Below are 230,686 nucleotides of genomic sequence, written 5' to 3'. Positions count from 1 at the left end.
TAAGGTGTAATTGATCCGGCCCAGTGGCGGTGTATGTTGCTGCCGCCGGCTGACACTAAGCTGGCTGCAGCTGGCGTTTGTAATAGCCGCTGGCAGCGTCAGTGAAATATCCGGTTGGGCAGTGCTGTTTAGCTGCAGCTGTTTTAAATACTGTTGCAGTTCTGCTGCGATATGTTGCTGCAAGGCTGAGCTGAGCTCTGTCGCCGCGACATTACCGGCGAACAGCAGCATGGCAAGGGTAAGCAGGAAACCCAGGCGCTTCCGCTGCGGAAGTATAGCTTCCGCTTTTAGCGGCAAATTTGGCATGGGTTTAATATAATGCATTGTTTTAACTTTGCTTTTCATTGTGGCACAGAGCTTGTAATAACCGGTGACAGCTACAGAGCTTTGATAAGAGTAACCTGACTATGTTTGATAAAGCGCTTGGTGTCCACCCGTTTTCGTTACAACTGCGTACCGACAGGGCTGAGATTATTGCAGGCAATCTGGCCAATGTCGACACGCCCGGTTTTAAGGCCCGCGACATCAACTACAAACAGATCATGCAGGATTTGGCTTACAACATCCAGCAGGGCCAGAGCCAGCCTTTTGCCGCTGCAGAAACCGGCCATCAGCTGTTGTACCGCACGCCTTATCAGGTATCGGCCGATGGTAATACCAGCGAGCTGAACATTGAACAGGCCAATTTTGCTGCCAACAGCATGGATTTTCAAACCAGCCTGACCTTTCTGAATATGAAAATCAGCGGCCTGCGCGCAGCAATCAAAGGAGACTAAAGCATGTCGTTTAACAGCATTTACGAAACCAGCGGCAGTGCCATGCGCGCTCAGGTTATGCGGCTGGACACTATCGCCTCTAACCTGGCCAATGCCGACACCGCCGCATCAACCGAAGCTGGTGCTTACAAGGCATTAAAGCCGGTGTTTGCTGCCTTATACAAACAAACCGCCGACAGCCAGAGCCTGTCGGCTGAAGTGCAGATGCTGGGCATTACCAGCTCGGATAAACCGGTTGATATGCGCTATGAGCCAAATAACCCTTTGGCAAATCAGGACGGCTATGTGTACTACTCCAACGTCAACGTGCTGGAAGAAATGGCCGACATGATGTCGGCATCGCGCAGTTATCAAACCTCGGTGGAAGTAATGGGCCGGGTATCCAGTATGCAGCAAAGTGTACTGCGGCTTGGCCAGTAAAGGGGCGAAATAATGAGTGCAATCAGCGGCCTGGGCGCCGTTAATCAAAACAATAATACACCAGCCATCAGTAGCAACGGTGCAACAAACGCTGAGGGTTTGTCCTCTATGTTTCTCGAGTTGCTGGTGGCGCAAATCAGCCATCAGAACCCGTTAGACCCGATGGATGGCACCCAGTATGTCAGTCAGCTGGCCGAGTTTGCCAATGTTGAAAGCCTGCAAAGCCTGAAAATAGATTCCGGTAAAAATCTGGCGCTGCAAGCCAGTCAGCAGGCGCTGCAGGCCACTGCGCTGATTGGCACTGAAGTCGATGTGGCCGCCGACAGCATTATGCTGGAGCAAAGCGGCCAGATTAAAGGTGCGGTAAACCTGGGTGTTGAGGCCGACAGCGTGCAATTGCGGCTGTACAACGCCCTTGGCCAGTTAATGCAGCAACAGAACCTGCCTTACAGCGGTGTCGGCACTGTGCGGTTTGCCTTTGCTGAGCAGGATGCCGGCGGTTACTACGTACAGGCCGATGCCTATATCAACGGTCAGCCTCAACCACTAACGACCTTGCTTAGCGGTGAAGTAGAGCGGGTGTCGGTGGGTAACAATAAAGACGACATTATTCTGCAGGTCAATGGGCTGGGTAACCATGCCCTGACAGATACAAATCAGCTCGCGTTTAGCGGCAATAGTTAAGGAACTCTGGTATGTCTATGTTTAACATTGGCCTGAGCGGGCTGAAAACCACACAAAAAGCACTGGAAGTCACCAGTAATAATATCGCCAACTCGGCTACAGCCGGTTTTAAAAGCGGCAGCGCTGAATTTGCTGCAGTGTACAACGGCGGCCAGCGCGGCGGTGTCGGCGTTAGCGATATTAAAGAAAACTTCGCCCGCGAAGGTAATGTCGTTAACACCGGTTCAGCACTGGATTTAGCCATTACCGGTAAGGGCTTTTTTGTGGTATCAGAAAACGGCCGTATGGCTTACACCCAGGCCGGCCAGTTTGGTCTGGATAAAGAGCAGCATATTGTCAACGCCAGTGGAAACCGCCTGCAGGGGTATGGCATCGACGCGAACGGCAACCTGATCCCCGGTGTACTTACCGACCTGAAAGTGGAAGCGGCTAATATTCCGGCTGAAGCCACCACGGAAATCGGCTTTGCCCTTAATTTAAGTTCGGCCAGCGATGTGATAGCAGTGCCTTTTGATCCGCTCGATGGCAGCAGCTACAACTATTCGCAATCGACCGAGATGTTTGACTCTTTGGGCAATAGCCACACCTTGACGCAGTATTTTGTTCATAACGGCGGCGGTAACTGGGATGCGCATTACTATGTTAACGGTACCGCGCTGCCGGCGCCTTTTGACACAGCGGCCTTGAGTTTTGACGTCAACGGCCAGCTTACCGTACCAGCGGCACCGGCCAATATTGCGCTGGAATTTGCCCCGGCCGGCGCGGCATTGATGAGCTTCAATGTGAATATGACCGCCAGCACCCAGTTTGGCAGTGGTTTTAATATCTATAGCAATGATGCCAACGGCTATACCGCCGGTGAGTTTGCCGGTGTGTCGATCGCCGAAACCGGTCAGGTGTTTGCCACCTTTACCAATGGCGAAACCAAATTGCAGGGCCAGGTGGTGTTGGCTAATTTTGCCAATGTTAACGGCCTGGAAACCGGCAATAAAACGGTGTGGTATGCCACCAATGAGTCGGGTGCGCCACTGTATGGCACGCCGGATTCGGGCAACCTTGGCGCCCTGCTGTCAGGTGCCTATATCGGCTCTAACGTTGATATCAGCGAGCAACTGGTCGATTTAATGGCGTTTCAGCAAAACTATCAGGCCAATGCAAAAACCATCAGCAACGCTGATGAAATGATGCAGATCCTGTTTAGCGCAACCTAAGGTAACTGGCGATGGAAAAGCTGATTTATACCGCGGTTTCCGGTGCTGAGCTAAACCAGACGGCACTGCGCGTCAGTGCAAATAACCTGGCTAATGTTAATACGCCGGGCTTTAAAGCCGACATTGAACAGGCGCAGTCGATGATGCTGGCCGGCGATGGCTACCGCACCCGCTATCATGCCCAGTTGTTGCCGGTGTACACCAACCTGGCTAATGGCCCGGTACAGCAAACCGGTCGCGATCTGGATATTGTGCTCAGCGATGGCGGCTTTTTAGCCGTGGCCGATGCCAACGGCAATGAAGCCTACACCCGCGCCGGTAATTTACAGGTCGCCGCTGATGGCCGGTTGCTGCTGAATGGCTATGCCGTGCAGGGCGAGCAGGGCGACATTGTTTTACCCGAATTTGGCGATATTGATATCGGCGCTGATGGCAGTATCAACCTGTTGCCGGTCGGTGGCGGGGTGATAGCCCAGGAAGGCCGCTTAAAGCTGGTAACAGCAGGCGGTGAGCCTCTGCTAAAAGGGCTGGATGGTTTACTGCGGCCGCAGGGCCAGGACGCGCTGGCCGAGGATCTGACCGTGACACTGCGTACTGGTGCGCTGGAAGGCGCCAACGTTAACGCGGTAGAAGAAATGGTTAATACCATGAATATCAGCCGCAAGTTTGAAATGAATATCCGCATGATGAAAACCGCAGATGAGCTGGCCGTGGCCGGTAACAAGCTGATAAGCGGCAACAGTTAACAGGAGCACCGCAATGAATTCTGCTTTATGGGTCAGTAAAACCGGTTTAGCCGCGCAGGACATGCGCATGACCACCATTTCAAATAACCTGGCCAACGTCAGTACCGCCGGTTTCAAGAAAGACCGGGTGGTGTTTGAAGACTTGTTTTATCAGGTGCAGCGCCAGCCCGGTGCCCAGGCCGATGAGCTGAATCAGGTGCCGTCTGGCATTCAGGTCGGTACCGGTGTGCGTGTTAACGGTACGCAGAAAATTTTTACCGAAGGCAGTTTTGAAACCAGCAACAACCCGCTGGATCTGGCGATAGCCGGTCAGGGCTTTTTTCAGATTGAAAACCCGGATGGCGAAATTTTGTATAGCCGCAACGGCCAGTTTCAGCTGAATGCTGAATCGCTGATCGTTAACAGCAATGGCTTGCCTTTACTGCAAAATATCGCCGTGCCGGACAATGCCACCAGTGTCACGGTGGGCCGCGACGGTACCGTCACCGCGGTGATCGCCGGCCAGATTGAGCCGGTCGAGCTGGGGCAAATTCTGACGGTAAATTTTGTTAACCCGGCCGGCTTAGAAGCCCTGGGCGGTAATGTATTTCGTGCCACCGCCGCCTCCGGCGAAGCGGTAGAAGGCGTGCCGGGCGACGAGGCGCTGGGTGCATTGCAGCAGTTCACCATTGAAGGCTCAAACGTCAGCGTAGTGGATGAAATGGTCAGCATGATAGCGGTGCAACGTGCGTACGAGATGAACGCCAAAGTCGTCTCGGCGGCGGATGAAATGCTGCGCTTTATTAACCAGAGCCTGTAACCGATGAAAGCCTTAATTTTGTTGCCACTGCTGGTGCTGCTAACCGCCTGCGCCAGCCCGTCAGAGCCGGTAACCGACAAAGACTGGCAGCAGGTGGTGGCCGGGCGCAGCCACGACAACACGGCTGCTGAGCAGCAGCACGGCAGCCTGTATAGCGACCGCTATATGTTTACGCTGTACGAGGATAAACGCGCTTACCGCGTGGGCGATATTCTGACCGTGGAATTAAATGAGCGTACCCAGTCGGGTAAAAGCGCCGATGCCAGCGTAGATAAAGCCACCGGCATCAATGTTGGCGTGCCGCTGCTGGGCAACCTGAATACGGCTGAAGCGGCGATGGAGCTGAACTCGCGCTCGCGTTTTGACGGCGAAAGCAGTGCCAGTCAGCAAAACTTTTTGCGCGGCTCTATTACGGTACGGGTAACTGAAGTACTGGCCAACGGTGCTTTGGCAATACGCGGTGAAAAATGGATCAAGCTGAATCAGGGCGATGAATACATCCGCCTGCAGGGCCTGGTAAGGCCGGAAGATATAGATGTAACCAACCGGGTGTCATCGCAGCGCATTGCCGATGCCCGTATCAGCTATTCCGGCAAAGGTGAAATGGCCCGCGCCAGTCAGGCTGGCTGGTTTACCCGGTTATTTAATTTAATTAACCCGTTTTAACTAAGCGAAGGTGCACGCATGAAGCGAATGTTCACTCTGTTGCTGTTACTGTGCAGCGGCACCGCCAATAGCCGGCCCTTGCTGGATTTGGTTGATATTCAGGGGGTGCGCGATAACCAGTTAGTCGGCTATGGCCTGGTGGTGGGCTTGCCCGGCTCCGGCGATAAGGCACAGATTAAATTTGCCGCCCAGTCGCTGAACAACATGCTAAAGCAGTTTGGCGTGCAGCTGGATGAAAACAGCCTGCCAAAATCTAAAAACGTCGCTGCAGTAGCCGTAACGGCCACCTTACCGGCCAATATCAGCCCGGGGCAAACGCTGGATGTGACGATAATGTCGCTGGGCGATGCCAAAAGCCTGCATGGTGGCAGTCTGATGTTAACGCCGCTACGCGGTGTAGATGGCAAGGTGTATGCGCTGGCGCAGGGTAATCTGGTGGTCGGCGGCATAAATGCCAGCGGCCAGAATGGCTCATCGGTGACGGTAAATGTACCGACTGCAGGCATTATTCCCGGTGGCGCTATTGTCGAGCGCAGTGTTCAGCAGTTGTATCAACACAACGCCCAGGTGGTGCTAAACCTGAAGCAGCCAAACTACCAAACCGCACGCAATATTGTAAATGCTGTCAACGACGTGTTTGGCCCGGACGTGGCACAGGCGGAACATCAGGGCAGGCTGGTGCTCAGTGCGCCGCAAGATGCCAATAGCCGCATTACCTTTATGTCGATGTTGCAGGATATTGACGTGCGCGAAGGCAAAATAAGGCCACGGGTGGTGTTTAACAGCCGTACCGGCACGGTAGTGATGAACGATCTGGTGCGGGTAAAACGGGCGGCTGTCAGCCACGGCAGCCTGACCATTACCATCAGCGAGCAGCAGGGGGTCAGCCAGCCGCTGCCGTTTAGCAATGGCACTACCACACCGGTGCAAAACAGCCAGGTCAGTGTTGATGAGCGCACCGCCAATATGATGCTGTGGCCAGAGGGCAGCTCACTGGATGACATAGTACAGGCGATTAATGCGTTGGGTGCAACCCCGGCCGAGCTGATGTCTATTTTAATTGCACTGGATAATGCCGGTGCCCTTGAAGCTGATTTACTGGTGATTTAATGACAATGTCCGCGATAACAGGCCTGCAAAGTCTGGCCATAGATCCACGCAGTTTTTCGGCTGCTTCTGTAGCGCAAAACCCTGCGGCGCGGCTGGAACAGGCTGCCGCCCAGTTCGAAGCGATTTTTTTGCAGCTGGTGCTGCAGAATATGCATGCCGGTACCGACGCTATCGCCGGTGAGGATGGGTTCTTTTCCGGCAAAGAAGCCGCCACGTTCCGTGATATGCACGATGCCCAGCTGGCGCAGCAACTGGCCGGGGCAAAACAGCTTGGCCTGGCCGATGCAATAGTGCGGCAACTTGGCGAAGGGCTGGCGCAGTCAGAAAATAAATTTAAGCAATTGTCCGATGCGGTCGCTTTACCTGAAGAGGGGGCGCTGACGCTGGTCGCGCCGGCATATAGCAACCAGGCGTTCAGTCAGCCGTTATGGCGCACTGAGGACAGCGGAAACAATAACTTATGAGTATGCTTTTAAATGGCGTGTCGGGCCTTAATGCTGCCAACAGTGCGTTGTCTGTGGTGGGGCAGAATGTCGCCAATGCAGCGGTAAACGGCTACAGTCGCCAGACGGTGCAGCTGGAAACGGCCGCCGGCGGTTTAAACGGCGTCAAGGTGGTTAAGGTTGATCGCATTGTAAACAGCTTTTTGAATGACGATATCTGGCGCACCAGCTCAGATAGCAGCTACTACCAGGGCTTTCAAAGCTATCTGGGGTACCTTGAACAGTTGCTGGGCACGGAATCATTAAATCTTAACGACAGTGTGGCCGATATCAGCGCCGCCTTTAATGCGGCGATGTCGGCACCAGACTCCAGTGCTTACCGCCAGCAGGCGTTGTCATCAGCGCAGGCACTGGTACAGGATATTGCCCAGATTAACGGTGCCCTGGCCGATCAGCAAAGCAAACTCGGGCTGGAGCTAACTAACTTGGCCGCCAACAGCAGTTCGTTGTTACAACAGGTGGCAGAGCTGAACAGTCAAATCAGCAAAGCACAGGCGCTGGGTCAGCCCACTGCAGAGCTGTCTGATAACCGGGAAAATCTGATCACCGAGCTGTCAGGCTTTATCGGTATTGATATTACCGATCCGGGTGATGGCAATCTGAATATCAGCAGCAAAAATGGCGCACCTTTAGTTGTCGGTGCCAAAGCGGCCGTTGTCAGCGTCACCGGCACCAGTGTCGATGTCAGTTTTAATACGCAGAATTTTCCTTTAAATCAGCACGTCGGTGGCCGCATCGGTGGCTTACTCAATGTCGATGCCACGGTATTGCAGCCAGCCAAAACTGAGCTGGAAACGATAGTGCAAAACATTGCCGACTCTGTAAATACGGCGCTGTCAGAGGGTTTTGACTTAAACGGTCTGCCTGGTCAGCCGTTGTTTAACTATAACCCGGCAGATGTGCTGGGCACTTTTGCTGTTAACACGGCGCTGGGCACCGATGATCTGGCGTTTACCGGCCGGGTGCCCGATGGTTTTGGTGGCTGGCTGCCGTCTGGCGGTCGGGGTGACAATGGTAATCTTGCCAATCTGGTGACGTCGCTCAATGGTGCCACCGCCGGTTATGACACCTTAATTGGTGATCTGGCGATCCAGAGTAAGCAGGTACAAAGCAGTATTAAAACCGCTGGCGTACTCAACAACAATGCGGTGGCGGCACGCGATAGTTTAAGCGGCGTTAATCTGGATGAAGAAGCCGCTAACCTAATGTATTACCAGCAGTTGTATGATGCCAATGCCAGAGTGATCAGCACAGCTGATCAGTTATTTAAAACGCTGATCAACATCTTCTGAGGTGGCTATGCGCGTAAGCAGTAATCAGTATCATCTAACCACTATCCGCAATATTCAGCAGACAACGGCAGAATACAGCAAGTTATCTACCCAACTGGCGACTAATCAGCGTATTCAGAAGCCGTCAGACGATCCGCTGGGTTCAGTAATGTTGCTGACACTTAATGGCGAGCTGACCAAACTGGAGCAATACCAGGCCAATATGGAAGCGGTGCACTTTAATCTCGGCCAGCAGGAAAGCCAGTTAAACAGCATCGTAAATACGCTGTTTTCGGTGCAGGAAATTGTTACCACAGCGGCAGACGGCGCTATGGGGCAGGCTGAACTGCAAGCTTTTGCGCAGGAGTTGTCAGTGCTGTTTCCGGCGATTGTCGATTTACTTAATGCCAAAGACGGCAACGGCAATTATTACTTTTCCGGCAGCTTAACCGGTGTTAAACCCTTTGAGCCGGATGCCGGTGGTGTGTATCAGTATCTGGGGGATGACAGTGTGCGCCAGGTGGCGGTATCGGATAACTCCAGCGTGCCGTCGAATATTCTCGGCAGTGATCTGGTGCCCGGCGTCACCTTTTTAAACGAAATGCAGACCTATCTGGATTTAATCAGCACGGCACCGGTAGCCGGTGTCGGTACTGAATCGCGCGACTTGCTCGGCCATATCAATGATTTTATGGCCAGCGTCAGCGGAGAAGTTACCCGTATTGGTGGTACTCTGGCTTCGCTGGATGAGATGGCGCTGGGTAATGCCGATATCGCACTGTTTACCGAGCAGCTGCGTGATGACATTAAAGAAGTTGATTACCCCGAAGCTTACGTCAATATGAACCAGGCGCTGGCGTCGTATGAGTCGTCACTGAAGGTGTACTCCAGCGTGTCTAAGCTAACGTTATTCTCTTATGTGTAAGGGTTAAATACTGATGCAGGCAATTTCACAGGCGGAACAACTTAGCCAGAGTGCGCTGGCCAAACTGACCCCGACCGACCGGGCGGCGGTGGTTAAAGCCGTTGTCAGCGATGCGCCTGCATCAGCAGTACCGGTGTCGCGGCAGACGCGGCAAATTCAGGTACTAAGCAAATGGGCGCAGGCGGCCGATGTCAGTAAACAACTTGCCCAGACCGAACATACCGAGCGCAATATCCGCCAGGCTTATCAGGCGCTGGAAAACCTGCGCCGCCAGGTCAATTCATCTTCTCACCGTCAGATGTCGGCAGAGCAACAGCAGCAGGCGCAGCAAAAACTGGCGCAACTGGAAAAACAGCTGGCCACAGGCCAGGCTGGCATTAGCGCTGATTTAACGCTAACCGGCACTACAACGGCACCATTTCGGGCCACGCTCAGCCACAATATCGATTTATTGTCCGAGCGACGCCAGCCTGAACAGGTCAATATCCTGCTGGGCCGCAGTGGTAATGCGCTGCAAATAGATTTACCGGCCGGCCAGAGCGCCGAACAAAACCTGCACAGTGTGCAGCAGGCATTTGCCCGCCAGCAAATTGATGTTTCGGTAGATAACCAGCAACTGTTGTATTTTTCGGCGCAGGCGCGTGACGCACGTAAATTACAGGAACCCTGGCTGGTAAGCGGGCAAGGCGTGCGGGTGGCGGCAGGTAATCCGTTAAATGTAACACTAAAGCCGGTAGACACCGCCTTAGGCCAATTGGCCAAAACTGCTGCTGGCGATAATGTTCAGGCCTACAGCCAGCAAATTCAGCAGGCTCAGCAAAAATTAAAAGACGCGCTGGTAAAAGTGCAGGCACAGCGTGTGGCGTTACAGGCGCAGCTTACCGCCATTCAACAACAGCAAGCCGACAACACTGAGCTAACAGGCCTGGCCGGGCAATTGCGCTTACAAATGCACAGCGGCAATAAAAGCAGTGTGGCGGTGGTGATGTCACAGGCCAATATTACCCGCAGCCTGGTTGAATTTGGCCTGGGGTAGCGGTGTCAGCTGTCTGGCAGCACTGTTGAGCCCAAATCCCGCTATAGCGGGATTTTTTATCGCTAAAAAATTATAAAAAAAATTTTAGTTCCGTCTCAGGCTGGTCGCTTTAACTTTGTGAGCATCATTCACAGGAGATTCCAAGATGGCTTTATCAATTCAATCAAATATGGCGTCAAAATCTATCCAGAACCAGCTGAGTCGTACTAACAACGATTTATCAGTGGCGCTGGAGCGTTTAGGTTCAGGTTTTCGCATCAACTCAGCAAAAGATGATGCTGCCGGTTTGCAAATTGCTAACCGTTTAAATGCCCAGGTACGTGGTCAGGAAGCGGCGATTTATAACGCCAACAATGCCCAGTCTATGCTGCAAACGGCCGAAGGCGCCTTTGAAGAGATGACCAACATTGCCTACCGTATGAAAGAGCTGGCTACTCAGGCGGCTAACGGTACTAACAACGCCTCTGAATACACTGCATTAGATGCAGAATATCAGGAGCTGGCATTAGAGCTGGACAGCATCATGACTAACACCTCTTACGGTTCAGGTACAACCTTGCTGGATGGTGGTAAGTTTGCTGCTGCGGTGACATTCCAGGTAGGTGCGACTGCAGCTGAAACGCTGGCGGTAGATATTTCTGCAGAAATTACGGCTCTGGCTGCAACGGTAGGCGCGCCAGGCGCTCTGGCTAACCAGGCTGGCGGTACTGCAGCAATGGCTACAGTTAACACCCTGATCGACAACATCGGTGCTGCCCGTTCTGCACTGGGTGCCAGCATGAACCGTCTGGATCACACCATCAATAACGTGACCAATATGGCGGAAAACACTCAGGCGGCCGCTGGCCAGCTGATGGATGCTGACTTCGCTAAAGAAACATCAAGCATGACTAAACAGCAGTTGCTGATGAACTCAGGTATTTCGGTACTGAGCGCGTCTAACAGCACCACTCAGATGATTGGTTCTCTGCTGCGTTAATAGTACGCACTACACAGCGGGGCGGTGTTTAGCTGCTCCGCTGCTTATTTCTGCTAATACAGGGTTTGCATTATGTCGTCATTTTTAAGCATAGATCCGCAGTATCTGGCCAGTCAGTACACTCAGATTGAGCGCGCCGGTACCGATAAACTGCTGTCGGCTAAATCCAACCAATTTAGCGCCCAGCTAAATGCGATTAAAAAACTGCAAACCGCTTTAAAAGACTTTTCGACCCAACTTAAAGATTTTCGCAGCAGCGCTGATTCCAGCTTGTTGGCTAATACCGCCAGCAGTAGCAGTGAGTCGACGCTAAGTGTTAAAGCCGGTTCAACCGCGGTGGCCGGCAGTTATGATGTGTTTGTTGAACAATTGGCACAAAATCATCAGCTGGCGCTGTCATTTGACCCGGCTGCCACTCTGGCAACAGACGGTGAATTCAGTATCGACTTAGCTGGCAACAGCTTTAGTGTTGATCTGGCCGGCTTGCCAGCCAATGCCACTGTGACTGAGTTGGCGGCGGCGATTAATAATCACGTCGATAACCCAGGCGTCAGCGCTACGCTAATGCGCAGCGGCACTGAAACTTTTTTGGTTATATCCAGCGATGACAGCGGCGCGGCCAATCAGCTTAGTCTGAACTTTACTGCCGGTACCGACCCTGCCGGTGCCGATATCAGCACAGCACTGGCTGGCCAGCAAGAGCTGAAAAAAGCCCAGGATGCCATAGTGCGCTTAGGCAGCGACAGCGCCATCAGTGTTACCAGTGCCAGCAATAGCCTAAGTGGTGTAATTGAAGGTGTGACGATAGATTTGTTGAAAGTACAAACCACAGGCGACAGTCCGGTTAGCATTAAAGTTGGCCAGGACGATGAAGCGATAAGCAGCAAGCTGCAACAGTTTGTTGATGGGGTCAATGGCATCATCGGCAGCATCAATAAAGACAGCAACCTAAACAGCGACAGCATGGCACGCAGCATTCAAAATCAGTTGCGCAGTGCTTTTCAGGGCACCTTTGAAGGCAGCACCTTATACAGTGTTGGCCTGGAGTTTGATCGCAACGGCAAGCTGAACATTAACAGTAAAAGGTTTGAACAGGCATTGGCGGCTGATCCGGCAAAACTGGATGCGATGTTAAGCAGCGACACCGGCGTGCTGGCAAAACTGGAAACCAGCTTAGAGCCATACAGTAAAAACTTTGGTTTGCTGAACGATAAAACTAAAACGCTGCAGGCCAGCCTGGATTTAGTCACAGAGAAACAAAAACGGCACGATTATTCCATGGAGCTGACCTACAAACGTTATCTGGGCCAGTTTACCCAGATGCAGGTCACTATAGCGCAGCTGGAAAGTTCGCTCGGGCAGTTTTAAGAGGGTGGAGTAACACTATGTTAGATTTTGCAAATGGGTTTCAGGCTTATAAAAATACCGCAGTCGAAGGCAAGGCTGCCGGTGCCGACATCCATAAACTGGTGCTGATGCTGTTTGATGGTTTTCTTGATGAACTGTCCCGTACCGAAGGCCACATTCAGGCTAAACGCTTTGATAAAAAAGCCGAAGGTATCGAGCGGATGCTAAAAATTTTAGGCGGCCTGGATGCCTCGCTCGATCAGCAAAATGGCGGCGAAGTGGCGGCCAATATGCAAAAACTGTATCAGCATTGCGGTCAGGCGCTACTTAACGCCAGTCTGAAAAATGATTTAACCGAGCTGGATACCGTGCGGGTGATAATGACTAACCTGCAGGAAGGCTGGCAAGGGCTGGCGCAGCGCGCCGCCTGATACAATTTCGTGTTCCCGGTGTAACACAACATAGGTGTCTGTTGTGTTTTTAGTTGTACCGCTGCTTTGGCAGCGGTTTTTTTCCGTTTCAGACGGGGCAAAGCCCCAGACAGACAACTTCCGTCCGGCGGAAGCGTTACTTCCGCTTTTAACCTTCCTTGTTACTTAAAGCCTTGTAAATACTGCAGTTTAAATGTGGCCTGAGAGTTGCTATCGATAAGCAATGTTTAATTTTACCGGTAACTACAGTGCCAGTTAATGCCATGTCATATTCAGCTACTGCCAAAGCGCTGGCACAGCTGCAGCAACAATTTAGCCAGGCAGCCAGCTCGCAAGACTGGCAGCTACTGCGCCAGCTTGACCGCCAGCTCTTAAAGCTGGTGCAGCAACTTAGCTGTCAGGGTTTAAAACCGCAGTTTGCGGCTGAGTTAGCCGGCCTGAAGCAGCAGTACCAGTCTGTGCTCGCTATGGCGAAAGCCGAGTTAGGCCGCAGCGAGGCCAAAATGCAGCAGTTTAACCAGAACAAGGCGGCTGTAGTGGCTTACCGGCAAACGCTGGATGGGGTGTCCTAATGCAGCAGTGGCAGTTAAATAAAGCCGCGGCAAACCCTGCCACGCCGCTGCAATCTGGTCGTGTGGTGCAAGGCCAGGCCGAGGCTGACGGGCAACCGGCAGATAGTTACAGCGCCTTGTTAGCCCGCATGCCACAGCTTAGTGATGCCCCGGCACAGCAAGCGCCGTTAGTTACGCCGTTGCAAACTGAGCTGGCCGAATTAGCCGACACTGAGTTGGCAGCGGCAGCGGAGACCGCAGCCGTTATGACGCCAAACCTGCCAGCCGCTGAGCTAAACGCGGTGTCGGTACTGCAACGGCTTACACGGCAGACTGACTCAACAGCAAGCACTGCGCAATCGACCCCTGCCGATGTGGCAGCGACAGCTGGCCTGTTGCCGGACGCTTTGGCGGCAGTCAGCGTCGACAATACAGATACAGATGCAGATGCAGGCGCAGCTATGGCCATGCCGCTGGCAACGGCAGGGTCAATTGCCGTTGCTACTGTGCCAACTGCAGTGCCGGATGCGCCGCCAGTGTCCGGCCCGGCAGGCAGTTTGGCTGCCATGCCACGCCAGCAATGGACAGCGCCGGCACAAGCTCAGCTTATACCCGTTCCGTTAACGGCCAGCGACGACTTCGCCGCAGCGGCGCCGGTACCGCTGCCGGCCGCTACACAGCCGTCAGCGACTATAGCCGCCCTGCCGCTGGCAGACAGTATGTTACACCAGTTTGGCACTGGCGACGTGGCAGTACGGCTGATGCCAGTGCTGGCCGACTCTGGCCCTTCGCCGCTAACGGCAGCAGCTAATACCGCCGGCGCGACGGCTACTGCAGCGCCGGAAACGCTATTTCAGTGGAAAGCTGAGCAGCTTGGCACACAGAGTAGCCAATGGGGGCAGAAACTGATGCACCTGTTGTCAGACAAAATCAATTTACAGCTTGGCCAGCAAATTCAGCGTGCGCAAATCCGGCTTGACCCACCGCAGCTGGGGTTGATTGAGCTGACCGTCAGCCTGGATGCCGAGCGCACCAGTGTGCAACTCTATGCCAGTAACAGCCAGATGCGTGATGCCATGCAGCAGAACCTGGATCAATTACGTCAGCAATTGTCACAGCGGCTGGGGCAGGAACAACTGCTGCAACTTGATGTGCGGGACCAACCGGCACAGCAACAACAGCCACAACGCCAGCCCGGCGCTATTGCCGCCCAGCATGCTGACGATGCCATTAATCAGACTGCAGCCCCTGCGGCGGTGAACACTTTAACGACAGACCGGCTAAACCGGCTGGTATAGGAGAGACGTGTAAATGCGAATTTTAATGTTAGTGATAGCGGCGGCAATACTGCTGGCAGCCGGAGGTGGCGGCGCTTACTACCTGTTGTCAAAGCAGCAGGCCACCGTGGCCGAGCTGCAGAAAACCCAGTTTTTTCCGTTAGAGCGCTTTGTGATCAGTGTTGATAGCGCCCAGCATTCGCGTTACCTAGTGTTAGAACTGACGCTACTGAGCCACGACAGTCAGGTTATGGCGCAGTTACCCGATGCCACGCCGCTGCTGCGCAATGCGCTGGTTGAGCATTTTAGCAATGTCAGCCACAGCGAGGTAAAAAGCGGCTTTAAAGATATTCCAGCCATGCAGCAGGCGTTGCTGGACAAATTTAACCACACGTTGCGCCAGCACAGCCTCAGCTACCAGCTAGAGCAAGTGCTGGTGACTAATGTGTTTATTCAGTAAGGCGGCACTATGCTGGCACTCACGCCCTGGCCTGAACCGGATAACAGCAGCTTTACGCTAAGTCCGGCGCAGGAATCCCGTTTACTGCAACGCTACAGCTATCTGGTGAAGCGCGCGGCAGCGCATTTGCGCAGCCTGGTTGGCAGTATGGTGGACAAAGACGATTTACAGCAGATTGGCTTGATGGGATTGCTCAGTGCGCTGCGTCGCTATGGCCGCGAAGTGGACGAGCAGTTTGAGTCTTATGCCTTTAAACGTATCCGCGGTGCCATGCTGGATGAGTTTCGCCGCACCGACTGGCGGCCACGGCAACTGCGGCAACAGGCCCATCAATTGCGTGATAAAAGCCGTGAGTTAACACGCGAGCTGGGCCGGGTGCCTACCGACGACGAGCTGTGCGCGGCGCTGGATATTGATCAGCAAACCTTTCTGGAGCTGCAGTATGTTGGCCAGGCCGAAGCGATGGAAAGCCTGGACCTGCTGCTGGAGCAACAAAGCGAAAGCCAGCTTGGCAGCACCAGTTTGAACCAGCTGGAACTGAAACTATCGCTGAAAAAGGCCATGGCGTCATTGCCAGAGCGCAACAAGCTACTGCTGCAGCTGTATTACAGCCATGAACTGAATATGAAAGAAATTGCACTGGTACTGCAATTGACAGAATCACGCGTTTGTCAGTTGCACAAACAGTCGGTAGAGCTGCTCAGCAAAAAGCTGGCGCAGTGGTAAGGGTACAGGAAGCAGACGTATGCAAAAAATAGTGGGTTTTATTATCGTATTGGCTACCGTGATCGGCGGTTATATGTTTGCCGGTGGTAATGTGGCAACCTTATGGCAACCAGCTGAATTTCTTATTATTTTTGGTGCTGGATTTGGCGCTTTGGTAGTGGGGAACTCGTCCTATGTGCTAAAAGAAATGTGGGCGCAGCTGACGGCACAGTTTAAACCGCAAAAAAACAGCGCTGCGATGTACCGCGAATTACTGCTGACCATGTACAGCCTGCTGGATCTGGCCAAAAGCAAAGGTTTAAGAGCGCTGGACGAGCATGTGGAGAACCCGCAAACCAGCTCCATCTTTCTGGCTTACCCCTTGGTGCTGGAACATGAAGCCCTGGTAACCTTTGTTTGCGACAACCTGCGCCTGATGAGCATGGGCAAACTGAACGCCCATGATTTTGACAGCCTGCTGGAGCAGGAAATTTACACTATCGAGCAGCAAAAACTGAAACCCTCGTCAGCAATGGCCACTATTGCCGAAGCGATGCCGGGCTTTGGTATTCTGGCTGCGGTGGGCGGCATAATTATTACCATGCAGCATCTGGACGGGCCGCTGAGCAATATCGGTTACCACGTAGCCGCTGCGTTAGTGGGGACCTTTATTGGTATTTTCGGCTGTTACTGCCTGATGGCACCGCTGGGCTCAGCGATGGAGCAGTACGTTAAAAAACAGGTAGCACTGCTGGAATGTGTGCGGGCAATACTGGTGGCGCATGCCAAAGGCCATGTGGCGTTAATTGCTACCGATTCCGGCCGGCGCATTATCAATGAAGAGCTGAAACCATCGTTTACTACGATGGAGCAGTGGATCAATGATAAGGCCGCCTGATGAACAGTTCGCCGGTTATTATCAAACGCAATTTACGCAGCCACGCCAAAGCCAAAGCGGGCGGAGCCTGGAAAGTCGCCTTCGCTGACTTTACGCTGGCGATGATGGCATTTTTTATGGTGCTGTGGATTTTAGAAGTGTCCAACATCAAAGAGCGCGCCGAAATTGCCAACTATATGCGTACCCACTCCATCTTCGATGGCAGCCCGGACCCCTTTAAACCGGGCAACAGCCCGTTTCCGGTTGATTTAGGCGGCACGCCGTCGATAGTGGATAAACACTCAGCCAATGCGCTGCCACCGGATAACCCTTTACCTGGCATGTCGGAATATCTGCAGGTGCCCTCGGGTGATGACCGGCCGCTGGCCGGCAAAGGCGACAAGCTTAATTCACTGGTAGACGGCCAGTTTGACAGCCCGGCGCAGCTCAGTTTGCTGTTGCAGGCGTTTGAGCAACTGGCGGCCGAACAGCTGGCACAGGCGCATATTCAGCTGGATATAGTGCCATCCGGTCTGCGGGTGATTATCCGCGACAGCAAAGAGCGGCAAATGTTTGTCCGTGGCCAGATGCATATGACACCGTTTTTTGAAGACTTGCTGCTAAGCCTGGGCACGGTGTTTCAGAAAGTGCAAAACAAGCTGATTATCTCCGGCCATACCGATAACACCGCCTTTAGCGGCAGTCAGTACAGCAACTGGGAGCTGTCAGGTGATCGTGCCTTGCAGGCCCGGCAGGTGCTGGCAGCCGGTGGTATGCCAGCGCAGCGCGTTGCGCAGGTGGCGGCGTTTTCTGCTACCCGCCCGTTGAACGAGCAGCAACCGCAAAGCAGCGCCAACCGCCGTATTGAACTGCTTATTCTGACCAGCAGCGCCGAAGCCGAACTGAACAAACTGTTTGCACCGCAACAGAGCGGCAGTGCGTTGCAGCAGGCAGAGCGGGCGGCTGAGCGTAATCAGCCGGTTGGCCGCAGTGGGCTGGAGGTGTTAACCGATGCAAATTAACAGCGATGCAAGCCGCCGTTATCTGCGCTGGTATTTTTGCACCGCCAGCCTGCCGCATGAACAACAGGCACAGGGCATACCGGTGAAGTTTTATCAAAGCGGTCTGTTTGGCAAACAAATTTGTCTGGCGGTGTTAAAAGACATCAGCCTTGGCGGTGCCGGCGTGCTGGTGCCGTTAAGCCGCCCCGTACCAGAGCTGATAACAGTGCAGTATGACAAAGACACCCGTATCGAGGCGGCAGTGGTGTACCGCCGCCAGGTGAGTGACAAGCTGGTGTTTTTAGGCTTGAGTTGGCGCGATAACAAGCGGCAACAACGGCTGAAGCTGCTGCGCAAGCTAAGTAAAAAGGCGCTGCGTGAGCAGCGGCTAAGCGACGCTGCGGCCAGCTTTATCTTTGAAGCACAGACAACAGAGTAACCGAATGAAAAAGTCTTCTTTACTGATCCCGGCACAGCACGCTGCTGACTTGGTTAGCGTCGCCTTAACGGCTGAGCAGCGCCGCTTTAATGCGGCCAGCCAGAATGCCAGACCTTTGTTAGCCGACCTGGCCCGGCAAATGGAAGCCGAGCTGGGCCGGCTGCTGACCGACATCGATTTTAGTATTGAACTGAATGTGTGTCAGGGCTCGGCGCTGGACAGTTATCTGGCTGAACCGGGGCGGATTTTATTGCAATGCCCGGTGCTGGTGCCGGCAGATAACCATTGTTATCTGGCGCTGGACTATACCAGCATTCATCACCTGGCTGATTTAGCTTTGGGCGGGCAGCTTAGCAAAGTAGTGGATACGCAAAGTAAAGCAGAGCTTAGTCAGTCCGAGATGCGCATCTGTAACCGGGTAGCGCAGCGGCAGATCCAGGCGATTCAGCAGTTACTGTTTTGTGAGCATTCTGTTTTGCCGGTCAGCATAGTGCAGCAGCCGCCTGCTGCCTTGCAGTGTATTGCCCTGAAAGTACGGCTACTGCTTGAACAGGATGCTATCAGCTGGTTTCTCTGGTTGCCGCTGGCGTTTTTTAGCGCCCCGGCGGTTAACCGCAGCAGCGGCGCGGCAGTAGATTTGTCGCAGTGGCCACAGATCCCGGTGCAGTGCCGGGTAGAAATGGCGCGCAAAAAAGTCAGCCTGCGGCAGTTACGCGATTGTATGGCCGGGCAGATCCTGCCAATTGAATTAAACGGCGCCATGAGCTGGCAGCTGAATCACACCACTTTATTTCTGGGCAACGTTGCTGAAGATGACAACGGCCTGGTATTTCAGATCACCGATACGGTTAAGCGGGAGAAACAAGCATGAGTGAACAACTCAATGGTGGCAATGGCTTAGATGCAGCCCTGGCCGGTTTGGATATGTTAGATATGGATGATGTATTTACGCAGGACGCAGCGGCCGCCGCACCGGTTGACGGTTTGACGATGTTTCGTGATGTGCCGCTGACGGTAACGCTGGAAGTAGCCAGTGCGGAGATCACCTTGGGTGAGCTTAGCCGGGCCAGTGTTGGTGATGTATTACCGCTGAATAAAGCGGTCGGCGAAGCGCTGGATGTCAAAGTCAATGGCGTGCTGTTTGCCAAAGCCGAAGTGGTGATGGTAGATGGCAAGTATGGCCTGAAATTTCTGCAGACCGGTACTGCGGCGGAGCAGGCCTAACATGTGGCGCTTTGGCAGCTATCTGCTGTTGCTAACCCTGCTGTTGCTACCGCAACTGGCTGCAGCCAACGAGCTGACACTGTTGTCGGTGCGCGATGCCGACGGTGGCCAGGACTACAGTGTGAAGCTGCAAATTTTGCTGCTGATGACGGCGCTGAGCCTGATCCCCGGCATGTTAATGGTGCTGACCTCCTTTACCCGCATTGTCATCGTACTGGCTATTTTGCGCCAGGCGCTGGGTTTGCAGCAAAGCCCGCCCAACCGGGTGTTAATTGGTATTGCCATGATGCTGACGTTATTGATCATGCGCCCGGTGTGGCAGGACATTTACCACAATGCCTTTAAGCCGTTTCAGGCAGAGCAAATGACGCTGGAGCAGGCATTAGGGCGCGCCGAACAACCGCTCAGGCAGTTTATGCTGGCGCAAACCCGGGAAAACGAGTTGCATCAGGTATTGTTAATTGCCAAAGAGCCGACGACGATGGCCGCTGCAGATGTGCCCATTGAAGTGTTGATCCCGGCCTTTGTGCTCAGTGAGCTGACTACCGCGTTTCAGATCGGTTTTATGTTGTTTATTCCGTTTTTAATCATAGATTTAGTTGTGGCCAGTGTGCTGATGTCAATGGGTATGATGATGTTGTCGCCGCTGATAATCAGCCTGCCGTTTAAACTGATGATCTTTGTACTGGCCGATGGCTGGTCGATGGTGGCCGGTACCCTGGCCGGAACATTCGGAGCCATGCCATGAGTCCGGAACAGGCAACAGAGCTTATCGCACAGGCGGTATACACTATTATTCAGATGTTGCTGGTGCTGATCGTGCCCGGTTTGTTGCTCGGCATAGTGGTGGCGGTGTTTCAGGCTGCGACGTCAATTCAGGAGCAAACCCTGACATTTTTGCCGCGGATGCTGCTGACGCTGCTGATGGTGGTATTTACCGGTCACTGGCTAATTCAGACCTTACTAGCCTGGTTTAGTAATCTGGCGCAGATCATTCCCGGAGTCTTTGGGTGAACTCGCTGATTTCGCTCAGCAGTGCCGAGCTGATGAGCTGGATTGGCACGGTCTGGTGGCCTTTTGTCCGCCTGTCGGCTTTGCTATGGGCGATGCCGGTGTTTGATAACCCGGCGGTGATCCCACGGGCGCGCATTTTGCTGGCGGTATTCTTAAGTTTCTTAGTGGGCCCGGCATTGCCGGCTATGCCGGCGGTCGATCCGTTTTCGCTCGATGCGCTGGTGATAACCTTTGAGCAGCTGGCGTTTGGCCTGATGATGGGGCTGGCAGTGCGGATGTTATTTGAAGTGCTGGCGCTGACCGGCCTGCTGTTATCGATGCAGATGGGCCTGTCGATGGCGATGATGATGGACCCGGGTAGTGGCGATTCAACCTCTTTGCTCGGGCACCTGTTTTGGCTGATGACGGCGCTGCTGTTTTTTTCGCTGAACGGCCATTTGCTGACGCTGGCGGTACTGGTAGACAGCTTTACGTTGTGGCCGGTTGGTGCCGGTTTGTACCAGCTGAATATCGGCGTACTGCTGCAATTGTTTGGCTGGATGTTTGCCGCCGCCTTACTGGTCGCGTTGCCGGCGATTATTGCCATGTTGCTGGTTAATATGACGTTTGGTGTGGCCACCCGGGCTGCGCCGTCGCTGAATTTGTTTGTGCTGGGTTTTCCGATGACGCTGTTATTGGGCTTTGTTTGCGTGTTTTTAACCTTAGGCCAGACCGGTACTCAGTTTGCTGAGTTAACCAGCCATGTGCTGCATAGCATGCGTCAGGTAATGGAGTAAGCGGTGGCCGAGCAAAATACCAGCCAGGAAAGAACCGAACAGCCTACCGAGAAACGGCTACGCAAAGCCCGTAAAGACGGCCAGGTGGCGCGTTCGAAAGAGCTGAACACCGCAGTGCTGTTAATGTTAGGTGTGGCGGGCCTGCTATGGTTTGCCCAATTGCTGTTTAGCCTGTTTATGCAACTGATGCAAAGCAGCCTGCAGTTAAACCGTGACATGCTGGCGAATAATAAACTGATGCCGCTGGCTATAGGCCAGGCGCTGCTGGATATGCTCAGCGCCATGCTGCCCTTTTTGTTGCTGCTGTTTATCGGTATGTGGATTATTGGTGCCATGCCGGGTGGTTTTATATTCTCGGGCAGCTTGCTGGGGCCTAAATTCAGCCAGCTAAACCCGCTGGCGGGGTTAAAGCGCATGTTCAGTGCCAATGCACTGGTAGAGCTGCTGAAGTCGGTACTGAAAGTGCTGCTGCTTGGTGGCTGTCTGTATGGTTTTCTCAGCCAGCTCTGGACCCGGTTGTTGTTTTTACAACGTTTAGATTTGCAGCAGGCGATGCAGGAAGGCATAGCCCTGCTGGCACTGAGCCTGATGATTACCGTCACGCTGTTGTTACTGGTGGCGGCGGTGGATGTGCCGTACCAGCAGTATAAGGTGTCGTCGAAAGTGAAGATGACACGGCAGGAAGTGAAAGAAGAGCGTAAATCCTCTGACGGCAGCCCGGAGATTAAGGGCCGTATCCGCCAGATCCAGTTTCAGCTGGCCAACCGCCGTATTGAGGACAGGGTGCCTAAGGCCGATGTCATAGTGATGAACCCGACGCACTATGCGGTAGCGATACGTTACAGCGAAAAAGATGCCAAAGCGCCTTATGTTGTAGCCAAAGGCATTGACGAAATGGCGCTGCGGATTAAAGCCGTGGCGCAGCGGCACGAGGTTGAAGTACTGGAAGTACCGGTGCTGGCCCGGGCCATTTATTACTCCACCCGGGTTGATCAGGAAGTACCAAAAGGCCTGTACACCGCAGTGGCATATGTGCTGACTTATGTGATGCAGCTAAAAGCCTGGAAAAACGGCCGCGGTCGTCAGCCGGCGGCATTGCCGGCGCTGGAAATTCCGAAAAATCTGTTAGATAAAGCAAATGTCCGAGGTAGCTAAACCGTGAACTGGCGTATTCTCACTCAACCCTATACTGCTATACCTGTATTGTTGCTGGCGATCCTGGCGATGGTGGTATTGCCGCTGCCGGCCTGGTTACTGGACGTGCTATTTACCTTCAATATCGTCTTGTCGGTGATCGTGCTGCTGGTGGCGGTGTCGAGCAAAAAGCCACTGGATTTCTCGGTGTTTCCTACCGTATTGCTGGTGGCAACGCTAATGCGGCTGACACTGAATATTGCCTCAACCCGGGTGGTGTTGCTGCATGGCCATGAGGGCTCGGATGTGGCCGGCCGGGTAATTCAGGCCTTCGGTGAAGTGGTGATCGGCGGCAACTATGTGGTTGGTATGGTGGTGTTTGTCATACTGATGGTGATTAACTTTGTGGTGATCACCAAAGGCGGCGAGCGCATCTCTGAAGTGGCCGCCCGCTTTACGCTGGATGCGTTGCCCGGCAAGCAGATGGCCATAGATGCCGATTTAAACGCCGGCCTGATTGGCCCGGAGCAAGCCAAAGCGCGCCGCAGTGAGGTGTCGCGCGAAGCCGATTTTTACGGCTCGATGGATGGCGCATCCAAGTTTGTCCGCGGTGATGCCATCGCCGGTCTGATCATTCTGGTGATCAACTTATTAGGCGGTATCAGTATTGGCGTGTTTCAGCATGAGCTGAGCATGGCTGAAGCCTTCCAGCGTTTTGCGTTGCTTACCATAGGTGATGGCTTAGTAGCGCAGGTGCCATCATTACTGCTGGCGGTAGCGGCGGCCATTATCGTAACGCGGATGAACGATGAAGGCGAAATGTCGGATGAAGTGGGCCGGCAGTTGCTGGCATCGCCGCGCGTACTCTTTACTGCCGGCGGTGTGATGTTGCTGCTGGGGCTGGTGCCGGGCATGCCGGGCGTGGCCTTTATCGGCTTTGCGCTGCCCTTATTGTATGTCGCCTGGCGTTTACAGCGTGGCAGCAGCGCGGCACTGGATGCGGCCGAGCAACTGACCGAAACCATAATTCAAACACCGGCCAGCCTGAGCTGGGACGACATTCCTTATATCGATCGCATCTCGGTTGAGCTGGGGTTTCGTCTGGTGTATCTGGCCGACAAAGATAAAGGCGAAGAGCTGATCCAGACGCTGCGCGGTATTCGCAAAACGGTGTCAGAGCAGGCCGGCTTTTTGCTACCCGAAGTGCGGGTGCGTGACAATTTGCAGTTAAATCCGCAGGAATACCGCATTAAACTGGCCGGTGTGCCACTGGCCAGCGGCCGGCTAAACCCTCAGCAGTTGCTGGCACTGAATACCGGTGAAATCTATGGCCAGCTTGATGGTGAGATCACCCGGGATCCGGCCTATGGCCTGGAAGCGGTGTGGGTAGACAATGACAGCCGGGCTAAAGCACTTAATCTGGGTTATTCAGTGGTGGATTTAGCGACCGTCATCGCTACTCACGCCGGTAAAGTCATTAAAGAAAACCTGGCAGAGCTGTTTATCTATGAAGATGTCAAACAGCTGAACAAGCGCCTGGCCAGCGTTGCACCTGTGCTGGCTGAAGCGCTGGACAAAGCGTTAAGCGTGACAGTGCAGTTGAAAGTCTACCGTTTGCTGCTGCGCGAGCAGGTCAGCTTGGGCGATATTATTACCATAGCGACGACCTTGCTCGATAGCAGTGACGTTACTAAAGATCCTTTACTGTTAACTTCAGATGTCCGTTGTGCGCTGCAACGTGCGCTGGTACGGCAAATCAGCGGTGACAAAGATGAGCTGGCGGCGTTTACGCTGGATGACAAACTGGAGCAAACGCTGCTGGGAGCCCTTAATCAGGCGATGCAGGCCGGTAAAGTGGCACTGGATAGTTTTCCGGTGGCGCCAAATTTACTCAGCCAGTTTCAGCGCAATATGCCGTTAATTTGTAGTCAGATGCAGCAGCAAGGCTATCAGCCGGCACTGGTGGTGGTACCTCAGTTGCGGCCGTTGCTGGCGCGATATGCCCGCAGTTTTACCCAAAATAGCTTAGCGGTACTGTCGTATAACGAGGTGCCGGAGCAGGTAAGGGTTAATGTGCTGGGCGCGCTGGGATAAGCGCTGCTGCTGTCATCAGGCGGTAATAACCAGGCGCTATACTAGCTGTTTTGTTACTTTGCTTTTTGACTGAATATGTAAATAAAATGAATGGGCATTCAGCTATAAGATGGCATCTGGTCTGATCAGTTTGTTAGTCGAAAATGGCGAATGTTTAAAAAGTGTACAAAATAATCTGATGATCCTCAATGTGTTAGCGGATCTGTTGACAAAAGTAGCTTGCCTTACGAGGCTAATTTCGTTATCTTTTGCAGCATTCAGTTAAGGTTCATAAATCTTTCTCCTGGTTTGTGAACTGGTTAAGACAATTAAAAGGCAAACTGCACCGAAAGGGCAGGACGCAAAGCCTCCGGTCTACTACGTTGATTACAACGTTATGATAGCGGGGTTGCATTAGCTTAGCGCCATCCTTCGGATGCGCCTCTGGCTGCGCGGCTGCTCGTCGCACAATCAGACGCTTTTCTATGCAGTTTACCTTTTATTGCGCTTTTCCATTTGGGGCGGTTTTGGTGTCTATCACTGCCGTGGACAATTGTTGGCAATAAAAGGCTATCGATGTGACGTGGTTATATCTCGGTGTGTGGTCTGCGCTTTCTGTTGCTAATACAGCCTTAGCGGCTGTGCAGCAGCCGGCAGAGCAGGCGCAATGGCAACTAAGTGGAGACGCTTTTCAGTGCCAGCTGCAACAGCAAATCAGCGGGTTGGGACAGGTGCGTTTTATCCTGAACCCGGGCCAACCACTGCAATTACAACTTTCACTGGCGCAGCCGCATGACGCGCTGGAACAGGTCAGTGTCGCGGCCCGTGGCGCCGACTGGCAAGCCGCCAGTGCGCAGTGGTTAACCGAGCGCTATGTCGCAGAATTGTATCACCACAGTCAGGCCAGTTTTATCAAGGCCGCCTTACCCTTATTGCAACAAATTCAGGCTGGAGCCTGGCTGCATTTTTCAGTTGGCAACGCCAGCGTCGAACGTACTCTGCTGCTTAGCAGCACACATCCGGCACGCGCCGTGGCAGACTTTCAGGGCTGCGTGGCAAAGATGGCGCCGTTATCCTGGCAGCAGGCCAGACAACACGAACTGTATTTTAACACTGGCCGCTATCAGCTTGATGCCGAACAGTTGCAATGGCTGGGCAAACTGGCGCGCTATATCGCACTTGATCGCAAGGTGACGAAAATTTTGCTTGATGGTCACACCGATGATGTCGGAACGACGTTGGCTAACCGCTTATTGTCACAGCAACGTGCTGATGAAGTGGCGGCGCAATTGCTGGAACTTGGCGTACCGGCGACGATGCTGGAAGTGCGGGCGCACGGTAACCGCTACCCGCTGCAGCAAAGCCGTGGCACAGCTGAAGCAAACAACCGTCGCGTGTCACTGCGGCTGATCCGAACAACTGAGCTGGCAGGAGCAAACAAACCATGAGTCAGGCTTATGCATTATGGATAGATCAGCAGCAGGCTGATGCGGACGCAAAACGGGCTCTGGCAGCTGAAGGTTACCAGTTAGTCTGTTGTGCAGACGTCACTGAGGTGGTGACCCTGTGCCGCGATTATCAGCCAGCGTTAGTTTTTGTTGGCAGCACTATGGCGCAAATGCCTTTACCGGAACTGGTGGCGCTGCTGTCGCGTAAACTGCCATCGGCGCAAATTATCAGTATGGTAACCAGTGATCAAAGTGCGTTGGCATCAGATTCGCTGCAAAACGGCGCTATAGATTATCTGGTCAAACCCTTTTTTGCGGCGCAGCTGCAAACGTCGGTGCGCAATGCCACCGCAATGCGCCAGGGCTTAAAAGATTTAGTGGCGGTATCCCACGCCAGCCGGCAGATGCTGCAACTGGCGCACCGGGCGGCGCAAACTCAGGCGACTGTGCTGATTTTAGGTGAGTCAGGCACCGGCAAAGAGCGGCTGGCGCAGTTTATTCACCAGGCATCAGAGCGTGCCGACAAGCCTTTTATCGCGGTGAACTGTGCCGCAATCCCTGAGCATATGCTGGAGGCCATGCTGTTCGGCCACAACAAAGGTGCCTTTACCGGCGCGGTTAATCAGCAAATCGGTAAATTTGAGGCCGCCAACGGCGGCAGCATTTTGCTGGATGAAATTTCCGAGCTGCCACTGGCTCTGCAGGCCAAGTTGTTGCGGGTGTTGCAAGAGCGTGAAGTGGAGCGTTTAGGCAGCAACAGTCGCATTAAGCTGGATATCCGTGTCATAGCGGCCAGCAATAAAAACCTGCGCAGCCAGGTAGAGCAGGGCCTGTTTCGGGAAGACTTATTTTACCGGCTGGATGTATTGCCATTAAGCTGGCCGGCCCTGCGTGAGCGGCGCGACGACATCCTGCCGCTGGCAGAGTTTTTTCTGCAAAAGTATGGCAATGGAAAATACCGCTTAAGCCAGACGGCAGCTGATGTGATGCAGCAATACAACTGGCCGGGCAATGTGCGTGAACTTGAGAACGTGATGCAGCGCGCGCTGGTGATGGCACGGGGTATTGAGCTGCAGGTTGCCGATCTGAATTTACCGCATTGCCATCCACAGGCTGCGGCGTTTTGCGCCAGCTTATTAAAACAAAGCAAGAAAAATGCAGAGTTTGATTACATCCTCGATGTGCTGAATAAATTTAATGGCCATCGCACCCGCACTGCTGAGGCGCTGGGTGTCAGCACCCGGGCCTTACGTTACAAATTGGCTGCTATGCGTGAGCATGGTGTAGATATTGATGCATTAGCGTCTTAAGGATCCTTATTATGATTTCACCGCTAGATCGCCAGAGCCAGATGCTCGATGTTATGACCCGGTTGACGCAAGTAGCCGGCAATGAGGCTGTGACGCCAGCCAGTAATGAATCCGGTATCAGTACCGATTTCACCCAGGTTATCCGCTCGATTAACCAGCAACAGAATATTGCCGCTGATCTGATGACGGCGGTAGACACCGGCCAGAGTGACGATGTGGTGGGGGCTATGGTGGCCAGCCAGAAAGCCAGTCTGAGCTTTTCTATGCTGATGGAAGTACGCAACAAGGTACTCAGTGGTATTGACGATGTGATGCGGATGTCGCTGTAAGGGGCCGGAATGAAAGCTGAAGTGATTACAACAAACCCGCCGGTGCAAATCGAGGGTAATTTCCGCGAGAAGGTGATTAATTTATCCAACCGCTTTAGTTGGCTGCCCGGTGGTGACCGTAGCCTGGCATCGATTGCGTTGCTGGCGACGCTGGTTGCCGCCACCATAGTGCTGATCCTGTGGACTTCGGCGAAAAACTATGTGCCGTTGTATGGCAATCAGGAACACTACGATAAAGCCAGTATTCTGGAAATTCTCGACAAAGAAAAAGTGGCGTTTCGTATCGACACCGACACCGGCAATATTATGGTGCCGCAAGACCGGCTGGCCGATGCCCGTATTACGCTGGCCGCGCGTGGCATTAAAGCCGCTATGCCGGAAGGGCTGTCGACGATAGCGGATAAGGTGACCATGGGCACCAGCCAGTTTATGGAGTCTATGCACTATCAGCATGCGCTGGAAGGCGAGTTGGCCCGCACCATTATTACCATGGATGGCGTGCGTAACAGCCGGGTGCATCTGGCCGTGCCAAAACGAAATTTATTTGTTGGCCGGCAGGAAGAAAAGTCGGCTGCGTCAGTGATGGTTGATCTGGCACCGGGCTATGAGCTGAAAGCTGCCCAGGTAGAAGCCATTGTCAGCCTGATCAGCGGCAGTGTGCCGGGACTGGACCCGCGCAAGGTGTCGGTGGTTGATCAGCGCGGTAAATTGCTGACCGGTGAATTATATGACGATGCGCCTATCGGCAAAGAAACCGATAAAAAACTGGCGTTTATTCAAAAGCTTGAGCGCAATATTGAACAGCGGGCCGCCATCATGCTGCTGCCGATCCTCGGCGATGAAAATTTCCGTATTCAGGTATCGTCGGATGTTGATTTCAGTGTGGTAGAAGAAACCCGCGAAGCGATAGATCCTAACTCAGTGGTGCGCTCTGAAGCCATTAAAACGGACACCTTACAGGACCAGCTGGCGATGGGCATTCCGGGTGCTTTAGCCAATCAGCCGCCATTACCGGCCGACCAGCAAGCGGAAGACAACAATCAGCGCACTTCTGAGCGTAATGAAAGCAGCCGTCAGTTTGATAATGGCCGGGCGGTAACCCATACCCGCTTTGAAGTAGGGCGCCTGAAGTCAATGAGCGTATCGGTATTGGTTAATCAGGCTGCGGCAGCAGATACCGGCTGGAGCGATGAGCAGTTGCAGCAGCTGGGCGAGATGGTAAAAACCGCCACCGGCTTTCAGGCTGAGCGCGGCGACCAGTTTAATATCACCAGTTTTGCTTTTGTTGCGCCGCTAAGCAGTGAAACATTGCAGCAGGGCCTGCCGTGGTGGCAGCTGCCTGAAGTAAAAGAATATGCCCGTTATATCTTTGGCACGTTAATCGCGTTGGCGCTGATCCTGTTTGGTGTACGGCCACTGGTAAACCACCTGGTGCAGGGCAAAAAAGGCCGGGTTAGCGACGACAGTGTCACCGACTTTAGCCGTGTCGAAAACACTGAGGTGCCGGCGCTAAATGCCAAACTGAGCGCCCAGAGCAGTGCACAGCAAGCGGCCAACAACGCCGACAGTAGCACCAGTAACGCGCTGAGTGGCATACCGTTGCCGCAATTAGGCTCAGAATTTGCTGAACAAATTTCCCATATGCAAATGCTGGCCAGCAAAGAATCTGAGCGTGTTACGGCAGTGATCAAATATTGGGTAGAGCGAGGAGTCAGCGTTGAATCAACTAAGGTCTGAACATAGCCACAACATTACCGATCTGGATCGTGCTGCCATTTTGCTGCTCAGTATGGGCGAGGAAAATGCCGCTGGTATTATCAAGAAGCTGAGCCGGCACGAAGTCAAAGCCTTGTCAGAACGGATGGCAAAAATCAGCAACGTCACCCAGGATGATGTGGCAGTGATTTTAAACGACTTTTTTGACTGCTACCGCAATGAAAGCGGTGTTAGCGGTGCGTCCAGGCTGTATCTGGAGCGGGCGCTGGACAAGGCGGTTGGCCGTAAGTTAGCGCGTGGCATGCTGGACGATATTTATGGTGGCGCGCTGGCGGATGATATCCGCCGGTTAGAATGGGTGCCGCCGGAGCTGTTAGCACGTTTTCTCGAGCAGGAACATTTGCAGATGCAGGCATTGTTGCTGGCGTTTTTGCCGTCCGAGCAGGCCAGTGCCGTGATAGCGCTGTTTCCGAAGCAAAAACATGACGACATCCTGTACCGCATCGCCAGCTTGCGCGAAGTCAGTGAGCATGTGATGGACGACTTGCGCCATACACTGGAGGCCTGTATCGAGTTTGTCGGCGAACAGGTCGGTGCCCGGGTAAATGGCGTGGAAAAGGTCGCCGAAATTATCAATCGTTATAACGGTAACAAAGCCGAAATCATGGACCTGCTAAAGCTGCATGATGAGCAAATGGCAGAAGCGGTGCAGGATAAAATGTACGACTTTATCTCGCTGGCGCGGCAAAGCGAAGATGTGCTGGCCTATCTGCTGAATGAAATTCCCGACGAGCTGTGGGTGGTGGCGCTAAAAGGCTGTGACCCAACCATGCTGGATAACATTATGGCGGCGTTGCCCAAACGCCTGGCACAGGTGTATCGCCAGCAGATCGACAGCACCAAAGCACAGACGGTTAGCAAAGTGGAAGCGGCGCGCGGCGAAATTATGCAGATGATCCGTCAGATGATGGCCAAAGGCGAAGTGGATTATCGCCTGTATGAAGAAGCGACGGTAGGCTGAGTATGTCACAAAGCTATCGCTTTCCCGGCGTCAGCCGCGAGCTAAGCCAGCCGGACCTGCAGCAGCAGTTGCGCCAGGCTTACGAGCGTGGCGTAGAGGAAGGTAAGCAGCAGGGCCTTATCCAGGGCCGGCAACAGGCAGAACAGCAGGCGCTGGAGCAGGCGCAGCAACAGCTGCAACAACAACAGCAGCAGCACCTGATGCAGTTAAAACAGCAGTTTTCCGCGCAGTTGCAGCAACTTAGCCAGCAACTCAGCACAACACAGCAGGTGCAGCAACAGCACCTGACACAGCAGCTGTCAGAGCTTATCGCCACGCTGGCCCGCAGCACTCTGGATGCTGAGCTGACGCTGTGTAGCAGCCATTTAAAACGCGCCATCGAACACTGTTTAACGCTGCTGCAGCTGGAAGAGCAGATAACCGCGATCCATCTGGCGCCGGCCGATTTGGCGCTGTGGCAGCAGCTGGAAATTGATTTACTGGGAGAAGTGAAATTGCAGGCTGATCCGCAACTGCAACCTGGTTGTGCCGAGTTTGTTGGCATATCGCAGCTGCACTTATTGGATTTTCGCCAGCGGTTGGATGCCATGTTACCGCAGCTGGAGCAGCTGTTATTGAGCAATACCGATGCAGCTGTCTGAGCGCCTGAGTCAGTTAGCCGGCCAGCTTAAACCGGCGCCGCTGTTACAAAGCTTTGGCCGTCTGGTGCGGGTCAACGGTATGCTGCTTACGGTCGCCGGCGGCCGCTATACGCTGGGCCAGCGTTATCAGGTACAAACACCAAATGCTGGCTGGGCAGAAGCCGAAGTCGTCGGCTTTGACGGCCAACAGGCATTTTTAATGCCGCTTACCGATGTCAGTAGCCTCAGTACCGGCGCCAGAGTCAGACCGGCAGCGGCCGGTCAGGCGTTGCTGGTGAGTAAAGGCTTACTGGGTAGGGTGGTGGATGGCCTGCTGCAGCCATTAGATGGCAAAACGCCGCTGCTACAAGGCGAGCCGATCAGCAGTCAGCTGGCGGCCGTCAATCCGATGCAAAAAAAAGGTGTAACCACGCCGCTTGATGTCGGTGTGAAGGCGATTAATGGCTTATTTACGGTAGGGCAGGGCCAGCGGCTGGGGTTATTTGCCGGCTCTGGCGTCGGCAAAAGCAAGCTGCTGGGTATGATGACGCGTTTTACCACCGCTGATGTTGTGATCGTCGGGCTGGTTGGCGAGCGCGGCTGGGAAGTTAAAGACTTTATCGAACACAGTTTAGGGCCAGAGGGCATGAAAAAAGCGGTAGTGGTCGCCGCGCCGGCCGATCAATCGCCGCTGCTGCGCATGCGTACCGCCGAACTGGCGCACCGGCTGGCCGCCTGGTATCGCGATCAGGGCCTGCATGTACTGTTGCTGGTCGACTCGTTAACCCGTTATGCCCAGGCGCAACGTGAAATAGCGCTTTCTGTCGGCGAGCCACCGGCTACCCGCGGTTATCCGCCATCGGTGTTTAGTAAACTGACACAACTGGTTGAACGCGCCGGCAACAGCAGTAGCAGCAATGGCAGTATGACCGCTATTTATACCGTACTGGCCGAAGGGGACGACCAACAGGACCCGATTGCTGATGCGGCCCGCGCCATTCTGGACGGCCACATCGTATTAAGCCGCGAGCTGGCAGAGCGTGGCCATTATCCGGCGATTGATATCGGCGCCTCTATCAGCCGGGTAATGCCAAATATCGTCAGTGAGCTGCAACTTAAAAGCTGCTACAGCTTAAAACGCTTGTACAGTCGCTATCAGCAGGTACAAGAGCTGATCCCGTTAGGTGCCTATCAAAGTGGCAAAGACAGCGAGTTAGATCGGGCGGTAAACCTGTACCCGAAAATTGAGCAGTTTCTGACTCAGGGGTTGAATGAGCAGGTTGATTTTGCCGAAACCGAACTGCTGCTGGCCGGCCTGGTGAACTAAGATGCTGAAAAAATACTTGCAAACGCAACAGGATAATTTCGATTTGATGCGCAGCCGTTTTAGCCAGTTGCAACAGCTGGCCGAGCAGGAGCAGCAGCGCAGCCGCTTACTCAGCCAGCATATCAACGGCATGGAAAGCAGTGAGCAGATGGCCTGCAGCCTGAGTCTGCAAAACTTATCCGGCTTAAAAGGCCTGATGCACGATATGGCAGCGCAACAGCAATTGCGCAGCGAGGCAGCCTTGCAGGAAGCCAACCGCCAGCAACAGGCCTGCAATAAACAAGCGGCTTACAATCTGGCGATTGCTCAGTTGTTAGAGCAGCGGCAACAGCGGCAACAGCTAAAGCAGCAGCGGCAGGAGCAAAAACTGCAGGATGAAATTGCCATGCAGATGCTGCAGCGTCTGCCGCTTTAAGTGGTTATTTCACGACAAAGTCAAAATACTGCTCAGTATACTTTGGTGGTTGATGGGTAAAATGCCACCATTCCATACTGTATACTTTAAAGCCACCTTGCAGCATCAGGCTTTCCAGTAACTGGCGGTTAGCCGTTTGCTGGTTGCTGATGCCGGCTGCGCCAACATTGGATACCGGGTCAAACATATCAAAAGGCGATCCCATATCAATTGGTTGCCAGTTGCCCTGCTCATCTTTGACTGCCAGGGTTAAATCTATTGTGCTACCACGGCTGTGGCCGGATTTTTCCGCTATATACTCGCCCACCAGCTTGTCTTTAGCCAGGTTGGGATAATACTGCGCCTTGGTGCGGGTATCGGCTAAATCGGCGGCCCAGCGCATAAAATGATTTACTGCCCGCTGCGGCCGGTAGCAGTCAAACACCCACAGCGTGTAACCCCGCTTTTGTGCTGCCTGCTGGACTTTTGCCAGTGCTTCGGCGGCATCCTTTTGCAGATAACACTTATTCGCCTGATAGCCTTCAACCGGTTGACCAACAAAGTTGTTATTGCCAAGGTAGGCCATGTGAACCTGAACGTCTGAACTTAACCTACTAATATCTATAAAATCAGGAGGTATATCAGTGTCCGCAGGTTCAATACCCGTACCAGCTGTCAGTAGCAAAGCCAGAAGTGCTATCGCATTCATATCATCACAACCCCTGCAAGTAAAAAGGCCAATAATGCCAACACACCACAGAATAATGCATAAGGCAGCTGGGTTTTAACGTGTTCAAGCAGATCGCAGCCAGAGGCTACTGAGCTAACTGCAGTACTGTCAGAAATGGGTGAGCAGTGATCGCCAAACACCCCGCCACTGAGGATCGCCGCCAGCACCAGAGATGGCGGCAGGCCGAGTAGTTCAACCATCGGCATGCCTATCGGGATCAAAATAGCAAAGGTGCCCCAGCTGGTGCCGGTAGTTACTGAAATTAGCGCGCCGGCTAAAAACAGCAAGGCCGGGATCAGCACCAGCGGCAGGCTGTCGCTGACGATAGACGCAATAAAAGTACCGGTGCCGAGCAGTTTTAAGCTGCTGCCCAGCGCCAGTGACAGTAATACGATAGTAACCAGTGGTAACAGCTCACTCATACCTTTAAAGCCGATATCAACCAGTTGCTGGTGTTTAAAGCGCTTGCTCAGCAGCATCATGCAATAAGCCACCAGGCAGGCCAGGGTGGTGGCGTACAGCACAGATTGTGAACCGGAGCCTGATACCAGCCTGCCGTTACCGGTAAGCAACATAAAGCCAAGCATAGAGGCGACCAGTGTCAGCAGCGGTAGCAGCATATAAGACGGGTGGCTGGGTTTAACATCAATTTCGCTGTGCTCGGCTAAGGTATGCAGTTGCTGCTCAGATTTACGCATCGGGCCATAAACTTTGCCGGTAATAATGGTATACAACACCAGCGCCAGGGTAAATAAAGCATAAAAATTCAATGGTATAGTGCCAATTAGCACCGACACGGCCGAGTCGCCAAGCGAATAGGTACTTAACAGCCCGAGGATGTAAGCGCCCCAGCCATTGAGCAAAATAATAATGCAGATAGGCGCGCTGGTACTGTCGATAATATACGCCAGCCGGGCCCGGCTCATTTTAAACTTGTCGAACAGACCGCGTGAGCTGATACCTGCAGTCAGCGAGCTTAGATTCGACTCAATAAAGGTTACCGAACTGATAAAAAACGTCATTAAACCGGCCTGGCGTGGTGTTTTGGCAATGCCTTTGTCGACCAGCATTTTTACTGTAGCCGATACCCCGCCCGAGTCACGCATATACGCCAGCAAGCCGCCTACTAAAAGAGAAAACATCAGAATACGGGCGTTGTCGGCGTCGCCGGTTACCGCCACGATCCGCTCCAGCGTGGCGATGCTGCCATCGAGCAATATTGCCGGTCCGGCCCCCTGCGCCTGCACAAAGATCAGCAATTCTGCACAGCAGAGTGACAGCAATAATGCCAGGATCACTTCTTTGCGCCACAGCACGATAACAATAGCTACCAAAGCCGGCAGCAAGGTCAACCAATCAGCCAAAATGGCCTCCTGTCTCTTTTAAGTTGATTATTATTGTAGTTAACATACGCTATGAATAATTTATACAGCTTGTGCTGGTGGCGGGCAAGCCTGAGGCAGCATTTTGCGATAAAAGCCGGCAGTATGGAGGAGAGCAGATGTTTTGGCTATGGCGTAGTTTAGTAATAGCGGCAATGGGACTGACAACAATGGTACAGGCAATAACACTGAGCGACAGCGATTATCAACGCTACCGGCAAGCCGCTTTGGATAAACCTCAGCTGAGTTATGCGGATATTGAACCGGTATTGCAGCAGCACCGGCTCAACCCGTTGTTTCGCTTTAGCCAGCTGGGAGAATCTGCGCTTGGTGTGCCGGTGTGGCAAATTGACATTGGCAATGGCCCGGTGAAAGTAATGGCCTGGTCGCAGATGCACGGTGATGAACCTACCGCCACTGCGGCCTTGATGGATTTGCTGAACGTGCTGGCTGCAGATGCCCACAGCCAGTGGCGCAGTAGCTGGCAGGATAAAATAACCCTGCGGCTGATCCCATTATTAAACCCGGATGGCGCAGCGGCCAATGTGCGCGTTAACAGCATGGGTATCGACATTAACCGCGATGCCAAAGCGTTGCAAACACCGGAAGGCCGCTTACTGATGCAGGCCGCCAGGCAGTTTAAGCCGGATTTTGGCCTGAATTTGCACGATCAGAATCGTTTTTATGCGGTAGGCGACACTGATAAAGCTGCAACGATATCGCTGCTGGCGCCGGCCTTTAATGAGGCCAAAGACATCGATGCCGCCCGCACTAAAGCCATGCAGCTGATTGGCGATATGCGCGATTTAATGCAGCAGTTATTGCCTGGCCACCTGGCAAAATACAATGACACTTTTTCCTGGCGCTCGTTTGGCGATACGTTTGCCGGTATGGGCATCAGCACTGTGTTGATAGAGTCGGGCGCCCACCCCGGCGATGATAACCGTCAGGTTGCCAGAAAGCTGAACACCCAGTTATTGGTGATGGCCGTCAACAGTATTGCCGACAAGCGCTATACCAGACAGTCGCTGGATGCGTATCAGGCGGTGCCGTTTAACCGCGATGGTGGTATTAAAGATATGCTGATCAGCGGTTTAGGCATTGTTGTTAATGGCCACAGCGCCCGGGTCGATCTGGCGCTGGACTTTGACCTCGATGGCAATAAGCTGGCGCGCATCCGCGATATTGGCGATATGTCGGTGTACGGTAGCTTCCACCATTTTGATGCCAGTGGTTTGCAATATCAGGCTGGCCGTGAATATCCGCTTAGCACCAATCTGACGCTGGATAAAGCCGGCTATCTGGCTTTACTGGCACAGGGATACAGCCATTTTCGTGGTGAGGCCAGCCTGCTGCAAAATAACAGCGACCTGCCGGTGGTGTTAAACCCGGTTAAATTAAGTGAGGGCGCACCGCAGCGCCAGCGGCCGGCGACCTTTTTACTGGCCGACAAAGACGGCGTTAAACTGGCGCTGCTAAATGGCCAGCTGCTGCATCTGGCCAGCGCCACTGTGCTTAACCCGTTAGGCAGTTAAGACACGGCTGTCTGATGACCTGGCCGGGCTTTGCTATACTGTGCAGGCTTTAACCACTTTGGAGAACAGAATGAAAGCACTGACCTTAGCGCTGCTGGTGGGCACTTTTAGCGCCGCGGCGGCGGATAATCAAATTACCCATTGTCAGCTTGGCGATGCGGTGCGGATTATTGAAGTAGCTTACCCGCAAGGCACTGAGTTACCATGTGAAGTACATTACACTAAAGACGGCCAGGATACGGTATTGTGGCGTGCCAGTAACGAAGCCGGTTATTGCGAACAGAAAGCGGCGGACTTTGCCGAAAAACAGCGCAGCTGGGGCTGGCAATGTGTGGTCACTGCCAGCAGTGCTAAAGCTGAAGCTGAAACGCCCTGAATTATTTTGCCAATTGCTGCTGCCATAGTTGCAAGGCGTGCAGTTGCTTAACAATCAGGCCTTGTATTTTCTCGTCGGTTAAATCACCGTCGCTGTTAAAACCGCCGCTAAAGGCGTTGGCAAATACTTCGGGTTGATTTAACGGGTGCAGATTTAAATACACACAGACCTGACGCAAATGGTACTGGGCGCGGCTGGTACCCATGCCGCCACCGGCACCCATAATGGCCACGGGTTTGCCGCTTAGCAATTGGTTGCCGGGTTCACGCGAAGCCCAGTCCAGCGCATTTTTCAGCGCCGGCGCCAGTGAATAGTTATATTCCGGGCAGGCTAACAGCAAGGCATCGGCGTCGGCTATCTGCTTTAGCAATTGCTGCACAGCGGCCGGTTTTTCTGCCAGGTCGGCGTTATAAAATGGTACCTCTAACAGCTCTGCCAGGTGAATTTTCATACCCTGGGGCGCATGGCCCTGGGCATAACGCAACAAACCGCGGTTGGTAGATTTAGCCCGTAAGCTGCCGCAAATGGCCAGCACATTAATACTCATCAATTACTCCGTTGTTGGCTTGCAAGACTGTTCAGTGTAGCTGAGCTGGTGGCATTTATCATAAGTTCAAATTATTTGAATATTTAGCGCAAATTATTCCGCTTTTTACGGCAGATGCACAGGGTTAAGCTGGCTGGGTAGTGTGAACTTAATTGAGGAAAGGCTAAATGTTTACTATCAGATACGCCGCCGACCGCGGTAAAGCCGATTTTGGCTGGTTACAAAGCCGCCATACATTTTCATTTGCCAGTTACTATGACCCGGCGCAGATGGGCTTTTCAGCGCTGCGGGTAATTAACGATGACAGCGTTGCTCCTGGCGCCGGTTTTGATACCCATGGCCATAAAGATATGGAGATTTTAAGTCTGGTGCTCAGTGGCAGCATTGCGCACAAAGACTCAGCCGGTAATACCGAAGTATTGCCAGCCGGTGAATTTCAGTTGATGAGTGCCGGCCGTGGTATTTACCACAGCGAGTTTAATGCCAGCGCGCAGCAAGAGCTCAGGTTTTTGCAGATCTGGATCCAGCCCAATCAGCAGGGAGGCGAGCCGGCTTATCAGCAAAAAGACTTCGGTCAGCGCGAGGGCCTGACGCTTATCTTGTCGCCGGATGGCCGCGACGGCAGTTTAACGCTGCGCCAGGATGCCTTGCTGTATCAGCTCATTCTGCCTGCGGCACAGCAACTGACGTACAGTAGCCTGGTCGGTCGCAAGCAGTACATTCACCTGATCAGCGGCGAGCTGAACCTGGCCGGTAATCTATTACAGCCAGGCGATGGTATTAAAATCAGTGGGGAAACAGCACTGACACTGACGGCGAATGCCGGGGTAAAGGCACTGTTGTTCGATTTGCCCTAACCTTGCTCTGGCTGGCGTTTTTGCGGCCTTATGCTAGGGTTTCTAAGTTGTATCAGGAGTTTTAGCATGGCAAAGTTTTGGTTTAAGCTGAGCAGCGTGTTGCTATGCATTATGGCATTTGCCGTTATGCCTGCTACTGAGCCGACACCGGCAGATACGGCCAGCCAGAAAACCTTGCGGTTTGTGGTGTATTACCCTGATTTCCCACCCTATATTTTTACCACTATTAACGGAGATGTCAGTGGCATAGTGCCGGATTTACTGGCACCATTTTTTCACCAGCAGCAGCTTGAGGTCGATTATCTGCTGGATAACCGGGCCGGGGCCGAGCAGCGGCTGTATCGGGGCGAAGTCGATGCCATGATGTTAAGTCCGGAGTGGGCAATAAAACCCGAGCAACTGGTGTTCTCCAACCAAATTATTGCCTATGACGATTACTTTTTTGCCCGCACGGCTGAGGAGGCCGTGACTGAAGTGGAACAGTTGAAGGGGAAAAAAATCTGCACCCGCGAATATTATGTTTATCCGACCCTGGAAGCGCTATTTAGCAGTGGCACACTGCTAAGAGTCGATTCCTCCAGCCAGGAAGCACAGCTGCGCATGGTGCTGAGCAAACGTTGTGATTTAGCCTATATGAATGATTTGATTGCGCATTGGCTACTGCAGCAACATTATGATACGACGACCTTGTATCCGACGCCATTGCTGATTGGTAAGTCGGGGCTGACTATTGCGCTTAATCCGACCTGGCAGCCGTTGCTGCAGGCACTAAACCAGTATTTGCAGCAACAACAAGCCAGCGGTGAAGTAGAGCGGGTTGTTGCCCGCTATCTGCATTAAGCTTGTTACGGGTACAACAGGTAAGGCTGGCGCTGTTGTTTAAAGCGCTGCAGGTCGTTGTGCCAGCTGGCACGGATGGCCTGCTCTGACAGACCTTGTTCTATTTGCAACCTGAGTTTATCTGTACCCGCCAGTTTATCCATAAAGGCTGGTGCGGTAAAAAACACCTCATTATGCTGTTTAAATAAGGCATGCCAGCGCTGTAAGTACTGTAAATCCAAGCCATTAGCAGGTACCTGGCGTAAGTCTTCGCCATACAAGGTTTTATCCATTAGCGGTGGCGTTAGTGCTGCGCCCGGCGTCGATACCGGGGTAAAGCTGAAACCGGCCGGGCCAAATTTATCATAACCTATAACTTTAAACGCAAAGGCTGTGCCGCGGCCGACACTAAGCGGCGTGGCTTCAAAAAAGCCTAACGACGGATACAGTGCTACCGCCTGGGCATCGGGCAGGTTAGGGCTGGGCTTTACCGGCAGCGCATAAGGCATATCGCGGCGGTAGCCGGTCATCGGTATTACGCTAAGTTGCAGTTTATCCGCGTTGCTGATCCACCCTTCGCCTTTAATCATCCGCGCCAGCTCGCCGACGGTCATGCCGTGCAGCAGCGGAATAGGATGCATGCCAACAAAAGACTGGAAGGCTAAATCCAGCAGCGGGCCATCGACATAGGCGCCGTTCGGATTGGGTCTGTCCAGTATCAGCATGCCAACACCATGCTCAGCTGCAGCCTGCATCATATAGTGCATCGAACTGATGTAGGTGTAATAGCGCACGCCTACATCCTGAATATCAAAAATGACCAGATCCAGTTGTTGCATCTGTTGGGCTGACGGTTGCTTGTTGGCACCATACATTGACCACAACGGCAGGCCGGTTTTGCTATCGGTGCCACTGTTTACTGCAGCGCCGGCATCATGATCACCGCGAAAACCATGTTCGGGGGCAAAAATGCCGACAACATTCACCTTATTGGCCAGCAGCACATCGACCAGATGCTGCTCAGCAACCAGCGAAGTTTGGTTGACCAGTAAGCCAACCCGTTTTCCGGCTAGCAACGGCAAATAACGCTGCACTTGTCCGGCACCAGTTTCAAACTGCGGTTGCGCAGCGCTAAGCTTTACCACAAAACAGAGCAACAACAGGCTAATAAAACGCATATTAACTCTCCAGCACGCGACGGATAAAACCGTTTTGCTGTGCCAACTGTTCGCGGCATTGGCTGATGCTCTGGCCGCTTAACAGATGCAAAATGGCCAGTTTGGCACTCATACCGGCAGCATCCAGCGCCTGACGGGCGTCATCTGCGCTGCAGTCGGTTGCCTGCATCACGATACGTACCGCGCGGGCCACCAGCTTTTCATTGCTGGCGTGTAAATCTACCATCAGATTCTGGTATACCTTGCCGCTTCTGATCATCGCAGCGGTGCTGAGCATATTCAGTAGCATTTTTTGCGCACTGCCGGCTTTCATCCGGGTAGAGCCGGTTAGCACCTCCGGCCCGGTTACCGCGCAAATGCCGGTATCGGCGGCACTGAGTACCGGCGCATTGGCATTACAGCTAATGGCGGCGGTATAACAGCCCAGGCTACGGGCGTAGGCCAGGCCGCCCAGTACATAGGGCGTGCGGCCGCTGGCGGCAATGCCAACCAGAATATCTTTGGCGTCTAATTTAATTCGCTGTAAATCAGCCACGGCCAGCTGTGGGTCGTCTTCGGCGCCTTCCACAGCTTTGTACACAGCGCCGTCGCCACCGGCTATCAATGCCACAACCATGCTGGAGGGCACGCTAAAGGTTGGCGGGCATTCTACCGCATCTAAAATACCCAGCCGGCCACTGGTACCTGCACCGAGATAAACCAGCCGGCCGCCACGGGCAAAGGCCTCGACAATGCGGTCTGCCACTATAGCGACCTGCGGCAGACACTGACTGACACTGAGTGCCACACTCTGATCTTGCTGATTTATCCGCTGCACTATTTCCAGGCTGCTGAGTAAATCGATATCGATACTGTCGGGGTTACGTGCTTCTGAACTCATGCTATTAAGCTGATTTAGCAGGGTATCCTGATTATTGATGTTCATGCGCAGGCTCCGAAACATTAGAAATAAGTTGTTGTGCCAGTAGCAGACCGCCGTCAAGCGCACTGCCTTTTGCCTGCTGTACTAGCGGTTGGCAGGCTGCACTTAGCAGCGGTAAGGTATCTTTCGCCAGGCCACCGAGTAACACCACCGGCAGCGCAAATTGTTCAAGTGCCTGCCATAACAGTTGCTCTACCGCATCGATATGGCGCTGGCGCAGCATTAACGCCAGCGGACACTGGCTGGCAAACTGAAACACCAGCGGCGCGAATTCAGCGAAATCGGTCGGGCTGGCGTTTTTTAGCCAGGGCAATAAGCGCTCTGCGCTGTCGCCAATATGCTGGGCTACCGCTTTAAGCAACGGACTTTGTACGCCGCTCAGGCTGTCTACCTGCCACAGCAGCTCGCGCACGACTTGTTTACCCAGCCAGGCACCGCCGCCTTCATCGCCGATATTAAAACCCCAGCCACCAATTTGCTGCTCGTTGCCATTGGCCAGTAAGCGCATGGCAACCGAGCCGGTACCCAGAGCTACGACTAACACCGGTTGCCCCAGATTGGCGCCATATAACGACGTCCGCGCATCTGTGGTGATCAGTAGTTGTTGGTAATCGTCCTGCAGCAACTGCATGGCCTGCTGGTGTTGTTGCGGATTGCCGGCACCCGCCAGGCCCATAACGGCAACAAGCTGCTGGCTGGTCACGGCGGCTTGCTGACACAAAGCCTGGCTTAGCTGGCGAATGTTACTAAGCGCCAGGTCAAAATCATTGGTCAGCGACGCCGGGCCGGCTTGCTGTTGCCAGTGCTGGCCGGTTGCGCTGTTTGTCAGACGGGCCAGGGTTTTACTTCCGCCGCCGTCCAGCGTCAGGATCCACATAAATTACTCCTTGCTTGCAGCATAAGGCTGCGCAGTTCCAGCCAGGCACACCAGGCTGGATACTAATGTGCCCAGGCACAGCTGCCAGGTAAAACCCAAATCCAGCGCGGCCAGTGCCGGGCTCCAAAATTGTACAACATAGGGCTGTAATGCCAGGGTAACGGCAAAGCCACTTAGCAGGGCGGCCGTTACACTGCGCCGGTTGCCACGCTGGCTAAACAGGGCGGTAAAAAACACCCCCAGCAGGCCGCTGTACGAAAACACCATCACACTTAGGGCAAAAGCCAGCAACGGCATGGCCGAATATTGCTGCCAGTAAAAACACAGGATCGCCATCAGGGCCAGCGCTGTAGCGGTAAGCAACATTGCCAACTGGCCGGCGCGGACGAAATGGCCGGGCGCGGTATCTGGCTGACGCTGTAAACGCCATGGCTGATAAATATCAGCCACCAACACCGAGGCCATGGAATTAAGGCCGGACGTTATGGTTGATAACGCTGCGGCAATGACGCCAACCACCACTAAGCCGCGTAAACCGGATGGCATTTCATTCAGCACATAATACATAAACACGGTAACTTTTTCGCCGGCAAAGCTATCGGCAAAGCCCTGTACCGGCTGATATAAATCAGGTCTTTGATAAAAGATATACAGCAAAAAGCCGATAAGGATAAACACCAGCATGGTCGGAATGACCAACAGCACCGAGCTTAACAACGCGCGGGCACCTGCCTTGCTGTCTTTACAGGTGAGTACCCGTTGCGTCATGTCCTGGTCCATGCCAAAGGCGGCGATATTGAGCAGCACAAAACCGGTAAGTGCCGAATACATATTAAACACCCCGGCCGAGCTGAAATCGAGCGACCAGTCAAATAGCAGCCATTTTGACGCGCCGCCCTCTGCCGGTGTATCTAAGGCAGCATAAATAGTATGCCAGTCCAGTCCCAGGCTGTAATACAGGTAGCCAAGTACCAGCATTGCCGCACTGACATAAACCGCGCATTGCAACGCATCGGTATAGATTACCGAACGTATGCCACCCATTACTGTGCACAGCAAGCCAATAACCGCCAGCAGCACAACCGCAATTAACACGCTGGAGGCGGCAATGTTATTAAACAGCAGCATGGCCACTGCTATCGCCGCCATATATAAGCGGGCGCCGCTGGCAAACAAACGGCCAAACAGGTACATCTTGCCGGCATGATCTTTAGCGCTGGCACCGAAACGGCGTTCCAGCAGCTCGTACACTGTGGTGACTTTAAGCTGATAATAACGTGGCAGCAGCAGCTTCATTACCAGTACTGCCGCTATCACGGCACCGATATTAGATGCCAGATAACTCAGGTTACCGCGAAACCCCATATCAGGCCCGCCAAGAAAAGTGGCAGCCGATTGTGATGTTGCCAGTACTGAAACAGCCACAACCCATACCGGCATGGTGTTGGCGGCAAGGAAATAATCCTGGCTATTACCGGCACGGCGGCGGTTAACAGCCCAACCGACAGCGGCCAGTATGGCGAAGTAGCCAAAAAAAACTATCCAGTCCAAAAGGGTCAGTTGCATAGGGTGTTCCAGCTGATAGCACTGCAATTAACATATCACAGAAATTATTGCATGGGTAATTTATACATTTCAAATTATCTTGAATGTATAAATTATTTTTGTTGTACTACAGCAGGCTTTGTTCACAATACCGGAGTGGCGCTGTGCTTACGTTAATTGTCAGGAAAATCATGTCATGTTGTCGTCGCGGCTATTCAGTTTTTTGGGGGGGCTTACTACTCAGTGTGAGCCTGATTGCTATGCCGGTTAATGCCGCCGCCTGGTTGAAAAAGCCTGCCAGTGTTAAACAAATGCTGGGGCAAAAGCTGATGCTGGATTTGCGCTACTATTGCCCGCAGACGCCGGAACAAGGGCAATGCCGTACCGCCATGACCCAGTTGCCGCCTGAGCTGGCCGCACTGATCCGTGGCTACGATATCGGTGGCGTGATCCTGTTTGCCGAGAATTTGCACAATATTGCGCAAATAGTGCAGCTAAACCGTGATTTACAACAAGCCGCAGCAGAGTCGGCGTTAAAACTGCCGCTGTTTATCAGTATTGATCAGGAAGGCGGCCGTGTTGCGCGCTTACCGCGAAGCCTGGCGACATCTTTTGCCGGCAATATGGCAATAGGTGCCACCTTTGCGCAGCACGGTACTAAGTATGCCGCTGAAGTGGGTAAGGTACTGGCCGATGAGCTGCTGCCACTGGGCATTAATGTTAACTTTGCACCAACGATAGATGTCAACGTTAATCCGCAAAATCCGGTTATCAATGTGCGTGCCTTTGGTGAAAACCCGCAGCAGGTGGCTGAGCTGGGCGGCGCGATGACAGCGGCAATGCAGCAACGCGGTATGATAGCGGCGTTAAAACATTTTCCCGGCCATGGTGATACCGAAGTGGACAGCCATTTAGGCCTGCCGCGGGTAGAGCACAGTGCCGAGCAAATCCGCCAGATAGATTTAAAGCCCTTTGCTGACATTATCAGCCAGCACGCGCCTGGCATGATCATGACGGCGCACATCCAGTATCCGGCGTTGGATAACAGTACTTTTACTTCAAAAGACGGCGAGCAGATGCTAAAGCCGGCGACTTTATCGCGCAAAATTCTGCACGGTGTGCTGCGTGAAGAGCTGGGCTATAACGGCGTAATAGTGACCGACGCGCTGGATATGGCCGGCATCAGTAAGTTTTTTACCCATACCGAAGCGGTGGTACAAACTTTTGCTGCCGGTGCTGACATTGCGTTGATGCCGGTGAAGCTGCAACATCCCGGCGAGCTAACTGCTCTGGCTGAGCTGCTGGATGCCCTGGCAACGGCGGTAGATAACGGCGATATCAGCCCGACTGAGCTGGCAGAGTCTTATCAGCGCATAGTGACGTTAAAACAGCAATATCCGCTGTTGCCGGCACAGGCCAGCGTAGCGCAACAAGTGCAGCAGGCGCAGCAGACTCTGGGCAGTGCAGCACATCGCCACAGTGAACTGGCGCTGGCTAAAGCCGCGATAACACAAGTTAAACCCGCTACTGCTGACTGGCCGTTTAAGCTAAGCGAAGCAAAAAAGCTGCTGCTAATTATGCCGGACCACAGCAAAGCGCAGGCACTGGCAGCCGCATTGCAGCATTACGGCCGGCAACAGTTTGCGATTGACGTTATCAGCCTGCAACAAACCGATGTCTCTGGTGCTGCTGCGCAAATAGCGGCGGCCGATCTGGTGATTAGCGGTTTTATTGCGCCGATGCAAAGCCTGGCTGATATTGGCGGCATGGACGACTTAAACGGGATCCGCAATACTGCTGCTGCCTACGAGCGCCAGACGCAGCAATACGAAGCCTTATTGCCACTTATTAGTGCTCAGCACAAGCCGCATGTATTTTTAAGCCTGCGCGCACCCTACGATATTAGCCGCTATGGCAAGCATGCCGCTGTGGTGTTGGCCAGTTATGCCTATAACACGGCAGAAAATGTTACGGCTATCGGTGCAGGTAACGCGACCTACGAAGCGCTGGCACAGGCGCTGCTGCGCCAATACGGGCTAACCGGCACCTTGCCGGTAACCGTTGCCGGCTACAACGACTAATGCTGGCGTTATACCGGCGCTATGCCGACGCCATACTGGCGACATTACCGGCGAAACGCTTGCTGGCGCTGGACGCATTGCGGGGTTTAACCATTACCGCGATGATATTGGTCAATAACCCCGGTAGCTGGAGCTATGTTTATGGCCCGCTGCGCCATGCTGATTGGCATGGCTGGACCGTCACCGATCTTATCTTCCCGTTTTTTATTGTCATTGTGGGCATGTCGTTGCAGCTAAGCCTGCAGCGGCAAAGCACCGTCAGTAAGGCCGTTATCATTAAGCAGGGCGCACTGCGAAGTCTTAAGCTGATAGGTCTGGGCTTGTTTTTAGTGTTGTTTTATTACAATTTTCGCGATGCCAGTTATAACTATATTGAACAAAAGTTGCTGGCCCTGCGCTGGTTTGGTGTACTGCAGCGTATAGGTGTGGTGTATTTTTTCAGCCTGCTTATCGTGCTGTACTGCGGCGTCAGAGGGCGCATACTCTGGTTAGTTGGTCTCTGTGCAGTTTATCTGGCGGCGATGTTGTTTGTGCCTTATCAGGATGCTTACGGCAACCGTTTTACCGGCTTGCTGCAATTTGGTAACAGCTTCGCCGCCTGGCTTGATCATACCGTATTGGGAGCAAACCATGTGTATTACCGCAGTGCCACGCCTTTTGCCTTTGACCCGGAAGGGCTCTGGTCTACCTTGCCGGCCATTGCCAGTTGCTTAAGTGGCGTGCTGATTGCGCAGTGGTTACAGGCTGACCGTAGCCTGGTACAGAAAATCCGCGGCTTACTGCTATGTGGTGTAGTGGCGGTCTGGCTGGCAGAGCTGTGGCATTTTAGTCTGCCAATCAACAAAAGCCTGTGGACGCCAAGTTTTGTACTGCTAAGTAGCGGGTATTGCGCTATAGCGCTGGCAGCCTGCATCTGGCTGTGTGATGTGAAACGCTGGCGGCGCTGGAGCGCGCCTTTTGTGGTGTTTGGCGCCAATGCCATTTTGTTTTTTATGTTTGCCGGTATTGCTGCGCGGCTGCTGGGTATGATCAGTGTCGGACCAGGCTCACTGCAAAGCTGGTTGTTTAACCACCTGTATCAGCCAGTATTGGGTAGCTACAACGGCTCACTGGCATTTGCGTTGAGCTTTTTACTGCTGTCCTATCTGTTAATGCACTGGTGCTACAAGCGCGGCTATATTTTTAAAGTCTGATCGGGCATTAGGTTGGTAAATTTGTCGCTATAACATAAGCTTCAGGAACCGAAGCCAACCGGAGTGACGGAACACTCATGATCAGAACTATAGTTCTACTGTTGCTGTTAGTAAGTGCTGCTAAGGCGCTTGGCCGTGAAGTGGTGGTGGGGGTTTATCAAAATCCACCCAAATTGGTAGCGGCGGCTGACGGGGCGGCGTCGGGTATTCTTGGTGACTTGCTTACTGAGATCGCCGGGCGCGAAAACTGGCAGTTAAAGACGGTACAATGTGACTGGGCTTATTGCCTGCAGTTGTTGCAAGCCGGCGAAATAGATTTGTTGCCAGATGTGGCCTTTAGCGAAGAGCGGGCACTGCTGCTGGATTTTCATCGTACACCAGCCCTGTTTAGCTGGTCACAGTTATACCTTGCGCCAGGCGTGCCACTGGACTCGTTAGCCGATTTAACCGGTAAAAAAGTGCTGGTACTGCGCGATTCAATACAGCAGCGTTATTTGCAACAACAGCTTAATAGCGCCGGGATCGAAGCACAATTAATAGAAACACGTTCGATGGCTGAAGCGTTCGCTATGGTTGCCGCCGGACAAGCTGACGCTGTGGCGGCCAACCATTATTTTGGCCGCGCTCATATGGACGAGTACCAGTTGATGCAAGGCGATATTGTTTTTCAGCCGGTGCAGCTATTTTACGCCAGCCGTAAGGGGCGCAATCAGGATTTACTGGCAGTTATTGAAACTGATTTGGCGCAGTGGCAAGCCAATGCCAGCTCACCCTATTACCATATTTTGCAACGCTGGGGCGCAAACACACCGCCTCTGCAAATGCCGGAACGCGTTTGGTGGTTGCTGTCGATGTTGTCCGCATTGCTGTTATTGGCACTGCTGGGCGCCTGGTGGCTGAAAAAGCAGGTCGCCGAAAAAACCCGCCATTTGCAGGCCAGTGAAGAGCGGCTGAGCACCATATTAAACAGCGTTGATGCGCATATTTATATCAAGGACACTAAAGGCCGGTATCAGTATCTTAACCGCAAAGTCGCCGAGCTATTCGGTTGCACAGCAGAGCAAGCACTGGGCCGGCGTGATGATGCTTTTTTTGATGCCGCCACCAGTGCTAATTTGCAACAAAATGACCAGCGCGTGTTGCAACAGGGCCAGCGCATCGTGGAAGAAGAGCGAAACTGCTCGCTGGATGGCCAGCAGTGTCATACCTATTTGTCGGTTAAAATGCCACTGCGCGATGCAAAAGGGAAAATCTATGCGCTCTGTGGTATTTCTACCGATATTACCGAACATAAACAACAGCAACAGGAAATTCATCAACTGGCGTTTTATGACGCTTTAACCGGTTTGCCAAACCGGCGGCTGTTGTTAGAACGCTTGCAGCATGCAGTAGCGCTAAACCAACGTCAGCCACAACAAGGCGCCTTACTGTTTATTGATCTGGACCATTTTAAAGATTTAAATGACAGCCTGGGCCATGCTATGGGCGACAAGTTGCTGCAGTTAGCAGCACAGCGGCTGCAACAACACCTGCGTAAAATTGATACGCTGGCGCGGCTGGGCGGCGATGAATTTGTGGTGCTGTTAACTGATATGCATCCGGATGCGGAACTGGCTATTCAGAAAGCCGGCTTAATCGCCGATAAAATCGTCCAGCTAATGGCAGAAGCCTTTATGCTGCAGGAGCGGCCTTATAGCTTATCAGCCAGTGTCGGTGTCGTCATGTTCTCAGATGGCTGCAATGCTGATGAGCTGCTGCAGCGCGCCGATTTAGCTATGTATGACGCCAAAGAGCGCGGCCGCAACGGCGTACGGTTTTTTAATCAGCAAATGCAGGCTGAAGTCAGCGCCCGCACTGAATTGGCTACAGGTTTACGTCAGGCGATGGCGCAACAGCAATTTGTGCTGCATTTTCAACCGCAAATACAAGGCGACACCACTGTCGGCGCTGAAGTATTACTGCGTTGGCAGCATCCGGACAAAGGTTTGGTCGCACCTGGGCTGTTTATTCCGGTGGCGGAGTCCAGTGGTCAAATTTTGCAGATTGGCCGCTGGGTGTTGCAACAAGCCTGTATGCAACTGGCAGAATGGGCACGGCATAGCGACACGGCAAGCTGGTATCTGGCGGTGAACGTCAGTGCCCGCCAGCTACATGACGTACATTTTGTCGATGAAGTTAAAAAAGCCCTGCGTGACAATGGTGCCATTGCAGAAAACTTAGTGCTGGAGCTTACTGAAAGCCAGCTGCTGCAGGATATCGATACAGTGATCCACAAAATGCAGCAGTTAACTGCCTTGGGCGTGCGGTTTTCGCTGGATGACTTTGGTACCGGCTATTCGTCGCTCAGTTATTTGAAACGCTTGCCGCTAAGCCAGCTGAAAATAGACCGCTCCTTTGTACGCGATATTCTTACTGACGCCAATGATAAAGCCATAATCAAAACCATACTGGCGCTGGGCCAGAGCCTGGAGCTGGCGGTCATTGCCGAAGGTGTGGAAACAGAGCCGCAATATCAAAAGTTACTGCAACTGGGTTGCCAGCAATTTCAGGGTTATTTATTTGGCAAGCCGGTCGCACTGGCAGAATTTGCTAAGGCACAGCTAGGTAGCTTCACTCAGCGCTAGCCGGCACTGCTGAATCAAAAGCTGCAACGCCGCGGTAAACTCAGCGTCACTGTGGTTGGCAATGCCCAGTACCAGGCCGTAGCGGGCTGTGTCGTTAAATACATAGCGACTAAGCGGTTGTGCTTTAATGTTATGTTTGGCCAACGCCGTTAGTAATGCGGCTTCAGCAACAGGTTGGGGCAACTCCAGCACCAGATGCAAACCGGCATCCTGAGCATGTAAACGGCATTGCGGTAGTTGTTGCGACAACAGCTGGACTGCCAACAGCTTGCGCTGCTGATAATAGCGACGCATTTTGCGCAAATGGCGGCCAAAATGGCCTTCGCTGATAAAATCGGCCAGTGCCGCCTGAGGCAGCAAAGGCACATCGCCATGCAGCGCCTGTAATATGGCCGCTGCTTGTGCTATTACCCGCCGTGGCGCCACCAGATAACCTAGACGCAGCGCCGGGAACAGCGTTTTACTAAAAGAACCAACAAACAGCACGCCTTCACCGTCGGCCAGCCCCTGCAAGCTGGCAATAGGCCGGTTGCGGTACTGAAATTCGCTGTCGTAATCATCTTCTACCAGCCAGACACCTTGCTGGCGTGCCCAATCCAGCAGCGCCATACGTTGTGGCAGCGGCATAATACCGCCCAGCGGATACTGATGGCCGGGTGTTAAAAACAGTGCCTTGGCGGCAGTGTCGGTGGGCAGGGTGTCGATATTAAGACCATCTGTGCCGGCAGCATCCAGATGCTGCACCTGCAGTTCACACAGTTGCAGCGCCTGCTTTAAGCGCGGGTAACCGGGGGTTTCCATTAAAACCTGTTGGCCGGCGCGCGCCACCAGTTTAGCCGCAATAACCAGTGCTTGCTGGGCACCGGCAGTGATCAGAATGCATTGCTCATCACACACCACCTGCCGAGCCTGACGCAGATACTGCACCAATGCCTGGCGCAGCGCAGCATAACCGAGTGGGTCGGCAAAACCGCTTAGCGCAGTCCGCTGACAATGTCGTTGTAACATGCGCTGCCAGATTGCAGAAGGAAACAGCTGCAGTGCCGAGACGCCGGGTTGCAGCACGCCATTTACTGCTGCGGTTTTTTGCGGTAAGCCATACTGCTGCGTTGCCAGCTCAGGCAAAGCGTTACTGCTGGCGGTTTCCGGCTGGAAATACTGCTCTGGCAGGGCGGTTACCCGGTAACCTCGTCCTGGTAAGCCGTCGATGTAGCCTTCGGCGACTAACTGTTGCAGCACCTGGTTAACGGTATTGCGGCTAAGGCCTAAATCGGCAGCCAGCACCCGGCTGGACGGTAACAAGGCGCCAGCTGGCCAGATACCGCTTAATAATTGCTGTTGCAGTAGCAAATACAGCTGCTGGCGCAAGCTACCCGCCCCGCTAAGTTGCAAACCCTCGGTGACTAAACGCAACTGGATCCTCTTTTCTGTTAAAACTGGTACTTTTTATAGTACCAGTCTAGCCGCTATGCTAACGGCTACACAACAGGAGAGCAGACAATGACGATAGTGTATCAACAAGAAAGCAGTTTTAAACTGGACGACATGCTTACGCTGTACCGCGCGTCGGGCATTAACCGGCCGACAGAAGACTGCGCTCGGATGGCCATTATGCTGGCAAGTAGCAATTTATTGGTGACGGCAAGATTGGATGGCAATTTAGTCGGGTTGGCGCGCTGCTTAACCGACAAAGCCTATGTGGTGTATATCTGTGATCTGCTGGTAGATAAAGCTTACCAGCAGCAAGGTATTGGCAAAGCGCTGCTGGCTGCGGTGCAACAGGCTACCGGGCCACAGGTGCAGCAATTATTGCGCAGTGCGCCCTCGGCCATGCAGTATTATCCGTTAGTTGGCTTTACGCCGATAGATAACGGCTTTCATATTCAGCGTCAGTGCTGATAAGGAAGCTTAAGTGTATCCACCGCCGTATTATCACACTAGCAACCGGGCGCAATTGCAGGCTTTCTTGCAGCAACATTATTTTGGTTTGTTGTTAACTGGTCACGGTGGCTTAAGTTACACACCGCTGCCTTTTTTATTTGACTGGCAAATGGGTGCAGACAAGGCTTATTGCCATTTAGCGCGTAATAACCCGCAGCTCAGCCAGCTCGATGGCCTCGAAGTTAGGGTTGTTATTCAGGGGCCGCATGCCTTTGTGCCGGCCAGTTGTTATCAGCAGCAACCCGCCGTGTCTACCTGGAACTACGCCCTGGTTGAGCTAACAGGCACAGCACGCTTGTTAGATGCCGATCAGACGCTGGCATTGGTAAGAAGACAAGAAGCACACAGCGCACCGGCAATGTTGCAGGCAGCCGACTACCAGCAAAGGTTAGTTAAAGCGATAGTAGGCGTAGAGATTAACCTAAGCAGCGTAACAGGCCGGTTTAAGTTATCGCAAAACAAAGCCCCGGCGGAGCAGCAGGCGGTAATCGATTATTTGCAACAAAGCGAACAGCCAGCCACAGTATGGCGGTTGATGCGTAACCTTTACCAGGGCCAGTAAGCCCAAACAGCGCTGGCAGCCAAACCCCACACAGTAATACCGCCGGTGATGATCACCAGCCAATGCATCATCATCATGCCATAAAGAATATCGCTGACGTCTTTGCCACAAAAATAACACTCGCTTATGCCACCGCCTTCTTGCTCGCAACCCAGTAGGCCAGCAAGTAAGGCTCCCAACAAAGCTATTAGCAACGGTGATATGCCAATAGCAATGCTGATAACGGCAAGACGGGTTGGGGTCATAATAATGTCATTACAAATTCAACGTTAAATGAATTGTTTTAGTGCTGCGACTATTCCAGATTGTCAAATGCCTGCCGAGCTGAACGATATAGTGCACCCAAAGTGACGTCAAACACCCAACGAATAAAGCGTGCTGTCAGATCTGCAACTGTCTTTGTCACATAACCGGCAAACACTAACATATGACCTAGCAATCCTTTAACATCTTCGAAAAATTCTGGAGTGAGTTTAGCAATATGCTCCATGCTACGAGCCAGCAAATCATAAAATGTTAGCGCAGTTCCAACCCCAGCTGCCGCCAGAATAACAGGCAATTGTCCCGCTTTTTTTAGGATGGTGATCAAGGCATCAGTAATTCGTAGTGACCAATAGGTGCTAAATGATGCTTGATGGCGGTTCGCATATCTCAGTACGACAGACTGAGCGTTTGTTCTGGTTTTTTGTGCTATCTCTTTCCAACTGTGACCGCTGGCAGTGTTAAGGTAGCCCGGACTTTTTGCCATAGAATGAGCAAAAGGATTGATAGACATGCCGGGTGATAACACAAACTCCTGCTTGTTATAAGGTGCATGAATAAACGGCCATACCGGTATCATTGGGATAGGGTCAGATGCATGTACGCAGCGAAAGTGTTTATCTATGGTTGAGGTTGTTTTCTTAGCGAATTCTGTAAGCCCAACCCTCGGGGCGCCAAAAGTGTATAAACAGACCCGGTTACCATAATAACGTTTTACCCAGTCTGCAGCCAGATGAGCCAGTGCGCCCCCCAGGCTGTGGCCAACACAATGTAAAGTGCCGCTCGAATTTCCACGTAACAGCGGGTCTAAACTTTCTGTTAGGGCGGGCTTTATACTTTGAAACACTTTATTAAAGCCTGCATGTATACGGGTTTGGTTATCGCCAGTGGCAAGACCAAAATGTAAGTCGGTTACAACATCACGTAACTCAAGACTCTTGAGGCTAATTTTCATAAAAGTACCGCGAATAGCCAAAACCGTATCGCCTTGATACTGATTTTTACCATGGCCTATCACCGCAAAACCGGTTTGACGGTTAAATACTCGGGAGAGCATGCCGCCAGAGACGCCCATTATTGGCCCGTTACTTAAATCAAAACTGAAATTGTTGGTGATTTGTGAAGGCAGTTTGCCGAGACTATAGCCAGTTCGTTCAGCCGTTCGTATTTGATATGCTGCATTCGCTAGCTGAGAGGCCATTTGAGGTGTAAGAGTTTTCATTTCATAATTTCCTTATTCTTTATAACACTTTCGTCAGCGAAACTGCATTTACTAATCGCTCCCAAGTAAATCCCTGGATTTAAAGGGTCAGGTTCTAAATCCAAACCAAAATCTGGATTGCTGAGTTCACATGTCATCTCTTTTAGCAGGGCGTTAAAGCTATTGAAATCGAGAGTGTTTAAATTCGAGATGCTAAAAATATTAATAATTTCATCTTGCTTTACGTAAATATTGTGCTTGACTGCGGTATCAAACATTGACTCTCTAACCTTTATTATTTTTGCTGGAAAGGCGAAGTGGCCACTGCTATCTGTAACCCGTTGTTCGCTGTATGAGTCGTCACCGTGTTTCAGATCTCTAAGCACTGTCATCCCAGAGGCCGGCTGACCATTCAACAAAATTTTTCCTTGAATTGCCGGTGAAAGTTGTAGTTCTTTCTTTTTAAACCAACTAAACATATCTGCCTTAACCTGTTGTGAAAAAACAAAAAATCCCAAAAAAGCCAACGCTGCAGTCATAAGCAGCCAGGGTTTGTGCCTTGCACTAACACTTTGCATGAAAAGCTCTGCTGAAATGAAGTTGATAAAAGATAACCAAAAGACAATATTTTGTAAATTAATTATTTGTTAGTAAGGTGCAGGAATGGATGTAGCGCTGCAGTTGCAGCGCCGGGAAGAGCAAAACTTAATAATCGAATTTATGCGCACTAAATAGCTGTTGCACGGCCAGCCAGACATCGCCGACGTCACCAGTACCGACAGCTTTATCGTTAACCTGCAGCACCGGAGCAATTTCTTTGCTGGAACTGGTAAGCCAGATTTCATCAGCGGCCAATACTTCTGCTTCGCTGATATCGCGCTGTTCTACCTTGATATTGCTGTGCTTGGCTAAGATAGCCAGCAATATCTGCCGGGTAATGCCGGGCAGTAATTTATGGCTTAGCGGTGGCGTGGTAATAACGCCGTCTTTTACCACAAACACATTTACCGCCGCGCCTTCGGTTAAGTTACCGTCTTTATCAAACAGTAGAATTTCCTGTGCGCCCTGGCTATAGCCTTGCTGATAATGCAGCACGTTGCCTAACAGTGAGGTGGATTTAATATGGCAACGCTGCCAGCGTAAGTCTTGTCCGGTTACTACGTTGTAAGTGGTGGCTTTACTTTTATCTGCTACCGGCTCAGGCGGAATAGCAAAGGCAAAACCGAATACGGTCGGTGTAATATTGGCCGGGAAGGCATGGCCGCGCTTGCTGTCGGTGCCACGGCTCACCTGAAAATACACACCGATATTGTCACCCAGTTCAGCGCGGTTATCGGCCAGTAATTTGTCGGCAATGCTCTGCCAGTTGGCCAGGCTAAGCTTTGGGTCTATCGACAGCTGGGCTAAACCGCTGTGCATGCGCTCAATATGCGGGCCAAAACCAACAAAGCGCCCAGCGTAGCTTGGGATCACTTCATAAATGCCGTCGCCAAATAGAAAGCCGCGGTCCATCGGCGATATTTTCGCTTCACTGGCCGGTACAAAGGCGCCGTTTAAATATACTGTTGTCATTGCGGTTCTCTCGTCAAAGATACTCAAATGTTTGTTGAGCGGAATCGTTATGCTCTAAGCCAACCGTTGCAGGCCAGGATGGCCGAATCGAGCCTACAGGGACGTATTTACGGCGTGTTGGTGTGAGCATACCGGTTCTGCGATTAATCAGCACCTTGAAGTACAGTGCACAAATCTTTAATCAGCTGTTCGCCTTCGGTATGCGCCAGGCCATCTTCGGTTAGTGTATTTAACCGGGTAACGCCATCCACACTGCCTTTGGCCGATAAATACTGCAAAATGGCCAGCGGATTGGCATCGCTTAGCAGATTCTCATCGCGCAATACCGACACCATCGCTGCTAACGCCCAGGCAGCCCAGTTAGATACATCGGCAACAATCAGTTCGTCGCACTGCGTAACACAGGGCGTGATGTTCAACGCGCTAACCTGCTGATACAAATTCCCCATACCAATTTCATTACCGCCATCGCCAATGCCGATGGTTGGGCAGCTAGCCTGGGTTACGAAATAATCAAAGCTGGCGCAGCGCGCAGAAATGTCTTCGCCACGCATATTGGCGTAGCGCTTGTTGGTATTAAAACCGGGCCGTTCAATCGATATCACCAGCTGGGGGTTAAGCTCAGCCAAAGCGGCTTCGGCAATAGCCGGCAATGCATTGTACTGATTTACTGTAATTTGATAGCACTGATAATCAGCTTTTAACGCGCTGTACAGTGGGTCGCCACAGACAATAACCGGCTTAGCGCCGAGTTTTTGCAGTAGCTGATAAAGACCAATAGCCCCGACCGGGCCGTCGGTTTCAAAGGTGTCCAGCACCGGAAAGCCCGTGCCAATCAGCACAGTGCCATGGCATTGGTTTATCAGCTTCGCCGCACGCAATATATAACCCGGCCGTAAATGTGGCTGTAGTGTCGCCATGCCACGCAAATTTTGCCGTACTAATAATTGTTCTATCTGCTGGCTGATGGCCAGATAATCGACAGCTGTATTACTCATTTACAGGCTCACCAGTTGGCTGCAAATTGCAGCAGTGCGTACTTTGGCCAGACACAGTGCATTGTGTGCCTGCTCGGGACTGATTGGCGTAAAATACAGTTCGGTGCCAGCGCCGGCCTGCGCCAGCAGGGCACAATCAAGCGATAACACAGTGCCGATTTTCGGGTAGCCGCCTAAAGTTTGCCTATCGTTTAACAGTACAATCGGCTGGCCATCCGGTGGAATTTGCACCGCGCCATAACAGATGCCCTCGGACAGCAGCTGAGTTTGCAGGCACTGAATAGCCGCACCTTTTAGTTTATAGCCCATGCGGTCAGCCTGCGCCGTTACCTGGTAGCTATTAAGATAAAAGCGCTGGCGTTCGGTAGCGCTAAAACTGCCGGCCTGATAGCCCTCAATCAATCTGAGCGTCAGTGTCTTGTTAAACTGTGGCCGGTAACGCGCAGGTAAGCGCTGGCGTTGCAGCTTGTTGACTGTCTGCGCACTTAGTTTATCGCCGGCTTGCAGTTTATTGCCGTTTAAGCCGCCGATACCTTCGCGCAGCACGGTAGCCGTGCTACCAAACTGCGGTGCTACGCTAAAACCGCCTGCCACGGCAATATAAGCACGCAGGCCTTTGCTTACCATGCCAAGCTCAATCACATCTCCGGCCTGTACCTGATGTACTGCCCATTGCTCGACGGCTTTACTGTTTATGCTCAATGGTAATATCGCACCGGTAACGGCAATAAAACTGTGGGTTTCGGCGCGCAGCTGCAGGCCGCCAACACTGCACTCAATCAAGGTGGCATTGGTGTCATTACCCAGCAAACGGTTAGCCCAGGCGGCAGCAGGGGCATCCATAGGTCCGCCGGTGGTTAAGCCCAGTGCACCCTGGCCAACGCGGCCTCTGTCTTGCAGCAAACTGAGCACGCCGGGCGCTAATACGGTAAAACCGCTCATGGCTTAGCTCCTGCCTGCATAGCGTCTGGCAGTTCGCCACCTAAGCGGATAAATTCGGCTTTATCAATAGCAACAAAACGCACTTCATCACCCACCGCTACCGGCATCGCGGGTTCGGCTTGCGGGTTAAACATCCGCGTTGGGCACAGGCCTATCAGGTTCCAGCCGCCGGGAGAAGGCGCCGGATATATCGCTGTTTGCCTGTCGGCAATCGCGACAGCGCCGCGCGGCACTTTGGCCCGCGGTGTGGCTAATCGCGGCATTTGCAGCAATGGGTCAACCTCGCCTAAATAGGCAAAACCGGGCGCGAAGCCAATGGCGTACACGCGGTAACTGATAGCCTGATGGCGCTCAATCACTTCATCGATACTGATGTTTTTTGTTTGGGCAATCAACGCTAAATCCGGGCCGGATTCTTCACTGTAATACACCGGTAGTTCAACCAGTTTGCCACTACGACTATCACCGGTTTGCAGTTGGGCCAGACAATGCTGCAGCTGCGCCTGCACCCGGTATAAATCGCTGCTAAAGGGGTTAAATATCACCAACACCGAGGCATAGGACGGTAGGATATCGACCACATCATCGGCCAGCCCGGCTTTTATTAGCGCACACGCCTGCTGCACCAGTGCAGAAATAGCCGGATCGATGCGCTGGTCAAAATACAGCATCAGCGCATTTTCACCGGCAATTGTCAGATGATACTGTGCTTTACTGCCCGCTAAAGCGTTGCCTATACCAACAGCGCTCATGCCAGCAGTGCCCGTATTTGCTGCACCTGGGCTATCGCCGTCTGGTTATCACCATGCACGCAAAGCGTGTCTGCCTGCAGTGCCAGCTGTTTGCCGGAAGCGGTGGTGACACTGCCGTGCTTAACCAGTTGCCTAACCTGTGCCAGCATATCATCGCCATGCAATACTGCACCGGCCTGGCTGCGCGGGGTAAGGGTGCCTTCGTCGGTATAACGCCGGTCAGCGAAGGCTTCAAACAATAATTCAACGCCCTGTACTTTTGCCATAGCGGCAAATTCCTGTTGGCGGGCGGTGGCTAAAATCATCAGCTTTAACGGTTTATAAAAGCCGGCTACGGCATCTAACACGGCGGCAAATACGACCGGTTTGGCCATCATATCGTTGTATAAGGCGCCATGTGGCTTAATATAACTCAGCGTTACGCCTGCGCTTAACGCCATGCCATCCAGCGCGGCGATTTGATAGCGCATGCAGTTAACAATTTCACTGTGCGACAACACCATACTGCGCCGGCCAAAGCCTTGTAAGTCGGGGTAAGACGGGTGAGCACCAATAGTCACGCCATGCTGTTTTGCCAGCGCCAGGGTACGCGCCATCACATCGGCATCGCCGGCATGAAAGCCACAGGCGATATTGGCCATATCTATATGCGGCATGACATCGGCATCCAGCCCCATTTGCCAGCTGCCATAACTTTCGCCCAGATCACAATTTAATTTCATTGCCGCACCACCACTGCAGAAATAATTTATTCATGTTGCTTACTAATTTTGTAATAGTCTAGTCGGATGCGACCAAATACTGTACTGAAAAGATATCGATAGCAGAATTATCTAACGCGGGGCTGGTAATAAGCTGATGGGGCAGGCGCGATCAGTATAGAGCTGTTACCTCTGGCCTAATGGCAGAGGTAACAGGCGCAGAGTCTGGATATTTTTTAACGATAAAAGGCTGCGACCTTGCCTTTTAATGTCATTAGCAGTGGCTGGCCACGGCGGTCCAGCGCTTTAGCGGCCGCTACTTTAACCCAGCCTTCACTGATGCAGTATTCTTCTACATCAAAGCGGTCTTTACCGTTTAAAGTAATGCCAACATCGTACTGAAATATCTCTTTTACATAATGTGGGCTGCGTGGGTTAACCGATAACCGATCCGGTAACGCCGGGCGGGCTTGTTCGTCGGTAACAGTATTTTGCGTGGTATCGTTCATGGCTCGGGCCTTAATTAACAAAATGTGCGTCATTGTAGGCAAAGCTGGACGATGGCTCAAGTGGGCTGAGGTTGTTGCCAGGTTTGCATACACAGAACTTGTACCTTGACGCCAAGCTGCGTAAGGTAAAGCGTTGCAACTAAGTAAAAAGCACAAATTAACAACGGAGGTAATTTATGCACGAGTTAGCATTTGTTCTGTCATGGGGCTCGCCGGTTGGTCTGGCGTTGTTTTTCTTTTTTTCCGGTATCGGCGCCGGGGTGTTCTTTTGGGGTGTTGCACAGGTAAATCGCTACAAACAAGAGCAGAAATAACCCCTAAGGTGCTCCAACATCAGGCCAGCAAGATACCGGTAACTGCACCCGCCAGCACCAGCAGCCAGGGCGGCAAGCGTAAAAACTGTAAGGCGATAAAGGCCAGCACGGCGAAGGCGGCATCCAGTGGCGTTAAAATACTGCTACTGGCAAGCGGCGAATATAAGGTTGCCAGTAGCAGACCGGTAACTGCCGCGCCAACCCCGGCGAAGGCCGAACGCAGTGCTGATTGTTGTGAAATTTGCTGCCAGTAAGGCAACACGGCGCACAATATTAGCAGCGACGGCAAAAAAATGGCCAGTAAGGCCAGCACGGCAGCGGTTACCGGGCTAATACCAGTTTGTGCTACTGCGCCAACAAAAGCGGCAAAACTAAAAAGCGGCCCGGGCATGGCCTGGGCTGCTGCATAACCGGCCATAAACTGGTCGGCGTTAACCAGCGCGGCTGGCACCAGTTCGGCTTGCAGCAGCGGCAGTACCACATGGCCGCCGCCAAACACCAAGGCACCACTGCGGTAAAAGATATCCAGCAAGGTCAGCATCGGCTGGGCAAAATACTGCGCAGTAAGCGGTAAACCAAGTAACAGCAGCAGAAAAACTGCGGCGAAGCCGAGCCCTTGTCGGCGTTGCAGCGGCTGAACCAGCGCCACTCTGCTGTCAGAGGCCGTTTCATGACGCAGCAGTAAAAAGCCTGCCAGCGCTGCGCCGGCAAGCAGTAGCAGCTGCACCGTTGCGGCCTGCTGCCACAGTATCAGTGCCGCACTTAGCAGCATGATAACGGCCTTGCGTACGCTGTTGCACAGGCTTTGCGCCATCGCCCATATCGCCTGCGCCACTACCGCCACCGCCACCAGCTTCAGACCATGCAGCACACCACTTAACAGCCCGGGCTGCCACCATGTCAGGCTAAGTGCAAAGGCCAGCATCAGTAGCGCCGAGGGCAGGGTAAAGCCGAGCCAGGCGGCTAAAGCACCGCGAAATTTATGTTGTAGCAGGCCAATCGCCATACCCAGTTGGCTGCTGGCCGGGCCGGGTAAAAACTGACACAAGGCCAATAAAGAGGCAAATTCAGCGTCACTAAGCCAGCGTCTTTTACTGACAAACTGCTGACGAAAATAGCCAATATGCGCCGCCGGGCCGCCAAAGCTGGTTAACCCCAACAGCAGAAAGATACTGAAAATGGCCCAGAAGCCCGGTTTTTTAGTTGCAGCTGTCATGGTTGCTGTCTGTTGTCAGGCGGGTTAAGCGCCAGCTGCACAATACCGCCGCCAGCAACAGTATCGATGACACTATTAAGCAGGCGGCCAGCCCCGAATGCTGATAGATACAGCCGGATAACAGCGTACCAAGTAAACGGCCGGCAGCGTTGGCCATATAGTAAAAGCCTACATCCAGCGATACGCCATCGGCTCGTGCCAGCTGCACTATATAGTAGCTATGCAGCGCCGAATTGACGGCAAACACCGCGCCAAATAACAGCAAGCCGGCTAAAAGCCACACCAAAGCATATTGGCTGTAGCTGATGCCCAGCGCGATGAGCAGTGGTAAAGCACACAGCAGCAGTACCCAGTTTAACAAGGCGTTCGCACCCGCTGGCTGCTGCTTGCTATTGCCGGTAATATGCGGTGCTAAGGCCTGCACTACACCATAACCAATAACCCAGCAGGCAAGAAAACTGCCAATAGCGCTGTGCGGCCAGTTAAACTGGCTGGCCAGATATAACGGCAGCGCAATAACAAACCATACATCGCGGGCGGCGAATAAAAACAGTCTGGCGGCTGACAACGTATTCAGCGCCGGGCTTTTCGATAGTAGCTCTCTGAATTTCGGTTTAAAACGGCTTTTACCCAAATCACGCTTTAACAGCAGCAGGCTGAGTAACCACACCAGCAGCAGCGCCGCGGCCATAACGCCAATTGCACCGGCAAAGCCAAGCCAGGATAACAGCAAACCACCGCCGAAAAAGCCGACACCTTTTAGCGCATTTTTCGAGCCGGTAAGCAGTGCGACCCACTTGTACAAAGCACTTTGCGCATTGGCCGGTAACAGCAGTTTAATGGCGCTTTTGGCGCTCATTTTATTTAGATCTTTGGCAATGCCGGACACCGCCTGCGCCGCCATGACCCACAGCACCGTTAAGGCATCGGCCGGTACCAGCAGCATCGACAGCGCTATGATTTGCAACAATAAACCGATGTTCATGGTGGTGTTCAGGCCAAGCTTTGCGCCCAACCAGCCGCCGACCAGGTTAGTGACGATGCCAAAAAACTCATAAAACAAAAACAGTGAGGCAATAGCCAGCGGCGTATAACCCAGCTGGTAAAAGTGCAGCACAATAAGCATGCGCAGCGCGCCGTCGGTTAGCGTAAAGGCCCAGTAATTGCCGGTAACAACCAGATACTGGCGGACATCAGCGCGCATAGGGTTTGCCTCTGTTAGCCTGCTTGCCCAACCAGCCGTGCCAGCTCGACTGTGCGGTTAGCGTAGCCCCACTCGTTATCGTACCAGGCATAAATTTTCAGCTGGGTGCCGTTTATCACCATGGTCGAAAGCGCATCAATAACGGAAGAGCGCGGGTCAGTTTTGTAATCGACCGATACCAGTGGCCGCTCTTCATAACCTAAAATACCGGCCAGCTCGTGCTCGGCTGCGGCTTTTAACAGCGCATTGACTTCAGCAGCGCTGGTCGCGCGTTCTAGTTCAAACACGCAGTCGGTTAATGAGGCGTTGGCCAGCGGCACCCGCACGGCATGGCCGTTTAAGCGGCCTTTTAACTCAGGAAAGATCTCGGTAATGGCGCTGGCCGAACCGGTGGTGGTAGGGATTAAACTGCTGCCACAGGCGCGGGCGCGGCGTAAATCTTTATGGGGGGTATCTAAAATTGACTGGGTGTTGGTTAAATCATGAATAGTAGTAATGCTGCCATGCTTAATGCCCAGCTTTTCGTGGATCACCTTTACCACCGGTGCCAGGCAGTTAGTGGTGCAACTGGCGGCGGTAACAATGCGGTGCTTGCTGGCATCGAACAGCTGCTGGTTTACCCCCATTACCACATTTAGCACCCCGGCTTCTTTTACCGGCGCACTCACCACTACCCGTTTTACGCCCTGATCCAGATAGCTTTGTAGCAGGGCAGTAGTTTTCATTTTGCCCGAGGCTTCAATCACTACGTCACAGCCCGACCAGTCAGTGTCATTGATGGCTTTATTGCCGGTAACGCTAATAGTGCTGCCATTGATGATAATGGCGTTGTCATTATGGCTGGCATTGTGCTGCCAGCGGCCATGCACCGAGTCGAAGTTCAGCAGATGGGCAAAAGTAGCGGCATCGGCAGCCGGATCGTTAATCTGCACAAATTCCAGCTCTGGCCAGTCAAAAGCAGCCCGCAGGGCTAAGCGGCCAATGCGGCCAAAGCCGTTTATTCCTACTTTAATGCTCATCTTTGACTCCTTAATAAGTTGGTTTTTCAGGCGCAGCAGCTGGCCGCGCGCTCGGGTCGCTCACCCATGGCGCACAGGTTTTGCTGCAGTGGCGACAGCAAAGCCGGGTTGTGCTGCCAGCTGTGGTTAATGACACTGAGTGCCCACTCTGGCAGCGCCGGGTTAAGGCGGTAATACACCCATTGCCCCTGACGACGGTCTAACAGCAACTGCGCTTTACGTAACATAGCCAGATGGCGGGAAATTTTGGGCTGAATTTGCTGCAGCGCGCAGGTCAGCTCACACACGCATAGCTCGCCTTGCTCGGCAATTAACAGCACGCATTGCAGCCGGGTTTCGTCGGCCAGTAATTTAAACAGCTGTAGTGGTGTCATTGGCTTGGGTTCAGCTATTAATATATGCATCAGAGTATATATGGATATTCGCATATGTAAATGACATTTTGATGACAGCCGGTCAGCGTGCGCTGTGCTATGGTTAGCTAGCAAAAAATAACAGGAGCATAACAATGTCTGTACAACGTCATGGTCAATGTGTCTGCGGAAAGGTAAAAATTAGTGCCAGTGCGGCAGACAGTAAAATAGGTGCCTGCCACTGCAACATTTGCCGGCGCTGGGGCGGTGGTCCGCTGCTGGCAATCGACTGCGGCAGCGATGTCAGCTTTGCTGGCGAGCAGTATGTCCGTGCCTTTCGCTCATCGGATTGGGCCTCACGTGGCTTTTGCAGTGAATGTGGCACCCACTTGTTTTACCGTTTAAATCAAAATGGTCAATACATTATGCCGGCTGGGCTATTCGAGAACGCTGACGATCTGGTGCTGGACCATCAGGTGTGCATCGACAGCAAGCCCGGTTACTATAATTTCGCCGAAACTACACACAATATGACCTGTGATGAAATGTTTGCCGCCTTTGCACCGCCGCAATAGCCGGCATCACGCCGCTGCGCCGACGGCGTTTTTATGCCATAGCCCGGCTGCGCTTATAAACGCGGGCTTTGCACTGGCCCCAGGTCACTCGGCTGTAAGCCGCCGGTATCCAGCAGCAGTTTTTGCAGTACTACTGCCGGGTCAAGCAGATAAATACGCAGCCGATGTGCGCCTGACTGTACTACCTGCAGTGGGGTTTTAATAGTGCGCACGCCATCCAGCACTGCCTGTTGCCAGGCTTGCTCACTGTGATCTGGTAAGGTGTCGACAAGCTGCGGCGGGCCATCATTTAATGTTACGGCAAAACGTAACTGGCGCCCCGGTATTAACTGCAGTGTCGGAGCCACTATGCTGTGCAATATCACCTGACCAGTGTGGTGAAAATACAGCGGATACTCCAGATAAGGCGCCTGGCTTAGATCACTTAGTTGATAATCCGCTTGTGTCATCGCCACCATAGCCGGACCGGTGCGGCCGAGGCCGTCGACTTTTTGCCACCAGGCCTGGCTGCTGTTGCCGCCCACTGTTGCACTGGCTGCGTCCAGCGCTATATAGCCATCGGCTTCGACAAAGCCGGTTGGCGCTGTGCTGGCCGGTTTAAACGCCGACACCTGCACTTTAGCGCCGCCCCAGCCGGTACCCTGAATATGCACTTCGGCATTATTTAAGCCGTTATTGGCTTTTTGCCAATCAATGCTGACGGCAATATTTTGCTGGCTGCTGATCTCGCCGCTGCGATGGCTTAGTGTTATCCAGTCGGCTGACGCCTTAGCACTAAACGCAAACGGCACTGTGCCTTTATTAAATACTTCGATGGTCCGCTTTGGCTGGCCATGCGGGTAAAAGGTATCCAGTGCTAGCTGCTTGTTACGATACTCACTGATCGGCCAGGACAGCGCCGAGCCTTCTGCCGCCACGCCCATATCGGCCACCGCCATCGGTGTTGCCAGCGATACTACCGGCATTAAATTGGCCGGCGGATTACGCCAGTAAGTAAAACCGATATGCGGCTGTGACATCATATGATTCCAGCGGCCATTGCCGAGGCTGTGGTACAGCCTGGTCAGGCGGGCATCTTCGTCAAACCAGAATTTTACCCGCTCTGCCCAGTAGTTGGTGCTGGCGCGGCCCTGGTCGCCATGCAACCGGTTCATTGCCACAGCCCGGTTTAGCTCAAACACGGCGCGGCTGGCTTTTAACGGATGGGCCACTAACTGGATATAAGCATCCTGCAGCCCGGGCGCTAATTGCTGTTGTACAAAATCTGATGTATTGGCCAGCTCGGTTAACTCAGCGCTGATCCGCTCAGCCTCGGCGTAATGCAAAATACTGTAGGTATCCGGCTCTACCGCTTCTGGTTTGCGCCTGCCGTTATGCCGCGTATAGCCTTGCAGCAGCCCGGCTATGGTGTCTGCATGCTGCGGGCCAAACTGCTGGCTGGCCCAGTCGCTGACAAATTGCTGCAGGTTATCGGCGTTAAAGGCTGCGGGGTTCCACGCCATGCGTAAGAAAAAATCTATCGGCAGCTCCATCGGTTTTAAGTCGCCAACATTAACTATCCAGATGCGGTCAGCCTGATACTGCCATGCCAAATCCATTTGCTGCCAGATTTTTGCCAGCGGTATTGTGTTGATCCAGCGGTAAGAGCGCGGCGCACCGACATAGTCAAAGTGGTAATACACACCGGCTCCGCCGCTGCGGTTACGTTCTGCTTTGGCAGGCAGGCGGCGGATATTGCCAAAGTTATCGTCGGCCCACAGTAAGGTAACATCGTCCGGCACCCGCATGCCGCGCTCGTAAAAGCCCTGCACTTCTTTATACAGCGCCCATACCTGCGGCACCTGCTCAATGGGCCTGTCGTGGAAGGTTTGCTGCAAAATCTGCCGCTGATCGGCAACGATTTGCTGCAGCAGCGCAATATTGTCGCCCTCGCTCATTGGCTCGTCTTCCTGGCCACGCATACCCAGGGTAAAAATGCTTTCCAGATTTTTATGCCGCTTTGCGCCTTGTTGCCAGAACTTATAGATATTGTCGCGGTTGGTAGAATACTCCCACGGGCCTTCGCCGTAACGGTTCCATTCTTTGTCGGCGCGCAGCATAGGTTCGTGGTGGCTATTGCTCATTACTATGCCCATTTCATCGGCCAGCAGCGCATTTTGCCAGTCGTCGTCAGCGAAGGCGTTGTTCCACATGGCCGGCCAGAGAAAATTGGCTTTTAGCCGTTGCAGCAGTTCAAACACCTGCAGGTAAAACTGGCTGTTATAGCCGCCATACTGCTCTGTTACCCAATTGGTCAGTGCCGGGTGCTCGTCATTAAGAAAAATACCGCGATACTTCACCTTAGGTGCATCGTTAAAATTGGTGCCAGCTTTAATATACAGCTGTGGCTGCTTTGGCGGCGGTACATCGGCCCACCAGTACCAGGGCGATACGCCAATGGTTTCGGCCAGATCATAGATACCATAAATAGTGCCGCGCTTGTCACTGCCGGCGATCACCAGCGCCTGTTCGACACCGGGTAATGGCTGCGATACTAACTGAATTTGAAACGCATCCCACTTGCCGGCAATGGCGCTGACATCCAGTTTGCCGCTGCTAACCAGTTGCTCCAGCAGCGCACTTTTACCCAGGCTGCCGATGATCAGCAGCTGCTGTGCCTGGCCCTGCTGTGCAATAGCAAGCTGGCGGCCACTAACACTCCGGATATCGCGCTGCAGGCTGTCTACCGCCCGCAGCACGCCTTTATGTTCTTGCTTATCAACCAGGATCAGCGCCTGGCTGTTTGGGCCGACTAAGGCAAAATCCGCTTTGTCCGGTGTTGTCGCCAGATAATGGCCGGGCAGGGCGGCGGCGCTGTAGCTAAGTACTAGCGCCGCCAACAGGACAAACAGCCTCATTGGCGCGGTTCCAGCCGGCTATGCAGCCCCAGCATAGTACCGACAAAACCACCGGCGACCTGGGTGCTGAGCAGCATGGCATCCTGATCGCTGGCCAGTGGCTGCCAGTTGTTATCTGCCACGGCGTAATAAAAGCTGATGTTGCCGGCACTGCCACTGATTTTTAACTGCACCTTGTCAGCCGCTGACGGCAGCGCCAGACTGGCGATCTGCTGTGGTGCGCTGCCACTGGCCTGTTCTAAAAACACTTCAGCACCGCTTTCGTTGTTACGCACGCCCAGATAGTAATGATGCTGCTCGTTTTGAAACGCCACCAGTCCGGCTGAGACTGTAGCAGGTGGTGGCGTCAGACTGGTACTGGCGTCAAAATGCGTATGTTGCTGGCGCCGGGCAATAAAGGCGGGTTGTGCCAGCGAATCCAGGCTGACGGCTTTTGCCTGCAGGTTCAGCTTTTGGCCATCCAGGCTTAGCCAGCTCTGGTCAAAGCTGCGCAGGCTGTTCCAGTGCAGGCTCAGTGTTGTGCTGTCAAATTCATCACGCCAGCTAAAGTTGCCGCTTAACGGCTCTGGTTGCGGGTTCGCTGTCAGGGCCGGCGCCGGTAAACGGTAAGGAATAACCTCACCCGTCGGTAAAATATGCGGCCAGCCATCTTGCCAGCTTACCGGCAGCAAAAAGGTTTCGCGGCCGGTATTAAAATAGCGTTGCTGATAGGCGCGGCTGGCCAGGAACACCGCCCACCAGCTGTTATCCGGCAACTGAACAAAGTCGGCATGGCCAGCGGTGGTGATCGGATCTGGCCGCTCTGGTGCCAGGTCACGCTGGGTTAAAATCGGGTTGTTGCGGGAAGGCAGAAAAGGCTCACTCAGGCTGCGGCTGCGAAATATTACCGCTGAATGCTGATCGGCGGTGCCACCCTCGGCACAGAGCAGATAATACCAGCCGTTATGCTTATACAGATGTGGTGCTTCAATCCAGATGGGTTTAGTGCTTAAGTCCACGCCGCCATTAACTAACAGCTGCTGTGATCCCGGTACAATTTTCTGCTGCGCCGGGTCGTACTGCCACAGCCAGATGGCTTTATGGCCCTGGTACAGCGATTCGACCGGATCACCATTGTGAGCGATATACACCTTGCCATCGTCATCAAAAAAGATGTCGGGATCTATACCCTCTACTTCCGGCAACCAGATAGGATCTGACCAGGGCCCGGCCGGATCGGTGGCGGTAAGTATAAAGTTGCCACCTCTGTCGACCACTGTGGTGATCAGATAATAAGTACCCGCATGGTAGCGCAGCGTTGGTGCAAAAATGCCGCGTGATACCTGCAAGTCATGCATCTGCAGTTGTGACTCACGCGTTAGCGCATAACCCACTATTTGCCAGTTCACCAGATCGCGGCTGTGCAGTATCGGCAAGCCGGGCGTATAGGTAAAAGACGACACCGTCATATAGTAATCATCGCCGTTACGGGTAATGCTGGGGTCGGGGAAAAAGCCGGCCAGCACCGGGTTCTGATACTGGCCCTGCGGCACAGGCGCAGCAAATACCGGGTCCAGCCCCTGATAGGCAAACCAGTCAAATTGGGCGCTTAATGGTTGTGCCGCTGCAGTGGTTTGCTGCGCGGTTTCCGGTGCGGGCTGGCAAGCGCTGAGACCACATATTAAGCCAAGCAGCAACAGCATGCTGTAGAAAGGATTTTGCATCAGATATCACTCCCGTTGTCGGGGCCGACGTGCTGCCAGCCTGCTAAAGGTTAGTGACATTAAAGGGAAAAAGGCCATTGTCATCAATGGCCTTGCTGTTACGAAAATACGTCAGTGCTGTGCGTTTTTTAAAACCGGGGCGCTTGCCGTGTTAGTCGTTTACCGCCACATCGCTGGCTACGCCGGTATGGCCGCAGCGGTAGTCTTTTGGTGTCTGGCCAAAGTGGCGCTGAAACACCGCATACATATACTGCAGCGACGGATAACCACATAACTTGGCAATTTCTGCCGGATTAACCTCGGTTTCTTTGAGCATCTTGCAGGCTTTGTTCAGCTTCTGGTTATGTAGCTCGGTATGAATTGAATGGCCGCGTTCAGCCCGGAAACGCTGTTCCAGGTTTGAGCGCGAAATACCAACAAAGTCCGTCACCTGCTCAACCTTGGCACCGCGGGTGGCATGGCGGCGGATATAATGCATCGCCTGAATCACATAAGGGTCGCGCAGCGCTTTAAAGTCGGTTGACTGGCGTGATGCCACACCGGCCGGTGCCACCAGGATGCGCTTGTTGCCAACGTCAATATTATTCAGCTGCATATGCAGCAGCTTGGCGGCTTTGTAACCCATTTCAAAACAGCCCTGGGTCACCGAGCTTAAACTGATGCGGCTTAAATAACGGGCGATATCGTCGTCATCAATGCCGATTATCGCGATATTGTCCGGCACGATAATGCCAACATGCTCGCAGGCCTGCAGCAGGTGGCGGGCGCGTGAGTCGGTCACGGCAATAATGCCAATGGGCTTGGGCAGGCCCTGGATCCAGTCGGTCAGGCGGTTCATTGCATATTGCCAGGTTTCCGGCCGGGTGCAGTGGCCCTGATACACATGGCAGTCGTAACCATCCTGCGCCGTCAGTTTGCGGATAGCGTTTTCACGCTCGCGCGCCCAGCGGTGTTGTTCATCTGTCGGCACGCTGTAAAAAGCAAAGCGGTCCAGGCCTTTACGTTTTAAATGCTCATAGGCGCTTTGCACCAGGGCATAGTTGTCGGTGGCGACATAGGGTACATGCGGATAATCAGCCGGATCATTGTACGAGCCGCCAACGCCAACTACAGGTTTATCCGAGCCGGACAGGGCACGCTGAATATTCATATCATCAAAATCGGCAATAATGCCGTCGCCGCCCCATTCATGAATGTGCTCGAGGCGGCAGGAGAAGTCTTCTTCCAGGTACAGATCCCAGTCTACTTTGGAAGATTGCAAATAATGGCCTATGCCCTCTATTACCTGTCTGTCGTATACTTTATTTGCATTAAACAACAACGTAATGCTGTGTTTTGCCTTAAACATATCCCCGTCCTGTCAGTCTGTGCTGCTATTTGTTTTTATTTATTTTTGTTGTGCTCTGCCGTTGTCAAAACGGTGCAGGCCTGCTCAATATTAGACCAGTTGTTAATCGCGTCCAACGAAAAGTGATAATTCTGCGCGCCGTTACGAATTTTCGTAATTGCTGCCTGCGGCATGCTCAACAAAGATTGCCAGAGCGCAGTTAACGGCAGAGCAGGGTAAGCAGATGTATATAGGTATTGATTTAGGCACGTCCGGCATTAAGGTTATTTTACTGGACAGCAATGGTGCTGTTGTCGACAGTGTAAATGCCGAACTTAGCGTAAGCCGGCCTTATCCGCTGTGGTCTGAGCAAGAGCCGGCGCACTGGTGGCAGGCGTTGCAGCAGTGCATGCAGCAACTGAGTCAGCGGCAAAGCCTGGCTGCAGTACAAGCCATTGGCCTGGCCGGCCAGATGCATGGTGCCACCTTACTCGACGCTGATAATCAGCTTATCCGCCCGGCAATACTGTGGAATGATGGCCGTGCTTTTGCCCAGTGCCAGCAACTGGAGCAACAGGTACCGCAGTTGCAGCAACTAACCGGTAACCTGGCGATGCCGGGCTTTACCGCACCAAAATTGCTCTGGTTGCGCCAGCATGAAGCAGAGCAGTTTCGCCGGGTGGCCAAAGTGCTGCTGCCCAAAGACTATTTACGTTTTTGCTTAAGTGGTGACTTTGCCTCTGATATGTCTGACTCGGCCGGTACCTTGTGGCTGGATATGGCCAAACGCGATTGGAGCGACGTGCTGCTTAGTGCCTGTGGCCTAAACCGCAGCCAGATGCCGACGTTATATGAAGGTAATCAAATTACCGGTACTTTGCTGCCCCATTTGGCGCAGCGTTGGGGTATGGCGCAGGTGCCGCTGGTGGCCGGTGGCGGCGACAACGCCGCCGGTGCTGTGGGTGCCGGTATTGTCAGCCCGGGCCAGGCGATGTTATCGCTGGGTACCTCCGGTGTGTATTTTGCCGTCAGTGACGGCTTTAAAGCGAATCCGCAATCGGCGGTGCACAGTTTTTGTCATGCCTTGCCGGGCAGCTGGCACCTGATGGCAGTAACGCTGAGCGCGGCCAGTTGCCTGCAATGGTATGCCGATAATGTGGCCCAGGCGCCGGTGGCAACCTTGCTGGCAGAATTAGAACAAACCGCTGTAGATATCAGCCAGGCCCCGCTGTTTTTGCCGTATTTATCCGGCGAACGTACGCCGCACAATAACCCCAATGCCAAAGGCGTCTGGTTTGGCCTAAGCCACAGCAGTAACCGGCCCTTGTTAACCTATTCAGTACTTGAGGGCGTCAGCTTTGCCTTAGCGCAGGGGGCAGCTGCACTGCATGCCAGCGGTTTGCAACCTGACGACATTAACCTGATTGGCGGCGGAGCCCGCAGCCCTTACTGGCGCCAGCTACTGGCCGATGTATTGCAGCAACCGCTAAGCTTTCGCGAAGGTGGCGAAGTCGGGCCGGCGTTGGGCGCAGCCCGGCTGGCGCAACTGACCGTGGATCCGTCAGCTACGCTGCTTAACGTGTGCCCGCAACCGCCCTTGCTTAGCCGGCATCAGCCCGATCCGCAACGTGCGGCACTGTTAGCGCCGCGCTATCAGCGTTTTATCGTGCTGTACCAGCGTTTGGCCGACCTGTTCTAAGCATTGCCTAAGGCAATATGTTGAAAAGCACAAGATGGCTCTTAAAAAACATAATTGTGCGAAGCCATCGCTATGCCCAACATTAGCTTTGTAGCATTTAGTGCAAAACCAAGGAGAGCAGCGTGGCTCAGTATTTCGATCAGCTAGACAAAATCGCCTATGAAGGTGCCGACAGCACCAACCCACTGGCGTTCAAACATTATAATGCCAGTGAAAAAATCCTCGGTAAAACCATGGCCGAGCACTTACGTATGGCGGCCTGTTACTGGCATAACTTCTGCTGGAATGGCCAGGACGTTTTCGGCCAGCCTACCTTTAACCGGCCCTGGCTGGCTGGCGGTGACGCCATGCAGCAGGCCAAACATAAAGCCGATGTTGCCTTTGAGTTCTTCAGCAAATTAACCATTCCGTATTATTGCTTTCATGATACCGACGTCGCGCCGGAAGGCAGCGGCATTAAAGACTACATTAACAATTTCGCTGCTATGGTGGATGTGCTGGAGCAAAAGCAGGCCGAAACCGGCGTTAAACTGTTGTGGGGCACCGCTAACCTGTTCAGCAACCCGCGCTATGCCGCCGGTGCCGCTTCTAACCCGGACCCGCAGGTGTTTAGCTACGGTGCCACCCAGGTGTTTCATGCGATGAACGCCACCAAACGCCTCGGCGGCGAAAACTACGTGCTGTGGGGCGGCCGCGAAGGCTACGAAACCCTGTTAAACACCGACCTGCGCCAGGAACGCGCCCAGCTGGGCCGCTTTATGCAAATGGTGGTAGAGCACAAACATAAAATCGGTTTTAAAGGCAGCTTATTAATAGAGCCGAAACCGCAGGAGCCAACCAAGCACCAGTATGATTACGACTCGGCCACCGTATACGGCTTTTTAAAGCAGTACGGCCTGGAAAAAGAATTCCGCGTAAACATCGAAGCCAACCACGCTACACTGGCCGGCCATTCGTTTCATCATGAAATTGCTACCGCTATTTCGCTCGGTATTTTCGGCAGTATCGACGCCAACCGTGGCGATGCGCAAAACGGCTGGGATACCGACCAGTTCCCGAACAATGTTGAGGAGCTAAGCCTGGTGATGTACGAAATTCTTAAATCCGGCGGCTTCTCAACCGGTGGTTTTAATTTCGATACCAAGCTGCGCCGCCAGAGTATGGACCGTTACGATATGTTTCACGGTCATATCGGCGGCATGGACCATCTGGCGATGGCACTAAAACGCGCTGCCGCACTGATAGAAAAAGACTTTCTCAGCGCCGCTGTGGCCAAACGCTACGCCGGCTGGAGCGACAGCCTGGGCAAAGCCATTCAGAGCGGAGAGCACACACTGCAATCACTGGCAGAGCTGACAGTACGCGACCAGTTAGACCCGCAACCAGTCAGCGGCCGGCAAGAGCTGCTGGAAAACCAGCTGAACCTGGTGCTGTACCGCTAAACGTTTTTAACTCCCGTAGTCCTGTGTGTTGCCCGGCTCGCCGGGCTTTTTTATGCATGGCAGCAGAGTGTGAGCTTTTGCTGCTTGGTGTGCTTTGATTCGGTGCTTGTCTGACCTAAAGGGTTGTCAGGGTTATTTATCTGGTTGCGGATTTAATAGGTGGGGGTTATAGTAACTCTATGTTGGCCGGCAAGTGGAGGACTGTTGAAGAGCAGCGATCTTATTAAAGAGCTGGAAAAGGCAGGCTGGGTACTGGTAAGGATAAAGGGAAGTCATCATCAGTTTAAACACCCGGAGCATAAGTTGCCTTTAACGGTGCCTCATCCAAAGAAAGACTTACCAATCGGTTTGGTTAAAAAAATAAGAAAAGATGCAGGGCTTTAAGCTCGCACAGTGCAACTTTAAATCGGAGAATGTCAGCTATGTTATACCCAGTAGCCATAGAGAAAGGCTCTGACGCAACAGCATTTGGTGTGGTTATTCCGGATGCACCAGGCTGCTACAGTGCCGGAGATACATTCGAAGCAGCACTTATCAATGCTAAAGAGGCGTTAGAAGCGCACTTTGAGTTGTTAGCAGAGCAGGAAGAACTGCCGCCGTTGGCGAGCAATATTGAAAACCACTATACCAATCCAGCATTCGCCGGCTGGGTATGGGCGCTGGTAGATATCGATATCGAGCCGTTTATGGGTAAGGCCAGTAAGATTAATGTCACTTTACCAAACTTACTGACGCGGAAAATCGACGAATTAGTGAAGACGCATCAAACCTATAAAAGCAGGTCACATTTTTTGCAGGTAGCGGCAAGTCACGAGTTAGATAAAGCGATATCTTAGATAAATCCGCTTCGGCAGGGTTAGGTTGCTTAGCACACGAAGCTACTGGTGTTAAAATCCGCAGTTTAATACAAAGCTTCTAAATTTAAGGGCAGTTTTGCTGCCTGGTCTGGAGAGCTCTTATTTCCCACCTGCGACATCAATAGTCGCCCCTGTTATATAAGATGCTTCATCAGATAACAGCCAGGCGATGGTATTCGCGACTTCCTCTGGTGTACCACCGCGTTGCATTGGGATTTGTGGCGATAAACGCTTGATTCTATCTGGTTCACCACCATCAGCATGCATGTCGGTATGAATAAACCCGGGGCGTACTGCATTAACACGAATGCCCATTGTTGCAACTTCCAGCGCCAGACCTTTCGTTAAGCTATCCATTGCACCTTTTGATGCAGCGTAGTCAATATATTCAAACGGAGAGCCGGTTTTTGCCGCTACGGATGATACGTTAACAATACTGCCATAGCTGGGATTACGCTTTAGGAATTCTTTTGAGCAGAGAAAGCAGCTGGTTAGATTAGACGCCAACACCTGATTGAAGCGTTCAAGACTAATGCCGGTAAAAGACGACTGCTGAAACAACAGCCCTGCATTATTGACCAAATGCGTAATCTGCCCAAATTGGCGCTCTGTTTCATCAAAAAGCGCAATGACTTGGCTTTCATTTGATACGTCAGCCTGGTACGGAAACGCTCGCCCGCCTAACGCATTAATTTCATTCACCACGGCACTAGCGCTGTTGGAATCGGTGCGATAATTTACACAAACTAAATAGCCTTTAGACGCCAGTAATTTAGTTGTCGCCGCGCCAATACCCCGGCTACCGCCGGTAACAATAACAACCTTGTTCATATCAGCCTATTTATAACACTTGTGCATTTCGTTTTTATCACAGATATACGCATTGAAATAAATAAAAAAATAATTGCCAGAAAATATCGCATGGCCGACCTTGATGTATAACGCTCAAATTTAGCTCGGAAAACCGCGTAGCGGGCTGACGTTGCAGCCAGCGCTTTTTGCTGGCGATAAAATTTGATTGTTATATTTTCTGGGCCGTTACTTCGACCTTATAAATATTTTTACCCTCAGTACCAATCTCGATTACTGCTTGCTTATCAAGAGCTACACGCAACACAGGTTCTGCAATCTGGCTAAATGAGCCATCTTCATATTTATGCAAGGATGACGTTAAGGTGACGACATCGTCATTGAGGGTCGGTGTAACATTAAACATAAGAACTTCTTTAGCTGTAATTGACTGTAGTTGTCCACTTTTAGCCTGCATTACGTCTGCAGCAACTAGCTCATTATTCAGGTAAACACTGACATTTAACTTTAAAGGTTCATTCGCAAAAGTTGAAAAAGCAGCAACCAAAGATAAAACCGAAAGTACTTTTTTCATTAAATTATTTCCTTATAAAACAATTTGGTGGAGTTATGAAAAAACATAACAACTTAATAGAAGGCTCTGCGCCTGTAAGTTGCGTGCTTAATATTTTTTACACGCTGCAAAATAACCATAAAAGCCCGCTCTATCAATAACTTTTTGGTTACTAATGTTAAGCTGCTGTGCGGGTGAACATGCATTGTGCCCGCAAGTCATAGATTTTTTATTTATGAGGACTGCTGTATAAAATGCATAGGTCCGGTGTACTAACAGGCTTTATCGGTAGTAGAGCAAGTTTTTCTGTCTGCGGCCGGATTAAAACAGCTGTGCGGTTATTACTGTTTTGTAGGGTTAAGCATACCGTGCATCCTTAACCAGCTGACGAATGCATTAAACCAACCGGTACTGGTCGTCTGCTTCGGGTACATACCAAAACCGTGACCGCCTTGCTCATAAAAGTGAAACTCCACCGGTTTGTTCGCCGCCTGCCAGCTCTCTATCAGACCAAACTGACTGCTGGCAAAGAAGGGATCGTCGGCCGCCAGCGCGACAAATAAAGGCGGAGCATTGGCTGGCACTGTTACTGAGGTGATAGGGCCATAGATATTGCCAATAAAGGCCGGTTTAGCTTGCTCGCCGACCAGCGCAGTGGCCATCGTTAACATGGCACCGGCCGAGAAACCCAGCATACCAATACGCTCGGGGTCGATATTCCACTCAGTGGCCCGGCGCCGCAGTAAGGCGAACGCTGCTTGGGAATCTTCAAGCTGCACGGCAAGCTGCATTTTCATCTGCTCCGGCTCAAGTACCGGGGCTTTGCGCCCGGTGTTGGAGAACATCTCTGCCATGGCGCGTTGAAATGCCGCCAGCTCTGAGGGTGTCTGGTTTAAACGATATTTCAGCACAAATGCCGCTATGCCCTGGCTGGCAAGCGCCCGGGCGACATGCCAGCCTTCGTTTTCCATTGATAGGGTGCGAAAGCCGCCGCCGGGTGCCACTATTACTGCCGCGCCACTGGCGTTTGCCGGAACAGGCAAAAAAGGCGTAAGTGTCGCCACGGTAACATTACGCACAAAGCGGCTGCCATATTGCGAATGCCAGGCTTCCTGCTCTGTAGCGCCGGGCAGTGGTCCGCTGCCAAGTTCGATAGCATCAAGCTGATCAGGCGTCGCAATTACCGTCATGCTGTCGTCCGGTTGCGCCAGCGCCTGGGCTGCAACGAAACATACTGCTATCAGTAAAATTAAGTTGAACAACTCAAGCCTTACACCTAAGCGTTTACAGCAAGGCTCGCTGAGCCGGTTTTTAGTTATGTTCATAGCAAGGGTATCCTTTAGCTGGCTATTTTCTGTCTGACTGACGTCTATTGTTTCGCCGTGCGAACAATGGGTTTAATGCTGCCGTCGGCGTTAAAATACACTCTGTCTATCGCGACTGATCTGCGGTAGTTGCCGCCGCCGGGCAGGTCGGCGTTGTGGTAGGCGAGATAAGTGTGGCCGTTAAAATCAAACAGCGCCGGGTGGATGGTAGTGGTGCCGGGCAAAGGTGGCATTATGATGCCGCGGTGCTGCCAGGGGCCGGTAGCCGAGCTGCTGGTAGCGTAGGCGATACTCTCCGGAAAGCCGGCGGCGTACAGCAAATAATAGATGCCATTATGTTTTGACAGATAAGGCGCTTCTTCGAAATTTGGCAAGCTGTCTACAGTATGGATTTGTACCTTACTGACATCGCGGTTTTGCAGCTTGCCGCTGGCATCCAGCGTAAAGCTTTCGCCTTTAAGGTGTATCAGGTCGGCTTCAAGCTCTACCCACCAGAGCTGCTTGTTGCCCCAGTACAGATAGGCGCGGCCGTCATCATCAATAAATACCGCCGGGTCGATATTGCGCCAGCTGTGGTCTTTAAACTGTGCGGTATCTTCGAGCAATATCATCGGCATACCGCGTGGGTCATTAAAAGGCCCGGCCGGGTTGTCTGATACCGCGACACCGATGGCAAAACCAAATTCGCCATTGGTTTGGCCGCCTTCCACTGCGGCATAAAAATAGTACTGTGCTTTACCTGCTGCGTCTTTGCGCTGTATCACATGATGGGCGTAGGCGTTGCCGGTTTTGTCATTACCGCGCGCCCAGGCAAAATCAGAGTAGCGCAGCACTGCCCCTCTATTTTGCCAGTTGAGCATATCGTTGCTGGTCCACAGGCGATATTCGTACATGCGGTAATCGTTCACCTGTGCTGCTTGTTCATCGCGGGTGCTATACAGGTAGACGGTGTCACCGATAACCATCACCGCAGGATCGGCGGTATAAATAATGTCACCGGGTTGCCGGGTCGGGTCGGTGGTGTCGTATTTAATTATCGGGTTATCAAAGCGGGTTGGCGCGGCAGTTGAGCTGGCCGTTGCGGCCATGTCGGCTCGGTCTGAGCTGCAGCTAAATAATGCCGGTAGAAACAGCAGCAAAAATAGTAACGGATAGATTTTAGACATTAGCATGGCTTCCTGTTTACTTAGCTTTTCTCTACCTGATAACGAATATGCGCCACAAATGGCTGCTCTGGCCCGGTTAAGCGCAGCGGAAACTGGCTGTGGTTTGGGGCGTCGGGGTAAAACTGTGGTTCCAGGCAAATACCCTGGCGTGGGCTAAAGGGCGCGGCCAGATAATCGCCGCTGTAAACCTGCAGGCCGGGGTAGTCTGAACTTATCAGCAACCTGAGCTGCTGGTCCGGGCTGGTTAGTATCGCTGCCGTTTGCTGCATAGTGCCGCTAACCACCAGATTGTGATCAAGCGCTATCGCGCCGATGCTTTTGCAGTGGCGAAAATCCAGGGCGCTGTCCTCTACCGGCAGGAGCTGTCCGGTCGGAATTTTAGCGCTGTCGGTTGGCGTGTAGTGCTCAGCATTAAGCCACAGCAGGTGCTGGTTTATTGGCCCGGCTTTGCCAGATAAATTAAAATACGGGTGCAGGGTTGGCCCGGCCAGTGTTAGCTGCGCTGCTGTGGCCTCAAGCGTGACATCCAAAGTGCTGTCAGCATGTAACTGATATAGCACGCTAAACTCTGTCGGGCCGGGGTAGCCACTGTGGCCATCGGCTAAGGTGCAGCGTAGTTTCACGCTGGATGATGTTTGCTGCTGCACTTGCCAGTGCTGGCGGTGCAGGCCGTTGGCACCGCCGTGTAAATGATGCTTACCTTCATTTAACTGCAGCTGATAGCGCTGCTGTGCCAGCTGCAGCCTGCCGTGACCGATACGGTTAGCATAGGGGCCGACCACGGCCCCCAGATAGCTGGTATCCTGCAAATACTGCTGCGGGTTGGCATAACCCAGCAGCAGCTCGCGCTGGCTGTTAGCCACACGTACTGTCCAGCTTTGCATACTGGCACCGTGCTCGAGTATCGTCAGGCTATCGCCTGCCGGGTTGGTTAACATAAATTGCTGCATAGGCCTGGCTGCTCTGGCAAATAACCCAGCCTAACCTTGTCAGCGCAGCGGCAGTATTGCGTTTGCTGCCGCTGCTATTACGGAATTTGCCATCACATTTGTTATTCAGGCCACGGCGCCTTAGCCTGGCATATCTTCCAGCTCGGTGCCCTTGGTTTCATGCACCATTTTGGCGACAAAGAATATTGAGCAGAATGCGCCCAGGGTATATAAACCGTACGCGCCGGCTAAACCTATGCCGCTTAGCAATAGCGGAAAGGTCATGGTGATGAGGAAGTTACTGCTCCACTGCGCCAGACCGCTTACCGCCAGGCCGGAGCCGCGAATTTGATTCGGGAACATCTCGCCCAGCATTACCCACATTACCGGGCCCCAGGACATATTAAAAAAGAACACATAGGCATTGGCACTGATAAGCGCCACTATGCCCCAGTCGCCCAGCAGCAGGCGGCCGCTGGCATCCTGTTCGGCATTGGCAAAGGCCAGTACCATCAGGCCGAGCGTAACGGCCATGCCAACCGAGCCCCATTTTAGCAGCGGTTTGCGGCCAATCTTATCGATTACCATAAGCGTAATAACACAGGCGGCAATGCTCAGTGCGCCGCTTATCACGTTAATCAGCAAGGCGTCCGATTCGGAAAAGCCCACCGCCTGCCACAATACGGCACCGTAATAAAACACCACATTAATACCCACCAGTTGCTGGAAGGTCGCCAGGCCGATACCCACCCAGACAATACGGCGCAATTTGCCGCTTGGCTGGTCGATTAAATCGCCAAGCTTAGGTTGGTGCTTACCCTCCAGCGATTGCTGGATCTCGCTTAACTTACGTGTCGCGGCAACGTCGCCATATAGCCGGCTTAATACCGTTTTCGCTAACGCTGTTTTGCCTTTTAGTACTAAAAAACGCGGGCTTTCCGGAATAAACAGCAGCATCAGCAAAAACAGCAGTGCCGGTAACAGCTCCATCCAGAACATCCAGCGCCAGGCAGCAAATTCCAGCCACAGTACGGCAGTAGAAGCGCCGGCGAATTTAGCCAGCAGGTAGTTGCTGATAAAGGCCATAAACAGGCCAAAGATGATGGCAATTTGCTGCACTGTGGTTAGCATGCCGCGATAGCGCGCCGGTGCCACTTCGGAGATATAAGCCGGCGCCATCACCGACGCCGCCCCCACGGCTAAACCGCCAAGAATACGGTAAAACACAAACTCCAATGAGCTGTCGGCAATGCCCGAGCCCCAGGCGCTGATAACAAAAAACACTGCCGCTACCTGCAGTAAGGTGCGCCGGCCTCTGATGTCGGCCAGCCGGCCGGCAAAAAAGGCACCGACAGCACAGCCGAGTAACATGCTGGCGACATTAAAACCGGTGCCGGCACTTTGTGAATTAAACGCCTGCTGCAGGCCATCAACGGTGCCGTTAATTACGCCGCTGTCGTAGCCAAACAAAAAACCACCCAGGGTGGCAACTATGGTAATAAATAAAATAAAGCCGCGGTTATCGGCTTGCGCCGCAGTAAGCGCTGCGGTATCTGAGTTAGGCTGCAAAATAGTGACTCCTGTTATTGTAGTTATCTGTAAGCAGCATAAAGTTTAATCAGCTGCTGTACAGTCTGCTTGCTAAAAAACATAAATCTTTCAGTACATTTCGTTAGTTCGCCAGGCGTACTGTCGTTGTATGGTAAGGTCAGATTAACAGCTGCAATTGAAGACTATAAATGAGTGTAAGCCGCAGATTAATGACGTTTTTACCTGCTTTGATACTGCTGCTGGGAGCTAGCCTGGCTGGTGGCTGCCTTGCTGGTGATAGTACGGCAGCGCCTGATAACAGCCTGGCTAAACCTGCCGCTATCACAGGGCAGTACCCTAATTTGTTTGCTGCGCAGGGCATTAGCGAACAGGCGGTGCAGGACAAAATTGCCCGGGCCTTTAACCAGCTGTTTTACGGCGACCCGGCCAGCGAAGCGGTGTACTTTGCTGCCGGTGCAAATGCTGCTGGCGCTAAAGCTTATATTCTTGATGTAAACAATAACGATGTGCGCTCTGAGGGCATGTCATACGGCATGATGATCGCCGTGCAGCTAAATAAACAGGCCGAATTTAATGCGCTGTGGAACTGGGCGAAAAGCCATATGTACCATAGCGACCCGGCGCACCCGGCCTATGGTTATTTTGCCTGGTCGGTAGCTACCGACGGCGTAGCACTGGATGAAATGCCGGCGCCGGATGGCGAAATTTACTTTGCTACCGCGCTGTACTTTGCTGCAGCACGCTGGGGCGAAGGCGAGGGTATTTACCAGTACAAGGCACAGGCTGACCAGCTGTTAACTCATATGCGCCACCGTGAAGTGATCAGTGGTACCACTAAGCGCGGCAGCCAAAGCGGCACTAATTTGTTTCATCCAGACTACGCCATGGTGCGCTTTACGCCGGATTTATCCAACGCTGAGCATACCGATGCGTCTTATCACTTACCGGCGTTTTACGAGGTCTGGGCCAGAGTCGGACCACAGGCTGACCGCAGTTTCTGGCAAAAAGCAGCACAGGTTAGCCGCGACTATTTTAGCAAAGCGGCGCACGCTAAAACCGGCCTGACGCCGGATTATGGCAATTTTGATGGCAGCCCCTGGGCCGCGTCCTGGCGGCCAGAGTCGGCTGATTTTCGTTTTGATGCCTGGCGCACGGCGATGAACTGGTCATTTGACTGGAGCTGGTGGCGCGTCGATGCCAGGGCGGTTGAGCTTAGCGACCGGCTGCAGACGTTTTTTGCCAGCGAAGGATTTAACCACTATGGCGGCCAATATAGCCTGGCGGGTAAAAAACTGGACCCGCAACAGACTGTCGGTATCGTGGCTATGAATGCGGTGGCCAGCTTAGCCGCTTCGCAGCCGCGCTCGGCTGAGTTTGTTCAGGCGCTGTGGCAGCAAGCGGTACCCAGCGGTCGCTATCGTTATTATGATGGCATGTTATATCTGCTGGGCATGCTACATGTCAGTGGTCAGTTTCAGGCCTGGCTGCCCGTGCAGCAAACTGATAAAACAGAATAAAAAACAATAATTAACAGGCAGACAACGATGCAAATAGCTAGCAGTGCCACAGTAAAGCCCGACACGGCAGAAAAACTCAGCGTGACAGAAAAAATCGGTTACAGCCTGGGCGATTTGGCGGCGAATCTTATTTTTCAGACGCTGATGACCTTTCTGGCGTTTTTTTACACCGATGTCTACCAGATCCCGCCCGGTGCTGCAGCCGGCATTATCTTTACCGGTGGTATTATCGGCGCCTGTTTTAACCCGGTAATGGGCATTATTGCCGACCGCACGCAAAGCCGCTGGGGCAAGTTCCGGCCGTGGATTTTATGGACAGCGGTACCCTTTGGCGTTATTGCTTTGCTGGCTTTTAGCACGCCGGACTTCAGTGCCCAGGGCAAAATTATCTATGCTTTTATTACCTATGTCCTGCTGGTGCTGGTGTATTCGGCCAATAACCTGCCGTACTCAGCATTAAGCGGTGTACTTACCGGCAGTATGGCCGATCGCAACAGCCTGTCGGCGTACCGTTTTGTCGCGGTGATGATAGCGCAGTTTATTATTCAGGCCTTGCTACTGCCGCTGGTGTTAATCCTCGGTGATGGCGACAAAGCCGCCGGTTTTGAAAATACCATGCTGCTGTTTGCCATCACCGGCATAGTGTTTTTTCTGATCACCTTTATGACCACTAAAGAGCGGGTACAGTCACCGCAGTTGCAAAAATCCAGCATCCGGCAGGATTTAACCGATTTAGCCGGCAACAAGCCCTGGGCCATTATGCTGCTGCTGACGGTGCTGGTGTTTATTACGCTGGCGCTTAAAGGCGGCATGTATATCTTTTACTTTGAGCATTACCTCAGTGAGCAACATGTTGCGCAATTTTTGCAGGATATTGGTTTTAATGGCTTTATCGCCGGCCTGAATAGCCTGTTAACCAGCATGGGCTTAAATGAATTTCTCTGGCCGAAAGATGCGGCAACCTCGGGCTTTAGTTTGTTTAATGCCGGCGGCATTATCTGCATGATTATCGGTATTGGCTTTTCCAAGCCGCTGGCCGACCGCTTTGGCAAGCGCGATGTGTTTGCCGTGGCGCTGTTTATTTCGACCTTGTTTATTTTGCTGTTTTATTTGTTGCCGGCCGACGCCATTGGCCTGGTGTTTTTAGCGCAAATTCTGCACGGCCTGTTTTATGGCATCACCATACCGCTGCTATGGGCGATGATTGCCGACGTGGCCGATTATTCCGAGTGGAAAAACCACCGCCGCGCCACGGCCATTATTTTCTCGGCGATGATATTCGGCCTGAAGCTGGGGCTTAGCATCGGCGGTGCTCTGGTAGCCGGCATCCTGGCACATTACGGTTACGACGCCCTGCTGGCGCAACAAAGCGCCGACACCATTAACGGTATTAAATTGTCGGTCAGTTTATTTGCGGCGCTGCCGTTTTTGCTTGGTGTGGCCTGCATGCTGATATACGAAATTAATAAACATAAAGAAACGCAGATAGAGCGCGAATTAACAGAGCGCCGGGCTGCTGTGGCACAAGGGGACTAAACCATGTCTGATGTTGATTATACCGCGTTAAAAGCCCGCGCCCTGTCGCAGCCGCTGGTCGAACATATTTATACCGCCGATCCGTCGGCGCATGTGTTTGATGGCCGCATCTATATTTACCCGTCGCACGATATCGAGGCCGGTATTGCCTTTAACGATAACGGTGATCACTTCGCCATGCAGGACTATCATGTGCTGTCGCTGGACGGCCCGGATGCCAAAGCGATTGACCACGGCGTGGCGCTGCATATCGATGATGTACCCTGGGCGCAGCGGCAAATGTGGGCGCCGGATGCGGCGAAAAAAGCCGATACGTATTATTTTTACTTTCCGGCAAAAAACGCCGCCGGTCGCTTTCAGCTGGGTGTGGCAACCGGTAACAGCCCAACCGGGCCTTTTCAGGCGCAGCCAGAGCCGATGCACGGCAGTTACTCGATAGATCCGGCGGTGTTTGCCGATGATGACGGCAGTTATTACCTGTATTTTGGCGGTATCTGGGGCGGCCAGTTACAACAGTACCGCGACAACCGGTATGCGGCGCACTACGGCGAACCGGCTGCCACTGAGCCGGCGCTCGGGCCCAGGGTGGCCAGATTAAGCGACGATATGCTGCAGTTTGCCGAAGCGCCGCGCGAAATTGTTATTCTGGACGAGCAGGGCAACCCCTTGCTGGCCGGTGATAACGAGCGGCGCTTTTTTGAAGCCTCCTGGCTGCACAAGTACAACGGTAAATACTACTTTTCTTACTCTACCGGTGATACGCATTTTATTTGTTATGCCAGCGGCGACAGCCCCTATGGCCCCTTTACTTACCGGGGCCGCATATTGGAGCCGGTAGTCGGCTGGACCACCCACCACTCAATCTGCGAGTTTGCAGGCAAATGGTATCTGTTTTATCACGACTCGGTGTTATCTGAAGGCGTAACGCATTTGCGCTCGGTGAAAATGACCGAACTGCAGCATACTGCCGACGGCCGGATCCAAACCTTAACGCCGTACCGCGATTAACCGGAGGCATGATGCGTAAGTTACCGCTTGTTTTGTCGCTGTGTCTGCTGCCACTGTCTGCGGCTACAACGTTAGCGGCTCAACCGTTGCCATACCAGGATGCCAGCCTGAGTACAGCGCAGCGGGTAGAGGATTTACTCTCAAGAATGACGCTGGCCGAAAAAGCCGCCCAGTTGCAAACGGTGTGGCAGCAAAGACGCACATTAGAAGATCAGCAGCTGCGCTTTGTAGTTGACGCCGCCGCTAAACTGATACCGCACGGTATTGGCCATATTGGCCGGCCCAGCGAGTTTAAAACACCTAAGCAAACGGCGGAATTTAACAATGCGCTGCAGCGCTGGTTAAAGCAGCATACCCGGCTGGGCATACCGGCGCTGATGCACGAAGAGGCCTTGCACGGTTATGCTGCTTTTGATGCCAGCAGCCTGCCGCAGGTAATAGCGCTGGCCAGCAGCTGGTCACCACAGATTATGTATGATGTCTATGCGCTGGCGGCGCAGGAAATGCGCGCTACCGGCGCGCACTGGGCGTTAACACCAATACTGGATATTGCCCGCGACCCGCGCTGGGGCCGGATTGAAGAAACCATGGGCGAAGATCCGTATCTGATGTCGGCGCTGGGCGTGGCAGCCGTTAAAGGCTTTCAGGGCGACACGGGCAAAGACGGTGCCTTTGCAAGCGACAAAGTGGTGGCGACGTTAAAGCATCTTACCGGCCATGGCCAGCCGCAAGCCGGGGTTAACATCGCACCGGCGCAAATCGGCCCGCGTGAGCTGCATGAAGTGTTTTTGCCACCGTTTGAAGCGGCAGTAAAACTGGCACATGCCGGCAGCATTATGGCGTCATATAACGAAATTGACGGCATACCATCACATATTAACCAGCCGTTGCTGCAGGGCGTAGTGCGCGACAGCTGGGGCTTTAACGGCGTGATTGTCAGTGACTATTTTGCCATTAAAGAGCTGAACAGCCGCCATCAGCTATACAGCAGCGACGCTGAGGCCGCCAAAGCTGCGCTGCTGGCCGGTGTGGATATGGAAACGCCGGATCCGGACACCTTTTTGCAGTTAACCCAGCTGGTGCAAAGCGGTGCGCTGGACGAAGCCGTACTGGATCGTGCAGTACGGCGCGTGCTGGCGCTGAAGTTTCGCCTGGGGTTATTCGAAAACCCCTATGTCGATGCGGCTTTGGCCGATGCAAAAGTGGGCGCTGCTGCCAGCCGCCGCTTTGCCCGCGACGTGGCAGAAAAGTCGATGGTACTGCTGAAAAATAACGGCATCTTGCCGCTAAATGCAGGTAAAATCGGTAAATTGGCGGTAATAGGCCCACATGCCGATGAAACTCTGCTCGGCGGTTACAGCAGTATTCCACGTCAGACCGTTAGTATTTATCAGGGCTTAAAACAAAAACTGCAGGGCAAGGCCGAAGTGCAGTTTGCCCGTGGCACTGTGCTAACCAAAGCCCTGACCCCGGCTGAACAACAAGCGGAAGTTTTTGCCACGGCGGATATCCGTCAGCGCAGCCAGGCGGCCGGTACTTTTTCTATGCAGCGCTGGAACCATGATGCTATAGCGCTGGCCGATGAGCAAGACCGCAAAGGCTTGCTGGATGAAGCGGTAGCACTGGCAAAAAGCGCCGATGCGGTGGTGCTGGTACTGGGCGAAAACGAAGGGCTGTCGCGCGAAGCCTGGGCCGAAACGCATTTGGGCGACCGCACCAGCCTGCAGTTAGTGGGTAATCAGCTGCAACTGGCTAAAGCAATACTGGCAACCGGTAAACCTGTGGTGCTGCTGTTGCAAAACGGCCGGCCATTGGCGTTGGGCGAGCTGGCTGACAGCATGCCGGCCATTATCGAAGCCTGGTATCTGGGCCAGGAAACCGGCACTGCGGTGGCGAATTTACTGTTTGGTGATGCCAATCCATCGGGTAAATTGCCGCTAACCTTCCCGCGCAGTGCCAGCCATATCCCGGCTTATTACAACCACAAAGCTTCTGCCAAACGCGGCTATCTGTTTGACGATATCAGCCCGTTGTATCCGTTTGGCCATGGCTTAAGTTACACCAGTTTCAGCTACAGCGATTTGCAAATTGACGCCAGCCAGGCCCGCGCCAATGGCGAGGTGCAGATCAGCCTGACGCTGCAAAACAGCGGCCCACGCGCCGGCACTGAAGTGGTGCAGCTGTATATCAAAGATCCGGTTGCCAGCGTCACCCGGCCGGTTCAGCAGTTAAAAGGCTTTGCCCGGGTTGCGCTAAAACCTGGTGAACAGGCCACAGTCAGTTTTAGCTTGCCGGTTAACTTACTGGCGTTTTATGACCAGCAAATGCGCTGGGTAGTGGAGCCTGGCGAAATCAGCGTGCAGCTTGGCAGTTCCTCTGCAGATATCCGCTTGCAGGGCAGTTTCAATATTGGCGCTGAGCTGACCGAGGTCAGTAACAACAAAGCCTATCTTAGCCGGGTCTGTGTGGCTAAAGCGAAGCAGGAGACACTATGCGACAACTTAACAGACTAACGCGCAGTACGCGGCAAGGTTCGGTTTATTTTCCGCTGCTGGCACTGGCAGCAAGCTGCCTGCTAACCGGTTGTGGCCGGCAGGCAACGGAGGCTAATCAGGTGGCAACAGAGCAATCTTCGCAAACTGCCGTTATCCGGCCGCAAAACTGGCCACAGCAGGCGCCGCCGATAGCGCGCAGCGCTGAGATTGAACAGCAAATCAGCGCGTTGTTGGCGCAAATGAGCGCCGAGCAGAAGGTCGGCCAGATTATTCAGGCCGATATAGCCTCGGTAACACCACAGCAGGTACGCGATTACTACCTTGGTTCAGTGCTGAACGGCGGTAATTCAGCACCGGGGCGGGACAACCGTGTTGGCGCAGCCGCCTGGCTGGAGCTGGCTGATGCCTTCTGGCAGGCCAGCACCGACACCAGCGACGGCCGGCCTTATATCCCGGTGTTCTGGGGTACCGATGCGGTGCACGGCCACAGTAATGTTAAAGGCGCGACGATATTTCCGCACAATATCGGCCTTGGCGCTATGCACGAGCCGGAATTGCTGCAGGCAATTGGCCGTGTTACGGCCATTGAAATGCAGGTAACCGGGCTGGACTGGACTTTTGCGCCTACCATAGCGGTAGCGCGCGACGACCGCTGGGGCCGCACGTACGAGTCGTACAGCGAACACCCGGAGCTGGTTGCCAGCTATGCGCCTTATATTTTGCAAGGCATTCAGGGTAAACCCGGCGCGGATGATTTTTTACGTGGTGAGCATATGCTGGCCACGGTTAAACACTTTTTGGGTGATGGCGGCACCATTGGCGGTAAAGATCAGGGCGACAATATCAGCACTGAAGCCCAGTTACGTGATATTCACGCCTTGCCGTATTACAGCGCCGTGAACGCTGGTGCCCGGGTGGTAATGGCGTCATACAACAGCTGGCATGGCAGCAAAATGCATGGCTTTGCGCCGATGTTAACCGATGTGTTGGTTGGCCGGATGGGCTTTGACGGCTTTGTGGTCGGCGACTGGAACGGTCACGGCCAGGTGGCCGGTTGTACGCCAACCGATTGTGCCGCGTCGTTGCTGGCCGGCTTAGACATGTTTATGGCGCCGGACAGCTGGCAAACGCTGTATGCCAATACGCTGGCGCAGGTAAATGATGGCCGTATCAGCATGGCGCGGCTGGACGAAGCGGTAAGCCGCGTGCTGCGCATTAAAGCTGAGATGGGGCTGTTTGAGCAGGTGAAGCCGTCAGCACGGCCACTGGCCGGTCGTTATGAATTGCTGGGCAATGCAGAGCACCGCGCGCTGGCGCGTGAAGCGGCGCGTAAGTCTTTTGTACTGCTTAAAAATAATCAACAGCTGCTGCCACTTAAACCCACCGGACGGGTGCTGGTAGCCGGTGATGGCGCTGACAATATCGGCAAACAAAGCGGTGGCTGGACGCTAAGCTGGCAGGGCTCGGGTAACAGCAACAGTGATTTCCCCAATGGCGAGTCAATTTACGGCGGCATTAAACAGGCGGTCGAGGCCGGTGGTGGCAGTGTCGAGCTAAGTGAAAACGGCCGTTTCAGCGCTAAGCCGGATGTGGCGATAGTAGTATTTGGTGAAGAGCCTTACGCCGAATTTATCGGTGATCGCAGCCATTTAGCCTTTGATGATAACCGTGGCTTGCAAATATTAACCGCGTTAAAGGCGCAGGGTATCCCGACGGTGAGCGTGTTTTTGTCCGGCCGGCCGCTGTGGGTTAACCCTGAGCTGAATCAGTCAGATGCTTTTGTTACTGCCTTTTTACCAGGCTCCGAGGGCGGCGCTGTGGCCGATATCTTGTTTCGCGCCGCTGATGGCAGTGTGCGGCATGATTTTCACGGCAAGCTGTCATTTTCCTGGCCGGATAATGCCACCGGCGAGCCACTGAATATTGGCGATACCAACTACAAGCCGCTGTTTGCCTACGGCTATGGCCTGAATTACCGCGATAACAGCACGCTGGCAACACTGCATGAAAACGCCGGTATCAGTGCGGCAGAGATGCTAAATACCAGCCGTTATCTGTACGCTGGTAAAGCGGTAACGCCCTGGCAGTTGCAACTGCTGGACGAGGGCAAGATTACCGTGGTCACGGATGCGATGCATAGCTCGGCCAATGGTGCGCTGACGGCACAGGCGACTGACCGTTTGCAACAGGAAGATTCGGTAACGCTAAGCTTTATCAAGCCGGGCACAGTAGCGTTGGCACTGGCCGATGGCGCTGTATTGGATTTAGCCCGCCAGGCTAACGGCGATATGGCGCTGGAGCTGGAATATCAGGTGGTGGCGCTTGGCGATAACAGCAAAGTAAGCCTGGGTATGCAGTGCGGCGACAACTGCGCCAGTATGCTGGATATCAGCAGCAAGCTGCAGGCAATGCAGGGTAAAGGCTGGCACAGTATTAAAATTGCGCTGCGCTGCTTTAGTGAGGCCGACAGCAACTTTGCTATCAGCCGGGTAACCCATCCAATGTTGCTGCAAGGCAGCGCCGGTGTGGTAGTGCAGCTGGCCAATGTGCGGCTGGCGCAGAATGAAGGCAATGCTACCTGCGGAAACTGATATGCGTGGTGTGGTGTGCGGCAGAAACAGCTTCACCCACACCAACACGCCGTGAACCCATCCCTGGGGGCTCGATTATAAGCTTCATCCATGAAGCTTATCCTTGCGGACCAGCAGAGCTGTTCAAATTCGCTCCCGGCGAATTTGTCAGCATCCTGGCCTGCAACGGTTGGTTTAGGGTAAAGCTGTTCCTGCTATTTGCAGTCCGGTGTTACCAATCGAGCACTTTACCAGTTAAGCTTTTTACCAGTTGAATAAGGTGCCATCTTCCAGCCGGTTTACTGGTAGGTAAGCGCGCTGATACGGGTATTTTGCCGCTAGCTTTTCGTCAATATCCACGCCATGGCCCGGGCTTTCGCCGCAGTGCAAAAAGCCCTGGTTAAAATGGTAGTCATGCGGGAATATCGCATCGGTTGCATCGGTGTGGCGCATATATTCCTGAATACCAAAGTTTGGCACCCAAGTATCAAAATGCAGCGCCGCGCCCATCGTCACCGGCGATAAATCGGTAGCACCGTGAAAGCCGGTTTTAACATGGTACAGCTCGGCCAGCGCAGCAATGCGCCGCAAGTGCGTAATGCCGCCACCGTGCACCAGCGTAGTGCGGATATAATCTATCAGCTGCTCACTGATCAATTGCTGACAATCATGAATGGACGAGAACACCTCACCCACAGCCAGCGGCGTAGTGGTGTGCTGTCGAATAAGCCGGAAGCCTTGCTGTAGCTCGGCCGGTACCGCATCTTCCAGCCAAAACAGCTTGTAAGGCTCCAGCGCTTTGCCCAGTCGCGCCGCTTCTATTGGCGTTAAACGGTGGTGCACGTCATGTAGCAGGTGCAGTTCATCACCAAATTGCCGGCGCAGCTCGGCAAACAATTTCGGCGTATGGTTCAGGTACTTGCTGCTTGACCACAGGTTTTCTGTTGGCAGGTCGGCATCGGCCGGTTCATAAAATAAGGTGTCTTTTGACACGCCATAGGTCGAGGCTAAACCCGGCACGCCGGACTGGGCGCGGATGGGCTGATAGCCCAGCTCGCGGTATTTCGCCACGGCCTCAACCGTCTGGTCGATGTCGTTACCGTTGGCATGGCCATACACCAGCACTTTATCGCGGCTGCGCCCGCCGAGTAACTGGTACAACGGCATGCCGGCGGCCTTGGCTTTAATATCCCACAGCGCCATATCCACCGCTGCCAGCGCCGTCATATTCACCGGACCACGACGCCAGTACACCCCACGGTAAAAATACTGCCAGATATCCTCAATCTGGCTGGCATCGCGGCCAAGCAGGCAGGGCAGCATATGGTCATTCAGCATGCTGACCACCGCCAGTTCACGGCCATTTAGCGTGGCATCGCCAATGCCGTACAAGCCCTGATCGGTTTCGATTTTCAGTGTGACAAAGTTACGGCCGGGGCTGCAGATAATCACCCGCGCGGCAATGATTTTCATCGTGGTTACCCTGTTAACTAAAAGCTCAGGCTAGCATGGCGTTATGGCAGGGCAATTAAGAAAGCCCACGGCGGTTTTACGTTTTTTGCTAAGCGCTTAGCCATTCTTGCGCAAGGGCTTGGCGTGATAAAACAACATGCTAGGCTGGGGCGATACTATTGCCGGAGCCAACCGATGCAAAAACTACTGCCGTTCGTCGCCTTGCTGTGCAGCCTGAGTGCACAGGCCGATATTCGCCTGCCAAAACTGATTAGCGATAATATGGTGCTGCAGCGTGACAGCAGCATTAACTTATGGGGCTATGCCACGGCTGGCGAGCAGATCATCGTGCAGTTAAATGACGCTGTGCTGGGGCAAACGCGCGCAGAAAACGGCCAGTGGCAATTTACCCTGCCAGCACAACAGGCCGGCTGTGGCCAGCAGCTGCGCTTTACCGGCAGCAATCAAATCACGTTGAGCAACATTTGCTTTGGCGATGTCTGGCTGGCGTCGGGCCAGTCAAATATGGAGCTGCCAATGGCAAGGGTAGCAGAGGCCTATCCGCAGGATTTAAGTAGCGCTAATTATCCGCAGATCCGCCAGTTTACCGTACCGCAGCAGTATAACTTTGACGCGCCACAGCAAGATTTAAGCGGTGGCCAATGGCTGCCGGCGACTACTGCGCATATTGCCGGTTTTTCGGCACTGGCGTTTTATTTTGCCCGCGAGCTGTATCAGCATAATGGCGTGCCAATCGGCATGTTAAATAATGCGCTCGGCGGTTCGCCGGTGGAAGCCTGGCTCAGCGAAGAAGCATTGCAGGCGTTTCCGGATGCACTGGCGCAAGGGCTGCGCTTTCGCGATAAGCAACTAATTGCTGACATTACCGCTGCCGATCAGGCAAAAAACGCGCAGTGGTACGGCGATTTAGCCAGCCGCGATGCCGGCCTGAACAGCGATAAACCTTGGTATGCACCAAAGCTGGATCACAGCGACTGGCAAAGCTTCAGCGTGCCGGGCTTTTTGCCGCAGCCTTTTACCGGGGTGTGGTGGCTGCGTAAAACGGTGCAGTTGAGCGCAGTGCAGGCCGCGGCGGCCGATACCCTGCGGCTGGGTTCAATTGTCGATGCCGACGAGGTGTATATCAACGGCGTTAAGGTTGGTAATACCACCTATCAGTATCCGCCACGGCGTTATGCGCTGCCAAACGGGCTGCTTAAAGCCGGTGTTAACCTGATAGCAGTGCGCATTATTGCCACGAATAGCAAAACCGGCCTGATGCCGGATAAACCGTACTGGTTAGGCACGGATAAACAGCATATAGCGCTGAGCGGCCAGTGGCAGATGCGCCAGGGTGCCACGGCCGAAATATTACCGGCTGATACCTTTATCCGCTGGCAGCCATTGGGTTTATATAACGGCCTAACTGCGCCACTGAGCAAGCTGCCGATAAAGGGTGTGATCTGGTATCAGGGCGAGTCGAATGTCGGCCGTGAAGTGCAGTATCAACAGCGTTTTCGCGCCTTAATCCGCGACTGGCGGGAGAAATGGCAGCAGCCACAGCTACCGTTTTTATATGTACAACTGGCCAATTATCTGCAGAAAAGTCCACATCCTACCGACAGCGGCTGGGCGGCGCTACGCGAAGCCCAGCGACTTGTGCAGGACGAGCCCAACACCGCCATGGTGGTGGCGATAGACGTAGGCGAGTGGAATGATATTCACCCGGTGGATAAAAAAACCTTAGGCCAGCGCCTGGCATTGGCCGCACGCGCGGTTGCGCTGGGCGAGAAAGTGCAGTATCAGGGGCCGCAGCTGCTGTCGGTACAAGCGCAGGGCGATAAACTCTTGCTCAGCTTTGATCAGCCACTGGTACTAAAACCCGGCCAAAGCTTTGACATCGCCGGCAGCGACGGCAAGTATCGCTGGGCGCAGCTAAAGCTACAGGGTAAACAATTAGTGCTGTCGCATGCTGATATTAAAGCGCCGCAGCAAGTACGCTACGCCTGGGCTGATAACCCGGATGCAGTGTTGTATAACAGTGCAGGCTTACCGGCATCGCCTTTTACTGCTCAGATTGCCGAGCCAAAGTAAGTGGCTTAACCCGGCCATTGCCCCAGGTTGCAAATTTACTTATCGGGGTTTCCATAAGCCCCGATTTATTCAGCTGTATTGCTCAAAGCATATTCCTATTGCAGTAAGTGGCTTTTTCAAACTCACTGACATTCATCGCAATATTTGGCACATGAGGAAACATAGCCACTAACTTCTCAACAACCGCTTGTGACAACTTCGCCCGCTGCTCAGTGCTGCGACCTTGCATGATGCTGGAGAAAACGTGGATGAAAAGCTCACGCTTTCCGCCAACCAGATACTTACTGTAAGGATTAACCCGGACTTTAATATCACCGATATCAAACAAATCAGAGGCAACAGCAACCAAATGAATTTGCTCTGCAATATATTCCTCAGGGTGGCTTTCCAGCACCTCAACCGAGCAGTCGACGATAAAATGCGGCATTGTTTTTCCTCTATGTGTTGAATTGCTATCGCCCCGCGCGCGAACTTGTGAGCGTAGCAGCGGCGAAAGGCCGCGAATGACCGTTTGTTATCTGATAGTCTAACCATGTGCTACAATGTCTGACATTGCAACACACTTTGGGGTAATTATCATGAAAAGTGAAATGCTTAGCACACGCATCGATCATGACACAAAAGTCGCATTTACCAACATTTGTGATGATGTCGGTCTAAGCCCGTCTCAGGCGCTGAAGCTATTTGCGCGCGCTGTTATCAATCATGGTGGTATACCGTTTGAAATTAAAGCGCGCCAACCGAATGAAACCACTGTAGCTGCAATGCAAGAACTGGCAGCAGGTAAAGGCCAGCAAGAATAATATTGACCATCCTCTCAGTGGAAACTGGCTCGGCTTTAGAGATTGCCCCGTTTATTTAAAGCGACCCAACTTCTTCCAGTATCGCCACAGCATAAGCGTCATGTAGACGTCCTTTTGGTTCGAGCCTTCATAAGTGTCCGGGAACACCCTTGACTGATCGTAGTATTTATTAAACGTGCTCTCTAAGCTTGACCCAATAATTCCAGGCCAGCACAACTCGCGCATGTCAGTGTGTATGCCAGCTATTAGGAATTCTCTTCCTCTAAGCATTATTGATAGGTTATTTAGCTTGCCAATGTCATACCTGTTCCCGTTGTACGTAACTACCTCATCTGCTTGCTCTAACCTCTCAAGAGCACGAATTCGCTTTTCGTCAAAATACGGAATGTATTTTCCACCATTGGCATTCTGAATGCCGATGATGGTTTCGCCATAATCGACGACGAGAATTCTCTCAGCCATATCTATGCAACATACACTGGTTGTAAGACTGTTTCACGCAACACGCTCTGCCCTACATTGAGGCTCCTCGGGTAATTAGGGGGTAATTTTGATCTGACCAAATTTATTATTTTATTTCAGTGAGTTGAGTCGAGATAGTCCTGTCTGCTCGCTTGTTATACATTGGCTGAAACGTAAACACCGTAAACTATATCCGTTCTAGTCAACTCCTGCTCTCCTTCTACAAATACTAGATGATCCCGGCAAAAACTGCTGACGCTTAGTAAATGTTCATTTGCAGCACGGATTTGTGGAATATCTAAGAAAGCTAAGTATTTTGGGCATGACTCAGGGTTTATTGACGCTTTACGCTTTCCCTTTAATAGTCCTACAACATCTTTCTCTATACCATGTCGCTGTGCGGAACCATAGACAGAGCCATTGTTAATAGGGATATTGCACTTCACTTCACCCACAAAAGTTACCGGGTAACCAAGCCAAACATCATATCCATTTGAATTTGGTTTGGCCTCCAAAACCATTCTGTGCAACTCAGATCTTGCTGCTTTATCAAGCACGTAGTGGTCTGCAAGCCAATCAGCAAAAGAAAGAGTGACCTTTAGGGTAAGAATATTATTAATATCTGACAAAGCTGATTTGAGACCAATAAATCCTTCAGCAGTTAAAGACGAATAATAATCCTGACTTGGCAAATCGAAGCGCTCAACTAAAAATGAATTGAATCGATAACGCAAAAATTCCTCTCGGTTATATTCCAACTCCACCCCCATGCGGTTCTGCATCCGCGAGTCTACACATAATCAAACACGGGTTAACTGGTGTTTGTAAATGTACAGAACACTACACCGCTTGTTTAAAACTTACAATAACTTATAGGTACAGCTGATATTTGTGCTGGCGACAAATCTGGGGCAAACGGGCCATCAGTTTTCCTCTTTGAATACCTGATAAAACTAGCCCGATGTCTCTGTCCCCGCTGCTCGATCTGTTTAACCGGCTTTCTGCTGTACCAACTTCTCGTACGCAGGGAAATTGCTCCCCGCTTGCCGACGACTTTCATATGCCTGTTTAAGTTCTTCTGCTGCATTATCCAACGACAACAGCAATTGCTGAATTTCGTCTTTATCCCTGACGGTTTCAGAACTCAACAGACCTTCAAAATACTCAATTTGTTTGGCCACCGCCTGGATACTTACCATTAGGGTAGCAAGACTAAGTTCAACCATTTCCCAGCTTCCTTCTTTGCGCTTCTGCATTTCGGGCTAATTGATCCAGCAAAGCGATAAATTGTGATTTTGGCATAGTGTAATTTGGGCTTATAGAATAATGTGTGGCATTAAAACGTCTGTTATAACTGTCTTTGGTAATGATTAATCCAGATGGAATCTGTGTACCTTCCGGTATCTCAAAGTAAGTCCAGTTGCCTGCCCCGAACGCGCCAGGTTTGTCGAATAACGATGTACCTTTGCCAAGTTGCGATACAACCAGTTCGTTACCGCGTTTATCTTTAGTCACTTCTACATCTGGCGCTCGCAATACGCCTGCGCGAACTTCGCGCTCCTCAAAATCAGGATACAGCGGATTGTTTGCTTTAGTTGAGTTGTGGAGAGCCCGCCAAAGGTAAAGATGCAATTGTCCAACATAAATGCGCTCAAGCTCACCACGCGATATTAGTAGTTTTTCAATCGTGTTCATAGAGTAGTCCTTTATATTGCAGGTTCAATGTTTGGTTCGTGCCGGATGGCCTGAAACTGGACTGCAAAATCAGATTCGCCATAGCTCAAAATATTAACCTATAAAACGTTAAGTTAACAATGAGTAAAGGGCTAGCTTTATCAGACGTAAAAAAGTAGGTAATTTATAAAGATGCTTTTACTGTTAACGACAAGGCTTTGTAGCACTTCTGTAAGAGGTGCAATAACTTATCGGTACAGCTGATTACCAGCAAATACGGGCTAATCCGTCTGACAAGGCATAGGCAGTGTTTAGCCAGGCTCTGGCTGTAGGTCTATAAAGCTGCTAATGGTTAATCGGCCCTGTGCCGGATCGGCTGAAAGGTTTGCGTTGGGCGGGATTACGCCGCTGTGCAGGGCGTGGCGGCGGTAAATTATCAGCCGGTTAAATACGCCTTCGGCTTCTGCTATCTGGCTAAATAACGGTGTATCGCCGTGAATATAACCGGCATCGCGGCCGGGTATGTTTGGGCCGTCGTTTTCGCCTTCCAGCGCGGCAAAATAGGCTGGCGCGCGGCTGTTGTCGATAGTTTCAAAACCGGTCTGGCGGTGGCGGTAAAAGGCAGTGCCGCCCTGATTGCCGTGAAACAGGTAATGTACAGCCGCCAGTGCGTGTTGTTCGGTAGTGTCAAAATGCGGAATGCGTTGCAGCAGTTTTAACTGAGACGGTGGCGTGGTAACCAGTGAGTAATGGCAAACCGAAAAACTCAGGGCGCCGGCGGGCAGGGCGAATACCTCGCGCAATAGCGGCGTCAGGCTTTGCAGCAGCACGTGCTGATACGACAGCGGCGCTGGCGCACGCACGCCGGGATAATACGGCGAATTGGCAACAAAACGCTGCTGGCCGGCATTGGCCAGTAACTGCTCAGCCTCGGCGATAAAGTTATCGATTATCAGCAGTGGCGATTGCTCGTTGCCGGGGCGTAAGCAGTGGATCTGCATAGCGGGGTTAGCAGCGAGCATAGCGGTTAGTCCGTATTGGCGGCACAGTACTGGCGGATAAAGTCGCTATGCTGCGGCAAACGTGCCACGGCATGGCTGATGGTGTCGCGAATTTGCTGCAGGTGCGCCTTTAGTTGCTGCGGTGGCAGGCTGGCGACCAGCTGATGATAACTGTTGGGTTGTAAACGCTGACCCAGCATGACGTGAGTCCAGGACTCGAGGCGGAACATTTCGTCGCCGGTTTGAAAAGCATGCGCGCTGGCCTTAAATAACTCGATGCGGTGCGCCAGTGAATCGGGAATAGACATAGTGCGGCAGTAGTTCCAGAACTCACTGTCGCTGCGTTCGGTTTGATGATAATGCAGAATAATAAAGTCGCGGATCTTCTCCAGTTCGCTGATCGACTGCTGGTTGTATTCATCAATCAGCGGCTGCTCGACGCCGTTAAACGGAAATAACCGCAACAGCCGGATCACGCCATTCATAAACAGGTAAATACTGGTCGATTCCAGCGGTTCAATAAAGCCGCTGGCTAAGCCCAGCGCGACACAGTTTTTTAGCCAGAACTGCTTGCGCCGGCCGGTTTGGTAACTGAGGATGCGCGGTTCGAACAGTGGCGCGCCTTCCAGGTTGCTCAGCAGCCGGTCACAGGCGGCAGCGTCAGACAGATAATCGCTGGCATACACCAGGCCATTACCCACCCGGTGCTGCAGCGGAATGCGCCATTGCCAGCCGCTGTCATGTGCGATGGCGCGGGTATAAGGCGGCAGGCTGGCGCCCGCTGCGGTTTGTACCACGGCGGCTTTATTGCACGGCAGCCAGTGGTCCCAGCGCTCAAAGCCGCTGTGCAGCGTTTGTTCGATCAGCAGGGCGCGAAAGCCGGTACAGTCGATAAATAAGTCGCCGCTAACTTCTTCACCGCTTTCCAGCACTAAGGCGCGGATATCGCCGTTACTGTGTTGCTGCACCCGGCTGATTTTACCTTCTATACGCTGCGCCCCCTGGGCTTCGCTAAAGCGGCGTAAAAAGCGGGCATAGCGGCTGGCGTCCAAATGGTAGGCGTAGCTAATCATTGAATTAGTGCTTTTGCCAAACTTGCCGGCCAATGCGGCCTGTAACTCGTAGCAGTAATCGCCCAGCGGCGCGGTAACGCCAAGCGCCTTGCCATGCAGGTAATAATGCTGAAAATCGGCCAGAAAACTGCCCTTGCCGGTGGTGCCAAACGGGTGCAGGTATTTATCGCCAAGCTGGCCCCAGTTTTCAAACGAAATGCCGAGCTTAAAGGTGGCATCGGTTTCGCGCATAAATTCCTGCTCGTCGATGCCCAGCAGATTATGAAACAGCTGCACCGGCGGTATCGTCGATTCGCCGACGCCGACAGTGCCGATGTCTTCCGACTCGACCAGCACGACCTGCACCAGACCCTGTAAGCGTTTGGACAACGCCGCCGCCGCAACCCAGCCAGCGGTACCGCCGCCGGCTATCACCACTTTTTTTACCACAGGGCGTTGTTCAGCTTCAGTATGCACAGCAGTGTCCTTATGTTAGCGGTTTAACCGGCTTAGCAGCATGGCTCTGAGCTGGCGGGCTTGCAGTTCGTCCAGCTCGCCCAGTACACCGTGCGCTGGCGGTGGCAGGTGCGCTGCGGCTTGCTTTGGGTCATCAAATACATAGTAATTTAACAGTGCCTGCCAGGCTTTGCGCTCATGCGCCGGTTTGTCGCGCAGGCACAGCAGGGCATGATACAGCAGGTTCATACCCGAGCCGGTGTAGCGCGGTGCTGTGCTCCACCAGTAATTAATCAGCACATTGAAGCTGCTTTGTGCCTCCACCTGATGCCACCACATGCTGGGTAAATATAACGCATCGCCCGGCTCCAGTTCGGCAATATAGCCGGCCTCAACAGCACGCGGAAAATTGGGAAAACGCTGTAAGTCCGGGTTGGCAAAATCGACCATGCTGATCACCTGGCCGCCAGGCGTTGGTTGCAGCGGCCCCGGATACAAATTGCTGACTTGCTCCGGCGGAAACAGCGTAAAGCGACGCTTACCGGCGACACAGCAGGCCAGGTTTTCTGACGCATCATAATGGCAGGCCGCCACAGAGCGGTTACCCAGCCAGATGCTGACCCGGTCGGGCTCGGTGGCATAAGCCGGTTCTGGCTTTGGTCGCTGCAATGGCAATTGGCCGGGCAGGGTGGGAAAATGGCTTTGCAGCAAATTAGAGGCAATATACACGGACGGCGGTTCGGCGCTATGCTGCCAGGCCAGCATATCCTGCAGTACCTGATCAATCTGGCCGTTGCTGATGCTAAAGTTCAGCGCGGTGGCGCTGTCATTATAAAAGTAGCGGCCGTTCATTCCCGGCTCACCACGGTATACCTGGGTTGCTGCGCCGTTGTAGTGGCATAGCAGATAATCGGCCAGCGGCGCCGCGCCCTGCTGCCCTAAGCGCACTATCGGCCAGTGGCTGAGCAGGCTTTTTAATAGCAGCGGTTCAGTGCTGTTAAGCAGCTGCGCCGGTACCACACCCGGTTGGCAGTTATCGACAATACGGCAGTGGCGGCTAACCTGTAGCATAGGTCTGGCCCTATGCCGGTTGGGCTGCAGCGCGCAGCAGCTGATTTTTACGCTCGATTAAACTGCTGATATGGCGAAGTGAGCTTTGCATGGCAAAGGCCAGTTGCAAAAAACCAGCCTGGTGTAGCTGTTCCAGCTCCGGCGCGCGCAGTGCGGCCAATACGTCGCTATTAATGCAGTAATAACCGCTTAAACGGTGTTTTTCGCCATTATGCAGGCTGTATTCGATATTAACCGGCTGTAACAGGTTTAACTGAGTAAAGGCGTTAAACAGCGGGCCTGACACTGCCATGCCGCGCTGAATGCGTTGCAGAGTGTCGGCAATATGTTGCAAATAAGGGCTGTTGCCGCCCTGTGGCAGAAACAATTGCTGGCCGTATTGCTGGTTGACTTTAGGGTGGGCCAAATCGATATGTACCACGGCTTCGGGCTCGGTTTGCCCCTCTTGCTGCTGAAAGCCGATACGAAACGGGCCTTTTTCAATCAGCGCCGGTATATAGCGGCCATCCCAACCATTGGCCAGCTGTGGCTTGAGGTACAGATTTTCGTCTGCTGCCAGCCCCAATAAGGCGACAGCCTGAAAACTGTCGTCCTGTTGCTTATGCTGCACCAGGATCGGATATTCGTGTTGCAGAGCACTGAATTCGCTGGCAAACACCGGTACGCTGCAAAGGTTGTCGCCATATTCGGCGGCAAAGCGGTGTAATACCCGGGTGTGCTGGTGGTCGATATTATTTAACAGTAGGTGCTGGCTCATGTCTGCTTCCTGTCTCTGTTATTACAACTTAAAGGGTAATAGCCGTAGCAAGTTGCCCGGCTATTACAGTACAACGAACAGAGCATTGCCGCCAGTTGTGCTGGCGGCAAGGGTTATCAGAAGTCGTAACGTACACCAAGCTGATAACGCGGACCTAAATCAGTCAGGTACCACAGCATGGCCTTGTTACGGGCATGCGAGCGGCTGTTCTCACCGGTCAGGTTGATGGCTTCAGCAAATACCGTCAGTTGCGGGTTGATGTCGTAACTGACGTTAACATCGATTTGCCAGTAGGCTTCTTCAAACCTGGGGTTATTCGAGCCACCTTTATTAACTTCGGCCAGGTACTTATCGCGCCAGTTCCAGGCTATTCGCGCTTGCCAGCCATCTTTCTCGTAGATACCCACCAGGTTGGCGGTATCGCTGAGACCTACCAGCGCAAACTGTGACTCACCCGGATCAGCGGTGTTAATAAAGCCGACATCGCCGCGCACTATGGTGTAGTTAGCCTGCACACCAAAACCGCTTTCGCCAAAGAAATGCTGAATAGCAAACTCGGCACCGTAAATTTTGGCTTCGCGGTTATTGTCCGGTGTACTAGTACGGAAAATAACCTCAGGATCGGCGTCGGTAGCACGTAAATCGAAGCCAGGGTTATTGGCGAGGAAGTCTATTTGTGCCTGAGTGCCGGTAAACTGCGGGTTAGCGCCAAATTCGGCAATCATATCCGGATGGTTGCGGTACTCGTTAAATACCATCATCGCATACAGGTAGGTATCATCCAGCGGGAAGCCGGCATCGCGTACATCCTGGGCGGCAGCTAAGGCCCGTGGCCCGGCGGTAACATCGCGGATACCTAACAGCGGCTGATCTACCTGACGGCTACCGATAAAGTTAATCACGTTTTTCTGGAATACGCCGGCCGACATATAACTGAACGGGTTGTAATACCACTCCAGTGACAGGTCAAAGTTGCTTGATTCCAGCGGTAATAAGCCGGGGTTAGAGGCATCAGCAACCGGCTGAGCGCCAAACAGGGTAGAACCGCCACCGCCGCCAAAGTCTGAAGCCGATACGCCTAAACTGCCCAAACCGGCGCGGGCGATGGTTTTGCTGAACGAGAAGCGGCTGATTAAGTCATCGCTCAGGTGCAGGGTGACATCCAGACTGGGTAGCAGGTAGTCGTAGTCATTTTTTGCACTGGCCGGCTCGGCTGGCAGGCTGGAATCGACATAGGCAATAATGTCGTTGTTATCTTCCCAGCTAAAATACACCGGGCTAACCAGCGAGCTGGATTTCGAGTCGGTCTTTTCATAACGCAGGCCGGTTAACACATCAAACGGCATACCACCGATATCACCTTCCAGTGCTATCTGGAAATACAGCGCCAGAGTATCTTCCTGCACGATATTGTCGTACGACAGGGAGCTTTCTACGCCGGAAGGTATACCAGGGTACAGCGCTTCAGCCGCGGTATATAAAGCGCGCGGATCGGCAATAAAGCCATAACCGCCGGGGCGGGCACTGTAGTCGTCAAACTCGCCGGGTAAGTCAAATGGCTGGATCAGATCGCCAAATTCGCCCGGGTTACCGACGTTCCAGTTACCCAGTGCAATATTGTTACCCGCGGTTTGGATGGAACGTGATTCCATCTTGCGCATCTCCAGGCCAAAATCAAAGCGGCCTTCATCCAGCTGGTAACTGGCGTCGAGCTTAACCTGATCGATATTACTTTCCTGGCTGGCATTACGGATGCGGCCGATAGAGGAGCCAACATCACCCGGGTCAACCATGTTGTTAGCATTGGCGCCTTTGCCGGGAACCGTGTCGTCATACACGTTCAGGTAAGTGGGTAAGTCGGCACCCCAGAACCATTCACGCGAGGTCACGATAGGCGCACCCAGACCAACGGCCAGCTCACCTGAACCACGCGGGCCGGTGCCGCGGCTGTACAGCTCTGAGCTGTGTGCATCCAGTTGCACGGTAAAGTCGTTATTAACCCGGTATTCCAGGTTTAAACCAACCGACTTCAGCGTATTGGTTTGTTCACGCCATTGTTGCTCGTAGCCTTCATCGACGGCGCCGGCGTATATTTCCTGAATGTAAGATGGCGTTTTCACTGCATTGTTATCAAATTCAACAATACGGGTATTACTACCGGTTTGTACCCAGTTGGTAATTTCGCCGCGATGTTCTACCAGATTATTTTCGGCGAAGGTGTAATCGGCGGTAGCGGTAAAGTTGTCGTTCGGGCGGAACTGTAATGTAAGCTGGGCATTGTCGCGGGTACGTTCGGTATTGGAGAACGCATAGCGGATATCATTAGGCCGGGTATACAGCTGGCCCTGCGCTGGCGCATTAACGACCTGGGTATTGGCGTTGTTCCACAGCCGATCGGCATCGGCAATGTCGTCCCAGTAATCGACCTGCCAGTCGTTAACGGTGGCGCCGGTATAGCCGGAATCACGCTGCTGATGGCTGGCGGAGATACTGACACCAAATTTACCATTCTCCAGCACATGGCTGAATATGCCGGAAATTTCCGGTGTGACATCATCTCCGGCGCGGTTGGTGGTGTCATGCACGGCTTTAACACCAACACTGGCGACTGTTTCTCCGGTATCCATTGGCCGGGCGGTTTTGACGTTTAACGTAGCGCCAATGCCGCCGGTCGCGATATTGGCCTTACCGGTTTTGTACACTTCAACGGCGCGGATACTTTCCGAGGCCAGGTTGGAGAAATCGAACGCGCGGGCGCTGCCGCCGCGGGTGGTGCCATCAGCACCTGAGCCGGCACCATAAGTGGTGGCAGAGGGCATGGTACGGCCATTTAGCGTTACCATATTGTTGTCGCCACCAAAGCCGCGAACGGTGACTTCAGAACCTTCGCCATTATTGCGGCTGATCGACACACCGGTAATGCGCTGCAGTGACTCGGCCAGGTTGGTATCCGGGAATTTACCTATGTCCTCGGCGGAAATGGCATCTACCACCCCCATTGAATTACGTTTAATTGACGCGGCTTCCTGCATACTGGAGCGTACGCCACGTACCATAATAACTTCTACCGCTTCCACTTCGGTCGGCTCCTGGCTGGGTGCCTGTTGCGCATACAACGGCATACTGGCGGCACCACCAAGCAGTAAAGACACGGCTTTGGCCAGTGCTGTTCTGCGAAAGGTTTTCCTGTTATCCATTTTCTCTGCATCCCCTCGTGATTTGTTATAAGTCTTTCAAAGCAAATCATCGGCCAGTAATACAGTGACAAATGCACTGGATAAGCGCTGCCGACATATTCGTTTGTGCAGGTGCTGACTGTAGCGGCGTCCTGCACTTACCTGCCGAATAGCCAACCCCGACCTCCATTGTAGTAATGTTGTCAGTTGGGGGAAGTTGCCAAAATGCGTTACCTTTTTGCTTTTTTTATTAACTGGTAACACAGCTGGCATAAACTCAGCTGCGACAGGCGCTGCAGCCTTATGCCGCGCTGTGGTTTTTGGCTAAGGCGATAAAACGTTGAATGTGCTGGTTTAGTTTTTCCTGCTTACGGTAGCCAACATAAATATGCTTATGAATACCCGCATCGCCTAGCCGGATAAGGGCAATGGGCAGGCTGTTGGCGTATTCCAGTGCCAGCCACTTAGGCATAGCGGCCACGCCGCGGTTAGCCGCCACCATTTGCAGAATAATGTCGGTGGCTTCCAGTGTTTTATGCACCTTAGGCATACATTGCGCCGGCAGCAAAAATTGCTGAAATATATCCAGCCGTGCCGTTTCTACCGGATAGGTCAGCAGGGTTTGATCACTTAGTTGCGGTGGGCTGATGGTTGCCATTGCAGACAGCGGGTTTTGCTGGCCAACCACCAGCACCAGCTCATACGGAAACACCGCTTCAAATTCAATGCGCGCTTTGTTGATGGGATCCGGTGTGATCAATAAATCAATATCGTAGTTAAACAGCGCGGCCATACCACCAAACTGAAACCGCTGTTTTACGTCGATATCGACACCGGGCGATTGCGCCAAAAAAGGCTGTACGACTTTAAGTAACCACTGATAACAGGGGTGGCACTCCATGCCCACCAGCAAGCTGCCTTTTTCGTTACCGGCAAACTGGCGCAGGGTTTCGTCCAGGCGCTCAAACTGCGGCAACAGCCGGTTAGCCTGTTCCAGCAGGTAATTACCGGCTTCAGTCAGGCGGATGCGGCGGCCATCTTTTAACCACAGGCTGGTACCGGCCTGATGCTCCAGTTTTTTTATACTATGGCTTAGCGCCGATTGGGTCAGGTTTAACCGGCCGGCTGCCGCTGTCAGCGAGCCACTGCGGCTGATTTCGCGCAAAATACTCAGGTGAATTTTTTCAATCATGGGCTTGCCTATGAATAGTGTTCATTAAATGGTAAAAATATACCATTATTAATCATAGTTTTGGCTATTTGTATAGGGTGTGAGTAAACGTAAAATGCCACGGCAGCTGATCGCCATTCACCAGGCATTCATTGCTATATCGGTAAAAAGTCTGCCACCGTTTTATTCTTAGGGACTAACTAATGCGCTTACTACGACTTTCCATTTCCAGCATGCTGGCCACGGTAACGCTAATCACAGGTTACCAGGCTGCCCCGGTGTATGCCGCAGAGTCGGAGCCAGCTGCACCGGCAACAGCCTGGGTAAACAGCTGTAGCGATTGGGATGATTGGGACAAAGCCGGGCCGCCATACCGTATTTATGGCAACAGTTATTATGTGGGTACCTGCGGTATTAGCGCGATTTTAATTACCGGTGCTAACGGCCATATTCTGATTGACGGTGCTACCGCAGCCGGTGCTGATGTGATTGCTGCCAATATCCGTGCGTTGGGTTTTGCGCTGACCGATATCAAACTGCTGCTGCAAAGCCATGAGCATTTTGACCATGTTGCCGGCTTAGCCAAGCTGCAACAACTCAGCGGGGCAAGGTTGTTGGCCTCTGCCGCTGCGGCACCGGTGCTGGCCAGCGGCGTGGTTAATGCTGCTGATCCGCAGGCGGGTATGCATCAGCCATTTCCTGCTGCGCGGGTGGATGGCGAGGTAAAAGAGGGCGAGGCGGTGACGTTAGGGTCGCTTAGCCTGCTGCCGGTTGCAACGCCGGGCCATACGCCGGGCGCTTTAAGCTGGCAATGGACCAGCTGTGAGGCCGAGCAGTGTCAGGTGTTGGTGTATGCCGACAGCTTATCGCCGGTGAGCAGCGACAGTTATCGCTTTAGCGAGCATCTTAGCTACCTGAATGCCTACCGGGCCGGGCTTAGCAAACTGGCTAAACTGGACTGCCAGATCCTGCTGACGCCGCATCCGTCAGCCAGCAATATGCGCACACGGCTGCAAAGCGAAAGCGGTTTATCCGATGATAAAGGCTGCGAAATCTATGCTGGTCAGGTGACACAACGGCTGGAGCAGCGGTTGCATAAAGAGCAGCAACCCGCTGGCCAATAACAAATTGGCTTGTACACCGATAACACCCTATGTTGCGTTATCGGTGCAGCAAGTTAAAACACTGACAACTTGCTGTTGGCCAAGTCGGTTATCAACATATGGCCGGGGCTGTGGGTAATGCAAAAGTCCACGCCGGCATTGGCTATCGCCACTTGTGGCGTAACGCCACAGGCCCAGAATACCGGTACTTCGCCGGGTTTTATTGTTACCGCATCGCCAAAATCCGGCTTGTTAATATCATTAATACCAATAGCGGCCGGATCACCAAAGTGCACCGGCGCGCCATGTACCTGCGGGAAGCGTGAGCAGATCTGAATAGCGCGTATCGCATCGGCCGGTAGCATCGGCCGCATGCTGACCACCATACCGCCGAGGAAAACACCAGCCGGGGTGCAGCCAATATTGGTGCGGTACATCGGCACATTAACCTTTTCTGTGATATTGCGAATTTCCAGGCCGTCGGCCAGTAATGACTCTTCAAACGAGAATGAGCAACCAATTAAAAAGGTGACTAAATCATCGCGCCAGATCTCCCGCACGTCCGTTAGCTCGTCAGTCAGTTTACCGTGCTTAAATACACGGTACTTTGGTAAATCGCTGCGGATATCCAGATCTTTCGCCAAAGATGGCATGTCGATAGCGCCCGGTGTGGCCGCCATACCCAGTAACGGGCAGGGTTTGGGATTAAAGTGGCAAAACTGCAGAAAATCGGCGGCGTACTGCCTGGGCAGTATTGCCATATTGGCCTGGACAAAACCCGGCGCAAAACCCGAGGTATTGCCACTAAAGGCACCACTGCGACACTGTTGGCGTAACTGGTAAGGGGTTAGCACTGACATAAATCACTCCGGGCAGATTAACTAATAAAGCCAGTGTACTGCAGCTGCTGCCGATTAAACAGTGCGCTGCGATAGGTTGAAGCGATGAAAAGTCACAACAGGCATGCCCGAGTCTTATATTTCATTTTGATATAGATAATCATAATTTGCTATTTATTGGTTATTTGAAGTTCTGTATATGATGGCTCTGTCAACCGCTGCGTTAAGGAGCACACCATGACAGTAAACGATGACGCCAAAGATGCACTACCGCAACTCTTGGTATTACTGGAACGGTTGGTGGGCCAGATTGAGTTTGGTTCGGTCGAGCTGATTTTCCACCATGGTAAATTAGTACAACTGGAAAAAAACGAGAAGTTAAGGCTGGAGCATCAACCCAAATAAAGCCGCTTGCTGACCGGACGTCCGGAGGCCTTAGAAGATAATTAAAAAAATTACTAAAGGATATCGAAATGAAGATCAGCAAACTAGTGAAACAGCTTACGTTGGGTTCAGTGTTGGCTGCCAGCAGCTTTATTGCCCTGGCCAATAACAGCATTTTAAACGTGTCTTATGACCCTACCCGTGAATTTTACCGCGAGTATAATCAGCAGTTCAGCCAGTACTGGCACCAGCAGGGCCATAAAGCGCCCGATATTAAACAGTCGCATGGTGGCGCTGGCTCCCAAGCCCGTGCGGTAATTGATGGCCTGGAGGCCGACGTAGTGACACTGGCGCTGGCTTATGACATTGACGCTATTGGCAGCAAAGCCGGTTTATTACCACAAAACTGGCAAAGCCGGTTGCCGAATAACAGCTCACCCTACACCTCGACCATAGTGTTGCTGGTACGCAAAGGTAACCCGAAGAACATTAAAAACTGGGATGATTTAGTCCGCCCGGATGTTGAGGTTATTACCCCTAACCCGAAAACCTCCGGCGGTGCGCGCTGGAATTATCTGGCGGCCTGGGGCTATGCGCTTAAGCAGTATGGCTCGGAAGACAAAGCCTACGACTTTATTGAAAAACTGTATAAAAACGTGCCGGTGCTGGACTCGGGCGCCCGTGGTGCCACCAACACCTTCGTACAGCGCGGCATTGGCGATGTGTTTATTGCCTGGGAAAACGAAGCCTTTTTATCAGTAGAACAACTGGGCAAAGGCCAGTTTGAAATAGTGGTGCCCAGCATCAGTATCCTGGCTGAGCCACCGGTGACCATTGTCGACAAAAACGTTGACCGCAAAGGTACCCGTAAACTGGCAGAGGCGTATTTGCAGCAACTGTATACCGATGCGTCACAACATCTGGCGGCGAAGCATTACTACCGGCCATCTAATCCCGCTATCGCGGCACAGTACAGTGACAAATTCCCGCAGGTAAACCTGTTTAAAATTGATGAGGTGTTTGGTGGCTGGCAACAGGCACAGCAAAAGCACTTTAACGATGGCGGTGTATTTGACAAGGTACTAGCCGCGGTTGCCAACAGCCGTTAACAGTAAGTTGGCGCTGCGTATGCAGCGCCTGTAGCCACCCGAAAACGCGGAGCTGAATATGACAACGGTAGTTGCCAGACGAGTGATCCCCGGCTTTGGTTTAACGCTGGGGTTTTCAGTGTTTTACTTAAGCTTGTTGTTTTTGTTACCGGTAGCCGGTTTGCTGATTTTCACCTTGCAAATGAGCTGGCAGGATTTTTGGCAGGCTATCAGCCACCCGCAGGTAGTCGCCTCTTACAAGCTATCGTTTGGCGCGTCACTGGCTGGTGCGACCATTAATGCCGTGTTTGGCAGCCTGACGGCCTGGGTGCTGGTACGTTACCGCTTTCCCGGCAAAAAAGTTGTCGATGCGCTGGTCGATTTACCCTTTGCCTTGCCCACAGCCGTCGCCGGTATTGCGCTGGTAACACTGTATTCCACCACTGGCTGGGTCGGGCAATACCTGCAAGTGTGGGGTATTCGTATTGCCTACTCGGAAATTGGCGTAGTTATCGCGCTGACCTATATCGGCCTGCCGTTTGTCGTACGTACTGTGCAGCCGGTACTGGCCGACTTTGAAAAAGAGCTGGAAGAAGCCTCGGCCAGTTTAGGCGCAAGCCGTTTTACCACGATACGTCGGGTAATACTGCCTGCGCTATTGCCGGCACTGCTAACCGGTTATGCGCTGGCGTTTGCCCGGGCTTTGGGTGAATACGGCTCGGTAATTTTTATCTCCGGCAATTTACCTTACCGCACTGAAATAACGCCGCTTTTGATCGTGGCCAAAGCTGAGCAGTATGACTACCACGGCGCCGCTGCTATTGGCGTAGTGATGTTAGTCGCGGCATTTTTGCTGTTGTTGCTGATTAACGGCCTGCAGTGGTGGACCAATAAACGCAATGGCGGTGCGCTATGACAGACGCTGTAATAAATAATGAAGCCGGGTTGCCAACGGCAGTGGCTGCAGTAAAGGCCACCACTGAACCACGCTGGGTGCGCTACAGCTTAATCAGCATTGTGCTGGTTTTTTTAAGCCTGTTTTTAGTGCTGCCATTGTCAGTAGTGCTATACGGCGCTTTTGAAGCCGGGCTTAAGGTGTGGTGGCAGGCGGTTACCGAGCCCGATGCGGTGGCAGCTATTAAGCTTACCTTGTTTGTGCTGGTGATTGTGGTGCCATTAAATGCGGTATTTGGCGTGGCGATTGCCTGGGCAGTGGCTAAGTTTGAGTTTCGTGGCAAAACCCTGCTAGTGTCAATTATTGATATGCCGTTTGCCATATCGCCGGTGGTGGTGGGGCTGATTTTTGTCATCTTCTTCGGTAGCCATGGCTGGTTAGGCCCCTGGCTGCAACAGCATGATATTAAAATTATTTTCGCCGTGCCTGGCATCGTGATTGTGATTTTGTTCGGCACCTTGCCTTTTGTCGCACGCGAGCTTATTCCGCTAATGCAGCAACAAGGCAAAGAAGAGGAAGAAGCGTCACTAACGCTGGGCGCCAGTGGCTGGAAAACCTTTTGGTACGTAACGCTGCCAAACATTAAATGGGGCCTGATCTACGGTGTGGTGCTGTGTAATGCCCGCGCCATGGGCGAGTTTGGCGCGGTTGCGGTGGTGTCGGGCCGTATTCGCGGTGAAACCAATACCATGCCGCTGCACATAGAGGTGTTGTACAACGAATATATGTTTACCGCCGCCTTTGCGGTGTCATCGTTGTTAACCGGGTTGGCGCTGGTGACCATAGTGATTAAAAGCTACGTCGAATACAAAGACGAGCGCAAACATAAAACCGCCTGAGTGACCACAGAGCGCAGTATTTAGACAGGATTTGATGTTATGAGTATCAGTATTGAGCAGGTAAACAAGCGCTTTGGTGACTTTGTCGCCGTCGATAACGTTAACCTGGCGATTAAAACCGGCGAGCTGACCGCGCTGTTGGGGCCGTCCGGCTCGGGCAAAACCACCTTGCTGCGCATTATTGCCGGGCTGGAGCAAGCCGACAGTGGTCGCATTCATTTTAATAATGAAGACATTACCGGCCAGCATGTGTCTGAGCGTGGCGTGGGCTTTGTATTTCAGCACTATGCGCTGTTTAAACATATGACAGTGTTTGAAAATGTGGCCTATGGCTTAACGGTAAAGCCAAAAAAATTCCGGCCGAACAAAGCCGAAATTGCCAGAAAAGTGAATAACCTGCTGCAATTGGTGCAACTGGACTGGACGGCAGATCGCTACCCGGCGCAGTTATCCGGCGGTCAGCGTCAGCGTATTGCGCTGGCGCGTGCCTTAGCGGTAGAGCCCAAAGTATTGCTGCTGGATGAACCCTTTGGCGCACTGGATGCCAAGGTGCGGGCCGAGCTGCGCCGCTGGCTGCGCCGTTTGCATGACGAAATTCATGTTACCAGTGTCTTTGTCACCCACGATCAGGAAGAGGCGCTGGAAGTGGCCGACCGCATAGTGGTCATGAACAAGGGCGCCATCGAGCAGGATGGCACGCCGGAGCAAGTATACGACAACCCGGCTAACCCCTTTGTGTATGAATTTTTAGGTAATGTAAATTTGTTCCATGCCCGGGTAAAGCAGGGCCAGACTACCATTGGCAGCGTTAAGCTGGCGTCACCGGAGCACAATAATGGCGACGAGCAGGACGGCTTTGCTTATGTGCGGCCGCATGAAATTGACATCTTTAAAGCACCGGTCAGTGATAGTTTAAAAGTGACGCTGGATTTGGTCACCATAGTTGGCCCCGTGGCGCGGCTGGAAGTATTAACCGATATCGACCAGCAGCTTATTCATATTGAATTACCCAAAGAGCAGTTTAAACAATTGCAGCTGGCACAAGGCGATATCGCCTGGATCCAGCCGCGTTACAGCAAAGTCTTCCTCGGTGAAGGCATTTAATTTAAAGGAATAACCAAAATGCAGATAACAAGAAAATTGACTCTGGTATTGCTGGCGGCAACGCTGGCGGCACCGGCAACAGCGAAAGAGTTATTAAACAGCAGCTATGATGTGGCGCGTGAACTGTTCGCTGAAATTAACCCACTGTTTATCGAGCACTGGCAAAAGCAAACCGGTGAAACGCTCACCATTAACCAGTCGCATGGTGGGTCTTCGCGGCAGGCCCAAGCCATATTACAGGGCTTAAAAGCTGATGTGGTCACCTTTAACCAAAGTACTGATATTGATGTGCTACACAACAAAGGCCAGTTATTGCCGGAAAACTGGCGCGACCGCCTGGCCAACAATTCGTCGCCGTACTACTCGACGATGGCGTTTCTGGTACGTAAGGGTAACCCCAAAGGCATTAAGCAATGGCAAGACCTGGCTAACGACGGTGTCGGGCTGGTATTTCCTAACCCGAAAACATCAGGTAATGCGCGTTATACCTATGTTGCTGCCTATGGCGATGCGTTACGCCGGTTTAATAATGATGATGGCAAAGCGCAAAGCTGGTTAAAGGGCTTACTTGGTAACGTAGTGGTGTTCGACACCGGTGGCCGCGGTGCCACTACATCTTTTGTTGAACGCGGTTTAGGTGATGTACTGATCACCTTTGAATCTGAAGTTAACGGCATTATCAGCAAGTTTCCTGAGCAACAGTTTGAACGCGTCGTGCCGCCAACCAACGTACTGGCTGAGTTTCCGGTGGCCTGGATTGACAAGAATGTGCAGCGCAACGGCACTGCCGTGCAAGCCAAAGCCTATCTGGAGTTTTTGTATACTAAGCCGGCGCAGCAGGTATTAGCGCGCCAGTTTTACCGCGTACATCAGCCAGACGTGGTAGCGGCAACCGCCGGGCAGTTTCCTGCTACCGAATTATTTACTGTTGAAGAGGTGTTTGGCAGTTGGGAAAAGGTACAACAAACCCATTTTGTTAGTGGCGGTGTACTTGATCAATTGTTGGCCGACATTAAACGCTAGCCGTGGCCTTTTACCGCAGCGATAACAGCAAACGCGTGCTACCCGGCTTTAGTATCAGCCTGGGTAGCAGTTTGTTTTTTATCAGTTTGGTTATTCTGTTGCCAATCACCGGCCTGGTGGTGCAGGTAGCCGGTTTAAGCTTGGCGCAGTATTGGGCGATTATCAGTGACCCGCGCGTGGTAGCCTCTTACAAAGTTACCGCCTCAGCAGCTGCCGTGGCCAGTGTGTTTAATTTGTTTTTCGGCCTGTTAATGGCCTGGATTTTAACCCGTTACCGCTTCCCGGGCAGGGTACTGCTCGATGGCCTGATGGACTTACCCTTTGCGCTGCCTACTGCCGTGGCAGGGTTAACCTTAGCGGCAGTGTTTTCCACTCAGGGTTGGTTTGGCCAGTATTTGGCGTTGTGGGATCTTAAAGTGTCTTACACCTGGCTGGGTATTGTGGTGGCAATGACCTTTACCAGTGTGCCTTTTGTGGTGCGCACGGTACAGCCGGTACTGGAAGAATTTGGTCCCGAATACGAAGAAGCCTCGGCAACGCTGGGGGCCAGCCCCTTACAAACCTTTTTTAAAGTGATACTGCCGGAAATAAAGCCGGCATTGCTGACCGGTACGGCACTCGCGTTCACCCGCAGTTTGGGGGAGTTTGGTGCGGTGATTTTTATCGCCGGTAATTTGCCGTGGCAAACCGAAGTGACCTCACTGATGATTTTTGTCCGCTTGCAGGAATTTGACTATGCGGCAGCAGCAGCGATAGCCAGTGTGGTGTTGCTGGTGTCGTTAGTGTTGCTGTTTGTCATTAACGGCATGCAACAGCGTTATCAACATATTACCGGTGGGCCCAAATGAGCCAAACATCATTAAATAGCCGCCAGCGCTGGCTGCGGCCGCTATTAATCAGCAGCGGGGTGGTGTTAACCCTGTTGTTGTTAGTGGTGCCGCTGATTTTTATTTTTATTGCGGCATTTTCAGCCGGTGTTGGTGGCGTCTGGCAAAACCTGACCGAGCCGGATATGCTGCATGCGATTGGCCTGACCTTGCTGGTGGCTGGCTTAACAGTGCCGATAAATTTGATTTTCGGCACCCTTATCGCCTGGTGTGTTACGCGCTTTAGCTTTCCCGGCAGGCAGCTATTGCTGACGCTGATTGATATTCCGTTTGCCGTGTCGCCGGTAGTGGCCGGTTTATTGTATCTGTTGCTGTATGGCAGCAACGGGCCCTTTGCCAACCTGCTGGATCAACACGATATACAACTGATGTTCGCCTGGCCGGGCCTGGTGATGGTAACGGTATTTGTCTCCTGCCCCTTTGTGGTACGCGAGTTGGTGCCGCTGATGTCAACTCTGGGCACCGAACAGGAAGAAGCTGCAGTGTTACTCGGCGCCAGTGGCTGGCAGGTGTTTTGGCACATTACCTTACCTAACATCCGCTGGGCGCTGTTGTACGGCGTTATTTTAACCAATGCCCGCGCTGTGGGCGAGTTTGGCGCCGTGTCGGTGGTTTCCGGTACCATACGTGGCCAAACCAATACCCTGCCTTTACATATTGAGCTATTGCAACAAGACTACAACACGGCTGGTGCTTTTATTGCAGCGGCACTACTTACCTTAATTGCTATTGCCACCTTAGTGGTTAAAGCGTTTTTACAGTGGAAACTGGCCCGCGATGAACAATAAGCAACCTTTATCAGAGACACCTGTTACCGTTGGTCTGCGCGAGGCATTTTTATACTGGCTAAAGCTGGGTTTTATCAGCTTTGGCGGCCCGGCCGGGCAGCTGAGTATGATGCATCAGGAACTGGTAGATAAGCGCCGCTGGATCTCTGAAGCGCGTTTTTTGCATGCGCTGAATTACTGCATGTTATTACCGGGGCCTGAGGCGCAGCAACTGGCAACCTATATCGGCTGGCTATTGCATGGTGCTAAAGGGGCTTTAATCGCTGGCCTGCTGTTTATTTTGCCGTCGTTTTTTATCCTCAGCCTGCTGGCCTGGCTATATATGGCGCATGGTGATGTACCGCTGGTACAAGGCCTGTTGTATGGGGTAAAGCCGGCGGTAACGGCCATAGTGCTGTTTGCCGCCTGGCGTATCGGTAAAAAAACCTTACATACTACCGCGCTTAAACTGCTGGCACTGGCCGCGTTAATTGCCATAGCCTGGCTGCAGCTGCCTTTTCCTTATATTGTGGCGGCGGCCGCTGTAATCGGCTTAGTGCTAATGCGCTGGTGGCCGGCGCAGTTAAAAGTGCCGCCAGTGTCGCATGGCAGTGGCAACGCTCACGCTGCTCCAGCCGATGCCGTAATAAACGACAACACGGCATTACCCAAGTGGCAGCTATTTAGCTGGCGCAAATTGGTTTTGGGCATAGCACTGGGGCTGACCATTTGGGCCTTATCTCTCGGGGTGTTGGTTATGCTGTATGGCTGGCATAGCCCGCAAGCGCAGTTGGGCTGGTTTTTTACCAAGGCCGCACTGCTAACCTTTGGTGGCGCTTATGCGGTGTTACCTTATGTGTACCAGGGCGCGGTAGAGCACTACAGTTGGCTGACTGCGCTGCAAATGATCGATGCGCTGGCGCTGGGTGAAAGCACGCCCGGGCCTTTGATTATGGTGGTGACTTTCGTTGGCTTTATTGCCGGCTGGACGGAGCAATTGTTCGGCCCAAACATGCTGCCGCTGGCCGGTATGCTGGCGGCCGCCATTGTCACCTTTTTTACCTTTTTGCCGTCCTTCCTGTTTATTTTAGTTGGCGCGCCGCTGGTAGAGCGCAGCCGAAAACAAGCCGCCTTTACCGCCCCGCTCACCGCCATTACCGCGGCAGTGGTAGGTGTTATTGTTAATCTGGCACTGTTTTTTGGCTATCACGTATTGTGGCCGCAAGGGCTTAGCGCCAGCCTGGATTGGATTGCCTTACTGCTGGGCATCGCCGCCGGCATAGCATTGTTTCGCTATCAACAAAGCATTTTGCGGGTGCTGTTGGTTGCGGCATTAATGGGGGCGCTGTTAAATCTCAGCCTGTTTTAACTGGCCACCCCCAGCGGTGTCGCTGCACGTTGTCTGGCGCGCTCGCTACGCAAAATACTTAACGGTTGTGGCGCTTGCCAGTGGTGAATATTGATGCCGCGCAACAGTGCGCCTTGCGCTAACAATCGCTGTTGAAGTTGTTCAAGCTCTGATAGCAGCTCATGCGTTAAATTTAACTGCAATTGTTGCAGCAGGTTGTCTCCGTATAGTCGTTTTAATTGTACGCTGTTTTTTCCGGTCTGTTGTTGTAACAGCGAAGCGCTTGTCTCTGATTGCAGGCGTGTCAACAGCGGCACATCCAGTAACGGGTCCATTATTCTTAAAACCAGCTCGGGATAATCATGACAGAAGTCTACGTCTACAGTTAATGCTTGTAACTCCCCATTAGCTAACCGGCTTAAACCCAGCAAGTATGTATCAGCACCATTGGCTTTGGCTTGTAGCGCCAATATGGCGCTGTCCTGACAAAAAAAACCATATAGCCGGTGTTGGCTGCCAGCATTTTTTATTTCAGGTTCTGAAAAGCTCGCTAACGACAGTAAGGTTAGGGGTTCATTACTAAACTGCTTTGTCAAAGCGCCAGACACCACCGCGAGCCCCAATGCTGACGGATGATTGCTGTATTGATACCAAATGGCGGCAGGATAGCGGTTTTTGTTCCTGGCGTGCTGCCGGATGTGATGGGCTGACATAAATTTTTAACCAGTTTGTTATTTAGTATGCTGTAAATAGCAGCTAATGTGCCAAACTTAAATCTAAATTAACTTTATGATTTTATATAACTTATTTTCATGCGGATAACTTTGTTACCGCAATAGATGTTGTTCTGGCCGCACAGTGTTGCCCAAGCAGCAGGCTTGTCAGGTTGGCTGCTGCCAGGGCGACACCCGGTTGCTGATCCAAACCTCTTCTGTATATAAAACATATAATAATCAAATGCCTAAGATTTATTCTCGCCTGGTTTGCCCTTGGTACAGTTCCTGCGTTAGTTGCATCTGTTTTATCAGCAAAGAGACGTAAATTATGAGCATTGAATTTATCTGGCGTTTGCCTGTGGCGGGTGATGGTCGTGCTGCCCACAGCGCTGACTGGAATCGCGGTGATTATCAGGCACAAGGTAGTCATCGTAACCAGTTTTCCCGCCTGGGCGCTAATCGTGATGGCTACACCTATTATGATCATCTGCTACAAATTGGCCGAGCTGCCGAAATTAGCGGTTTTAACGCCTTATTTATTGGCCAGAGTGCTGCGGGTGAAGAGCCGCAAATTGTGGCCGGAGCGCTGGCGCGGGAGGTGCGGCGCTTACGCTTTATCGTGTCGCTGCCTGCAGGTTTAGTGTCGGCGGTTTACAGCGCAAAAATTGCCAACAGCTTTCAACGCCTGTCAGGTGGCAGGCTTAACTGGCACTTGTATCACAGCGAGACGAAAACACCGGCGTGGCACGGCAGGTCCTGGACCCTGGCCGGGCAACTGGATCGCAGTGCCGAGTTTCTCACTTTAACCAAGGGGTTCTGGCAGCAAGCGCCTTACAGTTTCGAAGGCCGGTATTTTTTGGTTGAAAATGGTGGTTTTCCGCCAGCCTTGCAAGGTGAACGTTATCCAACGGTTTATCTGGACGGTAATACTGACGCACAGTTGCAACTGAGTGCCCGCCATGCCGATGTGCATATCTTGCCGGTAGCGCCTCTGGCTGAAATAACCCAACAAGTTGCTCAGTTAAAGCATGCAGCCAGCGAGCAGGGACGTGCAGTGAAAGTGTATCTGAGTGCTGATGTGATAGCGCGACGAGACGATGACGCCGCCTGGCAAGAAGTGCAGCAACGTTTTGCTGAAGCCACCGTTAAAACTGTGCCATTACATGGTACGCAAAACGGTGTAACAGATTTTGATCAGTTACGGCAAGACGCAGTGATTTGGCGTGGCTTCGATTATCTGCGCGAGGGGGAAGCGGCAGGCTTAGTGGGTGGCTATGACACTATAGCAACACGGTTGCTGGACTATATCAACCTGGGCATTACTGGCTTTGTGTTAGGTGCTAACCCACACCTGGAAGAAGCATGGCGGCTGGGCGAGCATCTGCTACCAAGGGTTCGGGAAGCATTACCTGGTAAGTTAGCGCTGGCGTCTGAGCTGGCTGAAGCAATTTAAGGAGCGGTTCTATGGTACAGTTTCATTGGCGTATTCCAATTCATGGTTGCAAGGGCGATATCAGCAAAACCCATTATTCCCGTGGGACTTGGGGCCCCTTAGTTGCCGGCAACCAAACCCCTGCTATTATTCACGGTCAATCTGATGGCATTCCATACCATGATTATTTGTTGGAGGTTGCCCGTGCTGCCGAGTTGGCTGGTTTTGATGGCGCTTTAATTCCGTCGTTTCAGGATTCAGAAGATCCCTGGGTTATCGCGTCGGCTATCGCGCGCCACACGAAAACCTTACGTTTTATGATTGCCTATCAACCGATGTGGTTTGATCCCTTGTATGCAGCGAAAGCGTCTGCCAGTTTGCAGCGTTTATCCGGCGGCAGGTTGCTGTTTAACATTATTACCGGTGGCGGTGGCCCGGGGCAGTTATGGTGGGGCGATCGTATCGCACATGCTGACCGTTATCAGCGTACGGTAGAGTTTCTGGACGTGTTCAAAGGCGTTTGGTCGGGCAAGCCATTCAGTTATCAGGGCAAGTTCTATCAGGTAGACAATGCCCAGTTACCGCAGCCCCTGGCAGGCCAGGTATGGCCGGAACTTTACTTTGTCGGGTCGTCAGACGTGGCATTGGCAGCCCAGGGCAAGCATGCCGACTTTGATTTAAGTCACCTCGAACCCTGGGATGGCCTGATAAACAAATTTAAGCGTGTGCATGAGCTGGCATCTAAAGACGGCCGTCATGTTAAGCCTGCGGTACGGTTTAACATTATTGCCCGTAAAACTGAGGCTGAGGCCTGGGATGTCGTCAGGCATGCCTGGTCAAAGGTCGATTGGGATGCGGTAGAAGAAAAAGCTGCCAGGCAAGGCCGTGGTGACGGTGTGGGTTCCTGGCGTATCAAAGCACAGCGCGGACAGCAAGTGGAAGACCTGATTGTCGAAGGCCTGTGGGCCGGCTTTGGCACTTTAGGCAGCCAGGGTTCGCCGCTGGGTTTTGTTGGCAGTTATCAGCAAGCTGCGGCTTATATTGATAAATATATTGATGCCGGTGTGCGTGGTTTTATTCTGTCCAGCACTCCGGCATTGGAAGAGGCCTTTCATGTTGGCGAAGAGGTATTACCGCTGGTTAAAGGCCGTTTTGTTGATGAATTACAGCAACAGGAACAAACTGGCAGCTAAGTAGTAGTAAAGCCGAAGCAATCGCTTCGGCTTTACTTTAGTGCTCTTTGCGGTTAGCCCAATATAGTGTCAGAAGAAAAACCGGGATCCAGAGTAAAAACAAACCTTGTAAACCGAGCCATTCCCCCAGCAAACCACCGGCAATAGCCCCGACAAAAGCCCCGGACATATTGGATAAATTGTAAATACCGGAAATTTTGCTTTTGCTGACCGGTAACTGGCTTAACTGCAAGGTACGTGATAAGCCAATTAAAGACGAGCCACTTCCAAGCAGAACAGTGCCGATGGCAAGCCAGATAAATTGCAGGCAGGTACCTAGCAGCAATAAACCGGCAATGGCCAGCAAGACACTGAGTAACTGTACTTTTTTCCTATCCATAATAGCCAGCAAGTGGCCCAGAGCAAAAGAGGCGGTGACGGTTGTAAGCCCTTGAATCGTTACCAGCATCACCGCCAACTCGTCTGGCAACATGGCTACAGTAAGCGCCAATACCAGAATAAAAGTAGTGAATACCGCCCCAGTTGCACTGTTCACGAATTCGACAACGCAGCTATCGCGTACCGCTCTGATATTCCACAGCGCTTTGAGCTGTAACAAAAAGCCTTCTGCCGGTATAGTGTGCGCGGTTTCAACAGCGGCCTCTTCACCGGGCAACACTTTATGGCTGCATAACGCCATAATGCCAAACATCAGCGCTACTAATAAATAGCTCCAGGTATAACTGGTATGGCTAACCATCAGGCTGGCCAAAACCGGGCCTAATATCATCACGCCGAATGACTGCGCGCCTCTGTACCAGCCTGTTTTAGCCGGCCCCAGCAGGTGCAATTGCTGTAAAAAGGAGCTGTTCATTGCCACTATGCGAAACGGGATCGCCAGACCCACCAAGCCGCGTGTCAGGGCAACGCCATACCAGACGCTCACCCAGGGAATACAGGCATTTAGCAACATAGGTACCAGGCTGGAAAGCGCATAGATGCTGCGGGCACCGTAACGGGCGATAATAAAACCGGCCGGTAGGGTAACCAGTAAACGGCCAAAAGCCTCCAAAGCGGCGATATAGCCAATTTGCGCATTATTCGCGCCAAGATGCAGCGCATAAAAGGTGGTAACGACCCGGCCAAGGCCAATTGCAACACCGCCAAAGACGGCCAGCAACATAAAACTGCGTAAAAAGCCGTGCTGATTCAATGGCTGCCCTTACTCAACAGATCTTGCAGAATATCGTCTGTAATATCACGCAAAGTGGTGTCACGCCGCTTACGCGGGTGCGGTTGTGGTACCGTGACAACTCGGGCAATTTTGCCCGGATTAGCTTGCATTACAACCACCCGGTCAGACAGATAAACGGCTTCTTCCACGTCATGGGTTACCATAACCACGGTGCTGCGTTGTGTCAGCCAAATGTGTTGTAACTCGGTTTGCAGCTTAATACGTGTCAGGGCATCCAGTGCACCAAAGGGTTCGTCCAGTAATAGCACCTGAGGCCGGTTAACCAGGGCCCGCGCGATAGCAGCGCGTTGTGCCATACCGCCTGATAGCTGATGCGGGTAAACATTGGCAAAGTCCTGCAGGTTAACCAAAGCGAGGTGATGTGCGACTCGGGTGGCTCGCTCTGTACTGCTGAGTTTACTGTTGGTCATAGCCAGATTAATATTCTGTGCTACCGTCATCCATGGTAATAAGCGATGGTCCTGAAACACAATACCCCGCTCTAACCCGGTTCCGGAAATGGTGGTGCCGTCCAGACGTAAACTGCCGGAGTCGGGTTGATCTAATCCCAGGATCAGCCTTAACAACGTTGACTTACCACAACCACTTGGGCCAACGATACTGACAAACTCGCCGGCTTGTACCGTCAGCGAGACATTGTGCAGTACTTGCAGTCGTTGGCCACGAATATCAAAGTGTTTATTTATATCAAGCGCCTGTAAGGCACCCGTCGCAGCGCCACGGTGCCGGAATGGCGCGGCAGTATCTCCGTTGTTGGACGTTGTCGGCAACGGGGTTGCCGGCAATAAGCGGTTCATAACAATTCCTTTAATTAACAATTATCAACTAGGGCGCCAGGCGAGCAGCCGACGTGCCAACCAGACACAAAACTGATTCATCGCAAAACCCAGTAGGCCAATAGTGGTAATGCAGATGATGACGACATCCATCCGCTCGGCCAACTGGGCCCGTTCCATAATCACACTGATACCGGGGCCGACGGTAAACAGCAGTTCTACCCCTACCGTGGCAAGCCAGGCAAAAGCCACGGCATGAAATACGCCGGTCATAATCGAGGCCGTGGCACCGGGCAACAGGACATAACGAAACAATTGCGCTTTGGACAATGACAAGCTGCTGGCCAGTTCACGGTAGCGTGGCTCGACCCTTGTCAGGCCTTCGTAGCTGTTGAGTAACATCACTTCAAAAGTTGCCAGGCTGACGATAATCAACTTGGCCGTTTCAGTGTTGCCAAACCACAGGCCAATGAGTGGGATAAGCCCCATGGTCGGAATTTGTCGCAGGGTGTGATAAACCGGGCCCAGCGCCAAATCCAGCCAGCGCCAGTACACCATCAGCAAGCCAAGTACTAAGCCGATACTGCCGCCGGTCAGCAAGCTTTGTAATGCTACCCACAAGCTGGCGCGAATATTAAGCAACAACTCGCCACTGCTGATCAGTGCGACGGCGCTGTGCGCCAGGTGCTGCAGCGGTACAAAGGCATAGGCATACTGTGGCCCAAGCGTGGATAAAAGCTGCCATAGCGCCAGCAATAGCACTGGCACAATAATGCCCCGGCACACTATGGTTGTGCGGCTGCGGCCTAGGTTATTTGTCAATTTCATCAGTGGCGTCCTTAGGCGAGTTGCCAACGGTTAAGTCTGCGTTTCAGCACTTTGAACGCTCTGTCCAGACTAAAACCGATGATGCCGGTAAGCAGCACACCCACCATGACAACATCGAGTTGAAACATCTGGCGGCCAAATTCCATCATCTGGCCAATACCACTTTCGGCGGCCAATAGTTCTGCGCCAACCAACACCCCCCAGCTCCGGCCTAGTCCCAGCCGCATTCCTGTTATTACCGGCGCTATGGTTGCAGGCAGCAACAGCAATTGGAATGTCTGCACAGTGCTAAGTTGATACACTTTGGCAACTTCTTTGGTGGCGCGGGATACATTGCGCACCGCGTCATAGGCGGCTAATGCAACAGGAAAAAACGCGGCTTTAATTACGATCAGTATTTTGAACGTTTCCCCAATACCAAATAGCAGGATCAAGATCGGGATCAGCGCTACCGATGGCACCTGGCGAATAATGTTGAATAGCGGCGCGCTGAGATCCTCCAGTAAAGGACTGATGCCCATCAACAAACCAAACACCATGCCAATAAGGCACCCCAATACAAAGCCCACCGCCAGCCGCGACAAGCTGACACTCAGGTGCATACTGAGTTCACCACTGTGCCATAAGTCGCTAAAGGCCTGACCTATCACTGCAGGTGGAACCATCAACTCCGGTGGGAACCAGCCGGTACTGGTGACATATTGCCAAACCGCGGCCAGTACCAGTAACGGCAGTAAAAATGCCAGCGAAGGTACCGTTTTATTCAGGCTGTGCAATATGCTGTGACCGGCGCTATGGCGGTGTTTATGCTGCGTCAGCACTTGGGTTAATTGTGATTGTCCGGGCATGGTGGTGTTCCTTAGCGATTAAGCGGCATTAACGGCATGCTGCAGTGGTGGCGGGCCAGCGTGCAGGTGCAGGGCCTGGCTGACACTTAGCGCTATCCGTTCCAGCGGGGCGGCAAGCTGATATTGATAGCTGCTACCGTCAGCCACCTTTACCAGGCTACTGTCTTTTAAAAACACCGTTGCCGGCACAGTTAATGCGCCAAAAAAACTGAATAGCGGCCGTAACTGATGTTCTAATACCAGTGCATGTAACTCGGTACCGCCGGTGGCCGCCAGCAATACGGTTTTGCCTTTTAGCAGTTGGGGGTCGAGTAAATCGATAAAGTGTTTAAATAGCCCGGTATAAGAGCCTTTGTATACGGGGCTGGCCACCACGATGATATCTGCTGCACTAAGCTGCGCTACGGCCTGTTGCAACGCGGGCGGCAGTGCTGTTGGATCTGTGGTTTGTGCCAGATAAGGCGCAAGTTCGGCAATACTCAGTAAGCTTAACTGGCTAACGCCGTGACTGGCAAAGCTATCAAGGTAGCTTTGCACCAGGGTAGTCGTACGCGATAGGGTGCTAAGGGCGCCTGATAAGCCAACGACTTTTAGTGTTTCAATGCTCATAAATAACTCCTGATAACAAGATAGACGGCCCGGCTTGCTAACATACCTGGCCGTATGTCTTTGGCTTTTATTAGCCACGTTTGGCGGCAATAAAATTGGCGATAGCCCCTTCTGGCAGCGGTTGTGGCCCACCGAGCACTTCTGCTTTTAAGGTGATCTCCGCCGCTTCTTCCAGGCTGGCCAGTTGCCTGGCCAATGCCAGCACGCCCTCTTTGCCCCAGGCAAACAAACCTCTGTTGCGCAGTAATACCGCCGGAGCCGAAGGCGCCTTTCGCAGTGACGCTAATACGGGTTCTGCCGCGTAGCGTGGTGCCCAGTCTCCCAGCGGTATTTCGTCAACTCCGGCGCGCTTGGCCACCGACCAGTAGCGCAATGGAAATGGCTTATGCGCTATTGCATAGGCCGTCAGGTTTGGCGAATGGGTGTGGATAATGGCGTTCAGATCCGGACGCTCGCGAAACACCGAGGCATAAATTTCAATGACTTCGATCAAACCGCGATTTGGTTCGCCAGCCAGATGTTGGCCACTCAGGCTTACCTCGATGGCGCCGCCACGGCTGGCAATGACAAAATGGTCACTGTCTGGCAGGCGGATACCGCCATTAAAAGCGCCACTGCGTCCTGCCGGTGCCAAAGCGCCAAACTCCAGCAGATAACGGCCTGCTTCGGTAATTTCGTGCTGAGCCTGGATGGCGTGAGCCGACAGTGGCCGCAGTGTAGTTGTTGCTTGTAGTGTGGTTGTCATATTAAGTCCTTAATTTAGTTTGTATTAATTCGGATCAGGCAGAGCGTCGCTTGTTTTGTTGGTTAATCCGCGCCAGTGGTTCTGCGGCTATCCAGGCATTAATGTCAAAGTCGCCTTTTAAAAAGCCCCACTGCAGCAGGAAGTCTTTGTAGCTGGCTAATGCACTAATGGAAGTTTCATCCAGTGTTGTGTGCAGGTGCCGGTGCACAGTAGAGCCATATGCAAAGCGTACCCATTGTTCAGCCCAGCCGGTTTCGCGTGAAATTTCACGTATGGTTTCAATAGGATGTGTCTCGGCCCAATAGCCAACTTCAACGACGGTGCTTAAAAACCGGTCTACAAGTTGCGGATGGTCGCGTAGGGTATTGCCATTCACAGTAAGCGGGCGTGGGGTGCAGTTATTTATGCGCACCGCTTTGTCAGGGTGAAAGCCCAAATCCAGAACCACCTGGGCACCGAGCAGATGCGCGGTTTCAGCGCCTCTAACATCTTTTACATAGATGGCATCTACTTCGCCTTTAATCAGCGCATGCGCCACGGCGGTATAGCTGTGCTGGCGGGGGCGGCGTACTGCAGTATCCGGTGCCAACACATGCTGAACTGGCGTATCATGCTGAATAACATCAACAAATTGCACATCGTTATGATTGATCCCAGCCAGCTCTAAGCTGGTAATAAAGGCTTTTAATGCACTGGCTCTGGCAACGTCGATGGTGGTGTTATTGGCTTTTTTCGGCAAACCCAGACGGCGGCCTTTTAAGTCGTGAATACTGTTGATACCTGAGCCTGGCAGTGACAGGATCACCTGATACTCATCAATCCAGGAAATGCCAATTACCCGGGTGTCGGTGCCGGCCGAACGGGCCCAAATTGGCGGTATACTGCCGCCAAGACGAAAAGAATGCGGTAGTGTATGTTCAAAATGCGAAGCCAGTTGTTGCGGATCATTGGATTCCTGCAATGAACGCACTTCAATGCCGGACGGTGTAAATTCGTGCTCGTACCAGCCTAACTGGGCGGCAATACCCAGCGGGGTAGGAATGCCACAGCGCGTGTACCACAGCGTGTCCAGTTGCTGTCCGCCAGCGGACAAATGATTTGACATAGTAAGGTTTCCTTATATCGAATAGTTTTTTAACAAGTGTTTATTGTTTAGCTGCAGTTATAAGTAGCAGCATGCATGCCAGTTAGCTATGTAGTGGCTTTTGTTTTTTAATTTGTTGTTTTAATTAAAATTTAATTGATTTTTGGCTGCGGGCAACGCCATGGGGCTTACGTTGGTGACTGTGAAACAACAGCTTGCTGTTGTTGCCGCAACACTGGTGTAGCGGGCTGTTGTACAGCAAACAAAAAAACACCCGCGACAGGCGCGGGTGTGAAGTAGCAACTGGTGACAGCTAATCTGTCAGCAGCTGTGAGTTGTTGTCGGCAGGTTGGCTCAAATCCTGCCAATAGTTTGTTAGGGCTAACTCGGTAAGGGCACGCTCAACATACTGCGGCGCAACCAGTTCACTGATGTTTAGCGGACGGCGGATCATCCGGCGCTGCACCGAAATGTCAATGGCATGCCGGTAGTGCGAGTAAACATAATGATTAAAACGAGGAGACCAGCGTTCACGCCAACTCAGTGTTGGATCATGCCAGCTGCGTAAAAACACCGATTCAGGTTGGCCATCGCGAGTATTAAACGCCAGTAACCGGGGCTTGTTTTCTTCCTGCGATTGCCAGTGTGCCGCTTTCACCCAGGCCGTTACCAGCAATTGTGTTAGTTCGGGATAGCGTTCGATAAAGTCATGGTGGCCCCACAGCTCTGTGCGCATTTTCCAGTCTGCCGGTGCGCCTTTAGTTGACCAGATAATTTTTGCCGCCTGACGGTCTTCCAGCAGATAGGCCTGAGACGTAATAAAAAATGCATCTATATTACCTGCTGCAACTGCTGCGGCACCTGCCACAGGGTTAATATTCAGAATGCGAAAGTCTTTATACTCCAAACCCTCGGATTGCAACAGTTTAATAAACTGCAACTCCCAGGGTCTGCCCCGATGCACCGCAATGCGTTTACCTTTTAAATCGTGGATGGTTTTCGCCGTGGAATTCAACGGTACAACCAAAAAGGCATCGCCGCCGCGGCCATTAGGTACTAATAAGCGGGTGCTGACGCCACCAGCGTTAACCACCAGTGACGGCAGATCACCATAGCTGGCAAAATCCAGTGAGCCATTGGCAAAGCCCTCATTGATCATCGGGCCTGTTGCAGCGTGGGCGGTAGCGAAGTACTCAAGCGCAATACCACGCTGTTGCAGTTGCTGCTTTAACCAGCCCTGATGCTCAATGACGGCCAGTGTGCTGCCTAAATCCAGCTTGCCGTCAGGTTGGACATGCACACCTCCGGCGATGCGTATCTTTTGAGGATAGTCTTGCGCCAGGCTGATACTGCTAAAATGTGCCAGTATCAGACCGAGCAGAAGCAGCTTAAGTTGTTTCATCTTGTGTTCCTTAGCGCCACTCAGTGGCGCACTGTAAGCAGTATTTTAATAATGAACCGTCAGTGATAACGCAAAAGTACGGGGCTGGGCAAAAACCCGCCGTACTGCGTTATTTGATGGGCCGGTAGCCAGCATGGTGTACTCTTTATCCGCCAGGTTGCGGACAGAGGCCGTAATTTCAACGTTTTCAGATGGGGTGATGTAGCTGATACGAGCATTGCTGAGGGCATAACCAGCCTGCTCCAGTAGCGGGTTATTCTGTGTCACAGCATTAAAGTATTGCCGGCTGCGGTAACTTAAATCGCCAGCCAGTGTTATGGCGCCACCATTGGTTAACGCCCAGTCGTACTCTGCGCTAATCGTGGCGCTGCGTCTGGGTGCCCGGGCGAAGTCATTGCCTTTCGCATTGGTGAGCTGGCCAGCTCTGACAGTGGGAAAATCAGTATATTCCGTTTTCAGCAGGCCGAAGCTGGCATTTAACCGCAGGTTGTCGCTTGGGCTGGCCTGTATTTCCAGTTCAGCTCCGCGCACATATCCTGTGCCGGCATTTTGCAATACGGCCTGGGCGTTAGGATCCCCCGGCCTTACTTGCAGCACTAATACCTGAATGTCGCTGTAGTCGTAATAAAACACTGCGCCGTTAACCACCAGTTTGTTGTCCAGCCAGCTGCTTTTTACGCCAAACTCGTAGGAGTCAATTACCTCAGGGTCTATGGCATCAACGGTATTTTTGTCATTTACGGCAAAGCCGCCGGCACGAAAGCCTCTGGCGTAACGAAAGTAACTGTTTATGCTGTCGCTAAAGCGATATTCAGGCGTAATGTCATAGGTTAGTTCGTCCCAGTCATCCTTGTTGTAATCTGTGTCGATGCTAAGCGGTGAACCAACGGCATGTGGTAGCCACCATTCAAGCGGGTTGATAAAGTTGACGGTGCCGCGTGGTCCGCCGCTGGTATAGCTGTAGTCAAAGTCTTTTTCTTCAAAGGAGTAGCGCAGCCCGCTGGTCAGGCGCAGGTTATCTGTTAGGTTGGCGGTCAGGCTGGCAAACAACGCATAACCTGAGGTGTCCTGTTCAAAGTACTTGCGTTCATAAAAGGTACCGCGTCTGCCTGGCGTACCGGCCGGCAAATCAGCAACAGTACCGCTGCTAATATCCGAGGTAAGTGACTCGGCAAAGTAAAATGCCCCCAGGATCCAGTTGATACGCTGCTCACGGGGCGATGTCAGACGAAATTCCTGGCTGAACTGGCTGCTGTCGGCCCAGGCATAGCTGCGGGCATTATCTACCGGAATGGCTGAGCCGCCGGTTAGGATCCGGTTACCGTTTTCAAACGCACTCACTGAGGTAAAACTATAACCATAATTCTGCCAGCTTAGTTTTACTGAGCCACCGTCCGCATCCCCGCGCTCAGCCGGATCGCCAACCTGGTTGATAACATCTATGCCGGCGGGGTCTTCAAAACCAAAATTATACGGCGGGTTGCGTGACGGGTCGGCAAAATAGTTAGACGGATTTTTATCGCCGTCCAAGGTACGGGTGTGGTAATTAAATAACAGTTCCCAATCGCTATGTGGCGTAAACAGTAGTTGCACTCTGGCCGCTGTGTCCTTGGTTGCACCTACATCACGACCAGAATAGAGGTTTTTTACCCAGCCGTCGCGTTGTTCGTTGTAAAACGAGATGCGCCCAGCCAGATAATCGTCATTGATAGCACCACCAAAGCCACCTTGTATCGCCCGTTCGTTAAAACTGCCAGCAGTGAGGCGGGCATAGCCGTCGCTGTAAAATGTTGGCTTGCGTGAGATAAAGTGTAGGGCGCCTCCTGTGGTGTTTTTACCCCACAGCGAGCCTTGCGGGCCACGCAGCACCTCTACCTGCTGCAAATCGAATAACGGAAAACCCTGAATATAAACGTTGTTAAGGTAAACATCGTCGTTATAAATACCGATGGGGCTAACGGTGTTAGCACCGACATCATTGGTACCTACACCACGTAAAAACCAGCGCGGCCGGGTACGGCCATCCGTTGCAGACGCCGATGCGTTCGGCACAAATTGTACGACATCGTTGGCGGTTCGAATGGCATCGGCAGACCGCAAAAAGTCACCCGAAATAGCGGTAATGGCCAGCGGTACTTCCTGCAATGACTCTTCGCGACGCTGCGCGGTAACCATAATGCGCTCGACCCCTGCATCAGGAGCCAGATTGCTCTGGCTTGCGGCTTCTGCCGAAGTGTTAAGTTGTGCAGTTGCCAGGTTGCTGTAAAGGCCTGCAACAGTGGCCAGTGTAACAATAGATAGCGTGTATTTTTGCTCAGACATCTCTCTTACCTTGTGCTGTAAATGACACCCGTAACGCCGGGTTAAAACGATATGTAGTGCAGAGCAGGGACTATGCCAAAGGGGTGTTTATTTTTATCTTATTGTATTTAAACGATAAAATTTAACTTTGCTGTGCTGGCCTGTTGTTGAGCGGGCAGCCTGAACGGAGCACTGCTGCTGTAGAAGCAAAGATGTCTGCATATGCGCAAATAGAATATAAAAAGCGTTATATATAATTACATTTAATTATTTTGGTTGTTTTTTCTGCGGGTGTAGGGTGACACCACCACCACTAAGGAGAATTTAGCCATGCAACACTATTGTTCTGATTGTTTGTTCTACCGTTTAGACCCGGGCAGTTTCAGTGATGAACAGACAACCAGCAGACGCAGGGCGTCAAAACAGGAATATCAGGCTTATGACATCTTCAATCAGTTATCCGCATACGTTTGCGCCATCGCGCCACCGGCAGTCTACTAGCAGCTCAACAGAGGTTGTCACTTTTGATAACCCTGCCGATTATGTGCTGAGTATCCGCGCAACAGCACTTATTTTTGAAGATCCACGCTCTAAATTGCTGTATCGCCGCCTGCAGCAAATAGCCCCCAGCAATGCCACCGCTTTGGTGATTGGCGAAACAGGTACTGGTAAAGAGCTGGTTGCCCGCCAAGTTCATCGTTTAAGCCACCGTGCCAAAGGCCCCTTTGTGGCCTTAAATTGTGCAGCCTTGCCAGAGAGCCTGATAGAAAGTGAACTATTTGGCCATGAAAAGGGGGCTTTTACCGGTGCGTTACAGCAAAAAAAGGGCTGGTTTGAAGCGGCAAACGGCGGCACGTTATTTTTAGATGAGATTGGTGATCTGCCAGCAGCAACGCAGGTGAAATTATTACGTGTGCTGCAAGAGCGCGAAATTTACCGGGTAGGAAGCAGGGTTGCCACCCCCATAGACGTGCGGCTGATTGCTGCAACGAATGTGCAGTTGGAAGAGGCGGTGAAAGCTGGCCGTTTCCGGGAAGATTTGTTTTATCGTTTAAATGTAGCCCGGCTGCATTTGTTGCCACTGCGCGACAGGCCGGGTGACATTATTCCGTTATGCCACCATTTTATTCAGGTGTACCAGCACCGGTTGCATCTTAGTGGCACTGTGTTGTCTGAAGAGGCACGCCATGCCCTGTTAACTTATCCGTGGCCCGGTAATATCCGCGAGCTGGAAAACGTGGTCCACCATGCCTTATTGGTGATGACGCAGCAACATATACAGGCAAAAGATCTGAATCTGAGTGGTTTTACACTCAGCGTTGCTGCCAATACTCCAGCCCGTGAGCAACTTAACACTACTTTTGTTGGTGCTGAGACCCAGGGGCTTGGGCAGGCATTGCAGCCTATTTTTGCCAGTGATGAACCAGACAAATTTGCTCATATCGAAAGCTGTGTCATTAAGGCAGCGTTTGATTACTGCCAGCAAAACCAGTTGCAGACCGCAAAGCTATTGGGCATTAGCCGCAATATTTTACGGCATCGGTTAAAGCTTTATAACTATTTGTAATACCAGCGCATTTAGCTTGCCAGCTGACACGCAAGGCCGTTGGCGGGAATGTGCTAAAAACCTGCATCAGCAGAACATAACAGAGATAGCTAACTGAAGGAGTGTTAAACATGAAGGCAATAAAACGTTTTGCAGCAACCACACTAATGGTGGTGGCGGCCTGGGTCAGTACCAGTAGTTCAGTACTGGCATCTGAGCATCTGGTCAGCACCGACTGGCTGGAAAAAAATCTGAATAATCCAAAGGTTAAGCTGATTGAGGTCAGCGTAAACCCGGGAGTTTATGAGCGTGGCCATATTGCCGGTGCCAGTAACTTTGTCTGGCACACCGATTTGGTTGATACGGTAAAGCGCGACATAGTAGCCAAAGATCAGTTCCAGCAGTTGCTGCGCAAGGCCGGTGTATCCAAAGACAGTACTGTGGTGCTGTATGGCGACACCAATAACTGGTTTGCGGCCTGGGGAGCCTGGATTTTTGATATTTATCAGGTGCCTAATGTAAAGCTGCTGGACGGCGGCCGTAGTAAGTGGGAAGCGGAAAAACGGCCACTGACGCTAGCGCAAAAGGCGGTTAAGCCGGGCAATATTACTCTGGGTGAGCCTGATTACAGCCTGCGTGCCGGTTTACAGGATGTGCTGGCGATTGCCGAAAAACGCCGCGACTACAGCCTGATAGATATCCGCTCTAAAGATGAGTATGAAGGCAAAGTATTTGCCCCGGCCGGTGTGCAGGAGCTGGCAGTGCGTGCCGGCCATGTACCGGGAGCGGTGAATGTACCCTGGGGTTCTGCAGTGGCAGCGGACGGTAGTTTTAAATCAAAAGAAGAGTTAAAACAGTTATATGCGGCAGTAGGTATCGATGGCAGCAAGCCGGTAGTGGTGTACTGCCGCATTGGCGAGCGCTCCAGCCATACCTGGTTCGCGCTGAAGAAAATTTTAGGCTACGACGTACGTAACTATGATGGTTCCTGGACGGAGTACGGTAATAGTGTCGGCGTGCCTATTACCAATATTGCCGGTACGGTATGGGGCGGTAAATAACACTACAGCTATTTTTTACACTTTCTTTGAGGGCCTTTTGGCCCTCTTGGCTATGCTAAACCGCTGATTTTTCTGTACAGGAGCTGCTGTGAGTTCAACTGCGTTGTTTTTACCCTTTAATAGCCGTGTGCGCTGGAGTATTACCTTTTTGTTGCTGGTGGCGCTTGGCGTCACGGCCTGGTATTTGCAGTACGATGCTCAGTTGAGTTTTTCAGTACTCAGCGGCGCAGCCTTTGGCTATGTTATTCAGCGCTCGCGTTTTTGCTTTTATTGTATCAGCCGTGATTTTATCGAACGGCGCGAAGCCCGCGGCTTGCTGGGACTGTTAGCGGCGCTGGTACTGGGGTTGGTTGGTTATCATGCGGTGTTTGGTGTTTTTGTGCCCGACGCCGCTAGTGGCCGTCTGCCGCCCGGTGCTCATATTGGTACCGTAAGTTGGGCGCTGGTGTTTGGTGCTACCGCGTTTGGCCTGGGTATGGCGCTGGCGGGCTCGTGCATCAGTGCAGTGTTGTACCGCCTCGGTGAAGGTGCTTTTAGTGGTTTGGTGGTACTGCCGTCGGTGTTGCTGGGTTTTTTGCTGGGTTTTTATTGCTGGAACAGTGTGTATTTGCAGTTTATGCAGCAAAGCCCGGCGATCTGGCTGCCGGCTGAGCTGGGCTATGCCGGTTCGCTGCTGGTTCAGCTGGCTGTGCTGGCGTTTTTAGCGGCCTTGCTGTTTAAATACGGCCGTGACAAAGCTGCTGCTACTGCGGCTTCGGCTTATCAGGCAATTTTTTTGCTGCGTTGGCCGGCTTATATTGGCGGTATTCTGGTGGCTGTTATTGCTACTCTGGCTTATTTGCGGGTAGCGCCACTGGGGGTTACCGCAGAACTTGGCAGTATCAGCCGTAGCCTGGGCAGTCAGCTCAGCAGTTTCCCCACCCGGTTAGAAGGGTTGGACACCTTGCGGGGTTGTGCCACTGTGGTAAAAGAAACCCTGCTGAGTAACAACGGGGTGTTTATTCTGGCGTTAATTGCCGGTGCTTTTGCCGCGGCGTTACCGGCTGGAGACTTTAAACCCAGCCTGCCAAAGCTGCGCGAGTTACCCAGGTTAATTGCCGGCGGTGTGTTAATGGGTTTTGGTGCCATGCTGGCACTGGGTTGTACTGTTGGCGTGTTGTTATCCGGCATTATGGCATCGGCGCTGTCTGGCTGGCTATTTTTGCTATGCTGCAGCGCAGGTTTATATGTCGGGTGGTGCTTAAGGCGAATAAAACAAGGGTAAGCACGCTGCCATTAACAAGTTAATGGCAGCGGCCGATTACGCTTTAAAACTGATAATCAAGCCCGACAAATAAATATCTACCCCGGCTTGTGCCAATATAGCCGCCAGCACTCTTAGAGAATGGCGACAACTTATCAAACGCATTACGCACACCCGCTCTTAACGTCAGGTCAGTATTGAATTGATAACCCGCTGTAATATCAAAAACAGTGTAGGAAGGGATAAACCCATCAGGGTTGGTGTCAATTTGCGTAATATCACTAATGTCACGCGTTCTGTCATAGGTATTGGCCACAATACTGCTATGCCAGTTTGCGTAGTGATAACTCAGGCGTGCTTTATTTACCCAATCTGTATAGCTTGTGCCGCCGGTGCGGTCCTGCAAGGGTAAGCCATCCTGATCTGAACGCTTATAACTTAGCAGGTAACTGAGTTTATTATTGAAACTCACCCGGCCCCACTGGTTTAAGTGGAGTTGATAGTTTAACGCCAGCTCGATACCTGAGGTTTCCACCCTACCAATATTGGCAAGCGGCGCGTCTACTTCGTCAATGCTGCCTTTGGTAAGCCCCGGATACCGATCTGCCTCACTCTGATCCAATGGGTTTCTTTTAATTAAGGCACCCAGGGCAGGATCAGTATCTTCGTTGTCCAGAATGTATTGGATGTTTAAGCGTGAAATCGTGTCTTTTTGCCGTATCAAATACCAGTCTGCAGACACAGTAAAGTGTTTGGCAGGTGACCAGACGGCACCGAAGGTTTGATTGATTGACGTTTCCGGGCGTAATTCCGGGTTGCTGACGTTGTTCATGTCAACCCGGCCGGTGCACTGGCCAATATTTTTGCCCATTGGTGTGCAGCGGGCCCAGTCGTTATAAAACCAGTAAGAGCCGGTTGGTGCCATATTCAGTTGCTGCAAGCTGGGGGCCCTAAATGTAGTATTGGCCGAGGTTCTTAGCAGCAACTCAGGCGTAAACTGGTATGCCACAGCAATTTTCGGGCTGGTGGCACCACCTACATCGTTGTAGTGGTCGTATCTTACAGCTAGTTGGGTTTCCAACCCTTCCGTGAGTGGTACGCTAAGCTCAGCATACACTGAGCTGATAGTACGGCTGCTGTCTGTTGTTGGACGGTTGAAATTACGCGCTTCACGCGCTTGGTCATGCTGTAGTGCCAGACCAACGGACAAGCCTAACTGACCACCTGCTAGCGTGTACAAGTCATTATTTGCCGCTTTAAGGTCAAACACACTGATGGCTGCCTGGCCATCACTAATATAGTCATCAAGCAGGGCCTTGGTTGCGGCGACAGAGTTAGAGCTGACAAAGGGATCAAAGCTACCGTCGGCAAAAGCGGCAGTTACCTTGCTACTGTTTACTCTGGGACGGTTTTGTTTGCTGCGGTTTTTGTGATGTAACAGTGATGCTGACAAATCCCAGTCACCCAAGGCGGCATCTATTCCTACTACCGATCTGAAACTGTCACTTTCTACCCAGTTATCGCCAAGACCAGCCTCAAATAAACGCCGGGTAAGTAAAATGTCTTTTCCTTCGGTAGATAAGCCGCCTAGCTCAGTGCGGTAAACTGCATCGGTTGGTTTTACCACTGCAGCAGCAGACGGAATGGATAGTGGCCAGGAATTAAAGGCCAGATCATCTTTGCCTAAACCGGCTTCAGCAAAAAGCTCAATATTGTCTGATAAACGATAACGTAACAAGGCATTGGCATTTAAGCGTTTAGTCTCAGAGTCTTGATAGTGGTTTTGGTCTGAAAAGCAATAATCGCCGCCACTAAGTGATTCTAATTGCCCCGGGCAGGCCTCGGCAACACGTCGTAAACCACCGGCTAACCGATATTCACCGGCGGTTAGTCCGGTAAACCGATAGTCACTGCCGCCCAGGGGGCGCCTATCTAAATTACTAATAGCATCATGGTTTTTCCAATAAGTGGGCTGTCGAGTTAAGCCATCCAGCGTTAGCAGCAGGTTATAGCCATCGTTATCAAGTGAGCCAAACCCTTTGGCTAAACCAATATTTAACCGCTCACCATCACCAGCTTGCCAGCCACCGTACTGGGCGGTTAAGGCTGTACCGGTATAATTCTGTTTGGTGCGAAAGTTTATGACCCCAGCTACAGCATCAGAGCCATAAATGGCGGCGGCACCATCATACAGCACTTCAATTTGCTCAATAGCTGACAGGGGTATGGTGTTCAAACTAACAATACTGGTACTTAAATTGGCAAAGGCATTTGGTGCATAGCGACGGCCGTTTAACAAAATTAAAGTATTTTGTGTACCCAGGCCCCTTAAGCTTACTGTATTAGCGCCCGGTGCAAAGCGGCCACCATCAGTACCAAACTCCAAATCTGCTTTAGGTAATACAGCGCTAAGTGCATCGGCAACAGTTGCCGCACCGGTTTGCGCTATCTGCTCACGGCTGAACACTTCAACCAGCGAGGTGCCTTCTTCGTTACTGCGTTTCAGGTTAGAGCCGACAACCGTTATACGCTCTACAGCGTTGTCATCTTTTTTAGTTTGTTCCGCCTGTACTATAGAGGTAAAAGCTAAAGAGAGTGGAGCCAGCATCGCGGCTAGTAATCTAGGTTTAAATTGCATAATTATGTCCTTGTTAACAATCTGAGGTTGCCGCTATATCTGATAACTTAGTGATAGATTTACCACCCGGCCACGGGCGTTGTACTGGGTCATATCGTAGTAATAAGAGCCGGCAGCAGGGTCAAACGGCGGATCACGATCGGTTAAGTTAGTTACCGACAACGCCAGCACGCTATTGGCAAAGCCGCTGTAGCTGAGTTGGGCATTAAACTGCACATGGCTGTCTACCTTGCTGTTAAGGCTGGGGTTACTGGCCGCAGTCGCCACTTTTTGCTGGTAGCTGCTGGTGTAATCGGCGCTGATTGTGGTTTGCCAATCCTGATACTGCCAGTTCAGGCTGGTATTGCTTTGCCAATGCGGCAGCGCCCCAAACTGATTGGTTCCGGCACCGTTAATAACTGGTTGCTCAGCCACTAACGATTGCTTATAACCCATTAAATGCGACCAGACGGAGCTCAGGTTTAACTGCTGGCCTGCAGCAAGTTGCCAACGATGGGTAAAATCAATATCAAAGCCCGACACTTCCCGTACGCCCTGGTTGCGGTATTGATTGGTAATAATTTGCAAGCGGCCTTGTTCGTCGCGGCGAATGCGGTCCGGATACAGTTGCGGGTTGTTAATGATAAACTGCGCACTGTCGCTGGCGATCACATCCTGCTGTTCTATCCGAAACACATCTATACCAATGCTCGAATGACGGGCAAATGACCAGATCACCCCAGCGTTAATATTGGTTGAACGCTCTGCCTTCAAATCCGGATTACCGGCACGGAACTGACTAAAACCGCGACTGGCCCCCGGTGTAATAGGATCATTCGGATCGATTACCGCGCCATAACTTACCGTATTGCTGTTCGCTATTTCCGGCAATGACGGGGCCCTGAAACCGCGTGACCACGAGGCCCTCAGCAGCCAGTCTTCATTCAGAACATAGTGGGCGCCGATTTTGGGTGAAAAGGCGCTGCCAAAATCGTCATAGTGATCAGCACGGCCTGCTGCCGTTAACGTCAAGTCGGTCAGCAGCGGTATGGTAAACTCGGTAAAAGCCGCAATAACTTCGCGCTTACCATCGACTAAATTAATCGCCGGGCGCAGCTCAGTGCCAGACAGCACCTCATAGGAGGTACCGGCCTGCATTTGTTCGCGGCGTAAATCCACCCCCGCAGCAAAGGCCAGTGGCCCGGCTGGCAACTCTGCCAGTATGCGGCTGGCACTGAAATTCAGCGAATCGATACGGTAATCACCGGGGCGACGGGTTTGCAGGCGCAGGGCGTCTATCACATCGGCACTGTTACCGCCTTCGGTAAAACGGTAACTACCATCAGCCAGAATTTTTTCAAAGGCATAGCGGTTAACAAAATTATCCACATATTCACGCTGGCGGCTTTGTGATGTTAACGCTGTGAGCTGCCAATCCCAATGCTCGCCACTGAAGTCTAAACCAACTAATATCCGGCTAAACTGTTGCTGATTGTTCTTCAGCCTTGGCCCAATATCAAAAAAGGTATATTCAAATGGCACCGGCGCAGTGCCCGGATTATCCGGGTGGCCAACCGGCAACACCACCGGAATATCAACCAAAGTGCCGCTTGTTTGATCATATGCCCGCAATCCGGCCCCTACGCTAAGCGGTGGGCCAAAAATTTGCGCTGAGGAATTGTTGCTGTAAAGCACTTCGGCATGACCTTGCAGATCATCAGTTAGCTGCACGGTGCCCAGTACCGAGAACTGCCGCCGGGTGATCTCAGGTTGTAAGGTATTAAAAGCTTGCGCATTAAAGGCACAGGTGTCACCGGCCAGCGGGCTGGCAAAGTCGGCCCAAAGCCGCTTAGCTGAGCCTTGCGGGCAATTTTCAAAGGCTTCGCGGTTTTGTGCTGAATGCACAAAGGCACCGCCTTGACTGCTCCAACCCGCCAGTTTTCCGCCTGGCAAATGGCGAAAATCACCAGAGCTGGTCAGTTTGCGGTCGCTGGCATCCAGCCGTTCGCGTTGCAGAAAATCGACACTGGCAGTCAGGTTGTAGCCATCCTGCAGTAAATCACCGAAACCACTTACAAAGCCTGCAGCATACTGTGCCAGGCCGCCTTCGGTGGCATTACCGGCAGACAATTTGAGTTCGGTGTCCTGATAATTTTTACGCAGAATAATGTTCACTACTCCGGCAATGGCATCTGAACCGTAAGCAGCAGAGGCGCCGTCTTTGAGCACTTCAATCCGCTCTACTGCACTGAGTGGCAGGGCATTTAAGTCGACAAAGGTATCCTGGGTGTTTAAGGCGAAGCCATTGTTGGATACGCGCTGGCCGTTGACCAGCAACAGGGTGTTTTTCGGGCTTAAACCACGCAGGGCAATGGATGCTGAACCGGCAGAAAAACTGCTGGTGTATTGCTCGTCATAGCTGTTTCCGGCATTAATGGTGAGATCACGTAGTACCTCTGTCAGGGAGATCTTGCCACTGACAGCAATATCTTCAGCACTTAACTGATACACCGGTGTGGCGTTTTCCGTGTTAACCCGCTTTATGTGCGAGCCTGTGACGGCAATGCGTTCTACACGTTCGGTGACATCGCTGTCATTTGCCTGCAACGGCTGACTAAGCAGCACCGCTAAAGGGGTCAATAGTATGGGGATGGTTTTGCTTGACGCAGACATTGGGTTACTCCATATATTCTTATTTGTTATATTAAATTCTATTTAATGAATTTTATGGAATAATGATATCACCGACGCTACCTGTGTCGTCAATCCCCAAAATAAATACATACTGTAGTGCCAGAACTGACTGTTAAAATTAAAAGTTATTTAATATCAAAGCCTTAAGTAATTAAGTGTTGGGCATTTAAACGTCTGGATATCTACCTTGTTTTAGCTTAGAACTAAAAGATCTAACTGTGCTGATGCTTTTGCCGCAAGCCAGTGGCGGTTGCTCTGTTGTTGATGGTTAGCATCCAGCCATCTGAGCTTCCGGCTAGCTATATATCCAAGTGGCCTGTTATTTCTGTTTTATATAACTAATAGTTATCAAATCCTTCGGAGTCTGCTGTAGCAGGCATAAAATGGCCGCATTAAATAATCTGCAAATGCGAGCGAGCTATGATGTTACAACTTCCGGTACTTGACTTAGCCTTATGGCATGCTGGCGGTGAGCCACGCCGCCAGTTTTTGGCACAGCTGGGCGAGGCTGCACGCGATGTTGGCTTTTTTTATCTGACCGGCCACGGCATCACACAAACGCAGCAACAAGCTATTTTGCAATTGGCGGCAGAGTTTTTTGCTTTGCCACAAGCAGACAAAGATGCCGTGCAAATGGTGAAGTCGCCGCATTTTCGCGGGTACACCCGCTTAGGTGGCGAGTTAACGCTGGGTAAGGCTGATCAGCGCGAGCAGTTTGATATTATGGCTGAACATAAGGCGCCGCTGCTGCAAAAAGATGAACCGGCCTGGTGGCGTTTATATGGCCCGAACCAGTGGCCGGCGGCGGTACCGGCTATGCAACCGGTGTTGCTGCAATGGCAGGATCAGTTAACCGATCTTAGCGTAACCCTGCTACGTGCCTTTGCGCTGGTACTACAGCAAAACGAAGACGCCTTTGACAGCACCATTAAAGATGGCCCGTACCGCCATATGAAACTGATCCGTTATCCCGGGCGCAGTGCTCCTGAGCAGGAGCAAGGCGTAGGCGCACACAAAGACCCGGGTTATTTAACGCTGGTGTTGCAGGACGGCCAGAGCGGCCTTGAAGTGTTAACGGAAAAAGGCTGGTTAAGCGCAGTGCCTTTGCCCGGTGCCTTTGTGGTGAATATTGGTGAACTGCTGGAGCTGGCATCGAATGGCTATTTACGTGCCACTTACCATAGAGTTGTCAGCCCGCCGGCCGGTGTTGAGCGCCTGTCATGCGCGTTTTTTATGGCCGCGCAGTTGGATGCCACCGTACCGTTGCTGCCCTTGCCGGAGGCGTTGGCAATGCAGGCGAAAGGCCCGGCCAGTGATCCGCTTAACCCGCTGTTTTATCAGGTAGGACAAAATGTATTAAAAGGCCGTCTACGCTCGCACCCTGATGTGGCTGCGGCGCATTATGCTGATCTCAACCAGGCTGACGTAAAAGCGGCTATTTAACGGATATTATTTATGAAATTTAAAACCCAATTGCTACACACCGCTGGCGGCGATCAGCAAACCGGCGCGTTAACCACGCCGATTTATCAAAGCAGTACCTTTACTTATGGCACAGCAGCAGAGGGCAAAGCGCGCTTTGCCGGTGAGCAGCCGGGTTTTATATACAGCCGCATGGGCAACCCGACCGTGCAGGCGCTGGAGCAGCAGCTTGCCGAGCTGGAAGGTGCCGACGAAGCCTTAGTAGTGGCCAGTGGTATGGCGGCGGTGAGCAGTATTTTTTATGCTCTGGTAAGTGCTGGCGACGAAGTCGCCTTTATTGACCCGGTTTACGGCGGCACTGCGGCGTTTTTGATAAATACCCTCAGCCGCGCTGGTATTACCGTAAGCCGTTATGCCAGTGATGACGACTTGCTGGCTAATATAAGCCATGGCACTAAGTTGGTGCTGTTTGAACCCATTACCAACCCTAACCTGAAAGTCACCGATTATCGTAAAGTAAAAGCCGCAGCGGCGAAAACCGGTGCCATTACGGTGTGTGATAATACCTTTTTAACGCCTTACCTGTTTAAGCCACTGGAACATGGCATTGACTTGGTGATGCACAGCGCTACCAAGTACTTAAGCGGCCACGGCGATATTATTGCCGGCGTGGTGGCGGGGCGCGCAGAGCTGATGCAACCGGTGCGCACCATAGCGCTGAAACATATCGGCGCGCCGATAGGCCCGCAGGAAGCCTATTTACTGCAACGCGGCCTGCGTACACTGGCGCTGCGAATGGATGCCCACCTTGCCGGCGCGGCAAAAGTAGCAGCTTTTTTAGCGCAGCAACCGGCAGTGAACAAAGTGATTTACCCGGGCCTGACTACTGATGCGGGTTACCCGGTGCTGGCTGAAACTGTGGGCGCTTTTGGTGGCATGGTCAGCATTGAGCTGGCTGGCGGCTTTGAGCGGGCTGCGCGCTTTTTAGACCAGCTTAACCTGTTTACCCAGGCGGTAAGCCTGGGTGATTTGGAAAGCCTGGCCTGTCACCCGGCCAGTACTACCCATGCTGCTATGGATGCGCCAAGCCGCTTAGCTGCCGGGGTAACCGATGATTTAATTCGCTTAAGCATTGGGGTGGAAGACGCAGACGATCTGATTGCCGACCTGCAGCAAGCTTTGCAGGCATAAGGTTGTTAACGTATTAGGTATAAAACAACTTATATATTCCAAAATGGAATTAAAGAATAGATATAATATTAAAAAAGTTATATTAAGATAATAGGGCAAGTATCGCTTGCTCCTGCTATGTCACCTGTCTTTCGCGGTATCAATTGATACCGCGCTTTTTTCACAGTGCAGGATACTGAATAAAGTTTTCTGGCACAGGAGAGACAAGATGAGCGTAGGTTTATATGACGTGACCGTTCCGGTATTTATCCGCAGCTTAACCAACCTCGCCACATTGCTGCGCAAAGCGGGTTATCAGGCGGCGCTAAAAGGTTATCCGGCGGCTTTACTGTTACAAAGCCGGTTGTATCCGGATATGTATGAATTGTCGCGTCAGATTAAACGAGCGGCCGATATTGCCCGTGAAACCGTTGAGCTGTACAGCGGTAAAGACAGCGTGGAGTTTGTTGAAGAAGTGGTCAGTATTGAGCAGCATATTGCCTATGTGAACCACAGTATCAGCTATCTGTTATCGATACCTCCGCGTCAGTTTGACGGCGTGCTGGAGCAAAGCTTTACCCTGCCGCCGCAGCATGAAGAGCGCTATACCGCGCTGGGCTATGCCTTGTTTTATGCGCTGCCCAATTTTTACTTTCATATCACGACCGGCTACAACATTTTGCGCCACAACGGCGTTGCCATAGGCAAGCAGGATTACCTGGGCCTGCATAGTTATCAACAGGATGGATGGCACAATGCGGGTTCTGGTATTTAACGGTGCGCCGCGTCGCAGCGCGGTAAATCTGGCCCTGACGCAAGTATTTGTTGAAGCACTGGTCAATTATACGCCCATCACCTTGCAGGTGTTGCACCTGCACCAAATTGCCAGCGATGTTGGCTGCGCCGAAAGCCTGCTGCAGCTGCCAGATAGCGCAGCAGAGGCCTACCAGCAAGCACTGGATGCAGATTTGATTATCTTTATCGTGCCGCAGTATGCAGCAGGTTTGCCCGGTTTGTTCTGCCACTTTTTTGAACTGCTCGACCCGACCGCGCTGCGCGGCAAAGTGGCGCTGATAGCCGCTACTGGCAGCGGTTTGTATTCGCCGCTGCTGGATACACAATTGCGGCCGCTGTTAGACAAATTTGGTTTGTTCGTTATGCCGGTTGATAGCTATCTGCCGCACGCCGCTTTCGCCCAACAGCCCGGTATCCATACCTGCCTGCTTAGTGAGCCACAGGCACTGGCGCGTATTCGTTTTAGCACGCAGCAGGCCGTTAGCCTGGTGGCGGCCAAACTGCGATCTGCTGCCTGAATAATTACAACAGAAACATAACATCAGCAATTTTAATAAGGATTTTGTATGACAGTAGAAAAAAAACTGAGCATAGCGGTGAGTATTGCACTGACCGCAGCGGCTTACTCTGGCCAGGTGGTGGCACAGCAGGCGCAAGCTGACATTGAAAAAATATCTGTAATTGGTAGCCGGTTGTCGGTACGCTCTGCCACCGAAACCAGCGCGCCGCTGGACATTATTGGTGCCGACCAACTTGCTGCAACCGGGGCGTTGGAAACGGCAAAGGCGTTGCAATTGCTGGTGCCGAGTTTCAATTTTCCTACCTCTTCTATCACAGATGGTTCAGACGCTGTACGCCCTGCCAGTTTGCGGGGTTTATCTCCGGATCATACGCTGGTGCTGGTAAATGGAAAGCGCCGCCATGGTACTGCGCTGGTGCACTTGAATGGCACTATGGGGCGTGGCAGCTCGAATGTCGATTTAAACGCTATACCTATCTCAGCAATTAAACGTATTGAAGTGCTGCGTGACGGTGCAGCCGCGCAATATGGCTCTGATGCGATAGCCGGTGTCATTAATATAGTGCTGAAAGATCAGGCGCAGAGCACTGATGTTAGCCTCAGTACTGGCCAAACGTACAAGGGAGATGGCGAATATTACAAAGCCAGCCTGAATTCCGGTTTTCGGTTTGCTAATACTGGTTTTGTTAATTTCAGCGTCGAACATCAGCATAAAAACGGCACTAACCGCGCAGGGCCGGATCCCCGGCAACAATATGCCAGTATCAATGGTGAGCCTGATCCGCGTGAAGCGGGCTTTAACCGCTTAAGCCATAAGGTTGGCGATGCCGCCTTTGAACAACAAGCCGTATTTGTTAATGCGGGATATCAGCAAGATAATAAGGTGCAATGGTACGGTTTTGGCGGACTTAGCCACCGGGAGTCCTCATCGGGGGCGTTTTATCGCCGTGCTTCGGATGCACGCAATATTACCGACATTTATCCGGACGGATTTTTGCCGGAAATCGCTCCGCAATCAAGTGACTATTCGTTAACTGCCGGTGTAAAGTTTGAACTGGCCGACTGGCAAGTGGATCTCTCTGCCGGCACCGGTGAAAGTGAATTTGATTACTATGTAAATAATTCGCTGAATGCGTCTTTCGGGCCTGGCAGCCCTACCAGTGCTTACGCAGGCACACTGCAAAACAGCGAGCAAAACTTTAACATAGATGCCAGCAAAGGGTTTGACTTTGTCAACAACTCAGAGCTGGTGGTGTCGGCCGGTATCAGCCGGCGACACAATGCCTATCGTATTAGTGCCGGGGACGAGCTGTCGTGGCGCAACTATGGTTATCAGGGTAAAGCCGGCGGCATTCAGGGCTTTGGTGGTTTTACGCCAGAATCTGAGGTAGATGAATCCCGGCATAATACCGCCGTTTATGTCGAGCTGGAAAATGCACTTAGCGATAACTTTACCTGGGGCGCAGCACTGCGACAGGAAGATTATTCCGATTTTGGCAGTGACACCAGTTGGAAGTTGTCTGGCCGCTATCAATTGAACGAGCAATGGGCGCTGCGAGCTACCGCGAATGATGCTTTTCGTGCACCCAGTGTACAGCAGTTGTACTTCTCTAACTTATCAACTCTGTTTGTCGCCGATCCGCAAACCGGGGTGTTGACCCCAACCGAGTCCGGCACCTTTAACAATATATCGACGGTGACCCGCGCTATCGGACAGGGTCCGTTGCAGCCAGAGTCAGCCACCAGTATCAGTGCCGGCATTACTTTTCAGGGCGATAGCGGTTTAACGTTTACATTGGATACTTACCGTATCGCAATAGACGATCGTATTATTCTTACCGGCAGTGTTAACCGTGCCAGCAGTGCTGTACTTGACCAGCTATTGGGTGATTCAGGCGCAGATTCAGTGCGGTTTTTTACCAACGCGGTAGATACCACTACGCAAGGGGTTGAGGCCGTACTGGCGTATCAATGGGATGCCGGCTTATGGGGGCAGTGGAAAACCTCTTTTAGTGCGCAGTATAACGACAGTAGTATCGACAGCATTAAGGTGCCTCAGCTGTTAGATGGCTTACAGCAGCGTTTGTTTGACAGAGTTGAACAAGTACGCCTGACGAAGGCGAATCCTAATAAAGGCGCGGTGTGGAGTGTAAACCATCAGCATAACAAGCTGACATCTGATGTCCGGTTAAACTATTTTGGCCCTTACACTTTAGGTTATGCAACCGGCGACAAAACATACAGCGGTAAAGTTACTGTAGACGTTAGCTTTAACTATGCATTAACGGATACGCTGCAACTGGGTTTTGGTGCCAGCAACCTGTTTGACACCTACCCGGATAAACAGCCAGAGGTAAACAGCTTTAATGGCATCTTTGTCTACCCCAATACCAATGCACCATTTGGTTTTAATGGTGGTTCGTACTATGCAGATTTACGCTATTCGTTTTAACCGGCTAAATAGCCATGCCATCCAGCCAGCCCCTTGTTAAGGGGCTTTTTTATGGGCACAGTTGAGCATGCTGCGACAAAGCATGCTTTAAAAGACAGTTGTCACGCTAAACTAAAAAAGCCCCGCAAGCGGGGCAACCAAAACGGTTATTTCAACAGGAGGAGGAAGGTGCGATTGCCAATCCGTGGCGCTGCGATTCATCCATAAAACGGGTGCGTCAGGCGTTGCCTGGTTAGAAGTTGTAAATAATGCCCAGCGACAGGCCGGTGGTGTTTTCGCCGGCAATGGCTGGTACAGAGGTGCCGCGGCCACCGGCTGAGATGCGGTAACTGGCGGCATCATCGTTAGAGGTAATGCCATAGGCGGCATAGAGTGTCAGATCTTTGCCCAGGTTGCGGTCTACCCCGACTACGGCTAAGGTGGCTCCGCTGTCCGGGCTGTCGTTGTCACTTACCTGATACAGTTGGCCGCGTAGCGTAAATTTATCCAGTTTGTAGCTGGCACCGGCACCATATACATCGCGGTCGCCGCCCGGAATATCGCTGGCATTCTGGTAAAGCGCTGATATACGCAGCTGCGCACTGATATCGTAATAGGCACCAAGCCGGATGGCCTTGGGATCAACGCCGTCTATACCTTCAAAGCTTTCATAAGCGGCTGCCAGATACAGGCCTTTTACGTCATAAACCAGGGAGGTACTGTAAGAGTCGCGTACATTGTCGGTGGTAGCACCGGTAGTGTTATGCGGCGTGTAATGCAGGGTCCAGCTCAGGTTATTAAATTTGGGGCTTTGATAGGCTACGCCATTTTTAAAGCGTTCATCAAACACATTGCCAATATTACTGCTGCCGGTGTTGATACGCGTAAGGTTACGAAGATCACCAATACGGTCGCCAAATTGGTCTACCTTGCTGCGAATGGCTTTTAATGGTGTGTCGAACTGGCCCACTTTTAGCGTACCAAAATCACCACGCAGGCCAACGTAGGAGTCGCGGTCGGCAAACTGGCCACCGCCTTCGTCAAAACGAATGGTTTGTTCCAGTTGTACAAAGGCTTCCAGGCCGTCGTCCAGCTTAGTGCTGGCGCGAAAACCCAGCCGGCTGGCGTTGCTGGACACGTTAGTGCCGCTGTCGACGCCATTGTCCAGCTGGTCCAGCGATAAATGAGCGCGGCCATAAATAGTTACATCAGCTGCCTGAGCGGCAGCGCCGGCAGTAGCAAGCAGCAATGCAGCCGCCACCTTACCTGTAGTAAAAGATGTCATAGTGTCTTCCTGAATAATTTATTGTTGGTTTAAGTTGGCCCGAATGGGCTGGGGGCAATGCTGCTGTGGTGTATTAACGTTATACTGGAAAAATGGAATAGTAAAACTGTTTTATATTCACTTTTGGAATATTAAATAAGCGAGTTAAGTGGGGAAGGGCATTTAAGCATTGCCGTAAATCTCTTTATTCGCTAACCAGCGTTTGATCAGCTGCTCGCTGGCGTTGCGGTTTTGCTGCCACAGCGTGGTGGCAATTTGCTGCGCTTGTGGCAGCAGGTCAGCGTCGCGGCTTAGGTCGGCTATTTTAAACTGCAGCACACCGGTTTGCCGGGTGCCGAGCAATTCGCCCGGACCACGTATTTCTAAATCACGCTGGGCAATAATAAAGCCATCGTTACTGTCACGCAGTACGCCAAGCCGTGATTGCGCGGTGCGGGACAGCGGCGCATGGTATAACAATACGCAGTGCGAGGCGGTGCTGCCACGACCAACCCGACCACGTAACTGATGCAGCTGGGCTAAGCCTAATCGTTCCGGGTTTTCAATGATCATTAAGCTGGAGTTGGGCACGTCTACGCCGACTTCAATTACCGTGGTGGCAACCAGCAAGTCCAGCTCGGCGGCGCTAAATTGTTGCATTACAGCTTGTTTTTCTGCTGCTTTTAGCCGGCCATGCACTAAACCAATACGTAAGTCGGGCAAAGCTTGTTGTAAATTAACTAAGGTATCTTCAGCGGCCTGACATTGCAGCGTTTCAGACTCTTCAATTAAGGTACAGACCCAATAGGCCTGGCGTTGCTCGGTTTTTACTGCGCTGCGCACCCGCTCGATAATATCATCGCGCCGCGTATCCGGTATCGCCACAGTAGTTACCGGCGTGCGGCCCGGTGGCAGTTCATCAATAATTGAGGTGTCCAGATCGGCATAGGCGGTCATCGCCAGCGTACGCGGTATCGGTGTGGCGGTCATCACCAGCTGATGCGGATAAACGCCTGCGATACCGCCTTTTTCCCGCAGTGCCAGCCGCTGGTGCACGCCAAAGCGGTGTTGCTCATCGATAATAATCAGAGTTAAGGCATTAAACTCGACCTGTTGCTGAAACAGCGCATGAGTACCAACCACCATTTGCGCACTGCCATCGGCAATGGCGGCCAGCGTGGCCTGCCGCGCTTTGCCTTTGGTTTTACCGCCAAGCCAGGCCACACTGATATCCAGCGGCGTAAACCAGCGGGCAAAGTTGGCGGCGTGTTGCTCGGCCAACAGCTCTGTTGGCGCCATTAGCGCTACCTGATAACCATTGCCAATGGCGGTAAGCGCTGCCAATGCAGCAACCAGGGTTTTGCCCGAGCCAACATCACCCTGTACCAGTCGCAACATCGGCAGGTTTTGCTTCAGATCATGGCGTATTTCGTCAGTTACCCTTTGCTGGGCCTTAGTGGGCGAAAACGGCAGCGCAGCTAAAAAGCGCTGCTGCAGGCTGTTATCGATACGCAGCGCTATGGCTTGCTGCTGCTGGCTTTGGCTACGCAGTTTGTACATGCTGAGTTGCTGCGCCACTAACTCTTCAATAATCAGCCGCTGTTGTGCCGGGTGCTTACCCAATTCCAGCAGTTGCAAACTGGCATCCGGCGGCGGCCGGTGAATATAGTGCAACGCTTCGCTGAGTGACCAGTTTTGTGTCAGGTTGCCGGCCAGGTATTCATCCGGCTGGCTGCGCTGTAAATACTGCAAAGCGGCGTCGGTCAGATTGCGCCAGGTCGCCTGACGCAGGCCTTCAGTGGTTGGATAAATCGGCGTTAAGGTTTCGCTTACTTCTGTTAGCTGCTCGTCGTTGTGTACCCGGTATTCCGGATGCAGCATTTCCAACCCGCGAGGGCCGCGTTTGGCTTCGCCAAAACAGCGCAGCAGCACGCCGGGGCTGACGGCGTTTTTTTGTGCGGCGCTAAAATGAAAAAACCGCAATGTCAGATAACCGCTGCCGTCTTTAATTTTCACCAGCCAGCTGCGCCTTTTACCAAGTTGAATGTCACTGCTGACCACTTCGCCCAGCACAGTACCGTGCATTAACGGCATTAAATCGGCAATGGCATAAATGCGGGTGCGGTCTTCGTAACGTAGCGGCAGATGAAATAAGATATCTTGTATTGAGGTGATGGCCAGCTTATGCAGTTTTTCAGTAACCTTGCTGCCAACGCCTTTAATAGTGGTAACGGCCTGAGCAGCCAGCGGAGAAAGATCGGTCATCAGGGCTGTAGTGGTAAAGGAGGCAGTAACATGCTTTGCGCTATTGCCTGATCATAAAGCCGCGCCACTGTGCCGTCTGTCACCATATCTGCCAGGTGTTTACGCAGCAGCGGCTCCAAAGAGGCGTGCGCGCTGCTGCGGGATAAGGCTATGTGTATGTAAGATTGATTATTGCGGCCTAAATCCAGCCCAGCGATACGAAAGCGATGCCGGTAACTGCTGGTGGTGTTGATGGCATCCGACGTGCTGACTGTGGGGGATATTAGCGCATCAACCCGGCCGCGTAGTAGCATTTCTAAGCCGGCTTCTATCGAATCTACGGTAACCGCTTGGCGTGGATGCTGCTGCAAAAAGGCCATCACGCTGGGGGAGTACAAATAACTGCGGATACTAACCAGGGTTAAATGTTGCAGCTGGGCTTCAGTGTCGATAATACGGCTGTCGTTATAGCGTAAAAATAAGCTTTCCGGCACTGTCTTATTGTAAGGTAACATAAACATGTTGCTGTTGCGCTCGTCGCTATACTTCAGGTTTGACATTAAATCGACCTTACCTTCAGCCATCATGCGCAAACAACGGGCTGTGGGGGTGCGGGGCGTAAAATGCAATTTAAAACCTGCGCGTTTAGCCAATTCCTGCATTAAATCAACCGAGGGCCCATAAGGCTCGGGCGTGTCTTCATAATGATGAAAGCGTGAAAAGTGATCCAGACACCAGACTAGTTGCGGCTCAGCGGCATTGCCCGCTGCTACCGGCTCTTCAGCATAAGCCAGAGTGCTGGTCAGCAGGCTGGCCACCAAACACAGCGGATAAAAAATACTATGGCTGGGTAGGATTTTCATCATTAGTGTGTTGAAGGCACTTCCATGACGCCATCAATCTCAATTTGCGCGCCGCGCGGTAACGCCGATACCTGCACCGCAGCGCGGGCCGGATAAGGTTCGGCAAAATACTGGCTCATAATCTGGTTAACGCTAGCAAACTGACTTAAGTCGGTGAGAAAGATATTTACTTTAACCATGTCATTTAAACTGCCACCGGCTGCATCGCATACCGCTGCCAGGTTTTTAAATACCTGATGGGTTTGTTCGGCAAAATCTTCTGACACCATTTGCATGGTCGCTGGCAGCAGTGGGATCTGACCAGACAAATAAACCGTGGTACCAATTTTTACCGCCTGGCTGTAAGTGCCAATAGCTGCCGGGGCATCACTGGTCCGGATAATTACTTTAGACATCTTGTTTATTTCCTTCTGTAAACTTTTTGCACATCTGGCATGACGCGGATTTTGCGCATCACATTGGCCAGATGTATCCGGTCGCGTACCGACAGGGTTATTTTAATCACATACTCGCCGGTGTCTCGGTCATCGGTGGCCAGATCCTGAATATTGGAATCCTGCGACGCTATCAGTGTGGTGAGTTTAGCCAACACACCCTGGCGGTTAACGATAAACACGCGGATATCACATAAGAATTGCTTATCGCCGGTTTTATCCCAGCGCACCGGGAAGAACTTACCCGGCTCTTTATCCCAACCTTTAATATTACGACAATCGGCGCGGTGCACGTTCAGGCCCTTGCCGGGGGTGGCACTGGCAATAATTTCATCGCCCGGTATCGGCCGGCAGCACTTGGCAAAGGTTAGCAGCATACCTTCAGAACCGATAATAAAGGTTTTACTTTTTGGCAGTGGCCCGGCGGCTTCTTTGCTGCCGGAATCGTCGGATTCAAACTCGCCCAGCAGGCGGCGGGCTACCGCTATGGCCAGTTGGTTACCCAGACCAATTTCGCTGCACAATTCGTCCAAGGATTTTTGCTTGGTATTCTGCAGTACCTGCTCTATTCGCTCGGGGGCGATATCTTCCAGTTTTACTTCACCCAGCGCTGAGCTGAGCAAACGTCTGCCCAAACTGATTGATTCATTTTGTTGCTGTTTTTTCAGGTAGTTACGTATGCCAAGTATCGCCCGGCTGGTTACCACATAGTTAAGCCAGTTGGCATTGGGCTTGCCACCCGGGCTGGTAATAATTTCAACTGTCTGGCCGGTCTCCAGCGGCTTATTCAGCGGGTAAGGCCGGCGGTCTACCTTGGCCCCGACGCAGCGGTTACCGATATCGGTATGCACCGCATAAGCAAAATCTACCGCAGTGGCGCCAATTGGCAGCTCGACAATTTTGCCTTTCGGCGAGAACACATACAGCTCGTCCGGATACAGCTCGGATTTCACATTCTCGACAAACTCGGCACTGTTGCCGGCGTTTTGTTGTAATTCCAGCAGGCTTTGCATCCAGCGCCGGGCGCGTAACTGCGCCGTGGTATCCTGGCCCTGACCATTGGCTTTGTATAACCAATGCGCTGCTATCCCCATATCAGCTGTCTCGTCCATTTCCCGGGTGCGCATTTGTATTTCTACCGGTATGCCGTGCGGGCCAATTAACGAGGTGTGCAACGACTGGTAGCCGTTTTGCTTTGGAATGGCGATATAGTCTTTAAAGCGGATTTCTATTGGCTTGTACAGGTTATGCACCACACCCAGAGTGCGGTAGCAGTTATCTATACTGCTGACAACCACCCGAAAAGCATAGATGTCCATCACATCGTTGAACATCAGCTCTTTGTTTTTCATCTTGCGATAAATGCTGTACAGGTGTTTTTCGCGGCCACTGACATCGGCAGTAATGCCGGCCTGCTCAAGCCGGCCTAAAATTTCAAACTGAATTTTTTCCAGCAGTTCACGCCGGTTGCCACGCGCTTGTTTTACGGCTGTAGATAAGGCCCGGTAACGCATTGGGTACAACGCCTGAAACCCCCAGTCTTCCAGCTCGTTTTTTATATTATGAATACCCAGCCGGTTAGCGATGGGGGCGTATAGTTCAAGCGTTTCTTTGGCAATGCGGCGGCGTTTTTCTGGCCGTAGTGCACCTAAGGTGCGCATATTGTGGGTGCGATCGGCCAGTTTAATTAAGATCACCCGGATATCCTGCGTCATGGCCATAAACATTTTTTGCAGGTTGGTAACTTCAAACTCGTGATAATCTTTAAACTTTACCTTGTCCAGCTTACTGACGCCCTGCACCAGCTCGGCAACGGTTTCACCAAACTGGCTGGCTAGCTCTTCTTTGCTGACGGGGGTATCTTCAATGACGTCGTGTAACAACGCCGCCATCAGGGTTTCGTGGTCCATGTGCATGTCGGCCAAAATACTGCTGACCGCGACCGGATGAGTAATATAGGGTTCACCGCTGGAGCGTGTTTGCGGCGCGTGCGCATCCCGCGCCACAATGTAAGCCTGTTGCACCAGGGCAACCTGCTCGGCGGGTAAGTAAGCACTAATCTGGTTTTTCAGACCTTCAAATAAATACACCTGTGCTCCCAAACTGCGACAGCAAAGCCAATATGGCGTTAAGCGAGTGATTTATTAAGAATATACGTCTATTTAGCGCAGTTGCCAACGGCTAAACGCCGCTGGCTGCATCCGGAGGGGGTTTATTCTTGCTCTGAGCCGATAATTGCAGCTACTGCCGCCATTTCTGAGGCTTCTTGCTGAATTTGCTCGCGGCGTTCCTGCTCGTCTAACACGGAATTAGTAATAAAACCTTTTTCGATTTCACGCAGTGCAACTACAGTAGGTTTATCGTTTTCGATATCTACCATCGCTTCTTTGCCTTCTACCGCTAACTGACGGGCACGGCGTGCAGCCACCAGAATTAAATCAAAACGGTTACCAATTTTATCTACTGCATCTTGAACAGTTACGCGTGCCATCTATTGCTCCGAGTGTGCGGGTATTCACAAGACCGCATAGTTTACGCTAATTTGCTGATTTCGCCAACAGTTGCGACAGTAAAGCCTGCTGTCGTGCTGCCTGGCTGGCGTAACCATTGCGTTGCGCCAACACTATACGTTCAAGTTCTGCTAAAGCTGTATCAAAATTATCGTTGATAATCAGGTATTCATACTCATTGGCATGGCTCATTTCGCTGTGTGCCTGGGCCATACGTTTGGCGATGACGTCGCTGGCATCCTGGCCGCGATTGTTCAGCCGTTGCTCCAGTTCAGTTAAGCTGGGCGGCAGAATAAAGATCCCCAGAGCCGAGCTTTCCTGCGCCTTAATTTGCCGTGCACCCTGCCAGTCGATATCTAAAAACACATCGATACCCTGGCTTAAGCTATCGCGGATACTGCTTTTAGCGGTGCCGTAGTAATTACCAAACACTTCGGCCCATTCAAAAAACTCGTCTTGGGCTATCAGCGCTTTGAACTGTTCGACGCTGATAAAGTGGTAGTGCACGCCGTCCTGTTCACCGGGACGCGGTGCGCGGGTAGTGTGGGATACGCTAACCTGCATATCACTGTGGCGTTTTAACAAAGCCTGGATCAGGCTGGATTTACCGGCACCGCTGGGTGCCGAGATAATAAACAGGTTTCCGGCTAGATGTTGCATAGGGTTCAGGCTCGCTTGGGCACTTTGCGCAAAGACTGCGGATTTTAGACGCTGTTGGCTATTGCTGCAAATGAGATCACTTTTTTAGTTTTGCTTTAACCGATAGCGTCAGGGTAAAGCTGGCCATCGGCTCATCGCCGTGCAGGCTGGGGCAGGTTACCAGCACCGACACCGGCTTGTTAATGCGCTCGCCTGTGGCCAGAGACTCATCAATCATCGCATCAATGATGGCTCCGTCATGGCTGGCAAAGTGCACTGTTGCTTCCGGCCGTTTTAAAAACTGGCCCTGCACGTCTTTAAAGGCAAAATTAGCGTTTACACCCCGGGCACTGGCTTTGCTGAATACCAAAAACGCACCGGCCAAATCGGCACCTATGGCCAGGGCGCCAAAATAAATGCTGCCCAGATGGTTTTTAGTGCGCCAGCTGTGTGGCATGGTAACTTCCAGCGTTGTGCTGTCCATGCGGATAATTTTAGGCTTACAAAAGCCAATCAGCGGTATATAGCGCCAGGCAAAAAAGCGTAAGCCCCAGTTGGCTTTGGTTAAAGCAGAAAACATAATAGGTCCGTCAGTGTAAATGGTTAACAAATCGAAGCTTAACACTGGTCAGACCAAAAGCAAGTGTTGTGATGTTAGTGTAATTGGCACTAAAGGGTATGGCCGCTTTTCCGGTATAGTCGGCATTATTTAACAAAACAGGAAACCAATATGCAAACACTGGGTGCAGTGACACTGGTGCGTAGCATTGCCGAACAGCGCTGTCCTGTTACGCTGGCTTCGGCCCTGGTCGATTGGCTGAGCTACGATGGCCTGGGGGTGGATCAGGCGCAGCGGGCTGCAAAGCTACAGGAAGCGTTGACTACTAACCCCAAACATAGCGCCGCTATAGCGCAGGTGCTGTTTAGCTGGTTAAGTGAAGTCAATATCTATCCGGCGCTGGTAAGTTCCGGTTTGTTTTCCCGCCGCGGCTTTTTACGGGAAATGGCCTCACGGCTGTATGAAAGGATAAACCCGGCGCCACGTGATCAGAACGATTTTAAAGATATGCTGGTGCAGTTGTTTAACGGCAAAGATCAGCCGCAGTGGCTATGCCCGGCAAGCAGTGAGGCTATTCAGGGCTGTTTTGCCGCATTGTGCGCCAATGCTGAGCCCGCACTGGTGGCAAAAATGCGCGGCCATTTTCAGGAAGAATGTTTGTATGCGCTGGAAATGCTCGGCATTTGGGTTGCTGCTGAAGAAATTGAACCTGATTTGATGCGGCTGGACCGGCGCTTAAGCAGTCTCGACTCGCCATTTATTGCGCTAAGCCGCGAAATGAACCTGTTTGTTCAAAGTGGCCGCGACAAACTGCATGATCCTGATTTGCCGCTGCTGGATACTGCCCATCTGGATGTGATGATTCAGCAATCACGCGATCAGCTGGAGCGGTTGCGCCGGCGTGGTGCCGGTGTGGGCAGTTCGGTATCGGTAGCGCATTTGCTGGAACGGTTAGAGCAAACGCTGGATCGCATAGTGTTGCTGGTTGACCTGCTGCAAGCCGATACGCCTGCGCAAGGCGGTAAATTATTCAGCTTATTTAGTTTGTTGGCGCAGGCCAGCACCGAGCAAAATAGTATCGGTGCCTTGTGGCGCAGCAGTACCCAGATGCTGTCAAAAAGTATTACCGTAAATAAAAGCGGCCACGGCGAGCACTACATTGCCCGTGATAAAAGCAGCTTTTTTGCCCTGATGCGCTCGGCGGCGGGTGCCGGAGTTATTATCGCACTGATGGCATTAATAAAAATTTATATCCAGCAGCAGGGCTTTAGTCCGTTTTACGAAGCGGCGCTTAGTAGCCTGAATTATGGTTTGGGGTTTGTGCTTATTCATATGCTGCACTTTGTTATCGCGACCAAACAACCGGCGATGACAGCTGCCAGTTTCGCTCAGGAAGTCGAGCGTGGTGAAAACGGCCGGGCAGTAAATAAAAAGCTGGCGGCGCTGCTGATTGACGTAAACCGTTCGCAGTGGGCTGCCGTGTGGGGCAATGTTACTGTCGCCATAGTATTGGCCTGCAGCATTGCTATCGCGGTCAGGCTGGTAACCGGCTCGGCCTTGTTGACGAGTGATATGGTGGCTTATCAGCTAGCGGCTGTTTCACCGGTTAGCGGGCTGGCGTTGTTTTATGCTGCCATTGCCGGCTTGTGGCTGTTTTGCTCAGGTATTATCGCTGGCTTTTTTGACAATCGCGCCAACTGCCTGGAGCTAAGGTTGCGGTTATATCAGCATCCTTTGCTGAAAAAGTTGCTGCCGGATAGTGCCAGACAACGATTTGCTAACTACCTGCACGACAACTACGGTGCGCTGGCGGGTAATTTTTTGTTTGGTGTGCTGCTGGGTATGACCGGCTATGTTGGCTATTTAAGTGGTTTACCACTGGATATTCGCCATGTAGCGTTTTCGTCGGCGAACCTGGGCTACAGTGCGCTAAGTGGTGACATTGGTGTGTTAAGTTTCTTACTTAACTTACTGTTTGTATTGCTAATTGGCTTTGTTAATTTATGGGTTAGCTTTACGCTGGCATTGGCTGTTGCGCTGCGTGCACGTGGCACCAGCATCAGTAAGTTGCCACTGCTGTTAAAAAGCCTGTGGGAGCAAGCCAGACAGCAGCCGCTGAACCTGTTTTTTCCGGTGAATGCTGTTAAGCAAACGGTAGCAGAGGCAACCAAAGCTGCAGAGCCCAAAGCCGCTGTCAATGTGGAAATAAAAGCTGACACGGCCAGCATGCAGGATAAGTAACGCCGGCGGCTGTCTGGCGCAGGGCGGCCTGTGCTAAAATAGCCGCCTTTATCTGCGTATTCCGGAGTACTTAGTGTCAGCATTAGCCAGTTTATATCCGCAGCCGTTATGGCAATGGTTCGCGCAAATTTGCGCCATTCCGCATCCTTCCAAGCACGAACAAGCGTTAAGCCAACATATTCAAACCTGGGCGCGTGACAAAGGTTTAAGTGTGCTGGAAGACAAAGTCGGCAACCTGATCATTAAGAAGAGCGCGACGGCGGGTATGGAAAACCGCAAAACCGTAGTGATACAGGCGCATTTGGATATGGTGCCGCAGAAAAACTCTGACAAAGTACATGATTTTACAACCGATCCTATCGACGCCTATGTCGATGGCGATTGGGTGAAAGCCAGGGGCACTACGCTGGGTGCTGACAACGGCATTGGTATGGCGTCGGCGCTGGCTATTCTGGGCAGTGATGACATTAAACACGGCCCGCTGGAAGTGCTGCTGACTATTGACGAAGAAGCCGGTATGACCGGCGCTTTTGGCGTCGAGCCGGGCATGTTGCAAGCAGAAATCCTGATCAATACAGACTCGGAGCAGGAAGGTGAAATTTATATGGGTTGTGCCGGTGGCGTCGATGCTGAATTCAGCGTAGCAGCGCAGTGGCAACAACCCGGCAGTGATGTCACGGCAGTTACTTTAAGCTTAACCGGCCTAAAAGGCGGCCACTCTGGCGTGAATATCCATTTAGGCCGGGGCAACGCCAATAAACTGCTGGCACGCTTTTTAGCCGATTATGCCCAGGACTTACAACTGTCTGTGGCGGCGTTTAACGGCGGTTCGCTACGTAATGCTATTCCGCGTGAGGCCAGTGTTACTGTAACGGTACCGGCGACAAAACTGGCGCAGTTGCAACAACAGGTTGTTGATTTTGAAGCGTTATTAAAGCTGGAGTTAACTGCGGTAGAGCCGGCATTAAAATTAAGCCTGAGCGAAACTACGTTGCCGGCTCAGGTACTTAGTGCCGATACACAAAGCACCTTGGTTAACCTGTTAAATGTCTGCCCGAATGGCGTAATGCGCATGAGCGACGAAGTAGCCGGTGTTACCGAAACCTCGCTGAATATGGGCGTGATCACCACCAAAGATAACAGCGTGCAGGTGTTGTGTTTAATCCGCTCGTTAATTGACAGCGGCCGCGAGCAGGTTGAAAGCATGCTAAGTTCACTGGCGCAGTTAGCGGGCGCAGAAGTGAAGTTCAGCGGTGCTTATCCCGGCTGGAAACCTAACCCGGATTCGCCGGTTATGGCGATAGTACGTGACACCTATCAGGATATTTATCATAAAGAGCCGGTGATTATGGTTATTCACGCCGGCCTGGAGTGTGGCCTGTTTAAAAAGCCTTACCCGGATATGGATATGGTGTCTATCGGCCCTACTATTCGTTTTCCGCACGGCCCGGATGAAATGGTTAATATCACCACCGTAGGCCAGTACTGGGAACTGTTATTAGCAGTGCTGGAGCGGATCCCCGAGCGCGGTTAAGCACCGGCGTTGATACAAGCCCCTGTTCAGGGGCTTTTTTCTGCCTGTTATCTGGCAAAGAAAGCTGTTGTAGTTTTAGGTATGCCGCTGTACATTTGGTACATTAAATTTACAAAACGCAGCCATTGCCGTCTGGTTAGAATGCTGCCTGCCGTTACCCTTTCTAAGGATACTTATATTGAACCGCAGATACTTACCGTTATTGCTGCTGAGTTGTTGCGCGCAGTCACAAGCCTTTGTCGAAAAAGAAGATGGTGCGGCAATAGGAAATGGCGGTATCCCCTGGGAGCTGTTTGTCGATCGCGGTAAATTACTCGGTTGTATTTACGACAGCCGGTTTTACTCGCTGGGCTCGATTTTGGTGCTGGAAGCGTTGCCGCGTAAGTGTGAGCTGGCGTCAGACCGCACCGGTATGTGGTCGCAACTGTCAGAAGCCGAAATGCAGCTGTTTAAAGAAAATATTGAGACGCAGCAAAAGCTAGAGCGTGAGTCGACCTATATTGGTAAAGATCCGATTAACGAAGCTGAAGCCCGGGTAATAAAGTATCTACGCCGGGCTAAAGCGTTTGCCGATAAACAAAAGGGTTAGCGCAGCAAGTAATCCAGCGCGGCTGTTACGGCGGCAACCTGAGCCAGTATGCATTGCTCCGGCGTGGCACTTGGGCTGTCCGGATACACTTCAGTGGTACTAACCAGCGGTGCCTCAGTTACGCTGGCGCATAAACCCAGGCTGGCTTTGGCGTAGTTAATTACACCAAATTGTTCAATGTTTTCGCCGATAAGCTGGCCGTTTTCATCGGCCGCTGCAATATGGGTGATCTTAGCCACCTGGTCGATAATGGCTTTTTGTAGTGCCGGACAAGGGTGTTCGGCATCGTCTACCAGATAAAAGCCGTCCGGAATATTCCAGTTGTTGTTTATCGTGCCATCGCGCGCCGCCTTGGCCGGGCGAAACTCGCTGTTATCCGAGTCGGTAGTTTCGTGCAGATCAATATGCAGCGCAAAATGTACATTCAGGCCGGCCAGATATTGCCTTACCAGTTGGGCTTCAGCGGCTTTGCCGTCGGCGCTAAAGCTGCGGTTTGGATCTATTGCATCCGGGTTCCAGCGGTTAATGGTTTCATAACCCCAGGGGCTGATGCAGGGCAGCACCAAAACATTCAGTTTGTCGCTGTATGCCTGAGCTTTAGTCTGTAAAAAGCGCAGTGCACCATGCACACCGCTGGTTTCATAGCCATGCACACCGCCGGTAACCAAAACAGTCGGCTTATCGCTTTGCCAGTTGCGGCTTTTTACGGCAAACAGCGGGTAGCGTTTACCGCACACCGGCTGATAATCCAGTTCGCCGTATTGCTCAAGATCAAAGTCGTGCTGCAGTGCTGTAATCGCCGGTAGTACGTCGTCGAAAAAGCTGCGTTTAATCTGTTGCTCGCTAAGCCACTGGGCGGTTTCTGGCTGGCCCCAACGTTGACCCACAGTGCCGATATGATAGATAGTGTTCATGCTGTAATCCTGTATTTATAACCGCAGTAAGCGCCGTAAAATGTGGCGTGACTATAGCATTGCAGCGTTTTGGCGGCTATGGCGTATGCCTTACTGGTCAGTGTTTTCAGCGACTGGCTGATGCGTGCCCGCCATCAGTCTGGGCGCGCCCTGTTCAGTGCGGCTTACTAAACGGCCCTGGGTTAAAATAGACACCCAATGGCCATCTTTGTGTTTCATCCGGCAATGCAATTTGTAGTGCTCCAGCTCGCCGGCAAAATGGCGCTGTAGCAGTTGCTCTGCTTTAATTCTGTCTTCAGGGTGTACCAGTTGTACCCAGGTATCAAAATGCAGTGGCAACAATTCATACAAGGCATAGCCAAGCTGCTGCGCCCAGCGCTCATTAAAAATAACGTCGCCGGTTTGCACATTCCACTCCCAGGTTGCCAGTAGTGAGGTATCGATAATACTTTGCAACCGCTTAATGGTATTGTCGGCCGCTTGCAGCTCCAGTTGTTTACGTTGCTGGGCAAGCTGATTAAAACGTATAGCAATTTCTGTCTCAGCCAGTGCGGCTAAGTCTTGCAACGAGGTGAGTTGCAGCGCATTTAGCTCGCGGGGGATATCATCAATAATACACAGGGTGCCAAGCGGAAAGCCCTGCGGTGAATGCAGCGGTATACCGGCATACAAGCGGATAGCCGGTGCGCCGGTTACCAGCGGGTTATCGGCAAAGCGTTGGTCCAGGCTGGCGTCGGGTACATAGAGAATATCGTCATTAAAAATGGCGTGGGCACAAAAGGAGACATCACGCGGGGTTTCTTTTAGTGCTGTACCCTGGCGCGATTTAAACCACTGTTTTTGTTCATCAATCAAAGTAAACAGCGAAATTTTGCAACCAAATAACGCCTGCGCCAAGCGGGTAAAGCGGTCAAAACCTTCATCAGCCAGGTTATTAAGTAAGCCAGAGCTGGTTAACGCCTGCAAGCGTTCAGTTTCGTTGTGTGGTTGTGGCGGTAGTTGCATCTGCTATAAAGCCCCGTAGCGAATACGCAAACCCAGAGTGTAGCTAAAGTGGATTTTAAATGCGTAGTGTCAGTGAAAAATAGCTTAGTGTAGAAACTGTTTATTGGGGGGGAACATGAAAGTGAAGCTTGAAATGGTGGCCCCAGCTGGAGAGCCTTGGAACGGTTTTAAAGGGCTGCGGGCTGGTCTAAACCCTTAGAAAATCAGCGTTTACACCTCCTTTTTCGACTTTAATCTTGGTGTCATAAGGAGTGTCACGTGAAAATTTTACCGTCTACTTTTCCCTTCACGCAGAAAAAAATTTCCGACGTTTTGCCTGAGTGTAAAACTCGTCGTTACACCGACAAACACTTGTCAAATCTCAAATTGGTGGTTACACCAAAAGGCAGCAAAACGTACTATGCCATGTACAAGGTGGCAGGGCAAGCTCGCTCAGTTAAAGTTGGCTTTGCTAATGAGGTATCTTTAACTGATGCCAGAGCAAGAGTTGTAGAGTTGGTTAACTCTGAAAAAGAGAAGCGACACCGGACTTTCTTGCCACCCGATCTGAAAAAGCTGCAAACATTAGAGCGGCTATCTGGCTTTACCGTACAAGATGCTTACCGTGCCTACTACGAAAACCATTTAAAACATCGTAAAACCTCAGGTAACCGGCAGCATGCTCTGCACCACACGTACACTAATTATCTGCAACAGATACTGGGTAAGTTAGATATTACGGAACTAAACCGGAAATGGCTGGCAAAGTGTCTGAAAAACATCTTTTTGGCTAAGGGTTATACCATTCATAACAAATGCGTCACCGTGCTAAAAGCCATGTTTAATTATTGCTTAGTGTACGAAGATAACTATGCACTGGAGTTTAACCCCGCATCCCTGTTGAAGAAGGAAACAGGGGTTGTCAGAAGCCGTTATTTGTCGATGCCGGAAATCGTAAATCTGCTTACTGAACTCAATGCGCTAAACCATCCGGTATTCACGGATTTATTTAAAATGGCACTGTTTACCGGGGCAAGGATTGGTAATGTTAAGTCTATGCGCTGGGATGAAATAGACTTTAATAATGCGACCTGGATTGTACCGGCCATTAAAACCAAGACGAATAAAACCTACCATTTGCCGTTAACTGCTCAGGCTATAGAAATACTCGGCAATCGCTACGATCAACGCTCAGAAAGCCCTTTCGTATTTCCAAGTAATCGCTCTGCAAGCGGTCATGTTATGGGAGGCGATGCTATCTGGAAAAAGGTGATTACAAGTGCCGGTCTGTATTCGAAGAATAAGGATATCCGTATCAGAAAACATGATCTGCGACGCACCTTTGCGTCACTGCAGGCACTGAAGGGGGTTGATATAAATACCATTAGTAAAACGCTGGGGCATACCGATATTAAACACACCCAGATATACGCACAAATCGACAGCATTAAATCTAAAGCTGCTATCGATCTTGCGTTTGGTGACCTGCCATTAAACTGCAAATAGCGCAGCGTATAGGTTACTTTTTCTAACAGAAAAGGTAATAAAACGTTTATGCAATAAACCAGCAAAGTGCGAAATAGGAGAGCGGCGAATGCCGTTTTCCTATGAAGCAGGCGCATGTACGGCTGGCCCGTACCACCCCCGAAATCGTTTTGCGCCCAAGCGCAAAATTTAGGGGGATACCCGACAGGGGAGACACCTAAACCCCGACCGTTTCGCCAGAAACGGCTGGTGAGGTGCAGCCGGGACAAATGCGCAGCATCCGGCGAACCCACACCGCGAATTTCGGGGGTGGTACGGGGCAACGCTCCGGTACATGCGCCTGGTGTTCTGACGGGCTAGCGCCAAAGGCGCGTAAAGCCAATCCGGCCTCGAGAGGCCAGGAGTGGCGGGCACGGCAGAGCACATGGCTAACCGGCAAAGGCCGGTTGGTCATCCTGCACAGCAGGTTTGGCTTGCGATAATCATCGCAAGTGGCATAACAAGCATAGCTGCACAGCATCTGGCAATGAAAATACGCAGCAACTAAGCCTGAATTGCACAAATTTGCCCGAAGCGGAGATACCTATTTCTGACATTAACACTCAGAAACAGGAGTAAAAAAGTATGTCCGCAGACATCACTGAACAGTACCAACGGTACTTCGATGTCGATATGCAATATCGACATGGCAGCAACAACCAACAAATCGGCAAATCCCGCCGCGAATACACCCTTAAAATAGTCGGGCGTTTTGGCATGACAATTCCACTAATAATCGCATGGCTGTATGGCATGTCTAAAGCGCAGGCGCTAGTGCATCTTAATAAGCTGGTGCAGCAAGAACTACTGGAAGTAGTACCAACCCATCGCTCGCCAGATGAGCGGGTATACATTCTTAGCCGCAGTGGCGCACTCTATGCTGAAGAGCTCACCGGTATGCCCATTTATTTTCGCTCAACTTCGCAGCCGGAATTGCGGGTAAACCTGAATACGCTGTATCACGACTTAATCATGCAATTCATCATTCTGCTCGGCATGCCACAAAGTAGTACCGGCAGTACTCACAGCCAGGATATCTGGCATGGTTTTATAACAGACTTAGAAGTGCGTCGCTTAAGTAAGGCTGGGCACTGGCGCAATGTAGATGCGATAGTGCAGGAAAATGATGGCAGCATTACCGCAGTAGAAATGGAGCATTCGTTTAAGCAACTGCCCACGCGCAAAAATATCCTGCTGCAGTACCTGCAGGATTTAAATAACGGCCACTACCAAAAAGTGATGCTGTTTTCTCAGAAGGTTGAAGTACTAAACGACATGAAGCGCATTAATTGCAATATCATTGAGTTTTTGCTGGCAACCAAAAGCGCTGAGCGCATTACCGAGCAGGATGTCACTAAACTGCAGCAAGCGCTGGTATACCGTACTAAATATTGTGAGGAAATAAGGCAGCGGTTTTATGGTTAGTCCTGATTAGAACCAATACTTTCAGACAGTCAATGCTTTACTAATTGCTGCCTGCTTAGTGCCAATTGCGGCCAGAATGAGTATAGCGCTTTAGGGGAAGTCCACGGAAATGAAAAAATCTCTTTTACTTTGTAAGTCATTGTAAGTCTTGAAAAAGCAGAGTAGTGTTTATTGCTTTAAATTTTGGGGGCTGATTCGTGTTCAAATACATGTATTGATTTACGAGAAACGCTAGCAAATGCTCTCACTTGCAATAAATATCCTTGGGCGTGGTAGTCAAATTCAAAATGACATGACATTCTGTCTTTACTTCGAGACGGAAAATTTATTTGACTTCAAAATTGCATGAGCTCGGCAGTATGAACTAGTTTAAGGTTTTGATATGTCAATTCCACACAAACCACCATCAGGAAACCCGGAAAGAGAAGCTATCAATTCTCTTCGTGGCTACGTATATCAGATCTATCAGTCAGTCCTCGCCTGGACCGAAATAGGGGATGACGAATTTCTATATTTAGAGGTTGCAGAAGATTATGCAGTTGCAGCTGAGAATGCGCTCCAAGTGGTTCAAGTTAAAGACACTGCAAGTAGTGTCACAATTAATTCTAACGGCATCATTGCTTCAGTCGATAGTTTCATTGATCTACAGGAAAAGAATCCCAGCCTAAAAGTTTCTATGCGCCATCTCACAACCTCAGTTATAGGAATGGAAAAGAACTCCGAGCATCGAATTGGTGAAATACCGACTCTGACTGCGTGGCGAAATCTTGCGAAGGCGGGAGATTTGTCTGCTCTTCGCAGAGTTCTCGGAAATTCCAAATTATCAAGCAAATCCAAAAAGTACATTGCGAGCCTAAGTGACGCGGATCTTCGTCAAAACTTTTTAAAGAGAATTCACTTCGATTGTGGAGCACCAGACTCGACATTCCTTGAACGACAAATTAATTGTAGGATATCCAAGCTTGTAATAGAAAGAGGTGGAGTGCACTCTCAGGCAGAAAATTGCACAGCCAATATTCTGCTGCATATATTGAAGCTATCTACAAACAAGAACCGTAATGAACGGTTTGTAGACCGCGCAGGCTTGGAGGAACGTCTAGAAGCGGCGACGCAGATTACTCTGAACAGAGCTCTTTTTGAAGCTAATAATCGATTGATGGGGAAAGCGCTATCGGCTTCTTTGTCTGCGGGCACCGACTTAACGAATTCCCAAAGTATTAAACCGAGTCTTGTCTCAGAAGTACCACTCCCTAGAGCTCTGGCAAATCGGAACAAAGAAGTTGGCCAACTTCTGCATAACCTAGAACGATTTGGTATCTGCTGGATTACTGGTGCAGCGGGCATGGGAAAGACTATTGCTGCCCGTGTTCTTGCCCGCAGAAATGAAGGTGTTTGGGCTAGTATAAACTTAAGAGGTCAAGCTGGAAAACAGGCTGCGCTTACTTTGTCTGAAGTTGCTAATGCGATGCCGAACAATGGGTTGCGAGGCCTGATAGTTGACGACCTTAATTGTATGTTTGAATCGGCTGTTCTAGACAATTTGAACTACTTGTACCATACCGCCAGCCGGTCGGATGTACTTTTAGTTGTCGTCTCATCCAATCCACCGACAAGTGAGTTTCTATTTGAATCCTCCTTGGGAACAGGAATCAATATAACTCTCAGTGAATTCACCAAGGAGGATATTGAAGAGATACTTGAGAAGATTGGAGTGAAAGGCGAAAATTGGGCAAAGTATACTCATTTAGTGTCGGGTGGTGGCCATCCTCAACTTGCTATCGCCTTCATTCAAAGTATGGCTGCATCAGGATGGAATCCTAAAGAGTTTCTGACCTTTAATACCTTGTTTACTGGTTCTTCTGAAGTTGATGATGTAAGGCGACGTGCTCGTGAGAGACTTTTAACAGACCTTCCTGATACAGCCCGACGACTAATTGAACGCTTATCCTTGAAAGCCGGAGGATTTGGTAGAGAGTTAGCAATTGACCTTGGCAAGGTTTCGCCTCCAATCCAAGACTCTGGGATCATATTAGATAGTCTTATAGGTTCCTGGATTGACCAACACAAAGGCAACCGGTTCAGCCTTTCTCCGTTGCTTAACGACTACGCTTCTAAGACACTTACAAATGATGAAAAGAAAAAGATTCAAAGCGCTATTGCTGACTCGTTAACTAAAGGGAACCTGCTTGACGCAATCGATATGGATTCTGCGCTTATTGCCGCTTGGAGCAGCGAAAATAAAGCTGCGGTACTTAAATTATGCATTGCGGTTATTAAAGCTGATGATGACGAGATTAAGCTGCTTTTGCCTCACTTGACGACGTTCACGTTGTTCAGGACTGATACCATAGCGTATCCAAGCGATGCTGCAATTAGTCATATGTTTCGAGGTGTTCAAGTACTTCTTATAAACCAAGAGAGCGATTCTTCAGTGAAGTTAGAGGGTATCCTGCGCTGTTTTTCTGAGGAAGCACGAAATGTCCCGAACGAAGCTGTGCGTGTTACAACGAACTTATTGGTGTATTCGAAATTGTTGCTTCAGACATCCAAAGCGGGGCTTGGTTTAAACTTTTTGGGTATCATTAATAAACTTGACCAGCTTCTTCAAAATAAGAATGGTGTGCTGTCTACAAAAGCATTAAATAGCCTGGGAAATTTTCAAGAAAAGGGTATCAGTCCAATTGGTTTTATGTTCTTGAATCAAGTCCACCAGCTCTCCAAGATTGAAGACCTTGCAATTGCCTTCGATTTTCTCGATAGTTCGTCGTCAGAAATGCGTTCAAGATTGCTGGAATCACTTGGTAACGACGACTTTCCAATAGATATGCTGATTACAGGAGCATGGTTGAGTGAGCACAAGAACAACACTATCGTCCCAACTGTTCATAGCGCCATATTTGCCCGTTTAGAGAAGCAAGCTGTCAGCTGGAATCAAGTTGAGGTTGCGGTTTGTTGCCGGAAGTATCAGGCCATTATCTTGGATGAGTATGGCAACGACAAGGAATCCGCACTGGCTGTGCTAGATGAAGGTCTTACGATTTATGGGCAGACTAATTCTGAGCTTGTTCGCTCAAAAGCGAAGATTCTGTATCGTTCAGAAGATCACGATGGTAACCTTGCCCTCTCCAAAACATTAATCGAAGGCAATGCGCCATTAAACGAGGTTGAGAAGGCATTCCTAGGCAGAGATGCCGCGATCAGTGCAGAGAAGCAGGGAGATTTTGAGACGGCGCGACGGTACTATCTCTTTGGAAGTGATGCCGCAGACAAATCCGAACTTCCGGATATGGTAGCAATGCGTGTCGGGTTATTAGCAGATGCAGCCCTCGCAAGTTGGCATTCTGGGAATAGGCTTACTTGTTTACAGGACTTCGTAATAGTTCTTGGCGAACTTAATAAATTTGCTCCGGACGAGACACTGCGCACTGCGCATTGCCATGCTGTTACTCGGCATGTCTTGCTTTGGCTGGATCAAGACGCCACTGGAGAGCCTCGGTTGCTAGAAGGTGGTCAAGAAATAAAAGTTCACCCAGGTTGTGTAAGCAATCCAGAGCCTCATCCAGAGATTGGAAGGCGCTATATTACTCCCATTGAGATGGCTTGGTACATGCTAGCTGTGGTCGAAAACCATACTTCTTTTGATGCTGGTATATCTGAAAACTTAGAGCAGTTTTTGCCTAACGGCCCTGTCCTCGAAGGCCAATTGCTACTGAATCCAGCAAAAGTCCACAAAGCATTTATTCGACGCGATGCTAAGCTATTTGTCGATGCTTTAAAGGAGAGAGTATCTCACTTCACTTACATACAGGTTATAGGTAAACAATCTAATTTTCCCGATTTTAGGAGTGTGACCTACGGCACTTTTCCGTTGGCTACTAAGAATCAGCAAGAGTGTTTAACTGAGTTTACTGAGCGACATATTCTCCTTTTTCTAGCCATGTGTATTCTTAAAGAAGACGTCGAATCATTTAAAAAGGCGCTTGGGGAAATTTCTATTGCTAGCGGATTCACAGTGCGTACGGTACTAATGGAAAGTTTGAAAAGAAGCGGGTCATCTAAAGATTTTCATCAGCAATTTGCACACCTAATCCACTCGCAAGCTAAATGCTTGTCTGGTTTCAGTGTAGCTTTGCCTCTGGAGATTTTTGAAATGGCTTTTAAGGTTTTGTATATTGCTGATAGAACAGGGAACTATAAATTGTTTTCTGCAAGCTTAGTGCCTTGGTTGCATAGAAGATGGCAATTTACATGGGAGCACCAACGCTTTTTACTAACTCACCCTTCACTGTATGGTGAACAAATCAAGAATGCCTTTGGTCAGAAAGGTATTCCTGACCAGATTAAGGTAGTGAACATGTTGCTTGCAATTCTTCCAATGCTTGGAATCAGCAACAAGAATGAGGTGGAACATTCTCTATCTGGCTTGCGGAAAAAATTTTGTTCAAATAGCAAAAGTAACTCAGTCTGAATCGCTACTAGTTCAATTGACACATCATAACCATTCTTTTGTGCGAAACCCAGGCAATCTGGTTGGCGTCTACATTTGGTTATTGAGTTAATTCCATTGGCCTAGTGAACGAAGGTCTGCTTCGTTCATAGCAGCCTGTCAGATTAAGTCTGTAGACCTGTAAAACAGGCAAGCTCTAATACGAGAGTCTAATGATTATCGATGCAACAACGCCAGCATTAAGCTGGCGTTGTCACGGCGCGTCCTTGCGCCATTATCGAGTCCTTTCACCGGTCATGACCTGACCCGGCGTCCCATCGGGGAGCATACTTGTACAATTACGCGCAGACGTTATGCCACGCGCTACCCGTAAGGTTCTGCCCAAAACCTTACTCGCTCAGAATTAACGGCCGTAGGCACGGCCTTCTAATGCCTTTTGGCGATAGATGGGGGGTATTTATGAAGAACAACAATCATGCCCTTACCCTTAGTTAGTCGCCGGGAAGGCAAATTTTGAGGGCTTGGTGATATTTTTCGACGTGTTAGCGATTGCTGTCTGAGTTTGATGACGAATAGAGTTTGTTAAGTCTGGGCCTTACAATAAAGAGATAACTCAGTAAACCAGAGATAACAACGCCAACAGCCGTAAGTAGCAAATAAAGACCCACACTCATGCTAATGCACCTCCGTTTTTAAGTAATCATACTTATCAAAGCGCCGAAAACCAGCACTAATTGATTAGTTCGTTGTCATTTGGAGCCTCAGTCATGTTTAATCGACGTCGGATCTGATACCGGTTGATAGGTGCTGGGTTTATCTATCTGCTGCGCAGTTAAGTCATACGGAATATGTGGTTGCAGTAGCGGTGTAAATTCATCCGTGTCAGTAATGCTCTCGTCTAGCCAGCGGTTTACAAGTGTTAAGTCTATGGGCAACAGTAACGGTGATGCTTTGGTGTGTATGTGCATGAGCTTAGGGTGTGGTGGTAAGGTAATTACTGAACAGGAAAGAGCTGTCTCGCCGGTAGTTTTGTTCACCCATTCCCTGCACAGGCCACCCAGCAAAATAGCACCGTCTTTTGCTATCAGGTCATGGTAATGCAGCGGCTTGTTGTTCACAAACTCTGTTTCGCCAAAACCTTTGGCCGGTATAACACAGCGGCTGTGGCGGTACGCCTGGTAGCCTGCAGAGCCTTTAAAATTTAGCTTATCGTAGCGGGTGTTAAACGACGTGTATTTAGACGGTTTAAATCCGGTATCTGCAGGCTCTAACAGCAGCCACCAAATAGCGTTGTCCATTCGGCGAATGCCGTCTTTCTGCCGGACAATACTCAACTCATTAGTGGCTCGGATAAACCGGCTAAAAATTTGGCGATTAGGGAACAACTGGATCTGCAGCCCCTCACACAGCTCTCTTACGCCGGGATCGTCGATAACGTTAAGTCTGCCGCACATAAGTTGATTTCTAATTTGTACTTAGGTGCTACTAGTATGAGCTATTTAGCGCATTTGGGAGCGTATCTGTCACTTCTGTTTTGTGCCAAATACAGGCATTTCATCGTGCAGGCATCAAAGTCAGTTTTTAGGCGTTAGGGTGGTGATGATGGCTTGAATAATGTGTTTGTTGTCGTTGCCACATAGCCAGCGAATATGGCTTCAGTGATAGCGAATGTTGCCTTAAACTGCTCAAAGTCAGCAAACAATACTCCTTTCGCAAAAAGTAGCATTATAAGGCACATAACCAGTGAAAATAGCGTAGGAAGACCTAGGCTAATAAAAACAAAAATAACAGTTACCTTTTTTGATCGATCAGTGTTTTGAAATCGTTTCTTTGAGAAATACGCAATAATAGTTGCAACATACGCTGCAAGCAATGGTGTTAGTATTGCAAAAGTCGTAGTAAATTCGTTGAAGGAAAAACCACCTTTCGCCCAAAGTAACGAAAGAGCAGAAAGCATTCCAAAATGCAGAACAATTATTAAAATACCTGCAGTTTCTCTTAATTTATTTTCAGTCATGGTAATTCACAATTTCGTTCAATATTTTTTTTAAAAAATTATTTAGTGATTCTGAATGTACTGGTTCCATAGATTCAGTAAATCTTGATTTAGGTGGCGGAGAAGCCCCCATGCCAGAAGCAGTCATCCCATCTACAAAAATTCTAACAATTCTGTCATTTTTTCTAGATACAAGGTTTGTTGAAATTTGCACTCTTTCCCATTGCTCTCCATTAGCTATTACTGCTCCTTTTGACCCAAACAACTCTGCCTCAATATAGTCATTAGATTGAACCAAATATTCTATTTTTCCACCAGTTTTCTCGGCAATATCAAAGAGTACAGCATGCACAACATCAGGAAATCTATCAGGGTTTTCCTGTAAAATAAGATTTTTCCCCTGAGATGCACCACGCAAATTAAAAGACTCCACAACTCTTGAACCAGAAATCATTTTGCAATAGCTGCCAATAGCACTCACCTTTCCTGGGCTTACTTCTCTAAAAAGTCCTGATGCACAATATAATGGAAAACTAATATCAATTTTATCTCGCTTTATTCCTGATAGCAGGCTAATTTTAGTTGCCATTCGCCACCAAAGATCCAAGCCTGAATCTTTCATAAATTGATATTCAATTGCTTCTAATTGATCGCGATCTATAATTCCATAATATTCTGCACTGTCAATTACTCTATTCCCTAAGTTAGTGTTAAACTCTATTGAAATACGGGGGGTATCACTAGCAGTCTCCAATACATTCACATGGCTAGAGGTGTTGTTATTCATTTCCACGTTACTAACTGAGAAGTATCGAGAGAGACCAACATAACCTAGCCAGCTAGAAAAATCATTTACCCAAGTGTTATGGTCAATCATTTCATTTTTCTTAAAAGATATATCCATGCTTACGTTCATTGATTCTGGAAGCTCATCCCATAAAGATGAATAAGAAGAACATAAAGAGCATTCCTGATGATAGGATAATAGAATGTAAAGTCTGTACGTTCCAGGGGGTACATCAAACAATTCAGTGGCTGTAGAAAATTTTACGGTCACCCCTTCACTCAATACTTCCATTAAATTATTACTATTTCTAAGAAAGATCCTAAGTCCGGGACGCCCTTCAGCGAGAGCATCTCCATCAAAATTATTAAACCTGAATTTAACCTCTAATCTGGAATACTCTGTAAATTCTAGTAATTCTATGTAGTGTAGATAACCATTTTTAACGTCAAACGTATGAGTTAAATTGTTACCAACAGTGTTGAATGGAAGTTCTATACGTTCAGTGGTATTGTTATAAGAGTACACCTTTCCTGAGTAAATCAATAAAGCAAAAAAAGTCAAGTAAATATACTGATATCTGATATTAACCATTGGAATGACCTTCTTATCATTGCTATAGCTTGATTGCTTGTTTTATTACCTGTTCTTACCCTAACGCCTAAATCAGCCACTCGCTTTTCTGCGTCGGCTAGATTTTATTGTTAGTTTCATAAATGTGCGCTCTCAGAAGTCAGCGTAATGATCAACCGTGTAGCTAGGGTTTATTTTTTGTACCTCGCTTAATATTCGGTCTTCTCTTTTCTTAGCTTCTGCCGATGAACGTTCGCTGTAATATTCACCAATTTTAAAAATCGTCAGGTTGAGAGCCGTACCCACCTCAACGGCAACGATAATTCTAGTGATTGCGTCTTCCGCAACGATTTTTGAGTCTCCTAGGGTTAACGCTCAAAGCATCGGGCTGCTTTAGCTGTCCGATCCCTTCGCTTGATATTCATTTTTACTTAGCCGTAGCATCTTCCTCTATTTCCTCAGTTGTTTGATTTATTAGAGGCGTATCGGTTCCGGAGACGGTAAGTATGATTGCCGGAACGATGGTTGCCTGAACCATCACCCCTTCCATTTTAGCAACGGCTGCCCACTGGTCATGGAAATAGGCCATATCGTTCATGTACGGCAGTTTAGCTAATGTTTGCATAGGTGTAGATGTTTCTGAGAAAAAACCGGCATCTCGATTCGTGGTTGCTAGGCCCACATGTGATGCGTCTCGGGGTAACGACCTTATGTCGATTTGATGGAACTTCCCCGTGGAATCCAAGATGGGCTGACCACTTTCATCTCTAAGAATCGTGTATTCGTGCTCTATGCTAGGGTCAAGCTTAGGCTTCGGAATTGCTCTTTTAGTTGGGGCTCTGCCCTCGATCTCCTCCGCAGTCATATTTTTATAGTGTTCTCTGGCTGCGGTCAGCGCTGCTCCTTTTACAAAGCCCTCAATGATGTCTTTTTCTTCCCCTCCGCTCGCGGCGACAGCTGCTGCACCTATACTGGCCGACGCAAGCACTTTCTTCGTGAACTGATCCGTAGTGTTGCTGGGCAACCCATTCACCATACTGAGACTCTTCGCTGTTGCTCCTGCGATAACCCCTGATTTGAGTGCTAATTCAAGGTCTCCTGTTTGTTTGTACGTGTACCAAGCTGCATAAGCGGCAGCACCAATTGGCCCGCCATAAATGGAAGCTGCTGCGGTAGCCACATTATTCAAAAGTGAAGATTCGCTAATTGCGGTTCCAAAATTCTCTTCCGTATATCTAGTCGAATCAGTTGCCATGTGCCATATGGCGTCGACAATTTTTCCCTCAAGTATTCTTTTTTCCGCGTCGGTCAGAGTTTGAGCCATAGATCTTGCTTGATTTTCAGCAAAATTACCTACGGCTACAGCTGCATCAGCAGTGTTTATACCAGCCCTGTGTAGTTCGTTACCGGTATCTTGAAACGCCTTTTCTATAGTTTTCCCAGTATCCTGCGCAGCTTTCTCAACTGTTTTTCCAGTATCCTGCGCAGCTTTCTCAACTGTTTTTCCAGTATCCTGCGCAGCTTTCTCAACTGTTTTTCCAGTGTCCTGCGCAGCTTTCTCAACTGCTTTCCCAGTGTCCTGCGCTGCCTTCTCTGCGGTTTTCCCCGCATCTTGAGCGGCTTTTTCCGCTGTTTTACCGACGTCTTTCGCGCCTTTTTCTACCGCTTTGGCAACATTCTTGGCCGCCTTCTTGATGTCTTTTATCGGGTTCCAGCCCATTTTTACCTCCACTGTGTTTGTTGATAAAATGCCTAACGCTCCGCTCACCGGGATTTTAGGACCGGAACCTCGTATCGATCGTAACGACACAACATTTTCTTTACACTGGTCGATTCGACAAACGAGCATGCTGCATAGGTTGTTTTCGTGAATGAAACCAAAAAGACTGTTAAAAGCCCTAGCTTGCAAGAACCATCCATGATTTTTTTTGAGCATCGGATTAAGTATTTGGTTAAATAATATACAATGCTAGTGCACTTTTAAATTCTGTAAAGCCTATGAACGTAAAATGTAAATCCTTGTAGCTTTTTAGGAGTTCCAGACATCTAGCGTCCGTCACGCAGGCGAGCAACTTGCTGCATGTCCAGCGCCGCAGGTGCGATGTGGTGGCGGTTTTTTTCGGCGATTTCATGATCGGAATTCTGCAAAAAACGCGTTTTTACACAGCCTGCGCTCAAACCGGACTTTACTTTGCCACAGGAAGCTCCTGCCAATTCGTCGTATATGCTGGGGACAGCATTTCCCGTTTCATACCCCATTCTTGTTCGGAGCCCTGGCTGGCGAACCATAGGGTTTTGCCGTGCTTGTTGTTCAGGGTATCCATCAGCTGCATCAGCTTTTGGTCTGACTCTTTTACAACTAACGGTTCATCAAACAGGCCTGGTTGATACATGCCGGGGTCGTAAAAGTCGGCCAGCATTACCCCGGCTTTGGCGTAGCGGTAGCCATTTACCCAGAGACTATCGAGCAGTCGCATAGCGTTGGCCAGAAACACGCGGGTGTCGCTGCTGGGGCTATCTAGTTCAAGGCTTTTACTGGCAGAGTAGGGTGCATCTTTATCGCTAAATGGGCTGGTACGTAAAAATACCGTAAGATGTTTGGCCTGTTGTTGCTCCTGGCGCAGCTTTTTACAGGCCCGGCTGATGTACTCGCTAATAGCCTCACGCATTTGCTGTTTGTCGGTAATGCGCTCGCCAAAGGCGCGGCTGCTGATAATTTGCTTTTTGGTGGGAGCAACATCTTCCAGCGCGATGCAACTCTCGCCGTTAAGCTCACGCACTGTGCGTTCGACCACCACGGAAAAGTGTTGGCGGATAAACTTAGGGTCGGCATCGGCCAGTTGCAGTGCAGTGGTAATACCCAGTTGCTCCAGGCGTTTAGTCAGCTTACCGCCAATACCCCAAACCTCACCAACCGGCAGCAAGCTAAGTAACTTGCGCTGCCGCTCTTTGCGGGTTAAATCAACCACGCCGCCAGTTTTAGGCCAGGTTTTGGCGGCATGATTTGCTAGTTTCGCGAGGGTTTTGCTTGGCGCTATGCCAACACATACCGCAATACCAATATGCTTTTGCACTGTGCGCCTAACTTCAAGACCAAACTCGGTTAGCCCCTGGCTGCAGGCAACACCGGTTAAATCCAAAAAGGCTTCGTCAATGGAGTACACCTCTACCCGAGGTGCCAGGCTTTCCAGCGTGCTCATCACCCGCTGCGACATATCTGCATACAGCGCATAGTTTGATGAAAACGCCACTATCTGGTGTTTTTGTAATAAATCACGCACCTGAAATACCGGCAGGCCCATTTTAATGCCCAGCTTTTTCGCTTCTTTCGAGCGGGCGATAATGCAGCCGTCGTTATTGGATAACACTACTACCGGTTTATCGGCTAAATCTGGCCGGAACAGTTTTTCACAGCTGGCGTAAAAGTTATTGCAGTCGACCAGGGCAAAAACAGGGTTAGTCATTTGCGCTTCATTTGCCGGATAACGTTGGTCACCACGCCAAAGATGTTCAGCTCCTCACCATTGCGCGGACGAATTGGTTTATAGACTGGGTTGCGGGGTAATAAACAAAGTGAAGGCCGGGTGCAAAGCTCTTTAACCGTAAACTCGTTACCTACTGCTGCTACTACGATATCGCCATGCTCGGCATCTAATGACCGGTCTACAACCAATACATCGCCATCATAAATACCGGCGTCTATCATCGAATCGCCTTCTACCCGAACGAAAAAGGTGGCGTTGGGGTGACGTATACACAGCTCGTTTAAATCCAGCGTGCGCTCAACATAGTCTTGCGCCGGAGACGGAAACCCGGCTTTCACAGGGTCTGCATAGAATGGGATAGGGCGCTTAGGCCACGAATCGGCATTGCCGATAAATACTGCTGACATACTCACCTCGTATATGTATATATATACAGTATATCAAGCTTTGCGAAATTGACAATTTCAGGCCGTTAACATTTTCAGCGCTGACAAATACTAACGGCTTTGCAGGATAAAAAGCGTTATCAGTTGATATCCTGAAATGTCAGGCCGCTAAGGCCGAGTTTGCGTACTACAGTCATAAAGCTAGTTGGCAGGTTAGTACTGTAAATTCCCAGGCTTAAACCTTGAACGCGAAATAGTACGCCGTCTGAGACTCTGTCACCATCCAGCACCAGTTTTTTAAACATACGCATCGGAGTGCCGTCGCGGCGCAACTTGCGCTGTGACTGAGCCTCGTTAAAGATATCTTCTCTGGCCAGAACATGAATAATATACCAGCGCCAACCATCCACATTTATCGGCAAAAATTCAACGTAGCCATTTATAAATGGACGCAATTTTTCACAGGTTTCCGCCGATGCGGCAAACGCTATTGCACCAAATGCAGCAATGTCAGGCTGTGGTTTTAGCCGCTCGTCGGGGTTGTAAAACCAGGTAACTTCCATTGGTGTCCAGTTATCGGCTAACGGCTTGCCATATAGCCCAACTGGCTCGTCAATCTGCATGATCAGCTCTAATGCTGTTTCTTGCAGCATGGCATATTGTTCGACGTCTGCGAAAACACCGAAAACTTTTGTGTCAGTTATTACCTCAGACATCAGTTATTCTCCTATTCAGCGGGAACTCGCCGTCCTCCAGTTCCTCTGCAACGTCACGCAGGGTAGAGATAATAGCATTGCGGCCCATGCCTTCCGCAACGGTGGCCTCCAGTAAAAACTCCACATTCAGAAAATAGGTGTCGGTATGCGTTTTAGAATGCGATTGCGCATTCGGCAAGTACTCATGTGGGCAATGCCGGTGAAAGCGCGGCAGGAATACCCCGTTACACTCGTTATCTATATCAATGGCATACGCGGCCAGCCTAATTCGTGACTTAGCAGCGCGGGGGTGATCCCAAGCAACAATATGGTGTGCTGACATGTTTTTTTGGCGTTCACGACCTGCGGCCAGCATGTTATTTGACAACTTTTCATTGTGTTTGCGGGCATGCGTCCAACGAATATGGCGACTTAGTTCTAACGTCTTTTGATCAATAGTACCGCGCTGGTAGCGGACGGTGTCGATAACCGTATCCCGATAGTAAATAGCGTAGGCCATAGCAGCGGCCTGGCCATACTGTTTGTTACCCGTGACATTAGTAAAATCTTCAGCCATATCACTGACAGAGAGATAAACCGGCTCAGTCGCATTTTTCATGCAGTGTGCTCCATGCAGAAAGGTTCGTTCAAGTTTATCTTATGAGAATTAAATGTAAATATAATTGCTGCTTTTTTGGTTTTTATTAACAATGGAGGGTTTTATAGGTAGTAATAATATGGTTGGCGGGTTTAAAAATTTTTAAACTGATTCAGTTATGTCAGAAGCAAAATTTACTCCGCATATCGTTAAATCAGGGTATGTGCAGAGTCCAGTGCTGCAAACATAAACCTGTTTTCTGTCAAGCAGCCTCCTTTGCCAGTGCGAAAAGTCCAGTCCCAATTACCCGCCTAAATGTAATCAGAAAATCTGCTTGCTATTCGATCGAAAATAATTAAGTTCGGGAAAATGCTTCAGCTTGGTAGCGCTAAACACTGCTGACAAGCCGGGCTGAATTTTGGCATTTAAACGATAAGGAAAAAGTTATGAGTTTTTATAGTTGGTTTAGCGGGCTGTTCGATGACGGCTCTGTCCGGTTTGAATCTGTGACGGATTCAGTGTCTGAGCAGCTTGAAGTTAACCCGGCAAGCGGATTGCTGATGGTTGGTGGTATCGGTGGCCTTGATTCAGAGGGCAACCCTTATGGCACCGATAACAGTACCCCTATTAGTTGTGACGTCATATTCACCGGCCTTGACGATCACAGCAGTTGTTCAACAGTGGATATGTTCGACAGCAGCTCTTCAAGTTCCTTCGATGATTCTTATAGCACAGGTTCTGGCTTTGATAGTTGGTAGCCGCTCATAGCAGAGGATAGACAGATGAATGAGTATTTGTGGTTAATTCCGATCTTACTGTTAACGGTTGGGCTGATAATACTGGTGCGCAAAAGCACCAAGAAAAAGCAGCTTAGGAATTAGCGGGAGTACTTTGCGCGGGAAGCATAAGACGGTAGCCCTCGACGGGATCTAACTTCAGGGCTTTGCAATAGTTGATAAATTCAAGCACATCCAGCGAGATGTCGCATTTCTCAACTTTAACCACCCAGGAATGACTGTGCCCCATCAATTCGGCGAATTGTCGCACCGTCAGGCCTTGCTGCTTGCGGGCAGCAGCTAACCATTTGATGGCACTTTGATATCTGGGGTCATGGATTGTTTTCATGAGCGCACAGTAATCTGCATATAAAAATGTTCCAAAAAGGAACCAAATGAGTAGAATTACCCCTTCCCAAAGCCGGGGACATTCGTGTTGTGGCATGGGTTAAATAAAAACGTCCTGAAGTAGATTCAGGCAAGTAATGAGAAGTGTTGGAGATTTTTAATGGATTGTTTTAATAAACGTTTTGGCTTAACCGCACTGGCTGCCGTCTTTTTTGTGACAGGTTGTGCCAGCAATCAGGCTGTGGACGGTGGCAACAAGCCTGTAGTAACGGAAATAAAGTCTGACTTACCAGTGTATGCAAAGCTTGACCTTACACCTGAAGGAAAGTACTACTTCAGTGAGTTTTCATTCGTCGAGTTTAAAAACTCAGTTAACCTGAATTCGCTTTCTCATAACCTGCACACCGGTAAAGTGGGCTGTCGGGATGAAATATACAATATAGGCCCAGAGAAGCAGGAAAAGAAGGAGTTGTGTCATGACAAGGTATTGTCGTCATTCCGAACCAGTAGTTATGGTGGCGAAGCGATGGCACAAAACACCATATCGGTATTAGTAACAGTGTTATCCTTTGGTACTCAAGCAAATTCTTACCGTTACAGCTCTTTTGACAATGAATTATTCTCCAAGGCACTGACTGAAGCGCTAACTGCTCAACCGCGCGAGCAATTGATTTCTCAGTTCAACAGTATTTATCAGCAATCAAAGCAGACGTTTGCTGAGAAAAAGACAGCATATGATAATAAGTGGCGCGATTTAAACGCTAAGTTGGAAAAAGCGCTGGTAGTAAAAGATAACAGCCAGCTTTATCAAGGCAAGCCTGAAGTGTATATACACCCTAGCTCCCCGGTAGGAGATAAGGTCAGAACAGATTTTAGATGGGGATCAGCGAGCGACTTAACCGCGAAACTACAAGAGGCAGCAAACACCGAGTATGCAGAGGGTAGATGGTCGTTGATTTGTCACTCTATTCATGGATTTAAGCATACCAGCTCGGGTTGTGATCAACGCTGGGGTACTGCAGATGAGCTAACCATGCAGCCAGTTCTGTATACCATTGATAGCGCGAGTCGATACCGTTATACACCTATGTTGAACGCTTCTAACGCACATATCTCTGCAGTGTCAGAGATGACCGGCAGGATAACGCTTACCAATCTTACAAATTCATTTTTAACGATCGATAGCTTGTCGCTGTACATTGGTCGAGACATAGAAACTCTGTCTAATCTCAATGTCCAACTTCCTCCCAAAGGGGTAAACCGTAGCCTTAGCTTGGCTAAATATTCAAATTTTCAAATGACGAGCTTAGCCAATGTTAAAAAATCCCATTTGGCGCGGTCTATCGATGTAGGGCTGGCGATGAAATACAAAGTAGTCGATACCAATTTGGAAAATACGCTGTATAAAACAAACAGCGTCAAAATTCAGGATTTACCTGGCCAAGTATATTAATTGCAGCCCGACAATAGAGAGGTTGGTAGTTTACCGGTGAAGGGGATGGTCATGGGCAGGTTAAAGTCACGCAGTTGTGAGTTGTTAGGCGCTTTAGTCGTAGTAGCCATGTTTAGCCCACTGGTTAATATAGTGATGCACGAACCTGATAAAGAGCGGGCGATATATTTGCTGTTTTTAATCAGTGTTATTGATACCTGTGGCATGATTGGCTATGTCGCTTATAACATTCATGCCGCGCGGCGTGGCCATGATGTCGTGAATGCGCTGGTTTATCCACTGGTGTATGCACCTGTAGCAGCCTGCTGGTATATCAGGCGCTACCTAAACAGATAGCAAAATTTAAAAGGTTGTCCTCGAAAGGCCCCGGCATAAAAACCGGGGTTTTTCATTTTTATTTGCTACAAACCGCGAAAAGTTCGCTGGGCCTGAGCGCATCTATTTCTGAATTCCAAAAATATCTAGGAGCAGTAAATGAATTCAGTAACCAAAACTTTAATATCGCAGCTTGAAGTGGCACAGCTTGTTATTGATAAGGAATTTAACCTCAGTGAAGAGGCCTATGGCGCGACGCAACTTGACCTTTTTGCTGAGCAGATAACAGAGATCCGTATTCAGCGTATTGGCGCAAAGCTAATGAAAATGACCAAAGATGAAAACTTTGTCAGTGGCGTGGTTGCCATGCTAAATCATGTTTACCTGCCGGATGAATACTACACCGCAGAGGAAATAGCGGGGCTTGGCTAAAATGGCTTAGCTAACCCGCAGTGCCACGCCGTATTGAGCAAATACGGCCATGTCTTTTTGAAACCAGTGCTTAAAGGCGCTGGTATCATAGCCATGCAACTCGGCAAGTTCGGCATAGCGTACGGCGGTTTTAAGTAAATCGCCGTAGCGCCATATTTTGCCGTAGGCGACAACATTCAGGCTTTGCTGCTCGCCTAAAATCTGAATAGCCTGCATTACTTTGTGCAGGTAACGCAGTTCTTGGGTTTGCTGCTCAGTCACGTTTGGCGTTGTGTGTTGGCTCATGGCGATGGCTCCTATTTGCATTGCCTGAGCTTAGGTTGTCGGCCAATTTTTGAAAAGCCTTAACGCGCCGGGTAAAAATTAACCTGTATCTTAATGTTACATATTCCCATTAAAACGCATGGCTGCGCACTTCTTCTAAATTCGCCACCATAATTTGCTGCGCCTCCGGGCGGGCTTCTATTTTGGCCAAATCCAGGTTTAGCGCTTGCACGGCATAAGGCACTAAAGCTGAGCGCACCGGTATCACCCGTTTGCCATCTTGCATATTGTAGTCTTCGGCAATAATGGCTTTTTGGTAATCAGTTAAGCGTGAGTCAGGCACCAGAATAATATTCACCATGCTATTCCAGCGCGTATCGTCCCCGCGGCGCATAGAGGCATCGCCTTCAATCTCATTAATACCGCGAAAGCGGCTTAGCACAAAATCCCGAAAGTCGCGGTTCTTCTCGCAATAGGCACGCACATGCCAGCGCAGGTGGGTGCATACCAGGGTATGCGGCGCAATAATGCGGCTTTCTTCATCCGGGCTGGTTAGCGATACATAGCCCATATCAATTTTTTTGCCGTCGCGTGCGGCTTGCACCAGGGCACGTAAAATATCCGGGTTTACCTGGCGCAGAGGCGGGCTTAGCATTTCGGTGTGGGCAAAGCCTAAATCCAGCTGGCTAAAGGTGTGGGCAAAGTCTTTGCTGCTGGCAAGGGCATGCAGGTATTCATCCGCCAGGCCGCTGGTGACTTTCGGCGTAAAGGTGTCACTAGGCTTATAGCCTTTAAGTTTACTGTCATACACCAAATTACCCGGTGCAACATCTCGCAAATAAGCATTTATGTCTTTCGATGCCTGCTGGCGGGCAATGCCAAAGCTGTTGCATAAATGGTTAGTGGTTAAGCGGCCTTCCCATAGCGCCACTATCTCAATCAGCCGGTAGCGCATTAATAGCTCCCAGCGTATCGGCCAGCCAGTATTGGTTACTTCCATAGTGTTATTACCCGTTAATTATCTGTGTCGCAGTAGATACATTCCTAGCTGGCAATTTATGTCATTTTGCGATGTTTCAAAATGCCAATGCGGATAAAAGCTAATCGATATGCCTGAAAACCATACACTGAATACCTGCACAGTATGGCGTCAATTTCGAAACGCCCTAATATTACAGCACACAGATGACATGTCACTGTTGATGACAGTTACAGTAGACCAGGAGCAGATGCAGGACGCATCGACAGGATGTAACAGGGATTAACCGGGCAGGGATGCCACCTCAAGCAAAATAAGGAGAGTAAATGAACTACGCCCAGCGCGAGCTGTTTTTCATCAACTCAAAGCAGCAATTTAGCGATATCTTTCAGGCCAGCAAGGCGGATAAAGACAATACAGATCTACGCCTGCGCACTCAGGGTTTTATCCACGCCGGTGAATTATTAGCGCTTTGCAGCCGTGCAGAAGTACAGCAACTGATGGAGCAGGTACACCAGGACGTGTTCGGCGTCAGCATTGCCGAGCGTAAGCCCAAAGAGCAAACCCGCCGCCAACAGGCGTTAAAGCTGGGTGATTATGATTACTTTGACGAACCAGCGTTTAACCGGCTGCGCTAATGCTTGTTATTAGAAGTTGCAAAGAAAATCTTGCTGCTCTAGAGTCGGAACAAATGCTGTGTGCAGTTAAGGATAACGAAATTGAAAGATAAGGAAAAAATCGCCGTTTTTATCGATGCTGACAATGCGCCTGCGAATAAAATGGATAAGGTGTTATCTGAGTTAGCCCGTTATGGCGTGGTCAATATCCGCAAGGCTTACGGTAACTGGAAAAGTGCCAAGCTAAAACCTTGGGAAGATATTCTGCACGATTTCGCTATTCAGCCTATCCAGCAATTTGATTTAACCAAGGGTAAAAACGCCACCGATATGGCATTGGTTATTGATGTGATGGATGTGCTGTATACCAAAAACGTTGATGTTATCTGCCTGGTATCGTCTGATTGTGATTTCACCCCTTTAGTTACAAGGGCCTTAGCTGATGGCAAATTTGTTATCGGTTTTGGCGAGCGCAAAGCTCCTTTGGCCTTTGTAAACAGTTGTTCGCGTTTTCTCTATCTAGATGAGCCAGAAGCCTTGTCAGTGCCGGTGCAAAAAGCCACCAGCAATATCAAGAGTGATACCAAGCTTATCAATCTTCTGCGCCAGGCTATAGAAGCGGTGGAGGAGGAAGAAGGCTGGGCAATGCTTGGTCCTATCGGCTCACATATTTCCAACCATGCTTCTTTTGATCAGCGCAATTATGGCTTTAAAAAACTCAGTGATTTGTTTATGGCAATTGACTTGTTTGAAATGAGAAAAACCAATGGCTCAGTGCTTTGGGTAAGGGATAAAAAACGCAGCAAACAATCTGCAAAAGTTATTATCGCGAAGTAAGGTAGATAAATGAGCAGACGTCGAAAATCCAGTTTTATTGAAGATCTATATGGCATCGCTAGCCTCCTTCCATGGTGGCTTAGCATATCAATAGCTATAGGGCTCTATATCTATCTGGATAGCCTGGCGGTAATGCCGGTAATTGATCCTAAAAAGCCGATGGCCCATGTAACCGGGTCATTGACCTACTATTTTGCTTACTATGGCAGATTCATTCTTCCAGGAGTTTTGATTTCCGGGGCTGTGGCCTCACTGCTGGCAAATGCGAAACGGCAGAAATTGCTTAACAACGTTAGGTTTGATGCGATACCTACAAAAGATGTACTGGCACCAATAAGCTGGCGTGAGTTTGAAATGCTGGTAGGGCAATTTTTTCGTGAGAAAGGCTACAACGTAACTGAAACAGCCCAAGGTGCTGATGGCGGAGTTGATCTACACCTGAAAGGCGACGACGGCAAAACCTACCTGGTGCAATGCAAACATTGGAAAGCCAGTAAGGTGCCGGTAAATGTGGTGCGTGAACTATATGGCGTAATGATGGCACAGCACGCTCAAGGTGCTTTTGTGGTGACCTCTGGTCAGTTTACTGATGAAGCGCAAACCTTTGCGGATGGCAAAAATATCCAGCTGATTGATGGCAGGCTGTTAGTCAGCTCAATACAAGGCCGCGAAGCATTGCAAGAAAGGCCGGTAATTAGCTCTGTTTCTTCGGCGATTCAGTGCCCGGCATGCAGTAGCAACATGGTATTGCGTACCGCCAAAAAAGGCCCTAACGCAGGTAATCAGTTTTATGGCTGCGTACGATATCCTTCCTGTCGCGGTACAAGAGCGGCGTAATTAAGTGGGTAATATGATTAAGAAGCAGCAAATTTATAAGCCCAAACCCGCTGTACTTAGAGTTACAGAGTATATCCTAGAAAAAGCGGAGCTGAAGCAGGCTTTCGGCCTGCATCAGGCTGCGAATGATCTTAACGGTTTAAGCAATTATCAGATTGCCAAAATTATGAAAGATATCTGTTTAGACCCGCAAGAACCTGGAAGTATCGAAAGATATACTACGATTGATAAGCAAAATTTATCAAATGACCCTCAGTACTGGCAACTGAACGCTAATGCTTATTTTAGCTACCTTTCTTATCTGGCGGTTAAAGAGGCCGAAAAGACTAGTAAGTTAACAGCGAATGCCTTCAGGGTTTCTGTCTTGGCACTTATTGTCACTTTGTGCACACTACTGGTCGCTGCGTAGCAAAAAATTAATTATGGCACGTTACTGCATCAAATCCTCTTACCGGAACATGCTGAGCGGCCTGACATAAGAGAAGTTCGCAAAACTGCCTTTGTGCGGTACGATTCAATTGAATCTACATGCAATGCTTTGTTTTATAAAAAGATGGATGCTATCGCACGAAAGCATCAAGACTAGGGGCCAGTAGAATATGACACCTGAGACAAAAGCCCGGTTACTTATTGATCAAAAGCTGGAGCAAGCCGGTTGGGTGATACAGGATCTTAAGCAGTTGAACTTAGGTGCTGCTGCAGGGGTAGCTGTGCGTGAGTATCCTACTGATACAGGTCCTGCTGATTATGTACTGTTTGTAAACCGCAATGCCGTTGGCGTAATAGAAGCTAAGAAAGACAGTGCAGGTGAAAATTTAACTGCAACTGAAAATCAAACTGAGCGTTATGCAACGGCAAATTTAAAGTGGCGAAAAGATAACACGCCTTTACGTTTTTTGTTTGAAGCTACCGGTCAAATTATTCACTTTACAGATAGCGCAGACCCTATCCCCCGCTCACGCGAGATTTTTCACTTCTTTAAACCAGATACATTGTCGCTGTGGACTTCGCAAAACACAACGCTACGTCATCGTTTAGCCAAACAGATGCCTGCTTTACCAGAACTAAATTTACGCGATTGTCAGATCAGTGCAGTTACTGGGCTTGAACATTCGCTAGCACTCAACAAGCCACGCGCGTTAGTGCATATGGCTACCGGTGCGGGTAAAACATTTACGGCCATTACCTCTGTTTACCGGCTACTTAAGTTTGGCGGTGCCAAACGCATTTTATTCCTGGTAGACACCCGAAACCTTGGCAAACAAGCGCATCAAGAGTTTATGGCTTATACGCCGCCAGATGACGGGCGCAAATTTACCGAGCTTTATAATGTGCAGCGCTTAGCATCACCCAGTATCGACCCGCATGCTCAGGTGTGTATCAGTACCATTCAGCGAATGTATTCCATTCTGTCTGGCGTGCCCATTGATGAGTCTGCTGAAGATGTATCTTTAAACGAAGTACAACAAACCAATAAGCAAGAAAAGCTTGTCCGTTATAATGCAGCAGTACCGGTTGAAACCTTTGATTTTATTGTTATCGATGAGTGTCACCGCAGCATTTATAACCTGTGGAAACAGGTCTTGGATTATTTTGATGCAAGTTTGATAGGCCTTACAGCCACCCCTGATAAACGTACGTTTGGCTTTTTTAATGAGAATATCGTAGCGGAATACACTTACGAGCAGTCTGTTGCTGATGGCGTGAACGTGGGTTACGACGTGTATGAAATAGAGACCGAGGTTACTCAAAAAGGCGCGCAGTTAAAAGCTAAAGAGTGGGTCGACCACCGCGACCGTGCTACGCGCAAAAAGCGCTGGGCAGAAACGGAAGAAGATACTGCGTATACAGGCAAAGAATTGGACAGGTCGGTGGTTAACCCGAGTCAAATCAGGCAAGTGATACAGGCGATGAAAACGGCTGTTGAGACACAGATTTTCCCATCGCGTAAAGAAACACCGAAAACACTGATTTTTGCCAAAACTGACAGCCACGCGGATGACATAATTAAAATGGTGCGTGAGGTATACGGGCAGGGTAATGCATTTTGTAAAAAAGTAACTTACAGAGCCGAAGAGGACGCAGACAGTGTTTTAAGTAGTTTTCGCAACGATTACAACCCACGAATTGCTGTTACCGTTGATATGATTGCAACCGGCACGGATGTAAAGCCGCTTGAAGTCCTACTTTTTATGCGAGATGTCCGCAGCAAAGGTTATTACGAGCAAATGAAAGGCCGGGGAGTGCGCAGTCTAGATGGTGAAAGCCTAAAAAGGGTCAGCAACAGCGCTGATGGTGCCAAAACCCGTTTTGTATTGATTGACGCAGTGGGCGTAGAGAAATCCCTTAAAACGGAAAGTCGTCCACTGGAGAAAAAGCCTGGCGTTGTCATGAAAGACTTGCTGCAAGGTGTGGCTATGGGTAGTCGCGATGACGATACGGTGCTTTCCCTAGCAAACCGCTTGGTACGTTTAGCCAAACAGTTAGATGATAAAGCAAAAGCGCGAATTGAAAAAGTTAGCGGCGGCATCTCAGTAGGGGCAATGGGTAAATCGCTGATCACGGCGTTAGACCCAGACGCCATAGTACAAACAGCATTAGAAACAGCCAAAGCAAAAGGTATAACCCGCACCGAGGATTCTTTATTGCCAGAAGAACTTGAAGCAGCAAGGGCGCAGCGGGTTGCGGCAGCGTGTGCTCCTTTTGACAGGCCAGAGCTGCGGGATGAACTAGAAAATGCTCGGCGCGAACGAGAGCAAATAATTGACCACATTAACCTCGACCAAGTAACCTTTAGCGGATTTTCCGAGCAGGCCGAAACCCAAGCTAATAAGGTAATCCAGAGCTTTACCGACTATATTGCCGCCCACAAGGACGAAATTGCAGCGCTTAGCTTCTTCTACCAGCAACCTTATCAGCGCCGTACACTCACCTTTGATATGATTGAAGAGCTGCACGAGCATCTGAGCAAACCGCCTATCATGCTCACCACTGAACGTTTGTGGAGTGCTTATACCCGTGTGCAAACAACAGCAGTGAAGGGCAATGACCGGCAGCGTCAGCTTACCGACTTAGTGTCATTAGTGCGCTTTGCCATAGGGCTGGACACTGAGCTTAAGCCATTTGCCGATGACGTGGATAAACGCTTCCAAGCCTGGATTTTCCGCCACAACGCGCAGCGTGGCACCGCCTTTTCACCAGAACAAACCGAATGGCTGCGCTTAATGAAAGACCATATTGCCAGCAGCTGCAGCATAAGCCGCGATGATTTTGACTATGCCGAATTGGCAGACAAAGGCGGCCTGCAAAAAGCCTGGGGCCTGTTCGGTAAAGATTTGGATACCTTAATGAATGAAATGAATACGGAGCTGGTGGCGTGAGTGAATTTGTAACTTACCCAAGCAATTGGATTATTACGTCAATCGGGGCAGTTTGTGACTTTCACTCAGGGGCTGGGTTCCCGGTGGACATGCAAGGATTATCAGATCAGGATTTACCTTTTTACAAGGTGAAGGATGTGTCTATTGCTTGGCTTGCAAACTCAACCCAGCTATTAAGCACCGAGCATTCTCTATCATATGCTGATGCAAACTACATAAAAGCAAAACCAGTACCAGAAGGTGCAGTTATCTTTGCCAAAATCGGTGAAGCTCTTCGACTAAACAGAAGAGCCTTGGCTCCAAAAACGTGCTTAATTGATAATAACCTTATGGGGATTAGCGCACCACAAGCTAGGTTAGCAAGCAGATATTTGTATTGGTTTTCGGTAGCAACAAAATTTGATGTTGATGCCAGAGCGTCAGTAGTGCCGTCTATTCGCAAATCAGACATTGAGAATGTACCTTTTCCGCTGCCACCAATTAACGAGCAGGTACGAATAGTTACAAAATTAGAAGAGTTACTCACAGATCTTGATGCTGGTGTTAGCGAACTTAAAACCGCACAGAAAAAGTTGGTGCAGTACCGACAGTCATTGTTAAAAGCCGCTGTTGAAGGCGTGCTGACTGCTGAGTGGCGGCAAAACAACAAAGCTACCGAAACCGGCGCACAGTTACTCGAACGAATCTTGATCGAACGCCGCGCCCGCTGGGAAGCAAAACAACTGGCAAAGTTCAAAGAACAAGGCAAAGCCCCGTCAAAAGACTGGCAAAAGAAATACCCAGAACCAGTGCAACCAGAAACCACAGACTTACCAGAGTTACCAGACAGTTGGGTCTGGGCGAGTGTGGAGCAACTCGGGAATGTTCAGCTTGGTCGACAAAGATCTCCAAACAAAGTCGGGAAAGCCAATCCAACTTTGTACATTCGTGCAGCGAACATTACTGAGGCAGGTGTTGATTTAAACGATGTGCTTGAAATGGAGTTTTCTGAAACAGAAAAAGAAACTTTTGCCCTGAAATTTGGCGATGTTTTACTCACGGAAGCCTCTGGAAGTCCTCAGCATGTTGGACGCCCTGCAATTTGGAAACATACCGAAGGTTTGTATTGTTTCCAAAACACTGTGCTACGTTTCTCTCCTCAAGGCATCAGCTCTGAGTATGCATTTTACTCATTTTTAGCCATGCAGAAGCTTGGGGTTTTTAGCAAGCTTTCCGGTGGTGTCGGTATAAATCACTTAAGTGCAGGCAAGTTTTCTAGATTGCCGGTTCCGTTACCGCCAGCAGCAGAGCAAATTGCTTTAAACGATTGTATCGAAGAATGTTTTGCAAAGTGTGACGAGCTAAAAATCCACATTGTTCACTCACTAAAGCAATCTGCTGCACAGCGTCAAAATATCCTGCGAGCCGCCTTTGCCGGACAGTTGGTCCCCCAAGATCAAAATGATGAACCAGCCAGTGTATTGCTTGAGCGAATCCGTGCTGAGCGAGCCGAACTGACCAAACAACCCAAGGTGCGAAAAACAAAACCAAATAAGGAGATCACCATTGTGGCGAGTAAACTGATGGACGTGTTGAAAGACGCTGGTGATTGGCTGCCTGCACAAGAAGCGTTTCGTCGTTGTGGTGTGGCAGATGGCGCAGAGACTAACCGCATTGAAGAGTTGTATGCTGAGTTACGCGAACTTGATAAAGCTAAGCGCCTAGAGGTTGAGCCTGTTAAGGATAAGCAAGGCCGGAAACTCTATGACAAACTGAAACTTAGGGCGGATTAAGCATGCGTTTAAACAAGCTTACAATCGGAAGCAGCAAGGATAGCCCTACACATCATTTTAAAAATCTGAAAAATGTCACTATCGATTTTGATCAAGATCATTGGGTAACCGTCGTTATTGGTTGGAATGGCACGGGCAAATCCAACGTGCTGGAAGCGCTCGCCACAATCTTTCGTGATTTAATAGCATTGAAGGTAAGACCATCATTTGCTTTCAAACTTCGCTACCGCATGGGGAATGGTGAAAATCTGCGTAGTGTCTACATAGACTCAGATCCCGATCGAGGTGACGTAATCCAATTTTTTTCAGGCTCAGAGAAAGATATTGACGATGTTTGTAAGCTAACTGCAACCCAGAATCTGCAATTGGGATATTATGTCGATGCACAAGTGCACAACATAGCCTTACATCCAACGCTCAACAGGTGTCGAATCCACTTATCTGAATTTTTAAAGGATGACAGTTCATATTTGCCTCGCTACGTTTTCTCCTATTACTCAGGTGAAAGTAGCCGGATGTATGAAATTTTCAGGCCTTATCTGGAAAAATACGATAAAAAGTTAAGGAATGGCGAAGATCCTGGGCTAAAGCGTCTGTTTTATGCCATGCCTGTCCATAGTCAGTTTGTGTTGTTGGCGTTTTTGATCCAACAGTCTGATGTAATTCGTGAATTTCTCGATCAACATTTAGGGCTCGATCGTGAAGAAGGTATCGAGTCCGTGTTGTTTGTGTTACGTCAACCACCTTGGAAATCCAAAGCAAAAGATGGAGACTCACGCTTTTGGAATGCTCGTGGCGTTGTAAGTGACTTTTTATCGAGGCTCCATGATATCGCGATCGCTCCTGTAGAAGTCAGTCGAAGTGTATCGACTTCTATTTGGAACAAAAAAAAACTTAAATTCAAATATCTATTTGTTAAGGATATTGCCGCCCTTCGTCAACTGGTGGGCAAGCAATCGCCAGCTCAGTTCTTTCGTGATTTAGAGAGCACCTATGTATCTGAACTAATCGAAGAGGTGCGCATTCGTGTCCGTCTGAAAAAGAATGATGGCAGTGTTACCTTCCGAGAGTTGAGTGAGGGCGAGCAGCAACTGTTAACTGTGCTGGGCCTACTGCGATTTACAGCAGAAGATGAAAGCCTATTTTTATTGGATGAGCCGGATACCCATCTGAATCCGCGTTGGAGTGTGGATTACATCTCGTATCTCAAGCAGTTTATTGCTAGTGGCACTCGTCAAGAGGAAACCAGCCATATCCTGCTAACTACCCACAATCCCCTAGCAATTGCTGAACTTGACCGTGAACAGGTTCAAATCTTGCGAATGCAAAAATCGGATGAGCAACGACAAATCGTGGCGTGTTATCCCGAAATGGCACCTCGTGGCATGGGTTACGCAGCGATTGTAACCAGCGATATGTTTGGCATTGCATCGTCATTGGATTTGCCAACTCAAGAACTGCTGGAAAAACAGCGCGCTTTTGCAGCAAAAGATAAACTTTTGCGAGATGAACAGCTTGAGTTGGACGACATTAACTCTCAGCTGGATCGGCTTGGTTTTCGTTTCTTTCATCCCGATGATGAGTACTCGCGTTATCTACGCCTACGAAACGACATCCTCATTGAGCACTTTAAAACTGATAAGCCTGAGGCGCTCGCCAAGCAGGTTGTGCAAATGCCTCGTACTGATCGTGAAAGTTTGGCCAAACGCCTGATTGGCGAACTTGTCAATGAACTGCCGAGTTCTAATAAAGGGCGAGAAAAATGAGGTACGTAGACCGTGCCAAATTGATTAAACCAGTAGGTTGGAACCAACGTGCTCAAGCTGCAGCACAGCATGTGGCAGCCGGTGGCGATCCGAATGACCGATCTGCGGTCTGGCGCGAGCTAAAAGATGGATTGGCAGATTTGTTACACGACAAATGCTGGTTTTGCGAATCACCGGTTGACCGCTCCGATAACGCCGTTGATCATTTTAGGCCAAAGAATAGCGTCAGCGATGCGGAAAATCCTCATAGCGGCTACCGTTGGTTAGCTTTTGATGACAGCAACTTTCGTTACGCGTGTACTTACTGCAACAGCAGGCGTAAAGATCAAACTAATGGCACTGCGGGTGGTAAAGCGGATCGTTTCCCCTTGGTGAACGAAATACTGCGAGTTTACGCTGCTGGTGCGGTAGCGGCAGAGGTGCCGCTGCTGCTGGACCCGTGCGAACTGGGTGATTGGCGTCTGCTGGGTTGCCACCAAGAAAACGGCCAGCCTTGTGCTACCAGTGCGGATCCTATAGCCAAACGACGGGCAGATGCATCGATTGAAATTTATCATTTGCACTACGAGCCAACGTGTAAAAGGCGGCATGCCGCTGCTGTGCAACTCATGGCAGATGTTGACGAAGGTAAACGTTTATTCGATCTCGCGGCACAAGACCAAACTCGTGAACATGATTTCAAAGCGGTAGCTGCGCGACTGCGGCGTGCCATTGATCGTGATTCGCCTTACAGTGGCGACATGCATTTTCTTCTACGGGGTCAACGAAGTGATGCGCATCCGTGGATACAAGAACTTTTAGAGGCATAATATGAACACAAATACCTTGGTCCAGAAAGTCTGGAACTTCTGTCACACCCTGCGCGACGATGGCGTAGGTTATGGTGATTACCTTGAGCAACTGACCTATTTGTTGTTTCTGAAGCTTGCCCATGAATATGCGCAGGAGCCTTACAATCGCGATACCCACGTGCCAAAGGGCTACGACTGGCCTAGTTTGACATCCAAGGTTGGTGAGCCTTTAGAAGCGCAATATCTGTCGGTACTACACAAACTGGGGCAAGAACCCGGAATGCTTGGCGCGATATTCTTTAAAGCGCAAAACAAAATTCAGGACCCTGCAAAGCTTTCGCGCTTAGTGCAGCTAATTGATGCCGAAAATTGGATTAGTATGGATGCGGATACTAAGGGTGATTTATACGAAGGCCTGTTGCAGAAAAACGCGGAAGACACCAAAAGTGGCGCAGGCCAATACTTTACCCCACGCGCCATCATTCAAGCTATGGTGGCTTGTATCCGCCCACAGCCAATGAAGACGATTGCTGACCCAGCCTGTGGTACAGGCGGCTTTTTCCTGGTTGCCAATGAGTGGTTGTCTGGAACAGGTGACTGGCTAAAACAAAACGCTGATTGGTTAAAGCGTGATTTGCCAAAATTAAACACTGCACAAGCTAAGTTTTTGCGAAAAGAAACTTTTTTCGGCAACGAAATAGTTCCCAACACCCGCCGTATGTGTTTGATGAATTTATTTCTGCACAATATTGGTGAACTGGATGGTGAACCTACAGTTGATCGATCAGATGCTTTGATTTCTGAACCTAAGCGTAAAGTGGATTATGTTCTTGCCAACCCTCCATTTGGTAAAAAGAGTAGCATGACCATTACCAACGAAGACGGTGAAGAAGACAAAGATGCATTAACCTACGAACGCCAGGACTTTTGGGAAACTACGTCGAACAAACAGCTGAATTTTATGCAGCATATCGTCAGTATGTTAAATGTATCCGGTAAAGCAGCTGTAGTATTACCCGACAACGTGCTGTTTGAAGGTGGTGCAGGAGAGAAAATTCGCCGCAAATTACTAGAAAATTGTGATGTGCACACCATTTTACGCCTGCCTACGGGTATTTTTTATGCTCAAGGCGTTAAAGCAAACGTGGTGTTTTTTGATGCTAAACCAAAGAATGGTAACGTACATACCAAAGGTGTTTGGTTCTACGATTTACGTACAAACAAGCATTTCACCTTAAAAACACGCACGCTCAAATTGGACGACTTGCAAGACTTTGTGACTTGTTACAACCCTGAAAATCGACATGAGCGAACAGAAACTGAACGTTTCAAATATTATAGTTACGATGAGTTGATTGCCCGGGACAAAGCAAGCCTAGATATCTTCTGGTTAAAGGATGATAGCTTAGATAACCTTGACGATTTGCCACCTCCGGATGTGTTACAGCAAGAAATCATTGAGCATCTAGAAGCGGCTTTAATGTCATTTAGAGATGTTGCTGTTGGTTGAGGGCACAAGGGTTAATCAGTTGCCTAATCTTTAGTTGTCAAATTTGATTACACGGAGTTATGTAATGCCGGAAGCCACCGTGACCAGAGAAAATTTTCCAGTAACTTACGATCAACTGATGAACCCATTATTACGGGCATTAGGTGAACTCGGCGGCTCTGCATCTAACGCAGAGCTACTTGATAAGGTAATTGAGCTTGAAGGTTTCTCTGAAGAAGTTACTAGCGTATTACACAACCCTGAACGCGGAAATCAGACTGAAGTGGGTTATAGGTTAGCTTGGGCCCGCACTTACTTAAGGCAAGCTGGTTATTTGCTAAATTCTGCACGTGGTGTCTGGGCGTTAACAGATTTAGGGCATGAACACCCCACAGTAGACCCTGATTATATTGTACGGTTGGTTCAGGGCCGTTTAACAGATACAGCAGTAACGCCTGCTGGTGCTGAAGTTATTCCTGAAGATGAACTGCCTGAAGAAGCACTGGAATGGCGAGAGCAACTTCATCACATATTGATTAACCAGATGACGCCAGATGCATTTGAGCGGCTTACACAGCGTCTGCTGCGCGAATCTGGCTTTATAAATGTCCAGGTGACCGGTAGAACTGGTGATGGTGGCATTGATGGTAAGGGTATAGCGCGTATAAACGGCTTAATGAGCTTTCATATAGCCTTTCAGTGTAAAAAATACCAAGGCTCTGTTACTGCACCTGAGATCCGTAACTTCAGAGGAGCAACAATAGGTGTTGCTGATCGTGGTTTATTTATCACGACAGGCACATTCACGCGTGCGGCAATCGAAGAGGCGAACCGTATAGGCGCAGCCCCGATTGACCTTCTAGACGGTGATATGCTCGCGGATAAGCTAAAAGAGCTTTCACTGGGGGTCAAAACCGAGATGGTTGAGAAGGTGACGGTACAATCTGACTGGTTTACAACTATTTAAGTGGTCTGATTGAGAACGCTTTAAAATTGACTCTTACCCCAGGTTAGCTAAATGCAGAGATATTAAGCTTAAGAAGAACAGCATCACGTACCTTTGGATTAAAGTAGTAAGGACACAAAGCAGTAATGAACATCGAATGCCCCCATTGCGACACCGGCAACACCATCGAATTTGCCGAAAATATCAGCTGCCACAAATGCCAAAAGAGCTTTGCTGGTTTTTCGTTTAGAAAGATCACGGGCTCTATTTTTTCTACCGGCTTAATTTTGGTGGGTACGGCCATTATTGGCCAAAAAATTGACCGCGAATTTTTTGAAGCCGACCGCTATCCATCGGCAGCAATTTACGAAATTATTAGTTATTGCTCTAACCCACCTGGTGTGAATTTGACGAAGAATATGCAGCAGAGTTTAACCCGGTCTTGTGCTTGCGCACTGGATAAGACCATGCCTGATGTTAGCGGTAAGGATTTAAAACGGCAGTCTGCAGAGTTTGTGGAGCTGTTTAGCAAAAACTTAAAAAGCTGCCACTAAAAGGCCGGGTTGCCCCGGCCTTAGCTAAGCCTTATTTGCCTTTTGCTGGTGGGTTGTTACCACGGCCACCGCCTGATGGGTTGCCGGTTTTGCTTGGGCCATTTGGTGGTGCAGGGCGTGAGGCGGCATTTTTAGCAGCTGCACTGGTCGCCTTAGCAGCAAATGAGCCTTTAGGCACCACACCGCCGTTTGCTTTTGCGGTGGCTGATTGAATGCGAGCTGCGGCTGCTTTTGTCATAGGTGTAGACATTTGAATCTCCTTTGCGTATCAACGCATTGATAACGTTTTTGATTGGCCCGCAGCACCATTGCTGCGAACAGGAGTGATACTAAATTGCCGACAGGGACAATTCGGGACAATAAGCAGGTTAAACAGCTGCAAGACGAAATAATTGCTATGCAAAAACAGATGGGCTGGACTAAAGCCCGCTTGGCCGAAGTGATTTATTGCGAGTTGAACGAAGAAGATGAGGATGATGAAGATGCCAGCATCCAGAAATTTACTGAAAGCCTTAAGAAGCAGTTAAAGCGCGACAGCACGCCTCCAGAGCTGTTAAAACGATATATCCGCATTATTTGTAACCATGACGACTACCGCAAAGCAGGTAGGGTCGTCGCTAATCCAGTACTTATTGGTGCTGTCGATATCAGTATCTTGCGTGGCGTTAGCGCCGCCTCTAAGCGGCTGCTGCAGGATATGGAATATGACACCGAGCTTTAAATTTTCAATTATTTACCCGAGGCAATATGTATAACGCAGTTCAAGAGATGGCACAAAGGGTAGCCAAGCGATACGGCAAGGCGCTTTCACACTTCAGACCCTGTAAACCCGGCAGCGAGCTGCTAGAGCAAAACCTGATAACGCTGTTGTCGCATGAGTTTTTAGCAATGTACAGTGAAGATGAGCGTTGCATGGCGTTTAGTGAAATTCCTTTTAAATCTGCAGCTAATCCGAATAATTGGTGTAATCGACTGGATGGTTTCTTAGCTAATTCCGACGTAGCCTATTTGGTTGAAGCGAAAAGCTCTAAACATAAAGATTACCTTATTGCTGATATCAAAGCGGATCTGGATAGGATTAAGTCCGATGTCTTAAAAGATAGCTTTGCGGAAATGGCTTCGACAGGTGGTAGGGCATATAAACTGCCGCCGAGTGTTCGTGGCTTAGTCATCGCAGATTTTTGGTGTTTATCGGACAAATTGCCCTGGTTTAATGAGAGTGAATTTGAAGCTAGTCTTCTACCTGAACATAAGGTAAAGGCTTTAGTTGAAAAAATTGGCACCTTTGGTCGTTACAACTATTTTTTGCTCGTTGCTCAAACTGACACATTAGATTGGTAAGGCAGCAGAAATAATGCAGACAGATGTATTTGATGACATTTTATGTCAGCTGTTGGACGACGAGTTAGCAATGCTGCGAACAGAATTTGCAGCAATTATGAATTCGTTAAACAATGCTGGCGCGGGTTTTTTCTTAATCGGTGACGTCGCTGTTGCAGAATATACCAATCCCTTTGCAACTACCGAGTTGGATATTCAACTGTTAAATCATTCACTGTCTGATGCCCATCAAATACTAAGCGTGCTTAACCTGGATTTTATTGCTCATGGTAACCAGCTAATTATTAAGAGTAAGCAGTTAAGTGAGCGAGAATATGACTATCGCATTTATTTGCATGCACCTATTCATTTTGTCAGCCAACATTACAAGCAGGGCAGGTCGGCAAAGGTTTTAGGTATCCAAGGCGTACCAGTTTCAGATATTCAAACACTGGTATGGTTTCAGCTTCACTGGATGTTAGCTGGTGGCAGACACTGCAAACTTCAATATAAGGTGCATCTGGCGCAATTATTTGGAGCAGAACTGTTTAAAATTGAAGAAGCGCGTCGTTGGCTAATTGAGAGCAGCAATGCTTCAATGATTAGCCTGTTCAATAAGGTTGTTTCCGATATTGAAAATGCCAAGCTAAATCCAGGTTTGACGTGGGGCGAAGTGCAGGAACTAAAACGACTTCAGCACGAGCCATCTCCCAAGGCTGAAACGGATTTTCTATTAAGTGAAAAAAACGGCGGGATACCCCGCCGTTAAGTTAAAGCTTCGTCATAATGTCCCAGTAATACATAGCCACTTCCATATAGATATCCGGCGGTAAGCCGAATATGGCCTCAAAATCATCCGCGTGCTGTATACAGAACTCAGCAATCTCTGCAGAGCAAGCTGAAAGCACCCGGTACATCTCATCGCCTTCTAGGTATTGCGCAGCGCTGTGCTTGTCACGCAGCGTTTTACTGATGCTAATACCCAGGTTACGTCCGGCTTTGTCGCGGTGCAGGTAGATATAGTCCTCAAATACCTGCTCACCGTTGCTGCCTTTCTTCGTATTTGCCATTAGCAAATACGTAGAGGCATCATCCCATGGCGACTTGCTGGCTCGCTGGTACACCCGTATAGCACTGTTGTTATCCATTGTGTGGTCCTCATTTTTAAAATTACATGCCTCATGAGTAACTAGGAGCTGCACACAAAAATTTTCCGTACTTTTGAAAAAAAATTTATCTAAAAAATATTCACCTGAAAAAAGTTGCTTTAAATCAGGTAGATATTATCGTTTTGCAAATGCTTAGTAATTTAGGTGATTTTAAGATCTTGTAGTTAGCATTATTCCTGACGGCAAAAGCAGGAACCTTGAGCCTTTATTTCAGACCAGGAGGTCACTAAGCGCTAAGAGGTTGTGTGTTGCTAAACATGGGGTCTACAGCAAGAGCATATAACGGAGCTTCTGATATCAGAAGCTCTGGCTTTGCTGTTTACCCACACGAAGACATACCCACTTTAATAACCTTAACTGAAGCGGCAAAAAAACTGGGGGTTGAAAGAGAGTATGCCGTCGACTGGTTAAAAGAAAGAAAAGTAGTAATAGTCGATTACCTATTCAAGGACGAACCACAGTTCCTGCGGGTGGAAATATTTGCCTGTATTCATAGCCTTTATCAGAAAAGTGCTCAAGCTGAAATGCACCGTTCAGCAACGCCACATAGCCGCTTAGAATCGGATGGTTGGGATAATAGCGTTGTAACTGATGTTGCTGTGGTTGGGCTTTCATCAGCGCATTACGACGTTAGGGAGCAAAATCCCGCTCCGGCAGGTCCCGCCAATATTGACGGTACTGCGGATGCTAAGGTCGGGCGATTAGAACAGGCTGCACCTGCGGCTCGGGAAGCTGACGTTTCACAGGCAGAGCCATTAGTCAAAGCAGATTCTATGGTTCAAGCCGCTCCGTTGACTAAGCCAGCTCCTGTTACCCAGGCGGCTTCAATGATTCAAGGGGAGCCTGAAGTTCAGCCTGCTGATAAAGCTCAAGCTGCTACTAAGCAGCAAACCGAATTGTTTGCTGCGCCTGCTCCTGTAAAACAACCAGCCTTTTCGATTCAGGGTGAAGCTACGGCCACGCCAGCTCCTCCGGTGAAGGCGGATGCTAAGGCTCAAGTTAGACCAATAGTTCAGCCTTCACCTGCGACGCAAGCTGCTACTGCGATTCAGCCTGAAGCCGCAGCCATACCAGCTCCTCCAGCTAAAGCGGATGCTGATGTTCAAGTTACACCGATAGTGCAGGCTTCTCCTGCAGTAAATACTGCTTCTGTGGATCAACCTGCGCCGTTTGATCAGAATGAACCTGTTGCACAGGCCTCTTCTATGGCTCTATCCGAGCCGGAAATTCAGCATGCTGGTGAAGTTGCTGCAGAGGGTAAAGATATTTCAGTAACTCAGAACGATCCTGATGCACAAACTGCTGCTGTGGTGACAGCTAAAACCACCGTCGACCACTTGGCAAGTGTTGAGCAATTTAAACTTTTCTTAAAATCATTGCCGGAGAAAGGTACTCATCCAGTCCCTGGCTACAAATATATTAAAGTTAGGGTTAATCAGGGAAGTAGGGTTATTTTTGTTGTTGTAAAGGGGAAGCCGGATAACCAAAGGCATACATTACTTACTCATCAGAATAATACTGAGTTTGACGAACAGGTTTTAGCATTCGTTATAGCGTCATATCGCAATTTTTTACGGCAATACGAAGCCAGGCCAATTTTTGGGTTAATCAATTGGCTGCCGAATGCAGCAAAAACACGTATTACAACACCGAAGCAGCTGCTGGCGTTTGAACTCGAGCATAAAGATTGGACTTCTAAAGACACTAAGCGCAAAGCGAGAAATATATTTAAACGTTACTTCGACTGTAAAGAGGGTGACCTCGACTTGCGCGATGCTAAAACATGCCATTTGGAAGCTATCTTTGTCGACAAAGCTGCAAAAAGTGATACTCCTTCTGACCGGGATGAATTAGTTAAACGCCTGAAAGCTGCCTTAAATTTTGCTTATGATCATCCTAATGTTGAAAAACTTGAATTTGGCAGGTCGATTGAGAACCTCCGCAGAAACAGAGAGAGTTATCAACACTTGCCAGATTTAAAAACATATGTCAGTCACTTATGCAAAGCGGTTGAGTTTGGGTTTTATGATTTGGCCTTATTTATGCTTATGCAAGAGCAACTCTTCACCCGAGTAAAACGGTCGATATTGTTGAGACAAAATGACATAAACTTTGATGAATGTTTAGTCAAAATCTTAGGGCATGAACATAAAAACCATAAAAATGCATACTACTACTTTCCAGTACAGTTAATTCCATTACTTCGTGCTGTTATTGACAAACGTAGTAGTAATCATCAACGGCGAAACCCTTTTATATTCCCTTCATCGACTAAAGATACGGTAAGTAAAGCAGACTTTTACAACGAGTTTGGTTTGGTCCGTGATTCGCTTATCGCTTCTGTAAAACAACAAACAGAGAATGGATTTAGTGAGGAGGCACTAGAGATTAGCAAGTTTACCTTTCATCGCATTCGAAATCTGAACTTAGACTTGTTGTATAAAATTAATGTTTGGGAGGGGCAGGCAGAGAACGCTCATAACCGCAAGGTTAGCGATAAAGCGAAAGCATACGAAGATTTATCACCTCGTCGTCAGCGTGAATTTAAAAGCGAGAAATACCAATACATCGCTGAACAGTACCCAGAATATGATGAAGCGGTTAAACGTATTACAGCTCACTACGGTGCGAATTAAAGTGCCTGCAACCCTATCCCCTTACCACGCCATTAAGAATACCGGATTTGCGACAGAGTCGGACTGCGAAAAAACATTCTTAAACCAATTTGTTTGGGTTTTTCTTCTGCATGTATTGGTGTTAACCAGCAGAAATTACACTGGCAAGAATCACACAAAATACAAAGTATTGGACAAAAACGAATGCATGATTAAGATACAGGGTGTAAAAAAAGGTGTAAAAATATTTGCTGAAATCGCTGCAGGCCTTGATTTTAAAGGCTTGCAGGGTAGGGGATGGTGGCCCCAGCTGGACTCGAACCAGCGACCGATCGATTATGAGTCGAGCGCTCTAACCAACTGAGCTATGGGGCCATGTGAAACTTTTTAATCAGCTGCCAGGGTACATCCTGTAGCTTCATTCCGGCTCGACCATCCACGGTCTCGCCTTCGTGTCTTTCGGTGTGACGTTAGGTCACACCTCATCGCCTTGCGGCGACCGCCCCTCAGCCAACTGAGCTATGGGGCCATTTGTTGCATGCTGTCTGTATGGAACTTACAGCGGCAGGCAGTATAAAAACTTTTACTGGCTTTGTCATCCGCCAAGGTGACCTAACTGCGGTTAATTGCTGCTTTTTTAAACGTAATGCAGCAGAAATAATAAAGGCGCCGTATTGGCGCCCTTATTTGCAGAGTGGCTAACGTCGCCGCTTATTCGTCTAAGAAGCTTTTTAACACTTCTGACCGTGACGGGTGGCGCAATTTGCGCAGCGCTTTAGCTTCAATCTGACGAATACGCTCACGCGTTACGTCGAATTGTTTGCCCACTTCTTCCAATGTATGGTCGGTGTTCATGTCGATACCGAAACGCATCCGCAGTACTTTGGCTTCGCGGGCGGTTAAGCCGGCCAGTACTTCGTTAGTCGCGTTTTTCAGGCTTTCCATGGTGGCCGAATCCAGCGGTGATTCACCACTGCTGTCTTCGATAAAGTCGCCCAGATGCGAATCTTCATCATCACCAATCGGCGTTTCCATTGAAATCGGCTCTTTAGCGATTTTCAGCACCTTACGGATTTTATCTTCCGGCATTTGCATGCGTTCTGATAGTTCTTCCGGTGATGGCTCGCGGCCCATTTCCTGCAACATCTGCCGTGAAATACGATTTAGTTTGTTGATGGTTTCAATCATATGCACCGGAATACGGATGGTGCGCGCCTGATCCGCGATCGAGCGGGTAATGGCCTGACGGATCCACCAGGTGGCGTAAGTAGAAAACTTATAGCCACGGCGGTATTCGAACTTATCTACCGCTTTCATCAGACCGATATTACCTTCCTGAATTAAATCAAGGAATTGCAAACCACGGTTGGTGTATTTTTTCGCGATAGAAATTACCAGACGTAAGTTGGCTTCAACCATCTCTTTTTTCGCGCGGCGGGCTTTGGCTTCGCCGATCGACATACGACGGTTAATATCTTTAATTTTAAAGATGCTTAAGCCGGTTTCTTCTTCAACTTTTTTCAGTTTTTCAATGCTGCGAACCAGCTCTTCTTTATGCTCGTCCAGCTTAGCGGAGTAGGGCTTATTGCCCGCTATTTCAGCATCTAACCAGGCGGTAGAAGTTTCAAAACCGGTAAAGGCTTTAACGAAGTTTTTCTTCGGCATTTTGGCGTATTCAACGCAGTGTTTCATCACAATGCGCTCTTGCACCCGCACCCGGTCCATCATTTCGCGCATGTTTTTAACCAGGCGATCGAATTGCTTAGGTACCAGGCGGAAGCAGCGGAATACTTCGCTTAATTTTTCGATTTCAGCTTTAGTGGTGGCGTGTTCACGGCCATTTTGCACGATAGAGTTACGGGTAACCTCGTACTGGGTACGCAGTTCGCCAAATTTTTCGCGGGCAACTTCAGGATCCGGGCCGCTGTCGCCGTCGTCAGAGTCGGCATCATCGTCATCGTCGTCGCTATCGTCATCGTCGTCCAGTTGGTCTTCCGGTACTTCCGAGCCGATATGGCTGCCAGCTATAGGTGCTTCGTCAACGTCGTTCGGGTCGATAAAGGCGGTAACAATGTCACTTAAGCGAATTTCTTCGGCTTCGTACTTGTCCCATTGCTCTAACAGGTAAGTAATAGCTTCCGGGTATTCGGCAACTGAACTTTGTACAGTATTAATGCCGTCTTCAATCCGTTTGGCGATATCTATTTCGCCTTCACGGGTTAAAAGTTCAACTGTACCCATTTCCCGCATGTACATCCGTACCGGATCGGTAGTGCGGCCCAGCTCTTTATCCACGCTAACCAGCGCCTGCGCCGCTTCTTCAACCGCGTCTTCATCGGTGGTGGCATCGGTCATGATCAGATCATCGGCGTCGGGTGCGGTTTCAAACACCTGAATACCCATGTCGTTGATCATGCGGATAATGTCTTCTATCTGATCAGAATCGATAATGTCTTGTGGCAGGTGATCGTTCACCTCCGCAAAGGTAAGGTAGCCTTGCTCTTTACCTTTGATGATCAGGAGTTTTAACTGCGACTGAGGATTTTGCTCCATAGAGACTTATCTTCCACCAATTTGATTAATGTAAAATTGCGAACTAGCGATTATAACAAAGCGCGGCTTTTCTAGCCAGCCGCATTAGGTCGCAAGCTTTGGTTTTTTGCTTTTCAGCGCTTGTAGCAACAACTTATACTCATGCCATTCGGCTTTGCTTAGTTGCTGCAGTTTGTCTTTTCGTTCCAGGGCTTCCAGCCGTTGTTGCAGATACTGATCTTCAATTGAATGAAAAGTATCGACAAATTCCTGTGACAATTGTTCTGGCTCGATCTGGTGATCCCAGGCGGCCAGTGTCATTAAAATGCCGTGTTCCGGTAGACCACGCCAGTGTTCAATCAGTTGCGCGGTGGTTAAATCCGCTTGCTGTAACAGCCGTTGCTGCAACGACAGTAATAGTGTTATGCCTGGAATATTGGCTTCGGCTAATTCCGGTGCATCGGGCATTACACTGGCTAAATTGGGGTATTGCAGCAATAAACCAATAGCCCGGCGCATAGGTGTTATTTTCATTGCTGCCGGTTTTACCCGGTTAGCAGAGCGGCTAGCGGCGGCTTTAGTGCGTTCGCGCGGCTTGCCCATTAGGTTAGCCAGTTTATCGCTTAAGCTGTCGCGATAAAATTCACTGGGAATTTGTTTAATCAGTTCGGCAGCCTTTACCGATAATGCTGATTTACCGGCGTCGGTGGCCGGGTCAAACTCTTGCACCAGATGCTCAAAGAAATACTGATTCAGTGGCATGGCGTTGGCAATGCGCTGCAAAAAGGCCGCTTTACCTTCTTTTTGTACCAGTGAATCGGGATCTTCGCCATCGGGTAAAAATACAAAATTCAGCTCGACACCATCTTTTAGCTGCGGCAGGGCACTTTGCAGAGCGCGCCAGGCGGCATCGCGACCGGCGCGGTCGCCATCGTAGCAGCACACCACGCGCGGTGTGTAACGAAATAGCGTATGCATATGGTCCGAGGTCGTGGCCGTACCCAAGCAGGCTACGGCAAAGCGGATATCATGTTCGGCCAGCGCCACCACGTCCATATAGCCTTCGACAACCAGGATTTGCTCAACATGGCCCGGCTGCTGGCGTACTTCATATAAACCATAAAGCTCGCGGCCTTTATGAAACAGCCGGCTTTCCGGTGAATTTAAATATTTTGGCGTGCCATCACCCAATACCCGGCCGCCAAAGGCGATAACCCGACCGCGTTTATCGCGAATGGGGAACATTAGCCGGTCACGGAAAAAGTCGTACTCACGGCCGTTATCGTTGCGATTGATAAGCCGCAGTTCGGTTAGCTGATCGCGCAGTTGACGGTTGTTCGTCGGGCTAAGCTGCTTTAACAAGCCATCCCAGCTTTCTGGCGCATAGCCCAGTGCAAAGTCGGTAACCGTTTGTGCACTTAAGCCGCGCTGGCTGATGTAATCACGCACGCGCTGGCTGTCGGGGTGTTGCTGCAGTTGTTGCTGATAATAGCTGGCAGCTTGTTGCATCAGGTTGTAGTCGTCGGCTTGTGCGGCCGGCCGGCTTTTCGCCGCGCCTTGTTCGCGTGGCACTTCGAGGTGATGCAGTTGTGCCAGTTCTTCAATGGCTTCAACAAACTCTAATTGCTCAAACTCCATCATAAAGCTGATGGCATTACCATGGGCGCCGCAACCAAAGCAGTGGTAAAACTGTTTATCCTGGCTAACGGTAAAAGAAGGTGATTTTTCGTTATGAAACGGGCAGCAAGCGGCGTAATTTCTACCGGCTTTTTTTAGCGGTACGCGCTGATCTATCAGTTCAACAATATCGGTACGGGCCAATAATTCGTCGATAAACTGTCTGGGGATTTGTCCTGCCACCTTTTTCCTTCGGCGTTGTTCAGAAAAAGACAAACCGTGCCTTGTGAGCACGGTATGCAGATGTCAACACTTTGAGCTTGTCGTTTGCCTGCGCCAGCAAGTGTAGCGCAGTACTTTGATGTCGCTCAGCTGATACGTTATTAGTACAGCTTGATGCGACGAGCGTTTTCGCGAGACATTTTCTTCGCGTGGCGCTTAACAGCAGCAGCCTTTTTACGCTTACGGATCCAGGTTGGCTTCTCGTAGAATTCTTTAGCGCGAACGTCAGCTAATACACCAGCTTTTTCGCAAGAGCGCTTGAAACGACGTAATGCTACGTCAAACGGTTCGTTTTCTTTTACTTTAACAACAGGCATTAAATTCTCACCTCAGGGCCAAATTGGTTATCTGTGAACCAATACGATTAAAAATGGTGCGGCATTTTACGCAAAAAGCCAACCCGATGTAAAGCGATTCTGCGATCTAAATCCGATCCTCTGGCTCTGCGCTGGCTGAGCCGCTACAATAGCCGGCTATTCTAGCCAAGTTGGGACCAAGATGCGAGTTTTAGGCATAGAAACTTCCTGTGATGAAACCGGTATTGCTATCTATGATGGTGAGCAGGGTTTATTAAGCCATGTATTGTACAGCCAGATCCCGCTACATGCCGATTACGGTGGTGTAGTGCCCGAGCTGGCATCGCGCGATCATATCCGTAAAACCATACCGCTGATAAAACAGGCGCTACGTGAAGCCAACTGCGATGCTGCCAGTATTGATGGTGTAGCTTACACTGCAGGCCCAGGCCTGGCGGGGGCTTTGCTGGTTGGGGCTGCAATTGGCCGCTCGCTGGCGATGGCCTGGGATAAGCCGGCGCTGGCGGTACATCATATGGAAGGTCACTTGCTGGCACCTATGCTGGAAGAAACACCCCCAGAGTTTCCGTTTTTAGCGCTGTTGGTATCAGGCGGCCATACCCAGCTGGTTGCAGTAGAAGGCATAGGTCGTTATCAGTTGCTGGGCGAATCAATAGACGATGCCGCCGGTGAGGCCTTTGATAAAACTGCGAAACTGATGGGCCTGGATTATCCCGGTGGCCCTTTACTGGCCAAACTGGCCACGCAGGGCGACAATAAAAAATACAAGTTTCCGCGGCCGATGACTGACAGGCCCGGGCTGGATTTTAGCTTTAGCGGTTTAAAAACCTCGGCAGCGAATGTGATCGCCAAAGAAGGTAACAGCGCCGAAGTGCAGGCAGATATAGCAGCTTCATTTCAGCAGGCCGTCGTGGATACCTTAGTAATTAAATGCGAGCGGGCACTTGAGCAAACCGGTTATAAGCGGCTGGTGATTGCCGGTGGCGTGAGCGCCAATCTGTCACTGCGTGAACAGCTGGCGGTCTTGCTTAAACGCCGCGGCGGAGCAGTGTATTACCCACGCAAAGAATTTTGTACTGACAACGGCGCCATGATAGCACTGGCGGGCTATTACCGCTTAGCCGCCGGCCAGCAGCAGGATTTAACAATAGGCGTAACACCACGCTGGCCAATGCAGGATTTGCCGGCGGTTTAAGTTACTCCCGGATGCGTTTGGACTTATCCCAGACTTTGCTTTCTTTACCGCGCCACAAACGCACAACGTTTTCCCGGTGGCGCAGAATTATTAAAATGCTTAGCATAAGCACCGGCAAGGTATACAGCGGCTTAATAAACCAGGTAAACAGTGGTGCCAGGCCCACAGTAACTATAGCGGCCAGCGACGAGTAGCCCGTTAGCGCAACCAGTAAGATCCAGCTGGCGATCAGTAAACCGGCCAGATCCAGGCCAATTGGCATCATAGTGCCAAAGGCGGTCGCCACGGCTTTACCACCTTTAAAACCAAAAAACAGCGGGAAAATATGGCCCAGACAGGCGCAAATAGCTATGAGCCCCAGGTACAAAGGTTCGATTTGTAAAAAATACGAGCCCCATACCGGAACTGTGCCTTTTAATACATCAAACACCAACACCAGTACCGCCGGCAATTTGCCACCTAAGCGCAGCACATTAGTGGCGCCCGGATTGCCAGAACCGTGCAGACGTGGATCGGGCAGCCGGAACAGCTTGCTAACCAGCACCGCCGACGATATGGAACCGCACAAATACGCGGCCAGCATCATAAATCCAATCAGCAGGGTCATTTAGGCGGTTCCTCAGCACCGGTTTTTACGTTAAGATTGCGGCGTAATGTAAGGCCAGCAGAATATAGGGTTTTCGCGGTTTTACCTATCCGACCAGCCTACCTGAAACCGGCTATATCGCAAAGCGGAATTAACTGAATGGACACCATTTTTATAAAACAGCTACAAGTTGACACTGTAATTGGGGTGTATGACTGGGAAAAAACAATTCAGCAGCGCTTGTTGTTAGATATTGAACTTAAAACTGATATTCGTCAGGCGGCTGCAACAGACAATATTGGCCAGACGCTGGATTATGCGGTAATAGCACAGCGGGTTACGCAGTTAATTACCGCCGCGCCACTGGAGCTGATTGAAACAGTGGCCGAAAACGTGGCGCAACTGCTGCTTAGCGAATTCGCAACGACAGAAGTGAGTGTCACCGTATACAAACCTGATGCCCTGCCACAAGCGCAAACTGTAGGTGTAAGCATAGTGCGCCGGAGTAACTGATGGCGCGTATTTATATCAGCATAGGTAGCAATATAAACCGCAGTTACCATATTCAGGCCGCAGTCAGCGCGCTAAAGCAACACTTTGGCACAGTTCAGTTATCGTCGGTGTATGAAAGCGAAGCCGTCGGCTTTTGCGGTGATGCTTTTTACAATCTGGTGGCTGCTACCGACACTGCGCTGAGCATTGCCGACTGCGTTAGTGTATTTAAACAAATTGAAGACGCTTATGGCCGGGATCGCAGCAGTGCGCGCTTTAGTGGCCGGACGCTGGATTTAGATTTACTGACTTATGACGATGCCGTGTGTGCCGAGCCAATAGCCTTACCACGCGCCGAGATCGGCGAAAATGCGTTTGTGTTATTGCCGTTGTCAGAACTGGCCCCGGCTGCTGTGCATCCTGTTTCAGGTAAAACCTATGCCGAGTTATGGCAACAATATGATAAACAACAAAAATTATGGCCAGTGCCATTTGATTGGGAGTAAGCAGTGAGTACAGTGGAAGTAATCATTCTGGCCATCATTCAGGGCCTGACCGAGTTTTTACCTATTTCATCCTCCGCCCATCTTATTTTACCTTCTGTCATTTTTGGCTGGCAGGATCAGGGTATAGTGTTTGATGTCGCAGTGCATGTTGGTACCTTACTGGCTGTGATGCTGTATTTTCGCCGTGATATTGGCCAGTTAACCGTAGGCTGGGTGCAAAGCTTTAGTGGCCGGCACAGTACCGACAGTAAACTGGCCTGGTGGGTTATTCTGGCCACTATACCGGCTGGTTTAGCAGGTTTACTGGCAGCCAAAGCAGATTTGGTTGATACCTCGCTGCGTTCGCCCTGGGTTATTGCCTGTACCACTATCCTATTTGGCCTGGCATTGTGGTGGGCTGATGCAACTGCAAAGCAGCAGCAGGCTATGGATAAGTTAAGCTGGAAACAAGCGTTATTTATTGGTGCGGCTCAGGCGTTGTCAATTATCCCCGGCACCTCGCGCTCTGGTATTACCATGACAGCGGCTATGTTAATAGGCCTGGATAAAGTCAGTGCCGCACGTTTTTCCTTTTTGCTGTCTATTCCTATTATTGTGCTCAGTGGTGGCTACCAGGCCAGCAAGCTGCTGGCCGAGCCGCAGCAATATGATGTGGCAGGTATTTTACTGGGCACTGTGCTGGCTTTTATCAGTGCCTTAATTTGTATTCATTTTTTCCTGAAAATTATCAGCCGTATGGGCATGTTGCCTTTTGTCATTTACCGTTTGGTATTGGGTGTCGGCCTGATTGTTTTTCTTGGCTGGTTCGCTGGTTAAGTAGTGTGTTCCTGCTGCTGGGCGGCCTTAATGGCCGCCAGGCGTGCAAGGTGCAACCCTTGTTTGATCGCTTCGCCTTTTAAGCCCTGAGCCACTAAGTCTTTCGCCGTTACCTGCCGGGCGGCATCTGCCAGATTTTGCAGATAATGTGCCTGTGGGTATGCTGCCTGCTCAAAACCGGTGCGGCCGCGTAAGTCTGCCGTGCAGCTTAGCAAAATCGCCTCTAAGCGTTCTGGCTTACGCCAGACATCTATCGCATTAAACAGCTTTAATACCGTGCTGCTTTTTAACTCGCGGGCGCGGTGTACCAGCTGATGATACTCGCATACCAGCAAGGCCAATTCGCGGCAGTCATTTGGTACGCGCAATCTGTCGCACAATTGATTGATCAGTGGCAGGCCTGTGTGTTCATGGCCATGATGTGATGGCCACAATTCCGGTTTGGTTACGCCTTTGCCTAAGTCATGCACCAGAGCGGCAAAACGGATATCAAGACGCGGCGACAGCAGAGCGGCTTGTTGCAATACCATTAGCATATGCACGCCGGTATCGATTTCCGGGTGCCACTGTTCTGGCTGCGGCACCCCCCAAAGTGCAGCGAGTTCTGGCATCAGCGCGGCTAAAGCACCGGTGTCATGCAGCAGCTGAAAATAAGCCTGCGGCGTTTGCTCGCTAAGTGCCTTGGCGGTTTCCTGCCACACCCGCTCAGGCGTTAACGTGCTCAGCTCGTCGCTTAACTGGCGCATCAGCGCCTGAGTTTCCGGCGCTACGGTAAAGCCAAGATGAGCATAACGGGCATAAAAGCGCGCCACACGCAGTACCCGCAGCGGATCTTCGGCAAAAGCCTCTGACACATGGCGTAGAATTTTATCTGCAATATCGGCGGCGCCGCCAAAGGGATCAACTAAGCTGCCATCATCGGCCTGGGCTATGGCATTTATCGTCAGATCGCGACGCAGTAAGTCCTGCTCTAACGTGACATCCGGTGCGGCATAAACGCTAAAACCGGTGTAGCCGCGGCCGCTTTTACGCTCGGTACGGGCCAGGGCATGTTCTTCTTTGGTGTCTGGATGTAAAAAAACCGGGAAATCTTTGCCCACCTGTTGATAGCCCGCATCCAGCATTTGCTGTGGTGTAGCACCTACTACTACCCAGTCCCGCTCGTGAAACGGGTAACCTAAAAGACTGTCGCGTACTGCACCACCTACCAGATATCGTTGCACCGGCTTTCCTGTCAGCTGATTTTTTGCCATTATACCTGTCGTCTTTTAAAATGCACGGTCGCAACAAATCGCGGCGCCCCAACCAGCAGGATGCAGTATGTACAGCGGATTTTTCGGTTTAACCAGCGCGCCGTTTTCGATTGCCCCCAACCCGGAGTTTATGTATTTAAGCCCGCGCCATGCTGAAGCGCTGGCCCATTTGCGCTTTGGCCTGGGAGAAGCCGGCGGCTTTGTGTTGTTAACCGGCGAAGTCGGCACCGGTAAAACCACGGTATCGCGCTGCTTATTGCAGGAATTAGATGAGCGAGCCGACGTGGCCTTTATTCTTAACCCGACACTATCCGAACTGGAATTGCTGGCCGCTATATGCGATGAGCTGAAAATCCGCTACAAGAAAACCGAAGCCAGCTTAAAACTACTGGGCGATAAAATAAAAGCCCGTTTGCTGAAAAACCACGCTGCCGGCAAACATACGCTACTAATTATCGATGAAGCTCAGCATCTGCAACCTGCGGTGCTGGAACAACTACGTTTGCTGACCAATCTGGAAACCAATACCCGTAAGTTGCTGCAGGTAATTTTAATTGGCCAACCCGAGTTGCAGCAATTACTTAAGCGCAATGACTTGCGTCAACTGGCGCAGCGCATTACCGCCCGGTATCATTTATTGCCGCTGAGCCTGGATGAAGTAAAACATTATCTGAAATTTCGCTTACAGGTTGCGGGTTGCAGCCGGCCGGTGTTCAGCGATGCGGCGGTGAAAAAGTTGTATCAGTTAAGTGGTGGCATACCGCGACTGTTAAATTTAATGGCCGACAGAGCCTTGTTGGGCGCTTACAGCCAGCAGCAGGCCCTGGTGAATGACAAGTTGGTGACCAAAGCAGCCGCGGAAATTCTGCCGTTGTCAGAGCAGGCGGTTAAAACCGCATTGCCGCGCTGGTTCTGGCCTGTCATTGGCCTTTGCGCTATAGTGCTGGGCTTCGCTCTGGCGATGCTGATACTGCCGTTGCTGGCAGCAAGATAATAGCGGGAAACCTATGTCGATCCTGATGGATGCGTTAAAACAACAAAGCTCAATTCAACCTGCTGTCAGTGATACCGCGGCCTTTTGGCGCAAACTGGCACTGATACTGGCATTGCTGGTGTCACTGCTAAGCGGTGTTTTGTTAGCTTATTGGCTGCAAAGCGGCACAGTTCAGCCACAGCCCAATATGGCTATAGTTGCTGAACCGGCAAAACCGACAGATATTCTGGCGGTGCTGCAACAACCATCAACGCCGGCCGTAACTGCAACTACAGCTTCGGCTGAAACGGTTAAGCAGCAGGAAGTTTTGCTACCAGAGACGCCGGTTAAACGGGTGACAGCGGCAGACAGCGACCCGCTACCGGACGAAGACCAAAGCAGTGCAGAGAGGGCTACCCAGGCCGACATAGTGGCTGATATGGCGGTATCAGATGAGCTGCGTGATAAGTTTTCTGAAGCGTTAAAAGCCACTGAACATGGCAGCGGCCATAGCACAGTGCGCAGCCACTCTGCACCGGCACAGGATATCAGCATGCTCGATGCCCGCCTGCTGCAGCAGATCCCGCCGCTGCGGTTTGATGCGCATGTGTATGCCACCAGTGCCGCACAGCGTTGGGTAAAGGTGAACGGTAAAACCTTGCAGGAAGGGCAGTGGGTGACCGCAGATATCCGTATTCGCGAAATTACGCCGCAGTATGTGCTGCTGCAGTTGGGTACACAGTTGTTTAGTATGTCGGCGCTAAGTGAATGGCCGTCTACTTAGGCTGACGGCTCGTGATGCTAGTGTTCTAAGATAAACTCTTTAAAAAAGCGTTGTATATCAATATTATATTCGGCCGGATCGACAGCGGTTTCAATTTTCTCACTGCAGTTTGCTGCTGCCAGATCCAGCTTAACCGGTTTTAGATAATGCCGCTGGCGGGCATTGTAAAACACCTTCACGACCGGACTTGCCAGTTTCGCCGGGTTGTTTTCCAGCACCAGTGCCAGCTTTTGGCTTTCCAGCTTTACCAGAGTGCCTGGCGGGTACATACCCACAGCGGCGATAAACTGTGTCACTAAATCAGCATCAAAATGGCTGGGGCTGTCTTTTCTAAGTATTTTCAATGCTTTAATGCTACTTTGGCCGTCTTTATATACCCGGGTAGCGGTTATGGCATCGTATGTATCGACAATGGCAATCATTCTGGCATGCTGTGATATCTGTTCAGCACTCAGGCCTTGCGGATAACCGCCACCGTCCAGCCGTTCATGATGATTGGCCGCAACATCGATACTGACCGCCGAAATGCCTTCGGTTTGCTGCAGAATATCCCGGCTGTATTCGACATGTTTGCGCATAGCGACAAACTCGTCATCGCTAAGACGGCCAGGCTTATTTAAAATAGCGTTGGGCACCCGTATCTTACCGATGTCATGCAACAAGGCGCCGGTGGCCAGTTGTTCTATGCTGTGGTCATCAAATTTCAAATGGCGGGCAAACACTGTCATCAGGATGGCGACATTAACCGAATGTTCCAGCAGATAGGCATCTTTGTCGCGCATGCGGCTAATGCACAGCAAGGCGTCCTGATTACGGAACAGCGAGTCGATAATGCCATCGGCACAGCGCTGAAAGTCGGCGACATTAATCGGCTTACCTTTAGCAATGTCGTTGAACGCCCGCTGTTGTAACTGGCGGGCTTTACGATACAGATTTTGTGCCTGTTTAATTTCTTTTGCCAACGGCAGCGGCTTGATGCGATCTTTTCGTGACGCCGGTGTTATCGTCGCGGCCATATTAAAGCTGCTGTCATCGTCAGCAGCCGGTTCGGTGTTAAGCTGCCGCGACGGGTCGACCTGCAGTGTCAGTACACCCTTTTGCCGTAACAGCTGAATTTGTGCTGGCTGCTTAATCAAGCCCTGAACTTTAACTAACCGGCCATCGGTTTGTGACGCAACGCCAACCACATACATACCGCAGACTAACTGATCTATTGTCACTGTAGTAAGCATAAATTTATCACAGCAAAAACTAATATAACCTAATACTAATGCTGGCAGCGCAACCGGGCAAGAGGGACAGGCACAAATGTTAACAAAATAGCAGGCCGGGCTGGCTAAAAGTAGTTACGCACATCCAGACCGTACTTTTTCAGCTCGACACAGCTGTCGACCTGCTCTTCCTGCTGGCGCGACAAATCAATAATTTTACTGGGGATATGGTGTTGGTGGCTGCTATGGTAAAACACTTTTACTTTGGGCAGGGTGGGTTTTTTCGGGTTGTTTTCCAGCACTAATGCCAGCTTGCCGCTGCTAAGTTTTACGACTGAGCCGGGCGGATAAATACCAATGCATTTAATAAACAACTGCGCTAACTCGCTATCTAGCTGGTGTGGCGTGCGCTCCAGTAAACTGCGTGACGCCGCCAGCGGCCCCTGCTTACTGTGTTGGCCGGACGACAGCTTTTCGTAGTAGTTTACGATAGCCAGCATGCGGCTGCCTTTGTCAATTTGACCGGCACTGATTTTGGGCGAGCCGGACCCATCCAGATGAGCGCAATGCTGGCTGATCCACAGTGAAATATCACCGGCCAGATTGGTGGTTTTACTCAGCGCCGTCAGGCTTGCCGGAATGGCGGCATGATCCTCCGCCTGCAGATTATCCGGCGTTATTGCTTTGCCGATGTCATGTAGCAAAGCCGCGGTGATCAGAGATTGAATTTTATGGGGTGGTAAATTCAGATAACGGGCAAAAGCGGCCATAAACACTGCGCAATTAATGCTGTGCTGCAACAGAGCGTCACTTTGCTCGGCAATGCGGCTTAAACACAACAGCACATCCTGATTGCGGCTGATCGACTCGGCCAGCCCGGCACTGACTTCGTACACCAGGGTTAGATCAATATTGTTGTTGCTGCGCACGGCATCCAGCATTTGCCGTTGTACTTTTTGTACCTGTACCAGGGCGCGTTCTGCTTTGGGTTGCTCATCACTAAACAAGGCCCGGCTGGTGACGTCCGGGGTTGGTTCAGCGGCTTTTTCTGCTGCCTGTTCAACCGGCGCTTTTTGCAGTAATTGCTTGTCAGGATCGGTTAATACGACCAGCACACCTTTTTGGCGAAGCTGTGCCACGGCCTGTGCTGTGCGCACCCAGCCGGCATGTTTAACGATAATATCGCCATTTTGCCGCAGAACCTGAACTACATAGCTCCCTGGCTGCAAATCGGCAATTTTTACTTCCTGATACGACATCTTGTGTTAGGCCAGCTCCTGCTTTAAACCACCCGAGAGTATAGCAGCTCAAGCTTAACTATATATTAACAATGAGACAATCTGTCATAAAGTGGCGATAACAGCCGCGGGGAAAATAAAAGCCCGGCGAACCGGGCTTGTATTAACGGCATGGTTGTAACGCTTAACCGACGTTGTCGGCCATTGTCATCAGGGACGCATTGCCGCCGGCGGCAGTGGTATTGATGGTAATGGTTTTCTCGGTAATTAACCGTTGTAGCAAGCGCTGACCGGCCGGAGAGGTGATAAGTGGCAGGATGGCACCTTCACGTGCAGCTAACAGCTCGGCGCACAGCGGTTTAACTGCACTGCTGACTTCAACAATAGCTGCACTAAGCTCTGTATGAGCCAGTAGTGTGGTCAGGCAATCCAGCTTAACTACCGCCAGCAAATGCGCTGGCATGCCAGCCTGTTGCAGGGCTTTTATGCACGCCTCGGCTTCGGTCAGATCGGCCTCTTCTACCGCGGTAATCACCGCATTACCGGCCACCAGCGCGGTGATGATGGTTACCAGCCAATAACCAAACGAGCTGGTTTCATCGCGCACCAGTGCCACAATACCGCGTGGGTCTAACACCAGTACATTGCTTTCACCTGTCGGCCCCGGCAGGGCAATAGGTTTTTGCAGTTCGCGCTCGGCCCGTGCCAGTTTTTGCTGCGCCAGAGTAAGCACTTGTTCCAGATCCGGTTCTTGCTTATTGACCACTGTGTTGGCCGCCAATGATGCCAAAAATTGCCGCAATACCGAGGTGCGCTGATTCACCGCCAAAGCGGCCCACTGCTGCTGGGCTACAGCTGCAGCCGGCATAGCGTAAGCCACAGCACTGCTGGTGGTTTCGTTAAGCAGGCGCTGGCGTTTTTCATCGCTTAACGGTGCACAGCTAACATCCAGGTTGTCTTTAACCAGCCGGGTTAAATATAAAGGACCGCCCGCTTTAGGGCCGGTACCGGATAAGCCACGACCGCCAAACGGTTGTACGCCAACCACGGCGCCAATCATATTGCGGTTAATATAGATATTGCCGGCTTTAATTTCGCGCGCCACCCGGTCGGTAAACTGCTCTATCCGGCTGTGTACACCCATTGTCAGGCCATAACCGGTAGCATTAATCTGGTTAATGACCTGATCCAGCTGTTCAGCTTTAAAGCGGATAATGTGCACGACTGGGCCAAAGACTTCGCGCTCCAGTACGGTTAAATCGCTGATTTCGTATAAGCGTGGTGCAAAGAAATAGTGACGCTCACCGGTTGGGATCGCGCACTCGTAATGCAAGGTCGCTTTATCAGCCAGATACTGCACATGGCTGTTTAACCGCTCAAGTGCTTTGGCATCAATTACCGGGCCTAAATCGGTGCTCAGCCACTGCGGATCACCAACATGCAGCTCGGCCATGGCGCCTTTTAACATAGTGATGATCTTGTCGGCTACGTCTTCCTGCAGAAACAGAACCCGCAGCGCAGAGCAGCGCTGGCCGGCACTTTGAAAACCAGATGAAATCACATCATCCACCACCTGCTCTGGCAACGCGGTCGAGTCGACAATCATGCAGTTTTGCCCACCGGTTTCGGCAATCAATGGCACAGGTTCACCACCGCGTTCAGCCAGTTTGCGGGCGATCCAGCAGCCGGTTTCGGTAGAGCCGGTAAACATTACGCCCTGAATGCGGCTGTCAGGTACTATGTGCTCGCCGACCTGGCGGCCAGGCGCGATCACCAGCTGCACCACATGTTCTGGCATGCCACATTCGCGCATTAATTCCACGGTACGCATAGCAATCAGGCTGGTTTGCTCTGCCGGTTTGGCGACTACGGTATTACCCACCACTATCGCTGCTGCAACCTGGCCTAAGAAAATAGCCAGCGGGAAATTCCATGGGCTGATACATAAAAATACGCCACGGGCCTGCTGTGGTTGAGCGCACAGCTCTTCAGCTCTGGCAGCATAATAACGACAAAAATCAATGGCTTCACGTACTTCTGCTACGCTATCGCCCAGCGTTTTACCGGCTTCTTTTACACAGAGGGCCAGCAACTCGTTACGATGGCTTTCCAGCGCATCTGCAATACGGCGTAGCAGGGCAGCTCTTTCGCTGACAGCGGTGGCGGACCAGCTGGCAAAGGCCGCATCGGCGTGGGTCAGCAACTGCTGCATGGCGTTTTGGTCTGCATATTGCAGATAGCCAATCACTTCATCCAGATTGGCCGGGTTGGTAACGGGTACCGCATCGGCCAGCACCGGCAATTGCCGTACGCTGTCAAACCATTGCTGCATAGCGACTTTAACCTGCTCTATCTGGTCAATATCGCTAAGATCCAGGCCGTTCGAATTGTCCCGCTCTGCACCATATAATTTGGCCGGCAACGGAATTTGCTGGTTGCGCTTTTTGCTCCAGCCGCGCACGGTTTCAACCGGATCGCTCAGCAGTGACTCTACCGGGATAGTCTCATCGACAATGTTATTAACGAAGGAGCTGTTGGCACCGTTTTCCAGCAGACGACGCACCAGATAGGCGAGTAAGTCTGAATGTTCGCCAACCGGCGCATAAATGCGGCAGGGGATCTTATCTTTGATTACTATTTCGTCATACAGCGCATCACCCATGCCATGCAGGCGCTGGAATTCGAAGCCGCTGTAATCGCGGGTCATCTCCATAATGCAGGCAACGGTATAGGCATTGTGCGTAGCAAACTGCGGATAAATACTGTCGCGGTAGCTCAGCAGCTTTTTCGCACAGGCCTGATAAGACACATCGGTAGATGGCTTACGGCTAAACACCGGAAAATCATTAAAACCTTCCAGCTGGCTCAGTTTAATTTCGCTATCCCAGTAAGCACCTTTTACCAGTCGCACCATCATTTTACGGCCGACTTTTAGCGTTAAATCGCGCAGCCAGTCTATTAAATGGCTGCCGCGCTTCTGATAGGCCTGAACGGCTAAACCAAAACCTTGCCAGCCGTCCAGCGCCGGATCATTGAATACGGTTTCAATAATATCCAGCGACAGATCCAGCCGGTCGGCTTCTTCAGCATCGATAGTAAAGCCAATATCATAGGCCTTGGCCGCCAGGGCAAGTTGTTTTACCCGTGGCACCAGTTGCTCGATAACGCGATCGCGGTGGCTGAACTCATAGCGCGGATGAATAGCAGACAGCTTTACCGAAATACCCGGGCTGTTATACGGACCGCGGCCTTTGGCAGCTTTGCCGATGGTGTCGATGGCACGCATATAGCTGTCAAAATAGCGATCGGCGTCGGCCATAGTGCGGGCACCTTCGCCCAGCATATCGTATGAGTAGCGAAAGCCTTTGGCTTCCATTTCAGTCGCACGCTGCAAGGCGGCACTGATAGTGGTGCCCATCACAAATTGCGCTCCCATAATTTGCATGGCGTAGCGCACAGCCTGGCGGATCACCGGCTCACCCAGGCGGCCACAGGTGCGTTTTAATAAACCAAATTGTTGTTTCTTTTGCTCGTCAGAATAATTAACCAGCTTGCCGGTTAACAGCAGGCCCCAGGCTGAAGCGTTAACAAAAACTGAGCTGCTGTTGCCCAGGTGCGAGCTCCAGTCGCCTTGAGATAATTTGTCGCGGATTAAGCGGTCTGCTGTGGTTTTATCCGGTACCCGCAATAAAGCTTCCGCCAGACACATTAATACCAGGCCTTCTTCGGTGGATAACGAAAACTCATTTAGCAGCGCATCAACGCCGCCTTTGCCCACCTGAGCCTGGCGGATAGTCAGCACCAGCTGACGGGCGCGTTCCCAGGCCCGACTGCGGGCATTAACGCCAATATCGGCCAGTGGCAGCAGGTATTGCAGTACCTGATCTTCGTCGGCACGATAGAAATCACGAATGGTTTGACGCAGCGGTTGGGTGGCAACCAGGGAACCGTTATACAACATGGCAGTAAGCTTCCTGACAAGAATTTGAGAGTGCGGCATTTTAGTTAAATGTCTGCAGCATAGGGTGGTTATTTTTGCGCGATAACCCGATATAATTCTGCCAAAATCAATAGAAACCAGAAAAGTTGCTGCTATGAATACACCTGTAAAAAACAAAGCGCTGGACCGGATTGATATCAGTATTCTGGATACGCTGCAGCGGGACGGCCGCATTGCTAATGTTGATCTGGCGAAAAAAGTAAATCTAAGCGCCAGCCCCTGCATTGACAGGGTTAAACGGCTGGAGAAAGAAGGCTACATTGAGGGCTACGGTGCCAGATTAAATGCCGCCAAAATGGGGTTGGGTACAGCGGCTTTTATTCAGGTAACGCTGGACCGCACGACCAGTGAAGTCTTTGATCAATTCCGCGATGCGGTCGTGCAGATCCCGCAAGTGGCCGAATGCCATATGGTGGCCGGTGGCTTTGACTATTTATTAAAGTTACGTCTGCCAAATATGGATGCGTACCGTTCTATCCTGGCGATGATTGTTGACTTGCCCGGCGTGGCACAAACACATACTTATGTGGTGATTGAACAGGTTAAAAGTGACAACGGCTTACCGGTGAAAACGCAGGATAGCCCACCAGTGGTGGGCTAAGCAGAACAAGACAGCTGGCGGTGTTACATCCAGCGATCGCCGCCACGACGTTTAGGTAGCAGTAACGGTAACAGCAGGCCCAGCAACAAGCCACCAAACAGGATAAAGGCGCCCAGCACCATTGGCTTTTCCCAAATGGAACTCTGGGTGTTTTCCAACTGTACTTTTAATTGCTGATAAGCCCGGTTAGCCTGATCTAACTGCTCAAGCGCAGTTTGCCGTTCGGTTACTGCTTGATTTAACTGAGAGTTTAACTGGTCGCGCTGTTGTTCAAGTTGCAGGATGCGCTCGTTGCTGCCGGCATATTCCTGCTGCAGATTTTCTAACTGCGTAACCAGACCCGGCGTGTAAGTGACATATTCTTTTGGCAACCAACCGGTTTTATTGGTTTCGTACTGTACTTGTGCATAGCCGGTTTCGCTGTCTTCACCCAGATAGGTCACACTCTGGCCGGCATTTACCGTGCCGACAATACGGTACTGGTTACTGGGGCCGGAATGTAAATAGACAAACAAGGCATCACTGATAAAAGCCGGTTTACTGTTGTCTTGCGCCTGTGCGGCGCCGCTTATACTGAGACAGACGGCGGAAATTATTACCAGCAGAGTGCTTTTAATTAATCTGAACATAGGTATCCTGAGCTTATTCTTATAAAACATCATTGCGGACAATCTCTTGGATGATAGGGAGTTGCGCCGCAATTGACAAGGTTTAAAACGATGCAGCATTGTTGCGCTGCCACCTAAGCACACAGAGTAGCAGATGAGTACTGAACTAGAGCTGAAGTTTGCCTTGCCCGAGGCATTTTTATCACAATTAATATCGCTGCTGCCGCAGTTGGGCGAAACGGTCGCTGCAGACAGCGCGTCATTGCTGAATGCGTATTTCGATACCACAGATCGCTGGTTTCGCCGTCATGATATGGGGCTGCGCAGCAGACAAAAGCGTGGCAGCTTTGAACAAACGCTGAAACTGGCCGGCAGGCAGCACGGGGCTATGCAATTGCGGCCGGAATATAATCTGCCTTGCAGCAGCGTAGTGCCGCAGCTAAGTGCTTTTGATAGCGGCGTCTGGCCAGAAGGTACTGATGTTGCCCGGTTGCAGCAGCAATTAACCGAATTATTTCGCACCGACTTTCAGCGTCACAGCTGGCTGTTGCAATGCGAAGACGGCAGCCAGATAGAGCTGGTGTACGACAGTGGTGAAGTGAGGGCGGAGCAGCAGCGTGAGGCCATTGCCGAACTTGAGCTTGAGTTTGTCAGTGGTAAGCCGGGCCAACTCTTTGTGCTGGCGCGTCAGCTGCTCAATGCTTTGCCGCTGCGTAGCGGCTATTTAAGCAAGGCGGCCCGCGGCTATATGCTGGCGGCGGGCAGCGTTGTGTCGTTAACACAAAACAGTGCCAATACATTAGCCGCACAGCTAAAGGCACTGCAACAGGCAGAAATGGTTTACGACAGAACCGGCAACGACAAGGCCCTGAGCGCGGCGGCCGACGCCATGCTGCAGCTGCAGGCTTTGTTGCTGCAGCAACATCAGCAGCAGGCCGCAGCGTTGGCTGCACCACTGGCGCAGCAACTGGCGCAACAGCAGTATGTATTTGACCTGCCAGCTTACAACCTGCTGTTATTACAGCTGACACAGTTGCTGTATTTACAGATGCAGGAGTAAACGATGATGCCGACAGACATGGCCGCCCTGCTGGCGCAACGGTTAAGCCAGCACGCTACTGCCGGCTTGTCGCCGGCGGCGTTGACGATACTGCAGCGTTTGCTTAGCAGCAGTGGTTTTATCAACCGTACTTTGCTGCAACAGCCGGAATTGCTGGCTGAATTTACCGAGCCCGCCCGCCTGAGTCTGGCACTGCAGCAACAGCCTGACGTACTGCAGCAGCTGGATCTTGCCGATGAAGCTGCGGTATTTAGCCGGTTGCGGCGTTATCGTAATGCGCAGTTGTGCCGGATTCTTGCTGCGGATATTTTGCAATTGCAGCCGGTAACGGCCAGTCTGGTGCAGGTATCGCAATTGGCCGAGCGGCTGATCAACACCGCTTATCACTGGGCGTATCAGCAACTGGCTGCGCAGTGGGGCACGCCGCGCGATGACGCCGGCACGGCTATGCCATTACTTATTTTAGGCATGGGCAAGCTTGGCGGCGGCGAGCTGAACTTTTCTTCTGATATTGACCTTATTTTTACCTATCCGGCCAATGGTGAAACCAGCGGCGGCAGACGCAGCTGCGAGCATCAGCAGTTTTTCACCCGGCTTGGACAAAAGATTATCGCCGCTCTGCATCAGGTAACTGCCGATGGTTTTGCCTATCGGGTAGATATGCGTTTGCGACCTTTTGGCGACAGTGGGCCCTTGGTGCTGAGCTTTGCCGCGATGGAAGATTACTATCAGGAGCAAGGCCGGGAGTGGGAGCGTTACGCTATGTTAAAAGCGCGGGTGCTCAATCCGGACGCGAAGCACAGCAACGAACTACAGCAGTTGCTGCGGCCCTTTATTTACCGGCGTTATATTGATTTTTCGGCGATTGAATCGCTGCGGCGGATGAAGCAGCAAATTGAACAGGAAAACCGCCGGCTAAACCGGCGCGATAATATTAAGCTTGGTGCCGGCGGCATTCGCGAAGTGGAGTTTGTCGTGCAAACCCTGCAACTGATCCGTGGCGGACGTATACCGGCTTTGCAGCAGCCCGCCATACTGCAGGCGCTGCAGGTATTGCAGCAAGAACATATTTTAACTGCCCAGCAGGTAACGCAGCTGCGTGATGACTATTTATGGTTGCGGCAGGTAGAGCAAGCCTTGCAGGGGCTGGATGATAAACAAACGCAAACTCTGCCACAGGACCCGGTTGAACGGGCCCAGTTATTAGCAGCACTGCAGCTGGACAGCTGGGCCAGCTTGCAAACGAAAATTGAACAGGCGATGCAACGCATTCACCAGCAATTTAAACTGGTGATTGATAACGGCGAAGAGCCTGATGCGCAGGATCTGAGCCTGGGCAAACTGATTTGGGACAGTGAACAAAACGCAGAAGAGCTGGCCTCGCAGTTAGATTGGTTGGATGCCGCAGACGCCACCGGCCTGATCCAGCAGTTACAGCAGTTCAGGCTGGATTGTCAAAAGCGCAGTGTCGGCCCGCGGGGGCGCGATTACCTGGCTAAACTGATGCCACTGTTGCTGCATATACTGCAGCAACAACAATGTCATGCGGCGGTGTTAAGCCGGCTATTGCTGGTGTTTGGCCAGATCGTTACCCGTACTGCGTATCTTGAGCTGCTATTTGAAAACTCAGCAGCACTGCAGCAACTGGTGCTGCTGTGTAACCGCAGCGGTTGGCTGGCCGAACAACTGGCACGTTATCCGATGTTGCTGGACGAGTTAATAGATCCGGCACAGCTGTATCAGATTGCCAGCCAGGCCGACTACGCAGCCCGTTTACAGCAGCAAATGTTGCGGGTTGACCCGGACGATCTGGAGCTGCAAATGGAAACGTTGCGCCAGTACAAGCAAGCACAGCAACTGCGTATTGCCGCGGCCGACATCACCGGCGTACTGCCGCTAATGAAAGTCAGCGATCATCTGACCTGGTTAGCCGAAGCCGTCGTGGCACAGGTGGTGGAACTGGCCTGGCAACAAATGACGGCGCGCTATGGCGTGCCACCACACTGCAATGCGCAGAATAAAGGCCTGGCAGTAATCGCCTACGGTAAGCTTGGGGGGCTGGAGCTGGGCTATGGTTCGGATCTGGATCTGGTCTTTGTGCATAACTGCAGTAGCCAGGGCACAACTGACGGTGAGCGCAATATCGATGCCATGCAGTTTTACTTAAAGCTGGTACAGCGGGTATTGCATCTGTGTACTACCCGTACCAGCAGCGGCGTGTTGTATGAGGTCGATACCAGGTTGCGGCCGTCCGGCAACTCAGGCCTGCTGGCTATTCATATTGATACCTACGGCCAGTATCTGGAGCAACAAGCCTGGACCTGGGAACATCAGGCTCTGGTGCGGGCCCGGGCGATTTACGGCAGTGCAGAGCTGTGTCAGCGCTTTGCCGAAATACGCCAGCAGATCATTTGCCTTAGCCGATCGCAGGACACGCTGCGGCAAGATGTGCTGCAAATGCGGCAAAAGTTGCGGCAGCATCATGGTACTACGGCCGATGATCCTAAACACAGCAGCGGTGGAATCGTTGATCTGGAATTTATCAGCCAGTATCTGGTGCTGGCGCACGCAGCACAGCATCCGGCCTTGTATCAGTATACCGACAATATCCGCATACTGGATGCGGCCGCGCACAGCGGTTTACTGCCGGCAACCGACGTGCAGCAACTGCAGCAAAGCTACCAGCTGCTGCGCGGCGCCGGTCACCGCCAGACTCTGGCACCGGCTACGCTGCCGGCGCAGGATGAATTGTTACAGGCAAAAGTTGTGGTAGAGCAAGTGTGGCAGCGCTGCTTTGAACAGGCACTTATTTAGCATTAGCCGGCGGTGTATCAGCCGTAATGCAATGTTGTTGCAAGTGAGCGTTAGCGGCATCGGTAATGACAGCGGCACGCTCAATTGGGCAATAATAAGCCAGCACCGGTGAGCTGAAATCCGGTGCTATAGCTACCGCAACTTCATGCAGGGTTTCAATCAATGTGGTGTTGGTTTGAAAATACTGCTTAATGACATAATCGCGCGGTAAGGTCCAATATAGCTCCAGCCCTTCAGCCCGGGCAAATTCGGTCAATTTGGTTTTTACCGTTTCACCTTCGCGAAAGCGGCGATCGGTTACCTGGCCGCGCCAGTTTATGTTGCCCGGTACTGTAACTTTGCCACGTTGCACTAATTGGCCTGTCAGCTTGTCGCTGGTGTCGGGTAAAGTAATTTTGAATTCTGACAGTTCTTTGGCACCGTCGGCGATAGAGCCGCGGATCTTGCCGTAAAACTCACTAAAGCTGTCGGCTGCTTCGTTGACCGTGTCTTTGCGCAGAAAAAAATCCGGCTTGGTTAACACTAAGTATGCCAGGCCACCCAGCACCACTAATAAAACTATACTGCGGATCCAAAACCACATAGTTAAACTCCTTTATACAGTGATGGCGCTGCGGCATCGGGCCGGGTTTTAAAGCGCCGGTGCAACCACATATACTGCTCTGGCTGGCGCAATACCGCTTGCTCGACCCATTGATTTACCCGGGTTACATCGGCTTTATCATCGCCGGTAGGAAAGGGGGACAAAGCGGGCAACACTTCAACCTGATAGCCAGCGTTGTTACTACGCCGGCTGGTAACAATAGGCAGCACCACGCAGTTGGCGGCATTAGCAAATAACAGGGTACCTGTAGTCGTGGCGGCATCTGGTACGGCAAAAAAAGGTACAAACTCGCTGCGATTGCGGCCGTAGTCCTGATCCGGCAGGTAAAAACACACTTCGCCCTGATTTAACGCCGCTATAAGGCCTTTTACGTCGCGCTTACCAATCATATATTTATTGGCCCGGTTACGGCCGTGATACTGCAGATAGTCCATCAGCGGGTTGTTATGCGGCCGGTAAAAGCCAACACTGGGGTGGGTTAAACCGAATACCCGTCCGGCAGCTTCGAGGTGCAAAAAGTGCGCGGCCAGCAATAGTACGCCTTTGCCTTGGGCTTGCGCTGCCTGGATGTGCTGATAGCCTTGAAACTGAGCCAGTTTGCCAAAGCGCCAGTTGGGCCACCACCAGCCAATAATGGTATCAAACAAGGCTTTGCCGGTTTCATCAAAGTTACGCCGTACCAAGTCTTCGCGCTCGGCCTCAGTTAAATGCGGAAAGCAAAGCTCAATATTGCGTCGCGCTACTTTCGCACGCGATTTCATTGCTTTATATAGCAAGCGGCCAAAACTTTGCCCCAGCCACATTAAAACCGAATAGGGTAACCAGCTTACTAACCACAGTAACGCAGCACCAAGCCATAACAACCAATATTTGGGCAACAAAAAACGCCAGCTAAACTGCGGAGCCTGCACCACATGAAATCCTCAGTACAAATTAATGCGCTATTGTAGCGAAAAACCACCGCAGGGATAGATAAAACTGGTAAGAGGATATATGGGTTGCAAAAAACAGCAGTATTGACGGCACGTAACAAAGGTTATATATATTTTGTTGGTGTAATCAATCTGAGGTTTAAATGTTAAATAAAAAACTGCTTATTTTACTTGCTACAGCTTTACCATTTTTTGCGTCCGCTCAAAATGGTTATTGGGATGTTCGCCAGGTATGCGATTACCGCACGGTTCAAACTAATGAACCTTATACGTTATGCGCTTACAGCGGGTCTCTTTGGACCCATCACAGAGGGCAGTACTTTTCTGAATGGGTAACGTCAAGTGAGATGAAAAATGGCCATGTCGCCTGTTCATCGCAAATGTACACTAGCAGATCTGTTCATTATCAAGCGCCTGCCTATTGGGACGCGGCTAACAATAGATACGTCTATCCGCCAGCTGAATGGATACATTTATCTGGTTGGATTGGGCTGGCCAATACTTCCCATCTGAATAGAACCCGCAGCCACACTGAAGTTGTGCCAGGTTCGTGCAGAGAAGAACTGGTTTGGATCCCGTTATGTGAAGGTTGCCAAATCCCCTAAACTAAAACGTGAAACACCTTTCTGACTTAAACAATCAGAAAGGTGTTTCATTATTGTTTAGGTAAGTATTTTCTATATTGAAATTAAAACAGAACGGCTTCACTGGATAGTGAAGCCTGAAATGCCAGCATAGTGCTTACTTCAGGCTAGAGTTAATTGCCTGCAAATCTTGCTCAGTTAAGTTACCTGCAGCCTGGCGTAATTGTAGTACCGCCGTGATGTAGTCATAGCGGGCACTGGACAGATTACGCCGCGCTTCAAACAGGTTGCGGGTGCTTTGCAGCACGTCGACGATAGTACGGGTACCCACTTCAAAACCGGCTTCAGTGGCGTTTAACGCACTCTCTGCCGACACTACCGCTTGCTCTAATGCCCGAATAGATGAAATAAGCGCATTAACACCGTTAAAAGAGCTGCGGACCTGGCGGATTACCGCGCGATGGTTCAGCTCCAGTGTCTGGCTTACTTCAACATAATTAGCTTTGGCGACTTCAACCCCTGCAGATACACCGCCACCACTGTATATTGGTACTTGCAGAGCGATGCCAATAGAGCTGCTGTCTGAACGATCAGCACCTGAGGCCTTCACTGCTCCCATGGTTGCAGTTAGCCCTAACGTTGGGTAATGGCCAGATCTGGCCAGTTCAATATCTTTATCGGCAATCTGCAGCAATAAGCGCTGGCTTTTTAACACCAGGTTATTGTCCTGGGCTAAAGTAACCCAGTTTTGTATCGCTGCCGGAGTTGGTGCACCCGGGGCAAACTTATCGGTATTCAGTTGAGCTAAGTCTTCATGATACTGGCCGGTAATTTCGCGTAGAAACTCGCGGGCATTCTCCAGTTCATTCTCAGCGCCGATCTCCCGGGCCTGGGCACTGTCAAACTGGGCCTGGGCCTCATGCACATCGGTAATAGCCGTTAAACCGACTTTAAAGCGTTGTTTGGTTTGCTCCAGCTGGCGCTCGATCGAGCGTTTTTCTGCCTGTGCAAAACCTAAACCATCTACCGCACGCAGCACATTAAAATAGGCGTCGGTAACCCGTACAATCAGGTTTTGCATTTCACTGTCATAGGTGGTTTGTACCTGCAAGGCGAACTGCTCGGCACGGGACAGGTTGCTCCAATTTTCCCAGTTAAATATAGATTGCCGTAAAGTAAGGTCTGCAGATGTGGCATTGGGACCATCAAAACTATGACTGGCTTTGTCGCTACGGCCAAAACCGGCTTCAGCAGTAATGCTGGGTAACAATTTGGCGCGCTGTAAATCAATACGCAGGGCTGCCGCATCACGAGTGGCAGCGGCCCGCAACACCGTAGGGTCTTTTTGCGTGGCTAACTGATAAATTTCTTGCAGGTCGGCTGCACAAAGATGCAGGCTGAACAATCCGAATGATGATGCGAATAAGGTGCTGATTAAAGTCTTTTTCATTATTACCAATCCTGGCCTGACTAAAAGGAAACTGCACGAATAATACTCTGTTACGGTAAACTAGGTAATCATTAAACCGTAAAGTTACGCGCAAGAGTGTAACAGAATGTGAGCACAATTATGACAAAAGCGAACTTAGGCCAGTATCCAGCATTTGGCCCGGCAGATGTTGAAATTCTCGACAAAACCACGGTTTTTCAGGGTTTTTTCCGCTTAGACCGCTACAGCCTGCGGCATAAGCTGTTTAACGGCGGCTGGAGTGAGCCGATGCAGCGTGAAATTTTCGAACGCGGCCATGCGGTGGTAGTGCTGCCTTACAATGCTGAGACCGATGAGTTGGTGCTGATAGAGCAATTCCGCGCCGGCGCTATGTTCAGCCGCGCCAGTCCCTGGCTGCTGGAAGCTATTGCCGGCATGATCGACCCGGGTGAAACGCCAGAGCAGGTGGCGCAACGTGAGGCTGAAGAAGAGGCGGGCTTAACAATTGCCGAGCTATGGCCTATGCTAAGCTACTCATCGAGCCCGGGGGGGACTACAGAGCGGATCCAACTGTTTCTCGGCCGGTTAACGGCACCGGTGCAGCCTGGTATCTTCGGTCTGGCGCAAGAGCATGAGGATATTAAAGTTCATGTCGTCGCCCGCCAGCAGGCCATGCAGTTGTTAGCGGAGCAAAAAATAGATAACGCCGCCAGTGTCATTGCCTTGCAGTGGCTGGCACTAAACCTGGACCAAGTTAAAGCACGCTGGGGAGCCTGAAGTGTGGTTAAAGCGCAATAAATACGTGCCGGTGTTGCCAGATTTTCTGGCACTGTGTGAGCGCAATTATGCCCAGCTTAACCGCTATCTGGCTGCGGATCCTCAGCCAGGCCAGACAAGTGATGTCAGCATTAACCCACAACACTGTTACCGCGTCAGTGTTACCGAGGTGGCACCTTTTACCACCACGTTACGCATTGAACTGTTACCGCCCAACCATGTGTTGTTCCGGCCGGGCTTTGTGGTACGGCTGTACCATGACGCCCAACTGGCAGAAGTATTGTCCTGCCAGCAGATCAGTCGTTTTAAAGCGCGTTACGATTACCCTAACACTGATATGCTGTTGCCGGATGAAAAACTGCAGATTAACCTGCTGCTGCGCGACTGGCTGAAATTATGCGCCTGTCAGGGCTATAACAATAAGGAGCTGGCGTTTAGCTGATGCAGTACGTCTTTCCTGCCAAGCAGCAGTACCGGCTGGCACAAATTACCGATTGCCACTTGCTGGCCGACAAACACGGTTTTTACCAACAGGTGCAGCCGGCACTGCATTTGGCTGCTATAGTGCGCCGTTTGCGGACAGAGCAGCCCGATGCAGTACTGCTGACCGGCGATGTAACACAGGACCACAGTATTGCCTCTTACCAGCTGCTGGCAGATATACTGGCGCCGCTGCCTTGCCCGGTTTTTGTCACACCGGGAAACCATGATGACATTGAGCTGCTGGCGACGATAACGCAACAGCAGCCGTTTCGGCCGGAGCGCAGCTTGCTGCTGGGCAACTGGCTGCTTGCGCTGGTAAACAGTAAGGGCACAACGCCCTCTGGCAGCTTTAGTCTGGCTGAGCAACAATGGTTAACCAGCCAGTTGCAACACAGTAGCGCCAGCGCTGTCTGGCTGTTTTGCCATCATCATCCTTTGGCGCTTAACTGTTTTATTGATAAACACGGCCAGCTTGACAGCGAACGCTTATGGCAAAGTATCGGTGCAGATCGGCGTATCCGCGGCATTGCGCATGGCCATGCACATTATGCTTATCAGCGGCAACACGCCGGCATTGCTGTTGTGGGTTGCCCGGCCAGCTCAGTGCAGTTTAGCGCTACGGCTGACTGGCAAACATACAATGCCGGGCCGCAGTGGTGTGACTGGGTATTCAGGGATGACGCCACGGCCAGCTGGCAATTCAGACAGTTGTAATTTCTAAGCAAAATAAACAGCAGAATATAACGAGCAGTAAGCTGAAATGAAAAAAATACTCTATTTGCATGGCTTTGCCAGCTCGTCGCAATCAGAAAAGGCGCAGCTGACGACAGCTTTCTTTCGCCGGCAATATCCCAAGGTGGATTTTACCGCGCTGGATTTACCCTATGAGCCTGTCAGTGCGCTGCAGCTGATCCGCCGTCAGCTTGATGGCAGTGACGATATAGCCTTGATTGGCAGTTCTCTGGGCGGCTTTCTGGCAACCTGTATCGCTGAAGAGCGAGGCTGCCGCGCCTGCTTAATTAACCCGGCGGTGGCACCGCATAAGGTGTTGCATCAGCACCTTGGCCGCTATTATCATCCGGTATTGCAGCAACATTTTGATGTTACTGCACAGCAGATGCACAGCCTGGCGCAATTGATGCCTGAGCGGATACAACAACCAGAGAATTACCTGCTGCTGTTGCAAAGCGGTGATGAAGTGTTAGATTACCGACTTGCGCTGGATTACTATCGCGGCGCTAACATAACACTGCGCGAAGGGGGCGATCACAGCTATGTCGGTTATGCCGGCGAGCTGCAAACAATTGCCCACTTTTGCCAACTTGCGTAAGCCATTGCCAAACAGGCAACGGCGCGCTTAATGCTTTAGCGAATGACCGAGACTATGACATCACAACAGTATAACGCCGACTCCATTGAAGTGCTGACCGGCCTTGAGCCCGTGCAGCGTCGCCCCGGTATGTATACCGATACCACCCGGCCTAACCATCTGGGTCAGGAAGTGATCGATAACAGTGTCGATGAAGCCCTGGCCGGTCATGCCGATACAGTGCAGGTTATTTTGCACGAAGACCAGTCGCTGGAAGTGATCGACAACGGCCGCGGTATGCCGGTGGATATTCACCCGGAAGAGGGCGTTAGCGGCGTCGAACTGATTTTTTGCCGCTTGCATGCCGGTGGTAAATTCTCTAATAAAAACTATCAGTTTTCCGGTGGTTTGCATGGCGTGGGGATCTCGGTGGTTAATGCCTTGTCCAGCCGGGTAGATGTAACAGTACGTCGCGACGGCAACATCTATGAAATGGCTTTTGAACATGGCAACAAGGTGTCTGAGCTAAGCATTACCGGCACTGTGGGTAAGCGTAATACCGGCAGCCGGGTAAGGTTCTGGCCAACACCGTCATATTTTGACTCGCCGAAGTTTTCTGTCAGCCGCATGTTGCATGTGCTAAAAGCAAAGGCGGTACTTTGCCCGGGCTTAACCGTCAGTTTTACTGACAAGGTTAACCAGCAGCAGTATCAGTGGTGTTATCAGAACGGTATTAAAGATTATCTGACTGAAGCGGTAAAAGACGCCATTTGTCTGCCAGAGCAGCCGTTTACCGGCATTTTTTCTGCCAGCACTGAAGCCGTCGAATGGGCCCTGTTGTGGTTGCCTGAAGGTGGCGAACTGGTCACCGAGAGCTACGTTAACCTTATTCCCACCGCACAGGGTGGTACCCATGTTAACGGCTTGCGCCAGGGGCTGCTGGAAGCGCTGCGCGAATTTTGTGAGTTTCGCAATTTGTTACCGCGTGGCATTAAATTGTCGCCGGAAGATATCTGGGACCGCTGCGCTTATATCCTGTCGCTGAAAATGCAGGACCCGCAGTTTGCCGGCCAGACTAAAGAGCGTTTATCGTCACGCCAGTCTGCGGCTTTTGTTGCCGGTATTGTCAAAGATGCTTTCAGCCTGTGGCTGAACGAGCATACCGATATTGCCGAAAGTCTGGCAGATTTTTGTATAAACAATGCGCAAAAGCGGCTGAAAGCCGCGAAAAAGGTGATCCGGAAAAAAGTCACCTCCGGGCCGGCTCTGCCTGGCAAGCTGGCCGATTGTTCGGCACAGGATTTGAGCCAGACCGAATTATTTTTGGTAGAGGGTGACTCGGCCGGTGGCAGTGCCAAACAAGCCCGCGATCGCGAGTTTCAGGCCGTTATGCCGCTGCGCGGTAAAATCCTCAATACCTGGGAGGTCGACTCCGGTCAAATCCTCGCCTCGCAAGAGGTGCATGATATATCGGTTGCCATTGGTATAGATCCGGACAGTACCGATTTATCGGCGCTGCGCTATGGCAAAATCTGTATTCTGGCCGATGCCGACTCAGATGGCTTACATATTGCCACCTTGCTGTGTGCCTTGTTTATGCGGCATTTTCGCACCTTGGTTGAAGCCGGTCATGTCTATGTTGCCATGCCGCCACTGTACCGTATCGACATAGGTAAAGATGTGTACTACGCGCTGGACGAAGATGAAAAGGCCGGCATTTTAGATCGGATAGAAGCCGAGAAAAAACGTGGCAAGGTAAACGTACAGCGCTTTAAAGGCTTGGGCGAAATGAACCCGCTGCAGCTGCGCGAAACCACCATGGACCCTAACACCCGCCGTTTGGTGCAACTGACCATTGATGATGTGGCACAAACGCTGGAAGTGATGGATATGCTGCTGGCAAAAAAACGTGCCACAGACCGGCGCGACTGGCTCGAGCTGAAAGGTGATAAGGCCGCGCTGGCGGTATAGCGCATTAAACACAAGGTTAGTGCACAGTGAAGACATATATTAACGCGACATGGTTGCTGACGGTTTGGCTAATAAGCGGCTGCTTGTTTAGCGCCAGTGTTATAGCAACTGAGCCGCAATGGCTGCAGCAGGTAGCCGCTAATAAACGGCAGCAACCCGAAGCTATGCTGGCGCTGTTTAATCAGCATCAGGCCGAACTGCCAGCGCTTAGTGCTGAAGATCGTGCCGCGGCCCGCTACCAGCAGGCCGCGTTGCTGGGTATTTTGGGCCGGCATCAGGAGCAGCAACAGGCCGCTGAGCAAGGCCTGGCAGAGCTGGCCGACAGCACCTTGTTATTAAAGGTAAAGCTATTGTATGAGCTGGGTTTTGCCCGCGAAATGCAAACCGATTATCCGGCAGCTTTGCAGCATTATTTAGACGGCATTACCCTGGCGACACATCTGGAAAACGAAAAATACATCCTGTATGGCCAGATCAACCACGCGGCGATATTAAGCAACCGCAACAATATGCAGCAGGCGCTGGCGCTGCTAAAAGATACTTACCAACGCGCACAGCTGTTAAATGATGCTGAAGTGACGGCTGAGGTGATGTCCGAACTGGGCTTGTTATATGCGTCTCTGGCTTATGAACAGGAGGCGATCAGCCTGTTAAAGCAAGCGCTGGCGGCATACGAAAAACTGGGCTGGCAAAAAGAGCAGATTACCGTGCTGTTTAATCTGGCCCGCACATACAGCTACATGGAACAGTTTCAGCTGGCGCTGCAAACCTATAACGAAATGCTGCAAAAAAGCCTGCAGGTGCAAGACCAGGTTAATTTGTACCATGCCTACCTGGGCCTGGCGATAGCCAGCAGTGACAGCGGCCGCGCCGATGCCGCGCTGTCTTATATTGCCAAGGCGGAGCAATATCTGCCGCAGCTGCAATCCAGATCGCATTTATCTACCCATCATTTTGAAAAGGCTCAGATATTTCAAAAGCTTAAGCAAACATCGCTGGCCATGCAGCAGCTTATGCTGGCAGAGCAGCGACTGACAGAAGAAGGGGTCGAGGCCGACAGCCCAACCCGGTTAAATGTCTGGTATCTGAAAGCTAAATTGCAGGCCGAGCAGGGTGAATATGACAAAGCGTATCAGACGCTGCATGAGTTTATATTTGTGTTTCAGGATGCCCGCAATAAAGAAAACGAGCTGGCATTTGAGCAACTGCGGCTGGCGTTTGATCAGGAGCGGCAACAGCAGCAAACACGGTTACTGGAGCAGGACAACGAACTGAAGGCGCTGCGGCTGAGTGAAGCCGAGCGCGAACAGAAAATACAAATATTGTGGCTGGCCATTTTAGGTTGTAGCACGCTGATTTTACTGGTTTTGCTGTTGTGGCAACTGACCAGACGCAAACAAAAATTTCTTAATCAGGCTGCCGACTCAGCCGGGCAACAGGATAACGCATGACCGAGACAGTGATCGCACAAGACGGCACCGAACAGCTGGCGCTGCGCCGTTTTACCGAAGAAGCCTATCTGAATTATTCGATGTACGTCATTATGGACCGCGCGCTGCCGCATATAGGCGATGGCTTAAAACCGGTGCAGCGGCGCATTGTGTATGCCATGTCAGAGCTGGGCTTATCGCATCTGGCGAAGTATAAAAAGTCGGCCCGTACTGTAGGTGACGTACTGGGTAAGTTTCACCCGCATGGCGACAGTGCCTGTTACGAAGCTATGGTGCTGATGGCGCAGCCGTTTTCCTACCGCTATCCGCTGGTAGATGGCCAGGGTAACTGGGGTGCGCCGGACGATCCTAAGTCGTTCGCTGCTATGCGTTACACCGAAGCGAAATTGTCGCGATTCTCTGAAGTGTTGCTGTCAGAACTTGGCGCCGGCACTGCCGACTGGGTACCTAACTTTGATGGTACCCTGGAAGAGCCCAAAGTGCTGCCGGCCCGCTTACCGCACATTTTGCTAAACGGTATTACCGGTATTGCGGTTGGTATGGCCACCGATATTCCGCCACACAATGTGCGCGAAGTGGCGCATGCCTGTGCGGCCTTGCTGGATAACCCGCACAGCAGTGTGGCCGATTTAATGCAATATGTTAAGGCGCCGGATTACCCGACTGATGCCGAAATTATCAGCTCAGCCAGCGATTTAGCGGCCATTTACGAAACCGGCCGCGGCAGTGTAAAAATGCGCGCTGTCTACAGCCAGGAAGACGGCGACATTGTTATTACCGCGCTGCCGCATCAGACATCCGGAGCTAAAATTCTGGAGCAGATAGCTGCCCAGATGCAGGCGAAAAAACTGCCCATGGTCAGTGATTTGCGTGATGAATCGGACCACGAAAACCCCACCCGCATAGTCATAGTGCCACGCTCTAACCGGATTGACGTCGAGCAGTTGATGCAACATTTGTTTGCCACTACCGATCTGGAGCGCAGCTACCGCGTTAACCTGAATATCCTCGGGCTGGACAACCGGCCCCGGGTGAAAAACCTGCAGGGAATTTTAACCGAATGGCTGGAGTTTCGCCGCGATATAGTGCGCCGGCGTTTGCAGTACCGCTTAAACAAGGTGCTGGACCGGCTGCATGTATTGGAAGGTTTGTTAATCGCCTTTCTCAATATTGACGAAGTTATCCGCATTATTCGCCACTATGATGAGCCCAAGCCGGAGCTGATTGCCCATTTTGGTATTACCGAGCGCCAGGCCGAAGCCATTTTAGAGCTGAAGTTACGCCATCTGGCCAAGCTGGAAGAAATGAAAATCCGCGGTGAGTTAGCGGATCTGGCCAAAGAGCGGGACAAGCTTGAGGCGATCCTGGGCTCCGAGAAAAAGCTAACCAAACTGATCCGCGACGAACTGCTGGCCGATGCCGAGAAATACGGCGATGAGCGCAGAAGTCCGCTGGTACAGCGTGAAGAAGCCAAAGCATTGAGCGAAAAAGAGCTGCTGCCAAGCGAACCGGTAACAGTAGTGCTGTCGGAAAAAGGCTGGGTACGCTGCGCCAAAGGCCATGATATTGACGGCAATGCGTTAAGTTATAAAGCCGGCGATGCCTTTAAGGCTATGGCCAGTGGCCGTTCTAATCAGTTGGCGGTGTTTATTGATTCGTCCGGCCGCAGTTTTGCTACCGAAGCACATGAACTGCCTTCAGCCCGTGGCCAGGGCGAGCCATTAAGCGGCCGTTTTGCTGTAGTGGCCGGCGAAAGCTTTGACCATGTATTACTGGGCGACGACAAGCAAACCCTGCTGCTGGCCAGCGACGCCGGTTACGGCTTTGTGGCGCAATACAGTGACTTACTCAGCCGCAATAAAGCCGGTAAAGCCGTGCTTAGCCTGCCGGTCGCTGCCAAAGTGCTGCCACCACTGGTGGTAAGACAGCCAGAAACCGACTTAGTACTTTGTATCTCTAATGAAGGCCG

The 230,686-nt window shown here is 51.0% G+C and carries 210 protein-coding genes, 1 tRNA gene, 1 pseudogene and 1 riboswitch (2 of these 213 only partly in view); of the genes and pseudogenes, 120 read left to right on the top strand and 92 right to left on the bottom strand.

Going from position 1 to position 230,686, the window contains the following annotated elements:
* Positions 1 to 324 carry the beginning of a flagellar basal body P-ring formation chaperone FlgA gene (gene flgA, locus MN202_RS05600; protein WP_335735110.1) on the bottom strand. It extends 441 nt beyond the left edge of the window, so 324 of the gene's 765 nt are visible here — the first part of the coding sequence; the start codon lies at positions 322 to 324; its stop codon lies beyond the left edge, outside the window.
* An 83-nt stretch (positions 325 to 407) separates the two neighbouring features.
* Between flgA and flgB the strand changes: the two genes are divergently transcribed.
* The 37 genes from flgB to MN202_RS05415 all read left to right on the top strand — a co-directional run bounded on the left by flgB (position 408) and on the right by MN202_RS05415 (position 32,621).
* Positions 408 to 776, top strand: a complete 369-nt coding sequence (flgB, locus tag MN202_RS05595) for a flagellar basal body rod protein FlgB (RefSeq protein WP_335735109.1) — start codon at positions 408 to 410, stop codon at positions 774 to 776.
* A 3-nt stretch (positions 777 to 779) separates the two neighbouring features.
* Entirely contained in the window at positions 780 to 1,196 is a 417-nt protein-coding gene (gene flgC / locus MN202_RS05590) for a flagellar basal body rod protein FlgC (protein WP_335735108.1), read from the top strand.
* 12 nt (positions 1,197 to 1,208) lie between these two features.
* Positions 1,209 to 1,880, top strand: coding sequence for a flagellar hook assembly protein FlgD (locus MN202_RS05585; protein ID WP_335735107.1), 672 nt, complete (start codon positions 1,209 to 1,211; stop codon positions 1,878 to 1,880).
* Positions 1,881 to 1,891: 11 nt separating this feature from the next.
* Positions 1,892 to 3,091: a flagellar hook protein FlgE gene (gene flgE / locus MN202_RS05580; protein WP_335735106.1), complete on the top strand. Its 1,200-nt coding sequence runs from the start codon at positions 1,892 to 1,894 to the stop codon at positions 3,089 to 3,091.
* Between the two features lie 11 nt (positions 3,092 to 3,102).
* A complete protein-coding gene (locus tag MN202_RS05575; protein WP_335735105.1) occupies positions 3,103 to 3,837 on the top strand; it encodes a flagellar basal body rod protein FlgF in 735 nt (244 codons plus the stop codon).
* A 13-nt stretch (positions 3,838 to 3,850) separates the two neighbouring features.
* Positions 3,851 to 4,636, top strand: coding sequence for a flagellar basal-body rod protein FlgG (gene flgG, locus MN202_RS05570; RefSeq protein ID WP_335735104.1), 786 nt, complete (start codon positions 3,851 to 3,853; stop codon positions 4,634 to 4,636).
* Positions 4,637 to 4,639: 3 nt separating this feature from the next.
* A complete protein-coding gene (gene flgH, locus MN202_RS05565; RefSeq protein ID WP_335735103.1) occupies positions 4,640 to 5,302 on the top strand; it encodes a flagellar basal body L-ring protein FlgH in 663 nt (220 codons plus the stop codon).
* A gap of 18 nt (positions 5,303 to 5,320) precedes the next feature.
* Positions 5,321 to 6,412, top strand: coding sequence for a flagellar basal body P-ring protein FlgI (locus MN202_RS05560; RefSeq protein ID WP_335735102.1), 1,092 nt, complete (start codon positions 5,321 to 5,323; stop codon positions 6,410 to 6,412).
* Entirely contained in the window at positions 6,412 to 6,876 is a 465-nt protein-coding gene (locus MN202_RS05555) for a rod-binding protein (RefSeq protein WP_335735101.1), read from the top strand. Before MN202_RS05560 ends, MN202_RS05555 begins: the two co-directional genes overlap by 1 nt.
* On the top strand, positions 6,873 to 8,207 hold the full coding sequence (gene flgK, locus MN202_RS05550) for a flagellar hook-associated protein FlgK (RefSeq protein ID WP_335735100.1): 1,335 nt from the start codon (positions 6,873 to 6,875) through the stop codon (positions 8,205 to 8,207). The genes MN202_RS05555 and flgK overlap by 4 nt, the downstream gene beginning before the upstream one ends.
* Positions 8,208 to 8,214: 7 nt before the next feature.
* Positions 8,215 to 9,111: a flagellar hook-associated protein FlgL gene (flgL, locus tag MN202_RS05545; protein WP_335735099.1), complete on the top strand. Its 897-nt coding sequence runs from the start codon at positions 8,215 to 8,217 to the stop codon at positions 9,109 to 9,111.
* Positions 9,112 to 9,124: 13 nt separating this feature from the next.
* Positions 9,125 to 10,147, top strand: a complete 1,023-nt coding sequence (locus MN202_RS05540; protein WP_335735098.1) for a hypothetical protein — start codon at positions 9,125 to 9,127, stop codon at positions 10,145 to 10,147.
* Positions 10,148 to 10,292: 145 nt separating this feature from the next.
* Entirely contained in the window at positions 10,293 to 11,126 is an 834-nt protein-coding gene (locus MN202_RS05535) for a flagellin N-terminal helical domain-containing protein (RefSeq protein ID WP_335735097.1), read from the top strand.
* Between the two features lie 72 nt (positions 11,127 to 11,198).
* On the top strand, positions 11,199 to 12,494 hold the full coding sequence (gene fliD / locus MN202_RS05530) for a flagellar filament capping protein FliD (RefSeq protein ID WP_335735096.1): 1,296 nt from the start codon (positions 11,199 to 11,201) through the stop codon (positions 12,492 to 12,494).
* Between the two features lie 17 nt (positions 12,495 to 12,511).
* Positions 12,512 to 12,904: a flagellar export chaperone FliS gene (fliS, locus tag MN202_RS05525; RefSeq protein ID WP_335735095.1), complete on the top strand. Its 393-nt coding sequence runs from the start codon at positions 12,512 to 12,514 to the stop codon at positions 12,902 to 12,904.
* A gap of 263 nt (positions 12,905 to 13,167) precedes the next feature.
* A complete protein-coding gene (locus MN202_RS05520; RefSeq protein WP_335735094.1) occupies positions 13,168 to 13,476 on the top strand; it encodes a hypothetical protein in 309 nt (102 codons plus the stop codon).
* Positions 13,476 to 14,753, top strand: a complete 1,278-nt coding sequence (locus MN202_RS05515; RefSeq protein ID WP_335735093.1) for a flagellar hook-length control protein FliK — start codon at positions 13,476 to 13,478, stop codon at positions 14,751 to 14,753. The genes MN202_RS05520 and MN202_RS05515 overlap by 1 nt, the downstream gene beginning before the upstream one ends.
* 13 nt (positions 14,754 to 14,766) lie before the next feature.
* Positions 14,767 to 15,192: a flagellar basal body-associated FliL family protein gene (locus MN202_RS05510; protein WP_335735092.1), complete on the top strand. Its 426-nt coding sequence runs from the start codon at positions 14,767 to 14,769 to the stop codon at positions 15,190 to 15,192.
* A 9-nt stretch (positions 15,193 to 15,201) separates the two neighbouring features.
* On the top strand, positions 15,202 to 15,918 hold the full coding sequence (locus MN202_RS05505) for a FliA/WhiG family RNA polymerase sigma factor (protein WP_335735091.1): 717 nt from the start codon (positions 15,202 to 15,204) through the stop codon (positions 15,916 to 15,918).
* 19 nt (positions 15,919 to 15,937) lie between these two features.
* A complete protein-coding gene (gene motA / locus MN202_RS05500) occupies positions 15,938 to 16,795 on the top strand; it encodes a flagellar motor stator protein MotA (protein WP_335735090.1) in 858 nt (285 codons plus the stop codon).
* The gene (locus tag MN202_RS05495) at positions 16,795 to 17,796 is read left to right on the top strand and encodes a flagellar motor protein MotB (RefSeq protein ID WP_335735089.1); all 1,002 of its coding nucleotides are present in this window, start codon (positions 16,795 to 16,797) and stop codon (positions 17,794 to 17,796) included. The genes motA and MN202_RS05495 overlap by 1 nt, the downstream gene beginning before the upstream one ends.
* Entirely contained in the window at positions 17,786 to 18,214 is a 429-nt protein-coding gene (locus MN202_RS05490) for a PilZ domain-containing protein (RefSeq protein ID WP_335735088.1), read from the top strand. The genes MN202_RS05495 and MN202_RS05490 overlap by 11 nt, the downstream gene beginning before the upstream one ends.
* A gap of 4 nt (positions 18,215 to 18,218) precedes the next feature.
* Positions 18,219 to 19,085 carry a FliM/FliN family flagellar motor switch protein gene (locus MN202_RS05485; RefSeq protein ID WP_335735087.1) on the top strand — a complete coding sequence of 289 codons (867 nt, stop codon included), beginning with the start codon at positions 18,219 to 18,221 and terminating at the stop codon, positions 19,083 to 19,085.
* A complete protein-coding gene (locus tag MN202_RS05480) occupies positions 19,082 to 19,438 on the top strand; it encodes a FliM/FliN family flagellar motor switch protein (protein WP_335735086.1) in 357 nt (118 codons plus the stop codon). Before MN202_RS05485 ends, MN202_RS05480 begins: the two co-directional genes overlap by 4 nt.
* A gap of 1 nt (position 19,439) precedes the next feature.
* Positions 19,440 to 20,186, top strand: coding sequence for a flagellar type III secretion system pore protein FliP (gene fliP / locus MN202_RS05475; protein WP_335735085.1), 747 nt, complete (start codon positions 19,440 to 19,442; stop codon positions 20,184 to 20,186).
* Positions 20,183 to 20,452: a flagellar biosynthetic protein FliQ gene (locus tag MN202_RS05470; RefSeq protein ID WP_335735084.1), complete on the top strand. Its 270-nt coding sequence runs from the start codon at positions 20,183 to 20,185 to the stop codon at positions 20,450 to 20,452. Before fliP ends, MN202_RS05470 begins: the two co-directional genes overlap by 4 nt.
* Complete coding sequence (fliR, locus tag MN202_RS05465) at positions 20,449 to 21,228, top strand: flagellar biosynthetic protein FliR (RefSeq protein WP_335735083.1); 780 nt, start codon at positions 20,449 to 20,451, stop codon at positions 21,226 to 21,228. The genes MN202_RS05470 and fliR overlap by 4 nt, the downstream gene beginning before the upstream one ends.
* Before the next feature lie 3 nt (positions 21,229 to 21,231).
* A complete protein-coding gene (gene flhB, locus MN202_RS05460; RefSeq protein WP_335735082.1) occupies positions 21,232 to 22,383 on the top strand; it encodes a flagellar biosynthesis protein FlhB in 1,152 nt (383 codons plus the stop codon).
* A 3-nt stretch (positions 22,384 to 22,386) separates the two neighbouring features.
* Positions 22,387 to 24,456 (top strand): flagellar biosynthesis protein FlhA, encoded by a 2,070-nt coding sequence (gene flhA, locus MN202_RS05455; protein WP_335735081.1) that lies wholly within the window; start codon positions 22,387 to 22,389, stop codon positions 24,454 to 24,456.
* A gap of 304 nt (positions 24,457 to 24,760) precedes the next feature.
* Positions 24,761 to 24,852, top strand: a riboswitch (cyclic di-GMP riboswitch).
* A 161-nt stretch (positions 24,853 to 25,013) separates the two neighbouring features.
* Positions 25,014 to 25,883, top strand: coding sequence for an OmpA family protein (locus MN202_RS05450; protein ID WP_335735080.1), 870 nt, complete (start codon positions 25,014 to 25,016; stop codon positions 25,881 to 25,883).
* Positions 25,880 to 27,193 carry a sigma-54-dependent transcriptional regulator gene (locus MN202_RS05445; protein ID WP_335735079.1) on the top strand — a complete coding sequence of 438 codons (1,314 nt, stop codon included), beginning with the start codon at positions 25,880 to 25,882 and terminating at the stop codon, positions 27,191 to 27,193. The genes MN202_RS05450 and MN202_RS05445 overlap by 4 nt, the downstream gene beginning before the upstream one ends.
* An 11-nt stretch (positions 27,194 to 27,204) precedes the next feature.
* Complete coding sequence (gene fliE, locus MN202_RS05440) at positions 27,205 to 27,522, top strand: flagellar hook-basal body complex protein FliE (RefSeq protein WP_335735078.1); 318 nt, start codon at positions 27,205 to 27,207, stop codon at positions 27,520 to 27,522.
* Between the two features lie 9 nt (positions 27,523 to 27,531).
* Entirely contained in the window at positions 27,532 to 29,259 is a 1,728-nt protein-coding gene (fliF, locus tag MN202_RS05435) for a flagellar basal-body MS-ring/collar protein FliF (RefSeq protein WP_335735077.1), read from the top strand.
* The gene (locus tag MN202_RS05430; RefSeq protein ID WP_335735076.1) at positions 29,240 to 30,259 is read left to right on the top strand and encodes a FliG C-terminal domain-containing protein; all 1,020 of its coding nucleotides are present in this window, start codon (positions 29,240 to 29,242) and stop codon (positions 30,257 to 30,259) included. Before fliF ends, MN202_RS05430 begins: the two co-directional genes overlap by 20 nt.
* A 2-nt stretch (positions 30,260 to 30,261) precedes the next feature.
* Complete coding sequence (locus tag MN202_RS05425; RefSeq protein ID WP_335735075.1) at positions 30,262 to 30,900, top strand: FliH/SctL family protein; 639 nt, start codon at positions 30,262 to 30,264, stop codon at positions 30,898 to 30,900.
* A complete protein-coding gene (locus tag MN202_RS05420; protein ID WP_335735074.1) occupies positions 30,887 to 32,206 on the top strand; it encodes a FliI/YscN family ATPase in 1,320 nt (439 codons plus the stop codon). Before MN202_RS05425 ends, MN202_RS05420 begins: the two co-directional genes overlap by 14 nt.
* Position 32,207: 1 nt before the next feature.
* A complete protein-coding gene (locus MN202_RS05415; RefSeq protein WP_335735073.1) occupies positions 32,208 to 32,621 on the top strand; it encodes a hypothetical protein in 414 nt (137 codons plus the stop codon).
* Positions 32,622 to 32,625: 4 nt separating this feature from the next.
* On the opposite strand, the gene MN202_RS05410 is transcribed toward MN202_RS05415, so the two are convergent.
* Together MN202_RS05410 and MN202_RS05405 are read right to left on the bottom strand one after the other, a co-directional pair.
* Positions 32,626 to 33,309 (bottom strand): M15 family metallopeptidase, encoded by a 684-nt coding sequence (locus tag MN202_RS05410; protein ID WP_335735072.1) that lies wholly within the window; start codon positions 33,307 to 33,309, stop codon positions 32,626 to 32,628.
* On the bottom strand, positions 33,306 to 34,694 hold the full coding sequence (locus MN202_RS05405) for a Na+/H+ antiporter NhaC family protein (protein ID WP_335735071.1): 1,389 nt from the start codon (positions 34,692 to 34,694) through the stop codon (positions 33,306 to 33,308). The genes MN202_RS05410 and MN202_RS05405 overlap by 4 nt, the downstream gene beginning before the upstream one ends.
* A 137-nt stretch (positions 34,695 to 34,831) precedes the next feature.
* On the opposite strand from MN202_RS05405, the gene MN202_RS05400 reads away from it, so the two are divergent.
* A complete protein-coding gene (locus MN202_RS05400) occupies positions 34,832 to 36,247 on the top strand; it encodes a M14 family zinc carboxypeptidase (RefSeq protein ID WP_335735070.1) in 1,416 nt (471 codons plus the stop codon).
* 70 nt (positions 36,248 to 36,317) lie between these two features.
* Positions 36,318 to 36,623 (top strand): hypothetical protein, encoded by a 306-nt coding sequence (locus MN202_RS05395; protein ID WP_335735069.1) that lies wholly within the window; start codon positions 36,318 to 36,320, stop codon positions 36,621 to 36,623.
* A 1-nt stretch (position 36,624) separates the two neighbouring features.
* Here MN202_RS05395 and MN202_RS05390 read toward each other — a convergent pair whose 3' ends face one another.
* Positions 36,625 to 37,170, bottom strand: coding sequence for an NADPH-dependent FMN reductase (locus MN202_RS05390; RefSeq protein WP_335735068.1), 546 nt, complete (start codon positions 37,168 to 37,170; stop codon positions 36,625 to 36,627).
* 167 nt (positions 37,171 to 37,337) lie between these two features.
* On the opposite strand from MN202_RS05390, the gene MN202_RS05385 reads away from it, so the two are divergent.
* Together MN202_RS05385 and MN202_RS05380 are read left to right on the top strand one after the other, a co-directional pair.
* Positions 37,338 to 38,027 (top strand): pirin family protein, encoded by a 690-nt coding sequence (locus tag MN202_RS05385; RefSeq protein WP_335735067.1) that lies wholly within the window; start codon positions 37,338 to 37,340, stop codon positions 38,025 to 38,027.
* A 66-nt stretch (positions 38,028 to 38,093) separates the two neighbouring features.
* A complete protein-coding gene (locus MN202_RS05380; protein ID WP_335735066.1) occupies positions 38,094 to 38,867 on the top strand; it encodes a substrate-binding periplasmic protein in 774 nt (257 codons plus the stop codon).
* A gap of 5 nt (positions 38,868 to 38,872) precedes the next feature.
* On the opposite strand, the gene MN202_RS05375 is transcribed toward MN202_RS05380, so the two are convergent.
* From MN202_RS05375 to MN202_RS05360, 4 genes are read right to left on the bottom strand one after another with little or no spacing between them, the layout of a single operon-like run.
* Positions 38,873 to 40,024: an exo-beta-N-acetylmuramidase NamZ family protein gene (locus tag MN202_RS05375; protein ID WP_335735065.1), complete on the bottom strand. Its 1,152-nt coding sequence runs from the start codon at positions 40,022 to 40,024 to the stop codon at positions 38,873 to 38,875.
* A gap of 1 nt (position 40,025) precedes the next feature.
* Positions 40,026 to 40,949: an N-acetylmuramic acid 6-phosphate etherase gene (gene murQ, locus MN202_RS05370; RefSeq protein ID WP_335735064.1), complete on the bottom strand. Its 924-nt coding sequence runs from the start codon at positions 40,947 to 40,949 to the stop codon at positions 40,026 to 40,028.
* Positions 40,936 to 41,823 (bottom strand): glucosamine kinase nucleotide-binding domain-containing protein, encoded by an 888-nt coding sequence (locus MN202_RS05365; protein ID WP_335735063.1) that lies wholly within the window; start codon positions 41,821 to 41,823, stop codon positions 40,936 to 40,938. The genes murQ and MN202_RS05365 overlap by 14 nt, the downstream gene beginning before the upstream one ends.
* A 3-nt stretch (positions 41,824 to 41,826) precedes the next feature.
* A complete protein-coding gene (locus MN202_RS05360) occupies positions 41,827 to 43,389 on the bottom strand; it encodes a sodium:solute symporter (protein ID WP_335735062.1) in 1,563 nt (520 codons plus the stop codon).
* 143 nt (positions 43,390 to 43,532) lie between these two features.
* On the opposite strand from MN202_RS05360, the gene MN202_RS05355 reads away from it, so the two are divergent.
* The 3 genes from MN202_RS05355 to MN202_RS05345 all read left to right on the top strand — a co-directional run bounded on the left by MN202_RS05355 (position 43,533) and on the right by MN202_RS05345 (position 49,266).
* A complete protein-coding gene (locus MN202_RS05355; RefSeq protein ID WP_335735061.1) occupies positions 43,533 to 45,449 on the top strand; it encodes a glycoside hydrolase family 3 protein in 1,917 nt (638 codons plus the stop codon).
* On the top strand, positions 45,449 to 46,642 hold the full coding sequence (locus tag MN202_RS05350; protein ID WP_335735060.1) for an acyltransferase family protein: 1,194 nt from the start codon (positions 45,449 to 45,451) through the stop codon (positions 46,640 to 46,642). Before MN202_RS05355 ends, MN202_RS05350 begins: the two co-directional genes overlap by 1 nt.
* Positions 46,643 to 46,719: 77 nt before the next feature.
* The gene (locus MN202_RS05345) at positions 46,720 to 49,266 is read left to right on the top strand and encodes an EAL domain-containing protein (protein WP_335735059.1); all 2,547 of its coding nucleotides are present in this window, start codon (positions 46,720 to 46,722) and stop codon (positions 49,264 to 49,266) included.
* On the opposite strand, the gene pdxR is transcribed toward MN202_RS05345, so the two are convergent.
* On the bottom strand, positions 49,243 to 50,679 hold the full coding sequence (pdxR, locus tag MN202_RS05340) for a MocR-like pyridoxine biosynthesis transcription factor PdxR (protein ID WP_335735058.1): 1,437 nt from the start codon (positions 50,677 to 50,679) through the stop codon (positions 49,243 to 49,245). The two genes, MN202_RS05345 and pdxR, sit on opposite strands and share 24 nt — an antisense overlap.
* A gap of 87 nt (positions 50,680 to 50,766) precedes the next feature.
* Here pdxR and MN202_RS05335 point away from each other — a divergent pair, with 87 nt between their 5' ends.
* Together MN202_RS05335 and MN202_RS05330 are read left to right on the top strand one after the other, a co-directional pair.
* The gene (locus MN202_RS05335; RefSeq protein ID WP_335735057.1) at positions 50,767 to 51,165 is read left to right on the top strand and encodes a GNAT family N-acetyltransferase; all 399 of its coding nucleotides are present in this window, start codon (positions 50,767 to 50,769) and stop codon (positions 51,163 to 51,165) included.
* Positions 51,166 to 51,178: 13 nt separating this feature from the next.
* Positions 51,179 to 51,769: an FMN-binding negative transcriptional regulator gene (locus MN202_RS05330; protein ID WP_335735056.1), complete on the top strand. Its 591-nt coding sequence runs from the start codon at positions 51,179 to 51,181 to the stop codon at positions 51,767 to 51,769.
* Here the strand turns inward: MN202_RS05330 and MN202_RS05325 are convergent.
* The 9 genes from MN202_RS05325 to MN202_RS05285 form a co-directional block, all read right to left on the bottom strand.
* Positions 51,754 to 52,014 carry a hypothetical protein gene (locus MN202_RS05325; RefSeq protein WP_335735055.1) on the bottom strand — a complete coding sequence of 87 codons (261 nt, stop codon included), beginning with the start codon at positions 52,012 to 52,014 and terminating at the stop codon, positions 51,754 to 51,756. The two genes, MN202_RS05330 and MN202_RS05325, sit on opposite strands and share 16 nt — an antisense overlap.
* Before the next feature lie 50 nt (positions 52,015 to 52,064).
* Positions 52,065 to 53,252 carry a lipase family protein gene (locus MN202_RS05320; RefSeq protein WP_335735054.1) on the bottom strand — a complete coding sequence of 396 codons (1,188 nt, stop codon included), beginning with the start codon at positions 53,250 to 53,252 and terminating at the stop codon, positions 52,065 to 52,067.
* On the bottom strand, positions 53,249 to 53,809 hold the full coding sequence (locus tag MN202_RS05315) for a DUF6795 domain-containing protein (protein ID WP_335735053.1): 561 nt from the start codon (positions 53,807 to 53,809) through the stop codon (positions 53,249 to 53,251). The genes MN202_RS05320 and MN202_RS05315 overlap by 4 nt, the downstream gene beginning before the upstream one ends.
* Before the next feature lie 127 nt (positions 53,810 to 53,936).
* Positions 53,937 to 54,803 carry a D-amino acid aminotransferase gene (locus tag MN202_RS05310; protein WP_335735052.1) on the bottom strand — a complete coding sequence of 289 codons (867 nt, stop codon included), beginning with the start codon at positions 54,801 to 54,803 and terminating at the stop codon, positions 53,937 to 53,939.
* Positions 54,804 to 54,946: 143 nt separating this feature from the next.
* The gene (locus MN202_RS05305; RefSeq protein WP_335735051.1) at positions 54,947 to 55,801 is read right to left on the bottom strand and encodes a DUF4392 domain-containing protein; all 855 of its coding nucleotides are present in this window, start codon (positions 55,799 to 55,801) and stop codon (positions 54,947 to 54,949) included.
* On the bottom strand, positions 55,802 to 56,743 hold the full coding sequence (locus MN202_RS05300; RefSeq protein ID WP_335735050.1) for a 5-oxoprolinase subunit C family protein: 942 nt from the start codon (positions 56,741 to 56,743) through the stop codon (positions 55,802 to 55,804). It abuts the gene before it with no gap.
* Positions 56,740 to 57,495 (bottom strand): 5-oxoprolinase subunit PxpB, encoded by a 756-nt coding sequence (pxpB, locus tag MN202_RS05295; RefSeq protein WP_335735049.1) that lies wholly within the window; start codon positions 57,493 to 57,495, stop codon positions 56,740 to 56,742. Before pxpB ends, MN202_RS05300 begins: the two co-directional genes overlap by 4 nt.
* Positions 57,492 to 58,217, bottom strand: coding sequence for a 5-oxoprolinase subunit PxpA (locus MN202_RS05290; protein WP_335735048.1), 726 nt, complete (start codon positions 58,215 to 58,217; stop codon positions 57,492 to 57,494). The genes pxpB and MN202_RS05290 overlap by 4 nt, the downstream gene beginning before the upstream one ends.
* 215 nt (positions 58,218 to 58,432) lie before the next feature.
* A complete protein-coding gene (locus MN202_RS05285) occupies positions 58,433 to 58,705 on the bottom strand; it encodes a DUF3297 family protein (RefSeq protein WP_335735047.1) in 273 nt (90 codons plus the stop codon).
* 176 nt (positions 58,706 to 58,881) lie between these two features.
* Between MN202_RS05285 and MN202_RS05280 the strand changes: the two genes are divergently transcribed.
* A complete protein-coding gene (locus MN202_RS05280; protein ID WP_335735046.1) occupies positions 58,882 to 59,019 on the top strand; it encodes a hypothetical protein in 138 nt (45 codons plus the stop codon).
* Between the two features lie 19 nt (positions 59,020 to 59,038).
* Here MN202_RS05280 and chrA (MN202_RS05275) read toward each other — a convergent pair whose 3' ends face one another.
* Genes chrA (MN202_RS05275) through MN202_RS05260 form a run of 4 tightly spaced genes read right to left on the bottom strand, consistent with a single transcriptional unit; the run spans position 59,039 to position 62,862 of the window.
* Positions 59,039 to 60,235 (bottom strand): chromate efflux transporter, encoded by a 1,197-nt coding sequence (gene chrA / locus MN202_RS05275; protein WP_335735045.1) that lies wholly within the window; start codon positions 60,233 to 60,235, stop codon positions 59,039 to 59,041.
* Entirely contained in the window at positions 60,219 to 61,439 is a 1,221-nt protein-coding gene (gene arsJ / locus MN202_RS05270; protein WP_335735044.1) for an organoarsenical effux MFS transporter ArsJ, read from the bottom strand. Before arsJ ends, chrA (MN202_RS05275) begins: the two co-directional genes overlap by 17 nt.
* A 14-nt stretch (positions 61,440 to 61,453) precedes the next feature.
* On the bottom strand, positions 61,454 to 62,458 hold the full coding sequence (locus MN202_RS05265; RefSeq protein WP_335735043.1) for an ArsJ-associated glyceraldehyde-3-phosphate dehydrogenase: 1,005 nt from the start codon (positions 62,456 to 62,458) through the stop codon (positions 61,454 to 61,456).
* Positions 62,459 to 62,484: 26 nt separating this feature from the next.
* Positions 62,485 to 62,862 (bottom strand): metalloregulator ArsR/SmtB family transcription factor, encoded by a 378-nt coding sequence (locus MN202_RS05260; RefSeq protein WP_472511564.1) that lies wholly within the window; start codon positions 62,860 to 62,862, stop codon positions 62,485 to 62,487.
* Positions 62,863 to 62,966: 104 nt separating this feature from the next.
* On the opposite strand from MN202_RS05260, the gene MN202_RS05255 reads away from it, so the two are divergent.
* A complete protein-coding gene (locus tag MN202_RS05255; RefSeq protein WP_335735042.1) occupies positions 62,967 to 63,386 on the top strand; it encodes a GFA family protein in 420 nt (139 codons plus the stop codon).
* Positions 63,387 to 63,439: 53 nt separating this feature from the next.
* Here the strand turns inward: MN202_RS05255 and MN202_RS05250 are convergent, their stop codons facing one another.
* From MN202_RS05250 to MN202_RS05240, 3 genes are all read right to left on the bottom strand, one after another.
* Positions 63,440 to 66,283: a glycosyl hydrolase 115 family protein gene (locus MN202_RS05250; RefSeq protein ID WP_335735041.1), complete on the bottom strand. Its 2,844-nt coding sequence runs from the start codon at positions 66,281 to 66,283 to the stop codon at positions 63,440 to 63,442.
* Positions 66,280 to 67,986 carry a glycoside hydrolase family 43 protein gene (locus MN202_RS05245; protein ID WP_335735040.1) on the bottom strand — a complete coding sequence of 569 codons (1,707 nt, stop codon included), beginning with the start codon at positions 67,984 to 67,986 and terminating at the stop codon, positions 66,280 to 66,282. The genes MN202_RS05250 and MN202_RS05245 overlap by 4 nt, the downstream gene beginning before the upstream one ends.
* A 151-nt stretch (positions 67,987 to 68,137) precedes the next feature.
* Positions 68,138 to 69,334 (bottom strand): XylR family transcriptional regulator, encoded by a 1,197-nt coding sequence (locus MN202_RS05240; protein ID WP_335735039.1) that lies wholly within the window; start codon positions 69,332 to 69,334, stop codon positions 68,138 to 68,140.
* Between the two features lie 223 nt (positions 69,335 to 69,557).
* Between MN202_RS05240 and xylB the strand changes: the two genes are divergently transcribed.
* From xylB to MN202_RS05220, 4 genes are all read left to right on the top strand, one after another.
* Entirely contained in the window at positions 69,558 to 71,012 is a 1,455-nt protein-coding gene (gene xylB / locus MN202_RS05235) for a xylulokinase (RefSeq protein WP_335735038.1), read from the top strand.
* A 122-nt stretch (positions 71,013 to 71,134) separates the two neighbouring features.
* Positions 71,135 to 72,454, top strand: coding sequence for a xylose isomerase (gene xylA, locus MN202_RS05230; protein ID WP_335735037.1), 1,320 nt, complete (start codon positions 71,135 to 71,137; stop codon positions 72,452 to 72,454).
* Positions 72,455 to 72,658: 204 nt separating this feature from the next.
* A complete protein-coding gene (locus MN202_RS05225; protein WP_335735036.1) occupies positions 72,659 to 72,838 on the top strand; it encodes a type II toxin-antitoxin system HicA family toxin in 180 nt (59 codons plus the stop codon).
* A 38-nt stretch (positions 72,839 to 72,876) separates the two neighbouring features.
* On the top strand, positions 72,877 to 73,290 hold the full coding sequence (locus tag MN202_RS05220) for a type II toxin-antitoxin system HicB family antitoxin (protein WP_335735035.1): 414 nt from the start codon (positions 72,877 to 72,879) through the stop codon (positions 73,288 to 73,290).
* A gap of 120 nt (positions 73,291 to 73,410) precedes the next feature.
* Here MN202_RS05220 and MN202_RS05215 read toward each other — a convergent pair whose 3' ends face one another.
* The 6 genes and pseudogenes from MN202_RS05215 to MN202_RS05190 all read right to left on the bottom strand — a co-directional run bounded on the left by MN202_RS05215 (position 73,411) and on the right by MN202_RS05190 (position 79,663).
* Positions 73,411 to 74,142, bottom strand: a complete 732-nt coding sequence (locus tag MN202_RS05215; protein WP_335735034.1) for an SDR family oxidoreductase — start codon at positions 74,140 to 74,142, stop codon at positions 73,411 to 73,413.
* 190 nt (positions 74,143 to 74,332) lie between these two features.
* Complete coding sequence (locus tag MN202_RS05210; protein ID WP_335735033.1) at positions 74,333 to 74,695, bottom strand: hypothetical protein; 363 nt, start codon at positions 74,693 to 74,695, stop codon at positions 74,333 to 74,335.
* Positions 74,696 to 75,015: 320 nt separating this feature from the next.
* Positions 75,016 to 75,999 carry an alpha/beta hydrolase gene (locus MN202_RS05205; RefSeq protein WP_335735032.1) on the bottom strand — a complete coding sequence of 328 codons (984 nt, stop codon included), beginning with the start codon at positions 75,997 to 75,999 and terminating at the stop codon, positions 75,016 to 75,018.
* Positions 76,000 to 76,043: 44 nt separating this feature from the next.
* Positions 76,044 to 77,165 (bottom strand): glycoside hydrolase family 43 protein, encoded by a 1,122-nt coding sequence (locus tag MN202_RS05200; RefSeq protein WP_335735031.1) that lies wholly within the window; start codon positions 77,163 to 77,165, stop codon positions 76,044 to 76,046.
* 20 nt (positions 77,166 to 77,185) lie between these two features.
* Positions 77,186 to 78,121, bottom strand: a pseudogene (locus tag MN202_RS05195) (aldose epimerase family protein); the annotation flags it as partial.
* A gap of 114 nt (positions 78,122 to 78,235) precedes the next feature.
* Positions 78,236 to 79,663 (bottom strand): sugar porter family MFS transporter, encoded by a 1,428-nt coding sequence (locus MN202_RS05190; RefSeq protein ID WP_335735030.1) that lies wholly within the window; start codon positions 79,661 to 79,663, stop codon positions 78,236 to 78,238.
* Positions 79,664 to 79,854: 191 nt separating this feature from the next.
* On the opposite strand from MN202_RS05190, the gene MN202_RS05185 reads away from it, so the two are divergent.
* The 5 genes from MN202_RS05185 to MN202_RS05165 are packed head-to-tail and all read left to right on the top strand — an operon-like array spanning position 79,855 to position 88,792.
* Positions 79,855 to 81,162, top strand: coding sequence for a family 8 glycosyl hydrolase (locus MN202_RS05185; protein WP_335735029.1), 1,308 nt, complete (start codon positions 79,855 to 79,857; stop codon positions 81,160 to 81,162).
* Positions 81,163 to 81,189: 27 nt separating this feature from the next.
* Positions 81,190 to 82,698 (top strand): MFS transporter, encoded by a 1,509-nt coding sequence (locus MN202_RS05180; protein ID WP_335735028.1) that lies wholly within the window; start codon positions 81,190 to 81,192, stop codon positions 82,696 to 82,698.
* 3 nt (positions 82,699 to 82,701) lie between these two features.
* Positions 82,702 to 83,706 carry a glycoside hydrolase family 43 protein gene (locus MN202_RS05175; protein ID WP_335735027.1) on the top strand — a complete coding sequence of 335 codons (1,005 nt, stop codon included), beginning with the start codon at positions 82,702 to 82,704 and terminating at the stop codon, positions 83,704 to 83,706.
* Positions 83,707 to 83,717: 11 nt separating this feature from the next.
* On the top strand, positions 83,718 to 86,219 hold the full coding sequence (locus tag MN202_RS05170; RefSeq protein ID WP_335735026.1) for a glycoside hydrolase family 3 N-terminal domain-containing protein: 2,502 nt from the start codon (positions 83,718 to 83,720) through the stop codon (positions 86,217 to 86,219).
* Positions 86,198 to 88,792, top strand: coding sequence for a glycoside hydrolase family 3 protein (locus tag MN202_RS05165; protein WP_335735025.1), 2,595 nt, complete (start codon positions 86,198 to 86,200; stop codon positions 88,790 to 88,792). Before MN202_RS05170 ends, MN202_RS05165 begins: the two co-directional genes overlap by 22 nt.
* Before the next feature lie 243 nt (positions 88,793 to 89,035).
* Here MN202_RS05165 and manD read toward each other — a convergent pair whose 3' ends face one another.
* Positions 89,036 to 90,244 carry a D-mannonate dehydratase ManD gene (gene manD / locus MN202_RS05160; RefSeq protein ID WP_335735024.1) on the bottom strand — a complete coding sequence of 403 codons (1,209 nt, stop codon included), beginning with the start codon at positions 90,242 to 90,244 and terminating at the stop codon, positions 89,036 to 89,038.
* 174 nt (positions 90,245 to 90,418) lie between these two features.
* Between manD and MN202_RS05155 the strand changes: the two genes are divergently transcribed.
* A complete protein-coding gene (locus MN202_RS05155) occupies positions 90,419 to 92,317 on the top strand; it encodes a sialate O-acetylesterase (protein ID WP_335735023.1) in 1,899 nt (632 codons plus the stop codon).
* An 82-nt stretch (positions 92,318 to 92,399) separates the two neighbouring features.
* Here the strand turns inward: MN202_RS05155 and MN202_RS05150 are convergent, their stop codons facing one another.
* On the bottom strand, positions 92,400 to 92,744 hold the full coding sequence (locus MN202_RS05150) for a 5-carboxymethyl-2-hydroxymuconate Delta-isomerase (RefSeq protein ID WP_335735022.1): 345 nt from the start codon (positions 92,742 to 92,744) through the stop codon (positions 92,400 to 92,402).
* A 115-nt stretch (positions 92,745 to 92,859) separates the two neighbouring features.
* Between MN202_RS05150 and MN202_RS05145 the strand changes: the two genes are divergently transcribed.
* Positions 92,860 to 93,120: a type II toxin-antitoxin system RelB/DinJ family antitoxin gene (locus MN202_RS05145; RefSeq protein WP_335735021.1), complete on the top strand. Its 261-nt coding sequence runs from the start codon at positions 92,860 to 92,862 to the stop codon at positions 93,118 to 93,120.
* 51 nt (positions 93,121 to 93,171) lie between these two features.
* On the opposite strand, the gene MN202_RS05140 is transcribed toward MN202_RS05145, so the two are convergent.
* The 10 genes from MN202_RS05140 to MN202_RS05095 form a co-directional block, all read right to left on the bottom strand.
* Positions 93,172 to 93,582, bottom strand: a complete 411-nt coding sequence (locus MN202_RS05140; RefSeq protein ID WP_335735020.1) for a 3'-5' exonuclease family protein — start codon at positions 93,580 to 93,582, stop codon at positions 93,172 to 93,174.
* A 155-nt stretch (positions 93,583 to 93,737) separates the two neighbouring features.
* Positions 93,738 to 94,364, bottom strand: coding sequence for a hypothetical protein (locus MN202_RS05135; RefSeq protein ID WP_335735019.1), 627 nt, complete (start codon positions 94,362 to 94,364; stop codon positions 93,738 to 93,740).
* 207 nt (positions 94,365 to 94,571) lie between these two features.
* Positions 94,572 to 94,808 (bottom strand): Tsi2 family anti-toxin, encoded by a 237-nt coding sequence (locus tag MN202_RS05130; RefSeq protein ID WP_335735018.1) that lies wholly within the window; start codon positions 94,806 to 94,808, stop codon positions 94,572 to 94,574.
* On the bottom strand, positions 94,801 to 95,277 hold the full coding sequence (locus tag MN202_RS05125; RefSeq protein WP_335735017.1) for a Tse2 family ADP-ribosyltransferase toxin: 477 nt from the start codon (positions 95,275 to 95,277) through the stop codon (positions 94,801 to 94,803). Before MN202_RS05125 ends, MN202_RS05130 begins: the two co-directional genes overlap by 8 nt.
* 290 nt (positions 95,278 to 95,567) lie before the next feature.
* On the bottom strand, positions 95,568 to 96,278 hold the full coding sequence (locus MN202_RS05120; RefSeq protein ID WP_335735016.1) for a DUF6445 family protein: 711 nt from the start codon (positions 96,276 to 96,278) through the stop codon (positions 95,568 to 95,570).
* Positions 96,279 to 96,283: 5 nt separating this feature from the next.
* Positions 96,284 to 97,786, bottom strand: coding sequence for a tryptophan halogenase family protein (locus MN202_RS05115; protein ID WP_335735015.1), 1,503 nt, complete (start codon positions 97,784 to 97,786; stop codon positions 96,284 to 96,286).
* A 15-nt stretch (positions 97,787 to 97,801) separates the two neighbouring features.
* Complete coding sequence (locus MN202_RS05110; protein ID WP_335735014.1) at positions 97,802 to 98,836, bottom strand: cupin-like domain-containing protein; 1,035 nt, start codon at positions 98,834 to 98,836, stop codon at positions 97,802 to 97,804.
* Positions 98,837 to 98,846: 10 nt separating this feature from the next.
* Complete coding sequence (locus MN202_RS05105) at positions 98,847 to 99,593, bottom strand: SapC family protein (protein ID WP_335735013.1); 747 nt, start codon at positions 99,591 to 99,593, stop codon at positions 98,847 to 98,849.
* Between the two features lie 116 nt (positions 99,594 to 99,709).
* Positions 99,710 to 102,790 (bottom strand): TonB-dependent receptor, encoded by a 3,081-nt coding sequence (locus MN202_RS05100; protein ID WP_335735012.1) that lies wholly within the window; start codon positions 102,788 to 102,790, stop codon positions 99,710 to 99,712.
* Positions 102,791 to 103,070: 280 nt separating this feature from the next.
* Complete coding sequence (locus tag MN202_RS05095) at positions 103,071 to 103,961, bottom strand: LysR family transcriptional regulator (protein WP_335735011.1); 891 nt, start codon at positions 103,959 to 103,961, stop codon at positions 103,071 to 103,073.
* Between the two features lie 182 nt (positions 103,962 to 104,143).
* On the opposite strand from MN202_RS05095, the gene bla reads away from it, so the two are divergent.
* On the top strand, positions 104,144 to 105,064 hold the full coding sequence (bla, locus tag MN202_RS05090; protein WP_335735010.1) for a subclass B3 metallo-beta-lactamase: 921 nt from the start codon (positions 104,144 to 104,146) through the stop codon (positions 105,062 to 105,064).
* A gap of 53 nt (positions 105,065 to 105,117) precedes the next feature.
* On the opposite strand, the gene MN202_RS05085 is transcribed toward bla, so the two are convergent.
* Positions 105,118 to 105,903 carry a putative hydro-lyase gene (locus MN202_RS05085; RefSeq protein WP_335735009.1) on the bottom strand — a complete coding sequence of 262 codons (786 nt, stop codon included), beginning with the start codon at positions 105,901 to 105,903 and terminating at the stop codon, positions 105,118 to 105,120.
* 216 nt (positions 105,904 to 106,119) lie between these two features.
* Here MN202_RS05085 and MN202_RS05080 point away from each other — a divergent pair, with 216 nt between their 5' ends.
* The 9 genes from MN202_RS05080 (at position 106,120) to chrA (MN202_RS05040) (ending at position 114,298) form a co-directional block, all read left to right on the top strand.
* Positions 106,120 to 106,287: a YezD family protein gene (locus MN202_RS05080; protein WP_335735008.1), complete on the top strand. Its 168-nt coding sequence runs from the start codon at positions 106,120 to 106,122 to the stop codon at positions 106,285 to 106,287.
* Between the two features lie 68 nt (positions 106,288 to 106,355).
* The gene (locus MN202_RS05075; protein WP_335735007.1) at positions 106,356 to 107,375 is read left to right on the top strand and encodes a sulfate ABC transporter substrate-binding protein; all 1,020 of its coding nucleotides are present in this window, start codon (positions 106,356 to 106,358) and stop codon (positions 107,373 to 107,375) included.
* A 58-nt stretch (positions 107,376 to 107,433) separates the two neighbouring features.
* The gene (gene cysT / locus MN202_RS05070; protein WP_335735006.1) at positions 107,434 to 108,270 is read left to right on the top strand and encodes a sulfate ABC transporter permease subunit CysT; all 837 of its coding nucleotides are present in this window, start codon (positions 107,434 to 107,436) and stop codon (positions 108,268 to 108,270) included.
* Positions 108,267 to 109,148, top strand: coding sequence for a sulfate ABC transporter permease subunit CysW (gene cysW, locus MN202_RS05065; RefSeq protein WP_335735005.1), 882 nt, complete (start codon positions 108,267 to 108,269; stop codon positions 109,146 to 109,148). The genes cysT (MN202_RS05070) and cysW (MN202_RS05065) overlap by 4 nt, the downstream gene beginning before the upstream one ends.
* A 39-nt stretch (positions 109,149 to 109,187) precedes the next feature.
* Positions 109,188 to 110,252, top strand: coding sequence for a sulfate/molybdate ABC transporter ATP-binding protein (locus MN202_RS05060; RefSeq protein ID WP_335735004.1), 1,065 nt, complete (start codon positions 109,188 to 109,190; stop codon positions 110,250 to 110,252).
* A gap of 18 nt (positions 110,253 to 110,270) precedes the next feature.
* Positions 110,271 to 111,275: a thiosulfate ABC transporter substrate-binding protein CysP gene (gene cysP / locus MN202_RS05055; protein WP_335735003.1), complete on the top strand. Its 1,005-nt coding sequence runs from the start codon at positions 110,271 to 110,273 to the stop codon at positions 111,273 to 111,275.
* Positions 111,276 to 111,277: 2 nt separating this feature from the next.
* A complete protein-coding gene (cysT, locus tag MN202_RS05050; protein ID WP_335735002.1) occupies positions 111,278 to 112,123 on the top strand; it encodes a sulfate/thiosulfate ABC transporter permease CysT in 846 nt (281 codons plus the stop codon).
* Complete coding sequence (cysW, locus tag MN202_RS05045) at positions 112,120 to 112,950, top strand: sulfate/thiosulfate ABC transporter permease CysW (protein WP_335735001.1); 831 nt, start codon at positions 112,120 to 112,122, stop codon at positions 112,948 to 112,950. The genes cysT (MN202_RS05050) and cysW (MN202_RS05045) overlap by 4 nt, the downstream gene beginning before the upstream one ends.
* Positions 112,940 to 114,298, top strand: a complete 1,359-nt coding sequence (chrA, locus tag MN202_RS05040) for a chromate efflux transporter (RefSeq protein ID WP_335735000.1) — start codon at positions 112,940 to 112,942, stop codon at positions 114,296 to 114,298. Before cysW (MN202_RS05045) ends, chrA (MN202_RS05040) begins: the two co-directional genes overlap by 11 nt.
* Here the strand turns inward: chrA (MN202_RS05040) and MN202_RS05035 are convergent.
* Positions 114,295 to 114,990 (bottom strand): hypothetical protein, encoded by a 696-nt coding sequence (locus MN202_RS05035; RefSeq protein ID WP_335734999.1) that lies wholly within the window; start codon positions 114,988 to 114,990, stop codon positions 114,295 to 114,297. The genes chrA (MN202_RS05040) and MN202_RS05035 overlap by 4 nt on opposite strands.
* Positions 114,991 to 115,321: 331 nt before the next feature.
* On the opposite strand from MN202_RS05035, the gene MN202_RS05030 reads away from it, so the two are divergent.
* Both MN202_RS05030 and MN202_RS05025 read left to right on the top strand, forming a co-directional pair.
* On the top strand, positions 115,322 to 116,446 hold the full coding sequence (locus MN202_RS05030) for an LLM class flavin-dependent oxidoreductase (RefSeq protein WP_335734998.1): 1,125 nt from the start codon (positions 115,322 to 115,324) through the stop codon (positions 116,444 to 116,446).
* A gap of 11 nt (positions 116,447 to 116,457) precedes the next feature.
* On the top strand, positions 116,458 to 117,618 hold the full coding sequence (locus tag MN202_RS05025; RefSeq protein WP_335734997.1) for an LLM class flavin-dependent oxidoreductase: 1,161 nt from the start codon (positions 116,458 to 116,460) through the stop codon (positions 117,616 to 117,618).
* A 37-nt stretch (positions 117,619 to 117,655) separates the two neighbouring features.
* Here MN202_RS05025 and MN202_RS05020 read toward each other — a convergent pair whose 3' ends face one another.
* From MN202_RS05020 to MN202_RS04980, 9 genes are all read right to left on the bottom strand, one after another.
* Entirely contained in the window at positions 117,656 to 118,810 is a 1,155-nt protein-coding gene (locus MN202_RS05020) for an MFS transporter (RefSeq protein ID WP_335734996.1), read from the bottom strand.
* On the bottom strand, positions 118,807 to 119,649 hold the full coding sequence (locus MN202_RS05015; protein ID WP_335734995.1) for an ABC transporter ATP-binding protein: 843 nt from the start codon (positions 119,647 to 119,649) through the stop codon (positions 118,807 to 118,809). Before MN202_RS05015 ends, MN202_RS05020 begins: the two co-directional genes overlap by 4 nt.
* Before the next feature lie 24 nt (positions 119,650 to 119,673).
* Positions 119,674 to 120,456, bottom strand: a complete 783-nt coding sequence (locus MN202_RS05010; protein ID WP_335734994.1) for an ABC transporter permease — start codon at positions 120,454 to 120,456, stop codon at positions 119,674 to 119,676.
* 11 nt (positions 120,457 to 120,467) lie between these two features.
* Positions 120,468 to 121,304 (bottom strand): ABC transporter permease, encoded by an 837-nt coding sequence (locus MN202_RS05005; protein WP_335734993.1) that lies wholly within the window; start codon positions 121,302 to 121,304, stop codon positions 120,468 to 120,470.
* Positions 121,305 to 121,322: 18 nt separating this feature from the next.
* Complete coding sequence (locus MN202_RS05000; protein ID WP_335734992.1) at positions 121,323 to 121,913, bottom strand: NAD(P)H-dependent oxidoreductase; 591 nt, start codon at positions 121,911 to 121,913, stop codon at positions 121,323 to 121,325.
* Between the two features lie 70 nt (positions 121,914 to 121,983).
* Complete coding sequence (locus MN202_RS04995) at positions 121,984 to 122,658, bottom strand: class II aldolase/adducin family protein (RefSeq protein WP_335734991.1); 675 nt, start codon at positions 122,656 to 122,658, stop codon at positions 121,984 to 121,986.
* Between the two features lie 34 nt (positions 122,659 to 122,692).
* The gene (locus MN202_RS04990) at positions 122,693 to 123,763 is read right to left on the bottom strand and encodes an ABC transporter substrate-binding protein (protein WP_335734990.1); all 1,071 of its coding nucleotides are present in this window, start codon (positions 123,761 to 123,763) and stop codon (positions 122,693 to 122,695) included.
* A gap of 292 nt (positions 123,764 to 124,055) precedes the next feature.
* Complete coding sequence (locus MN202_RS04985; protein ID WP_335734989.1) at positions 124,056 to 125,144, bottom strand: PhnD/SsuA/transferrin family substrate-binding protein; 1,089 nt, start codon at positions 125,142 to 125,144, stop codon at positions 124,056 to 124,058.
* Between the two features lie 45 nt (positions 125,145 to 125,189).
* The gene (locus MN202_RS04980) at positions 125,190 to 127,466 is read right to left on the bottom strand and encodes a TonB-dependent receptor (protein ID WP_335734988.1); all 2,277 of its coding nucleotides are present in this window, start codon (positions 127,464 to 127,466) and stop codon (positions 125,190 to 125,192) included.
* A gap of 418 nt (positions 127,467 to 127,884) precedes the next feature.
* On the opposite strand from MN202_RS04980, the gene MN202_RS04975 reads away from it, so the two are divergent.
* The 3 genes from MN202_RS04975 to MN202_RS04965 all read left to right on the top strand — a co-directional run bounded on the left by MN202_RS04975 (position 127,885) and on the right by MN202_RS04965 (position 131,316).
* Complete coding sequence (locus MN202_RS04975; protein ID WP_335734987.1) at positions 127,885 to 129,012, top strand: sigma-54 interaction domain-containing protein; 1,128 nt, start codon at positions 127,885 to 127,887, stop codon at positions 129,010 to 129,012.
* Positions 129,013 to 129,122: 110 nt separating this feature from the next.
* Positions 129,123 to 130,052 (top strand): sulfurtransferase, encoded by a 930-nt coding sequence (locus tag MN202_RS04970; RefSeq protein WP_335734986.1) that lies wholly within the window; start codon positions 129,123 to 129,125, stop codon positions 130,050 to 130,052.
* A gap of 88 nt (positions 130,053 to 130,140) precedes the next feature.
* Positions 130,141 to 131,316, top strand: a complete 1,176-nt coding sequence (locus MN202_RS04965) for a YeeE/YedE family protein (RefSeq protein ID WP_335734985.1) — start codon at positions 130,141 to 130,143, stop codon at positions 131,314 to 131,316.
* A gap of 43 nt (positions 131,317 to 131,359) precedes the next feature.
* On the opposite strand, the gene MN202_RS04960 is transcribed toward MN202_RS04965, so the two are convergent.
* Together MN202_RS04960 and MN202_RS04955 are read right to left on the bottom strand one after the other, a co-directional pair.
* Positions 131,360 to 133,933, bottom strand: a complete 2,574-nt coding sequence (locus tag MN202_RS04960; protein WP_335734984.1) for a TonB-dependent receptor — start codon at positions 133,931 to 133,933, stop codon at positions 131,360 to 131,362.
* A 33-nt stretch (positions 133,934 to 133,966) separates the two neighbouring features.
* Complete coding sequence (locus MN202_RS04955; protein WP_335734983.1) at positions 133,967 to 136,585, bottom strand: TonB-dependent receptor plug domain-containing protein; 2,619 nt, start codon at positions 136,583 to 136,585, stop codon at positions 133,967 to 133,969.
* 441 nt (positions 136,586 to 137,026) lie between these two features.
* Between MN202_RS04955 and MN202_RS04950 the strand changes: the two genes are divergently transcribed.
* The 5 genes from MN202_RS04950 (at position 137,027) to MN202_RS04930 (ending at position 142,965) form a co-directional block, all read left to right on the top strand.
* Positions 137,027 to 138,049: an isopenicillin N synthase family dioxygenase gene (locus MN202_RS04950; RefSeq protein WP_335734982.1), complete on the top strand. Its 1,023-nt coding sequence runs from the start codon at positions 137,027 to 137,029 to the stop codon at positions 138,047 to 138,049.
* 12 nt (positions 138,050 to 138,061) lie between these two features.
* Positions 138,062 to 139,219, top strand: coding sequence for a trans-sulfuration enzyme family protein (locus MN202_RS04945; protein WP_335734981.1), 1,158 nt, complete (start codon positions 138,062 to 138,064; stop codon positions 139,217 to 139,219).
* Between the two features lie 208 nt (positions 139,220 to 139,427).
* Positions 139,428 to 139,973, top strand: coding sequence for a DUF1993 domain-containing protein (locus tag MN202_RS04940; protein ID WP_335734980.1), 546 nt, complete (start codon positions 139,428 to 139,430; stop codon positions 139,971 to 139,973).
* A complete protein-coding gene (locus MN202_RS04935) occupies positions 139,954 to 140,511 on the top strand; it encodes an NAD(P)H-dependent oxidoreductase (RefSeq protein WP_335734979.1) in 558 nt (185 codons plus the stop codon). Before MN202_RS04940 ends, MN202_RS04935 begins: the two co-directional genes overlap by 20 nt.
* Positions 140,512 to 140,559: 48 nt before the next feature.
* Positions 140,560 to 142,965, top strand: coding sequence for a TonB-dependent receptor plug domain-containing protein (locus tag MN202_RS04930; protein WP_335734978.1), 2,406 nt, complete (start codon positions 140,560 to 140,562; stop codon positions 142,963 to 142,965).
* A 232-nt stretch (positions 142,966 to 143,197) separates the two neighbouring features.
* Here MN202_RS04930 and MN202_RS04925 read toward each other — a convergent pair whose 3' ends face one another.
* The 8 genes from MN202_RS04925 to MN202_RS04890 all read right to left on the bottom strand — a co-directional run bounded on the left by MN202_RS04925 (position 143,198) and on the right by MN202_RS04890 (position 151,478).
* Positions 143,198 to 144,229, bottom strand: a complete 1,032-nt coding sequence (locus tag MN202_RS04925; protein WP_335734977.1) for a porin — start codon at positions 144,227 to 144,229, stop codon at positions 143,198 to 143,200.
* 162 nt (positions 144,230 to 144,391) lie between these two features.
* A complete protein-coding gene (gene recG, locus MN202_RS04920) occupies positions 144,392 to 146,473 on the bottom strand; it encodes an ATP-dependent DNA helicase RecG (protein WP_335734976.1) in 2,082 nt (693 codons plus the stop codon).
* Positions 146,473 to 147,318 (bottom strand): substrate-binding periplasmic protein, encoded by an 846-nt coding sequence (locus MN202_RS04915; RefSeq protein ID WP_335734975.1) that lies wholly within the window; start codon positions 147,316 to 147,318, stop codon positions 146,473 to 146,475. The genes recG and MN202_RS04915 overlap by 1 nt, the downstream gene beginning before the upstream one ends.
* A complete protein-coding gene (locus tag MN202_RS04910; RefSeq protein WP_335734974.1) occupies positions 147,318 to 147,710 on the bottom strand; it encodes a RidA family protein in 393 nt (130 codons plus the stop codon). The genes MN202_RS04915 and MN202_RS04910 overlap by 1 nt, the downstream gene beginning before the upstream one ends.
* Before the next feature lie 5 nt (positions 147,711 to 147,715).
* Positions 147,716 to 149,839: a bifunctional GTP diphosphokinase/guanosine-3',5'-bis pyrophosphate 3'-pyrophosphohydrolase gene (gene spoT / locus MN202_RS04905; RefSeq protein ID WP_335734973.1), complete on the bottom strand. Its 2,124-nt coding sequence runs from the start codon at positions 149,837 to 149,839 to the stop codon at positions 147,716 to 147,718.
* Between the two features lie 122 nt (positions 149,840 to 149,961).
* Positions 149,962 to 150,240 carry a DNA-directed RNA polymerase subunit omega gene (gene rpoZ / locus MN202_RS04900; protein ID WP_335734972.1) on the bottom strand — a complete coding sequence of 93 codons (279 nt, stop codon included), beginning with the start codon at positions 150,238 to 150,240 and terminating at the stop codon, positions 149,962 to 149,964.
* Positions 150,241 to 150,286: 46 nt separating this feature from the next.
* Positions 150,287 to 150,919: a guanylate kinase gene (gene gmk / locus MN202_RS04895; RefSeq protein ID WP_335734971.1), complete on the bottom strand. Its 633-nt coding sequence runs from the start codon at positions 150,917 to 150,919 to the stop codon at positions 150,287 to 150,289.
* A gap of 76 nt (positions 150,920 to 150,995) precedes the next feature.
* Complete coding sequence (locus MN202_RS04890) at positions 150,996 to 151,478, bottom strand: DUF4442 domain-containing protein (RefSeq protein ID WP_335734970.1); 483 nt, start codon at positions 151,476 to 151,478, stop codon at positions 150,996 to 150,998.
* Between the two features lie 150 nt (positions 151,479 to 151,628).
* Here MN202_RS04890 and MN202_RS04885 point away from each other — a divergent pair, with 150 nt between their 5' ends.
* The 3 genes from MN202_RS04885 to MN202_RS04875 all read left to right on the top strand — a co-directional run bounded on the left by MN202_RS04885 (position 151,629) and on the right by MN202_RS04875 (position 155,821).
* A complete protein-coding gene (locus MN202_RS04885; RefSeq protein WP_335734969.1) occupies positions 151,629 to 153,698 on the top strand; it encodes a site-specific recombinase in 2,070 nt (689 codons plus the stop codon).
* A gap of 73 nt (positions 153,699 to 153,771) precedes the next feature.
* Positions 153,772 to 155,232, top strand: coding sequence for an aminoacyl-histidine dipeptidase (locus MN202_RS04880; protein WP_335734968.1), 1,461 nt, complete (start codon positions 153,772 to 153,774; stop codon positions 155,230 to 155,232).
* Between the two features lie 178 nt (positions 155,233 to 155,410).
* The gene (locus MN202_RS04875; RefSeq protein ID WP_335734967.1) at positions 155,411 to 155,821 is read left to right on the top strand and encodes a hypothetical protein; all 411 of its coding nucleotides are present in this window, start codon (positions 155,411 to 155,413) and stop codon (positions 155,819 to 155,821) included.
* On the opposite strand, the gene MN202_RS04870 is transcribed toward MN202_RS04875, so the two are convergent.
* A complete protein-coding gene (locus MN202_RS04870; RefSeq protein WP_335734966.1) occupies positions 155,818 to 156,735 on the bottom strand; it encodes a M14 family metallopeptidase in 918 nt (305 codons plus the stop codon). The two genes, MN202_RS04875 and MN202_RS04870, sit on opposite strands and share 4 nt — an antisense overlap.
* Before the next feature lie 90 nt (positions 156,736 to 156,825).
* On the bottom strand, positions 156,826 to 157,740 hold the full coding sequence (locus tag MN202_RS04865; protein WP_335734965.1) for a PAS domain-containing protein: 915 nt from the start codon (positions 157,738 to 157,740) through the stop codon (positions 156,826 to 156,828).
* A 258-nt stretch (positions 157,741 to 157,998) separates the two neighbouring features.
* Between MN202_RS04865 and MN202_RS04860 the strand changes: the two genes are divergently transcribed.
* The 3 genes from MN202_RS04860 (at position 157,999) to MN202_RS04850 (ending at position 165,136) form a co-directional block, all read left to right on the top strand.
* Positions 157,999 to 159,225 (top strand): tyrosine-type recombinase/integrase, encoded by a 1,227-nt coding sequence (locus MN202_RS04860; RefSeq protein ID WP_335734964.1) that lies wholly within the window; start codon positions 157,999 to 158,001, stop codon positions 159,223 to 159,225.
* A 603-nt stretch (positions 159,226 to 159,828) separates the two neighbouring features.
* Complete coding sequence (locus MN202_RS04855; RefSeq protein WP_335734963.1) at positions 159,829 to 160,668, top strand: hypothetical protein; 840 nt, start codon at positions 159,829 to 159,831, stop codon at positions 160,666 to 160,668.
* 382 nt (positions 160,669 to 161,050) lie between these two features.
* A complete protein-coding gene (locus MN202_RS04850; protein ID WP_335734962.1) occupies positions 161,051 to 165,136 on the top strand; it encodes a hypothetical protein in 4,086 nt (1,361 codons plus the stop codon).
* Positions 165,137 to 165,876: 740 nt separating this feature from the next.
* Here the strand turns inward: MN202_RS04850 and MN202_RS04845 are convergent.
* The 8 genes from MN202_RS04845 to MN202_RS04810 form a co-directional block, all read right to left on the bottom strand.
* Complete coding sequence (locus tag MN202_RS04845) at positions 165,877 to 166,569, bottom strand: SOS response-associated peptidase family protein (protein WP_335734961.1); 693 nt, start codon at positions 166,567 to 166,569, stop codon at positions 165,877 to 165,879.
* Positions 166,570 to 166,703: 134 nt separating this feature from the next.
* Positions 166,704 to 167,132, bottom strand: coding sequence for a hypothetical protein (locus MN202_RS04840; RefSeq protein WP_335734960.1), 429 nt, complete (start codon positions 167,130 to 167,132; stop codon positions 166,704 to 166,706).
* The gene (locus tag MN202_RS04835; RefSeq protein WP_335734959.1) at positions 167,125 to 168,489 is read right to left on the bottom strand and encodes a hypothetical protein; all 1,365 of its coding nucleotides are present in this window, start codon (positions 168,487 to 168,489) and stop codon (positions 167,125 to 167,127) included. The genes MN202_RS04840 and MN202_RS04835 overlap by 8 nt, the downstream gene beginning before the upstream one ends.
* Before the next feature lie 406 nt (positions 168,490 to 168,895).
* The gene (locus MN202_RS04830; protein WP_335734958.1) at positions 168,896 to 170,188 is read right to left on the bottom strand and encodes a hypothetical protein; all 1,293 of its coding nucleotides are present in this window, start codon (positions 170,186 to 170,188) and stop codon (positions 168,896 to 168,898) included.
* A 466-nt stretch (positions 170,189 to 170,654) separates the two neighbouring features.
* Positions 170,655 to 171,932, bottom strand: a complete 1,278-nt coding sequence (gene umuC, locus MN202_RS04825) for a translesion error-prone DNA polymerase V subunit UmuC (RefSeq protein WP_335734957.1) — start codon at positions 171,930 to 171,932, stop codon at positions 170,655 to 170,657.
* Positions 171,929 to 172,360, bottom strand: coding sequence for a translesion error-prone DNA polymerase V autoproteolytic subunit (umuD, locus tag MN202_RS04820; RefSeq protein WP_335734956.1), 432 nt, complete (start codon positions 172,358 to 172,360; stop codon positions 171,929 to 171,931). Before umuD ends, umuC begins: the two co-directional genes overlap by 4 nt.
* Before the next feature lie 119 nt (positions 172,361 to 172,479).
* Positions 172,480 to 173,055, bottom strand: a complete 576-nt coding sequence (locus tag MN202_RS04815; RefSeq protein WP_335734955.1) for a hypothetical protein — start codon at positions 173,053 to 173,055, stop codon at positions 172,480 to 172,482.
* Entirely contained in the window at positions 173,048 to 173,653 is a 606-nt protein-coding gene (locus MN202_RS04810) for an AHH domain-containing protein (protein WP_335734954.1), read from the bottom strand. The genes MN202_RS04815 and MN202_RS04810 overlap by 8 nt, the downstream gene beginning before the upstream one ends.
* A 425-nt stretch (positions 173,654 to 174,078) precedes the next feature.
* On the opposite strand from MN202_RS04810, the gene MN202_RS04805 reads away from it, so the two are divergent.
* On the top strand, positions 174,079 to 174,390 hold the full coding sequence (locus tag MN202_RS04805) for a hypothetical protein (protein ID WP_335734953.1): 312 nt from the start codon (positions 174,079 to 174,081) through the stop codon (positions 174,388 to 174,390).
* A gap of 112 nt (positions 174,391 to 174,502) precedes the next feature.
* Here MN202_RS04805 and MN202_RS04800 read toward each other — a convergent pair whose 3' ends face one another.
* On the bottom strand, positions 174,503 to 174,757 hold the full coding sequence (locus tag MN202_RS04800; RefSeq protein ID WP_205311535.1) for a helix-turn-helix domain-containing protein: 255 nt from the start codon (positions 174,755 to 174,757) through the stop codon (positions 174,503 to 174,505).
* 159 nt (positions 174,758 to 174,916) lie between these two features.
* Here MN202_RS04800 and MN202_RS04795 point away from each other — a divergent pair, with 159 nt between their 5' ends.
* The 3 genes from MN202_RS04795 (at position 174,917) to MN202_RS04785 (ending at position 176,956) form a co-directional block, all read left to right on the top strand.
* Entirely contained in the window at positions 174,917 to 176,209 is a 1,293-nt protein-coding gene (locus tag MN202_RS04795) for a hypothetical protein (RefSeq protein ID WP_335734952.1), read from the top strand.
* A 51-nt stretch (positions 176,210 to 176,260) separates the two neighbouring features.
* Positions 176,261 to 176,545 (top strand): hypothetical protein, encoded by a 285-nt coding sequence (locus tag MN202_RS04790; RefSeq protein ID WP_335734951.1) that lies wholly within the window; start codon positions 176,261 to 176,263, stop codon positions 176,543 to 176,545.
* Positions 176,546 to 176,683: 138 nt separating this feature from the next.
* Complete coding sequence (locus tag MN202_RS04785; RefSeq protein ID WP_205312849.1) at positions 176,684 to 176,956, top strand: hypothetical protein; 273 nt, start codon at positions 176,684 to 176,686, stop codon at positions 176,954 to 176,956.
* Positions 176,957 to 176,962: 6 nt separating this feature from the next.
* On the opposite strand, the gene MN202_RS04780 is transcribed toward MN202_RS04785, so the two are convergent.
* Together MN202_RS04780 and MN202_RS04775 are read right to left on the bottom strand one after the other, a co-directional pair.
* A complete protein-coding gene (locus MN202_RS04780) occupies positions 176,963 to 177,241 on the bottom strand; it encodes a hypothetical protein (RefSeq protein WP_335734950.1) in 279 nt (92 codons plus the stop codon).
* Positions 177,242 to 177,350: 109 nt separating this feature from the next.
* A complete protein-coding gene (locus MN202_RS04775; RefSeq protein WP_335734949.1) occupies positions 177,351 to 178,220 on the bottom strand; it encodes a helix-turn-helix transcriptional regulator in 870 nt (289 codons plus the stop codon).
* Positions 178,221 to 178,525: 305 nt separating this feature from the next.
* Between MN202_RS04775 and MN202_RS04770 the strand changes: the two genes are divergently transcribed.
* From MN202_RS04770 to MN202_RS04720, 11 genes are all read left to right on the top strand, one after another.
* Positions 178,526 to 178,837, top strand: a complete 312-nt coding sequence (locus tag MN202_RS04770) for a hypothetical protein (protein WP_335734948.1) — start codon at positions 178,526 to 178,528, stop codon at positions 178,835 to 178,837.
* Between the two features lie 81 nt (positions 178,838 to 178,918).
* Positions 178,919 to 179,653, top strand: coding sequence for an NYN domain-containing protein (locus tag MN202_RS04765; protein ID WP_335734947.1), 735 nt, complete (start codon positions 178,919 to 178,921; stop codon positions 179,651 to 179,653).
* A gap of 9 nt (positions 179,654 to 179,662) precedes the next feature.
* On the top strand, positions 179,663 to 180,490 hold the full coding sequence (locus tag MN202_RS04760) for a restriction endonuclease (protein WP_335734946.1): 828 nt from the start codon (positions 179,663 to 179,665) through the stop codon (positions 180,488 to 180,490).
* A gap of 13 nt (positions 180,491 to 180,503) precedes the next feature.
* A complete protein-coding gene (locus tag MN202_RS04755) occupies positions 180,504 to 180,899 on the top strand; it encodes a hypothetical protein (protein ID WP_335734945.1) in 396 nt (131 codons plus the stop codon).
* A 190-nt stretch (positions 180,900 to 181,089) separates the two neighbouring features.
* Positions 181,090 to 183,870 carry a type I restriction endonuclease subunit R gene (locus MN202_RS04750; RefSeq protein ID WP_335734944.1) on the top strand — a complete coding sequence of 927 codons (2,781 nt, stop codon included), beginning with the start codon at positions 181,090 to 181,092 and terminating at the stop codon, positions 183,868 to 183,870.
* A complete protein-coding gene (locus tag MN202_RS04745; protein ID WP_335734943.1) occupies positions 183,867 to 185,642 on the top strand; it encodes a restriction endonuclease subunit S in 1,776 nt (591 codons plus the stop codon). Before MN202_RS04750 ends, MN202_RS04745 begins: the two co-directional genes overlap by 4 nt.
* A gap of 2 nt (positions 185,643 to 185,644) precedes the next feature.
* A complete protein-coding gene (locus MN202_RS04740) occupies positions 185,645 to 187,408 on the top strand; it encodes an AAA family ATPase (RefSeq protein ID WP_335734942.1) in 1,764 nt (587 codons plus the stop codon).
* Entirely contained in the window at positions 187,405 to 188,217 is an 813-nt protein-coding gene (locus MN202_RS04735) for a hypothetical protein (protein WP_335734941.1), read from the top strand. Before MN202_RS04740 ends, MN202_RS04735 begins: the two co-directional genes overlap by 4 nt.
* Position 188,218: 1 nt before the next feature.
* On the top strand, positions 188,219 to 189,709 hold the full coding sequence (locus MN202_RS04730; protein WP_335734940.1) for a class I SAM-dependent DNA methyltransferase: 1,491 nt from the start codon (positions 188,219 to 188,221) through the stop codon (positions 189,707 to 189,709).
* A gap of 79 nt (positions 189,710 to 189,788) precedes the next feature.
* Positions 189,789 to 190,655, top strand: coding sequence for a restriction endonuclease (locus MN202_RS04725; protein ID WP_335734939.1), 867 nt, complete (start codon positions 189,789 to 189,791; stop codon positions 190,653 to 190,655).
* A gap of 125 nt (positions 190,656 to 190,780) precedes the next feature.
* Entirely contained in the window at positions 190,781 to 191,188 is a 408-nt protein-coding gene (locus MN202_RS04720) for a hypothetical protein (RefSeq protein ID WP_335734938.1), read from the top strand.
* A gap of 31 nt (positions 191,189 to 191,219) precedes the next feature.
* Here the strand turns inward: MN202_RS04720 and MN202_RS04715 are convergent, their stop codons facing one another.
* Positions 191,220 to 191,438, bottom strand: a complete 219-nt coding sequence (locus MN202_RS04715; RefSeq protein ID WP_305977478.1) for a hypothetical protein — start codon at positions 191,436 to 191,438, stop codon at positions 191,220 to 191,222.
* Positions 191,439 to 191,522: 84 nt separating this feature from the next.
* Between MN202_RS04715 and MN202_RS04710 the strand changes: the two genes are divergently transcribed.
* From MN202_RS04710 to MN202_RS04700, 3 genes are read left to right on the top strand one after another with little or no spacing between them, the layout of a single operon-like run.
* On the top strand, positions 191,523 to 191,909 hold the full coding sequence (locus MN202_RS04710) for a hypothetical protein (protein WP_335734937.1): 387 nt from the start codon (positions 191,523 to 191,525) through the stop codon (positions 191,907 to 191,909).
* Positions 191,910 to 191,935: 26 nt separating this feature from the next.
* Complete coding sequence (locus MN202_RS04705; RefSeq protein WP_335734936.1) at positions 191,936 to 192,529, top strand: hypothetical protein; 594 nt, start codon at positions 191,936 to 191,938, stop codon at positions 192,527 to 192,529.
* Positions 192,530 to 192,542: 13 nt separating this feature from the next.
* Complete coding sequence (locus tag MN202_RS04700; protein WP_335734935.1) at positions 192,543 to 193,277, top strand: hypothetical protein; 735 nt, start codon at positions 192,543 to 192,545, stop codon at positions 193,275 to 193,277.
* Position 193,278: 1 nt separating this feature from the next.
* Here the strand turns inward: MN202_RS04700 and MN202_RS04695 are convergent, their stop codons facing one another.
* Positions 193,279 to 193,656: a hypothetical protein gene (locus tag MN202_RS04695; protein WP_335734934.1), complete on the bottom strand. Its 378-nt coding sequence runs from the start codon at positions 193,654 to 193,656 to the stop codon at positions 193,279 to 193,281.
* 266 nt (positions 193,657 to 193,922) lie between these two features.
* Here MN202_RS04695 and MN202_RS04690 point away from each other — a divergent pair, with 266 nt between their 5' ends.
* Positions 193,923 to 196,313 carry a hypothetical protein gene (locus MN202_RS04690; RefSeq protein WP_335734933.1) on the top strand — a complete coding sequence of 797 codons (2,391 nt, stop codon included), beginning with the start codon at positions 193,923 to 193,925 and terminating at the stop codon, positions 196,311 to 196,313.
* Between the two features lie 277 nt (positions 196,314 to 196,590).
* Here MN202_RS04690 and MN202_RS04685 read toward each other — a convergent pair.
* The 4 genes from MN202_RS04685 to rpsU form a co-directional block, all read right to left on the bottom strand.
* Positions 196,591 to 196,667, bottom strand: a tRNA-Ile gene (locus MN202_RS04685).
* A 336-nt stretch (positions 196,668 to 197,003) separates the two neighbouring features.
* The gene (gene rpoD, locus MN202_RS04680) at positions 197,004 to 198,845 is read right to left on the bottom strand and encodes an RNA polymerase sigma factor RpoD (RefSeq protein ID WP_335734932.1); all 1,842 of its coding nucleotides are present in this window, start codon (positions 198,843 to 198,845) and stop codon (positions 197,004 to 197,006) included.
* An 84-nt stretch (positions 198,846 to 198,929) separates the two neighbouring features.
* A complete protein-coding gene (gene dnaG, locus MN202_RS04675) occupies positions 198,930 to 200,684 on the bottom strand; it encodes a DNA primase (protein ID WP_335734931.1) in 1,755 nt (584 codons plus the stop codon).
* 140 nt (positions 200,685 to 200,824) lie between these two features.
* On the bottom strand, positions 200,825 to 201,040 hold the full coding sequence (gene rpsU / locus MN202_RS04670; RefSeq protein ID WP_335734930.1) for a 30S ribosomal protein S21: 216 nt from the start codon (positions 201,038 to 201,040) through the stop codon (positions 200,825 to 200,827).
* Between the two features lie 181 nt (positions 201,041 to 201,221).
* Between rpsU and tsaD the strand changes: the two genes are divergently transcribed.
* Positions 201,222 to 202,235 (top strand): tRNA (adenosine(37)-N6)-threonylcarbamoyltransferase complex transferase subunit TsaD, encoded by a 1,014-nt coding sequence (gene tsaD / locus MN202_RS04665; protein ID WP_335734929.1) that lies wholly within the window; start codon positions 201,222 to 201,224, stop codon positions 202,233 to 202,235.
* 1 nt (position 202,236) lies between these two features.
* On the opposite strand, the gene plsY is transcribed toward tsaD, so the two are convergent.
* Entirely contained in the window at positions 202,237 to 202,842 is a 606-nt protein-coding gene (gene plsY, locus MN202_RS04660; RefSeq protein WP_335734928.1) for a glycerol-3-phosphate 1-O-acyltransferase PlsY, read from the bottom strand.
* A gap of 138 nt (positions 202,843 to 202,980) precedes the next feature.
* Between plsY and folB the strand changes: the two genes are divergently transcribed.
* From folB to MN202_RS04645, 3 genes are read left to right on the top strand one after another with little or no spacing between them, the layout of a single operon-like run.
* Positions 202,981 to 203,334, top strand: coding sequence for a dihydroneopterin aldolase (gene folB, locus MN202_RS04655; RefSeq protein ID WP_335734927.1), 354 nt, complete (start codon positions 202,981 to 202,983; stop codon positions 203,332 to 203,334).
* Positions 203,334 to 203,819 (top strand): 2-amino-4-hydroxy-6-hydroxymethyldihydropteridine diphosphokinase, encoded by a 486-nt coding sequence (gene folK, locus MN202_RS04650; RefSeq protein WP_335734926.1) that lies wholly within the window; start codon positions 203,334 to 203,336, stop codon positions 203,817 to 203,819. Before folB ends, folK begins: the two co-directional genes overlap by 1 nt.
* 3 nt (positions 203,820 to 203,822) lie before the next feature.
* Positions 203,823 to 204,635: an undecaprenyl-diphosphate phosphatase gene (locus MN202_RS04645; protein WP_335734925.1), complete on the top strand. Its 813-nt coding sequence runs from the start codon at positions 203,823 to 203,825 to the stop codon at positions 204,633 to 204,635.
* Here MN202_RS04645 and MN202_RS04640 read toward each other — a convergent pair.
* Positions 204,632 to 205,858 carry a multifunctional CCA addition/repair protein gene (locus tag MN202_RS04640; protein ID WP_335735114.1) on the bottom strand — a complete coding sequence of 409 codons (1,227 nt, stop codon included), beginning with the start codon at positions 205,856 to 205,858 and terminating at the stop codon, positions 204,632 to 204,634. The two genes, MN202_RS04645 and MN202_RS04640, sit on opposite strands and share 4 nt — an antisense overlap.
* A 97-nt stretch (positions 205,859 to 205,955) precedes the next feature.
* On the opposite strand from MN202_RS04640, the gene MN202_RS04635 reads away from it, so the two are divergent.
* The gene (locus MN202_RS04635) at positions 205,956 to 206,882 is read left to right on the top strand and encodes an ExeA family protein (RefSeq protein ID WP_335734924.1); all 927 of its coding nucleotides are present in this window, start codon (positions 205,956 to 205,958) and stop codon (positions 206,880 to 206,882) included.
* A 13-nt stretch (positions 206,883 to 206,895) separates the two neighbouring features.
* Positions 206,896 to 207,645, top strand: a complete 750-nt coding sequence (locus tag MN202_RS04630) for a general secretion pathway protein GspB (protein ID WP_335734923.1) — start codon at positions 206,896 to 206,898, stop codon at positions 207,643 to 207,645.
* A gap of 17 nt (positions 207,646 to 207,662) precedes the next feature.
* Here the strand turns inward: MN202_RS04630 and MN202_RS04625 are convergent, their stop codons facing one another.
* The 3 genes from MN202_RS04625 to putA form a co-directional block, all read right to left on the bottom strand.
* The gene (locus tag MN202_RS04625) at positions 207,663 to 208,877 is read right to left on the bottom strand and encodes an HD-GYP domain-containing protein (RefSeq protein WP_335734922.1); all 1,215 of its coding nucleotides are present in this window, start codon (positions 208,875 to 208,877) and stop codon (positions 207,663 to 207,665) included.
* A 104-nt stretch (positions 208,878 to 208,981) separates the two neighbouring features.
* Complete coding sequence (locus MN202_RS04620; protein ID WP_335734921.1) at positions 208,982 to 210,115, bottom strand: HD-GYP domain-containing protein; 1,134 nt, start codon at positions 210,113 to 210,115, stop codon at positions 208,982 to 208,984.
* A gap of 163 nt (positions 210,116 to 210,278) precedes the next feature.
* Positions 210,279 to 214,055: a bifunctional proline dehydrogenase/L-glutamate gamma-semialdehyde dehydrogenase PutA gene (putA, locus tag MN202_RS04615; RefSeq protein WP_335734920.1), complete on the bottom strand. Its 3,777-nt coding sequence runs from the start codon at positions 214,053 to 214,055 to the stop codon at positions 210,279 to 210,281.
* A gap of 133 nt (positions 214,056 to 214,188) precedes the next feature.
* Here putA and MN202_RS04610 point away from each other — a divergent pair, with 133 nt between their 5' ends.
* Entirely contained in the window at positions 214,189 to 214,695 is a 507-nt protein-coding gene (locus MN202_RS04610; RefSeq protein ID WP_335734919.1) for an Lrp/AsnC ligand binding domain-containing protein, read from the top strand.
* A 23-nt stretch (positions 214,696 to 214,718) separates the two neighbouring features.
* Here MN202_RS04610 and MN202_RS04605 read toward each other — a convergent pair whose 3' ends face one another.
* On the bottom strand, positions 214,719 to 215,324 hold the full coding sequence (locus tag MN202_RS04605) for a TIGR04211 family SH3 domain-containing protein (protein WP_335734918.1): 606 nt from the start codon (positions 215,322 to 215,324) through the stop codon (positions 214,719 to 214,721).
* A gap of 133 nt (positions 215,325 to 215,457) precedes the next feature.
* On the opposite strand from MN202_RS04605, the gene MN202_RS04600 reads away from it, so the two are divergent.
* A complete protein-coding gene (locus tag MN202_RS04600; RefSeq protein ID WP_335734917.1) occupies positions 215,458 to 216,363 on the top strand; it encodes a CYTH domain-containing protein in 906 nt (301 codons plus the stop codon).
* A gap of 3 nt (positions 216,364 to 216,366) precedes the next feature.
* A complete protein-coding gene (gene glnE / locus MN202_RS04595) occupies positions 216,367 to 219,177 on the top strand; it encodes a bifunctional [glutamate--ammonia ligase]-adenylyl-L-tyrosine phosphorylase/[glutamate--ammonia-ligase] adenylyltransferase (RefSeq protein WP_335734916.1) in 2,811 nt (936 codons plus the stop codon).
* Here glnE and MN202_RS04590 read toward each other — a convergent pair.
* The 3 genes from MN202_RS04590 to tolC form a co-directional block, all read right to left on the bottom strand.
* Positions 219,170 to 219,760 carry a TcpQ domain-containing protein gene (locus tag MN202_RS04590; RefSeq protein WP_335734915.1) on the bottom strand — a complete coding sequence of 197 codons (591 nt, stop codon included), beginning with the start codon at positions 219,758 to 219,760 and terminating at the stop codon, positions 219,170 to 219,172. The two genes, glnE and MN202_RS04590, sit on opposite strands and share 8 nt — an antisense overlap.
* Before the next feature lie 2 nt (positions 219,761 to 219,762).
* Positions 219,763 to 220,695: an LpxL/LpxP family Kdo(2)-lipid IV(A) lauroyl/palmitoleoyl acyltransferase gene (lpxL, locus tag MN202_RS04585; RefSeq protein ID WP_335734914.1), complete on the bottom strand. Its 933-nt coding sequence runs from the start codon at positions 220,693 to 220,695 to the stop codon at positions 219,763 to 219,765.
* 759 nt (positions 220,696 to 221,454) lie between these two features.
* On the bottom strand, positions 221,455 to 222,747 hold the full coding sequence (tolC, locus tag MN202_RS04580; protein WP_335734913.1) for an outer membrane channel protein TolC: 1,293 nt from the start codon (positions 222,745 to 222,747) through the stop codon (positions 221,455 to 221,457).
* 120 nt (positions 222,748 to 222,867) lie between these two features.
* Between tolC and nudF the strand changes: the two genes are divergently transcribed.
* The 7 genes in view from nudF to parC are tightly spaced (at most 54 nt apart) and all read left to right on the top strand, a layout consistent with a single transcriptional unit that may run on beyond the window.
* Entirely contained in the window at positions 222,868 to 223,503 is a 636-nt protein-coding gene (nudF, locus tag MN202_RS04575; protein ID WP_335734912.1) for an ADP-ribose diphosphatase, read from the top strand.
* A 1-nt stretch (position 223,504) separates the two neighbouring features.
* Entirely contained in the window at positions 223,505 to 223,945 is a 441-nt protein-coding gene (locus MN202_RS04570; RefSeq protein WP_335734911.1) for a DUF1249 domain-containing protein, read from the top strand.
* Entirely contained in the window at positions 223,945 to 224,700 is a 756-nt protein-coding gene (locus tag MN202_RS04565) for a metallophosphoesterase (protein WP_335734910.1), read from the top strand. The genes MN202_RS04570 and MN202_RS04565 overlap by 1 nt, the downstream gene beginning before the upstream one ends.
* Positions 224,701 to 224,746: 46 nt before the next feature.
* Positions 224,747 to 225,316, top strand: a complete 570-nt coding sequence (locus MN202_RS04560) for a YqiA/YcfP family alpha/beta fold hydrolase (RefSeq protein WP_335734909.1) — start codon at positions 224,747 to 224,749, stop codon at positions 225,314 to 225,316.
* A 54-nt stretch (positions 225,317 to 225,370) separates the two neighbouring features.
* Positions 225,371 to 227,266 (top strand): DNA topoisomerase IV subunit B, encoded by a 1,896-nt coding sequence (gene parE, locus MN202_RS04555; protein WP_335734908.1) that lies wholly within the window; start codon positions 225,371 to 225,373, stop codon positions 227,264 to 227,266.
* Positions 227,267 to 227,292: 26 nt separating this feature from the next.
* Positions 227,293 to 228,717 carry a tetratricopeptide repeat protein gene (locus MN202_RS04550; protein WP_335734907.1) on the top strand — a complete coding sequence of 475 codons (1,425 nt, stop codon included), beginning with the start codon at positions 227,293 to 227,295 and terminating at the stop codon, positions 228,715 to 228,717.
* On the top strand, positions 228,714 to 230,686 hold the 5' portion of the coding sequence (gene parC, locus MN202_RS04545) for a DNA topoisomerase IV subunit A (protein WP_335734906.1). The gene runs 313 nt beyond the window's last position; 1,973 of the gene's 2,286 nt are visible here — the first part of the coding sequence; the start codon lies at positions 228,714 to 228,716; its stop codon lies off the right edge, out of view. The genes MN202_RS04550 and parC overlap by 4 nt, the downstream gene beginning before the upstream one ends.

It is taken from the genome of Rheinheimera muenzenbergensis (assembly GCF_036984005.1).
Lineage (GTDB): Bacteria > Pseudomonadota > Gammaproteobacteria > Enterobacterales > Alteromonadaceae > Alishewanella > Alishewanella muenzenbergensis.
This window is presented reverse-complemented; position numbering and strand designations above follow the sequence as displayed.

Coding starts and splice junctions, on each gene's coding strand:
- flgB (WP_335735109.1), top strand. CDS start 408: ATGTTTGATAAAGCGCTTGGTGTCCACCCGTTTTCGTTACAACTGCGT.
- flgC (WP_335735108.1), top strand. CDS start 780: ATGTCGTTTAACAGCATTTACGAAACCAGCGGCAGTGCCATGCGCGCT.
- MN202_RS05585 (WP_335735107.1), top strand. CDS start 1,209: ATGAGTGCAATCAGCGGCCTGGGCGCCGTTAATCAAAACAATAATACA.
- flgE (WP_335735106.1), top strand. CDS start 1,892: ATGTCTATGTTTAACATTGGCCTGAGCGGGCTGAAAACCACACAAAAA.
- MN202_RS05575 (WP_335735105.1), top strand. CDS start 3,103: ATGGAAAAGCTGATTTATACCGCGGTTTCCGGTGCTGAGCTAAACCAG.
- flgG (WP_335735104.1), top strand. CDS start 3,851: ATGAATTCTGCTTTATGGGTCAGTAAAACCGGTTTAGCCGCGCAGGAC.
- flgH (WP_335735103.1), top strand. CDS start 4,640: ATGAAAGCCTTAATTTTGTTGCCACTGCTGGTGCTGCTAACCGCCTGC.
- MN202_RS05560 (WP_335735102.1), top strand. CDS start 5,321: ATGAAGCGAATGTTCACTCTGTTGCTGTTACTGTGCAGCGGCACCGCC.
- MN202_RS05555 (WP_335735101.1), top strand. CDS start 6,412: ATGACAATGTCCGCGATAACAGGCCTGCAAAGTCTGGCCATAGATCCA.
- flgK (WP_335735100.1), top strand. CDS start 6,873: ATGAGTATGCTTTTAAATGGCGTGTCGGGCCTTAATGCTGCCAACAGT.
- flgL (WP_335735099.1), top strand. CDS start 8,215: ATGCGCGTAAGCAGTAATCAGTATCATCTAACCACTATCCGCAATATT.
- MN202_RS05540 (WP_335735098.1), top strand. CDS start 9,125: ATGCAGGCAATTTCACAGGCGGAACAACTTAGCCAGAGTGCGCTGGCC.
- MN202_RS05535 (WP_335735097.1), top strand. CDS start 10,293: ATGGCTTTATCAATTCAATCAAATATGGCGTCAAAATCTATCCAGAAC.
- fliD (WP_335735096.1), top strand. CDS start 11,199: ATGTCGTCATTTTTAAGCATAGATCCGCAGTATCTGGCCAGTCAGTAC.
- fliS (WP_335735095.1), top strand. CDS start 12,512: ATGTTAGATTTTGCAAATGGGTTTCAGGCTTATAAAAATACCGCAGTC.
- MN202_RS05520 (WP_335735094.1), top strand. CDS start 13,168: ATGTCATATTCAGCTACTGCCAAAGCGCTGGCACAGCTGCAGCAACAA.
- MN202_RS05515 (WP_335735093.1), top strand. CDS start 13,476: ATGCAGCAGTGGCAGTTAAATAAAGCCGCGGCAAACCCTGCCACGCCG.
- MN202_RS05510 (WP_335735092.1), top strand. CDS start 14,767: ATGCGAATTTTAATGTTAGTGATAGCGGCGGCAATACTGCTGGCAGCC.
- MN202_RS05505 (WP_335735091.1), top strand. CDS start 15,202: ATGCTGGCACTCACGCCCTGGCCTGAACCGGATAACAGCAGCTTTACG.
- motA (WP_335735090.1), top strand. CDS start 15,938: ATGCAAAAAATAGTGGGTTTTATTATCGTATTGGCTACCGTGATCGGC.
- MN202_RS05495 (WP_335735089.1), top strand. CDS start 16,795: ATGAACAGTTCGCCGGTTATTATCAAACGCAATTTACGCAGCCACGCC.
- MN202_RS05490 (WP_335735088.1), top strand. CDS start 17,786: ATGCAAATTAACAGCGATGCAAGCCGCCGTTATCTGCGCTGGTATTTT.
- MN202_RS05485 (WP_335735087.1), top strand. CDS start 18,219: ATGAAAAAGTCTTCTTTACTGATCCCGGCACAGCACGCTGCTGACTTG.
- MN202_RS05480 (WP_335735086.1), top strand. CDS start 19,082: ATGAGTGAACAACTCAATGGTGGCAATGGCTTAGATGCAGCCCTGGCC.
- fliP (WP_335735085.1), top strand. CDS start 19,440: ATGTGGCGCTTTGGCAGCTATCTGCTGTTGCTAACCCTGCTGTTGCTA.
- MN202_RS05470 (WP_335735084.1), top strand. CDS start 20,183: ATGAGTCCGGAACAGGCAACAGAGCTTATCGCACAGGCGGTATACACT.
- MN202_RS05445 (WP_335735079.1), top strand. CDS start 25,880: ATGAGTCAGGCTTATGCATTATGGATAGATCAGCAGCAGGCTGATGCG.
- fliE (WP_335735078.1), top strand. CDS start 27,205: ATGATTTCACCGCTAGATCGCCAGAGCCAGATGCTCGATGTTATGACC.
- fliF (WP_335735077.1), top strand. CDS start 27,532: ATGAAAGCTGAAGTGATTACAACAAACCCGCCGGTGCAAATCGAGGGT.
- MN202_RS05425 (WP_335735075.1), top strand. CDS start 30,262: ATGTCACAAAGCTATCGCTTTCCCGGCGTCAGCCGCGAGCTAAGCCAG.
- MN202_RS05420 (WP_335735074.1), top strand. CDS start 30,887: ATGCAGCTGTCTGAGCGCCTGAGTCAGTTAGCCGGCCAGCTTAAACCG.
- MN202_RS05415 (WP_335735073.1), top strand. CDS start 32,208: ATGCTGAAAAAATACTTGCAAACGCAACAGGATAATTTCGATTTGATG.
- MN202_RS05410 (WP_335735072.1), bottom strand. CDS start 33,309: ATGAATGCGATAGCACTTCTGGCTTTGCTACTGACAGCTGGTACGGGT.
- MN202_RS05400 (WP_335735070.1), top strand. CDS start 34,832: ATGTTTTGGCTATGGCGTAGTTTAGTAATAGCGGCAATGGGACTGACA.
- MN202_RS05395 (WP_335735069.1), top strand. CDS start 36,318: ATGAAAGCACTGACCTTAGCGCTGCTGGTGGGCACTTTTAGCGCCGCG.
- MN202_RS05390 (WP_335735068.1), bottom strand. CDS start 37,170: ATGAGTATTAATGTGCTGGCCATTTGCGGCAGCTTACGGGCTAAATCT.
- MN202_RS05385 (WP_335735067.1), top strand. CDS start 37,338: ATGTTTACTATCAGATACGCCGCCGACCGCGGTAAAGCCGATTTTGGC.
- MN202_RS05380 (WP_335735066.1), top strand. CDS start 38,094: ATGGCAAAGTTTTGGTTTAAGCTGAGCAGCGTGTTGCTATGCATTATG.
- MN202_RS05375 (WP_335735065.1), bottom strand. CDS start 40,024: ATGCGTTTTATTAGCCTGTTGTTGCTCTGTTTTGTGGTAAAGCTTAGC.
- murQ (WP_335735064.1), bottom strand. CDS start 40,949: ATGAACATCAATAATCAGGATACCCTGCTAAATCAGCTTAATAGCATG.
- MN202_RS05365 (WP_335735063.1), bottom strand. CDS start 41,823: ATGTGGATCCTGACGCTGGACGGCGGCGGAAGTAAAACCCTGGCCCGT.
- MN202_RS05360 (WP_335735062.1), bottom strand. CDS start 43,389: ATGCAACTGACCCTTTTGGACTGGATAGTTTTTTTTGGCTACTTCGCC.
- MN202_RS05350 (WP_335735060.1), top strand. CDS start 45,449: ATGCTGGCGTTATACCGGCGCTATGCCGACGCCATACTGGCGACATTA.
- MN202_RS05345 (WP_335735059.1), top strand. CDS start 46,720: ATGATCAGAACTATAGTTCTACTGTTGCTGTTAGTAAGTGCTGCTAAG.
- MN202_RS05335 (WP_335735057.1), top strand. CDS start 50,767: ATGACGATAGTGTATCAACAAGAAAGCAGTTTTAAACTGGACGACATG.
- MN202_RS05325 (WP_335735055.1), bottom strand. CDS start 52,014: ATGACCCCAACCCGTCTTGCCGTTATCAGCATTGCTATTGGCATATCA.
- MN202_RS05320 (WP_335735054.1), bottom strand. CDS start 53,252: ATGAAAACTCTTACACCTCAAATGGCCTCTCAGCTAGCGAATGCAGCA.
- MN202_RS05315 (WP_335735053.1), bottom strand. CDS start 53,809: ATGCAAAGTGTTAGTGCAAGGCACAAACCCTGGCTGCTTATGACTGCA.
- MN202_RS05310 (WP_335735052.1), bottom strand. CDS start 54,803: ATGACAACAGTATATTTAAACGGCGCCTTTGTACCGGCCAGTGAAGCG.
- MN202_RS05305 (WP_335735051.1), bottom strand. CDS start 55,801: ATGAGTAATACAGCTGTCGATTATCTGGCCATCAGCCAGCAGATAGAA.
- MN202_RS05300 (WP_335735050.1), bottom strand. CDS start 56,743: ATGAGCGGTTTTACCGTATTAGCGCCCGGCGTGCTCAGTTTGCTGCAA.
- pxpB (WP_335735049.1), bottom strand. CDS start 57,495: ATGAGCGCTGTTGGTATAGGCAACGCTTTAGCGGGCAGTAAAGCACAG.
- MN202_RS05290 (WP_335735048.1), bottom strand. CDS start 58,217: ATGAAATTAAATTGTGATCTGGGCGAAAGTTATGGCAGCTGGCAAATG.
- MN202_RS05285 (WP_335735047.1), bottom strand. CDS start 58,705: ATGAACGATACCACGCAAAATACTGTTACCGACGAACAAGCCCGCCCG.
- MN202_RS05280 (WP_335735046.1), top strand. CDS start 58,882: ATGCACGAGTTAGCATTTGTTCTGTCATGGGGCTCGCCGGTTGGTCTG.
- chrA (WP_335735045.1), bottom strand. CDS start 60,235: ATGACAGCTGCAACTAAAAAACCGGGCTTCTGGGCCATTTTCAGTATC.
- arsJ (WP_335735044.1), bottom strand. CDS start 61,439: ATGCGCGCTGATGTCCGCCAGTATCTGGTTGTTACCGGCAATTACTGG.
- MN202_RS05265 (WP_335735043.1), bottom strand. CDS start 62,458: ATGAGCATTAAAGTAGGAATAAACGGCTTTGGCCGCATTGGCCGCTTA.
- MN202_RS05260 (WP_472511564.1), bottom strand. CDS start 62,862: ATGCATATATTAATAGCTGAACCCAAGCCAATGACACCACTACAGCTG.
- MN202_RS05255 (WP_335735042.1), top strand. CDS start 62,967: ATGTCTGTACAACGTCATGGTCAATGTGTCTGCGGAAAGGTAAAAATT.
- MN202_RS05250 (WP_335735041.1), bottom strand. CDS start 66,283: ATGAGGCTGTTTGTCCTGTTGGCGGCGCTAGTACTTAGCTACAGCGCC.
- MN202_RS05245 (WP_335735040.1), bottom strand. CDS start 67,986: ATGCAAAATCCTTTCTACAGCATGCTGTTGCTGCTTGGCTTAATATGT.
- MN202_RS05240 (WP_335735039.1), bottom strand. CDS start 69,334: ATGTTTAAGGCAAAACACAGCATTACGTTGTTGTTTAATGCAAATAAA.
- xylB (WP_335735038.1), top strand. CDS start 69,558: ATGTATATAGGTATTGATTTAGGCACGTCCGGCATTAAGGTTATTTTA.
- MN202_RS05220 (WP_335735035.1), top strand. CDS start 72,877: ATGTTATACCCAGTAGCCATAGAGAAAGGCTCTGACGCAACAGCATTT.
- MN202_RS05215 (WP_335735034.1), bottom strand. CDS start 74,142: ATGAACAAGGTTGTTATTGTTACCGGCGGTAGCCGGGGTATTGGCGCG.
- MN202_RS05210 (WP_335735033.1), bottom strand. CDS start 74,695: ATGAAAAAAGTACTTTCGGTTTTATCTTTGGTTGCTGCTTTTTCAACT.
- MN202_RS05205 (WP_335735032.1), bottom strand. CDS start 75,999: ATGAACATAACTAAAAACCGGCTCAGCGAGCCTTGCTGTAAACGCTTA.
- MN202_RS05200 (WP_335735031.1), bottom strand. CDS start 77,165: ATGTCTAAAATCTATCCGTTACTATTTTTGCTGCTGTTTCTACCGGCA.
- MN202_RS05185 (WP_335735029.1), top strand. CDS start 79,855: ATGACGTTTTTACCTGCTTTGATACTGCTGCTGGGAGCTAGCCTGGCT.
- MN202_RS05180 (WP_335735028.1), top strand. CDS start 81,190: ATGCAAATAGCTAGCAGTGCCACAGTAAAGCCCGACACGGCAGAAAAA.
- MN202_RS05175 (WP_335735027.1), top strand. CDS start 82,702: ATGTCTGATGTTGATTATACCGCGTTAAAAGCCCGCGCCCTGTCGCAG.
- MN202_RS05170 (WP_335735026.1), top strand. CDS start 83,718: ATGCGTAAGTTACCGCTTGTTTTGTCGCTGTGTCTGCTGCCACTGTCT.
- MN202_RS05165 (WP_335735025.1), top strand. CDS start 86,198: ATGCGACAACTTAACAGACTAACGCGCAGTACGCGGCAAGGTTCGGTT.
- manD (WP_335735024.1), bottom strand. CDS start 90,244: ATGAAAATCATTGCCGCGCGGGTGATTATCTGCAGCCCCGGCCGTAAC.
- MN202_RS05155 (WP_335735023.1), top strand. CDS start 90,419: ATGCAAAAACTACTGCCGTTCGTCGCCTTGCTGTGCAGCCTGAGTGCA.
- MN202_RS05150 (WP_335735022.1), bottom strand. CDS start 92,744: ATGCCGCATTTTATCGTCGACTGCTCGGTTGAGGTGCTGGAAAGCCAC.
- MN202_RS05145 (WP_335735021.1), top strand. CDS start 92,860: ATGTCTGACATTGCAACACACTTTGGGGTAATTATCATGAAAAGTGAA.
- MN202_RS05140 (WP_335735020.1), bottom strand. CDS start 93,582: ATGGCTGAGAGAATTCTCGTCGTCGATTATGGCGAAACCATCATCGGC.
- MN202_RS05135 (WP_335735019.1), bottom strand. CDS start 94,364: ATGCAGAACCGCATGGGGGTGGAGTTGGAATATAACCGAGAGGAATTT.
- MN202_RS05130 (WP_335735018.1), bottom strand. CDS start 94,808: ATGGTTGAACTTAGTCTTGCTACCCTAATGGTAAGTATCCAGGCGGTG.
- MN202_RS05125 (WP_335735017.1), bottom strand. CDS start 95,277: ATGAACACGATTGAAAAACTACTAATATCGCGTGGTGAGCTTGAGCGC.
- MN202_RS05120 (WP_335735016.1), bottom strand. CDS start 96,278: ATGCTCGCTGCTAACCCCGCTATGCAGATCCACTGCTTACGCCCCGGC.
- MN202_RS05110 (WP_335735014.1), bottom strand. CDS start 98,836: ATGCTACAGGTTAGCCGCCACTGCCGTATTGTCGATAACTGCCAACCG.
- MN202_RS05105 (WP_335735013.1), bottom strand. CDS start 99,593: ATGAGCCAGCACCTACTGTTAAATAATATCGACCACCAGCACACCCGG.
- MN202_RS05100 (WP_335735012.1), bottom strand. CDS start 102,790: ATGGATAACAGGAAAACCTTTCGCAGAACAGCACTGGCCAAAGCCGTG.
- MN202_RS05095 (WP_335735011.1), bottom strand. CDS start 103,961: ATGATTGAAAAAATTCACCTGAGTATTTTGCGCGAAATCAGCCGCAGT.
- bla (WP_335735010.1), top strand. CDS start 104,144: ATGCGCTTACTACGACTTTCCATTTCCAGCATGCTGGCCACGGTAACG.
- MN202_RS05085 (WP_335735009.1), bottom strand. CDS start 105,903: ATGTCAGTGCTAACCCCTTACCAGTTACGCCAACAGTGTCGCAGTGGT.
- MN202_RS05080 (WP_335735008.1), top strand. CDS start 106,120: ATGACAGTAAACGATGACGCCAAAGATGCACTACCGCAACTCTTGGTA.
- MN202_RS05075 (WP_335735007.1), top strand. CDS start 106,356: ATGAAGATCAGCAAACTAGTGAAACAGCTTACGTTGGGTTCAGTGTTG.
- cysT (WP_335735006.1), top strand. CDS start 107,434: ATGACAACGGTAGTTGCCAGACGAGTGATCCCCGGCTTTGGTTTAACG.
- cysW (WP_335735005.1), top strand. CDS start 108,267: ATGACAGACGCTGTAATAAATAATGAAGCCGGGTTGCCAACGGCAGTG.
- MN202_RS05060 (WP_335735004.1), top strand. CDS start 109,188: ATGAGTATCAGTATTGAGCAGGTAAACAAGCGCTTTGGTGACTTTGTC.
- cysP (WP_335735003.1), top strand. CDS start 110,271: ATGCAGATAACAAGAAAATTGACTCTGGTATTGCTGGCGGCAACGCTG.
- cysW (WP_335735001.1), top strand. CDS start 112,120: ATGAGCCAAACATCATTAAATAGCCGCCAGCGCTGGCTGCGGCCGCTA.
- chrA (WP_335735000.1), top strand. CDS start 112,940: ATGAACAATAAGCAACCTTTATCAGAGACACCTGTTACCGTTGGTCTG.
- MN202_RS05035 (WP_335734999.1), bottom strand. CDS start 114,990: ATGTCAGCCCATCACATCCGGCAGCACGCCAGGAACAAAAACCGCTAT.
- MN202_RS05030 (WP_335734998.1), top strand. CDS start 115,322: ATGAGCATTGAATTTATCTGGCGTTTGCCTGTGGCGGGTGATGGTCGT.
- MN202_RS05025 (WP_335734997.1), top strand. CDS start 116,458: ATGGTACAGTTTCATTGGCGTATTCCAATTCATGGTTGCAAGGGCGAT.
- MN202_RS05015 (WP_335734995.1), bottom strand. CDS start 119,649: ATGAACCGCTTATTGCCGGCAACCCCGTTGCCGACAACGTCCAACAAC.
- MN202_RS05010 (WP_335734994.1), bottom strand. CDS start 120,456: ATGAAATTGACAAATAACCTAGGCCGCAGCCGCACAACCATAGTGTGC.
- MN202_RS05005 (WP_335734993.1), bottom strand. CDS start 121,304: ATGCCCGGACAATCACAATTAACCCAAGTGCTGACGCAGCATAAACAC.
- MN202_RS05000 (WP_335734992.1), bottom strand. CDS start 121,913: ATGAGCATTGAAACACTAAAAGTCGTTGGCTTATCAGGCGCCCTTAGC.
- MN202_RS04995 (WP_335734991.1), bottom strand. CDS start 122,658: ATGACAACCACACTACAAGCAACAACTACACTGCGGCCACTGTCGGCT.
- MN202_RS04990 (WP_335734990.1), bottom strand. CDS start 123,763: ATGTCAAATCATTTGTCCGCTGGCGGACAGCAACTGGACACGCTGTGG.
- MN202_RS04985 (WP_335734989.1), bottom strand. CDS start 125,144: ATGAAACAACTTAAGCTGCTTCTGCTCGGTCTGATACTGGCACATTTT.
- MN202_RS04980 (WP_335734988.1), bottom strand. CDS start 127,466: ATGTCTGAGCAAAAATACACGCTATCTATTGTTACACTGGCCACTGTT.
- MN202_RS04975 (WP_335734987.1), top strand. CDS start 127,885: ATGACATCTTCAATCAGTTATCCGCATACGTTTGCGCCATCGCGCCAC.
- MN202_RS04970 (WP_335734986.1), top strand. CDS start 129,123: ATGAAGGCAATAAAACGTTTTGCAGCAACCACACTAATGGTGGTGGCG.
- MN202_RS04960 (WP_335734984.1), bottom strand. CDS start 133,933: ATGCAATTTAAACCTAGATTACTAGCCGCGATGCTGGCTCCACTCTCT.
- MN202_RS04955 (WP_335734983.1), bottom strand. CDS start 136,585: ATGTCTGCGTCAAGCAAAACCATCCCCATACTATTGACCCCTTTAGCG.
- MN202_RS04950 (WP_335734982.1), top strand. CDS start 137,027: ATGATGTTACAACTTCCGGTACTTGACTTAGCCTTATGGCATGCTGGC.
- MN202_RS04945 (WP_335734981.1), top strand. CDS start 138,062: ATGAAATTTAAAACCCAATTGCTACACACCGCTGGCGGCGATCAGCAA.
- MN202_RS04940 (WP_335734980.1), top strand. CDS start 139,428: ATGAGCGTAGGTTTATATGACGTGACCGTTCCGGTATTTATCCGCAGC.
- MN202_RS04935 (WP_335734979.1), top strand. CDS start 139,954: ATGCGGGTTCTGGTATTTAACGGTGCGCCGCGTCGCAGCGCGGTAAAT.
- MN202_RS04930 (WP_335734978.1), top strand. CDS start 140,560: ATGACAGTAGAAAAAAAACTGAGCATAGCGGTGAGTATTGCACTGACC.
- MN202_RS04925 (WP_335734977.1), bottom strand. CDS start 144,229: ATGACATCTTTTACTACAGGTAAGGTGGCGGCTGCATTGCTGCTTGCT.
- recG (WP_335734976.1), bottom strand. CDS start 146,473: ATGACCGATCTTTCTCCGCTGGCTGCTCAGGCCGTTACCACTATTAAA.
- MN202_RS04915 (WP_335734975.1), bottom strand. CDS start 147,318: ATGATGAAAATCCTACCCAGCCATAGTATTTTTTATCCGCTGTGTTTG.
- MN202_RS04910 (WP_335734974.1), bottom strand. CDS start 147,710: ATGTCTAAAGTAATTATCCGGACCAGTGATGCCCCGGCAGCTATTGGC.
- rpoZ (WP_335734972.1), bottom strand. CDS start 150,240: ATGGCACGCGTAACTGTTCAAGATGCAGTAGATAAAATTGGTAACCGT.
- gmk (WP_335734971.1), bottom strand. CDS start 150,919: ATGCAACATCTAGCCGGAAACCTGTTTATTATCTCGGCACCCAGCGGT.
- MN202_RS04890 (WP_335734970.1), bottom strand. CDS start 151,478: ATGTTTTCTGCTTTAACCAAAGCCAACTGGGGCTTACGCTTTTTTGCC.
- MN202_RS04885 (WP_335734969.1), top strand. CDS start 151,629: ATGCAAACACTGGGTGCAGTGACACTGGTGCGTAGCATTGCCGAACAG.
- MN202_RS04870 (WP_335734966.1), bottom strand. CDS start 156,735: ATGAACACTATCTATCATATCGGCACTGTGGGTCAACGTTGGGGCCAG.
- MN202_RS04865 (WP_335734965.1), bottom strand. CDS start 157,740: ATGCAACTACCGCCACAACCACACAACGAAACTGAACGCTTGCAGGCG.
- MN202_RS04855 (WP_335734963.1), top strand. CDS start 159,829: ATGTCCGCAGACATCACTGAACAGTACCAACGGTACTTCGATGTCGAT.
- MN202_RS04850 (WP_335734962.1), top strand. CDS start 161,051: ATGTCAATTCCACACAAACCACCATCAGGAAACCCGGAAAGAGAAGCT.
- MN202_RS04845 (WP_335734961.1), bottom strand. CDS start 166,569: ATGTGCGGCAGACTTAACGTTATCGACGATCCCGGCGTAAGAGAGCTG.
- MN202_RS04840 (WP_335734960.1), bottom strand. CDS start 167,132: ATGACTGAAAATAAATTAAGAGAAACTGCAGGTATTTTAATAATTGTT.
- MN202_RS04835 (WP_335734959.1), bottom strand. CDS start 168,489: ATGGTTAATATCAGATATCAGTATATTTACTTGACTTTTTTTGCTTTA.
- MN202_RS04830 (WP_335734958.1), bottom strand. CDS start 170,188: ATGGGCTGGAACCCGATAAAAGACATCAAGAAGGCGGCCAAGAATGTT.
- umuC (WP_335734957.1), bottom strand. CDS start 171,932: ATGACTAACCCTGTTTTTGCCCTGGTCGACTGCAATAACTTTTACGCC.
- umuD (WP_335734956.1), bottom strand. CDS start 172,360: ATGTCAGCAGTATTTATCGGCAATGCCGATTCGTGGCCTAAGCGCCCT.
- MN202_RS04815 (WP_335734955.1), bottom strand. CDS start 173,055: ATGTCTGAGGTAATAACTGACACAAAAGTTTTCGGTGTTTTCGCAGAC.
- MN202_RS04810 (WP_335734954.1), bottom strand. CDS start 173,653: ATGAAAAATGCGACTGAGCCGGTTTATCTCTCTGTCAGTGATATGGCT.
- MN202_RS04805 (WP_335734953.1), top strand. CDS start 174,079: ATGAGTTTTTATAGTTGGTTTAGCGGGCTGTTCGATGACGGCTCTGTC.
- MN202_RS04800 (WP_205311535.1), bottom strand. CDS start 174,757: ATGAAAACAATCCATGACCCCAGATATCAAAGTGCCATCAAATGGTTA.
- MN202_RS04795 (WP_335734952.1), top strand. CDS start 174,917: ATGGATTGTTTTAATAAACGTTTTGGCTTAACCGCACTGGCTGCCGTC.
- MN202_RS04790 (WP_335734951.1), top strand. CDS start 176,261: ATGGGCAGGTTAAAGTCACGCAGTTGTGAGTTGTTAGGCGCTTTAGTC.
- MN202_RS04785 (WP_205312849.1), top strand. CDS start 176,684: ATGAATTCAGTAACCAAAACTTTAATATCGCAGCTTGAAGTGGCACAG.
- MN202_RS04780 (WP_335734950.1), bottom strand. CDS start 177,241: ATGAGCCAACACACAACGCCAAACGTGACTGAGCAGCAAACCCAAGAA.
- MN202_RS04775 (WP_335734949.1), bottom strand. CDS start 178,220: ATGGAAGTAACCAATACTGGCTGGCCGATACGCTGGGAGCTATTAATG.
- MN202_RS04770 (WP_335734948.1), top strand. CDS start 178,526: ATGAACTACGCCCAGCGCGAGCTGTTTTTCATCAACTCAAAGCAGCAA.
- MN202_RS04760 (WP_335734946.1), top strand. CDS start 179,663: ATGAGCAGACGTCGAAAATCCAGTTTTATTGAAGATCTATATGGCATC.
- MN202_RS04755 (WP_335734945.1), top strand. CDS start 180,504: ATGATTAAGAAGCAGCAAATTTATAAGCCCAAACCCGCTGTACTTAGA.
- MN202_RS04750 (WP_335734944.1), top strand. CDS start 181,090: ATGACACCTGAGACAAAAGCCCGGTTACTTATTGATCAAAAGCTGGAG.
- MN202_RS04740 (WP_335734942.1), top strand. CDS start 185,645: ATGCGTTTAAACAAGCTTACAATCGGAAGCAGCAAGGATAGCCCTACA.
- MN202_RS04735 (WP_335734941.1), top strand. CDS start 187,405: ATGAGGTACGTAGACCGTGCCAAATTGATTAAACCAGTAGGTTGGAAC.
- MN202_RS04730 (WP_335734940.1), top strand. CDS start 188,219: ATGAACACAAATACCTTGGTCCAGAAAGTCTGGAACTTCTGTCACACC.
- MN202_RS04720 (WP_335734938.1), top strand. CDS start 190,781: ATGAACATCGAATGCCCCCATTGCGACACCGGCAACACCATCGAATTT.
- MN202_RS04715 (WP_305977478.1), bottom strand. CDS start 191,438: ATGTCTACACCTATGACAAAAGCAGCCGCAGCTCGCATTCAATCAGCC.
- MN202_RS04705 (WP_335734936.1), top strand. CDS start 191,936: ATGTATAACGCAGTTCAAGAGATGGCACAAAGGGTAGCCAAGCGATAC.
- MN202_RS04700 (WP_335734935.1), top strand. CDS start 192,543: ATGCAGACAGATGTATTTGATGACATTTTATGTCAGCTGTTGGACGAC.
- MN202_RS04695 (WP_335734934.1), bottom strand. CDS start 193,656: ATGGATAACAACAGTGCTATACGGGTGTACCAGCGAGCCAGCAAGTCG.
- rpoD (WP_335734932.1), bottom strand. CDS start 198,845: ATGGAGCAAAATCCTCAGTCGCAGTTAAAACTCCTGATCATCAAAGGT.
- rpsU (WP_335734930.1), bottom strand. CDS start 201,040: ATGCCTGTTGTTAAAGTAAAAGAAAACGAACCGTTTGACGTAGCATTA.
- tsaD (WP_335734929.1), top strand. CDS start 201,222: ATGCGAGTTTTAGGCATAGAAACTTCCTGTGATGAAACCGGTATTGCT.
- plsY (WP_335734928.1), bottom strand. CDS start 202,842: ATGACCCTGCTGATTGGATTTATGATGCTGGCCGCGTATTTGTGCGGT.
- folB (WP_335734927.1), top strand. CDS start 202,981: ATGGACACCATTTTTATAAAACAGCTACAAGTTGACACTGTAATTGGG.
- folK (WP_335734926.1), top strand. CDS start 203,334: ATGGCGCGTATTTATATCAGCATAGGTAGCAATATAAACCGCAGTTAC.
- MN202_RS04635 (WP_335734924.1), top strand. CDS start 205,956: ATGTACAGCGGATTTTTCGGTTTAACCAGCGCGCCGTTTTCGATTGCC.
- MN202_RS04630 (WP_335734923.1), top strand. CDS start 206,896: ATGTCGATCCTGATGGATGCGTTAAAACAACAAAGCTCAATTCAACCT.
- MN202_RS04625 (WP_335734922.1), bottom strand. CDS start 208,877: ATGCTTACTACAGTGACAATAGATCAGTTAGTCTGCGGTATGTATGTG.
- MN202_RS04620 (WP_335734921.1), bottom strand. CDS start 210,115: ATGTCGTATCAGGAAGTAAAAATTGCCGATTTGCAGCCAGGGAGCTAT.
- putA (WP_335734920.1), bottom strand. CDS start 214,055: ATGTTGTATAACGGTTCCCTGGTTGCCACCCAACCGCTGCGTCAAACC.
- MN202_RS04610 (WP_335734919.1), top strand. CDS start 214,189: ATGAATACACCTGTAAAAAACAAAGCGCTGGACCGGATTGATATCAGT.
- MN202_RS04605 (WP_335734918.1), bottom strand. CDS start 215,324: ATGTTCAGATTAATTAAAAGCACTCTGCTGGTAATAATTTCCGCCGTC.
- MN202_RS04600 (WP_335734917.1), top strand. CDS start 215,458: ATGAGTACTGAACTAGAGCTGAAGTTTGCCTTGCCCGAGGCATTTTTA.
- glnE (WP_335734916.1), top strand. CDS start 216,367: ATGATGCCGACAGACATGGCCGCCCTGCTGGCGCAACGGTTAAGCCAG.
- MN202_RS04590 (WP_335734915.1), bottom strand. CDS start 219,760: ATGTGGTTTTGGATCCGCAGTATAGTTTTATTAGTGGTGCTGGGTGGC.
- tolC (WP_335734913.1), bottom strand. CDS start 222,747: ATGAAAAAGACTTTAATCAGCACCTTATTCGCATCATCATTCGGATTG.
- nudF (WP_335734912.1), top strand. CDS start 222,868: ATGACAAAAGCGAACTTAGGCCAGTATCCAGCATTTGGCCCGGCAGAT.
- MN202_RS04565 (WP_335734910.1), top strand. CDS start 223,945: ATGCAGTACGTCTTTCCTGCCAAGCAGCAGTACCGGCTGGCACAAATT.
- MN202_RS04560 (WP_335734909.1), top strand. CDS start 224,747: ATGAAAAAAATACTCTATTTGCATGGCTTTGCCAGCTCGTCGCAATCA.
- parE (WP_335734908.1), top strand. CDS start 225,371: ATGACATCACAACAGTATAACGCCGACTCCATTGAAGTGCTGACCGGC.